This window comes from Ewingella sp. AOP9-I1-14 (assembly GCF_052375995.1).
Taxonomy (GTDB): Bacteria; Pseudomonadota; Gammaproteobacteria; order Enterobacterales; family Enterobacteriaceae; genus Ewingella; species Ewingella allii.
Genome location: NZ_JBQSVA010000001.1, coordinates 169,882 through 396,377, shown reverse-complemented (window position 1 = coordinate 396,377; position 226,496 = coordinate 169,882). Strand labels below are relative to the sequence as shown.

The window sequence follows — 226,496 nt, the reverse complement described above, 5'->3', positions numbered from 1 at the left end:
GCTGAGCAGGCAAATAGCGGCCCAGGAAGTCTTTGAACTTGCGCTCACCGATGAAGCAGATCCCGGTGGAATCCTTCTTCTTAGCGGTGATCAGGTCCAGCTCTTCAGCAATGCGGCGCACTTCAGGCTTTTCCAGCTCACCCACCGGGAACAGGCTCTGGGCGATTTGGTCCGTGCCTAAGGTGTAGAGGAAGTAGCTCTGGTCTTTATTGCCGTCGGTGCCGCGCAGCAGGTGGCTGATGCCGTCAAAGTCCTTGCGGCGCACATAGTGGCCGGTAGCGATGAAATCAGCCCCTAAATCTTCGGCGGCAAATTCCAAGAAAGCTTTGAATTTAATCTCTTTATTGCACAGGATATCCGGGTTTGGCGTGCGTCCCGCTTTGTACTCTTCGAGGAATAATTCGAACACGTTGTCCCAATATTCCGCCGCAAAGTTGACGGTGTGCAGCTTGATACCCAGCTTGTCACAGACTGCCTGCGCATCGGCGAGGTCAGTGGCTGCGGTGCAATACTCTTCATTGTCGTCCTCTTCCCAATTTTTCATGAAGAGGCCCTCCACCTGATAGCCTTGCTGTTGCAGCAAATAGGCCGAGACGGAGGAGTCGACACCGCCGGACATCCCGACGATCACTTTTTTCTGGCTGTTGTCTTCAGACATTGTCATTCCGAATGATTTTACCGAATTGCATAAATAAATTGCCCGACGGGTGGCGCTTTTGACTGACATTTCACTGCCAGAAGGTCACACGAGGATGAAGGCCGCGCGCAACAAAAAGTCACTCCGGACCGGACAGAGGGTACTACCTAAAAACTAAGCGCGGGATTTTAGCACGTCAGGCGGCCTGCTGCACCGTCGTTTGGTGCCTCAGGCCATCAGCCGTGGATGGATGTTTGAGTCAGTTCGGCAGATTAAAATTGGCCAGCAGGTCGAGTGGGTAGCGCGCGCTCTGCTGGTAACAGCGAATGCTCTCGGCCACCAGCGGCGAACGCAGCTGTTTCGAGCTGAGGATATCTTCCGCGCTGGCCCACACGCAGCGGTCGATATCGCTATCCTGCGGCGCGGTGGCAGGCTGCTGGTCCAAATCAATCACAAAGGCAAAACGCAGGAATGGCGTGCCGTCGGGCGCTTGCCACTGGTGCAATTTCAACAAGGATTGCGGCTCGGCGTGGATCCCCGTCTCTTCGTAGAGTTCGCGTTTCGCCGCGCTAAAGAGCGTTTCGTCTGCCTCAAGGTGTCCGGCGGGCTGGTTCCAGGTCACTTTGCCATTGACTGTCTCTTCGACAATCAAAAACTGCCCCTGCGATTGCACCACGCAGGCCACGGTAACGTGGGGTTTAAACATCAGTAATCTCCTTCCATTGGCCGGGCTGTAAGTCGCTAAGCTGGTACTCGCCCATGCTAAAACGAATCAGACGTAAAGTGGGAAAGCCGACGTGGGCCGTCATGCGGCGCACCTGTCGGTTGCGACCTTCATATAAGGTGATTTTCAGCCAGCGGGTTGGGATCGCTTTGCGTTCGCGAATTGGCGGGTTGCGCGGCCACAGCCACTCAGGCTCGGCCACCAGCTCCACGCCCGCTGGCAGGGTTTTGCCATCTTTTAGCTCCACGCCTGAACGCAGGGCAGTAATCGCCCCATCGTCGGGTTCACCCTCCACCTGCACATAATAGACTTTGCCGGTGCGTTTGCCCGGCTGAGTTAACGCGGCTTGCAGTTTGCCGTCGTTGGTCAGCACCAGTAAACCTTCGCTATCGCGGTCCAGCCTGCCTGCGGCGTAGACACCTGTTAATGAGATGTAGTCTTTTAGCGTGGCGCGTCCGGCTTCGTCAGTAAACTGCGGTAGCACATCGTAAGGTTTATTGAACAATAGCACTTTTCGTGGCGCGTTTTGTTCGGGACGAACCCTGTCAGGCCGCTTGCTGAAACGTTTAACGTGGTGATTTTTAACAGACATTGTTCTCACAGACATTGAGATAAAAGATAATTGGCGCATTATACGTGAAAACCGTTTCGGATTGGCGCGGGGCGATTATTGAAGTAATATCGACCCGCATCTTACAAATTTTTAACAAAAATGCGCTCGAAGGAGAGGTTAATGGAAAGCAAAGTAGTTGTTCCGGCTGAAGGTAAGAAGATCACAGTTGACGCCCAGGGTAAACTGAACGTTCCTAATAATCCTATTATCCCGTTCATTGAAGGCGACGGTATTGGCGTTGACGTGACCCCAGCCATGATCAAGGTTGTGGATGCGGCGGTTAAAAAAGCCTACAACGGCGAACGCAAAATTTCCTGGATGGAAATCTACACCGGTGAGAAATCGGTTGAACTGTACGGTAAAGACGTATGGCTGCCAGAAGAGACTCTGGACCTGATTCGTGATTACCGCGTGGCTATCAAAGGCCCACTGACTACCCCAGTCGGCGGCGGTATTCGCTCCCTGAACGTTGCCCTGCGCCAGCAGCTTGACCTGTACATCTGCCTGCGTCCGGTTCGTTACTACACCGGTACTCCAAGCCCGGTTAAACGTCCAGAAGACACCGACATGGTTATCTTCCGTGAGAACTCCGAAGACATCTACGCGGGTATCGAGTGGAAAGCCGGTTCTGCTGAAGCAGACAAAGTGATCAAGTTCCTGCAAGACGAAATGGGCGTGAAGAAAATTCGCTTCCCACAAGAATGCGGTATCGGCATCAAGCCTTGTTCTGAAGAAGGCACCAAGCGTCTGGTTCGCGCGGCTATCGAATACACCATCACCAACGATCGTGATTCTCTGACTTTGGTTCACAAAGGCAACATCATGAAGTTCACCGAAGGCGCGTTCAAAGACTGGGGTTACCAGTTGGCACGTGAAGAATTCGGCGGTGAGCTGATTGACGGCGGCCCATGGGTGAAAATCAAGAACCCAAACAACGGCAAAGACATCATCATTAAAGACGTTATTGCTGATGCATTCCTGCAACAGATCCTGCTGCGTCCGGCTGAATACGACGTTATCGCCTGTATGAACCTGAACGGTGACTACATCTCCGACGCCCTGGCGGCGCAGGTTGGCGGTATCGGTATCGCACCGGGTGCTAACATCGGTTCCGATTGCGCACTGTTCGAAGCAACCCACGGTACTGCACCTAAGTACGCAGGTCAGGATAAAGTGAACCCAGGTTCCATCATCCTGTCCGCAGAAATGATGCTGCGCCACATGGAGTGGTTCGAAGCCGCAGACCTGATCGTTAAAGGTATGGAAGGCGCTATCGCTAACAAAACTGTGACTTACGATTTCGAGCGTCTGATGGACGGCGCGAAACTGCGTAAATGCAGCGAGTTCGGCGACGACATCATTTCCAACATGTAATTTGCTGGAATGAATGAGAAAGGAGCCTTAAGGCTCCTTTTTTATCGCCTGCGCTAAGTCTATTTCCTGCTCCTATCTGCTAATTTCAAGGATTTTTCCAGCGTCCTCCTTGTGCCGCGTAACGGGCAGTGGTAAACATGAGCCACTTTTTCCACAAGGGCTATTTTCTTGTCACTCTCATCCTTTTTCAGCGCCTTTTTCCGTCTCGATCTTCGCCGTCTGATCCTGATTTTGGCCGTGACAAGTGCCTTCGTGACGCTGGCTAACAGTTTCTACGCCAGCTATAGCGTGCAGCGCCAACTGCTGATTGATAACACGCTGGAAGCCAATCGGGTATACGCCACCAAGCTTGCCGCGAGCACGGAACTGTTTATCCGCAGCATGCAAAAACAGCTGTTTTACAGCAGCCGTATTGCCGCCGAGCATTTTGACGATCCGGCGATTTTGCAGGCTGAAACTGCCCGTCTCAAATACCAGAGCGACAGCTTTAACTCGGTGGTGATCACCGATGCCCACGGGCTGATCCGCGCTACGTCGCCAGACAGTTTGCAGCTGATGGGGCGCACCATCTCCACCCCAGGCTCGGTCGAGGCGCTGAAGAAGAGGCGGCCTCTGGTCAGCAAGCCCTATATTTCCGCTGCCAATAATTTGGTTATCAATATCTCTACGCCGATTGTCACCGCCGATGGCCGCTATCGTGGTTATATCGGCGGCACCATTTATCTCAAGCAGAAGAGCATTCTTAACGAGCTGCTGGGCGAACACTATTATCGCGATGGCTCTTATATCGCGGTGATCGACAGCGACCGGCGCGTGCTCTACCACCCCAATATGGACAACGTGGGCAAAGTGTTACCGCCACGGCCCATCACCGATGCGGTGAAAAAAGCCGGTAACGGCAGTCTGGTGATGGAGAATTACACCGGCGAAGCCGTGTTAGCGGGCTATGCGCAGGTCCCCTCGACCGGCTGGGAAATCGTGACGCTGCGCCCGACTGACTCCACCCTCAAGCCGTTGCAGGGGTTGATGTTTAAAGTGTTGCGCCATCTGACGCCGTTGGCGCTGGTGACGCTGCTCTGCGTGTGGCTGCTTTCGCGGCTGATTGCCCGGCCTCTGCGCCAGCTGGCTCGTAGCGCCAATGAGATGGATAAGCCAGACGTTTCCAATAATATTCGCATGATCCCGGACTGGTATTTCGAAGTGACGCAGTTGAAACGCGCCCTGCTGGTGGGCATCAGCCTGCTGCAAAAGAAAATCGGCAAGCTGAAGTTTGAGGTACAAACCGATCCACTGACCGGGCTGTTTAACCGGCGCGGGCTGGCGACGGCGCTGGAATATATTCAGCAGATGAAGCTGAGCTTCTCGGTGATCGCGCTAGATATCGACCACTTCAAAAAGGTTAACGACACCTATGGTCACGATGTGGGCGATGAGGTGATTAAGCAGCTTGCCCAGCAGATCCGCGCCAGTTCGCGTGAGAGCGATATTCTTTGTCGCAACGGCGGCGAGGAGTTTTTGATGGTACTGCCGGGCACCGGGCTGGACGTAGCGGCGCAAATCGCCGAGCGTTTGCGCGGTATGGTGGCTGAAATGGACGTGGTGGATATCGATAAAATCACTATCTCTCTCGGGGTGGCCGCGGGGGTGTCGAGCAAAAATCACGCAGAGAAAGTATTGAAAAAGGCCGACGAAGCCCTGTATCTTGCCAAGCAGGAAGGGCGAAACCGTGTGATTGTGTCGTCCTAATGGCAATACAGAGATAAGTGAGAACGTTTGAGGAATTTGTCCCGCAGCGAGTTTGCCGCTGAAATTTACCAATATCCTGAGCATCTGCGAGATAATTTGGCGCAGTTGCCTTCTTCTCCCGGCGTTTATATTTTTCACGGTGTGAGCGAGCAGATGCCGCTCTACATCGGCAAAAGCGTCAATATTCGTACTCGCGTGATGTCCCATTTTCGCGCGAAAGACGAAGCCCGCATGTTGCGCCAGACCACCCATATCTCCTTTGTCGAAACGGCAGGGGAGCTGGGCGCGCTGCTGACCGAGGCGCGGATGATTAAGGAGCAGCAGCCGCTATTTAATAAAAGGCTGCGGCGTTCCAAACAGCTATGCTCGTTGCATATTCAAGAGGGCAAGGTGGCGGTGGCTTATGCCAAAGAGATCGACTTCTCCAGCACGCCGGGGCTGTATGGGCTGTTTGCCAATCGCACCGTGGCGTTAGAAAAGCTGCGGCAGTTGGCGGATGAGCAGAAGCTCTGTTATGGCATTTTGGGCATTGAGAAGCTGGCTAAAAATCGCGCCTGTTTTCGTTACAGCCTGAAGCGCTGCGCCGGGGCATGCTGTGGCGCGGAATCACTGGACGCGCATCAACAGCGTCTGGAAGCGTCGCTGGCGTCGTTGCGGCTGCACTGCTGGAACTGGCCGGGGCGCATTGCCATTGTTGAGAAAGGGGCGAACTTCACCCAATACCATATTATTCAGGATTGGTTCTATCTCGGCACCGTGGATTCGCTGCAAGATGAGGAGAGTCTGCAAAAAGTTTCCACTTACTTTGACAGCGACGGCTACAAGATCCTCTGCAAGCCGCTGCTGGATGGCCGTTTCGAGACCATTCAGCTGTAGCAGAACGCGACTGTGGAAAATAATCAGGGAGCCGAAGCTCCCTGAATTTTAAGATTTATTGGCCGCCGTCTGCGCCTTCTCTTCCTTCGCCTTGGCGGCTAAGTGATGCCCGACAGCACAGCCCGCCACGGCACCCAATACGGCATGGTGCTTAAGGTGCCCGGCCGCTGCGCCCACCGCTGCCCCTTTCAGACAGCCTTCTGCATGAGCCAGTGTACTGACCGACAACATCATGGTCAGTGCCAGAGTGTAAATCGTTTTTCTTGTCATAAATTCATCTCACCACGTCAACAATGAAGGCAAAACCTGCGCTGAAAATGTCACATCGCGCCCCGATATTCTATGGGGGCATCTGTAACCAGTTGCTGCATTTGTTACCTGTTTGGCGGAGTCACTCGCGAAGCGCCTCTGCAAGCCGCACGGCCCGAGCGTTGTAGGAATTTGGCCGGGCGGGGACGTAGTTACAGCTTGTCAACGCCGCGAAATGAGATGCTAAACGGTTGAATATTGGTTTAATCATCGGACGGGCTAGCGCGGGAATGTAAACAGTTTTATCAGCACTTTTGCACGCTCTGCTAAACTTATTAGTAGGCTCAGTGCAATGACCTGCTTGTTCCATATTTCGCTGGGTCGCCTTCACCAGAACAGAAGGATATCACTATGTCTGAACATGACCTTTTGCAGTCTCTGGTAGCCCGCATTGAGGCACTCGAACAGCGCGAAAAGCAGCTGACTTATGCCTCCAACGCCTATCAAGCCATCCTGACCACATTGCTGGGAAATCTGGATAAAGAGACCCGCGATAAAGTGATTATGATGGTGGATCAGGCCCATGATATTGCTTACGCCCGCGCCAATCTGGAGCAGAAAGGCAATATTTTGGGGGCTGATGACATCACTCAGCGGATTTTCCTGTTTGCGCAAGGACGTGCTGCACAGTCTAAATAGGGCCGGATGCCACGTTATTGCGCAGTTTATTCCTTCCTTCTCTCGCGGTAATGAGAGGGAATAGATAAACTGCGCCCCTTCAATAGTGATCTTCTCATTTCAGTGCCTGTCCACGTGCGTGGTCGGGCGTTTTGTGTGTGGAGTAGAGGCAAAATGCAAAATTTCATTCTGTTTTATAAGTTAAGCAGGGCGGCGCTAATTAACGCCTTACCCAGGGCGGTTGAGTTTGACTCTCTTGAAGTCGTGAATCAGGCTTTGCGAAACGGTGAGTTTGGCGCAAGCAGAACCGGCTGGACGCTGGATAAAGAAGCCAACGAAGAACCGCCGAGCAGCATGTTTGCCGCCGTGCCGAACTATGACTATTTCTTTGTCGATGAGCAGGGCGAAAGGGTCGAAGAGCCGGGCCTTGACGGCCGCGAACTGATTATCGACTTTGAAGCCACGCTGAATTGGATGGTGATGAATGGCTATCTGTACGGCGAGAAAGGCAGTTATGTGGTCTTAGACAAGTGCCTGCGCACCTTAACCCCCGAGATCGTGCAGTCTGCCTGAGTTAATTTCTCACCCGATTGGCCTTTAACATATTAATAGCCGCGCCCAACAGGATGCGGCTTTTTACATTTTGCGTGCTGCCCAGTTGACCGTCGAGATAGCCGACCAGCGCGTCATTGCTCAAATACTCTCCCCGATGATGCAAATGGATCACCGCATCGCCAATAATTCGTGAAACCTCATCCCAAAGGGGTTGGATTTCACTTTCCGATAATTTCATCTCTCCTCCCGCTGTGTGATTTTTCTCCAATCTAACATCTGGACGCGATGAGGCAAGCCCCGATGTAGGGAGAAATATGAACTTTTCGCGATGGGCATAAGCAGGAGGGAGAAGTGAAGTCCGGCGGTGCAGCAGCCTTAAAGCCACTGCGCCGCCGGATAACGGCAGTGAAAAATTAGTGCTTAATCACGTACAAATCTTTGGTGTAAATGTAACCCAGCGGGCTCTTATTGTCGTAACCGCCAATGAAAGGTTTCACCAGTTTGGCGCTGACATATTGGTACAGCGGGATAACCGGAACCTGCTCCGACAGCACGTCTTCAGCCTGCTGGTAGAACTCGCCGGCCTGGGCTTTGTCTTTCGCCGTCAAGGCGTCGTCCAGCGCTTTATCATAGGCGGCGTCGCTGAATTTCGAGGAGTTCTCGCTGTCGCCGGTGCGCAGGGTATTCAAGAACGTGGATGGCTCATTGTAGTCGGCGATCCAGGCATAGCGTATTGCGTCATAGTTACCCTGACGCTTGGTGTCGAGCATGGTTTTCCACTCTTGGTTTTGCAGGGTGGCATCCACGCCCAGATTCTTCTTCCACATCGAACTGGCGGCGATAGCAATACGCTGGTGAGATTCCGACGTGTTGTACAACAGATTGAATTTTAGAGGTTTGGAAGGGCCATAGCCTGCTTCGCTGAGCAGTTTTTTCGCCTCGGCGACGCGCTGCTCCTGGGTCATCTGCTGATATTTATTTTTCTTAAACTCGAAGCCGCCCGTGTTATCCGGCACCACGGCCCATGCGGGTTTTTGCCCCTGTCCCAACACCTTATTGGCGATAATGTCCTTATCCAATGCCAGATTGAGCGCCTGACGAACGCGTACATCGTTGAAAGGCGGGCGGGTGGTATTGAGGGAGTAGTAATACACGCCCAGTTTAGGGCCGACATGCACCTGTGAGCCGAGCTGTTTTTTCAGCGCGGTGAATTGGATTTCAGGCACGGTACTCGTGATATCGATTTCACCGGCCTTATAGCGGTTGACGTCGGCGGTGCCGGAAACAATCGGTAGGTAGGTGACTTTGTTAACAACAGTATGTTCGTTGTCCCAGTAATTCGGGTTGCGCACGGAAACGACGCGTTCATTAACGGTCCAGCTATCGAGCTTGAAGGCGCCGCTGCTGACTAAATTGCCCGGCTGGGTCCACTTATCGCCAAATTTTTTGATTGCGGCTTCCGGCAGTGGGAACAGCGTTGGGTGCGCGGCCATGCCGAGGAAGTAGGAGATCGGCTGGTCCAGCGTCACTTCAATGGTGTGCGCGTCGAGGGCTTTCACGCCCAAAGTGTCAGGTTTCTTTTTACCGTCGGTAATGTCCGCGGCATTGAGAATATGCATGCTGCTTGGGTAAGTGGCATACGGCGAGGCGATGGTGGGATCTACTAAACGGCGCCAGCTGAATACCACATCTTCGGCGGTGATTGGCGAACCGTCGGACCATTTCAGGTCAGGGCGCAGATGGAAGGTCCACACTTTATTGTCTTTATTATCCCAGCTAGCCGCCAGAGAGGGGTGAGGATTACCTTGATCATCAATACTTACCAGCCCGGCGAACAGGTCGGCGATGATGTTGAATTCAACGTCGCTGGAGACTTTGTGGGCATCAAGAGAAGCCGGTTCACTGCCGTTGTTACGCACAATTTCTTGTTTAGCGGCCAATTCCACGCCTGCGGGCACTTGTGCTGCCTGAGCGGGAATTGAGGAAAGGAAGGTACTGGAAATTAAGAGTGCCAGAGGGATCTGCTTGAAAATCGCGTTACGTTTTTGCTGCATCATTGCCATCTCCTGTCCTGTTAATATAGTTAAATATCAATAAGTAACAGGATAGTCATACCTTTGGCTGATACGTTTGGCAATACATATGTCAGATTTATGTTAGAGCTGTTACAAGAACAGGACAATATAGTGTGATCACCCTCTAAAAGTCAGCATTCTCTCGGGCGGGCAGATAGTAGCCGTCGATAAAATCTTCCAATGGGTAGCATCCGGCGTGGCGCAAACCCTCCTGGCGCATAGCGGCCATGCATTGTTGTTTGGTATCAAAGGCATCGATAGCCAGATCATCACAGCCACCACCGAGATAGCAAATGGTCAATACAAGCGCGAACATAACCTCTCCTTTTTGCTCCGCTTCATCAAGCATAGAAGATATGCAGCGATAACCACAGCCGGGCTGACCTGATTGCTGAGAATTTAAACATTCCGCTCATTCTCAACGCAGATGAGCACCGTCGGGATAAAATAAGTGACGCGACATGCTATTCTGGCGGCCAAATTTTTTAGCCAAGTGCGCCTACATTGCGTGCATGCCAAGAGGAATTCCCATGTCCGAGCTTTTAACCCAAGAACAAGAGTACGCGTCTGACTTAGTCGCCTGTCAGCTGGTCATTAAGCAGATTTTGGATGTGATTGACGTTATTGCGCCGACCGAAGTGCGCGACAAGATGTCGCACCAGCTGAAAAGCATCGATTTTTCACGTCATCCGGCGGGCGCGGATCCCGTCACCAAGCGCGCCATCGAAAAAGCTATCGCGCTGATTGACCTGAAATTCACCAAGCACGACAGCTAGTCGTCAGGCTGTTGATGGGCGTCAGGCAAAAAAATGCCCACCTTGGTGGGCATTCTATTAACGCTATTTCGCTGTACGGCGCGACTATTTTTTGTCGACCACTTCATCTATTTGCTTGAATATCGGGCACTTGGCCACGCCAACGATGCCGCTATCGGTATGCAGATACTGTGAATCAACAATACCTCGCGCCGTTAAATACTGACACTTCAGGCCCAATCCTGCCGCATTTTCGCTGCTTCCCACGGTAACGCCATAACCTGAGAAGAGAAAAATTGCATAAATAATCACCAAAACAATAATGGCTTTAATCGCACCCATTTGCTGCCTTCCTTTTTGTACTCCCTGAGGAGTCTCAGGGTGTTGATAAGTATAGATGTAAGAAGGATCTCGTCGCTATGGGCAGTGTAAAAATACAGTGTATTCCTAGAATCAATACTTCTGACTTAGTAATATGTGCTGCTTATGTGGATAGGGGCGGGGTTGTTAATATTTTGTTTAAGGTTCGTGGCGTAGCATCACTTTATGAATCATTAAGTGTTGGATGCTGACGTTGAGCTCTGATAAACCCGATACCAACCGGAAGAAACCGACCATAAAACCGAAACGATCTTTCTTTAACCTGAAGAAACTTAGCCTGATTTTAGTTCTCTTGGTTATCTGCATCGCGCTCTATCTTCTGGCATTGAACAGCTACTGCGATCAAGGTGGAAACTTTGAACTCGGTGTCTGCGCGGTGACATCCTTCATCCCCTGGTAGTTTTCCCGCCCAGACCGCTAAAAATGGCGAGTTTTTGGGATGGGCTCTTCCCAGCTTTCAGCGGAATGGTAAGATACGTGCTCGTTAAAATTTAGCTGTAGGGTTGTCAATGTTCGATCTCGCAATGGGCCAAACCAGCCTGGCCTCATTGGTGCTGTGTGTTTTGTTTATTTTGCTATTTTTGCTGCTGTGGTTTGTGGTTAACCGCGCCAGCGTCAGAGCTAATCAGCAAATTCAGCTTTTACAGGAAATCGCTGAACAGCAGCGCCAACAAACGGAGCTGTTAAAAATTCTTGCTGCGCAGGTTAAGGGGCCAACCCCTCAAGAGCCTGAGGAAGAGGATTCCGTGCTCAGCCTGCGGGGCTTTATCCCCGAAAGATAAGCGTTTGGATTGATGCTTTTGATCTAACCCAAGCCCGCCGGTGTTACTACCTGCGGGCTTTTCTTTGTTTCCGATTTGGCTTTCATAAAACTGTCTTATTTCTGTCGTAGTCTCAGGGCAACAACGATACCCGATGGAATGACGATGATTAAATGGTCTGAAGAGAACGACAGCGAGCTGAACCACAATATTGCCTTACTGACGGGCGAAGAGCCTGACAAATGGTATCCCTACGGCGGCGTCAAAGGTAAAGACTACTGCAACAACCCTTCCGATGCCTGGCCGATTATTTGTGCCAATAAAATTAGCCTTAATGCCACTGAACGGCCGGGGGATACCCGCTGGTCCGCGCAAATCCAAAGCGAGCAGGGGCATTGGCATGCCGATAGTCACCGACCACTGCGTGCTGCGATGGTTTGTTTCTTGTTAAGTAAAACTTGCGCGCAATAAAAAGCGCAGAGATACTCATTCTGTAACAAAGTTGCAAAGAAGTGATTCGAATAAGCATCGCGCGAAGCGATGCGTATCAAGTGATTAATGTTTCCTCATTTTGACAGTTGTGTCTAAGGCGGAGTCCATTATGAAGCGCATCATTAAAGGTGATAAAAATCTCTCCCATCTGGTGGTTGCCCATGCAGCCATCGATAGTCATGAAAAAGCCTACGGCACGCGACGCCAGGGCTGGCCCTCAACGTACCTCATCAAATACAAAGACTCTCGTGTGGCGGTAGAAGTGGTTACCCGCCGGCAATCTTACGTTGCTACCCTTATGATTGGAGCCAGAAATCTCACCAAACTTTGTGCAGAAGCTGCCTGAGTAAAGTCCTGTCACGGATGTTGCAGTAAAACTTTGTACATACTACTGTTTATTCACACCCAAACCGCGATGAGGCTAGCCTTCATCGCGGTTTTTACTTCCCATAAGTAAGCTGTCTGCGTAATTTGAAGGAACGTTATGGCTATTAAAAATCCCTATTATGATGCGTCTAAGCCGCACCATACGCCGGAAGGGTTTACCAATCCTGAACCTCATAATCGACAGGACGGCGATCTCAAGCGCTGGCAGCGCGAGCGCAAAGAGCAGCAGTTACCCAAGCCGCCGCGCCGTGGCTATGAGCATTTTATTTCCCAGTGGTGGCAGAAGGCCGAGTTTAGCGGCCACGAAGATCGCCTGTGGTTCCTCGGCCATGCCTGCCTGCTGTTACGGATTGCGGGGAAAACCGTGCTGATGGACCCGGTGCTCTCTGCTCGTGCCTCGCCGTTGAAATTCTACGGCCCAAAACGTAAGACGCCGGTGAGCGCCGACGTCGCGGATTTGCCGCACATCGATTATGTGCTGCTGTCGCACAACCACTACGATCATCTGGATAAGCCGACCATTAAACGGCTGCTGCGCCGCTTCCCCGAGCTGGAGTTTATTGTGCCGCTGGGCATGAAGCGTTGGCTGATACGCCAGGGCGCGCGCCACGTCACCGAGCTGGACTGGTGGCAGGAGCACAGCTTTGGCGGGTTGACTTTCCACGCGGTGCCCGCCCGCCACTGGAGTATGAGAACCCTGTGGGACCGAAATCGCTCGCTCTGGTGTGGCTGGGTGGTCACTAGCGCCGACCTGCGTTTCTACTTCTCCGGCGACAGTGGTTATAGCAATCAATTCAAAGTTATTGGCGATAAGCTGGGGCCTTTCGATCTGGCGGCGATCCCAGTTGGCGCCTATGCACCACGATGGTTCATGAGTGCGCAGCATATGGACCCGCAGCAGGCGGTAGAGGTGTTCGCAGAAATAAAATGCCGCAAAGCCGTGCCAATTCACTGGGGGGTGTTTGAATTAGCGGATGAATCTTTGGATGAGCCTTTGCAGGAATTAGCCCAGGCCACGCAAAACAATGCAGAAATCGCCGCGCGTTTTTATCCCTTGAAAATTGGGCAGAGCATTCTGCCTGAGTGAAATAGGTACAGTATTAACGCTTATTGACGGGAGGCTATCCTCCCGTCATGGCTGATGGTCATTTCCCCCGCCCGATAACATCGCCATAGGCCCCGCGGCTTGCTGCCGAGCCGCCTACCGGGCAGAGGCTAAAACCGGTGAAACGCTGAAAATGTCTCTTAGCTCTCGTTTTCTACCCAAATAGAAAATGGAATCGTGATGACGATCACTGTAAAGGGTTTATTAAAATAGAAATCCAGTTTCGAGTTTAAACATACTTAAATTAACTGTGGTTATATAATCAACAGTAATTTAACCATCCGGTCATTATTATTTCATCATAATGTTAAATACTAGAAACAGGCGCTATTGCCATATTGACCATGGCGCTATGGGCGGCTGAAATTATTCCAACTAATAAGGCAGCGTTATTAGTTGAAATAAAATTGTTTGCTCGCTTGCGGTGCAATAGATTACGGACGAACCAATGAAATGCACCACGGTCTTCAAGTGCGCCCATTTTGGTGAATGCATAACCAATCAGTAGCGAGCGTTGCGGCGCAGTCCTCTCAGTACTTCATGGCATATCTTAAAAGATAAAAATTCAAATAAAGTTGTCTTTTACGCTTACCGTTCGCCATTAAATGAGCAATAATCAGGGCTAGTCGTTATTGTTTTGAATCAAAGACAGGCTTCCCTGTTAAGCAGAAAAAAGCATGTCTATCAACATATTTCAGCTTAGCCAAACGGCTACCGGCTTTAACCGGCTCAAATATGTGCGACACGTCCATCACTGATTAAAAATGGCTTGCCATCGAAATCAGTTTATGTGATAACGCATATGGGTAAAACGAGGTACGGTTCTGTATATGTGTGGCATTTTCAGTAAAGAAGACTTGAGTAAAAACGTTATCGTTGAACGCTGCTTCTCTGCCGATTTATATCTTAGTGCCTCAAGCAGTAACGACTCTAGTTTGTCTATGTAACGCCAATAGGCGGCTTTAAACAATCCAAAGGAAATACTCAAGATGGCAAAGATTAAAGGTCAGGTTAAGTGGTTCAACGAGTCTAAAGGCTTCGGTTTCATCACTCCTGCTGACGGCAGCAAAGACGTATTCGTACACTTCTCTGCCATTCAGGGCAACGGCTTCAAAACTCTGGCTGAAGGCCAGAACGTTGAGTTCTCAATTCAAGATGGCCAGAAAGGCCCATCTGCTGTTGATGTAACTCCAGTCTAAGCAGCATCAGCTGTGAAAAAAACCCGCCATGTGCGGGTTTTTTTGTATCTGCGATCTGAGGCCGCGTCACTCAGGCAAAATCATAATGCCCGATTGCTGATTGCGACCACTGATCCCCGGATGCGTTGGGTCTTTGGCCCGCTGGTGGGTGTTGCGGCGAAAACTGGTGTAGGTATAGCTACCGTCCAGCTCGGTACTACAGATGGTGCAGCCGCCGGAATGGTCAATGGCGCCAAAGCCTAAATACTCAAGCTTGGCCAGAGCAATGGCCGCTAAGTCGAGATGGCGCGGGGAAGGGGAGATCAGCGCGGGCGGCAGGTCCAGGTCGCGCAAAAACTCATCCACCAGCTCTTGGCTGACTTCATAACAGCAGGCGCGCGCCGCCGGGCCGATTGATACCACCCAATCCTCCACGCTGCCGTCTTGATTAATGCGTTCGGCCATTTTCTTAATAATGCCCGCCTTTAGCCCACGCCAACCGGCATGCACCACGCCCACGCGGCGACCGTCCCGACGGCTGAAAATTAGCGGCAGGCAGTCGGCGCTAAACACGGTTAATAGAATGCCGGGATGGGAAGTATAGAAGCCGTCAGCTTCGCCACAGGGTTGGGCGGGCTGGATGATATCCACGATGCGGGTACCGTGGACCTGCTTTTTCTGCGGCCGGGTCGGTTCAAACTCGGCTAAAACCTCGGGGATTAGAGCGCGCTTGCTGCCGAAGCCGTGGCGGATCCCAGGTATCTGGCTGAGTAACGCCGAAATGTCAGTCATATAAACCACGTCAAATAAGTAAAACGTCGAAGGCTCAGTGTAGCTGGGTTTTTCCTTTCCATGCCAGCGGTTGCAACTCTCGGGTGCGTTCTTTAGACTTGGCGGCATTCTGCCTGCGGGCACCGCGAATTCCCTTTAGGATCTTCATGAGTTATCAATGTCCTCTTTGCCATCAGCTACTTACGCTTAACGATCGCCAGTGGCGCTGCCCGCAAAATCATCAGTTTGATCATGCCAAAGAAGGCTATGTCAATTTGATGCCCGTACAGCATAAGCGTTCGAAGCAGCCGGGGGACAGCCCGGAGATGATGGAGTCGCGCCGCCGGTTCCTCGACGCTGGACATTACCAGCCTTTGCGCGATCTTGTGGCGCAGCGGCTGAACGAGGCGCTGCCGGCAGAGGCCTCGACGCTGTTGGACATCGGCTGTGGTGAAGGCTATTACACCGCCGAGGTGGCACGTCGTTTGAGCGAGCAGCGCAGGATCGAGGTGTATGGTTTGGACGTCGCCAAAGTGGCCATTCGCAACGCCGCCAAACGCTATCGTGAGGTGAATTTTTGCGTGGCGTCGAGCCACCGCCTGCCGTTTGCCGACCAGTCGCTTGACGCCGTGCTGCGTATTTATGCGCCGTGCAAGGCAGAAGAGCTATATCGCGCCGTTAAGCCCGGCGGACTGGTACTGACCGTCGCGCCGGGGCCGCGTCATTTATACCAGCTGAAAGGGCTTATCTATTCGCAAGTGCAACTGCACGCCGAGTTGGATGAACGGCTGGAAGGCTTTGAGCGGGTGAGTCAGGAGACGCTGGCGTATTCAATGAAGTTGAAGGGTGCCGAAGCTTTTGATCTATTGCAGATGACGCCCTTTGCGTGGCGGGCCACCGAAGAAGTTAAAGCGGCGTTGCTGGCTGAGACGTCGTTCTCCTGTGAAACCGACTTCCTCATTAGAGTGCATCGCCGCGCCTAACACGCTTCTCAGCTCAGATAGCCTAAGTGCTCCAGCAGGATGTTGCAGCCAATACCAATCAGCACCACGCCACCCAGCACTTCGGCCCAGCGCCCTAACAGCGGGCCGATAAAGCGTCCTAAGAGAATGCCGATGGTCGCCATGAGGGTGGTGGCCAGCCCGATAGCCAGCGCGGTATGGATAATATTCACCTGCAGGAAAGCCAAGCCGACGCCGATGGCCATAGCATCTAGGCTGGTGCCAATGGCGGTGGCGGCCAAAATCCAAAAGCCGTGGCGGCTTTGCGCGGTGGCTTCTTCCTGCGGTTTATTCTTCAAACCTTCCAGAATCATGCGCGCGCCCAGAATGAACAGCAGGGTGAAGGCGACCCAGTGGTCCCACGCCATAATATATTTGCTGGCGACCAAGCCAATGCCCCAACCAATCAGCGGGGTGATAGCTTCGATGATGCCAAAGATTAAACCGGTGCGCAGTGCTTCACGAAAGTGAGGGCGGTGCAGGCTGGCGCCTTTGCCTATCGACGCCGCAAAGGCGTCCATCGACATACCGAAAGCCAGAATCAGTGTTGCGGATAAGTTCACGAGTGTTACCTCGGCCGGGTGTTTCCATATACACGTAACCCACCCCCAACCTTACGACGGAGCTACGCGTCTATGGTCTCGCCAACCTCACGGCTGCTCGCACCACGTTTTATTTCAAAACGAGTATGTTGATACGAGCGTTTTCACATCTATTGTGCAAGACAATGGATGCAAAAACCGGCTACTCCCCAAATGACGGCGCAACCTTAACATAATATTTTAATTGATAACAACAACAAATAATTTAGGGTTTAGCATTCTCAAAGATAATGATTTTCATTAAGTACCCGCACTGATCATATTGATTGGATAATAAACTCACAAATTGTGGAATTAAACATCAATAACAACTCTACGGGTAATTGGCGTTATTTAAATATAATGCTATTAAATATAGCCAATAGCATAAATTACGTAACTTATTGATGTTCAATCATTAAATTATAGATGTTCTGCAAGTCGTCTAACTGGCTCACCCTTATTAACAGCTTGCGTTGTTCCAGTTCGATCACTAAAACGCCATCCTCTGAGAGATTCATGGATTTGATTCGGTCATAGGTGATAAATGCATTGGCGTAGTAAAAGCCTGTCGATTTAAACAACATTTTTGGCCAGCGGATAAACGAGATATAGAAAGCAATCAGCGCCAGACCTATTAATAAGTAGTTGGTGATCGGTGTGCCCTGAGCATTCACATTGTTATAAAGCAGGATGGCCAGCAAGCCAATAAAGATAATGCAATCAATCTTGTTACGGCGGCGCAGGTTGACGCGCAGCAGCGTTTTCCCTTTGTTAGATCCCATCAGGAATTCGTCGTAAATGGCGTAGGCCAGAAGCAGAAGGGCGAAGACGGCGAGGACGATATCAGTGAGGGACATGCAAACTTCTCCAGCGTGAAAGCATAAAAAAGCCGGGGGATAGGCTCCCCCGGCTTAGTGATTACTTAAAGGCCTAACAGGCCAATCCAGTAACCGAAGATACCAATGGCGAAGAAGCCAATGATGATCCACAAGGCGTTAACTTTACGGCGTAACAGCCACATACAGCCGAAGGTCAGCAGCAGTGGAACCAGACCCGGCATCAGCTGGTCGAGAATGGTCTGAACGGTAGTCACCGTGGTTTTACCGGTTTGGTCGGTAATGGTCGACACCACCAGCGGTATGTTGACGTGCGTCCACTTGTTAACCAAGGCCCCCATGACAAACAGGCCGAGAATTGACGCCCCCTCGGTCAGTTTTTGCAGGAAGCCGCCGCCCATATCGTTAACGATATCGACACCTTTTTTGTAGCCATATGCCACGCCGTAGTAGCGAGTCAGCAGGCGTACAAGGTTAAACAGGACGAAGAACAGCAGTGGACCCAGCAGGCTGCCGCTCATCGCGATACCCGCGCCAAGGGCGGCGAATACCGGGCGAACAGTACCCCAGAAGATTGGGTCACCCACGCCAGCCAATGGACCCATCAGACCGACTTTCAGGCCGTTGATGGCCGCGTCGTCGATAGGTGCGCCGTTGGCACGCTGCTCTTCCATCGCCAACGTTACGCCCAGAACAGGTGCCGCAACGTAAGGATGGGTGTTAAAGAACTCTAAGTGGCGTTTGATGGCCGCTTTACGATCATCGTTGTTCTCTGGGTAGAGACGACGAATGGCCGGAACCATGCAATAACAGAAACCCAGTGCCTGCATACGTTCAAAGTTCCATGAACCCTGGAACAGGTTCGAACGCATGAACACACCGCGAATGTCGCCTGGCGTTAGTTTCTTTTCAGGAGTTTGGCTAACTGCAGTTTGATCAACCATTTCTCTCACCCTTAATCTAATTCGTTATCGAGATCGTTAACACCCTGTGCTGGCCCAGCCGCTTGCGCAGACTTGTTGTATTTCGGGCTCAACTGGATGTACAGCACTGCCATAACCACACCAATCACACCCAGGGCAACCAGGTTGAAGTTGGTGAAAGCAGCGGTGACGAAACCGAGGTAGAAGAACGGCATCAGGTAACCGGCGCGCATCATGTTGATGACCATCGCATAACCGACGACCACAATCATACCGCCCGCAATGTTCAGACCGTTGGTCACAACAGCAGGGATAGATGCCAGCATTTCCTGAACCACTTCGGTACCAACAGACACGGCAACGATCACGGCAGGGATGGCGATACGCATCGCTTGGAGTACCAACGCCGAAACGTGGATCCAGGAGATAGCGCGCAGGTTGCCGCGTTCTGCCGCACTGTCAGCCGCGTGCTGGAAGGCAACGGTGATGGTACGAACGATGATGGTAAGAACCTGACCCGCCGCTGCCAGTGGGATAGCAAGGGCAATACCCGCGCCAACCGACTGACCACCGGCAATAACCAGGATGGTTGAAATGATGGAGGCGAGGGCGGCATCGGGCGCTACTGCCGCACCGATATTCATCCAGCCAAGGGCAATCATTTCCAGCGTACCACCGATGATGATCCCGGTTTTAACATCACCAAGAACAAAACCGATTAAGGTACAAGCCACTAAAGGACGGTGGAACTGGAATTCATCAAGGATGGAACCCATCCCCGCAATACATGCAACAATAAATATCAGCACAATCTGTAGTGTGGTGATCTCCATTGCACTTCTCCTATGACAAAAGGACTCTGAGTAAAATAAGCTCATCAGAAACAGATTATTTGTTAAAAATCTGTCGCTTTAATTCGCTGAGTTTATTAATTCATTTTATTAATGAGATCCATCATCTTCAGGCGACTGTCAGAAGAGACTTTACGCACCTCAAGCTCGATACCCTTGGCGTTCAATTGCTTGAAAGCTTCAATATCTTTTTCATCGACGGAAACGGCGTTATTAACCTGAGTTTTACCTTGACGGAATGCCATACCACCAATGTTAACCGACGTAATATTTACCCCACCTTCAACAACGCGCAGAACATCTGTCGGGTTGGTAAATAAGAGCATAACGCGGTCGCCGGCATATTTTGGGTTGTCGTAAACGCGAATGGCTTTAGCCACATCGACGACGTGCGCCGTCACGCCAGGAGGAGCAACCTGCGTCAACAATGTCTTACGGACATGGTCGGCGGCTACTTCGTCACTGACGACGATGATGCGGTTAACGTTGGTTTCTTTGGTCCAGCGTGTCGCAACCTGACCGTGAATTAAACGGTCATCGATGCGAGCCAGGCCAATTTTCATGTGATCATTCGGGCCTGTTGGACGCGCTGGCGCGGCCGCTTTAGGTGCCGAAGCCACAGGTTGAACAGCGGCTGTTTCTGTTTCTGGTTCAGGAGTTTTCAGCGCTTTCACGCCAACACGCCCGGTTTCCACCGCAATGGCGACCAGTTCAGCAAACGAAGGGTTGTCGTCACGCGCCATGAAGGTTTCCGCCAGCATAGGGATATTCACCCCAGTGACCACTTCATAATTCTCTTTGTCGACGACAATTCGGCTGGCGGCATTAAACGGACTGCCACCCCAGGTATCTACTAAGAAGAGCACGCCGCTGCTGGTATCAAGTCCACCCAGTTTTGCCGTGTATTTCTCAATTAATGTTTCAGCATTTTCGCCGGGAACGAAATCAATAAAGGCGACGTTATCCTGTTCGCCTAAAATCATTTCCGCCGTTTTCAGCAGCTGTTCGGCTGCTGACCCATGCGTGCCGATGATAATAGCAATACTCACTCGCTACCTCCTCTGTTAACCCTTAAGGTTATGCACATAAGTGTGGGTGCTCATTAAATTCGACACTTTTGTTACCCGTGACGAATGTTGCTGTTCTTGCGCGCGGTCCATTGAGAGACGACTCAGAACCTTCGTGCTTTTCAGTCTTTAATTTCTGATAAACAACAAGAAGCGTGCATTGCAGAACCTCAACAGGTTGTGCGACCGGATTTATTTTAGTGTGTGAAAAAATAAATTATGTGACGACTGTCTGCTATTGAACGACGTATGATGAATGAGTTATGTCATTGCATACAAAAACAGCATAGTGGAAGTGGAATACTCTGGAGCCAAAAACATTCTTTTCCGAATAAATGATTCCTGATAGAGTTGCTTTCCCAATAATTGCACAGGAGTATCGGGCCTCAGCCCTCCCTATGGACTGTCACCGACGTCACTTATCCTCTTTTTCCTTCTTTTCTCAGTATTCCGGCAATTTCGCCTATTCAGGTCGGATTAATGCCGCATTGAAATCGTTTACTCAGATCACCACTGATCTCAACCACCGGACCAGTTCTGGCGGGAACGTCTTGCGTCTTTTTTCTCATTCTGTGAATCACGGGGCCTAATATGGAATTTTTAATGGACCCATCGATTTGGGTCGGTCTACTGACACTGGTCGTGCTGGAAATTGTTCTCGGCATCGACAACCTGGTTTTCATCGCCATCCTGGCTGACAAGCTGCCGCCAAAGCAGCGCGACAAGGCCCGTATTATCGGCCTGTCACTGGCGCTAATTATGCGCCTCGGCCTGCTGTCACTGATTTCATGGATGGTGAAACTCACCACGCCGCTGTTCAGCATCGCGCAATTTAGTTTCTCCGGGCGCGACCTGATCCTGCTGCTGGGGGGGATATTCCTGCTATTTAAAGCCACGACTGAACTGCATGAGCGGTTGGAAGGGCAGCAAAGCCACGGCGGTAATAACCGCGGTTACGCCAGTTTCTGGTCGGTGGTGGCGCAAATAGTGGTGCTCGACGCGGTATTCTCCCTCGACGCGGTGATCACCGCCGTCGGTATGGTGAATAACCTTGCAGTGATGATGACCGCGGTGGTGATCGCCATGGGCGTGATGCTGCTGGCCTCCAAGTCGCTGACGCGCTTTGTGAACAATCACCCGACGGTAGTGGTGCTCTGTCTGAGCTTCCTGCTGATGATTGGTCTTAGCCTGATAGCGGAAGGCTTTGGTTTCCATATTCCGAAAGGTTACCTGTACGCCGCCATTGGTTTCTCGATTCTTATCGAATTGTTCAACCAAATCGCGCGTCGCAACTTCCTCAAGAGCCAGTCGAATCGTCCAATGCGTGAACGCACGGCCGAGGCGATCCATCGCCTGATGGGGGGCAAAAGCCACCGTCATGAAGAAGAAGACGATCAACGTCAGACGCTGCCGAACCAAGAAACCTTCGCCGAAGAAGAGCGCCACATGATTAGCGGCGTGCTGACGCTGGCTTCGCGCTCTCTGCGCAGCATCATGACGCCGCGCGCGGATATCTCGTGGGTCGACTGCGAACGCTCTCCGGCGGAAATCCGCATGCAGCTGCTGGACACGCCGCACAGCCTGTTCCCAATCTGTCGCCACTCGCTGGATGACGTGATTGGCGTGGTGCGCGCTAAAGACCTGCTGGTGGCGTTGGAAAACGGCGAAAACATTGTCGCCTTTGCCGAAAAGACTGCGCCAATCGTGGTGCCGGAAACTATCGACGTCATCAACCTGTTGTCGGTTCTGCGCCGTGCGAGAGGCCGTTTGGTGATTGTCAGCAATGAATTTGGCGTGGTGCAAGGGCTGGTCACGCCTTTGGACGTGCTGGAAGCCATTGCCGGTGAGTTCCCGGACGAGGATGAAACCCCAGACGTGGTCGTCGATGGCGACGGCTGGATTGCCAAGGGTGGCACCGATTTGCACCTCTTGCAGCAGATCCTCGACACCTACGAGCTGGTCAGCCCAACTGACGACTACGCCTCGTTGGCCGGTCTGCTGTTAGCCCAGTCGGGACAGATGCCTGAAGTGGGGGAAATCATTGAGATCCCGCCGCTGAAATTCGAAATTATCGAACTCGCCGAGTATCGTATTGAGCGCGTGAAGATAACCAAGATTAAATCTGAGCATGATTGGCACGAGGCCGAATAACCTGTCAGGGTGATTCAGCAATAAAAACGGCGACTTCGGTCGCCGTTTTCTATTCTGCCCAGCCCAAAATCCTCCTTAGAAGGAAAATGGCGCGGCCAGTTGATTGTTCTGCTCATAGCGTTCAAGCCACTGCGGGAAGATATCTATCGGCATCGGACGGGCGAAGTAAAAACCCTGTAGCGCATCCACCTGGCGCTCGCGCAGGTAGTTGGCCTGCTCCAGCGTCTCCACCCCTTCGGCAATCAGTTTCAGCTTCAGGCGATGGGCCAACGTAATGATGGTGTCAGTCACCGTGGCGTTAATGGCGTCAGTGCCAATGGAAGCGGTAAAGGCGCGGTCAATCTTCAACACGTCAGGATTCAGTGCCTTGAGGTAGCTCAGCGAGCTGTGTCCGGTGCCGAAATCGTCAATCGCCAGCATCACTCCCATGGCTTTTAGCTTGGCTATATGCTGCGCGCTCAGCTCCTGCAGTCGGGTGCGCTCGGTCAGCTCCAGCATCAGCGAGACGTCGGGCTTGGCGGAAAGCCAGAGATCGCGGACGTCATCAATGATTTCCATATTGTGGAAGTGCTGCGCAGCGACATTGACGCTGATGTAGAAGTCTTCGCGTGGCGGAAAAAGGTGCAGGTTCTCACTCACCTGTCGCAGCAGGTAGCGCGTCAGCGGAATAATTAACCCATGCTGCTCGGCCAGCGGGATGAACAGCTCGGGCGACACCCACTCCTGGCGGCGGTTCTTCCAGCGCATCAGGGTTTCAACCCCGACGCAGGTGCCATTGGCGCTATTTATGATTGGCTGGCAATAGACCTGAAACTCGCGGTGGGAGATAGCATGGCTAATCGGATAACCCAGGCTGAGGCGGCTGGCGGACAGCAAATAGGTGGCGATGGCGACCAGCAGGCTGATAAGCAGTGATAGGGGCAGGTGAGAAGGGAGGTCGCCCCAGGCAATGGTGGTGGCGGTATCGCCATACAGCGAAATGGAGAAATCATTATGGGTGGAATAGGCCTGCACCACTTCATCACCGCCGAGCTTGCTGCGCGGCACAATGTGGTTTTTGTCGTATTCCAGGCTCTGATTGAGCACGTTAAGCACGATGCGATTGGCGTAAGGCGGCTGCGGCTCTAGCAGGAAATTCCCCAGAATGCCGATGTTATAGACAAACAGCACGCCGTTGCGATTATCGTTTTCTAACGGCTGCCACTGCACCAGCGTCGGGATGCTTTCTGGCGTCATGATCGAGTAGCGCAGCTGCACCCGCTTGTTGCCTAACGCCAGTTCGGGCAGTAGCTGGTTGAAGTCCACCTGTAGCGCACCCGCGAGGCTCGAACAGACGATTTTGCCATTTACCACCAAGGCAATGGCGCGCAGGGTTTGAATTCTCGCCACGGCGCGCTGCAAACCGATTTGCTGCTGAGCGCAGCCGGTACCCGCCACGATAAAGTCGCCAAACGAAACTTTTGTTGCAGGCTGTAGAAGGTTCTCCAGTTTTTGCACTGTGTGATTTGCCAGCCGCTGCTGATTCAAACTGATGGCCCGGCTCTGTTCGCAAATGCGAATACCTAGCGTCATGATCAGGGCGAAAAGGCCAATCGCGGCGGCGAAGGCCACGCGGTAGGAGCGATATTTTGCGAGCGCTATCGGTGAAAAAGGCATACTACTGCTCCTCAAATTCCGACAAAATGCGCGAAAGTGACGTTGTCACGGATGAATGCCCTTATCATGTCCACCATCGAAGATAGCGGCTTATTCGTTTTATGGGTTGGTGAACCAGAATAGCTGACGTAACACGTGTTTCAGTAATAACGCAGAATGCCGTAGCAGCCGCGGAGAATGCAAGAGGGTGAAATGAGTTTTTCCTGATATTACAGGGGGTTTCTGTTAATAGAGAACAAATGGCTGTGGAGTTTACTGAAGGGCAGATTTCATGCGGCCGCCTCTCGGTATTACTGCATAAAACCGAGGGCGGCCGGGGTAACTATCAGCGTTGAGGCAGGTTAATCACACTGTACTTTGATGGCCAAACCACCCCGCGAGGTTTCGCGGTATTTGGCATTCATGTCTTTGCCGGTTTCGTACATGGTTTCGATCACTTTATCCAGAGAAACGCGAGGCTCGCTGGTGCGGCGCAGGGCCATACGCGCCGAGTTAATCGCTTTCACCGATGCAATCGCATTACGCTCGATACAAGGCACCTGCACTTGCCCGGCTACCGGGTCACAGGTCAGGCCGAGGTTGTGTTCCATGCCGATTTCCGCCGCCACGCATACCTGCTCCGGGCTACCGCCGAGCAGTTCCGCCAGACCGGCAGCCGCCATTGAGCAGGCCACGCCCACTTCACCCTGACAGCCCACTTCCGCACCGGAGATAGAGGCATTCATCTTGTACAGAATACCGATAGCGCCGGAGGTGAGGAAGTAGCGCAAATAGATGTCTGGGCTAACGGATTCGATGAACTGGTCATAATAGGCCAAAACCGCCGGCACGATTCCGCAGGCGCCGTTGGTCGGCGCCGTCACCACGCGGCCACCGGCGGCGTTTTCTTCATTGACCGCCAGCGCGAACATATTCACCCAGTCAATGACGTTCATCGGGTCATTGGAGAGCTTATCGTTGGACACCAGCATCCGGCGCAGGGCAGGAGCGCGACGCGGCACGCGCAGCGGCCCCGGCAGCACGCCTTCGGTGTTCAACCCGCGATCGATACAGGCCTTCATGGTCTGCCAGATATTTTCGAAATACAGCTCAATATCCTGCTTGCTGTGCTGCGCCAGCTCGTTCTTCATCATCAGCGCAGACAGCGACAGGCCTGTCTCTTTGCACTTCGCCAGCATTTCGCTCGCCGAGTTAAAGGCGTAAGGCACGGTGACCTGATCCAGTACCGGCTGGCCGAAATGCTCATCATCGACGATAAAACCACCGCCGACCGAGTAGTAGGTTTTGCTGTACAGCAGCTTGTCGCCCGCAAAAGCGTGGATCTGCATGCCGTTTTCATGTTTAGACAGATTTTCATTGCGGAACACCATGCCGGTGTCCTGCGGGAAATCGACTTCGTGGTGGGTGTCGCCCAGCGGCAAACGGCGGCGCTGCTCGACATCGCGAATGAAGTGCGGAATGCCATCAATGTCCACGGTGTCAGGCTTGTTGCCCGCTAACCCGAGGATAATGGCGATATCAGTATGGTGTCCTTTACCCGTCAGCGACAGCGAGCCATAGACATCTACCGCAACGCGAGTGACGTCGGCCATCATGCCTTTTTCGAGCAGGTCATCAACAAACTGTTTACCCGCTTTCATCGGCCCCAGCGTGTGGGAGCTGGAAGGACCAATACCGACTTTGAACATGTCGAAAACGCTAATCACGTTGAATACTCCTGTTTTGGCCGATGGCACTGTCATGTGCATCATGCCCGGATAGATTTACTGTTTAATTAATCTTTAGCAGTGGATTATCGCAGTTTTATTCCGGACTTAACACACAGTGTAAAAGGCCCTGTGACCTAAAGTGGCTTTTTTCGCATGAAATAAAGTAATTTGATGCCGAAATGTGACCAATGTGTAAATTATGGCCACATCAAAAGAGGGGATTAGGCGCGAATTTGCTCCGCCAGACGGCGAATAATGGCGGCGGTCAGCCCCCAAACGAACTGCTGCTGATACCAGGAAAGGTAAACGCGATGGTGAGTGCCGGCGCGATGGATATCCAGCGGGTGATAGCGCGACAGGTTAAACGCCTCTTCCAGCGGCATCTCGAACAGCTCGGCCACTTCGTCTTCGCAGGGGTGCAGCGGCACATCTACCGGCAGCAGCCCGACCACCGGCGTGACCTGAAAACCCGTGCTGCTGTCGAGCGGGGCCAGCGTGCCGAGCACGTTGACGTCGCCGTAGGGGATGGCCACCTCCTCCTGAGCTTCACGCAGCGCGGTGAAGATAATAGAAGAGTCAGAGGCGTCTACCGCGCCGCCGGGGAAGGCGACCTGCCCGGCGTGCTTGCGCAGGCGGTCAGAGCGGCGGGTGAGCAGCAGCGTCGGCTGCTCGCGGCAGATGATCGGGATCAGCACCGCCGCCTGACGTTTCCCCGTCACCTTGGCTGGCGCAGAGGCCGGGAGTTGTAGTTGGAAACGGCGCACGAACTCTTCTACCGCAGGTGAATAACGCGGCATCTCGGTCGCTTTTTCAAGGCTCATCAATGCTTAGGTTCTCCCAGTTGAGGCAGAATTCGGGCCACTTTGTCGAAAGTCTCCTGATATTCCGCCTGTTCTACGCTGTCCGCCACAATACCACCGCCCGCCCAGCAATAAATGTGATCGCCCTCGGTCAATAGCGTGCGAATAGTTATGTTGCTGTCCATCGTGCCACAACAACTAATATAGGCGATGCTGCCGCAATAGGCGTTACGGCGATGCGGCTCCAGCTCCTCAATAATCTGCATGGCGCGGACTTTTGGCGCGCCGGTAATAGAGCCGCCGGGGAAGCAGGCGCGTAATAAATCACTGCCGTGGCATGCCGCCGGGAGGTCGGCGGTGATGGTGCTGACTAAGTGATGTACCGCCGGAAATGGCTCGACCACGAACAGCTCCGGCACTCGCACGCTGCCGGGGGTGGCGACGCGGCCAATGTCGTTACGCAGCAGATCCACAATCATCAGATTCTCCGCGCGATCCTTCTCTGACGCCGCGAGGCGCAGCGCCTGTTGGGCATCGGCCTGCGGATCGGCTAAGCGCGGCAGGGTGCCTTTGATCGGGCGCGTCTGCACGCGCTGGTTCTCCAGCCACAGGAAACGCTCCGGCGAGAGGCTCAGCACAGCGTTGTCCGGCAGACGAATAAAGGCTGAGAAGGGGGCACGGTTAGCGGCGTTCAGCGTCAGGAAGGCTTGCCACTCGTCCCCGGAATAGCGGGTGGAAAAACGTTGCGCCAGATTGATTTGGTAGCAGTCGCCGCTGTGCAGGTACTCCTGAATCTGGCGGAACTTCGCGCCATACTGCTCGCGGCTCATGTTGGCCTGCCAGTTGCCGTGCAGCGTAAATTCGCTGCTTTCCGCCGCCGGGGTCTGAGATTCAAGCCAAGCCAGACGCTGCTGAATGTCGCCGTGGCACACCAGCGTCAGGCGCTGCAACTGGTGGTCGGCAATCAGCGCCCAGTCATAAATGCCTACCGCCATGTCGGGCAGCTGAATGTCCTGCTCGGCAAGGTTCGGCAGGCTTTCCACGCGACGGCCCAAATCATAGCCGAACAGCCCCAGCGCGCCGCCGAGAAACGGCAGATCTTCGCGCGACTCGGCCCGCAGCCCTGAGTGCTGCAACTGCTGCTCTATAAGCAGAAAAGGATCCGCGTCGCTCACCTGAGTGCCTGCCGCGCTGGCAATCTCCGTGCTGTCGCCACGGGTGGTCAGCCGAATCAACGGATCGGCGACCAAAATATCAAAGCGATTATGGGCGTGCTCCGCCGCGCCGGAGTGCAGCAGCATGGCCCACGGCTGAGCAGAGAGCGGGGCGAACCGCGCCAGCAGGGCGTCAGGATGGTAAGGGAGCGTATGTAAACGGTAAGTCTGGGCAGGCTGCATGGATGGCTTCACGATGTCTGACGAATGGGCTGGAACAGGGGGCGATCCTAACATAGATTTACGCCCCTGAAAGCTGCATAGGCCAATGCAGCAAGAAGGAGTATACTGGCGGTCCTTCACGTTGTAGTGGCGCTTGAATGGCGACATTGCTGACCGTATTTCCCTCATGACCCAGAAACAGGACACTCCCATGCTGACAGGTATGCCTTCACTTTCACATAGCGAACAGGAACAGGCCGCCGACCGTATCCGCCAATTGATGGCCGACGGCATGAGCAGCGGCGAAGCCATTGCCACGGTGGCGGATGAAATTCGCACCAAGCATCAGGGCGACCGCGTCACCGTCATTTTTGATGACGAAGACGAATAATGCCGAGCCGGGCTGAGAAGCCGGGCGCAAGAGATAAAAAAACCGGGTCCTTCGCAGGCCCGGTTTTTTTGCATTCAACTTCAACAGAGAAAGGCTTAGCCCTTAACCACCACCGCCGCCGCGGCTTTCTTGGCGGTTTCGACGGCTTCTTCCACGCTGTCGCCAATGGACAGCGCCACGCCCAGACGGCGTTTGCCGCTGATTTCTGGCTTACCGAACAGGCGAACCTGATTCGAGCCAACCAAGGCATTTTCCAGCCCGCTGAAGGTGACGTTGTTGCTGGTCAGCTCTGGCAAAATCACCGCAGAAGCCGACGGGCCGAACTGGCGAATCTGGCTGATTGGCAGGCCGAGGAAGGCGCGCACGTGCAGGGCGAATTCTGACAAGTCCTGAGAAATCAGAGTCACCATGCCGGTATCGTGAGGGCGCGGGGAGACTTCGCTGAACACCACGTCATCGCCGCAGATAAACAGCTCAACCCCGAACAAACCCTTGCCACCTAAGGCTTTCACCACGCTTTCGGCGATATCTTTGGCGCGTTGCAGCGCCAGCTCGCTCATTTGCTGCGGCTGCCAGGATTCGCGGTAGTCGCCATCTTCCTGACGATGGCCGATTGGCGCGCAGAAGTGAATGCCGTCCACCGCGCTGATGGTCAGCAGGGTAATTTCGAAATCAAACTTCACCAGACCTTCCACAATCACGCGACCGCCACCGGCGCGACCACCCTGTTGGGCGTAGTCCCACGCCTGCTGTAATGCCGCTTCGCTGCGGATCAGGCTCTGGCCTTTGCCGGAGGAACTCATTACCGGCTTGATGATGCACGGATAGCCAATTTCATCGACGGCGGCGCGGAAAGCGGCTTCATCGTCGGCAAATTTATAAGTAGAAGTTGGCAGCTTCAGGGTTTCAGCGGCCAGGCGGCGAATGCCTTCGCGGTTCATAGTCAGGCGCGTGGCTTCGGCGGTCGGCACCACGTTGTGGCCCTGTTTCTCAAGCTCAACCAGCATGCTGGTGGCGATAGCTTCAATCTCAGGCACGATGAAATCAGGGCGTTCGCTCTCAATAAGCTGCTTCAGCGCCTCGCCGTCGAGCATGTTGATCACGTGGCTACGATGGGCAACCTGCATGGCGGGAGCATCGGCATAGCGGTCAACGGCAATCACTTCCAGACCAAGACGCTGGCATTCAAGGGCGACTTCTTTACCCAACTCGCCGGAACCCAATAACATGACGCGAGTCGCGCCGGTGCGCAGTGCAGTACCAATGGTTAACATAGCTTCGTACCCAGATCTGTGGTGGTTGAAAAGGTGTGCTGATGGCGCATTCATAGGCCAAATTCGCCGCCCTGTGAGCAGTTCGGGCGCATTATAACGGAAAAAAAAGGCGACGAAAACGATTGCGCGGCAAAGAGTGCGATTTGCGTGAGGCGGCTGAATATGCGTTAATATCACTGCACTCGCGATCGAGGCGGATGCTTTTAAAATAGTAAAGGATATAAAAATGAGTAAGTTAACTGGTCAGGTCAAGTGGTTCAACGAAAGCAAAGGTTTCGGTTTCATCACTCCGGCCGACGGTTCTAAAGACGTTTTCGTGCATTTCTCCGCAATTAACAGCGATGGTTTCAAAACGCTGGCCGAAGGTCAGAACGTTGAGTTCACCATTCAGGACAGCCCACGTGGCCCGTCCGCTGCTAACGTTGTTGCACTGTAAGTCTTACAGCAAAAACGCCTGAGCGTCTTGACCTCGGGGCAGTGACAGACAATCTGTCGCTGCACAGCATGAAAAACCCGCCTAGTGCGGGTTTTTTTGTGCATGACGTTCGCTGAGTAAGGCGGGCAGGCCGTCTCTCTGTTATCATTTAGCCCAAATCATGGCGCCGTTTTTTCCGTCGCTGCCCCGAATTTTCTGCCTTATATAAAGAGTTATCGCCTTGAGCACGCATTCATTCTCCGTCCTGCCACTGCCCGCCGAGCAGCTATCTAACTTGTCCGAGCTGGGTTATGCCGAAATGACCCCCATTCAGGCCGCGTCTTTACCGGCTATCCTGCAAGGGCAGGACGTCCGCGCCAAAGCCAAAACGGGCAGCGGTAAAACGGCCGCGTTTGGCATCGGGCTGCTGGATAAAATCACCGTTGGGCAATTCGTGACCCAGTCGCTGGTGCTCTGTCCAACCCGTGAACTGGCCGATCAGGTCAGCAAAGAGCTACGCCGTCTGGCACGCTTCACCCAGAACATTAAAATTTTGACCCTGTGCGGCGGCCAGGCCATCGGACCTCAGCTTGAGTCTCTGGTGCATCCCGCGCATATCATCGTCGGCACGCCGGGCCGTATTCAGGAGCACCTGCGTAAAGGCACGCTTAAGCTGGATCAGCTGAAGGTGCTGGTGCTGGACGAAGCGGATCGCATGTTGGATATGGGCTTTAGCGAAGATATCGAAGACGTAGTGAGCTACGCGCCGCAAGATCGCCAAACCCTGCTGTTCTCCGCCACTTATCCGGAAGGCATCGAGCGCATCAGCAACAAATTCCAGCGTCAGCCAGTGAAAGTTGAAATTGAAGGCGAAGATGACATTGCCGACATCAAACAAGTGTTCATTGAAACCGACCGCAACCAGCGTCTGGCGCTGCTCACGGCGGTACTGTATCAGCACCAGCCAGCTTCCTGCGTGGTGTTCTGTAACACCAAGCGCGACTGCCAGGAGATTTACGAAGCACTGGCAGGCAAGGGCATTAGCGCGCTGGCGCTAAATGGCGATTTGGAACAGCGCGACCGCGATCGTGTGTTGGTGCGTTTCTCCAACGGCAGTTGCCGCGTGCTGGTGGCAACCGACGTCGCCGCGCGCGGTTTGGACATCAAACAGCTGAGTCTGGTGATCAACTACGAGCTGTCGTTTGATCCGGAAGTCCACGTCCACCGCGTAGGCCGTACGGGCCGTGCAGGCACCAGCGGCTTGGCGGTGAGTCTGGTCACGCCGCAGGAAATGGTGCGCGTTCACGCGCTGGAAGATTACACCCGTCAGGCCGTGGTTTGGCAGCCTGCCGCGCAGGTCATGTCGGCAACGCCAGTGGCGCTGGACCCAGAAATGGCCACCCTGTGCATTGACGGCGGCCGCAAAGCCAAGATCCGTCCCGGCGATATTCTCGGTGCCTTGACGGGTGATGCCGGGCTGACGGCGGCAGAAGTGGGGAAAATCGATATGTTCCCGGTTCACGCCTATGTAGCGATTCGCCAGAAAAGCGCCAAGAAAGCCCTGCAACGCTTGCAGGAAGGCAAAATCAAAGGCAAAAGCTGCAAAGCCATTATCCTGCGATAAGCCAGCAGCCGAGAAATAAGTTCGCGCCGCCGCCATGTTAACGTTGTGTTATGATCTTGTCATGGATTAACATGTGCCTGTTAAATATGACCCTGCATTAAGCAAGGATATCGCTTAATGCAGCGTTCGGTCAGGGACAGAATCCGCATTCGGGAGGCGAAACGTGAACAAATTAATTCTTAGCGCAGTGGTGGCAGTAGCAGGATTGAGTGGCGCAGCGCAGGCCGCGCAGACCTCGGAGCAGCAAAGTCGGACCATAACCATCGCGCCTTGCAACAATGCCAGCAAGGATGAAGTGGCCGCTCTGGTAAAACGTGATTTTCTGCAAAACCGTATTACCCGTTGGGACGAAGATAAAAAACTGCTCGGCACCTCAACGCCGGTGGTGTGGATCTCCCCCGACAATATTACGGGCGATAGCGCCAACTGGAGCGTTCCGGTGAAAGCGCGCGGTAATCGCGCTGAGAAAACCTATCCGGTAACGCTTAACTGCCAGATTGGCCAGATCACCTACGGCACGCCGCACTAATTCTGCTTAAAGCGCCTCGGCACCTTGCTCGACGGCGCTTACTCTTGCTGTTTCCTGCTCCCCACCTCGCTTGCCCGCTTAATGCTTGGTTTCGCAAAATAAACCTGTCACTCTGCATAAACCTTCAAGAATATTGAGAGAAAGCCTGATGATCACACCTCCAAAGGCTGAAAAACGCCCTAAAACGCTATCCATCCACGGTGAAGACCGTGTCGATAATTACTATTGGCTGCGTGACGATGACCGCGCCAACAGCGACGTGCTGAGCTATTTGCAGGCGGAAAACGCCTATACCGAACAGGCGCTGTTACCCCATCAGGCGCTGCGCGAAACCCTGTATCAAGAGATGGTGGCGCGCATCGCGCAGCAGGACCACTCGGTACCTTATGTCAAACACGGCTATCGCTATCAGACCCGCTACGAGCCGGGCAATGAATACGCGATCTATCTGCGCCAGCCAGCCGCCGAGAGCGAGCAGTGGCAGACGCTGATTGACGGCAATGAGCGCGCCAGCGACAGCGAGTTCTACACGCTGGGCGGTCTGGATATCAGCCCGGACAACAAGCTGATGGCCGTCTCGGAAGATTTCCTCTCTCGTCGCCAATATGACATTCGCATCAAGAATTTGCAGGATGAGAGCTGGAACGATGACCTGCTGAAGAACACCGCAGGCAGCGAGTGGGCCAACGACTCCCAGACCCTGTATTACGTGCGTAAACATAAAAAGACGCTGTTGCCATATCAGGTTTACCGCCACACCGTCGGCACCGATCCGAAAAACGATCAACTGGTATATGAAGAGAAGGATGACACTTTCTACGTCGGTCTGGATAAAACCACCTCCGACCAGTATGTGATTATTCATCTCGACAGCACCACCACCTCCGAAGTGCTGCTGCTAGACGCCAACGACCCGCAGGCCAAGCCGCAGGTATTCGTGCCGCGCCGTAAAGACCATGAATACGGGCTGGATCACTATCAGGGCCATTTCTACATTCGCTCGAACCGCGACATCGCTGCGCCAAAAGACGGTAAAAACTTCGGTTTATACAAAAGCGCCGATAACAACGAAGCCAGCTGGCAGACGCTGATCGCCCCGCGCGAGGCGGTGATGCTGGAGGGCTTTAGCCTGTTCCGCGACTGGCTGGTGGTGGAAGAGCGCGAGCAGGGGCTGACCAACCTGCGCCAGATCCACTGGGCGACGGGTGAAGAGAAGTCCCTAAGCTTTGATGACCCGACCTATGTGACCTGGCTGGCCTACAACCCAGAGCCGGACACCTCGCTGCTGCGCTATGGCTACTCCTCAATGACCACGCCAAGCTCGCTGTTTGAGCTGAATCTGGACACCGGCGAGCGCAGGCTATTGAAGCAGCAGGAAGTGAAAGATTTCGACGCGGCCAACTACCGCAGCGAGCGCGTTTGGGTAACCGCGCGCGACGGCGTGAAAGTGCCGGTTTCGCTGGTATACCGCCGTGATACCTTCAAACCCAACAGCAACCCGCTGCTGGTTTATGGCTACGGCTCTTACGGCAGCAGTATGGACCCGGCATTTAGCGGCAGCCGCCTGAGTCTGTTGGATCGCGGCTTTGTCTTCGCTCTGGCACACATTCGCGGCGGCGCAGAGCTGGGCCAGCAGTGGTATGACAACGGCAAGCTGCTCAACAAAATGAACACCTTCCACGACTTCATCGACGTCACCAAAGAACTAGTGGCCGAGGGCTATGGCGAAGCCAGTCAGGTTTATGCCATGGGCGGCAGCGCCGGCGGCTTGCTGATGGGCGCGGTGATTAACCAGGCGCCGGAGCTGTATCGCGGCATAGTCGCGCAGGTACCCTTTGTTGACGTGGTGACCACCATGCTCGACGAGTCTATCCCCCTGACCACCGGCGAGTATGACGAGTGGGGCAATCCGAATGACAAAACCTACTACGACTATATTCTGCAATATAGCCCGTACGATCAGGTGAAGGCGCAGGATTACCCGAATATGCTGGTGACCACCGGCCTGCATGATTCTCAGGTGCAATACTGGGAACCGGCCAAGTGGGTGGCGAAGCTGCGTGAGTTGAAAACTGACGATAACCAGCTGCTGATGTATACCGATATGGATTCCGGCCACGGCGGCAAGTCGGGGCGCTTCAAGGCTTACGAAGACATTGCGCTGGAATATGCTTTTGTTCTGGCACTGGCGGGAAAGTCGTAATTCTATGAGTTAATAGCGCGGCCTTTTCGCAATGAAAGGGCCGCGTGACGTCAGCAAGTTCTTATTACTTCTCCAGAAAATGCTCAATGCTAAAGCGCATATCGCCGCTTAAATCTTTAATCGACTTCAACATCCAGCGCAGATAATCCGGGTCTTGCAGCGCGATATCTTCAATCTTCTGCCCGCGATACTTACCAAATTTCAGCGTCCGCAGCAGGGTCGGGCGGTTGCTTATCTCGACCATTTTCTCCGCGCTCCAGCCTGAATCGGCAATAATTCGCTTGAGCAGCGCGGCGGTGACATAGCAATCATACAGCGCGCGGTGCGGGTACAGGCCTTCGGGGACGGTGACGTCGAGCTTCAGGGCGTAGCGCAGATACTGATTGCTGTAGCGAATATTCGGATAGAGCGCCTGTGCCAGCTTCAGGGTGCAAATCCACTGCCCGTGCATCTCCGGCAGCACGCCGCGATCGAAAGCCGCATTGTGCGCCACGTAATACTGGCTGCCGTGATACTTGCCGATGACCGCCGCGATGCGCGGTTTGCCGTCGACCATCTCTTCGGTGATGTGGTGGATGGCCATGGCCTCATGGCTAATCGGCCGATCGGGGCTTATCAGGTCGCTCATCGGCTGCACGATCTCGCCGTCGATCAGGTCAACGGTGGCGATTTCAACAATGCCGCCGTCCAGGCCACAGGTTTCCGTATCAATTACCCGGAATGTCATACCGATTCTCCTGTTTGGTTCTTATTAATGAGCAAGCTTCTCAATGATCAAAGTGTAAAGGATAGGTGGCCCCTGACCAACCCTCCGCACTTTTCTGCGGATGGCCCTGTGCGGAGAACAACATGCCAGCAGATAGCGGTGATGGCGCTGACGCAGAGGGTAAATAAACAAAAAAACCCGCTATCAGCGGGTTTGTATCAATACGAAACGGTGTGACTTAAATGACTCAAGAAACCGTTAAGCGGCTGCCTTTTTGGCTTTCTTATCAGCTTTTTTCTCAGCTGGCGTTTTCAGCGGCTTCTTCTTCGCATTCTTTTTGCTATCCATTCCTTTACTCATGGTGGCTTGCCTCTCTAAAGCTAGTGGATTGGGTTGCTCACCTATTTACTGCTTAATTCGCTCAACTTGCAATAGCGGGCGGCGAGGTTTCGCTCAACGGCATGTTTCTATGCGAGTTATTGTTTTTTGACCTGCTCTTATGAGGAATTTTTTGCAGCGTTATGCCGTTTCTTTATACAACGGCGCTGATTTACTGTGCGACTGATTGAAAAAATGCATTTTTTTATTGTTAACAACATGTTGTTGATTGACCGGGTTAGCCTGATGCGCTGTTATGAGAAAGCGTAAATGAGAAATTGATATTCTGGACCTCAAAAAACAGGAAACGCCATGCCGAAATTGAAAGGTTTATATCCGCCAAGAGAGGCGTATGCCAGCGGGATGCTGGACACCGGCGACGGTCACCAGATTTATTGGGAGCGCAGCGGTAATCCGCAGGGCAAACCGGCGGTGTTTATTCACGGCGGGCCGGGCGGCGGCTGTTCCTCTGTTCATCGCCAGTTGTTTAATCCCAACGATTACGACGTCATGCTGTTTGACCAGCGCGGCTGCGGGCGATCCAAACCTCACGCCAGTCTGGACAACAACACTACCTGGCATTTGGTCGAAGATATTGAGCGTCTGCGCAAAATGGCGGGCGTGGATAAGTGGCTGGTGTTTGGTGGTTCTTGGGGCGCGACGCTGGCGCTGGCCTACGCCCAGACCCATCCCGAGCACGTCAGTGAAATCGTCCTGCGCGGCATCTTCACCCTGAGAAAGCAGGAGCTGCATTGGTACTATCAGGAAGGCGCGTCGCGCTTCTTCCCTGACAAATGGCAGCGCATGTTATCGATTTTATCGCCAGAAGAGCGGGGGGACGTCATGGCGGCTTACCGTAAACGCCTCACCTCCGACGACCGGGCCGTGCAGCTCGAAGCAGCAAAAATCTGGAGCCTGTGGGAAGGGGAGACGGTCACGCTGCTACCAACAGAAGACGCGGCATCCTTTGGCGAAGATGATTTTGCTCTGGCCTTCGCGCGCATTGAGAATCACTACTTCACCCATATGGGCTTTTTAGACAGTGACGATCAGCTGCTGAAGAACGTCGAGCGTATTCGGCATATTCCGGGGGTTATCATTCACGGGCGCTATGATATGGCCTGTCAGGTGCAGAATGCGTGGGATCTGGCGCAGGCCTGGCCGGAAGCTGACCTGCATATCATTGAAGGGGCGGGGCACTCGTTTGACGAGCCGGGCATTCTCGACCAGCTGATTCGCGCCAACGAGCGTTTCGCCCGCGCTTAAGGCTTCAACCCGCGCCTGCTGGCCGAGCTTAAGGCTACTTTTGCTTAGGTTCGTACGGCAGGCGTGAGTATTTGTGCGACTCTGCGCGATAGTGCGCCACGCGCTCGCGGAAGTAATCCCGCAGGTGTGCTGGCTGCTCGCGCTCGGCCATTTCCGCCACCACCGGCATGTTGTAGCGCTCTTTGAACGCCACGGCAGACGCGGCTAAATCAACGTTCACCTTATCCATCTCTTCTTTACTCAGATCAGCCAAATTCTTGTTCATTGATTTTCCCCAAAGCGAGCCTTGGCGCGCATTGTACTCGACCCAGCGCGTTGGGTGAATGTTCACAGCCCATTTTTAATCTGCTAATTAAATTCAGGTAATAAGAATCATTCTTAATTATTTTCGAAAATAAGGCGGGAAATAGCTTAAAAAGAAATAAATAAAGAATAAGAATGATTCTCTTTTAATATTTATATTCCCTGTGAATAATTCTCAATAAGATTTGAAGGAAATTTATAATTCGTTATTTATCAATGGATTATGTATTTTCTTTATTTATATCATTATTATTGTAAATAAGGTGTTTTTATTTTGTTCTACGATCGGCATAATGCGTGAAAATAATGAATTCATCCTGCTATTCGCCAATTTATGTGGAGCTATTATGCTTAAAAAAGAAATGATCGATCAGTTGAATGAACAACTGAATCTTGAGTTCTATTCTGCCAATTTATATCTGCAAATGAGCGCATGGTGCAGCGATAAAGGTTTTGAAGGTGCCGCCGCTTTCCTGATGCAACATTCGCAGGAAGAGATGGAACACATGCACCGCCTGTTCAAATACGTCAGCGACACCGGCGCTCTGCCACTGCTGGGTGCGATTGCCGCGCCGCCGGTGGAGTTTGAGTCACTGTCCGACGTCTTCCAGCAGACTTACGAGCATGAGCAGCACATCACCACCAAAATCAATGAACTTGCTGATCTGGCTATGACGCTGAAAGATTACTCTTCCTTCAACTTCCTGCAGTGGTACGTGGCAGAGCAGCATGAAGAAGAAACATTGTTCAAATCTGTTCTGGATAAACTGGGACTGGTTAGCAACACCGGCAATGGTCTGTTCTTCGTCGACAAAGATCTGAAAGGCATGGTCAACCAAGGTCCATCAGCCTAATTACTTCGTCGTCAAAAACGTCTGGTAATAAACCGCAGTAAGCTTCAGGGCAACCTGATAGCGCTGCGGTTTTTTTGTTTTTTCCTTGGGGCAAAAAGTGCCAAACTTCGGCTCTGCTTAACGATTCCCTAAACCATCCCTTAAATTTGACAGACTTGCAGGGCGACTTTGCGCTAAAGTTGCGGCGTTAAAATCCCTCAACCAGAAAGCTAAGGAAAAATTGTGTCGCAAAAATCCTCTTCTCTCTGCCGTATTTTGGCTACTTCCGCGGTGCTTGCTTTAGGTCTTATGTCACAACAGGCTCTGGCGCATGCTCACTTGAAAACTGAAACCCCGGCTGCCGATACCACCCTTAAATCTGCACCCACCGAGCTGACTCTGGGCTTCAGCGAAGGGATTGAACCTAATTTCAGCAAGGTCGCGCTGAGCGGTCCTGATAACAAAGCTATCGAGACGGGCAAACTGGCTCTGGCGGCCAACGACAAGACTCAGGCCATCGTGCCTCTGAATGCGCCTCTGAAGGCGGGCAAATACACCGTTTCATGGCACGTCGTTTCAGTGGATGGTCACAAAACTGAAGGGCAGTACAGTTTCACGGTGCAATAAGCCATGACTCTGGCCACTTTGTTTGTTCTGTGCCGGTTCTTCCATTTTGCCGCGGTGATGCAGATATTTGGCATCAGCGTGATGACGGGACTGCTGGCACCGAAAGGATTCGCAACAGGGTTGCTTAATCAGAATCATCGCTTGATGACCCTTTCGGTCGCGGTCGCCGCGCTAACGGCGGTTGGCATGCTGGCGATTCAAGCTGGATTGATGGGCAACGGCCTCGAGGATTGTTTAAACCTCAATGTCTGGTTATTGGTGCTGACCACCACCTTTGGTGAGGTCTGGCGCTGGCACCTGTTACTCACCGCGATTGCGCTGATGGTGTGGCTGATGGACTGGCTGCCGGGGCGGGTGATGCTGATGTTCTTAACCAGCACCGGCCTGCTGTTCAGCCAGGCATTGATTGGTCACGCGGCCATGAACGAAGGCGCGCTGGGCCTGTTGCAGCGCGGCAATCACACCTTGCACCTGCTAAGCGCCGCCTACTGGTTCGGTAGCTTACTGCCACTGTTAGGTTGCCTGCTTTACACCGAACGGGACGAGACGCGGCCTTACGCCATAGCGACGCTCATTCGCTTCTCAACCTGCGGGCACGTGGCGGTCGCGCTGGTGATCCTCACCGGGATACTCAACAGCGCCATTATTTTGCAACGCCTGCCTACCGACCTGTCGTCGCGCTATATCCAGCTGTTGCTGGTGAAAATCGCGCTGGTGATGGTGATGACCGGCGTGGCGATATTTAATCGCTATCGGTTAGTTCCGCTGATCCCGACCCAGCCGCAGTTGGCCTATCAGCGACTGGCTTCCGCCACCAAGCTTGAGTTAGTGCTATCGCTAGTGGTGATGCTGCTGGTCAGCTGGTTTGCCACGCTGTCACCGTTCTAAATTAGATAGCGGGGAAGGGCGACTCGCTTCGGCGTGATCACGTTTTAAAGTTAGTTATAAAGGAAAAAGCCATGAGGAAAACACTCCTTGCCACTCTGCTGCTCGCTGTGTCAGCCAGCAGCTTCGCCGCGCCTGAGCTAGTGACGGTTTCACGTCTCCAGTATGGCAAAGATTGGGCATTCACCCGCGAAGAAGTCATGCTGCAATGCCGTGCAGGCAAGGCGCTGTATGTGATTAACGACAGCACGCTGGCCCAGTATCCCCTGAACGATGTCGCGCGCGAGCAGGTGAAGAGCCACAAAGTACAGGCCGTGCCGCTGGATAAGATCCTGCTCGACGACCCGAAAAACCCAGGCCAGAAAATGAGCCTCGCTCCATTCATTGCCAAAGCCGAGACCCTTTGCTAAGTCTTAAAGCCCTGCTCTATGCCAGCAATTTCACCTCTGTTTTGAGATTGTTATCACAAAGAGCAACTAATTTAGCGAAGTTATTATCACTTGGTTACAAGTTGATTGGAAAACGAGCAACTCTCAACTACGCTTTAAGTTGTACGGCTTAACCGCCTGCATTAATGCCAACTTTTAGCGCACGGCTCTCTCCCAAGAGCCATTTCCCTAGACCGAATATAGGAATCGTATTCGGTCTTTTTTTTGGTTTTGATTTTAAAGAGTTATTTTCAGGAAAAACGAAAATCACACGAAATTCTGTATTCGGTCTTTTACAGAATTGCGTATTCTTTCCCTCTGGTATCGAATCACTTGGCTGTCACTTTTTCAGATTTATGCCCAGCAATTTCATCGCAAATTCCTTCCCTTTCTCCATCTCGTACAACCTGCCGTCTAGACTCCTAATTTCATGAAAAGTAGGTGGGCTATCTTTAAACTTAATTCCAGTGGCATTTATCGCCGTAACAAATTTTTGGTCAAACCATCAGGAGTTAAAAAAAAGTCCGGGCTATTCATTTCCCCACAAACCCCACCCATACACTAAAATTACCCCAAAACTCACCCTTCTAGCTGTACACCAAACCCACAACCATAAGGATCCTGCTGATGAAGTATGTGGTTGTTCTGATCATTGTCTTGGTCGCTCTGCTGTATGCGGCGCCTTGGATCACGGAGAGGGTGCCTTCGCGCTATAACCCTTTTACGCCGCTGTCTGTTAACGATCCGCCGAATGTTATTACCAAGTACAAACTCCGTCGGTTGGACAATGATCCTGAGGCATGTTTAGCGGTGCTTGATAGCGCGGAACAAGAGGGAGCGATCACCTTTACCCGGGTTGCCAGCACGCAGGGCAACTGCCCGTTAGAGTCTCCGGTGAGGGTGCAGAAATTGGGTTCTGTCTCTTTAAGCTCAAGCTTTTTGGCGAGTTGTCGATTGGCGCTGAGCAGTGCGATGTTTGTTTCGCAGGTCGCGAAACCTCAGGCTGAAGCACAACTGGGAGCAGGGCTGACTCGCATTGACCATCTCGGCAGCTATGCCTGTCGCAATGTTTATCATCGTGCAGAAGGGCGGCTAAGCGAGCACGCCACGGCGGAAGCTTTGGATGTTGCGGGATTCCGGCTTGCCGATGGCAGAAACATCACGGTGTTGAAAGCTTGGAAGCAGGATGACGCCAGCGGCAGTTTTATCCGTGATATGTTCAATCGCAGCTGCCCTTACTTTGGTAACTCCATTGGGCCTGACTATAACGCAGCGCACGCCAATCACTTCCACTTAGGCATGCGCTGGTTTGGTTTTTGCCGCTAACCTTCTGGTTTAGTCAAGGTTCTCAGTTAGGTAGCGCTCCACTAAACGCGTCCAGTAAGCCGCGCCGATGGTCAGGCTGTCGTCGTTAAAATCATAGGCCGGGTTGTGCAGCACCGCGCTATTGCCATTACCCAGACGCAAGAAGCAGCCCGGCTTGTTCTGCAAGAAGTAAGCAAAATCTTCGCTGCCGGAAATCGGCGGTAAGTTATCCACCACGTTCTCTTCCCCAAGCAGCTCTTTAGCCACCTCTAAGGCGAAGGCAGTTTCCTGCACGTGGTTGACCAGCACCGGATAGCCCGGCACATACTCAATCTCCGCCACCGCGCCATAGCCTGCGCTGTGCAGCTCGGCTAATGAACGGATGCGCTCTTCAAGAATTTTGCGCACTCCGGCGTCGAAAGAGCGCACGCTCATTTCAATGCGAGCAGTTTCTGGAATGACATTGGAAGCGTGCCCGGCGTGCAGCGAACCAATGGTGACGACGGCGGTTTCGTTCGGATCGATATTGCGCGAAACCACGGTTTGCAGCGCCACCACCAAGCTGCTGGCGACCAGAATAGGGTCTACGGTCATGTGTGGGCGCGCGGCATGGCCGCCTTTGCCGCGAATGGTGATATTCACCGTGTCACACGCCGCCATAAATGGCCCGGCGCGGAACATCATTTTATCTGCCGGATAGCCCGGATGGTTGTGCAGCCCGTAGACCGCATCGCAAGGGAAGCGCTCGAACAGGCCCTCCTCAAGCATGCGTTGCGCGCCACTGTTGAAACCAATCTCTTCGGCTGGCTGGAAGATAAGGTGCACCGTGCCAGAGAAGTTTTTGCTGCGGGCCAACTGCTTGGCGGCACCTAACAGCATGGTGGTGTGGCCGTCGTGGCCGCAGGCATGCATCACGCCGGAAGTCTGGCTGGCATAGGCCGCGCCGGTCTCTTCATTAATAGGCAGGGCGTCCATATCCGCACGAATGCCTATGCTGCGACTGCCCGTGCCACGTTTCATGGTGCCAACGACGCCGTGCCCGCCCACGCCCATGGTGACGTGATAACCGAGTTGGCTGAGTTCTTGGGCAACGAAATCGGCAGTTTTGGCCTCTTCGTTGGAGAGTTCCGGGTGCTGATGCAGGTGCTGGCGAATCTCACGTAGGCCAGTCTCAAGGTCGGCCACGTCGGCCACGGTACAAAAATTTTTATTATTCATGGCGTCATTCAGTCTGATGAAAAAGAGATCGGCTTGGGGCCGAACGGCGGTGATGCTCGAAATACAGAATGCAGTCTGGTTGGGGGGATGGCAATAAGTAAACTGAGCTATTACGACTCTTTTTTAATTGTTGGAACGTTCAATCTAATAACGCTATGTAACTGATGTAACGGTTAATATTTTTTACGAGGTTTCTTGGAAACTGGTGAATCGGAGATAGACGCCGGTGGCGGTTTTTTCTACGATTGTGCAGAAGGAAATTGCACATCGCCGAACGCTGGAAAGTTGTAAATAGAGGTTTTTATGTCCACATTTTCAGCTGGGAAGTGTTCAATCCATAAATGTGCAAAAGCAACGCGAAAATAAATCCTAAAATAACGTTGAGTTTTCAGGCAGAAGTGCCGTTATTAAGTGTATTCATGCGGGTTGAGGCAATAAAATAGCTGCTTTTTATCTCACAAGCTGACACCCTGTACGCCGTAGCGTGTAAGTACCATTGAACTTGATTATTCACGGATTTTTACCGTTTAACGCGTCACTAGCGAAATCATCAGGGTTATGTGCGCTAAACTTTCTTATTATCTTGTCATAAGGGAATCGGATGATTTGCTCCGACACACTCAAACATCTCAGAAACTTCAGTGCCTTAGCGATAGTTCTGAATGCTACTTTTAGCTTGCCGGCCCACGCAGACGATGCCTGGTTGCGGGCGTGCAGTAATTCCAAAACCGCTGAAAAGTGCCAATTGCCTTTCCAACAAGGTTTATCTCCGGTCTTGATGGGCGCCTCGCGCGATGCCCAAGGGCTGTGGGGTTATGTTGATCTCACCGGCCATATGGTCATTGAACCTCAGTTCCGCGAAGTCAGCGGCTTCTCTAATGATATTGCCGCGGCGAAGAAAGACGATCTCTTTGGCTACATAGATAAGAAAGGCCATTGGGTAATTGAACCTCGCTTTACCCGCGCGACGGATTTTAATGCCGCCGGTACTGCGTTGGTGGTCATCGATAATCGTCTGGCGCTGATTGACCGCAAAGGCGCGGTGATTCAGACCCTGCCATTTGGTGCATCGCTGGACAGTGAAGGTTTTGTCAAAGGACAGGCGCTGGCGAGCGTTCAGACTCAGGTTCCTCCTGCGCTGTGGAATGCTGAGACCAGCAAATCCCTCGCATTACCCGATGACGTGATGGCGCTTCAAGAGCCGCAGTCAGGACTGATTCCAGCTCAGAAGCGTGATACCGCCGACAGCGGCTACTGGGGATATCTTGATCAGAATGGCGAATGGGTCGTTGATCCTATGGTATTGAAAACACGCAATGCGCCGGTGCTCAATGGCGATATTATTGCTGTAAAAGATAAAACTGATTGGGCATTCCTTGATAAACAAGGCGTTGCGGTCAGCAAAGAAAAATACAAAGCCGTACATGCCCTGAAATCAGGCAGTTGGTTAGTCACCACTGATAACGGCGGTCATCAACTGCTCAGCAGTACCCTGGAGAAAGTTCAGGATCTTGCCGCCGATCAGGCTGAAGACTTGCAAGACTGGGGCGACTGGTTAGTCGCTAAAGGCAGCAAAGGGGTAACCCTTATCGGCCCACAGAGTCAAATCGTTAATGTTAAAGCCACCAAGCCGCAGTTACTGCTGCAAAATGGCAACCTGTGGGTTAGCCAAAATGAGGGTAAAACGCCTCAAGTTGTGCAGGTTTATAACAGTAATGGCGTCGGTCTTCTGGCGGATTCCGTGCTGAATGCACTGCGTGATTATCAGGTTCAGCCTTTAGGTGCCCATGAGTTAGGCAATGGTAATGGCGAGCAAAATGCACAAGCACAGGGGTTACCTTGGGCACTGCTCAAACCGAATGACGCCAAAAAATCTGTCGCGATCTTAACGTCGCAAGGCGAAGTGTTCTCCGATCCGCAGTGGGCCAGCATTGAAGGCGATATTCGCCATGCGCCGCTGTTGGTGCAAACCGAGAATCATAAAATGGGCGCCATTGATGCCGATGGCAAATGGGCGATTCAGCCAACCTTCGCGCAAATTACCCCTTTCACCGGTGATTACAGCTGGGCGACGACTGAAGACAATAAGCCTGAAAGCAAACGCATTATCGATAGTCACGGCAACGTCATTGATGCGCCAGACAACATTTTGCAGAGCGGACAGCGAATCAGTTCCGGCGTACTGCTGACGGCGGAAGGCGAAGGCAAAGATCGTCGCTGGGGCCTGTGGGACATTCAAAGCAAAAGTGTATTAGCCGCGCCGCAGTTCTTTGAAGTCGATGACTTTAAAGAGGGTTATGCCGTGGCAAGAGCCGATGGCGGCTGGGGCGTGATTAATCGCGCCGGCCAATGGGCGATTGCTCCTGACCAAGAACGCTCAGGCAAGCCACAATATATTGGCGATGCCATGTTTAGCATCTCCGACGATGACCAGCCGAATGATGCAGCGAACACTCAGCAGCATTTCAGCTTGTTTAATGCCGCTAATGGACAGTCGGTCGCCAGCAACTTGCTTGGTAAGCCGCTAAACGTGGGCAAAGAACATTGGCTGGTACAGCCTGCCGAGGGCGGTGTTGCTTTAATCGACAACGATGGGCGCGCTGCGGTTAGCAAGGCAATTATCCCTTCATCCGTTAATATCGATAACGAGTGGGTGCTGCTTGGATTTGGCCCGCGCTTCGGCGCCATTGATAGTCAGGGTCAATGGCAAGTTCAGCCTCTCTATTCCGCCGCGCTGAATTTTGTTCAGCCACAGGATTGGGCCAGTGCCGTCAGCGATAATCATGTCATGCTGATTGATACTTCGGGTGGCGAGCCGCTGGAAGGCTTCGAAACAGCTGAACCTCTCTCCTCGATGGCACGGTTGGTGCTCAACGATAATGCCACCGGCGAAACGGTGCTGTTTGATAACTCAGGTCACGAAGTTCAGCGTTATCCGGGGCTAAGCAGCGTGCAGGTCAACGACGCCAGCGAAGGGACGGTGCCATTTAAAGACACTAACGGTCTTTTCGGCCTGATTGACTCGAATGGCAAGAAAGTGATCGGCTCCTATTTCGACAAGATTGGCGGCATGAATGATGGCCTGGCGAAAGCCATGAAACAGGCGACCTATGGTGCGAACTTTGGTTATATCAATCTGGCCGGGCGCTTTGCCGTGGTGCCTGAGTTTGAATGGGCTGAAGACTTTAGTGAAAAGCGTGCATGGGCAGGAATGAAAGGTCAGGCGCAGTTGCTTAATACTAATGGAAACGTGCTGGCGCAGCTCGAAGTGCACTGTAATCAGCGCATCATTACTGATGCCAAAGGGCACCAGTTCTGGCCGCTGAAGCCGGTGACTTGCGCCAATGGGAGTGGTCAATGACCGACAGAGTTGGCCGTATTTCCCTGCGCGCGGCGATTCGCGGCGCGTTTTATACTGGCAGTATGATGGCTATGGTCGGGGTTGCTTATCCGGCTATGGCCGAGCCAAGTAATGCCTGTTTTGCTGACGCTAACCCGGCGGATGCCTCGCATCTGGCAGAGCTCGCTTTGCCTGCAACGCAAAATCTCTGCATTCGCAATGTTCGTAAAGGTCGCGCGGCGGTTCAACTGCCCGCAGCCCAACAGCTCTTAGTCGAAAATCCGGCCCAGCCAGAGGGGGCTGCGAACCCGCCTGCCGCCTCTGAACCTCAGCCCGCCGCTTCGCCTTCGCCAGCCGCGCTAACTGGCAACCGTTGGGGCTTCCTTGATGCTCAAGGCCAGCTGGTTATTAAGCCGGTGTTCGATAGTGTTGGCGATTTCCACTTTGGTGCGGCGAAAGTCGAACAAGAGGGGAAATGGGGATTCATCGACACCAGCGGTAACTGGATAATCAAACCGACTTTCGACCAGGCTGAGAACTTTACCCAGTCAGGTTTGGCCGTCGTGAAGGTCAATGGCAAAGCGCAAATTATCGATCGTAAAGGTGGCCAAGTCGGCCAGCCGCTAGATGACTTGGTGGATACGGCGGCGTTAAGCGATGGTGAGCCTGCGCGTCTGCGTTTGGACTATAAAACAGTGCTTCTCGCCCCCGACGAGTCGCGCCACGTTGCCAGCGATAAGATGGAAATTTTGCAGCCGTTTGGTAAAAACCAGCTGTTTATCGCGCGCGGCATTGAGGGCTTTGGTATTGCAGATCAAAACCTCGAATGGCGGCTTAAACCTCAGTTTAAAAACATTCAGTTAGATGCCAATAATCAGCGTTTAGCCTTAGCGACTGGCGATGATGGCATCACGCTGATTCGCGCCGATGGCACTACGGATACGCAAAAATATCTCTCCGTTAAAGCCGTGACGCCAGAGTTTTGGCTGGCACAAACGGCGGATGACGTAAAACTGTTGGATAACAGCAGCGCGGTGGTGGCGTCTTTTGATGAACAGCAAGCGAATTCGCTGATCTATCAGGGCAATTATGTTCTGTCGGCTCAGGGGAAAGAGTCGGTTGACGTCTATGTGCCGGGTAAAAAAGCCATCTTGAGCCTGCCTGTGGGAAGTGTGCCGCTGATTCAAGATACGGGGGATTTCCTGCTGACCGTCAAAGATGGCTCACCGAAAGTTAATGCCATTATCTCCGCCTCTGGCGGCATGATTGGCGGCGCGCAAAATGTGGCCTGGCTTGGGCAAATTGCTGACAGCGACGTAATTAACGGCAACCTGTGGCTTAAAAACGAGCAGGGAAAAGTTATCAATATCGTGGATAGCAACGGCAAGGCGCTAATTGGCCAGAAGAACAACTCTGCTCTGGAAGGTTACCGTCTTGAGCCATTGCGCGGTAACGCCGCGTCCAAGACGGCGCCAATTGCCCTGATTCGCCCTGACTCCTCTTCAAAAACCGGCGCAGGCTTTATGCGTGCCGACGGTTCATTGCAGATTGATAGCAAGTGGCTGGACATTCAGCCCGCCGCAGCCGAAGTCACTGCTGACCCGAAAGGTGATATTTCCCAGCAATTTATTGTGAAAACCGCGCAGGGTACCGGCATCGTCGATGAGCAGGGGAAAGTGCGTGTTCCGCTGACCGAAGACAATATCTCGCCATTCGTACAGGGTTACGCGTTGGATTATTTGAATGGCAAACTGACCGCCATTGATACCAACGGCAAGCATTTCAATCTGCCTGATGCCTTTGAGCTTGAGTCTATCGGTAACGGCTGGTTCCGTTTCCGCGAGACGGCTTCTGAAGGTGCTCTTTGGGGGATTTACGACGTCCTCAGCCAGCAGGTTATCTCTTCGCCAGCTTATAAAAATGTCGATACCTACGCCGGTCAGCAGGCCGCTGTGCAATTGCCAAACGGCCTGTGGGGGCTAGTTGATCAGAGCGGTAAGCTGGTGGTTGAGGCTAAGTATGCCAAAGCCGAGCGCATCAATCCCGCGCTCTGGTTGCTTACCGAGCCTGTGGTCTCTGACCAACCTGAAACCTCGGTTTTAGCCTCGATTATAGGGACCGATATCAAGCAGCGTATTGCTCCGACCACCGGGCTTGATGTCACGCAATTCAAAGATGGCCGCATTTTGGCGACGGCGACGGGCGGGCAGTCCTGGTTGCTGAGCAGCCAGGGCAATGTTGAACTGCATGAGCAACAGACGCAAATCACCGCCGTGGGCGACTGGATAAAGCTGTCTCGCCAGCCGCAAGAGGGCTATCTGTCGGCACAGGGCGCTTGGCAAATAGAACCCACGTTGGCGACGGAAAGCTCTGCTTTTGTGAAAGACCGGGCTTTGCGTAGCAGCGAGCAGGGTACCGAACTGATTGATAACGCGGGTATCCGCGTGGCGCAGATGCCTGCGGGGCAGTGGCACTGGCCGTTAGCCAGCGATATGCCGATTTCTTATGATGCTCAGGATGATGTTGCCACTACGCGCTATGTTGATAACACCGGCAAGTTAGCTTTGGCGGTACAGGGCAAAGCCAGTGTCATCAGCAATGGTCGTGCAGTCCTGACGCGTGACGACGGACAAAAGGTGTGGATTGATGGACAGGGTAAAGTGTTGCCTGACGTCAGCTATGCCGATCTTGGATTACCGATAAATGATTTGGCCTTCGCCAAGGTGGACAACCATTACGGCTTTATTAACGCGGCGGGACACTTTGTTATTCCTCCAGTGTTTGACGCGGTTTCTGCTTTCGACAGCGGCGTGGCCATTGTTTCTACCGGTGATACATCAATGATGCTAGACACCAGTGGCAAACCTTTGGCGCGGGTGGATATCGAATGTGGCATACACGTGTTGTACGGCGCAGGCAGCACGCGCCAATGGCCAGCGGAGCTTCCCAATACCTGCACTGCTCCAGCAGCCGAAAGTAAAAAATAATGTGTACGTTTAACGCGCACCCTTTAATGAAAAAGGATAAAACATGATCCCTCAAATCCCACAAAAATACATAGCCGCAGAGCGTTGGTCTTTTGGCGATACCGAGGCTCAGGCAGACGCAATGGCGAAGCTAGTTATCGATGGCGTGAAGACCGCAACCTGCGCCAATCTTGATGATGAGCCGGAGCCAGAAGCGGGCGAAATCTTCGTTGTCGTCGATGGCCGTAACAATCCGGTTTGTGCCGTAAAGTTGACAGAAGTGAAGCAGGTGCCATTCGATTTAGTCACTGAGCAGCATGCTTTTGAGGAGGGCGAAGGTGATAGAACGCTGGCTTACTGGCGTAAAGAGCATCAGCGTTTCTTTGAGGAGTACGATCTGTTTTCACCAAATATGCCATTGTTATTAATGAAATTTGCGTTGGTGGAAACCTTCTAATAATCAGCTGTAACAGCGCTGACTTCTAACAATGAAACATGGCGAACTGAATGCCGTTCGCCATGTTTTTTATTCAAGACGCATAATCCATTCATCTTTTTCTTTATCGTATTTTTCTTTATACAGCACCGAGTGTCGGCCATCGAGAATGGCTGGGACGCTGGTGTGATCATCCCAGGCATCCAGCTGCATACATAAATCCGGGTCCGATTTGCAGGGAATGAAAACCTTGTCCCCGCCTTTGGCTTCAGGCGTAGATAACTGCGCGTCATCTATTTCATAACTACCGATTCGTATTACTGATTTCCCCATAAGGTACTCCTTAACTGGTGAAGGTTAGAATGCGCAAGAGGAGGTATGACCAGTTGAGGCCATATATTGAGAATAGCTGAGCGGCTTGAAAGTGCCATAAGAATTTTCTAGCTCGGGGAAATTAAACCAAATCAGGCCGGCTAATTGCTGGCCCGAGGGAAGGGGAGATCAGAAGTAGGCCACGGCTTTTAAGGCACCGACCCACGCGTCAGAGGTCTGCTTAACGCCACCCGGATTGTGCCAATACTGCACGCCGGGTTGCAGCTCAAGCCATTGGATAGGTTTCCAGCGATAGAAAACCTCACCCGTTAGCGAAACGCCCGGTACTGGACGATATTGTGGCGAGTTCACATCCGTGACGTCGCTCAGTTGATTAAGGTAGCGGCGATTGTCTTTCAGATGGTCCCCTGGGACATAGCGGCCAATGCCCAAACCAATCATATCTTCTGGGCGAGCATCAAATAGCCCGCGATAACGCAAACCGACTGAGGTTTTGTAGTGCATTGGCAAAGCGCGTTGATCAGCCAGTCCAAGGCTGGCGTAGACACTCATGCCGCGGTCTGCATCACTTTCGTGCTGGGTAACTTGCTGGTTAAGGCCTGCATAGAGATACCAGTTCTGCTGGATCTCATCATAGCCATCGGGATCGGTAGCGCCGGGGCCGCCATTTTTGCCTTTATAGAGATCTCTCTGGCCGGCATTGGTGTAAATAACCCCGAGATTGTAGGCACCGGGGAGTTGGTTGATGGCCCGCGTACGCCATTCGACTTCCAGTGGGACTACCACCCCACGGCTGCCGGTGGTTGAGATACTCCATGCATGGCCCCGGCTATTGGTTTCGGGGTTTTGTTCATACAAACCGGTTTTCAGCGTAATGCCGCTATCAAACTTGTACTTAAGCGAGGTGCCCCAGTAGTGAACATTCCAGTTGTACCATATACCGCCACTGGCCGACTTGCCACCACATAGTCCGAGAGTTTGAAAATCGCAGGGAATGATTTGATCGAAATCGAGCTGCTTATTCATTAAGCCAACCCGCCAACTGAGTTTACGGTCCATAAAGCTTCGGCTGAAGGTCAGCCAGCCAAGACGCGTGATCGAACCGCCGCCCCAGCTTTCCTGAGCAATATCGGTAAAGCCGCTGCGCGGGTCCTGAGTACGGTCGCGGGTAAGGTTGGAGTCGTGGTTGCGGTTAACTATGTTGCCGTCAATGGTGGCGTCGGGAATGCCGGTTAAGGTTTCTAAATCCTGTTTGAACATCAGCCAGAACTGGTCGATATACGCCAGCTTGCCGCTTTGGTCATAGCCGCCATCAATGTTGTAGGCGCTTTGACTCAGGTAGCCGAGGGTGTATTTGAATCCATGGTCTTTCAATGCAGGTTTCACCCCCAGCCAATCCCCTAGCAGTCCCTCCTGTGGAGAAGGTTCAAAACCTAGCGTTTTCGAAGCCCAGGGCTTGGCGGCTTTATCTTCAATTGCCGGAATTTCATTATCATCCGCATAACAAAGTGGATTCATGAAGGTCATACAAAGTACAAAAGCATTTAATTTATGCGTCCTTAGATACATACGGCTCTCCTTATTAGTCGACTCTGTTACTTAGTAATAACGGGTGAAGTGTGATTGCTTTTATTTTGCTTAGACATCCACTGCCATAAATCACTATTTTGATGGGCGGTTAACCAAGAGGATTGGTGATCGCCGCCCTCTATTTCGCTGTAACGGATATAGCGCGTGCTGCCCCCGTGTTTAATTATGCTATCAACCATATTGCGGCTGTAATTCACATCGGTAACTTGATCGTCGGTGCCGTGAAATACCCAGACCGGCAATTTAATTAATTTCTGCGCATACTCCGGGCTGCCTGCTCCGGCAATTGGGACGATAGCGGCGAAATATTCGGGACGTAGCAGTGCCGCATACCAAACGCCTTGACCGCCACGGGACAGGCCTGCCAAATAAATCCGGTTTTTATCGATGGGATACTGGGCAACGGTTTTATCAATTAGCGCCAATAAATTTTCCATCGAGGCAGTGATCGGCGTTTTCATAAAGTCATACTCGGCCAGAGTGGTGCTGGCCCAGCGGATGGCCATCGGGGTTTGTGGGGCTAACACGTAGGTGGCCTGCAGTGACTGGTTGGCGGGGCTGGTGAAATAATCTGGCCCAATATTTTCCCCTTGATAAAGTTGCGCTTGATTATCAGTGCCTGCCTGCCCGGTACCGTGTAAATAGATCACTAAGGGCAATAAAGAGGAGGTCTTTTCGGGAGTATAAAGCTGATAAGGCAGATCTATTTTCTCAGAATGAAAGTTACCCTTTTCCCATCCTTGAGCCTGACAGGGTGGTAAAGCTAATAGTAAAAGAGCCATAGAGGTTGAGGTAATAAATAATTTATTCATATGCTGCATCCCTGATGTATATGTAAAAATATATAATTGAAAGAACGGTGGTGTTAAATGCAAAAAAAAACCTAAACCACGAATTTATTCTTTTAATGAATAATTCATGAGGTTTAGGTTTTGCCTGCGTTTGCAGTAACAATCCATTTTCTACGCGAGGACGGTATCACTACTTTTATTATATTGGCAATTCAAGATGAATGTAATGAGGCGGAAGTGTGACTCATTCGACAAAATATATCTCTGATAGAGTCACACTTTTATCTGTTAATTAAAGGGGGGTATGGCGAGCAGAGATAGGCATGGCGTTAATTTGGTTGCGGCCATTATTTTTGGAAATATAGAGGGCTTGGTCTGCCGCGCTGACGATATCCGATTGATCGTCAATGTCCGGATTTTCCCGTGGCGTAAACGTAGCAATACCCTGACTAATGGTGACGCGATTGAATTCACTGAAGCTATGCTTAATGCCCAGTGTTTCAATGGCTTCCATGATTTGACGCGCCACGATCCATGCGCCTTTTAAATCGGTATCCGGCAAGATAGCTGCAAACTCTTCGCCGCCAAAACGGGTGATCACATCCGTATTGCGTTTCAGCGCTTTTCGCAGGGTGCGGGCAACCAGTCGCAGACAGGCGTCACCGGACAAATGGCCATAGTGGTCATTGAAATTCTTAAAGTAGTCGATATCAATCATCACCACCGTCAGCGGGCTATTGTTACGTTTAGCGCGCATGTACTCGTGGCTGAGCACTTTTTTAAATTCGCGGCGATTAGGCAGTTTGGTTAAAGGATCGGTGCGGGCCTGAATTTCCAATCGACGATTGGCTTTCACCAGTTTCAGCTCCAGCAGCTTGCGTTCGTGAACGTCTTCTGCCGTGCCATACCAGCGTTGAATGGAGCCATCGGGCGCATAGCTTGCCGCCGCGCGGATGCGCATCCAGTTCCAGCCGCGATCGACATGACAAAACCGCACTTCGATGTCCAGCGGCGCACCCGTTTTCAGACACTGTTCCCAGGTTTGCACCGCGCTTCGGCGGTCTTCAATGTGCATACTCTGGATCCATTTATCCGCCAGAATATCCTGTCGCGTCATGCCCGTAATGCGCTGGAAGCGCGAACTGACGTCATTAAGCAGGCCGGAAGGGTCGGCGGTCCATGGGATCTGTGGGTTCAGCTCCACCATGTTGCGATAATGCTCTTGGCTCTCACGCAGCGCGCGCTCCATGCGTTTCAGGCTGGTGATATCCGTCATGGCGACGGAAAGGCCGCTCAGCTGATTCTGGACATCATAAGCCGCTTTAATTCTTACAAAGAAAATCTGATTGTTGCCGGGCAGCGAGAACTCGCGGTCGGGCGTAGCCTCATTGCGCTGAGCCAACTCGAGCGCGTTGGTCAGCAAAGGGGCAAGACCCGGCAGAAAAACGCCGACTTTGCGGCCAATGGCCTCATAAGGCTGCAGGCCAATGATGTTAGCCATTGCGTCATTGACCGTCACATAACGCATCTGCAAATCGATAAAGCACAGGCCAACGGGGGCGTTGGAATAAATAGTTTCCAGCTGGAATAGGCGCTGTCCGGGGGCTTGATCGAGATTGGTCAGGTTGCGGTCGATGCCGCGATAGCCGCGGAATTCACCTGCTGAATCAAACAGCGGTATGCCGCTACTCTCAAGAATGATTTCACTGCCGTCGGCGCGAATATTTCTATTCAGCAAGCCGCCGAAAGGGGCGCGGCGAGCGGCAATCGCGGCAAACTGCGCGCTGACGCGGATGGCCTCGTCGGCCGGCATGAAGTCAAAAGGCGTTTTACCCAACACATGTTCAGGCGGCACGCCGAGGAACTCTTGGCATTTATTCGAGGAAAAAACGTATCTGCCTTGAGTATCGACTTCCCAGATCCAGTCAGAGTTGTTGTCAATGATATCGCGAAGGCTGGCCATTTCTCGCAGAAGATGACCTTCTGCTGACTGGAACTGTATTTCATCCGCCATGATACTTCTCCGACTGGCAAAACTTTACTCGACACGGGCTATATGCTTCATATCTGGAAATAATATTTCCAGAAGTGTCATTCATGAGCGCAATAATACATGCCTGATTAGGAATATTCCTACTACTAATTCCAACAAAAAATTGAGGATATACGTAAGCCCGTCAATCAAATAAGTTAATTGTAATTGACGAGCGCATTAAAAATAACTCAAGTTTTGCTAATAGCTGAGTGCTATTAATGGTGGACTAATGCTCACTTATGAGGGCGAATAGCACCATCGCGCACCAGTTCACGCGGTAAGCTGTTTTTTATTCTGCTGCCGATGCGTTTTGCCAGCCCAAGTGGCTGATTCTGCCAGGTCACGATGCATTCATCGCGGGTTGGAGAGTCGGGCGGGTAAATATCCACGCCCCGGAACCACGCCTGTGCCAGCTCATCGTCAATGGCAAATTGGCTATCGCCAGAGCCTGTGGTCAGCGCGACAACGGCTTCATGCTGCCAGCGGAAGCCTTTGGAGAAACGCTCGGCCAACTTCATGCCAATCCTTGAAAAACGCACTTTGCCGAACAGCGGCTCGAGCACGCGCGGGAAAAGCCACAGTTCTTTATCTCGCTCCCAAATGGCCATCTCTTGGTCGGACCAAACAATGCCGGACTTTTGCGCTGCGGCGACCACCTCGGCGCTCTCTTTGCGCGACAGGGGGAAGAAGGGGAATTTGCCCACTTTGTAGCCCGGCGTTGGCAAGCGATCAATCGACGCCGTTTTGCGCAGTCGGGCAACGAAAAAGCCTTCGCTGTCATAAACTTGTGGGAAAACGTGCAGATACCCCTCGGCGGTCAGCGCCTTCTGCGCGCCGTCGAACAGGTCGGCCAGCGACTCCACTTCCACGGCATCTGGATATTCATCCAACAGCCATTGGCAGACCTGCTGATTTTCCTGCGCGTTCAAGGTGCAGGTGGAATAAACCAAGGTGCCGCCCGGCTTCAGGGCGTGGAAGGCGCTGTTAATCAGTTCGCGCTGGGTGGCGGCAATCTCGACCACGCTCTCTGGTGACCAGTTACTCATGGCATCCGGGTCTTTACGCACCACGCCTTCGCCCGAGCAGGGGGCGTCGAGTAAGATGGCGTCGAAGGTTTCTGGCAGCGCCGCGCCAAACACCCGTCCGTCGAAATGGGTGAGGGCGGTGTTAGCCACGCCGCAGCGGCTGATATTGGCATGCAGAACCTTCACCCGGCTGGCGGAATATTCGTTGGCGACGATACCGCCCTGATTATTCATTAACGCGGCGATTTGCGTGGTTTTGGAGCCGGGCGCAGACGCCACGTCCATCACCAGCGTCGGCTGGGTGTCGTTGGCAAACAGGGCAGTCACCGGCAGCATGGAGCTGGCTTCCTGAATGTAAAACAGCCCGGCGAGGTGCGCCAGCGCGTTACCCAGACGGGTTTCATCATCGCCCTGACGGACAATCCAAAAGCCTTCGGCGCACCAGGGCACCGGCGTCAGCTCCCACTGGTAGCTGGCTGCCAGCGCAAGGAAGTCGTCGACGCTGATTTTTAGCGTGTTAACCCGCAGGCTGGGGCGCAGCGGCTGATTACAGGCGGCAATAAAGTCGTCCATGCTCAGAGAGGCTGGCATGATTTCACGGGTTGCATCAAGGAACGCGGGTGGCAATTTCGCCACAAATTGAGTTGGTTTGGACAAAGGAAGGTCTCGTCGCAGAGGAAACGGAAAATCAAATTGGCGCAAGTTTACCATGTTCCGACGAGGCGCGGTGCAGCAACAAAAAGGCCACCCGAAGGCGGCCTTATCACATCACGCGGCGAAACTTAGTTTTTCGGGATCGCCGTGCCCCATTTCTGCCAATCTTTCGGCTCTTCGGGATTAAGCAGGAAGTGGCGGCCCGCTCCGGCTTTTGGTGCCACCGGCGTGGACGGCGGTGTAGCGAAAGCAATACCGCCGCGAATGAACTGCTGGAAGGTGCCGCTTTTCAGCATTCCGCCGGTCAGCCCAAACTGCAGGTTATAGCCCGAAGCCAGCCAGAACACGCTGTTGTCGCGCACCAGATACTGATACTTCTTGCTGATACGCAGCGTGACGTTAACCCGGTCAGCCATCGCGCCCAGATAGAAACCGGTCACGGTGCCCACTTCGATACCGCGGAACAGCACTGGCGTGCCGATTTGCAGCGAACCTACCTCGGCTGCATCCATCACGATGCCCAAGCCATCGGTGTAACGGGAATCGGTGATGGTCGATTCTTGCAGGTCGAAGGTGCGCGAGGCCGGGCCTTTGCCTGCTTCCACATTGATGTAAGGCTGCAATAGGGTGTCGAGATTGCTAACCCCGCCGGCGGAAATTTCCGGTGAAACGATAGAGAATCGCGTCCCCATGCGGGCGAAGGTGTCGACATACTCAGGGTAGAGCACGGCTTTGGCTGAGACTTGATTCAGTTTCGACTCGAGCTTCAGCGACTCAACCTGACCAATGTTGATACCTAGGTAGCGAATTGGCATTCCGGCAGAGAGCTTGCTGGCATCGTAAGTATTCAGCGTGATTTGGCTGCCTACGGCGCGCGCGGCGGTTTCTGACTCATACAATACGCGTTTCGCGCCTTTGCTCAGCGTGACGCCTTCATTGTTATCGAAGCTGATCGCACCTTTCAGCGCGCGGTCGAGCGGCGAAGCTTGGACGGTCAATCCGCTGCCATTCAGCTGTACTTTCGCGCCACCCTCGGCCCAGAAAATACTCTTGTCAGTGAGCAACTTACGGTATTCAGGGCGGATATAGACGTCGATGTCAAAGTCGTTGGCTTTTGGCGTGACATCCACAATTTGCCCAACCTGGAATTTGCGATACAGCACCACGGAACCCGCCTGCACGTCCGGCAGGCTCTTGGCGGTGAGCGTCAGCGTGGCGCCCGGCTGCTCCCCTTGAATGCCTTCGGCGGCTTTTTCAGCGTTACTGAAGAGCGGGTATTTTTTCGCCGGTTCGCCTTTACCGCCCGGAATAATGCGCACGCCGCCGTCAACCCACTCTTGGGCACTGGCGCCTAGCACTTCCATGCCGTCGATGCCTAATTTGACATCAACGCGGCTGTTGACCACGAATTTACTGTCTTTGTGCAACAGCCCTTTGTATTCAGGCTTTATCGCGATGTTAAACACAATGCCTTCATCGGTCATTTTGCGGTCAAGGATTTGGCCGACGGCGATGCCGTGAAGTATCACCGGCTGTCCGGCATCAATACCAAAGGTTTCTGGGGCATTAAGCTGAATTTGCAAAACGCCCGGGTCTTGCAGCAGGCGCTGATTGCTGTCGAGCACGGTGAAGTGCTTCTGCGGCTGGCCTTCGCCCGGGATCAGCTCCAGCGTGTTGCCGGTCAGCAGTTGGCTCAGCTTGGCATTGCTCAGGCTGATTTTCGGGCTATTCATCTCAATGCGCGTGCCGGTGCGCATCATGTCAATCACCGACGGGTCAACCGTGAGTTTCCCCGTTACCTTGTTGTCTGGTTGAAGGGTCACTTTGGTCAGGGTACCGACTTGCAAACCCTGATACATCAGTGGGGTGCGGTCCTCTTTCAGCCCGTCGCCGTTGGGTAAGTCGAGGTCGATCTCTACCCCGCGCTGGCTCTGCGCCAAATCAGGGTATAGCTCGTAGGACTGCTCTTGTTTGGCCGAATTGCCATCAATCGGCGAGTCGAGGGCGATAGCTCCGTTGACCAGCGCGGCGAGGCTTTCCATCTCAACTTTCGCGCCGCTGAGGCTGAAATCGCCTTTAAAGCCGGAGACATTCCAGAAGCGGCTGGTGTCTTTCACCAAATGGGCGAAACGGCGCTCAATCAGAACGTCGATAGTGACGCCATCGTTTCCGGCTTCAATATCGTAATCATAAACTTTACCCACCGGAATTTTACGGTAGTAAACCAGCGAGCCGTTGCTCAGGGAGCCAAGATCCCGTGCGTGGAGATGAATCATCAACTCGCCGGTATTCAGGCGATATTTCGGCTGCGTATCCAGCGCGACGAAGTGATCTTTCTCTTTACCGCTGCCCGGCATCATGCCGATGTAGTTACCGCCAACTAAGGCATCCAGACCAGAAACCCCGGCCAGTGAGGCCTTAGGCGTGACCAGCCAGAACTGGGTGCCATCGCGCAAGGAGTCCGACAGGTCGCTCTTGATGCTGACCTTGACCATGATGGTGCGCAGGTCTTTGCTCAGACTGATTGACTCGACGGTGCCGACTTCCACCCCCTGATAGCGCACAGGGGTTCGCCCCGCGACAATCCCGGCGGCAGACTGGAAATCAATGGTAACGGTGGTGCCTCTTTCCTGATAGTTGCTGTAGATAAGCCAGCCCGCTATCAATAAGGCAATAAAAGGCAGAAGCCAGAAAGGCGATATCCGGCGTCTGTTTTTAACCCGCGCTTCAGTCGGTGTATTCGGCGTTTCCTGTTGCATGTGCATCCCAAATCAAGCGGCTATCAAGCCATTCTACGGCAAGTATTGTAAGGATCACGGAGGTCCCAAAGAAGAAGGCCGCCGGTCCCATTGTAAATGACAACAGTTGGTCACGGTTAACCAACGACATCATCAAGGAAATGACAAACAGATCAAGCATCGACCAGCGACCAATCCAGGTCACTACCCGCAGTAAGCGTATCCGCGTTTTCAATCCTTGAATCGCCTTAAAATGAATACTTAACAGTAAAGTCAGCATCACAATAACCTTGGTGAAAGGCACCAGAACGCTGGCAATAAAGACGATGGCGGCAATCGGCACGTTGCCGGAGGTCGCCAGTGAAACCACGCCGGAGAATATCGTGTCTTCGGTGCGTTGCCCATTGAGATAAATAATCGAAATCGGCATCAGGTTCGCCGGCAACAGGAACACCATGGCGGCAATCAGCGCCGCCCAGGTCTTCTGCAGGCTATGTTTGTAACGCACCGTCATCGGCACGTGGCACCTCGGGCAGCGGCCTTTGTTATCGGCGTGGCCGGTAAATTTGCACGACAGGCAGAGCTTAAAGGTGGAGGGCTGACCTTTCGGGCGCGGCTGCGGATAGAACTCCTCCCAAAGCTGCTCGATATTCAGGTTGATTAGCGTCAGCGTCACCAGCACGGTCATCATTAGATAAGCCAACAGCGCCGGGCCAACGTCGATGTCGGCGTACTCTTTCACTTTGATGCTAGCTACCGCCATGCCGACCAGATAGATGTCGAGCATCACCCAGTCTTTGAGCCTGTCGAGCATCAACAGCACCGGCTTGAGGTTCATCCCCAAACGGCTACCAAAGTGCAGATAAAGGATAGAACCGGCTAAAGTGACCGGCGCGCCAATGGTACAGAAGGCGACCATGCTGGCGGTAAGCGGCGAGCCTTGGCTCGACATCTGCCAGATACCTTCGAACAGGCTGGCATCAATGCGGGTCCCCAGCAGACGGATGCTGATTAATGGCTCGGTGAAGGCGAACGGCATCAGCACCAAGATGCTAATGGCGATAATAATGAGACGCGACAGGGAGCAGACCCGGCCTTTTTCCACCTTGGCATTGCAGCGCGGACAATGCGCAGTTTGCGTTTTCTTCAGGTCAGGAATAGAAAAGAGGTAATCGCATTCATTACAACGCTGATAGCGTGCCTGCGGTAAAGGTCCTGACAATGTGCGTATTTTCATAGAGCCTGAGTGTAGATTTGCCTGTTGTTATCATTGTACTTACCCTGAAATGCTCTACAGGGCAGGGATGTTAAGATCTGTCAGGTATTTTTAACAAAATAACGTATTATGCGGTCGGCAAACAGTCATTGTAGGTCAGTCTTTTTGAAGTGACATAGGATTAACCTTGTTCAGATGAGTATTTAATGCTTATTTTATAGGGGTTAAGCACAACATATCGGCTGACTGCCCTTGGGTCATTATTGGTTATTACATGAATAAACAAGAATTCTACGCGGAATTAAAACGTGATCTGAACGCGCTTATCGCCGGAGAGAACAATTTTATTGCTACTCTGTCGAATGCCAGCGCCTTACTTTATGAGCGTCTTGAAGGGGTTAACTGGGCTGGATTCTATCTTATGGATGGTTCCACACTGGTGCTTGGACCTTTTCAGGGCAAAATTGCCTGCGTGCGCATCCCGGTGGGAAAGGGCGTTTGTGGGACTGCCGTGGCTGAAAACGCCGTGCAGCGCGTCGGTGACGTGCATGCGTTCCCCGGGCATATCGCCTGTGACGCAGCAAGTAACGCAGAAATCGTCTTACCGATTAGCGTTAATGGCACAGTGATTGGCGTCCTGGACATCGATAGCACCGTCTATCAACGCTTCGACGAAGCGGATGAACAAGGGCTGACAGAGTTAGTTGCCGGGCTTTGCCAGCATCTGCAAAACAGCGATGCAGCAAAATATGTCAATCTGATCGCAAGTTGATCTACGGATAACGTGGCATTTAACGGTGGCGTCATTATAATGACGCCTGTTCATGCCTGCGCCGGTTGGCAAACCCGTTGTAATCAGGAAATTTCATGGAAAATCAACCTAAGTTGAACAGTAGTAAAGAAGTCATTGCCTTTTTGGCCGAGCGTTTCCCGCTCTGTTTTAGCGCCGAAGGCGAAGCTCGTCCTTTAAAGATCGGTATTTTTGCGGATTTGGTCGAGCGCGTGCAAGGCGAAGAGAATCTGAGTAAAACTCAGCTGCGCTCTGCTCTGCGTCTATATACCTCAAGCTGGCGTTATTTGTACGGCGTTAAAGTTGGCGCACAGCGCGTTGACCTTGACGGTAATGCATGTGGTGAGCTGGAAGAACAGCACGTCGAACATGCCCGTAAACAATTAGAAGAAGCGAAAGCTCGTGTTCAAGCACAACGTGCTGAACAACAGGCTAAGCGTCGTGAAGCGGGTGAAGCCGAACCACGTCGTCCACGTCCGGCTGCTAAAAAACCTGCGCCGCGCCGTGAAAACGCGCCTGCTGCTGTAGCTGGTCAAGAAAATCGCAAACCACGTGCACCTCGCCCACCGCGTGAGGAAAAACGTGAACCGCGTCAGGTGCCAGTCACAGATATCTCAAAACTGCAAATTGGCCAAGAGATCAAAGTGAGAGCCGGTCAGAGTGCTATGGACGCCACCGTTTTGGAAATTGCCAAAGACGGTGTTCGAGTTCAGCTCTCTACGGGTCTGGCGATGATCGTGCGCGCAGAACACTTGCAGTTCTGATACGGAGGCCAACTCAGGCATGAACAAATTTGTCAGATTAAGCGTTATTGCAGGTCTTTTGTTGTCAGGAGCCAGTCTGGTTAACACCAGTTATGCGAACGATAGTGCCCCGGTAACTATCGACCAGCTCAAGCAACTGACACAAGAGCCTCAGGACGCAACGGTAAGCGAGCGTGTTACGGCACGCTTTACCCGTTCGCATTATCGTCAATTTGACCTTAATGCAGATTTCTCCGCTAAGATTTTCGACCGTTACCTCAACATGCTCGATTATGGCCATAACGTTTTGATGGCCTCCGACGTAGCTCAGTTCGCTGATAAACGCAGCACGCTGGGTGAGGAACTCAAAACGGGTCAACTGAATACGCCTTACGCGTTGTTCAATCTGGCTCAAAAACGCCGTTTCGAACGCTATACCTATGCGTTGGAAGTGCTGGCGCGCCCAATGAATTTCACGGGCAACGACACCATCAATCTTGATCGCGCAAAAGCCCCTTGGCCGAAAGATAAAGCCGAGTTGGACAGTCTGTGGGATGCCAAAGTCAAATATGACGAGCTGAACCTCAAGCTGACCGGGAAAACCGATCAGGAAATTCGTGATGTGCTGACCAAACGCTATCGTTTTGCGATGAAGCGTCTCACCCAGAGCAACAGCGAAGATGTTTTCCAGTTGGTGATGAATGCCTTCGCGCATGAAATCGACCCTCATACTAACTATCTGTCTCCACGCAGCACCGAGCAGTTCAATACCGAAATGAGCCTGTCTCTGGAAGGTATTGGTGCCGTGTTGCAAGGCGACGATGATTATACCGTGATCAACTCGATGGTAGCAGGCGGCCCGGCGGCCAAAAGCAAAGCTATCGCAGTGGGTGACCGTATCGTCGGCGTTGGACAGGTAGCCACCAGCAAAGGCGTGGTTGATGTGATTGGCTGGCGTCTCGACGACGTCGTCGCTCTGATCAAAGGCGCGAAAGGCAGTAAAGTTCGCCTCGAAATCCTGCCTGCTGGTAAAGGAACTAAAACCCGTACTGTTATTTTGACTCGCGAGAAAATCCGTCTGGAAGACCGCGCCGTTAAGATGACCATCAAAAAAGTTGGAAACGAAAAAGTCGCCGTGATGGATATCCCGGGCTTCTACGTTGGCCTGACTGATGATGTCAAAGTGCAGCTGCAAAAAATGGCCAAGCAGGATGTCAGCAGCCTGGTTATCGATTTGCGTACTAACGGTGGCGGTGCATTGACCGAAGCCGTGTCCCTATCTGGCCTGTTTATTCCAAGCGGCCCGGTAGTGCAGGTGCGTGATAACAATGGCCGCATTCGTCAGGATAGCGATACCGACGGCGTTGTTTACTACAAAGGCCCGCTGGTGGTGCTGGTTGACCGCTTCAGTGCTTCTGCGTCAGAGATTTTTGCCGCTGCAATGCAGGATTACGGCCGTGCTCTGATTGTGGGTGAACCGACCTTCGGTAAAGGTACTGTGCAGCAATACCGTTCTCTAAACCGTATTTATGACCAGATGCTGCGCCCTGAGTGGCCTGCGCTGGGCTCTGTTCAGTACACCATTCAGAAGTTCTATCGCATCAACGGCGGCAGTACTCAGCGTGAGGGCGTAACCCCTGACATTCTGATGCCTACCGGGATTGAAGCGATTGAAACAGGCGAGAAGTTTGAAGATAACGCCTTGCCGTGGGATAGCATCAGTGCTGCCACCTACACCAAGACCGGCGATCTGAAACCTTTCGTACCTGAACTGCTGAAAGATCACGATGCACGTATCGCCAAAGACCCAGAGTTCCAGTACATCCAGCAAGATATCGCGCGCTACAAAGCGTTGAAAGATAAGCGTGATACCGTCTCTCTAAACTACGCCCAGCGTGATAAAGAAGACAAAGAGGATGATGCAACGCGCCTGGCTCGTCTGAACGAACGTTTCAAACGTGAAGGTAAGAAGCCGCTGAAATCTTTGGATGAGTTACCTAAAGATTATGTCGCTCCAGACCCGTACCTTGATGAAGCTGACAACATTGCCGTTGAACTGGCTAAGCTACTGAAAGAGCAGGGCGACAAAGCCCCCGCTGCCAGCAAATAAGTCCTGACTTCGGTCGACACGAAAAGCGCACTCCGGTGCGCTTTTTTATTGCCTGTGATCCAGCGACGGGGCGAGCCGCAGCGAACCCGTGGCGCTGTGAATATGCACAATTGTGGATAAATAAATGAGAGCAAACGCTGCAATTTGTAAAGTATTGTGATTTTAGGGGCATAACGGCGTCCGACTCTTGAATCTGCACCATAAGCCCATAGGATCTAGGCAGGTCGATGAGTTTTGTCGATTTTCACCTGACAATAAAAAACGAAACAACAATGAGGAAGTGACATTTTATGATGCGTATAGGGTTGTTCCTGTTAACTAACCTGGCGGTCATGCTGATTTTCGGTCTGGTGCTGAGCCTTACGGGCATTCAGTCAAGCAGCGTGCAAGGTCTGATGATCATGGCCGGTCTGTTCGGGTTCGGTGGCTCCTTCGTATCCTTACTGATGTCTAAATGGATGGCGTTACGTTCGGTTGGTGGCGAAGTCATCGAACAGCCGCGCAACGAAACCGAGCGCTGGTTGGTTGAAACCGTGCGTCGCCAGTCTCAGCAGGCGGGCATTGCCATGCCACAGGTGGCGATTTATCACGCGCCGGACATCAACGCCTTTGCTACCGGCGCACGCCGTGACTCATCTCTGGTTGCCGTTAGTACCGGCCTGCTGCAAAGCATGAGTCAGGACGAAGCCGAGGCGGTTATCGCCCACGAGATCAGCCATATTTCCAACGGCGACATGGTCACCATGACGCTGATTCAGGGTATCGTGAATACCTTCGTTATCTTTATTTCTCGCCTGATTGCTCAGGTGGCGTCTGGTTTCCTTTCCGGCAACCGTGATGGGGAAGAGAGCAACGGCGGTAACCCGATGATTTACTTCGCGGTCGCCACCGTGCTTGAACTGGTATTCGGTATCTTGGCCAGCATCATCACCATGTGGTTCTCGCGTCACCGTGAGTTCTACGCCGACGCAGGTTCCGCCAAACTGGTTGGCCGCGAGAAGATGATTGCCGCGCTGCAGCGTTTGAAAACCAGCCATGAGCCGCAAGAGGCGGGCAGCATGATGGCGTTCTGCATTAACGGTAAATCCAAGTCGTTCAGCGAGCTGTTCATGTCGCACCCGGCATTGGATAAGCGTATCGAAGCGTTACGCAGCGGCCAGTACATTAAGTAATAACTCTTGGTGACTCGCTAAAGAAAAACCCGGCTCAGTTGGCCGGGTTTTTTTATGTCTGCGAATTGTTGAACCTGCACGGTTAAGATTTCTCCGCCGCTTCCTTCTGACTGGCCGTTTGCTGGGTCATACGCATAAAGCTGACCAGCGCGCCGCCGCCCGCCAATGTGCCGGCAAGGATCAGCGAGGCGTGAGTGCCATGGTCCGGGAACAGGTTGAACATCAGGGCTACCAGCGCCGCGCCGGTGGTCTGGCCGAGCAGGCGCGCGGTGCCAAGCAGGCCGCTGGCTCCGCCGCTGCGGTTACGCGGCGCGGAGGTAATAATGGTGTGGTTGTTTGGCGACTGGAACAGACCGAATCCGGCACCACAGATAAACATGCGCCACACGATGTTCAGATTTGACGGGTCATGAGGCAGCATCGACATTGAATAAAGGCCGAAGGAGAGCACAATCAGCCCGATACCGCCGAGCATTCCCGGATGGAAGCGCTCGACCAGACGGCCAGAAATAGGTGCCATCACCATGGTAGCGAGAGGCCACGGGGTGAGCAGCAGGCCGGTGGAGACAGAATCCAGCCCCAGCGTATTCTGCAAGAAGAACGGCAGCGACACGAAAGCCAGCATCTGCGCGCTGAATGAGCACAGCGAGGTGCCGAGCGACATAGCGAAAATCGGAATGCGCAGCAAATCGACCGGCAGCAGTGGGAAAGGGCGCGACAGCTGGCGGCGCACGAAGAACCAGCCGATGATCATCATCGCCACCACTTCAGCCAGCACCAACAGGCGATTTTGCCCCTGAGCGAAGCCGCTGATGGCGGTGATCAGCAGACCGAAGGTCAGGGCGTTCATCAGGCTACTGGTGAAGTCGAAACGCTGGCCCTGACTTTTGGTGCTGTTGGCAGGCAGGAACTTCAGCCCCAGCGCCAGCGCGGCGATACCAATCGGCAGGTTGATAGCAAACAGCCACTGCCAAGACGCAATCGACAAAATCCCCGCCGCCACGGTCGGCCCGGCGGCAGATGAGACGGCGACAATCAGGGCGTTGATCCCCATTCCTCGCCCGAGAAAACGCTGGGGGTAAATGATGCGGATCAGCGCGGTATTAACACTCATGATCGCCGCAGCGCCAAACCCCTGTAAGATGCGCGCAATAGTCAGGGTGGTCAGCGAGTCCGACAGGGCGCAAAACAGCGAGGTAATGCTGAAAACTAACAATCCGGTCTGATAAATACGGCGATAGCCAAAAATATCCCCCAATGACGCCAACGACAGCAGCGAAATCGTTACTGCGAGCTGGTAGGCATTGACCACCCAAATCGAAGATGCCGGGCTGGCGTTCAAATCTTTCGCAATGGTCGGCAGTGCCACGTTGGCAATCGCGCCATCGAGCACGGAAACGGTAATGCCGAGAGCGATAGCCAGAATCGCCCCATAGCGTTGAGGAACGGGAAGCCCGTCATTTGGCGTGAGTGTCATGAATGAGTGTCGGCATTAGGGGTAATAATAAGAGGAAATATTATCACGCTAATGACTCTGGAGTGCCAACCGCGATTACTATGAATACTTAGTAATATTGTAAGAAAAGTTATGAAATATTTAGCGCCAAACCTCAGCTTTTCTTCTGGATGATTGCGGTTCTCAAAAGCTTGCCATTATAATGAAAACTGTGTTCTATTTTTTTTGAAACAAAACTAAAGCGGGCAGGTAAGAGAGTTATGGCTAACGCAGATCTTGATAAACAACCGGATTCCGTCTCCTCAGTTCTGAAAGTTTTTGGCATTTTGCAGGCGCTGGGAGAAGAAAGAGAGATTGGTATTACTGAACTTTCGCAACGCGTGATGATGTCGAAAAGTACCGTCTATCGCTTTTTGCAGACGATGAAATCGCTAGGTTATGTGGCTCAGGAAGGCGAGTCTGAGAAATATTCTCTCACCTTGAAGTTATTTGAGCTGGGCGCGAAGGCGTTGCAGAACGTCGATCTTATTCGTAGCGCGGATATTCAAATGCGCGAGCTGTCTCGCTTAACCCGCGAAACCATTCATCTCGGCGCACTGGATGAGGACGGCATTGGCATCGTTTATATTCATAAAATCGATTCCATGTACAACCTGCGGATGCATTCTCGCATTGGTCGCCGCAACCCGCTGCATAGCACCGCCATTGGTAAAGTGCTGCTGGCGTGGGGTGAGCGAAGCGAAGTGGATTCATTGTTGTCAGAAATGGAATTTACCCGCAGTACCGAAAACACGCTGCTTGATGCGGACGCGCTGCGTAACGCGCTGGTGAAGGTTCGCGAGCAGGGCTTTGGCGAAGATATTGAAGAGCAGGAGCAGGGGCTGCGTTGTATCGCCGTGCCGGTGTTTGACCGTTTCGGCGTGGTGACTGCCGGTTTGAGTATCTCCTTCCCGACCATTCGTTTCTCTGAAGAAAGCAAAAACGATTATGTCAGCATGCTGCACACCGCGGCGCGCAACATCTCCCAGCAGATGGGCTACCACGACTACCCGTTCTAATCCGCTGGCTCCCCTAACTCGTGTTAAACCAGGTTAGGGGAGACGGCCACCCACTAGGGAAATTAGGTTAAGTCAGAGAGCTTACGCCCGGCGTCGATCAGCTCTTTCAGCAGCATCTGGCGGCGCTCCTCTGGCGTGTCGCGACTGACCATAAAGCAGATGGCGGCCACCGCCTGCCCCCCGCGAGAGCGAATCGGCGCGGCCATGCAGCAGGTAAAGCTCTCTGATAGGCCTTCCGTCATGCAATATCCCAAATGCCCCGCGTAGTGGATCTCGTTGAGAAACGTCTGTTTATCCAGGATCTGACCATTGGCGAGCTGGTAGTCTTCTTCCGGGATCAGCTTGAGAATATCGCTATCCGACCAGTTGCTCAGCAGCAAGCGCCCGGTCGCTGTCCAGGTAATGGGCACTCGCACGCCGATATCTGAGGTGATTTTGAACGGATGCGCGTTACTTTCTGAGAGCACCACGGTGTATTTATTGCCTTCCAACATACAGAGTTGAACGGTTTCTCCATGGCGTGCCACAATCTCTACCATCAACTGATGAGCCCGGCGGATCAGGTCATTGTGCGCCATGTAGTCTGCACCGTAATAGTGCATCTCGCGGCCGAAAAATACCGCGCCGTCGGCATCTAACTCCAGCAGGCCAGCGTCACCCAACAGGCTCACCAAGTCATAGACGCTCGAGCGTGGAGCCCCGGTCGCTTCAATCAGATCCCGCATCGCCATGGGCCTGCCGGCAATATGCAATTGGCGAAAAATATCGATAACCCTGTCAACACCGCGCGCCCGCGATACTTTCTCATCTGGCATAAGCCAACTCCTCTGTGGTAATGGTGCGGACGGAATATATTCAACGCATCATACACGGCCCGATGAATTTAACCCATCCCCGGCGTTAAAGAATTAATCCTGATATCTATTTAAAGAGAAATAACCTGTTCTATTTTGGTGCCCCATTTTAGCGCGCTGCAATTAATGGCGGCAGAAGAAATAAGATAAAGATCACATTCTCATCCAGAGGCGCAGTGTGAAAGTTTTATTTATGAGACGCAGAACACATCGCCGAAAACTAATTAATCCAGTGCATATTGCAAAAGCTCATTTCATATGCAAATCTGAAGTTGTCCGGTATCAGAGATTGATGTCCAGTATATCGGACGATTGATGTGTCGATGCAGGCACAGCATTTTCCCACACAGGAGCAGTAATGCATGGCGATTAAACGTTACGGTGTAGAAGGTGGAACAGGCACGGGCGGCCAGAAACTCCCCTTCGCACGGGCCGTAGAGGCCGATGGCTGGTTATATATCTCCGGCCAGACGCCGATGCTTGACGGCGAAGTCGTCGAGGGTGGCATCATTGAACAGACCCAACTGGCCTTCGACAACTGCTTAACCATCATGCGCGAAGCCGGTTATCAGGTAGAAGATGTGGTTCACGTCACGGCGGTATTAACTGACGCGCGCTATTTCAGTTCATTTAATAAAGTATTCAGTGAGATATTTAAAGGTAATCCTCCAGCCCGTATTTGTAGCGTTCAAGATTTAGTTGTGGACTGTAAAGTAGAAGTGGATATGAAATGCTTCCGCTCTGATCGTAAATAATTATTTCAATTAAATTTGGCTATCGATTTATTTAATACTACGACCGCACCGGGACAGTATTTATTCTCACCTGCTTTTCATTTTTCTGTGAAATTATTTTTCATATCAGTCTCCATTTACATAAAGAGAGAAAAAATGAATACAACATCGCTGAAAGTAAGTGTCAAAGCCGCTGCCACCACCTTGGCATTGCTCATTCTGGCAGGCTGTACGCCGACCGACGATAAAAAAGCAGCCGGCGCTGCGCCGCAATCTGCCCTGCAAACCGTGCTTCAGCGCGGCACGCTGCGCGTTGGCGACTGCCTGAGTTTCGCGCCATTCGGTTTTTACGATAAAGATAATAACCCGGACGGCTATGACGTTGATTTAGCCAAAGCCCTCGCCAAAGAGATGGGCGTTAAGCTGGAAATGGTCAATACCACCAGCGCCAACCGAATTCCAAACCTGCAAACCAATAAAGTCGACGTGGTGTTCTGTAACTTCACGCGCAATCTTGATCGCGCTAAAGAAATTACCTTCACCAACCCTTACGTGGTGGCGAGTGAAGCGATGCTGGTGCGTAAAAATAGCGGTATTCAATCTGCCCATGATATGGCGGGTAAAACTATCGCGACGGTGAAAGGCTCAACCAACGGCGATGAAGTGCGCAATCTGGGTATTAAAGTCAATATTCAGGAATATGACTCCTCGCAGGCTGCCATTCTGGCGGTGAAACAGGGTCAGGCCGACGCCATGATTGAAGATAACAACTTCCTGGCGTATCAGGCCAAGCTCGACCCTACATTGGCCGTGACCAATGAGGCGCTGGTGCCTCTTGAGTACAACGCCTTTGCCGTGAAACAGGGCGATCAGGTGTGGGCTAACTATTTGAATGAGTTCCTCTTCGAGATTAATGCCTCTGGCGACAACGCCACGCTGTATCAGAAATGGTTTGGCAGCAAACCTCGCTACCCGCTGAATCCACAATATTGATAGTAAAGGGCGCGGCAGTTGATGCCGCGCCACTCGAAGGAGTAGAACCATGAGTTATCAATGGCTAACCCTGTGGCGCTATGGCGATACGTTTCTTTCCGCCGCGTGGCTGACCCTGCAAGTCACTATTATCGCCTTTGCGCTGGCCTTAGCGCTGGGACTTATCTCGGCGTTGGCGAAGTCATCCCGTCTGGCGGTGGTGCGCTGGATAAGCCACTGCTATGTCGAATTTATCCGTAACACGCCGGTATTGTTGCAGATATTCATCATTTTCTTCGGCCTGCCTTCCATGGGTATCACCATGAGTGCCTTCACTGCAGGGGTATTGGCGCTGGGGATTAACGTCGGGGCGTATCTGTCAGAAACCTTTCGTGCGGGTATTCAGTCAGTGCCGAAAGGCCAGCTAGAGGCCGCGTGGGTGCTGGGCATTCCGAAAAGTCAGGTGTTTATCAGCGTGGTGCTGCCCCAGGCCGCGCGGGCAGTATGGCCAGCCATCATTAACAACCTGATCCAGCTGCTGCTGGGTACTTCGCTGCTGTCGGCCATCGCGCTGCCGGAACTGACCGGCACGGCCACGGTGATTAACGCCCGCACGTTGCTCTATATCCAGACCTTCAGCATCGTGACGGTTATTTATCTGCTGTTTAGCAATATCTTCTCGTGGCTGGGGAGTGTGGCGGGGCGGAAGTTATTCCATCCGGCGCTGGTGACCTCGAGTAAAAGAGCCATATGGCGGCAGCCATTGAAATGGCTGACCCACACCGCGAAAGGAGGGAAAACCTCATGAGTGATTTAATCACCAGTTCTTTACCCATTCTGCTGCAAGGCTTGGGGATCACTTTAATGCTCTCGGTGGCGGCCATTATCGGCAGCACCTTGCTCGGCCTGCTGGCGGCGGTATTGCGCACCAGTAATCTGCCGATAGCCAAGCAGATCGCCGTGCTCTATACCGAGCTGTTTCGCGGCACGCCGGTGCTGATAACCCTGATGTTTATCTATTTCGGCGTGGCCTACTTCGGCTATGACATCAACCTGTTTGCGGCGGGCATTCTGGGCCTGAGTATTTACCAAGGGGCTTATATCGCCGAAGTGTTTCGCGGCGGGATTGAAGCCGTGCCGAAAGGCCAGTGGGAAGTCTCATGGATCCTTGGTCTGTCAAAACGCCAAACCTTTATGAGCGTGGTTCTGCCACAAACCCGTGGCATCGTGCTGCCGCCGCTCGTCGGCCAATATCTTTCTCTGATTAAAGATACGTCGATTGTCAGCATGATTGGCATGTCCGAGTTGATGCACCAAGGTCAGGCGATTGTTGACCGCGTCGGCCAGCCGGTGGTGATTTACGGCCTTGTTTCCTTGCTCTATTTCGCGGTTTGTTTCCCGCTTTCCCGTTGGGTTCAACATCATCAAACCAGGAGTCAGTTATCATGAGTAAACCCGCCATTATGCTGAATAATGTGACGAAATCCTTCGGCTCAACCCAAGTGCTGAAAGAGATCAGTCTGGACGTCTCACTGGGCGAGGTGCTGGTGCTGATTGGTGCTTCTGGCTCCGGGAAAAGTACCGTGCTGCGCATCATGAGTGGTCTGGAAACCGCCGACGGTGGCGAAATCTGGGTCAACAATGTGCCGCTGCATGACAATAAGCGCTCCCGCGAGATCTGCGGCCACGTCGGCATGGTGTTCCAGCAATTCAACCTGTTCCCACACAAAACCGCGCTGGGCAATGTCACGCTGGCGCTGATTAAGGCGCAAAAGCTCTCCGTGGCCGAAGCCAACAAGCGCGGCATGGCGGCGCTGGCGCGCGTCGGCCTGTCCGAGCGTTCACACCATTATCCGGCCCAGCTCTCCGGCGGCCAGCAGCAGCGCGTGGCGATCGCCCGTGCGCTGGCGGTCGAACCCAAAATCATGTTCTTTGATGAAGCCACGTCGGCACTCGACCCAGAGCTGGTGGGCGAAGTCATGGAAGTGATGCGCAGTCTGGCCCGCGAGGGTATGACCATGGTGGTGGTGACCCATGAGATGGGCTTTGCGCGTAAAACCGCCGACCGCGTGGTGTTTATGGACCAAGGCGTGATTGCCGAGCAGGGCACCCCGGAGCAGATTTTTGTTAATCCGCAGAATCAGCGTACCCAGCAATTCTTATCCCGCGTGCTTGAGCACTAATCGGAGGAAGCATGTCTGTTCAATTTCCATTGCGGGCCGATGGCCTGCTAGACCCACAGCAGGCCGCGCCGCGTTTTAAATCGGTGGCGGGCGCGGGTGATGCCCCTCTGCCACAGGGCACGGCGGTACTGAGTAGCGATAAGGTCTTTTCGCCACTGATGATCATGAAGCAGTCGGCGTTAGAAAATAACTTGCGCCAGCTGGCGGCGTTCTGCCGTGAGAATGGCGTGATGCTGGCGGCGCACGGCAAAACCTCGATGTCGCCGGGCGTGCTTCGCCGCGCCATTAGCGAAGGTGGGGCTTGGGGACTGGGTGCGGCGACCCCGGCTCAGGTGCGCGCACTGCGCCAGTTCGGTATTCGCAACGTGTTTCTAGCCAATGAGCTGGTGGACCCGGCGGGGATCCGCTGGATCGGCCAGTGGCAGAAAGATCACCCCGACCACGGCTTCCTCTGTTATGTCGATTCGCTGCAGGGCGTGAAGCTGCTGGAGCAGAATCTGGGTGACAGCCAGATCTCCGTGCTGCTGGAGATGTCGGTCAGCGGCGGCCGTACCGGCTGTCGGTCGCAGGAGGAGGCAGTTAGCATCGCCGAAGCCATTGCTGCCAGCAGCCAACTGCGGCTGGTCGGCGTGGCGGGGTATGAAGGCGCACTGGGCGCAGGGCGCGACGCGGCGGGCATTGCGCGAGTGAAAGCCTATTGCGAAATGATGATCGCCACGGCGGCGCGGTTGGCCGACAAGCAGCTGTTCGCCAGTGACAACATTATTCTTAGCGCGGGGGGCGGGGCGTGGTTTGACGTGGTGACGGCCTGCTTCACGGCGGCAAGCTTGCCTCTGGCGGTCACGCCGCTGATCCGCTCGGGTGCCTACATGGCACACGACAGCGGCCTTTATTCGCGCATTGCGCCTTTTGCCCAACCGGGCGCAACCCACCATTTCGAAGCGTCATTGGAAATCTGGGGCAGGGTGCTGTCTCGCCCCGAGCCGGGACTGGCTTTTGTGGATTTTGGCCGTCGTGACGTGCCTTTCGACCAAGACTTGCCAAACCCGCTGTGGATCCGCAATGCCGATGGCAGCGAGCCGCGCGCGGCCAGCCATTTGACTATCAGTGACGTGAACGACCAGCATGCCTATCTGCTGCTGCCGGAGGATGAGAAGCTCCAGCCGGGAGATTGGGTCGGGTGCGGCATTTCCCATCCATGCACCGCCTTTGATAAATGGCGCTACCTGCCGCTGGTGGATGACAACTACTGCGTCACGGATGCGCTGGAAACCGCGTTTTAAGCACTAAGTGTCTGAAATACAAAAAGGCCGCAACGTGATCCGTCGCGGCCTTTTTTATGGGGCTAGTGGGTCAATACTGAATTAGCGATGAGCCAGTTCGGCGTTCTCATCGGCGTCCAATACGGACTTATCAGTCTGGCGCAGCAACTGGCTGGTGATGGTACCGGCAGTCATTGAACCGCTGACGTTCAGCGCGGTACGACCCATATCAATCAACGGTTCGACTGAAATCAGCAGGGCAACCAGCGTTACCGGCAGGCCCATCGCAGGCAGCACGATCAGCGCCGCGAAGGTTGCACCGCCGCCCACACCGGCAACACCGGCAGAGCTGAGGGTCACGATACCGACGAGGGTTGCGATCCACATTGGGTCAAACGGGTTAATGCCCACGGTTGGCGCAACCATCACCGCGAGCATGGTCGGATACAGACCCGCACAGCCGTTTTGACCAATGGTGGCACCAAAGGACGCCGCGAAGCTGGCGATTGATTCAGGAATACCCAGACGACGCGTTTGCGCTTCAACGCTCAGCGGAATAGAAGCAGCGCTAGAACGGCTGGTGAAGGCAAACGTCAGCACCGGCCATACTTTGCGGAAGAATTTCGCTGGGTTAATGCCGGTGAAAGAGAGCAGCACCGCGTGAACCACAAACATGATGGCCAGACCCAAGTAGGAGGCCACCACGAAGCTACCCAGCTTGACGATATCCTGCACGTTAGAGCCGGCAACCACTTTGGTCATCAGGGCCAGCACGCCGTATGGAGTCAGCTTCATCACCAGACGAACCAGTTTCATCACCCAGGCTTGCAGAGTGTCGATGAACGCCAGCACGCGCGGGCCTTTCTCTTGGTCATCTTTAACCAGTTGCAGGGCAGCAACGCCAACGAAGGCAGCGAAGATAACCACGCTGATGATCGACGTCGGGCTTGCGCCAGTTAAATCGGCAAACGGGTTTTTCGGAATGAAGGACAGGATCAGCTGCGGCATGGTCAAGTCAGCGACTTTACCCACATAGTTGCTTTGCAGCGCAGACAGACGAGCCGTTTCTTGAGCACCCTGCACCAGACCGTCCGCGGTCAGGCCGAACAGGCCGGTGACAAACACACCCACCAAGGCTGCGATAAGCGTGGTGAACAGCAGCGTGCCGATAGTCAGGAAGCTGATTTTACCCAGCGAAGAGGCGTTATGCAGCTTGGCAACCGCACTCAGAATGGACACAAATACCAGCGGCATAACGATCATTTGCAGCAACTGCACATAACCGTTCCCGACGATATTGAACCAGGTAATAGAGGTTTTCAGTACCGGGTTGTCAGAGCCGTAAATCAGCTGCAATGCCAGACCAAACACCACGCCGATCACCAAACCGACCAGTACTTTTTTTGCCAGACTCCACTGCTTGTGGCGGGTTTGCGCCAAAAGTAGAAGGAGGGCGACGAAGACCACCACGTTAATCACGAGCGGAAGATTCATACCCAGATCTCCAAATTTCTAATTATGTTTTGCTTTTTGATGTCCCCAATGCGGGGAATGCACCATCCCATAGCGTTGGGGCATAGAATAACAGTTCATTTGGAGGGGGATTTATATCCAAAAAGAATGCTTTATAACTTTATGAGCTTAAAACGGCTTAAATATGCCTTTTGCGGTTGTTTTCTGCGCATTTTTAGGTGATCAGGTTCAATAATTTGCTAAATGACTCCGGCTTGATTGCACCAATAATGGGCGTCCAGTCGGGCCAGAACAGGGTGAAGCCCACCAAGAGTAAACATAATGTGCGCTCCAGCTGGTTGCCTTTCTGGCTATTAATCAGCGGCAGGCGAAAACGCCAGCGGCAGGGCCACAGCAGAGGTACTCCGGCAGGGGTCAGCATGTCCGCCAGTATATGGCTGAGGTAGCCGATAATCATTGCGTGGAAAGCGTCGATAGGGATCACCCAATCATGGGGGAAATGGGTACGCATCAGGAAAATGCCGCCGACCACCGCTAACAGGCTATGGGTGAACCCCCGATGCCCAAAGACGCGGGCAATGGGCGCGGAAACCCACTTAAGGCGCTGGCCTATTAGCGATTTTGGGTGATCAATGTCGGGCAGCAGTGACGTCAGCAGCGAGGCTGGGATAATATGCCACCAGTCCCCGTGCGCCAGCTCGGGAGAGAGCTGCGCTTTTTTGGCGAATACCGCACAGGCGATTGAAAATATGAGATGGCCTTCCGCCGTCATGACGCTTCCGAACTTAATAACTGTTATTTTATCCAGTATAAGTGAAACTGTCACAATCAGGGAAGAGTTACCCTGTAACGAATTGTCAACTATTTGAAATATAATAAAAAAGACGCCATTTTAGACGTCTTTTTTCGACTAATTTTACAGCTTAACGCGCCAACCAGCCGCCATCAACCGCCACGGTGTAACCATTCACATAGTCAGAGGCTTTTGACGCCAAGAAGACCACCGGCCCCATCACGTCCTCGGGCACGCCCCAGCGGCCCGCCGGAATCCGCTCCAAAATCTCTTTACTGCGACCTTCGTCGGCGCGCAGCTGCTCGGTGTTGTTGGTCGCCATATAGCCCGGCGCAATGGCATTCACGTTGATGCCGTGCTTGGCCCACTCATTAGCCATCAGGCGAGTGATCCCCATCACCGCGCTTTTTGACGCCGTGTAGGACGGCACGCGAATACCGCCCTGATAAGAGAGCATGGAGGCGATATTAATGATTTTGCCGCCGTGGCCCTGTTTGATGAACTGACGCGCCACGGCCTGCGACATAAAGAACAGCGTCTTACTGTTGACGTTCATCACGTCATCCCAGTTTTTCTCGCTGAACTCAATGGCGTCTTCGCGGCGAATAATCCCGGCGTTGTTGACCAGAATATCCAGATGCCCGAACTCGCCGACGGCTTTTTCAATCAGCTCCGGGATACCCTCGATGCTGCCCAGATCGGCGCGAAGATCCAGAAAACGGCGGCCCAGCGCCGTCACTTTTTCGGCGGTTTCATCGGGTGAACTCAGATTGACGCCGACAATATCACAGCCCGCCTGCGCCAAACCTATCGCCATACCCTGTCCAAGCCCGGTATTACAGCCGGTCACTAGCGCGACTTTTCCTGCCAAATCAAATGCATTAAGGATCATAGTCTTTTCTCTTTTAACAACGGCGCTCGGCCGAAAGATATCTCTGCTGGCCGATTAGCGCAGTTCGCTGACCTTCACGTGGTCCATATCGTCAAACACCTGATTCTCACCCACCATGCCCCAGATAAAGGTATAGCGCTTGGTGCCTACCCCGGCGTGAATCGACCAACTCGGGGAGATCACGGCCTGTTCATTGTGCACCAGCAGATGACGCGTCTCCTGCGGCTGGCCCATCATGTGGAATACGGCGGTTTCGTCGTCCATATCAAAGTAGAAATAGACTTCCATCCGGCGCTCGTGGGTGTGACACGGCATGGTGTTCCACAGGCTACCTTGCTCAAGCTTGGTCAGGCCCATGGTCAGCTGGCAGGTTTCCAGCACGTCAGGAACGATAAACTTATTGATGGTACGACGGTTGCTGGTGGCCGGGTCGCCGATGGTTTGCGGAGAAGCCTCGGCCAGCGTGATTTTCTTGTTCGGGAAGGTGGTGTGGGCCGGCGCGCTGTTGTAATAGAACTTGGCGGGCTTGGCCGGGTCGAGGCTGCTGAACTCAACGTTTCGCGCCCCTTTGCCGACATACAGGGCTTCTTCATTGCCAATCTCATAGGTGGTGCCATCGACAGCTATCAGGCCCGGCCCGCCAATATTGATCACCCCCAATTCGCGGCGCTCAAGGAAATAGCTCACGCCAAGCTGCTTGCCCACTTCGTCACCCACCGACACCTTGGCATCAATCGGCATCACGCCGCCGACAATAATGCGGTCGATATGGCTGTACGTCATGGTGTAGTTGTTTTTTTCGAAGATTTTCTCAATCAGAAATTCGCGACGTAATCCCGCGGTGTCGAGCTGTTTGGCGTGGTCGCTATGGATGCTTTGACGGACTTGCATGTCGGTGCCTCTCGTGCGTGGTAAGTGCAATGAAGGAAGGAGTTGTCGGCGCTGACTGAGGTGACGCGTGGCAGTGACATCACCACAAAGATCAAACCGCCGGCTCGTCCTTGGTCTGTGCAGCATAAAGTCATTGGCATATGAATTCAATAAAAATGAAATGATGTTTTATTTATTTTATGAGGGAGGTCAAGATTATCGAAACTGATCCTCGAGCCTTAGAGAAGGGCGAGTAGAATGATTTTCAGGTTTGAGCCGTTAAGGTTCGCTTTCCCTCTTTAATTCCTACCAAAAGGCGCTGCGATGAAAACGTTCTTTATAGATGAAGAAACCCCATGGGAAGAGCTTGGGCACGGCGTGAAACGCAAAATCATGACCTGGAGCGATGACCTGATGATGGTCGCGGTGCACTTCGACAAAGGGGCAATTGGCGTGGCGCACAAGCATGATATTCATGACCAGTTTGCTTATGTGGCGGCGGGCAGCTTTGAAGTGGAGATAGAAGGCGAGAAGAAGATCCTTGGCGTCGGGGATGCGTACCGGGCGGTGAAGCACGAGATGCACGGCGTGGTGGCGCTTGAGCAAGGCAGTGTGCTGATTGACACCTTTTCACCCAAGCGCGCGGACTTTCTGTAAAACTATAATGTTTAGCGAATATGTTCGACGCGCAGCTGCTCAAGGGAGGAGAGTTTAATGTCAGCCAGCGCCCAGCGCGGGTCTTCACTGAACTCATGGTCCGGCACCACGATGGATCGCATGCGGGCGGCCTTAGTGGCAATCATGCCATTAAAGGAGTCTTCCAGCGTGACGCAGTTCAGCGGGTCAACCTGCAACTGGCCGGCTGCCTGAATATAGACTTCAGGGTGAGGCTTGCTGTAAGGCAGGTGCTCGGCGGAGGCGCGGATTTGGAAGTAGCCGGTGAGGTTAAACATCTCGAGCACTTTATCCAGCATGTGCAGCGGAGAAGCCGAAGCTAAACCAATTTTCAGCCCCTGATCGCGGCACAACTCTAAGGCGTGGGTGACGCCGGGCAGCAGCGGGCGGGTCTGTTCCACCAGTTCGATGGCGCGAGCAATCACGCGCTGCGTCACTTCCTCCTGCGTCGGCCCCTGCCAAGGCATGGCCTGATACCACATCCGCACTACCTGATCGATGCGCAAACCCAGCGTGTCAGGCAGCAAATGGCGCTGCGATAGGTCTAATCCCAAATCGCCAAAAATATCCAGCTCGGCCTGTGTCCACAGGGGTTCAGAGTCGATCAGCAGACCATCCATATCAAATATTGCCGCAGCAATAGGACGCGAGTACGCCATTGTTTTTCTCTCCATGGTTGAGGTTTTCGCCACTCTATCACTCGTTGGCTCAGGGCAGAAGTCAGATACATCGCGCCCGGCAAACGGAAATATTGTCTGACTTTGTGTCTAAGCCATTAAAACAGTGGGCGACATTCCTAATCTGCGGGTAGACTTAGTCGATATCTGAGACGTCTTCACAAGGGGAATTCATGACGTATCAACAGGCCGGGCGCGTTGCCGTACTAAAGCGGATCTTGGGTTGGGTGGTTTTCATTCCCGCATTACTGTCGACCATCATTTCATTGCTGAACTTTGTCTATGAGCACAGTAAAGCCCAGCAGGGGATTAACGCGGTGATGTTGGATTTCGTCCATGTCATGGTCGATATGGTGCGTTTCAACACCTCGTTCTTGAATATGTTTTGGTACAACTCGCCGGTTCCGGTGCTCGGGCAGGGCCTCACCACGGCTAACATCGTGTTCTTTATTATCTACTGGCTGATTTTTGTCGGTCTGGCGCTACAGGCTTCAGGTGCGCGCATGTCACGCCAGGTTAAACATATCCGCGAAGGCATTCAGGATCAGCTGATTTTGGAGCAGGCGAAAGAGGGCGAAGGGCGCACTAAGCAGCAAATCGAAGAGCGCATCGTCTTACCGCGACACACGATTTTTGTGCAATATTTCCCACTTTATATCCTGCCGATTATTCTGGCAGTGATTGCCTATTTCATTCTCAAATTATTAGGTTTAATTGCCTGAGAATTAATTCGCAAGGTCAGTATTAAGCGGCAAACAATGAGCCTGAATCTGTAATAGATTCAGGCTCTTTTATTATGCCCCGTCGCTCTGCATTAATCGTTCAATTGCCCGTTGCGCCACCACCAGATGTTGACCGCCAAAAAGATTACTGCGATTGAGCAGATAATATAATTGGTAAACCGGCTGGCGAAGGGTGAAATCGTCGGGAAGGGGAGTACGGCTTTGATATCCATCGTAAATATAGCTGGGGACGTTGGGATATAAAGGCAGCATGGCGAAATCGCATTCGCGATCTCCCCAGTAGCAGGCCGGGTCGAAAATTACCGGACCACCCTCGGATAAAGCGCAGTTGTGCGGCCACAGGTCGCCGTGCAGCAAAGAGGGCTGCGGCTGGTGGTTATGCAGCCGGGCGCGAACCTTTTCCGTGATGTCTTCGATATTGCCAAACACCATGCCTTTCTCGGCGGCTAGCTGTAACTGCCAGCCAATTCTCTGCTCGGCAAAGAAGCTCGACCAGCGTTTTTGCCAGCTATTGGGCTGGGGCAGTGTTGCCAGCTCGTTATCAAAATCAAGCCCGAACTGGAGTTGTTCGCTCCACTGGTGCAGGGCCGACAGCTGCTGGCCTAGCAGGTAAGCACTGTGCTGATCCAGGGGTTTAAGAGGGAGATATTCAAGTAAGAGGAAGCTGTAATCACGGTCGCTGCCCACGCCATACACCTCAGGCACTTTCACCGTTTTACTGCGAGCGAGTAAGGCGAGTTGGTCAGCCTCGGCGGCAAAAATGGGCAGCATCTCGCGTGAATTACATTTCACGAAGATATCCCTGTCTCCATAACTGAGTCGCCACGCTGGGTGGATTTCACCCCCGGGAAGCTCAACCCGTTCACGGATTTCGGCGCTACCAAGATGTTCACTTAACAAACGATTAACGGCTTGCCACATGGAATCACCCCTTCTGACTGGCCTGATTATTCATTAAGTTAGCGTCTTTCTCACTTGAAAAACCCGATCTGGCCCACAGCAAAATCAGGTTGTGAAGTAAATACGCGTGATCTGCTTCATCTGTTTGTCACAAAGAGAATATGAAATTAGGAATTAGTGACGCTAATAGTGCATATATAAGCAGAATTATCTTATCGACTCTTTCCTAATACCTTTGTTTAACAGCACATTATTCAGCATAGACTAAAAATATATTCAGGTGTACGAAGAAGATGTATATGCTGGCTTTCGTCAAAGTCGCGAGAGGCATAACGTGAAACCAAACATTCTTTATTTGATGGCCGCGCTTTTATTAGCGGGTTGCGCTAAAGAAACGCCGGTACAACGGACTCACTTTCTGAATCCGCCGGCCGCATTACCGGATACGTCCATGATGCATGAAGGACCCTACGGCAGTGTGATACACCAGGCGGCAAATACCTATGGTGTTGATGAAACACTGGTAAAGGCGATTATTCAGGTTGAGTCAGGTTTTAATCCGACGGTGGTCAGTAAGTCTAACGCGATTGGCCTGATGCAGTTAAAAGCATCGACGGCAGGGCGTGATGCTTACCGGATAAAAGGGCGCTACGGGCAACCCAGCACCCATGAGTTGAAAGATCCCGCGGTGAATATCGATTTAGGTACAGCTTACCTAAGCATGTTGCAGCAACAGTTGGCGGGTATCAGCGACCCACAAACGCGGCGTTATGCAACAACAGTGGCTTATGTAAACGGTGCAGGGGCACTACTGAGAACCTTCTCCAGCGACAGAACTTACGCTGTAGCCAAGATTAATCAGATGACGCCACAACAGTTCTATGAACACGTGCAGCAAAAACACCCGGCTCCGCAGGCCCCTCGCTACCTGTGGAAAGTGAACAACGCTTATCTGGCCATGAGATAAGCACTGTTCATTCTATCCGTCAGCAGCGCAATCAGGCTGCTGGCGGGTAGTGTGAAATAATCTCCAGAATGCCGTTAATGCCAAACTGAACGCCCATACACACCAGCAAGAACCCCATCAGACGCGAAATCGCTTCAATCCCGCTTTTCCCCACCAGACGCATAATCGCCCCAGAGCTTCTTAAACAGAGCCACAGGATCAGGCCGATGAGGAAGAAGGTCAGCACTGGCGCAACGGCAATCACCCACTCAGGGAAATCCACTCCGTCTTTGATGGCAGAGGCGCTGCTGATGATCATCGCAATGGTCCCCGGCCCGGCGGTGCTTGGCATGGCGAGCGGTACAAAGGCGATGTTTGGCGAGTCCTGCTTCTTCATCTCCTCGGTTTTATTCTCCACCATGGTCTTCTCTTCAGCGTGTGGCTGAGGAAATAGCATGCGAAAACCGATAAAGGCGACAATCAGGCCCCCGGCGATACGCAGCCCCGGAATGGAAATCCCGAAGGTATTCATCACCAACTGACCGGCATAAAACGCCACGGTCATAATGGCGAACACGTAAACGGAGGCCATCAGCGACTGCTGGTTGCGCTCCTGCGTGGTCATATTGCCCGACAGACCTAGCAGCAGCGCGACAGTGGTCAGGGGGTTAGCCAGCGGCAACAGAATCACTAAGCCCAGTCCGACGGCTTTAAATAATTGGGCAATTTCGGTCATGATTTTCCATCCATTTTCAACATCCTTTCAATATGAGTGCTGTGCAGATAATTACACGAAAAATAGCACCATTAAGCAACCAAGGTTGCTGGAAAACTGCGCTTTACGAATGTTACACTGGCTGGCGTTTTTTACGTCGCATCTTGAGGCAATGAAGTCGGGGCCTTACAGGTGCATGTATTCGGCAAAGTAGAGCTGAATAGCGTAACTAACTAAATGAATTTAAACCCAAATATTTTCTATATGTGCTCTGTCGTGTGGGGCACCACTGTAGATAAGGAATTAACATGCCAGTTATTACTCTTCCTGACGGAAGTCAGCGTTCGTTTGATGCTCCCGTTTCTCCCCTTGATGTCGCCCTTGATATCGGTCCAGGTCTGGCGAAAGCCTGTATCGCTGGCCGCGTAAATGGCGAATTGGTTGATGCAACGGATCTCATTACTCAGGACGCACAGTTAGCGATCATCACTGCCAAAGACGAAGCCGGTTTGGAAATCCTGCGTCACTCCTGTGCGCACTTGTTAGGTCACGCAATCAAACAATTGTGGCCGAACACCAAAATGGCCATTGGTCCAGTTATCGACAACGGTTTCTATTACGACGTTGATATCGATCGCACGCTGACTCAGGAAGACCTCGATCTGCTTGAAAAGCGTATGCACGAGTTGGCTGAAAAGAATTACGACGTAATTAAAAAGAAAGTCAGCTGGCAGGAAGCGCGCGATACTTTTGCAAGCCGTGGCGAGCAATACAAAGTGGCAATTCTGGATGAGAACATCAGTCATGATGATCAGCCAGGCTTGTATCACCATGAAGAATACGTCGACATGTGCCGCGGTCCGCACGTGCCAAATATGCGTTTCTGCCATCACTTCAAACTGCAGAAAACCTCCGGTGCTTACTGGCGTGGCGACAGCAAAAACAAAATGCTGCAACGCATCTACGGCACCGCGTGGGCTGAGAAGAAGCAGTTAAATGCTTATCTGCAACGCCTTGAAGAAGCAAGCAAACGCGACCACCGTAAAATTGGTAAGCAGCTTGACCTGTACCACATGCAGGAAGAAGCGCCAGGCATGGTGTTCTGGCACAACGACGGTTGGACTATCTTTCGCGAGCTGGAAGCCTTCGTGCGCATGAAACTGAAGTCTTACGACTATCAGGAAGTCAAAGGTCCATTCATGATGGACCGCGTACTGTGGGAAAAAACAGGTCACTGGGATAACTATAAAGACGCGATGTTCACCACCTCTTCCGAGAACCGTGAGTATTGCATCAAACCGATGAACTGCCCGGGCCACGTGCAGATCTTCAACCAAGGTTTGAAATCTTACCGCGACCTGCCATTGCGTATGGCTGAGTTCGGTAGCTGTCACCGTAATGAGCCATCTGGCGCATTGCACGGCCTGATGCGCGTTCGTGGCTTTACTCAGGATGATGCGCACATCTTCTGTACTGAAGAGCAGGTCCGTGACGAAGTAAACAGCTGTATTCGCATGGTTTACGACATGTACAGCACTTTTGGTTTCGAAAAGATTGTGGTGAAACTTTCCACCCGTCCTGAGAAGCGCATCGGTACTGACGAAATGTGGACTAAAGCCGAGGATGACTTGGCTGCTGCACTGACTGAAAACAAGATTGAATTCGAATATCAACCGGGCGAAGGCGCGTTTTATGGTCCGAAAATTGAATTCACCTTGCATGATTGTTTGGATCGTGCGTGGCAGTGTGGTACCGTGCAACTCGACTTTTCATTACCGGGTCGCTTGAACGCGTCTTACATCGGCGAAAGCAACGACCGTCAAGTGCCAGTAATGATTCACCGAGCAATTTTGGGCTCTATGGAACGCTTCATCGGTATTCTTACCGAAGAGTATGCAGGTTTCTTCCCAACGTGGATTGCTCCGGTTCAGGTTGTGGTAATGAATATTACCGATACACAAGCTGCCTATGTCGAAGAATTAACTAAAAAACTGCAAGATGCAGGCATTCGCGTTAAAGCCGACTTGAGAAATGAGAAGATTGGCTTTAAAATTCGCGAACACACGCTACGCCGTGTCCCTTATATGTTGGTTTGTGGCGATAAAGAGGTCGAAGCAGGCAAAGTTGCCGTTCGTACCCGCCGCGGAAAAGACTTGGGAAGCATGGACGTTAGCGAAGTCGTTGACAAACTGCTGGCGGAAATCCGCAGCAGAAGTCTTCATCAACTGGAGGAATAAAGTATTAAAGGCGGAAAACGAGTTCAACCGGCGCGTCCTAATCGCATTAACAAAGAGATTCGCGCGCAAGAAGTTCGCCTCACCGGCGTCGATGGCGAGCAGATTGGTATTGTCAGTCTGAATGAAGCTCTTGAAAAAGCTGAGGAAGCGGGCGTCGATTTAGTAGAAATCAGTCCGAATGCCGAACCGCCAGTTTGTCGAATCATGGATTACGGCAAATTCCTCTACGAGAAGAGCAAGTCGACCAAAGAGCAGAAGAAGAAGCAAAAAGTTATTCAGGTTAAGGAAATCAAATTCCGGCCTGGTACCGATGATGGCGACTATCAGGTCAAACTACGCAACCTGATTCGCTTTCTGGAAGATGGCGATAAAGCCAAAATCACCCTGCGGTTCCGTGGGCGTGAGATGGCGCACCAACAGATCGGTATGGAAGTGCTTAACCGCGTCCGTAAAGACCTGTGTGAAGATTCTGAATTGGCCGTTGTCGAATCCTTCCCTACGAAGATCGAAGGCCGTCAGATGATCATGGTGCTCGCACCTAAGAAGAAACAGTAAGGCTTCCAAGTAACTTCCCCCGCGCAGTGCTTGCGCTGCGTGGGTTTAGTTCGCCTTTCTGATTCATGTAATTAACAATGCGAAGTGGAATTTAAAATGCCAAAGATCAAAACAGTACGTGGCGCCGCTAAACGCTTCAAAAAAACCGCTAACGGTGGTTTTAAGCGTAAGCACGCTAACCTGCGTCATATTCTGACCAAAAAAGCTACTAAGCGTAAACGTCACTTGCGTCCAAAAGGCCTGGTATCCAAGAACGATTTGGGTCTGGTCTCTGCATGTCTGCCGTACGCATAAATACACTTTTTTTAATCAAGAATAATACTCAGGAGAGCATATGGCTCGCGTAAAACGTGGTGTGATTGCACGTGCACGTCACAAGAAAATTTTAAAGCAGGCGAAAGGTTACTACGGTGCCCGTTCGCGCGTATATCGTGTTGCATTCCAGGCTGTTATCAAAGCTGGTCAATACGCTTACCGTGACCGTCGTCAAAAGAAACGTCAGTTCCGTCAGCTGTGGATCGCGCGTATCAACGCAGCAGCTCGTCAGAACGACATGTCTTACAGCAAATTCATTAACGGCTTGAAAAAAGCTTCTATTGAAATTGACCGTAAGATTTTGGCTGATATCGCAGTTTTCGATAAGTTCGCGTTCAGCGCACTGGTAGAAAAAGCGAAAGCAGCTCTGGCGTAAGTCAGCTAAAAAGAGGGAGCTTGCTCCCTCTTTTTTGTTTATAATCAGTCAAGTTGTCATCTCACAGTGTGACAATAACGCCAGCAAACTGAGCATCAACAAGGTAACGCAAGCATGAACACTGCTATTTTCCGTTTCTTTTTTTACTTTAGCGCCTGATTCAGGAAGGCTTTCGCGCGTAAGAGAAGAAACGAAAAGTAGCGCCTAAGCCTCCCTCGTGGAGGCTTTTTTGTATCTGTTCTTTATTTACTAAGGTTCAGGGCTTAACGCGCGCCCCTGATAAATTACCGGTTATTTCACATCCGGCCATATAAGCCAGAAGAAGAGGAAAGCAATGCCACATCTCGCAGAACTGGTCGCCAGTGCCAAGGCCGCCGTAGAGAGTGCTCAGGATATTGCCGCATTAGAAACAGTGCGCGTCGAATATTTGGGTAAGAAGGGCCATTTTACGCTCCAGATGAAAACGCTGAGCGAATTACCTGCTGAAGAACGTCCAGCCGCAGGTGCAGTCATTAACCAGGCGAAGCAAGAAGTCCAGGAAGCGCTGAATGCGCGTAAGAACGAGCTTGAGTCAGCGGCGATGAACGCCCGTCTGGCAGAAGAAACCATCGACGTTTCACTGCCGGGCCGTCGTATCGAAAATGGCGGTTTACACCCAGTGACCCGCACCATTGACCGTATTGAAACTTTCTTCGGCGAGTTAGGTTTTTCGGTCGCCACCGGCCCTGAAATCGAAGATGACTATCACAACTTCGACGCCTTGAATATTCCAGGCCACCACCCGGCGCGTGCCGACCATGACACCTTCTGGTTCGACGCTACCCGTCTGCTGCGCACCCAAACTTCTGGCGTACAAATTCGTACCATGAAAGGCCAGCAGCCGCCGATCCGCATTATTGCGCCGGGCCGCGTATATCGTAACGACTACGACCAGACTCACACCCCGATGTTCCACCAGATGGAAGGGCTGATCGTTGATAAAGACATTAGCTTCAGCAACCTGAAAGGGACGCTGCACGACTTCCTGAATAACTTCTTTGAAGCTGATTTGCAGATTCGTTTCCGCCCGTCTTACTTCCCATTCACCGAGCCTTCCGCTGAAGTTGACGTCATGGGCAAAAACGGCAAATGGCTGGAAGTACTGGGTTGCGGGATGGTGCATCCAAACGTGCTGCGCAACGTAGGTATCGATCCAGAAATCTATTCGGGCTTCGCATTCGGTATGGGCATGGAGCGTCTGACCATGCTGCGCTATGGCGTAACCGATTTGCGCGCTTTCTTCGAAAACGATCTGCGTTTCCTCAAACAGTTTAAGTAAGGCGGGAATATCACATGAAATTCAGCGAACTTTGGTTGCGTGAATGGGTAAACCCAGCCATCAGCAGCGAAGCATTATCCGACCAGATCACCATGGCCGGGCTAGAAGTCGACGGCGTTGAGCCTGTCGCGGGTGCCTTTAACGGCGTTGTCGTGGGTGAAGTGGTCGAGTGCGGCCAGCATCCTAACGCCGATAAACTGCGCGTGACAAAAGTCAACGTCGGCGGCGATCGCCTGCTCGACATCGTTTGTGGCGCCCCGAACTGCCGTCAGGGTCTGAAAGTTGCTGTAGCCACCGTCGGCGCGGTATTGCCGGGCGACTTCAAAATCAAAGCCGCCAAACTGCGCGGTGAGCCTTCAGAGGGCATGCTGTGCTCCTTCTCCGAACTGGGCATTTCCGACGACCATGACGGCATCATTGAGCTGCCATTGGACGCGCCTATCGGTACTGACATCCGTGAATTCCTCAAACTGGATGACAACACCATTGAAATCAGCGTGACCCCAAACCGTGCCGACTGTCTGGGCATCATCGGCGTGGCGCGCGACGTCGCGGTGATTAACCAGCTCGCTCTGAACGAGCCGGATATGTCGCCTGTTGCTGCTACCATCAGCGACGTGCTGCCAATTGACGTGCAGGCAACCGAAGCCTGCCCGCGCTATCTTGGCCGCGTAGTTAAAGGCATCAATGTTAAAGCCGATACGCCACTGTGGATGCGTGAAAAGCTGCGTCGTTGCGGCATTCGTTCCATTGACCCAGTGGTTGATATCACCAACTACGTGCTGCTGGAACTTGGCCAGCCAATGCACGCCTTCGACCTCAATCGCATTCAGGGCGGCATCGTTGTGCGTCTGGCGAAGAAAGATGAAGCGCTGACACTGCTTGATGGCACCGAAGCCAAGCTGAATGACGACACGCTGGTGATTGCTGACCACGAGAAAGCCTTAGCCATGGGCGGCATTTTCGGTGGTGAGCACTCCGGTGTAAACGAAGAGACGCAGGACGTATTGCTCGAAAGCGCCTTCTTCAACCCGCTGTCCATCACCGGCCGCGCCCGCCGTCAGGGTCTGCATACTGATGCATCCCATCGCTACGAGCGTGGTGTTGATCCACAGCTGCAATTCAAAGCCATGGCGCGCGCCACTGCGCTGCTGCTGGAGATTTGTGGTGGTCAGGCTGGACCGGTTATCGATGTCACCTCTGAAAAAGACCTGCCAAAAGCGGCCACTATTGAGCTGCGTCGTGAAAAACTGGATCGCCTGATTGGTCATCACGTTGAAGACACACAGGTTACCGACATCCTGACTCGTCTTGGCTGCAAAGTAGAGCATCACGGCGCAAGCTGGACGGCGGTTGCGCCAAGCTGGCGTTTTGATATGCAAATCGAAGAAGATTTGGTCGAGGAAGTGGCCCGCGTGTATGGCTACAACAACATTCCTGACGTGCCGGTTAAGGCTAATCTGGAAATGACCAAGCATCGCGAAGCCGATTTGTCCCTGAAGCGGGTGAAAAACCTGCTGGTGGATCGCGGTTTCCAAGAAGCGATCACCTACAGCTTCGTTGACCCTAAAATTCAGAACTTACTGCATCCGGGCGAAGAAGCCCTGATTCTGCCAAGCCCAATCTCGGTAGAAATGTCAGCCATGCGCCTTTCTCTGTGGACTGGCCTGCTGACTTCAGTGGTTTACAACCAGAATCGCCAGCAGAACCGCGTGCGTATTTTTGAAAGTGGCCTGCGCTTTGTTCCTGATACACAAGCTGATTTGGGTATCCGTCAGGACGTCATGCTGTCTGGTGTGATCGCAGGTAACAAAAATGAAGAGCATTGGGATCTGGCGCGTCAGGCGGTTGACTACTACGATTTGAAAGGTGATCTTGAAGCGATTCTTGAGCTTACCGGCAAATTGGATGACGTTCAGTTTAAAGCTGAAGTGAATCCAGCACTGCATCCAGGACAGAGTGCAGCAATTTATTTACGCGGCGAACGTATTGGTTTTATTGGTGTAGTACACCCAGAGCTGGAACGTAAGCTGGATCTGAACGGTCGCACAGTGGTGTTCGAAATGCTGTGGAATAAGGTCGCAGACCGCGTGCTGCCTGATGCGAAGGAGGTTTCTCGCTTCCCAGCTAACCGTCGTGACATCGCTGTTGTCGTGGCTGAAAACGTTGCCGCAGACGATATTTTGGCAGAGTGTAAGAAAGTTGGCGCAAATCAGGTAGTTGGCGTAAACTTATTTGACGTGTACCGTGGGAAGGGCGTGACTGAAGGCTATAAAAGCTTGGCCATCAGTCTGGTATTGCAGGATACCGCTCGTACACTGGAAGAAGAGGAGATCGCCGCTACCGTTGCAAAATGCGTAGAGGCTCTAAAACAGCGATTCCAAGCATCCTTGAGGGATTGAACCTATGGCGCTTACTAAAGCTGAAATGTCAGAACACCTGTTTGAGAAGCTTGGGCTTAGCAAACGGGATGCCAAAGACCTGGTCGAACTGTTTTTCGAAGAAGTGCGTCGCGCTTTGGAGAATGGCGAACAAGTTAAATTGTCTGGTTTTGGCAATTTCGATCTGCGTGACAAAAACCAACGTCCGGGACGTAACCCGAAAACCGGCGAAGATATTCCTATCACGGCGCGCCGTGTGGTGACTTTCCGTCCGGGGCAGAAGTTGAAAAGCCGGGTTGAGAATGCCACTCCAAAAGAGTAAGTGAGTTGGACAAAAAGGTCGCGAAAGCGGCCTTTTTTTTATGCTTTACCTGTCAAAGCCCACATTCTTCTTTTTCCTGACTGCCATTTTTAAAGATTTTAATTAGAGTTTGAAAAAATAACGTTAAGAGGCTTTAGCCTTCAGGAATAGTCTGATAGATTAATTTCATCGGCCTTGAGTCTTTATTTAAATTTTTTACTGGTCTGAAGAAATAAAACAAACAAAAAGGGACCGAAGTCCCTTGATGAAAAATAATCATTGTGTTTATTACTCATGCCAGTGAGTAATGACCTAATAAAAAATACTACTAATAAGGATGCCCGTAGTAACCGCGATGATAACCACCATGGTAGCCGCCGTGGTCGTAAGGGCCGGGGAAGATGCAGCCGCTCAGGCTTATGACAACCAGAGTGATGCCAACGAAAGCTAATATTCTACGCATGGAAATATCCTTTATCTGAAGAAACGTTCTCAGTATAAATAGATAGTCATCAGATTGTTGTCAGGCTAACGTTAAGATCTGTTAAGGCCACTATAATATTTGTCGAGTTATCCATGGGCGATTTAATGATTTATTTCCCGTGAGATACATTTGTTTTAATTGAGTAAGCAAGAAGAAAGTTAACCGCAAAACTCCTATTATCCGATAGCCTAATTTATTCCCCTTGTTATAAGTTTTGCCCTGAGCACGACGCAAACTAATAAGGCGGATACCATGAATAAATCATTCTTACTCTTATGCTGTGTACTGGCCTTACCCGTGATTGCGCAGGCCAACGTGGTGGTTGATATCAACACGCCGGGGGTGACGCTGCACATTGGCGACCAAGACCATCGTGGATACTACTGGGACGGCTACGACTGGCGAGCGCCTCAGTGGTGGCATGCTCATCAGGGGCATTATGTCGGCGAGCGTAACAATCGCGGGATGTACTGGCGCGGCGACCGTTGGCAGCCAGCACCGCCCCCGCCGCCAAGACCCGTTCACTATCAACACGGTCAGCCGTATGACCACGGCAGGCCGCATCCTGACGACCGTCGCGATGATAATCATCAGCCACTTCCGCCACAGGGACCTCGAGGTTAATCTCTCATCACTCAGCCGGTACGCCGTACCGGCTACAAAAGATGCTTTTTTGTGCTTTTTTCTCCCGTTTTTCCTCTCAAATCCCCGTTTTAATCCCTGAGTTATAAACCCTTTAAGGCCGCCATCTTGCTGATTGAAATGCCTTTTTATAGCCGTTGGATGGACGCCTCAGCGCGTTATCAGATTTAACATGGTCAATTAACGGCCAATTTATTGATTCCTATGATAAAAATTATAAACAAACCTTAACAAAATAAATTATTGAGCCGAGGAGTAAAAAGCCATATATTGGCCGCGTTTTACACACTGTGATTAATTTTTTATTCATTTATTCAACTTTGGCGTTAGCGATAACCCCCAGTTGTAGGAGAGATATGATGACGGATAAAGTCCGTATTGATAATTTTGGTGCGAATTCATTAAACGGAAACAATGAAGCCTATTTAGCGAGACAAGCTGAATTTGAATCGAATGTTAGGAGCTATCCACGCAAATTGCCGTTTGCAATTGCGAAGGCCCTAGGGGTTTGGATCACCGATGTTGAGAACAATCAATATCTTGACTGCCTTGCTGGCGCGGGAACGCTAGCCTTAGGACATAACCATCCGGATGTGTTGCAAAGCATACAAAATGTCATTACCAGCGGCTTGCCGTTACATACTCTCGATCTGACGACGCCGTTGAAAGATCAGTTCTCAGAATACCTGCTGTCGCTGTTGCCGGGAGAGGGTAAAGAGTACTGCCTGCAGTTCACTGGCCCATCGGGTGCCGATGCGGTTGAAGCTGCGCTGAAGTTAGCTAAGAAACACACTGGCCGCAGCGGCGTGATCAGTTTCTCTGGCGGCTACCATGGGATGACCCACGGTGCGCTGGCGGTGACGGGTAACCTGTCTCCGAAAGAAGCGGTTAACGGCATGATGCCAGAAGTTCAGTTTATGCCTTACCCGCACCTGTACCGCTGCCCGCTGGGTATCGGCGGCGATGCTGGCGTGAAAGCATTAACCTACTACTTCGAAAACCTGATCAATGACGTTGAGAGTGGCGTGCGCAAACCTGCGGCGGTCATTCTGGAAGCTGTTCAAGGCGAGGGTGGGGTTAACCCGGCTCCGGTTGAGTGGTTGCAGCGCATTCGCAAAGTGACGCAAGAGCACGGGATTCTGCTGATCCTCGACGAAGTTCAGGCTGGCTTTGCCCGTACCGGTAAGTTCTTCGCCTTCGAACACGCTGGCATTGAGCCAGACATCATCGTGATGTCGAAAGCCGTGGGCGGCGGTCTGCCATTGGCCGTTCTGGGTATCAAGAAGCAGTTTGATGCGTGGGAGCCGGGCCACCATACCGGGACTTTCCGTGGCAACCAGCTGGCGATGGCTACCGGCCTGACCACGCTGAAGATCCTCAAAGACCAGAAAGTGGCTGACAAAGTAGCTGCGCAGGGCGAATGGCTGAAAGAAAGATTGGCCGAAATGCAAAAACGCTACCCGGTGATTGGTCATGTCCGCGGTCTGGGCTTGATGATGGGTATCGAGATTGTTAAGCCAAACGAGCCTCAGGACCACATGGGTTGCTACCCTGCTGACGGACAGTTGTCCGCATTGCTCCAGAAAAAATGTTTCGAAGCAGGCTTGATTCTGGAACGCGGCGGCCGTAACGGTTGCGTTCTGCGCCTGTTGCCTTCTCTGTTGATCACTAACGAAGAGCTGGGCGTATTCTTGGATAAATTTGAACAGGCCTTGTTAGCCGCTGGCATCAAGCCTGTCTAAATGGAGCAGTTGAACACAATGTCCAAGTTAAACCCAATTCTGGCGTCCTCGGTGCAGAGCACCGAGGCTTACCAGCAGGCCATCGCGCAGAGCAGCGCGGCCGTGGTGCAGTGGCTACAGCAGCCTGAAATGTATCAGGGCAAAACTGTCGCTGAACTACGTGAACGCATCACGCTGGATTTCAACCCTGAAGGCCTTGGCAATCAGGCTGCGATTGAACGTGCGATCGAGTATTTCTTAAAAGACAGTCTGTCCGTGCATCACCCACAGTGCGTGGCGCATTTGCATTGTCCAAGTCTGGTGGTTAGCCAAGCTGCGGAAGTGTTGATTAACGCCACCAACCAGAGCATGGACTCTTGGGACCAAAGCCCGTCAGCCACCATCATTGAGATGAAGCTGATCGAATGGCTGCGTACCCAAGTCGGTTATCAGGCTGGCGACGCCGGTGTATTCACCAGCGGCGGCACCCAAAGTAACCTGATGGGCCTGATGTTGGCGCGCGACGCCTTCTTCGCTCGTCAGGGCCACTCCATCCAGCAGGATGGTTTAGTCGGCAATCTGCGTAAAATCAAAGTCTTCTGTTCTGAGAATGCCCACTTCTCCGTGCAGAAAAACATGGCGCTGCTGGGTCTGGGCTATCAGTCCGTGACCTTAGTGAAAACCGATGAGTTTGCGCGCATGGATCTTAACGATTTGCGCGACAAGCTGGCGCAGGCGAAAGCCAACGGCGAACAGGTTCTGGCTATCGTGGCGACCGCAGGTACCACCGATGCGGGCGCTATCGATCCGCTGCGTGCTATTGCCGAGCTGGCTGCCGAGCAGCAGATCTGGGTTCACGTCGATGCAGCCTGGGGCGGCGCGCTGTTGCTGTCCGAGAAGTATCGCGACTATCTGGACGGCATTGAGCTGGTGGATTCCATTACTCTGGACTTCCACAAGCAGTTCTTCCAGACCATCAGCTGTGGCGCGTTCTTGCTGAAAGAAGCTCGTCATTACGAACTGATGCGTTATCAGGCGGCTTACCTGAACTCTGAATTCGATGAAGCGCAGGGCGTGCCGAACCTGGTGTCCAAATCCTTGCAGACCACCCGTCGTTTCGACGCTTTGAAACTGTGGATGGGTCTGGAAGCTCTGGGTCAGAAGCAATATGCCGAAATCATCGACCACGGCGTGACGCTGGCTCAGGAAGTGGCTCAGTATGTTACCGAGCAGCCTTCTCTTGAGTTGGTGATGAAGCCGCAGTTAGCCAGCGTGCTGTTCCGTTACCGTCCAGAGCAGTTGGCCGGTGCGGGCGACGAAGCGGTTGCACTGCTGAACCAACGCATTGGTGATGCGCTGTTAGATTCTGGCCGCGCCAATGTGGGCGTCACTGAGTCAAATGGCGTAACCTGCCTGAAACTGACTCTGCTGAACCCAACCGTGACGCTGGAAGACATTCAGGTGCTGCTGGCGCTGGTCGACAGCACGGGGCAGAAGCTGCTGAACGCCTAATTCGCACACTCTGAGCGAATCGCCATTAAAGCCGATAACCTGATTAAGTTATCGGCTTTTTTATTGGTTTTTATCTGCTGAAGAAAAAGCATAGGCCGTCGTGCAGGCGGCTATAGAGCTAAGCGACTAATATCGGTAGGATAGCTTTCACTTATTGATGGCCGAGTGCCGTGTATCGCCTCAGGATAATGTCTCTTTGCTAAACCACAATCCCACCTTTCGCCAGCTTGAGTCCCAACAGCGTCGCCACGCCTATGCGCGGCTAGGAGGGCTTGGGGGGGTTCTGCTGCTGGTGTTTATTTTCAGCCTGTGCGCCGGTGAGAAGTGGCTTTGGCCGAGTGAATGGTTTGATGCTCAAAACCAGCTGTTTGTCTGGCAACTGCGTTTACCTCGCGCGCTGGCAGTGATTCTGGTCGGAAGTGCGCTGGCGGTAGCCGGGGCGGTGATGCAGGCGCTGTTTGAAAACCCGCTGGCCGAGCCAGGCTTGCTGGGCGTTGCCAACGGCGCAGGCGTGGCGCTGGTGCTGTGCGTGATGCTGGGCAATGGGTTAACTCCCGTTTGGATTTTAAGCCTGGCCGCCATCGCCGGGGCGCTGATCACCACCTTCATCCTGCTCTATTTCGCCAGCAAACGGCTGTTAGCAAATGCCCGTTTGCTGTTGGTTGGCATTGCTATTGGCATCGTGTGCAGCGCCGTGATGACCTGGTCGGTCTACTTCAGCAGTAATCTGGATTTACGCCAGTTGATGTACTGGATGATGGGCGGCTTCGGCGGGGTAGACTGGCGGCAATATTGGCTGGGGCTGATGTTACTTCCTGCTCTGATATGGATGAGTGCCCAAGGTAAATCGCTGAATCTGCTGTCGCTAGGCTTAGCGCAGGCGCAGCAATTAGGCTTACCCGTCGCCGTGTGGCGCAACCTGCTGGTGCTCGCCGTCGGCTGGGTGGTGGGGCTGAGCGTCGCGCTGGCCGGGGTGATTGGCTTTGTTGGCTTGGTTATCCCTCATATATTGCGGCTGTGTGGCATCACCGATCAAAAACATTTATTACCTGCTTGCGCCTTAGCCGGGAGCAGCGTGCTGCTGCTCGCCGACGTGCTGGCGCGCATCGCACTTTATTCGACCGAACTGCCAATTGGCGTTGTTACCGCCACGCTGGGTGCGCCGCTGTTTATCTGGCTACTGCTTAGATCTGGCTGAGAAAACCGAATAGATTTCAAAAACGAGTCACTAAACCTGCAAATCATAACGGGAAATAATCATGAGTAATGCAATATTTGACGTTGAACTGAAGAAAATTAATGGCGAAAAAACCACCCTGGGCGAGTTTAAAGGCTCCGTGCTGCTGGTGGTGAATGTGGCCTCCGAGTGCGGCCTGACCAAGCAGTATGAGGGACTGGAAAAGCTGTATGAAGAGTTCCACGATCAAGGTTTTGCAGTCTTAGGCTTCCCGTGTAATGAGTTTGGCGCGCAAGAGCCGGGCACGGAAGAAGAGATCCACAGCTTCTGTACCACCCAGTTTGGCGTGAAATTCCCGATGTTCAGCAAGCTTGAGGTGAATGGCGAGAACCGTCACCCGCTGTATAAGGCTTTGATCTCTGCCCAGCCGAAGGCCGTAGAGCCAGAGGGTAGCGAGTTCTTGGCGCGTATGACCAGCAAAGGTCGCGCCCCGGCGCAGCCAGGCAACATTCTCTGGAACTTCGAAAAATTCTTGATTGGCCGCGATGGCACGGTTATCCAGCGTTTCGCGCCAGACATGACGCCAGAAGATGCCCATCTGGTTGACGCCGTTAAACAAGCATTAGCCAAGTAACTTTGGGGCCGAAACGCTGATGCTGGAATGCAATAACCTGAGCGTAGCCGAGCGGCTGCGGGCTTTTTCCACTCAAGTGGAGGCGGGAAGCCGCGTCCACATTATCGGGCCGAACGGCGCGGGGAAAAGCAGCCTGTTGGCCCGCATGGCGGGCTTGCTGCAGGGAGCAGGGAGCGTCAGCCTTTCAGGAAAACCTTTAGATACCCTGTCCGGGGCAGAATTGGCAAGGCGGAGAGGGTATCTGTGTCAGCAGTCTGCACCGATATCCATGATGCCGGTGTTCCAGTATTTGTCCCTGCATCAGCCCGCCATGGCCGAGGCTAAATTGGTCGAAGGCACTATCACGCTTTTAACCCGCGAGTTGCATTTAGATGATAAGCTCCAGCGCGCGGTAACACGGCTTTCTGGCGGTGAATGGCAGCGGGTCAGGCTGGCGGCGACTTTGTTACAGGTCTGGCCGACGCTCAATCCGCAAAGCCAACTCTTATTGTTGGATGAGCCGACCAATAGCCTTGATGTGGCTCAACAGCAAGCACTGGACGGCCTTATCGATCACTATTGCGCCAGTGGCAGAATTGCCATTCTGAGCGACCATGACCTCAACCATAGCTTGCACCATGCCCGCCGGGTTTGGCTGATGAAAGCGGGGCAGGTGGTGGCGTCAGGAGAATGTACGGACATTATGCAGCCTCAAAGGCTTTCTGAAGTATTTAGCGTGGATTTTCAAATGCATAACGTTGGAAATCAGCGCTGGCTGAGCGCGGTCCCTGCCGTTATTGCACATTAATTCATCTTAATATGACAAACTTATTATTTAAGTAATGCTTGTTTACAATATTATCGCTCTCCAATAATAGATCGCGGGCTAACAATAATTTTCCCTGCTGAGTCTTAAGAAATAGCGTATTTAATTTTCAGAATTCTTAATAATTCCCGCTATGTGACTGAAATAATTACTCTATTCATTATCGAATATATCGGTTGATTCACATTTTTCCTATTTTCTTTACAGATAACTTGACGCGCCTTAAGGTTAAATTAAGCTTGTACTGGCAATGTTTCCGATTATTTCGGCTCGGCGTTTAATTATTGTTAAATCAAACCGCTTTAGAGTCTGAACTGAGTTATTACCTCTTTGGGATTGGGATAGTGTCATGGAAAATTTTTTGCCTTTCTCTCGCCCGTCAATGGGTGAGGAAGAAATTGAGGCTGTGAGTCAGGTTCTGCGCTCTGGTTGGATCACCACCGGGCCACAGGCGAACCAGCTCGAACAGGATTTTGCGGCGACCTTCGGATGTAAACATGCTATCGCCGTCGCATCGGCAACGGGGGGGATGCACGTCACCCTGATGGCCTTGGGCATTGGCCCTGGCGATGAAGTCATCACCCCTTCTCAAACTTGGGTTTCGACCCTGAACATGATTGTTCTGCTTGGTGCAGAGCCGGTTATGATTGACGTTGACCCTGATACGTTAATGATCAACGCAGACGACGTCGCGGCGGCAATTACCCCACGCACCAAAGCGATTATTCCTGTGCATTACGCGGGCGCCCCGTTGGATCTCGACCCTATTTACGCTCTGGCTAAACAGCACGGCATCGCCATTGTAGAAGATGCAGCGCACGCGGCAGGCACGCGTTATCGCGATCGCTGGGTGGGCTCGCAGGGCACGGCCATTTTCTCTTTCCACGCCATTAAAAACATGACCTGCGCCGAGGGTGGTTTAGTGGCCACTGACGACGACGAGCTGGCAGCCAAAGTGCGCGCGCTTAAGTTCCATGGTCTGGTGGTCGATGCCTTTGATCGTGAGGTGCAGGGGCGTAAGCCGCAGGCCGAAGTGATTGAGCCGGGCTTCAAATACAATCTTTCTGACATTCAGGCCGCGATTGCCGTGGTGCAACTGCGCCGTCTGCCTGAGATCAATGCCCGACGCACCGAGCTGGCGAATCTCTATTTAGAGAAGCTGCAGGGTTCACCGTTCATCCCGATGAAATCCCCTGACTACCCGCACCTGCACGCCTGGCACCTGTTTATGATCCGCGTCGACACCGATCGTTTGGGCTTTAGCCGCGACCAGTTGATGGAGCGTTTAAAAGCCAAGGGTATCGGCACCGGACTACATTTCCGTGCGGCCCACACGCAAAAGTATTATCGCGAGCGTTATCCAGAACTTAGCCTGCCGAATACTGAATGGAACAGCGAGCGCCTGTGCAGCTTACCTCTGTTCCCCGATATGCAGGACAGCGATGTTGATCGCGTTGTTGCAGCCCTTTTTTCACTTCTGGAGAAGCAGTAGTGGCGCAATTTGAACCCATTCGTAAAGTTTCGATCGTTATTCCGGTCTATAACGAAGAAGAGAGTCTTCCAGCACTGCTGTCGCGTACCCAAGCAGCGTGCCGCCAACTGACTCAAAAATATGAAATTATTTTAATCGATGATGGCAGCAGCGACCGTTCAGCTGAAATGCTGACCGAAGCGGCTGAAGTCCCTGAAAACTGCGTCGTTGCGGTGCTGCTTAACCGTAACTACGGCCAGCACTCAGCGATCATGGCCGGTTTTAGCCATGTATCGGGCGATTTGGTTATCACTCTGGACGCTGACTTACAGAACCCGCCGGAAGAGATCCCGCGTCTGGTGGCCAAAGCCGAAGAAGGTTATGACGTGGTGGGCACCGTGCGTGCTAACCGCCGTGACTCCTGGTTCCGCAAGTCCGCCTCAAAGCTCATCAACATGATGATCCAGCGTGCCACCGGCAAAGCTATGGGTGACTACGGCTGCATGCTGCGCGCTTACCGCCGTCACATCATCGAAGCCATGTTGCACTGCCACGAACGCAGCACCTTTATTCCTATTTTGGCCAATACCTTTGCGCGCAAAACGGTGGAAATTCCGGTGCAGCACTCGGAACGCGAATTTGGCGATTCTAAGTACAGCCTGATGAAACTCATCAACCTGATGTACGACCTGATCACCTGTTTGACCACCACACCGTTGCGTATGCTCAGCGTAGTGGGCAGCGCCATCGCGCTGTTTGGATTCGTGCTGGCGGTCTTCCTGATCCTCATGCGTTTGATTCATGGTCCAGTTTGGGCTGCTGAGGGCGTCTTCACGCTCTTTGCCGTCTTATTTATGTTTATTGGTGCACAGTTCGTGGGTATGGGATTACTCGGTGAATACATCGGGCGTATCTACAATGATGTTCGTGCGCGTCCCCGTTATTTTGTTCAAAAAGTCGTTGGAATACGTTCTGACGAAAACAGCCAGGAAGAAGAGTAATGAAAGCGATTGTATTTGCCTACCATGATATTGGTTGCGTTGGGCTTCAGGCCTTAGTTGACGCGGGTTATGACGTACAAGCAGTATTTACTCATACTGATTCGCCAGACGAAAATAACTTTTTCTCTTCCGTAGCCCGCGTGGGCGCGGGTTTGAACTTGCCGGTTTATGCACCGGAAGATGTGAATCACCCTCTGTGGGTTGATCGTATCCGTGAATTGCAGCCCGACGTGATTTTCTCCTTCTACTACCGCAACATGCTCAGCGAAGAAGTGCTGTCGCTGGCACCGCTGGGCGGTTTCAACCTGCACGGCTCTCTGCTGCCTCGCTACCGTGGCCGCGCGCCGGTTAACTGGGCGCTGCTGAAAGGCGAAAGCGAGACAGGCGTGACCTTGCATAAGATGGTTAAACGCCCTGACGCGGGTGACATCGTGGGCCAGCTTGCTGTGCCAATCAGCAGCGACGATATCGCGCTGACGCTGCACGCCAAAGTGCGTGACGCGGCAAAAGTGCTGTTGACCGACGTCCTGCCAAAAATCAAGCAGGGCAACGTGACGCTGACCCCGCAAGATGAGTCTCAAGCGAGCTACTTCGGCCGCCGTACCGCCGCTGACGGTGAGATCCACTGGCACAAATCTGCGACTGAAATCAATAACCTGATCCGCGCCGTGACCGAACCTTACCCTGGTGCTTTCACCTACCTCGGTCAGCGTAAAATGACTATCTGGCGTTCACGTCCGCTGGCCACCGCCCACGACAAACAGCCGGGCACCGTGCTGTCCAGCGATCCGCTGGTAGTGGCTTGTGGCGAAGGCGCGCTGGAAATTCTGGCGGGCCAGAGTGAATCCGGTCTCTACGTTCAAGGTTCTCGCCTGGCGCTGGAACTGGGCATCATGCCTGACGTTAAACTCAGCTCGCTGCCAACGGCGGTGATGAAACGCCGTACTCGCGTGCTGATCTTAGGGGTTAACGGCTTCATCGGTAACCACCTGAGCGAGCGCCTGCTGCGCGAAGATAACTATGAAATTTTCGGTCTGGACATCAGCTCTGATGCCGTGAGCCGCTTCATGGATAACCCGCACTTCCACTTCGTTGAAGGCGATATCAGCATTCACTCCGAGTGGATCGAGTATCACATCAAGAAGTGTGACGTGATCCTGCCGCTGGTGGCGATCGCAACGCCAATCGAATACACCCGTAACCCACTGCGCGTGTTCGAACTGGACTTCGAAGAGAACCTGAAAATCGTTCGTGACTGCGTGAAATACAAAAAACGCATCATCTTCCCATCCACTTCGGAAGTGTATGGCATGTGTGACGATAAAGAGTTCGACGAAGATACTTCTCGCCTGATTGTTGGCCCAATCAACAAACAGCGCTGGATCTACTCGGTGTCTAAGCAGCTGCTGGACCGCGTGATCTGGGCTTACGGCGTGAAAGAGGGGCTGCGCTTCACCCTGTTCCGTCCATTTAACTGGATGGGTCCGCGTCTGGACAACCTGGATGCAGCCCGTATCGGCAGCTCACGCGCCATTACTCAGCTGATCCTCAACCTGGTTGAAGGTTCTCCAATCAAGCTGGTTGACGGTGGCGAACAGAAACGTACCTTTACCGACATCACTGACGGTATCGAGGCACTGTTCCGCATCGTCGAGAACAAAGAAGATCGCTGTGATGGCCAAATCATCAACATCGGTAACCCAACCAACGAAGCCAGTATTCGCGAGTTGGCCGAGATGCTGCTGCGTAGTTTTGAAGCTCACCCACTGCGTGACCAGTTCCCGCCGTTTGCCGGTTTCAAATCCGTGGAAAGCAGTACTTACTACGGCAAAGGTTATCAGGACGTTGAGCACCGCACGCCGAGCATCAAGAATGCCAAGCGTTTGCTGGGCTGGACCCCTGAAATCGCGATGGATAAAACCGTCGAAAAAACACTCGATTTCTTCCTGCGTTCGGTTAATCCAGACAACAATCAGGCATAACGGTAAGGCTGCATGAAAAAAGTCGGATTACGAATTGATGTCGATACCTGGAGCGGCACCCGAAAGGGTGTCCCTCAGTTACTGCGAGTTCTTGCGAAGCACAATGTTACTGCCAGCTTTTTCTTCAGCGTAGGTCCGGACAATATGGGGCGTCATTTATGGCGCCTTTTGCGTCCGCGCTTTCTGTGGAAAATGCTGCGCTCCAATGCCGCTTCCCTTTACGGACTGGATATTTTGCTGGCGGGCACGGCGTGGCCGGGTAAGCAAATCTATCGCGATTTCGCGCCATTGATGAAACAGACCGCCGCGCAGGGCCACGAAGTGGGGCTGCACGCGTGGGATCACCAAGGGTGGCAGGCGAAAGTCGGCAAATGGTCAAAGCCACAGCTAGAGAAGCAAATTCGCCTCGGCCTTGATGCTTTGCAGCGCAGCATCGGACGCCCGGTTGATTGCTCTGCGGTGGCGGGCTGGCGCGCTGACCAACGGGTTATCGATGTGAAACAGACCTTTGGTTTTCGCTACAACAGCGACTGTCGGGGTAAGTTTCCCTTCCTGCCCTTATTGGAAAACGGCCAAACGGGGACGGTGCAAATACCTGTCACTTTACCGACGTATGACGAAGTGATCGGCAGTGAGGTGACTACCGCGACCTTTAACGATTTTATTCTCGACGCCATTAAGCAAGACGATGGCGTGCCGGTGTACACCATCCACGCCGAAGTGGAAGGGATGTCGCTAGCAGACATGTTTGACGATTTACTGACGCGCGCTGCGCAAGAAGGCATTCAGTTCTGCGCCATGGGCGAGTTACTGCCCGCTGACCTGAGCACCTTGCCGGTAGGCCGCGTCGTTCGTTCAACCTTCCCAGGACGGGAAGGGTGGTTAGGTTGCCAGAAAGAAGGTCTTTCCTGATGTCCAAAGCGTACAAAGGTGTGTGGAGCACCGTATTGTTAGTGTTCTTCGCGCTGGTCTATTTAGTGCCTCTGAATACTCGTTTACTGTGGCAGCCTGATGAAACGCGCTATGCCGAAATCAGCCGCGAGATGTTGCAGCGCGGCGATTGGGTGGTGCCTCATCTGTTGGGATTACGCTATTTCGAAAAGCCGGTGGCGGGCTATTGGTTCAACAATATTAGCCAGATGATCTTCGGCGAAACTAATTTTGCCGTACGTTTCGGCTCGGTCTTTTGTACGCTGCTCAGCACCTTGCTGATTGGCTGGCTGGCGATGCTGATGTGGCGTAACCGCCAGAAGGCATGCATTGCTGCCCTGATTTATCTCTCTTTCACACTGGTGTTCAGCATCGGAACCTACAGCGTTCTCGACCCGATGATCACCTTGTGGATGACCGCCGCGATGGTTGCCAGCTACTTCTGTATGCAGGCCGTCACCACTAAGCAAAAAGTCGGCAGCTGGATCGCCCTCGGTTTGGCCTGCGGTATGGGCTTTATGACCAAAGGTTTTCTGGCGCTGGCGCTGCCGGTTATTGCCGTACTGCCGATCATTGTTCGTGAACAACGCTTCAAAACCCTGTTTGGCTGGGGGCCGCTGGCGGTACTGAGTGCGCTAGTGCTAAGCCTGCCATGGGTGCTGGCGATTGCTCTGCGCGAGCCTGACTACTGGAACTACTTCTTCTGGGTGGAACATATTCAGCGCTTCGCCGAGCAGAATGCCCAGCATAAAGCGCCGTTCTGGTACTACATTCCGGTGCTGTTCTTAGGGGCTTTACCTTGGATGGGGCTGCTGCCGGGAGCATTAATCAGCGGCTGGACCAAGCGCGTGATGCGCCCGGAGCTGTTCTTCCTGCTAAGCTGGGCCTTGATGCCACTGATCTTCTTCAGCGTGGCGAAAGGCAAATTGCCGACATACATCCTGCCGTGCTTTGCGCCGCTGGCGCTGCTGATGGCCGATCACCTTGAGCAGATCCGCCTCTCCGGCAGGCTGCGTGCGCTAAAAGCCAACGGCATTATTAACATCATTTTTGGTGTTATCACCGTGTTGGCCGTGGTGGCGATTTCCGGCCTGACGCCTCTGCACATCAAACCGGTGTATACGCCAGAAGAGCACTCGCGCGTTGCCATCGGCATTCTGTGCTTTGTGCCTTGGGCTTTGGCCGGGGCGCTGAGCCTGACCTCGCTGCGTGACCGCTGGTACTGGGCCGCCGTTTGCCCGGTGGTGCTGGCGCTGCTAGTGGGACAGGCGATCCCGCAAAAAGTGGTGGATTCCAAGCAGCCGCAGGCCTTTATGGATACCAATCTTGCCTTACTTCAGCATAGCCGTTATGTTCTGGCGGATAACGTTGGCGTGGCGACAGGCCTGGCCTGGACCCTCAAGCGCAGCGACATTCTGATGTATGACGAGAAGGGCGAAGTGGAATACGGCCTGGGCTATCCCGACGCGGAAGGGCATTACATCAGTGCTGCAAACTTCCCGGCGTGGCTGCAAGCGGCTCGCCAGCAGGGGGATGTCTCAGTGGTGATCAAACTCGACAGCAAAATCAGCACGACGTCTGAGTTGCCGCAGGCCGATCAGCAAGTGCAGATGAACCGTCTGGCCTTACTGTTCTATCGTAAGTTGCCATGACCGCTTACTTCTTCGTCTTAGTAGTCAGTATCCTGACCTGTGCCGGGCAGCTTTGTCAGAAGCAAGCGGCGCAGGTCGGCGGCGACTCCTTCAAACCTGCCATACGCTGGTTCATCTTGGCCATTGCCTTACTCGGCTTGGCCATGCTGTTCTGGCTGCGCGTGCTGCAACAAATTCCTCTCAGCATTGCTTACCCGATGCTGAGCCTGAATTTCGTGCTGATCACCCTGTGCGCGCGCTGGATTTTCAAAGAGCATGTGGACCGCCGCCACTGGTTGGGCGTGGCGTTCATCATGCTGGGAATAGCCTTAATGAGTATTAACGCATGACGAGTGCAGATACCAAGCGTGGATACAGCTGGGGCGTCGGCAGCCTGCTGCTGGTGACCCTCGCCCAACTCTTATTGAAGTGGGGAATGGTGCAAATCCCGTTGTTCTCACTGTCAGAGCTGCGACTTTCTTTTATTTTCAATAACCTGACGGCACTGGCGGCGGTGACAATTGGCATCATGTGTTATGCCTTTTCCATGCTCTGCTGGTTCTTCGCGCTGCGAATTTTACCGTTGCACCGCGCCTATACCTTGCTCAGCCTAAGCTATGCGTTGGTCTATTTGGCTGCGGTAACGCTGCCCTGGTTCAATGAAAACGTCCATTTATTGAAAACCTGCGGCGGGATACTGGTGATGTTTGGCGTCTGGTTAATCCACAGCAAGCCGAGCGAGCAGCCACACTGAAAGCGATAAATTCCAATGAATTTGCGATTTTCGATTGGATGACGGATAAAATAGCGTTAGATTCTTTTTATCCTCTAATAACCTGCTCTTAGAGCAAGGCGACATCTGACAGGGACCGTTCTGCCTGTTGATATCGTTTGACCGTCATCCCGAAAGGAAGGACTGCCATGCGTTGGACCACCGGAACCTTGTATTCTCTGCTGGTATTAGCTGCTCTGGTACTCAATGGTTGTAGTAGCCACGCGCCGCCGCCGAGCGGCAAGTTATCCGACTCCATTGCCGTGGTGGCGCAGCTCAACGATCAGCTCAGCCAGTGGCGGGGCGCGCCTTATCGCTATGGTGGCCTGCAACCTAGCGGCGTCGACTGTTCTGGATTTGTCTTCCGCACCTTCCGCGATCGCTTCGGCATGGTGTTACCTCGCACCACCAGCGCGCAAACTGAAATTGGCACTAAAGTCTCCCGAGACGAACTGATGCCGGGAGATTTGGTGTTCTTCAAAACAGGCAGTGGTGAAAACGGCCTGCACGTCGGCATCTACGACACCGGCGACCAGTTTATTCACGCATCAACCAGTCAAGGCGTGACACGATCGTCTTTGAATAATGTTTATTGGCGAAAGGTGTATTGGCAGGCTCGTCGCATCTAAAATTCCGCTTCATCCTTCAAGCTGCTCCTGCGTTGGCTGCCCTCGCGAAGCCAAGTCACTTACTTGTGTAAGCTCCTTGGCTTCGTTCAGTTGCCGCCTTGACGCAACTTGAATGATTTTGCGGAATTCTTTGGGGGCCACTCCCGGGCTTCTCTCGGTTGCCGCCTTAATACAACGCGAATGGTTTAGCGGAATTCTGAGAACGGCTCCAGATGGCTTCGCTCGGTTGCCGCCTTGACTCAACTCGAATGATTTTGCGGAATGTTGTGGAAGATTTCGCGGTATCTTTTGACGTTTATTGTCTATTCCCTCGCAGGCTCTGCGTATTTGATCGGCTTTTTTGCTGATATCATCAGGTGAAATTCTTTCAGGATGAAACGTGATGAAACCTATCAGATTGCTGCTTTCCGACTCTTATGATCCCTGGTTTAACCTTGCCGTTGAGGACTGTATTTTCCGGCAGATGACCAGCCAGCGGATTCTCTTTCTGTGGCGTAATGCCGAGACGGTGGTCATCGGGCAGGCCCAAAACCCGTGGAAGGAGTGCAATACTCGCCGGATGGAGCAGGATGGGATTCGCCTGGCGCGTCGCAGCAGCGGCGGCGGGGCGGTGTTTCATGACTTAGGCAATACCTGTTTCACCTTTATGGCCGGCAAGCCGGAATATGACAAAAGTGTCTCCACCGCCATTATCCTCAATGCGTTGAACGCGCTGGGCGTCAATGCCAGTGCCTCAGGCCGCAATGATCTGGTGGCGCAAACGGCGGACGGCGAGCGCAAGATCTCCGGCTCAGCCTATAAAGAGACGCAGGATCGCGGTTTCCACCACGGTACGCTGCTGCTCAGCGCCGATCTCAGCCGTCTGGCCGACTACCTCAATCCTGACCCAAAAAAGTTGCAAGCCAAGGGCATCACTTCGGTGCGCTCGCGGGTGGCTAATCTCAATGAGTTAATTCCTGAGGTAAATCATCAGCAGGTGTGTGACGCCATTATTGACTCATTCTTTGATTGGTACGGCGTGGAAGTGGAGCCGGAAATCATCTCTCCTGATGTTTTCCCGGATCTACCCGGCTTCGAGGCACAGTTCGCCAAACAGAGCAGTTGGGAATGGAATTTCGGCAAAGCGCCGGCCTTTAGCCATCTGCTCAATGAGCGTTTTGTTTGGGGCGGCGTGGATATCCACTTTGATGTATTAAAAGGCCATATCAGCCGTGCACAGGTGTTTACCGACAGCCTACACCCCGCGCCATTGAACGAATTGGCGGTTGAACTGGTTGATACGCCGTATCGTCCCACCGAGGTAGAAAACGTCTGCCGACGCATCATTCAGCGCTATCCGGCCCTTCAGGCAGAATTAAGTGAATTGCAGCGGTGGCTGGTCAGCTGCATTCAGTAAAAAACAATCATTCTAATAAGCCTTCTTTTTGCTGAGCAACTCACTAAAAGAGGGTTCATTTCCTAAGTTGCGCTTAATGTTCGCTAACGATAAGATTGAAGTGTAACGCCCTGTTTCATCCCCCTAACATTTATAAACAGACTGTTATATGGGGGTATAATTCTAAAATCAGTTTCATGATGTAAAGCGGGAACTTAGCAGCAGACTTAACACCAGACAGGCACTTTTTTGGTATCGATAATAAGAGTGATTACCGGCTGATAGAGTCAGAACATCATTCTGGTTTGATTGGTATACAACAAAGTTATTAATCAATGTGTAGTGCCGTTGATGTTTTGGAAAAAAATGAAAATACAATTCGATACGGCCTTTAGCAGCAACTATTTGTGCCAGCCGATATATTCAAACAAGGGCAAACTATTAGCCGTTGAATTAATTTGTCGTTTTGCGAGCACAGACAGCAAGCTTATTATGCCGACTGAACTGGTTTTGAACTTATTAAACACACAGCAACTCTCTCGTTTTTTGTCCGAACAAGTGGCCTTTGCAAAAGAACATGCGTCCTGGTTTGAGAAAAATCAGGTGATCCTCAATATTTCTGTAGAAGAAAAGTTAGCCAATATTATTATTGATAATGATGAATTACGTGATGAATTTAAGCAGTTGAGCTTTATTCATCTCAGTATCAATGAGTCTTTTCCACAACTCTCTGCTGGCAAAAAGAATGCCCAATTAGTGGCATTGAAAAATAATTTCACCCTTTGGCTCGATGGAATGGGATCGGGTAATGCCAATATGGCACCGATTTTCGACCATATTTTCACCTGGGTAAAACTGGATAGGGCGTTGTTCTGGGAGTTATACCAAGGCGAAAATTTCACCATTATTTTGCCCTCATTGTTAAGAAATCTTAATAGATTCTGCCGCAATGTGGTGATCGACGGCTTAGACAGTAGCGAGTATTTTGAGGCGTTAAATAAAACTGAGGTTCAGGGCATGAAGGGCATGCTTTGGCCGGGTGTTGAAGCCGCCGCGCTGGACACCTTGCTCGAGAGCCCCCCTCAATTTCATTAATAGACAACGCCATCATCAAAGATAAGATGCGTCCAAACCCAGTAAATTAGGCTTTACTGGGTTTTTCTTTGCCTGCCGGAGCCTAATCTCCCTGTTTTTACTCCGTGTTAATCACCCGCAGGCAGTTCTACACTGAAAGAAAGGGGGATTTATGCCACAGTTTGAACAACACTATGCGGACCAGCTGGCGGGTTTTTATACCGAGCTGCAACCGACGCCGCTGCAAGGCGCAAAACTGCTCTATCACAGTGAACCTCTGGCCCAAGAATTGGGGCTGGATGAAAGCCTGTTTAATGCTGAGCACCGCCCATTCTGGACGGGCGAGGCCTTCTTCCCCGGCATGAAGCCGCTGGCGCAGGTCTACAGCGGCCATCAGTTTGGCGTGTGGGCCGGGCAGCTTGGCGACGGGCGCGGCATTCTGCTCGGCGAGCAGGTGCTGGCTGACGGCCGCCGCTTTGACTGGCATTTAAAAGGTGCCGGTTTGACGCCGTATTCCCGCATGGGCGACGGCCGCGCGGTGCTGCGCTCGGTGGTTCGCGAGTTTTTAGCGTCCGAGGCGCTGCATCATCTCTCCATTCCGACAACGCGCGCGCTGACTATCGTGACCAGCGATGAGCCGGTATTTCGCGAACAGGCAGAGCGCGGGGCGATGCTAATGCGCGTGGCGGAAAGCCATATCCGCTTCGGCCATTTCGAGCATTTCTATTATCGCAAGCAGCCCGAACAGGTGAAACAGCTGGCGGATTATGTTATTGCCCACCACTGGCCGCACCTGCTGGAGAGCGAAAGCGACCCGTCGACGCGTTACGCGCTGTGGCTGCAAGAGGTGGTGGAGCGCACGGCAAAACTGATTGCCCAGTGGCAGAGCGTCGGCTTTTCCCACGGCGTGATGAACACGGATAACATGTCGATCCTCGGCCTGACCATCGACTTCGGCCCCTATGGCTTCCTCGACGACTATCAGCCGAATTTCATCTGTAATCACTCCGACCATCAGGGGCGCTACAGCTTTGATAACCAACCGGCGGTGGCTTATTGGAACTTACACCGTCTGGCCCAGACGCTGTCGGGATTGATGAGCGCCGAGCAGTTGCAAGGGGCGGTAAATGCCTATGAGCCTGCACTGATGAAGGCGTACGGTCAGCTGATGCGCGGCAAACTTGGGTTCTTCACTGAAAATAAACAGGACAATGATTTGCTGACCGGGCTGCTGAGCATGATGGCGAAAGAGGGGCGGGACTACACCCGCACCTTCCGCCTGCTGAGTGAGGTGGAGCAGCAACAGTCGCTGTCGCCGCTGCGCGATGAGTTTATCGACCGTCAAGGCTTCGACAGTTGGTATCAGCAATATCGCCAACGCCTACAGCTGGAAGAGCACAGCGACGCCGAGCGTCAGCAGGCGATGAAGCAATCTAACCCGCGGGTGATTTTGCGTAACTATCTGGCGCAGCAGGCGATTGAGCGCGCCGAGCACGACGACATCAGCGTGCTGTCTCAACTGCATCAGGCGCTGCGAGATCCTTACAGCGATGCGCCGCAGTATGACGCCATGGCCGCGCTGCCGCCGGACTGGGGCAAGCATCTGGAGGTTTCCTGCTCTAGTTAACATCTGCGGGCAAGTCGCCATAAAAAAGAGTTCAGCATGCTGAACCCTTTTTATATTCATACTTTGGCGAGTCGGCTATTGGCGCAAAAACACCTGAGGAACAGGGCTTTCAGGATGCAAATTCACCCCGAGATCCGCGTGATACCACTGGCCCAGCGTCTTGGCGGTTAGCACGTCCGTCGGGGTACCGGAGGCCACCACTCTGCCTTCGTGCAGCAGCACAATGCGATCGGCGTAGAGCGCGGCGAGGTTCAAATCATGCAGCACGCAACATACCGCCAACGGGCTTTCGCGAGTCAGCCTGCGCAGCAATCGTAAGGTGTGCTGCTGGTGATAGAGGTCAAGGGCCGAAGTTGGCTCATCCAGAAACAGCCAGCGCGGAGTGGGGGTCGGCTGCCAAAGCTGCACCAACACTCTGGCGAGCTGCACTCGCTGCTGTTCGCCGCCGGACAGCTCGCGGTAATCTCTGTCCGCCAGCGTCAGGCAGTCGGTTTGCTCCATCACCTGTTGCATCGCCTGCGCGTGATGCCCCTTGCCGTGGGGGGCGCGCCCGAGGTTAATCACTTGGCGCACGCTGAAGTTAAAGGCTAACTCGCTACTTTGGCGCATCACCGCGCGCTTGCGAGCCAGCTCCTGCGGTGCCCAGTCGGAGAGGGCTTTCCCGGCTAATTCGCAATACCCTGCATCGGCCTGTAAGAAGCCGGTGAGTAAACGCAGCAGGGTGGACTTGCCCGCGCCGTTGGGGCCGATCAGCGCCACCACTTCACCACTATTGAGTTGCAGCGAAACATCATCGATCAGGCAGCGCGGCCCGGCGGTGAGCCGCAGGTTTTCAGCGCGCAGGCTGGTTTGAGAGTGGCTCATCGCGGTGTCCCCGGACGCAAAATCAACCATAGGAAATAGGGGCCGCCAATCAGGCTGGTTAACAGCCCGACGGGCATTTCCGCCGGGGCGACCAGCGTTCGCGCCAGCGTGTCCGCCAGCAGCAGCAAACAGGCGCCGCCGAGAGCCGAGCCGGGTAACAACCAGCGATGATCCGCACCCACCCTTAGACGCAGTAGATGAGGTATAACCAGCCCGATAAAGCCAATCACCCCAGTCACCGCCACGGCGACACCCACTAGCAGGGCGCTAATCAACAGCAGTTGTAGCTGGGTGCGGCGAACATTCACCCCGAGGTAATGGGCATCTTCATCACCTAGCTGCAGCAGGTTCAGGCGACGCGACAGCAAGAAGGACGCAACACAGGCTGGAAGAATAAGGGTTGCCGCGACAATCAGCGTCGGCCACTGCGCCTGCCCCAGACTGCCCATCATCCACAGGGAGAACTGGCGCAGCTGCTGGTCATCACTGACGTAGGTCAGCACGCTAACCATAGCGCCACAGATGGCGTTGATGGCGATCCCGGCCAATAGCAGCCGGGACAAATTGCCGTGGCCGAAGCGACTGAGGGTAAACACAATCAACGACACCACCACGCTGCCCGCGAAGGCAGCGAACATCTGCCCATAAAGCGCGATGATTGGCGGCAGCGACATGGGTAGCACAATGGACATGGCGACAAACAGCGCCGCGCCGCTGCTGATGCCAAGTAGGCCAGGGTCCGCCAGCGGATTGCGAAACAGCCCTTGCATTACCGCGCCCGAACAGGCCAGCGCGCAGCCTACCAGCACCGCCAGCAGCACGCGGGGCAGGCGGATGGTCACCCATATTTGCCAAAGCCCGTCATCCATATGTCGGCTTAATACACTGCGCAGTGGCACGGAGAGCGCCCCGGAGTTCATGGCGATGACGGCTAAGATCAGCAGGATGATCGCCAGACCCGCCAGTACCCGCACCGGGGTACTGACGCGTGAGTGGGCGAGGGTGGTCATGGTGCTCATTATTTTACCTGTTCCGCGGCCTGACGAATTTTAATCAATACGTCGGGCGTTTCGAGGCCAAAACCGAGCAGCGCCATATCGTCAAGGACCAGCACGCGGTGGTTTTTACCGGCGGGCGTTAAGGCAACGCCGGGTAATTTCCACACTTGCTCAAGGCCGCCCAGCGACTTCACGCCGTCTGTGGTTACCATCAAAATGTCTGGCGCGCTGGCAATAATGCCTTCTTGCGCGAGAGGGCGATAACGGGAGAAACCTTGCATGGCGTTTTGCGCACCAGCGGCGGTGATCATGGCATCTGCGGCCGTATTCTGACCGGCGGCCAAAGCATTGGTCCCGCCGTGATTCATCACGAACAATATTTTCACTGGCAGAGGGCTGTTAGGCACTACCGCCAGTTTCTGGCGGTAGGTGGCAATCAGTTTCTCGCCTTCTTGCTGGCGGTTGAGGGCATCGGCAATTACTTCAATCTTTTGCGGCACGGTGTCCAGCGTGGTATTGCCCGGGATGCGTACCACTTTGACGCCGTTCTGCGCCACCTGCTGCAAGACCAGAGAAGGCTCGGCCAGCTCGCTGCTCAGCACTACGCTTGGCTTCATCGCCAAAATGCCTTCCGCGTTAAGCTGGCGCATATAGCCGACGTTCGGCAGGTTTTTTACCTGCTCGGGATGCAAACTGGTGCTGTCACGCGCCACCACTTCATCGCCTGCGCCTAGCGCATACACAATTTCAGTCACGTCGCCGCCAATACTCACCAAACGCTCTGCCGCGTGCGCCAGTGGGGAACAGGCCCCGGCCAGCGCGAACGCCCATGCACTCAACCGACGTTTCATGCTGCGACGCCCTCGCTGCTCAGTGCGGCCACTTGTTCACGCCACTGGTTCTGCTCTGGCTGGCCTTCGGTGCGTTGACCGTAAAGCTGCGCGATTTGCGTGCCGTCAGCCGCGAACAGCTCAAGGCTGGTGACAAAACCGTCTTTGGTCGGTTTGCGGGTCACCCAGCTTTCGGCGATGGCGCTTTCAATCAGATGCATGGTGAAGCGCGGGTTGAAGATGTTGATCCACTCACCGTGCGGGCGGACGCTTTTGATCTGGCCGGTGAAGATCTGCACACAGCCCGCATTGCCGATGAAAATCATGATTTCATTCTGCTGGTCGCGAGCCGCTTCCAAAATAGCGGTCAGCGAGCCGTTATCCACGCGATAAGCCAAATCATCGCCGACGGCTTTGAATGCCTGCTGGCGGCTGAGGTTGTGGCGCTTCAGCAACTGGAAGAACTGGTGAACGTCAGTCATGGCGCGCCATTCGCTGTCGATATCGCCGCTGGCGGCTTCGGTTTTCACTTCGGCCTTCACCGCCGGAACCAGCTCGAGAGCCGGGTTTTCAGCGCTGCGATATTGCGCAATCAGCGCATGCCACGCGTCCATGTCGGTTTCGTCGGTGGTGTAGACTTTGTGCACCGCGTTGCCCTGAGCATCAAAGAATTGAATGCTATGACGGTCGCCTTTCGGGTGGCTCTCGGTCATGCAGAAGATGTGCAGCCAGTGCTGCAGGAACAGTCGCAAATCCAGTTCACGCGGATTGAGGATCAGACCGGCGTGGCCGTTCAGGTGCTGGTTCTCATAGCGGCCCATTTGCTCATGGACAGCATAATCATTGCGGGTGATGGATTTGGTCACGCCGACTTTCTCAAGGGCGGTCAGTAAGGTTCTGGCATCAACGTCCATACGACCCGCATCATGGCCAACGCGCAGGGAGGTAAGTTCCGCTTCGCTGATCCCCATCATCTCCGCCAGATCGCGAGCATACTTGCCCGGATTCGCTTCTTTAGCTTGCAGATAACTCTGGTAATTTAATGAACTCATTGCTCTCTCCTCATCTTTTTTATTGATAGCGCCCGGAACGAGGCCGGGCGATTTTAGGGGTGCCTTACAGTGCCATTACCACTGATAGCTGACGAACAACTTAGCGTTGCGGCCGTCTTGTGGAATGCCCTGTGGTGAATAGGATTCTTTGTCGAAGGCGTTGCCCAGCACGACGGCGGTGGTCATGCCTTTCCAACTGTCCCGACCTTTATAGCTCACATAGAAGTCATTGATGGCGTAGCCCGCCTGCTGCGCCGTGCCGGTATTGACGTGGGTTGAGCGTTCAACAAAGGTGCCCACCCAGCCGAGAGAGAAGGCGGACTGCGCGATAGGCACGTCGAGGCTGCTGGTCACGGTGTCTGGGTTGATGCTGTCAATCCAGTCGCCGGTGGCTTCATCTTTACCGCGAGTCCGGTTGTAGGCCACGTCCCAGGAGAACAGATCAGTTTTGTAGCTCATCATGGCATCCCAACCCCACAGCTTAGCGCGGTCGATATTGGTGGAGTAGGTGCTGCAATCGATGCAGTAAGGCCCGGTGCGCCCAACGCCAAGATTCATGTTTACCGCCGTGGTGATGTAATCCTTGGCGTTGGTATCGAAGTAGCTGGCTTTGAATTGCAAATCATCATTGGCCATCATCAAGTCGTTGAAACGCAGACCGAAACCGTATTCCTGCGTGGCGTTGGTTTCAGGTTTCAGATTGGGGTTCGGCACCCAATTGTTGACGATGGTGGTTCGGCCCATTGGGATGCTGAAATGCACCGAGTCGTTGTACATTTCGCCCATAGTTGGGGCGCGGAAGGCCTGCGCGTAGGAGCCGAACACCATTAGCCAGTCGGTCGGGTTAACGGTTAATGCGCCACGGGATGACCACTTGTCGGCGTCAACGTCCGCATAGCCGTCGCTGCTGCCACGATAGTTGTCATAACGAGTGCCGGCCAGAATGGAAACCGGCAGGTCGCGCAGGGTGATTTCGTCCTGCAACCAGCCGGAAGCAAAGTTGATATCCGCCTGCGGGAAGCTAGTGGTCGCGCCGCCTGGGGTCTGTTCCTGCTTATAAGCCTCCGTGCCGTAGGTCAGCAAGTTCGCGGCGAAGCTGTCAGTGAACACACGAGAGCGGTTTTCGAGCTTAGCGCCTTTGGTAGTTTGCTTGCGCTTCTCTTCCGGCGTGCCCTCAGGGCGCGCATTGATATTGATATCCGAATAGTAAGCAGTGGCTTTGGCATCGAGCCAGTTCTGATCTTCCGGCTTCAGGTTGTAGCTCAGCTGGGCGTCGCGCTGAATGGTTGAGCGATCGGTCCACACGTTGCCGCTAGAGACTGCCGGGGTTTGCGGGTTTTTTGGCTCTTTCGCGTTGTTATTGTAGTAACGCAGATTTGCACTCAGAGACTGGGCCGGGTCGAGCTGCCAGGTGCCTTTCGCCAACACATTACCGATGTTCTCATCGTTAGGCGCATTGAAGTCGTCACTCTGCTTGATATCACCCACGTCGCGGGTGCCGAAAGAGAGCAAACCGTCGAAATTATCAGTTTTGCCATAGGTACTGGCACCCATGCCAAGGCTATGGTCGCCCGTCGCGCCGGTGCCGAATACGCGATAACCCATGTCTTGTCCCGGCATCAACAAATCAGCGGCGTCAACGGTTTCATAAGAGACCACGCCGCCCAGTGCGCCGCTGCCGTACAGCAAGGCCGACGGGCCGCGCACCACTTCTACGCGCTTAATCAAGCCCGGATCAATAAAGGTGCTGTTGAGGTGGCCGGTGTCGGTCCCCTGACGAATGCCGTCGACCAGGGTCAGTACGCCGCGACGGTCATAGCCGCGCAGCGAGATATCTTGCCCATTCGTACGACCTGTGCCGGAAATGCTCAGGCCCGGAACGCGGCGCAGCATGTCGGCGGAAGAAGAGGAAGTCAGGCTTTCCGCGCTGGTGCCATCAATGACGGTCACCATCATAGGGGCTTCAAAGCTGTCGCGTGGGTTACCTGTTGCAGCAACGGTCATGGTATCTTCAGACACTTTCTTGTTGGAATCAGCCGTGGTTTTGCTGTCTTTTGCTGGGGCAGGAGTGGTGTCGGCTTGGGCTACCAGCGGCAGAGCGCAGGCAATCGCCAGGCTCAAAGTTGAAAAACGCAGCCGTGTGGTAAGGGTATGAAGCATGGGGCAATTCTCCGTATGTTTTCACATATCAATAAGATTTGCTGGCTGCCTTGATCCTTAGACCTGGGTGGCTGGCGGGTAAGTTAAAAGGGTAAACCGGTTATTTAGTCAGTATCAGTTTTCCGGCCTTGGTCTGACGCAGTTGGTAGCGTTGCCCTTGATGGATAATGGTCGCTACGCCAGCATCACCCAGCAGATCTGCACTCGAAATGCAGATTGCACCCTCGGTATTTTCCCCATGGCTATCCAGTGGCGAGTTGCCGATAGCATGAGGCGAAATGGGTTGAGTTTTGTCATTCATAGTTACAGATGTTAATAGCAATTAATATCAATGTGAGAATCATTATCAAATCATTGACACAACACATCAAGAGAAATCTGATGTTAAATCGTCAGTTATCTGAGGGTTAACCCTATTTAGGGGAGGGGAAAGGTAAAAACTGTGAGGAAAATCAGCGGGCGGGGCGAAAGATATTCTACCGTGGGGATAAAATTTGCTTATTGAAAAGGGCAACCTGCGTTGCCCTTTTGCGTGACTTAGCGCAGATAATTGGGATAACTATCAAAAACGGCTATCCACCGCCTCGGCCAGCATGTTGATCAAGGTCTCAGTATCTTCCCAGTTCAGACAAGGGTCAGTGATCGACTTGCCATAGGTGAGAGGCTGGCCTGCGACAATCGGCTGGGTGCCTTCTTCAAGGAAGCTTTCCGCCATAATGCCGGCAATGGCAGTTGAACCTGCGCGGATCTGCTGGCAGACGTCTTCAGCCACGTCCAACTGGCGGCGGTGCTGCTTCTGGCAGTTGCCGTGGCTAAAATCGACCACTAAACGCTGAGGCAAATCGAACTCGGCCAGATTGCGGCAGGCTTCCTGAAGATCGGCCGCGTGGTAGTTTGGCGTTTTCCCACCGCGCATAATCACGTGACCATAAGGGTTGCCCGAGGTACGGTAGATAGTCATCTGCCCGGTTTTGTCCGGCGAGAGGAACATATGGCTGGCGCGAGAAGCTCGGATCGCGTCGATGGCGATGCGCGTGTTGCCGTCAGTGCCATTTTTAAAGCCTACCGGGCAAGAGAGAGCTGACGCCATTTCACGGTGAATCTGGCTCTCGGTGGTGCGTGCGCCGATGGCTCCCCAGCTAATCAGGTCGGCAATATACTGGCCGATCACCATATCGAGGAACTCAGTGGCCGTGGGCATTCCCAACTCATTCACCGCCAACAGCACTTTGCGCGCCAGCTCGATGCCATGGTTGACGCGGAAAGTCCCGTTCAGCTCGGGATCGGAGATCAATCCTTTCCAGCCGACCACGGTGCGAGGTTTTTCAAAATAGGTGCGCATGACGATTTCCAGTCGGTCTTTATAACGTTCACGCAGAACGTTGAGCTTCCCGGCATAGTCAATGGCAGCTTCGATATCGTGAATAGAGCAGGGGCCGACGACCACTAAAAGACGGGGATCTTCACCGGAAATTATCTGTTCAATTCGCTTGCGTGACGTTGTCACGTTATTGGCGACCGACGAGGAAACTGGCAGTTTTTCCGCCAGTGCCTGAGGTGTGATCAGGCTGTCGATGCGCGTCGTACGCAGTTCATCTGTTTGTGACATGTGATTCTCGAAATGTGTTTCTTCGCTACGGCAGGAATACCGGGAAGTGATGGCGATCACAATAACGCAAAACTAGATGATTTCAACTGTAGACGGCAGGTTATGCCGTCTACGTCATTAAAAGCTCTTAAAACATCCGGCGGCTCATGCCGAAACTGTCCATTATTTTGGCCGAAATCTCTTCTACCGAATAGTTTGTACTGTTCAGATAACGTATTTGATTTTTGCGGAACAGGGCTTCAACTTCTGACACTTCCATTCGGCATTGGCGCAGCGAAGCATAGCGGCTGTTCTCCACGCGTTCCTGACGAATCGCGGAGAGGCGCTCCGGGTTGATGGTCAAGCCAAACAGCTTATGCATATGAGGCTTAAGGGCCGGAGGAAGCTGAATGTTGTCCATGTCATCGGCGGTAAACGGGTAGTTTGCCGCGCGAATACCAAACTGTAAGGCTAAATAGAGGCTGGTGGGGGTTTTGCCACAGCGTGATACGCCCAACAAAATGACCTGAGCCTGATCTAAATTGCGCAGTGATATGCCGTCATCGTGGGCCAACGTGTAGTCAATGGCCGCGATACGGGCGTCATACTTAGTGATGTTGCTGGCCGTCAGGCCGTGAGTGCGATTGGCAACGGGCGTAGGTTCAACGCCTAGCTCATTTTGCAATGGCGCAACCAATGACTGCACGATGTCCTGACAAAAGCCTTCACTGCTGGCAATAATATCGCGCACTTCGCGCGAGATAATGGAATAGAAGACCAGCGGGCGAGCGCCGGTCTTTGCATAGATATCATTGATTTGCTGGCAGACGGCCTTGGCTCGCCCTTCATTCTCCACAAAGGGCAGCGAGAAGGTTGTCGCATTAACTGGGAATTGAGAAAGGACCGCGTGCCCCAACACTTCCGCCGTAATCGCAGTACCATCCGAAATGTAAAATACACATCTATCCACATCAAACTCCTGAATTTCGTTAATTCGGCAAGCTCGCTCAGCCAGCATTTTCATTTATCTTTCGCATTAGATAAACAGTAATAGTCTTATTGGGTGGAAATAAAAAGCAGAAGAATTTTATTGCGCAAACTTTGCGAGATATTGCGCAAATTGACTGAGAAAAATGAAATGACATTTTATTTTTTCCGAGGTGTTACGCAGAGTTTTGGTTTGCTTCAGCAGAGCTTCAGCATTAGGCGTAAGGTGGTTGGCAAGAGGAAGATGTGTTGCATGTCTTCCTGATTTGTAAGGAATTACTGGTTTTTTACAGCAAGCTGGATGGTGTCAGCTTTGGAATTTTCTTAAACAGAAATAGTTTCAGTTGCTGGATCGATTCACCTGTCCAAAGATTATTGTTCTCTATGCTAGTCTGAAATAACTGACCGTTTTTCAGTAATACGCCAATTTCCGTACAACAACTATTAGTCTGCTTATTCGTCAGCAGCCTATTGAAATTAAGAAAGGATTGTTTCATGGCCAATCTCGAACCCGATTTACGCAATGTTATCTGGTACAACCAGTTAGGTATGAACGACGTTGACAAGGTCGGGGGTAAGAATGCGTCCTTGGGGGAAATGATCACCAATCTGTCTGATTTGGGCGTATCCGTACCCAATGGCTTTGCGACCAGTTCAAAAGCCTTTAATGACTTTTTGGACCAGAGCGGCGTCAACACGCGCATCCACGATTTGCTCGATAGCATTGATGTGGACGACATTGCCCAGTTGACCAAAGCCGGCGCGCAGATCCGTCAGTGGATTGTGGAAACACCTTTCCAGCCAGAGCTGGAAAAAGATATCCGCCAGGCCTATCAGCAGTTGTCTGAAGGTGAAAAAGACGCCTCCTTCGCCGTGCGCTCTTCCGCCACTGCCGAAGATATGCCAGACGCGTCGTTTGCTGGCCAGCAGGAAACCTTCCTTAACGTACAGGGCTTTGATGCCATTTTGACGGCTATCAAGCACGTGTATGCATCCTTATTTAATGATCGTGCGATCTCTTATCGCGTGCATCAGGGCTATGACCATCGCGGCGTGGCGCTATCCGCCGGGGTTCAGCGCATGGTGCGTTCCGATTTGGCCGCCGCAGGCGTCATGTTCACCATTGATACTGAGTCCGGTTTCGATCAGGTGGTGTTCATCACTTCCGCCTACGGGTTGGGCGAGATGGTGGTTCAGGGCGCGGTGAACCCAGACGAGTTCTACGTCCACAAACCAACGCTTGCCAAAAACAAACCGGCCATCGTGCGCCGCACCATGGGGTCAAAAAAGATCCGCATGGTCTATGCCGACAGCCAAGAGCACGGCAAGCAGGTGCAGATTGAAGATGTGCCCGCTGAGCTAAGCGATCGCTTCTCGCTGACCGATGAAGAGATTCAGGCGTTAGCGCGTCAGGCATTATTAATTGAAAAACACTATGGCCGCCCGATGGATATCGAGTGGGCCAAAGATGGTCACAATAACAAACTCTACATTGTACAGGCACGCCCAGAGACCGTCCGTTCTAACGGGCAGGTGATGGAGCGCTACCAGCTCAATGGCAGCAGCAAAGTGCTGGTGGAAGGGCGTGCTATCGGGCATCGCATTGGCGCGGGTCCGGTGAAAATCATCCATGACATCAGCGAGATGCACCATGTTAAAGCCGGTGACATTTTGGTCACTGACATGACCGATCCCGATTGGGAACCGATCATGAAGAAAGCCTCGGCGATTGTCACCAATCGCGGCGGGCGTACCTGCCATGCGGCTATTATTGCCCGTGAACTGGGCATTCCGGCGGTGGTAGGCTGCGGCGACGCCACTGAGAGGCTAAAAGAGAACCAGAAAGTTACGGTATCTTGCTCCGAAGGCGACACCGGCTATGTCTACGAAGATGAGCTGGACTTCAGCGTGCAAAGTTCGGAAGTTAACGAACTGCCAGAGCTGCCGCTGAAAATCATGATGAACATCGGTAACCCTGACCGCGCCTTCGACTTAGCCTGTCTGCCGAATGAAGGGGTGGGGCTGGCGCGTCTTGAGTTCATCATCAACCGCATGATCGGCGTGCATCCAAAAGCCTTGCTGGAATTCGACCAGCAGGAACCGGCATTGCAGGAAGAGATCAGCAAGCTTATCCAAGGTTACGATAGCCCGCGTGAATACTACGTGGCGCGTTTGACGGAAGGGATCGCCACCCTTGGCGCTGCCTTCTGGCCAAAACGCGTGATTGTGCGTCTGTCTGACTTTAAGTCTAACGAATACGCCAATCTGGTGGGTGGCGAGAAGTACGAGCCACACGAAGAGAACCCGATGCTGGGCTTCCGTGGCGCGGGCCGCTATGTGTCGGACAACTTCCGCGACTGCTTCGCCCTCGAGTGTGAAGCCATGAAGCGAGTGCGTAACGATATGGATCTCACGAACGTTGAAGTGATGATCCCGTTTGTGCGTACCGTGGCGCAGGCTGAAGCCGTGGTGGCCGAGCTGGCGCGGCAAGGTCTGAAACGTGGCGAAAATGGCCTGAAAGTGATCATGATGTGTGAGATCCCTTCCAACGCCTTGCTGGCTGAGCAATTCCTCGAGCACTTCGACGGCTTCTCAATCGGCTCTAACGACATGACCCAGCTGACTTTGGGCCTTGACCGAGATTCTGGCGTGGTGTCTGAACTCTTTGACGAGCGCAACGAGGCAGTCAAGGCACTGCTGTCGATGGCAATTAAAGCCGCCAAGAAACAGGGCAAATACGTGGGTATCTGCGGGCAGGGGCCGTCTGATCATCAGGACTTCGCGCAATGGTTAATGGAGGAGGGGATCGACAGCTTGTCCCTTAACCCAGACACCGTAGTGCAAACCTGGCTGGCGCTGGCAGAAAAGAAATAATCGGCAAGTATTGCTGAACTCCCAACACTTATAAGCCGTGGCCCTAAGCCACGGCTTTTTTTATGGCCAAAGAGCCAAAATAAGGGATCAGTGGGGGTAAATAAGAGGAGGGTTTTTCGAGCGATTTGTTGAATGATGGACAAAAAAAGGCCCGTCATTGGAGACAGGCAAAGACTACACACAGCAATTTCGTTTTATGCCAGCTAGGGGAAAGCTTACATATAAATCAGGAGGTTGAAATCCAAACTGTTAACAATACTAGGGTTGCATAGTCTTTCAGTCTGTAAGAATACTCTTAATAGTAATTATTTCGATAGTTAACTAATTAACTGGATTTATGAATGAGAAAAATGCCAAAGAGAAATTGCGCGGAAGTTTTATTGCGAGGGGGTAAAAGAAGAGAAAATGCCACCTGCAAAACGCTTGGTTAAAGCGCGTGCAGGCGGCGTTTTTAAGTCTTACTCGTCGAGCGCTTTTACCACCTGATCGACGTTTTTCTCAGGTTCTGGCGCTTCGTTAACCCATAAGGAAATCAGGCGATAAGAGACTGCCAGAACGACCGGACCGATAAACAGACCAATCATGCCGAAGGCGAACAAGCCACCGATAACCCCTGACAGAATCAGCAGCATCGGTAAGTCAGCGCCCATTCGGATGAGGACCGGACGCAGTACGTTGTCGAGTGAACCCACCACACAGCTCCACACCAGCAGCACGGTGCCCCAGGTATTGTCGCCGGTCCAGTACAGCCAGACGATTGCCGGGATCAGCACCAGCAGTGGCCCGATTTGCGCTACGCAGCAGACGAACATCACCACGGTCAGCACGGTAGCGTAAGGAATACCGGCGATAGCCAAACCAATTCCGCCCAGCACGGACTGGACAATCGCGGTGACTACTACGCCCAGCGCGACAGCACGGATGGCTTGACCCGCAAGGATAACCGCCGCGTCGCCGCGATCGGCTGCCAGGCGGATGGCAAAGTGGCGGATGCCCATGCCAACCTGTTCGCCACGGCTATAAAGCAGGGCGCTGAATAGCAGCATCAGAGAACAGTGGACGATGAAGCGACCCAAATGTCCGGCCTGAGTGACAAACCACGAGGCAGTCTGACCGACATATGGCTGAACCTTACCCATCAACGCGCTACCGCCGCCGTTAATCAGCGAGTGCCAGCCGCTGTAGAGCTTGTGTCCCACCAGCGGGATAGCCTGTAGCCATTTAAAGTCCGGCATATGCAGGCTTGAAGGGTTGCTGGCGAGTTCGACCAGTGGTGTACCATTTTCAATCGCGCTGCTGACCAGCAGCGCGATAGGTAAAACGAAAAGCAGAATTAACAGCAGCGTCATCACTATCACCGCCAGAAAACGCTTACCCCAGAGCAATCTTTGCAATTTGATCATTAACGGCCAGGTGGCGATAACCACCATGCCAGCCCAAGCAAAGCCTAAAATAAAGGGTTGAACAACCCAAATACTGGCCACCGTCATCAGAGCAATAAACAGCACCCCAAACATAATTTGAGGTAAATCATAACGCTTCATCGGGAGATTCATTCTTGGTTCTCATAGTAAAAACAAGGCTTAAGCCCACATATTACGGACAAATACTGCTTTTCATAACTGGATAAGCATGGAGCATTTCTTCATTTTTGGACAATAGATCGCACTTTTTGTTGCGCCAGACATCTGTGCGTGCAGGCGCTATCGGTGGATGATTATAGTCAACCTTACGCAGACGAAGCGCGTGAAAACGAAGTATGTTAGTTTTTATGTTGGGTAATGAACAGGGCCCGGCAAACAACAACAAAATAGAGTCGAAATAAATGATCCCACAGATTTCACAGGCACCCGGCGTAATTCAACTGGTGCTCGATTTTTTGGAAGCGTTAAAAAAAGACGGGTTCACCGGCGATGTGACAACCAGCTACGCCGATAGATTGACGATGGCGACAGACAATAGCGTCTATCAGTTATTGCCGGATGCCGTGCTGTTCCCGATGGCGACCTCTGACGTGGCCTTATTGGCGCGTCTCGCCGGGCAGGAGCGTTTTAAATCTCTGGTATTCACCCCGCGCGGCGGTGGTACTGGCACCAACGGCCAGTCGTTAAACCGGGGAATTGTGGTTGATATGTCCCGTCATATGAATCGCATCCTAGATGTTAACGTCGAGCAGGGCTGGGTGAAGGTTGAAGCGGGGGTGATTAAAGACCAGCTGAATGACTATTTGCGCCCACTCGGCTATTTCTTCTCCCCTGAGCTGTCGACCAGTAACCGCGCGACGCTGGGTGGCATGATCAACACCGACGCTTCGGGTCAGGGTTCACTGGTGTATGGCAAAACCTCAGACCACGTTCTCGGGCTGCGGGCGATTGTGATTGGCGGCGAGATGCTTGACACCACCTCCATGCCGACGGCTCTGGCTGACAAGCTGGGTGAAGAGAATTCAGTGATTGGTCGGATTTATCGCACCGTGTTAGATAGCTGCCGCGACAACCGCGCGCTGATTATCGAAAAATTCCCCAAACTTAACCGCTTCCTCACCGGTTATGACTTGCGCCACGTATTAAGCGACGACCTGCAAAACTTCAACCTGACTCGCATCCTCACGGGTTCAGAAGGCTCGCTGGCCTTTATTACCGAAGCGCGACTGAACATCACGCCAATCCCGAAAGTGCGCCGTCTGGTCAATATTAAATATGACTCTTTCAACTCCGCGCTGCGCAATGCGCCGCTGATGGTTGAGGCCAATGCCCTGTCGGTGGAAACCGTCGACTCCAAAGTGCTGAATCTGGCCCGTGAAGATATCGTCTGGCACACCGTGCGTGACTACATTACCGACGTTCCCGGCAAAGACATGCAGGGGCTGAATATTGTCGAGTTCGCCGGTGATGACGGCGTGTTGATTGAGCGTCAGGTTGAATCGCTTTGTGAACGCCTCGACAGTTTAATCAGCGACGGCGAAGCCGGGGTGATTGGCTATCAGATTTGCGCCGACCTGCCGGGCATTGAGCGTATTTACAATATGCGCAAAAAGGCCGTCGGCCTGCTAGGGAATGCCAAAGGGCAGGCCAAGCCGCTGCCGTTTGCCGAAGACACCTGCGTGCCGCCGCAGCATCTGGCTGACTATATTGTTGAATTCCGCGCACTGCTCGACAGCCATAACCTGAGTTACGGTATGTTCGGCCACGTCGACGCCGGTGTGCTTCACGTGCGCCCGGCTCTGGATATGTGCGACCCGCAACAAGAGGTCCTGCTGAAGCAGATTTCTGACCAAGTGGTGGCGTTAACCGCCAAATACGGCGGTCTGCTATGGGGCGAACACGGCAAGGGTTTCCGCGCCGAATACAGCCCGGCCTTCTTCGGCGAAGAGCTGTTCCACGAGCTGCGCCGCATTAAATCGGTCTTCGACCCCGATAATCGGCTCAACCCCGGCAAGATTTGTGCGCCTTTAGACAACGACGAGCCGATGATGAAAGTGGACGCGGTCAAGCGCGGCACCTTTGATCGACGCATTCCTCTCGAGGTTCGCCAGTCCTTCCGTGGCGCGATGGAGTGTAACGGCAACGGCCTGTGCTTTAACTTTGATGTGAAAAGCCCGATGTGCCCGTCAATGAAAATTACCGGCAGCCGCATTCACTCGCCGAAAGGCCGTGCCGGCCTGGTGCGCGAATGGCTGCGTCTGCTGGCAGAGCAGGGCGTAGATCCGCTGGCGCTGGAAAATGCCTTGCCGCAGCAAGGAATGAGCTTCCGCGGGCTTATCGATCGGACGCGCAATACCTGGCATGCCAATAAGGGCGAGTACGATTTCTCTCATGAAGTGAAAGAGGCGATGTCCGGCTGTCTGGCCTGTAAGGCTTGCTCGACCCAGTGCCCGATAAAAATCGACGTGCCGGGCTTCCGCTCGCGCTTCTTGCAGCTCTACCACACGCGCTATCTGCGCCCGATGCGTGACCATTTGGTCGCCGGAGTGGAAAGCTATACGCCGCTGATGGCGAAGGCGCCGAAGGTGTTCAACTTCTTCTTTAGCCAGCCTTGGGTGCGAGAGATGAGTCGCAAAAGCATCGGCATGGTCGATCTGCCGCTGCTATCTACGCCAACCCTGCGCCAACAGCTGCTGGGGCATAACGCGACCACCATGACGCTGGAGCAGTTGGAGAAAATTAGTCCTGCCCAGCGCAGCCAGTATGTACTGATTGTGCAGGACCCCTTCACCAGCTATTACGATGCACAGGTGGTGGCCGATTTCGTGCGGCTAGTAGAGAAGCTGGGCTTGAAGCCCGTCTTGCTGCCGTTTTCACCGAACGGCAAGGCGCAGCACATCAAAGGCTTCTTGCAGCGTTTCGCCAAAACCGCCAAGAAAACTTCCATCTTCCTCAACCGCGTGGCGCAGTTGGGCATGCCGCTGGTGGGCGTCGATCCTGCCTTGGTGCTTTGCTATCGCGATGAATACAAAGAGATCCTGGGCGAAGCGCGCGGCTCGTTTGAGGTGCAATTGGTCCACGAGTGGCTGAGCACCTTGCTGGCGGATCGCCCGGAGCAGCAGCAAAGCGGCGAGTCTTGGTATCTGTTCGGCCACTGTACGGAAAGCACGGCGCTGCCTACCAGCGGCAAGCAGTGGGGGGATATTTTCGCTCGCTACGGCGCCAAGCTGGAAAACGTCAGCGTCGGCTGCTGCGGCATGGCGGGGACTTACGGCCACGAGAGCAAGAATATCCAAAACTCGCTAGGTATTTACGAGCTGTCATGGCACCAATCCTTACAGCGTCTGCCGCGCCAGCGCTGTCTGGCGACCGGCTATTCGTGCCGCAGTCAGGTAAAACGTATTGAAGGCAATGGGCTGCGCCATCCGTTGCAAGCCTTGCTAGAAATGATCCCTTAACGGAAAGGAAACCCTATGACATTGTGGAAACGGCAAACCACCCTTGAGGCGCTAAACGCCAGCGGGCAGGGCTGCATGGTCGGGCACGTGGGCATTGAGTTCACGCTGCTGGCTGACGACCACCTTGAGGCCACCATGCCTGTCGACCAAAGGACCACCCAGCCGTTCGGCCTGTTGCACGGCGGCGCTTCCGTGGTGCTGGCGGAGTCGATGGGTTCGATGGCGGGCTACCTGTGCAGCGAGGGCGAGCAGAAAGTGGTGGGGGTTGAGATCAACGCCAACCACCTGCGCTCGGCAACCAAGGGCAGGGTGAAGGGCGTGTGCCGCGCCCTTCACACCGGCAGGCGCAATCAGGTGTGGCAGATTGAAATTTTCGATGAGCAGGAGAGGTTATGCTGTATCTCGCGATTAACCACGATGGTCATCGATTGATCGACTGAAATGTTAATGGAAGTGCATCAGGCAGACATATTTCCCTATGTCTGCCTTTTATTTGCGACAAGCCTGGCGGCTAATCGATTGAAATGTCTTTAAAGCTGAAAAGGGACGCGTTTAACAAAGTCAGTTTGAAAGGCTGTCGCTTTTTCCCAGATGCCCATCATGGCATAATAGTGACAAATTAGTTTCAACGTATGGCGAGCAAAGTGATAACTCTGCACGCGGAATAGCTCATTACGGTGGGCGGTATTTATTTCTAAAATAAGCCGGTTATGTAATTTACACAGCGCGTGAAGGTAGCTGTGGTCATCACCGTTTTGCAGGCACATGTTCGCCATGTCCAGACAGATACTATTGAAGCGCTTGAGCTGGCTGATTTCGGCATCCACTCTTTGCAGCGCGGCTTCCGCCATATAAAAATCTACCGTGGCATCACGCACGCTGAATTTGTATTCGTCGATTTTAGTTTGCAGCCATGCATTAACCGATTGAGTCATTAGCAGCAGTCCAGTTTTGTGAATGATAACCATTATCAAAGTGGAACTTATCATATTTGCAAAGCGGCGAGTGATCAATTAGCCAACGGGATTTTTTATTGGTCAATTTATTAGCCATAAAAATCCGGAATACCCCTGTAAAAACTGCGGAAATAGGGGCGAAAAAAGGCATTTCCTGACTATAAAAGAACGAATTCATAAATAGGTATTTCCGATGAATGTTTTATAATAGTGATCAGGAACATTATTTTTTTATATAGAAAATCGGCAGTTTGGTTTTTTTTAACAAAAAATTGACAACTTATTCAATTAGTTGATGGTCGCGGTGTTGAAGACCCGCCAGCGGCCAGCCTTGGAAAGCGTAAGCATAGAGTGAAGTTCCTCACGCTAAATCGCTATACCCTCTTAAAACAAGAGGTTGAAGTGATACCTGTTATCACTAGAATAGGCACAATAGGTCTTGTCTATGACCCTGAAACGATGAGGTAGGACAGATGCAAACTGAAACAGTCGGCACGTTCTCTTTAGATGAGAATGTTTGGAAAGGTGTGACGTTGACTGACTCTGCGGCTAAGCAGGTCAAGACGCTAATCAACCAAGATCCAGAAGTTAAAGGGCTACAGCTCTCTGTGAAGCAGTCGGGTTGCGCGGGTTTCGCGTATGTCCTCGATTTGACTAAGCAGCCAGCCGGCGATGATCTGGTGTTTGAACACGATGGTGCCAAGTTGTTCATCCCGCTGAAGGCAATGCCTTTCATTGATGGCACCGAGGTGGATTTCGTCCGCGAAGGACTGAATCAGATATTTAAATTCAATAATCCTAAAGCTCAACACGCCTGCGGCTGTGGCGAGAGCTTTGGTGTCTAACATTATTGTAAACGAAGCGATGTAACCAACATGTCACGAAGCAACGTAGAAATTCCAGACAATGTGCAGTCTTGGGTCGGCGAGGAGACGAAATACAAGGAAGGCTTCTTCACTCAGCTGGCAACCGATGAATTAGCATCTGGCATCAACGAAGATGTGGTGCGTGCCATTTCCGCGAAGCGCAATGAGCCTGAGTGGATGCTGGAGTTCCGTCTGCAGGCTTATCATGCTTGGCTGAAAATGGAAGAGCCACACTGGTTGAAAGCGTACTACACGCCTCTCGACTATCAGGATTACAGCTACTATTCCGCACCTTCCTGCGGCAGCTGTGACGATACCTGTGGTTCTCAGCCGGGTGCCACGCAGCAGCCGCCGGCCGATGCGCTGGGCGTGCCTGCCGTTGACGGCAAAAATTACCTGACCAGCGAAGTTGAGAAAGCCTTCGAACAGCTAGGTGTTCCGGTGCGTGAAGGCAAAGAAGTGGCGGTCGACGCCATCTTTGACTCCGTTTCCGTCTCCACCACTTACCGTGAAAAGCTGTCTGAATCGGGCGTGATTTTCTGCTCCTTCGGCGAAGCCATTCATGAATACCCGGATCTGGTACGCAAGTACCTCGGTACCGTGGTGCCTGCGCAAGATAACTTCTTTGCTGCACTGAATGCCGCCGTGGCCTCTGACGGTACTTTCGTTTATGTACCAAAAGGCGTGCGCTGCCCGATGGAACTGTCCACCTATTTCCGTATTAACGCGGCGAAAACCGGCCAGTTCGAACGCACCATTCTGATTGCCGATGAAGGCAGCTATGTGAGCTACATCGAGGGCTGTTCTGCCCCGGTGCGCGACACCTATCAGCTGCACGCGGCGGTGGTTGAAGTCATTCTGCATAAAGATGCTGAAGTGAAATATTCCACCGTGCAGAACTGGTTCTCCGGCAGCAAAGACAGCAGCGGCGGGATACTGAACTTCGTGACCAAACGCGCACTGTGTGAAGGTTCAGGTTCAAAAATGTCTTGGACTCAGTCTGAAACTGGCTCTGCGATCACGTGGAAATACCCGAGCGTTATTCTCAAAGGGGATAACTCAATCGGTGAATTCTTCTCTGTCGCGCTGACCAGCGGTAAGCAGCAGGCCGATACCGGTACCAAAATGATCCACATTGGTAAAAACACCAAGTCGACCATTATCTCTAAAGGTATCTCTGCCGGTCACAGCCAGAACAGCTATCGCGGTCTGGTCAAGATTCTGCCAACGGCTGAGAATGCCCGTAACTTTACTCAGTGTGACTCCATGCTCATTGGCCCTGACAGCGCCGCGCACACTTTCCCTTATGTGGAAGTGCGCAACAACACTGCCCAGCTTGAGCACGAAGCAACCACCTCGAAAATCGGCGACGACCAGCTGTTCTACTGCTTACAACGCGGTATCAGCGAAGACGATGCGATTTCGATGATTGTTAATGGCTTCTGTAAGGATGTCTTCTCTGAGCTGCCGCTGGAGTTTGCCGTTGAGGCCCAGAAGCTTCTGGCCATCAGCCTTGAGCACAGCGTCGGGTGATTCTCTTTCTCTTATATAACAACGCTATATAAAGAGAACTGACGCTTTTCCCGCTCGTCCACCCACTTCTTTCCCGTGAGAAGACGATTTAGACGAGCGCTGGAAATTGAACGACTGAACCAGTGAAAGAACCACAGAATTATGAGCGCGCAGGCGCAAACTCAAGGATACGTATGTTAAGCATCAAGAATTTAAAAGTCCGTGTCGAAGAAAAGGAAATTCTTAAAGGGCTTGATCTCGAGATCAAACCAGGGGAAGTGCACGCTATTATGGGCCCGAACGGCTCCGGTAAAAGTACGCTTTCCGCGACGCTGGCCGGACGCGAGGACTACGAAGTCACCGACGGTACTGTTGAATTCAACGGTAAAGACCTGCTGGACCTGGACCCAGAAGAGCGGGCAGGCGAAGGCGTATTCATGGCCTTCCAGTACCCGGTTGAGATCCCTGGCGTCACCAACCACTTCTTCCTGCAAACCGCCGTTAACGCCGTACGCAAGTACCGCGGTCAGGCACCCATGGACCGTTTTGACTTCGCTGATTTCATCGAAGAAAAAATTGCCATGCTGAAAATGCCAGAAGATTTGCTGACCCGTTCTGTCAACGTCGGCTTCTCCGGCGGTGAGAAAAAACGTAACGATATCCTGCAGATGGCGGCTCTTGAGCCAAATCTGTGTATCCTTGATGAAACCGACTCAGGTCTGGATATCGATGCGCTGAAAATTGTTTCTGACGGCGTTAACAGCCTGCGTGACGGCAAACGTTCATTCGTTATCGTGACCCACTACCAGCGTATCCTCGACTACATCAAGCCTGACTACGTGCACGTTTTGTGGCAGGGCCGCATTGTTAAATCCGGCGATTTTACCTTGGTTAAACAGTTAGAGGAGCAGGGTTATGGCTGGCTTACAGACCAAGAGTAACGTACCTGCGGCGGGCAGTTCGCACGCCATGCAACAGTTGTATCGCCTGTTCGAAAGCGCAGGCGGCGAGAACTCTGCCCACGCACATGCGCACTGGCAGCAAGTTCTGCGTATTGGTTTTCCACACGCCAAGCTTGAAAACTGGAAGTACACTCCGGTTTCCTCTTTGCTCGGTAATCAATTCTTTGCTCCGCAGCCACAGGCGTTGAGCGCTGAAGAGTTGAAGGCGCTGGCTTTGCCGCTGGATGCTTACCGCCTGGTGTTCATAGATGGTCGCTTTGATGCTGACCTTAGCGATGTGCAAACTGGCGCGTTTGAAATTGAAAAACTGAGCCCGTCCGTTCAGCAGACTCTGCCTGAGCCGATTGAGTCAGAAGTCTTCCTGCACCTGACCGAAAGTCTGGCGCAAGACGGACTGTCTGTGCGTTTACCTGCCGGTAAGCAAGCCGAGAAACCGCTCTATCTGCTGCACGTCAGCAGCGGTCGCGAGCAGGCTCGTGAGATTAATACCGTTCACCATCGCTACCACTTGGCGATTGAAAGCGGCGCCAATGCTGAAGTGATCGAGCACTACGTTAGCCTGAGTGACAAAGGTCATTTCACCGGCTCACGTATGACCGTCAACGTTGGCGACAACGCGGATTTCACTCACTACAAACTGGCCTTTGAAAGCCAGGCGAGCTTCCACTTCTCGCACAATGATTTAGTGATTGGCCGTGACGCACGCGTTGCCAGCCACAGCTTCTTGCTGGGTGCGGGTCTGACCCGTAACAACACCAGCGCGCAGCTTAACGGTGAAAACAGCAATCTGGACATCAACAGTCTGGTATTGCCGGTTGACGCAGAAATTGCCGATACCCGTACTTATCTCGAACACAACAAAGGCTATTGCAACAGCAATCAGCTGCATAAAGTGATTGTGCGTGACCGCGCCAAGGCCGTGTTTAACGGCATGATTAAAGTGGCAAAACACGCGCTGAAAACTGACGGTAAGATGACAAACAACAACCTGCTGCTGAGCAAACAGGCTGAAGTGGACACCAAACCTCAGTTGGAAATTTATGCCGATGATGTGAAATGTAGCCACGGTGCGACAGTGGGCCGTATCGATGACGAACAGCTTTTCTACCTGCGCGCGCGTGGTATCAGCGGCCAGGACGCACAGCATATGATTATCTTTGCTTTCGCGGCGGAATTGACCGAAGCCATCAAAAACGAAACCCTGCGCGATGTAGTCATTGCCCGTATTGCTGGCCGACTAAATCGAGGTGAGTAATGAGTTTTCCTCTGGAAAGAGTTCGTAACGATTTCCCTCTGCTGAGCCGCGAAGTTAACGGCCAGCCGCTGGCCTACCTTGATAGCGCGGCCAGCGCGCAGAAACCCCATCAGGTTATCGAGCGCGAGCTTGAATTCTACCAGCATGGCTATGCCGCGGTTCACCGCGGCATTCATACCTTAAGTGCTGAAGCCACCGAGCAGATGGAAAATGTCCGCCAGCAAGCGGCAGAGTTCATCAATGCGGCTTCTGCCGAAGAGATCGTGTTCGTCAAAGGTTCGACCGAAGCCATTAATCTGGTCGCCAACACCTTTGGCCGCGCGTTGCTGCACGCCGGTGATCGCATCATCATCACTGAGATGGAGCACCATGCGAACATCGTTCCATGGCAGATGCTGGCGAAAGAGCGCGATCTGCATATCGACGTCTGGCACTTAACGCCAAACGGCGAGCTGGACCTGTCTGAGCTGGAAACCCTGATCACGCCGCGCACTAAGCTGCTGGCGCTGGCCCACGTCTCTAACGTGCTGGGCACGGTGAACCCAATCGAAACCATCATTCCTCAGGCGAAAGCGGCCGGGTTGACGGTATTGGTTGATGGCGCGCAGGCCGTGATGCACCACACCGTGGACGTGAAGGCGCTGGATTGCGACTTCTATGTCTGGTCTGGTCACAAGCTCTACGGGCCGTCCGGCATTGGTATTTTGTATGGCAAGAAAGCCTTGCTTGATCAAATGCCACCGTGGGAAGGCGGCGGTTCGATGATCAAACACGTCAGCCTAACCGAAGGCACCACCTTTGCCGCAGCGCCTTGGCGCTTTGAGGCGGGTACGCCAAACACGGCTGGCATCATGGGGCTGGGCGCGGCAATGAGCTACGTCACTGACCTGGGCATTGCTGAGATCCATGATTACGAGCAGTCGCTGATGAGTTATGCACTCGAAGCTATGGCTCAGATCCCTGATATTGTCATCTATGGCCCGGCAATTCGCTCCGGCGTAATCGCTTTCAACTTGGGCAAGCACCATGCCTACGATGTCGGCAGCTTCCTTGACCAATACGGTATTGCTATCCGTACCGGCCACCACTGCGCCATGCCATTGATGTCATTTTACGGTGTGCCGGCCATGTGCCGGGCGTCGCTCGCCATGTACAATACTCGCGAAGAAGTCGATCGCTTAGTCGCCGGGCTGCAACGCATTCATCGTCTGCTGGGTTAACCCGCAGTCTATTATCAGGATCTATTTTTATGGCTTTGCCAGATAAAGACAAATTAGTGAAAAACTTTTCCCGGTGCCCGAACTGGGAAGAGAAATACCTGTACGTGATTGAACTGGGTGGACAATTACCCGCGCTGGCCGATGAACATCGCCAAGATAAAAACCTGATCTCCGGTTGCCAAAGCCAAGTCTGGATTGTAATGCAGATTAACGAGGCGGGTGAGCTGAGCTTCGCGGGTGATAGCGATGCGGCCATCGTTAAAGGGCTGTTGGCGATTGTCTTCAGCCTGTACCAAGGTCTGACAGCGCAGGAAGTGGTGGAACTGGACGTGCGTCCTTTCTTCACCGCCCTTGAGTTGAGCCAGCATCTTACGCCTTCACGCTCGCAAGGGCTTGAAGCGATGATCCGCGCTATTCGTGCTAATGCCCAGCAATTGAGCTAATCACGACACGTTGCTCGTTAGGAATGTTCTGCTAATGAGCAACGTTATTTCTCTTCCTCTCCCATCCTCCCTTGCCATTTAATTCTGATAATTCAGCTGCTTAAAACGCTTCTCTTGCCTTAATTTTCATTCCGTCGAGCTTTTGTAACGCTTTGATTTTAAGCGTTTTAATTGCCTTTGCTTCAGGCATTGCTACTATTAAAACTCAACAGGAAGTTGATGCCTGCGCACCTGCCTTGGCATCGGGTTTCAACCCTTACGATAATCATCAGTAGGAATGAGTATGAAACGTGTATTACCCCTGATGGGGATGTTATTCGCTGGCTATCTAACAGCCGGAACCGGCGCGGCCAACGCCGCAGAATATCCGCTGCCGCCGGATAACAGCCGCCTTATCGGTGAGAACACCACCTACGTTGTGCCAAACGATGGCAAACCTCTCGAAGCGGCAGCCGCCAAATATCAGATTGGTTTGATTGGAATGCTGGAAGCCAACCCGGGCACCGACCCTTATTTGCCGAAGCCGGGCACGGTGCTGACCATTCCATCGCAGATGCTGCTTCCCGACACCAAGCGCGAAGGCATTGTGGTAAACCTTGCCGAGCTGCGCCTTTATTACTACCCGAAAGGGGAGGATAAGGTGATCGTGCTGCCAATAGGTATTGGCCAATTAGGGCGTAATACGCCGGAAATGGTGACTTCGGTCAGCCAGAAGATCCCCAATCCAACCTGGACACCGACCGCCAACATCCGTAAAGCTTACTTGAAAGACGGCATTAAGCTGCCGGGCATGGTGCCAGCCGGGCCGGATAACCCGATGGGGCTGTTCGCCATGCGCCTGTCCGCGGGCACCGGGCAATATCTGATCCACGGTACCAATGCCAACTTTGGTATCGGTATGCGCGTCAGCTCGGGCTGTATCCGCCTGCGTCCGGACGATATCGAAGCGCTGTTCAACATGGTGCCGAAAGGCACGCGCGTGCAGATAATCAATCAGCCAATCAAAGTGGCGGTTGAGCCGGACGGTAAGCGTTATATCGAGGTGCACCAGCCGCTGTCGCACACCGACAAGGACGATCCGCAGACCAAGCCGATTGCGCTGACCGCCGCAGAGAAGAAGTTCATCAAGAACAAAGAGACTAATGAAGATGTGGTGAAGCAGGCCATCGAGCGCCGCTCGGGTATGCCGGTGATTGTGAGTCACGGCACTGATGCTGACTCAGCGCAAGAAGCACCGTCATCACAAGTCCCCCAGCCGCAAAGTGCTTCTATTACTCAGGTTCAGTCTTACCAGACCGCCGATAACCAATAATCGCGCTGTACGGCCCATAGAGGCATTGCATATTAAGGAGCTGATACCAGCTCCTTTTTTTATGTTCGTCTGGTAGAAGGCGCTGTGGCGAGTTTTAAGGGTATTTAGACGGGGAGTGTCAGGTGTGGAAGAGGGGAGCGGAGAGATGCTGAACGACAGGCAAAAAAAATGGCGCACTGAGTGCGCCATTTAACTATTGAAGTAATATTACTTCTTGTAAGCGTGAGCTTGGTTGTCCAGACGTTGGTTAGCGCGAGCTGCATCGTCTTTAGCTGCTTGAACGTCAGAACGGATTGCGTTCACGTCGTTGCTCAGTTGGTCAACTTTAGAGTTCAGAGTAGAAACGTCTGAAGACAGTTGGTCGATTTTAGCATTGCTTGAACAACCAGCCAGCATAGTAGAAGCCAGGATTACAGCGCCCAGTACCAGTTTAGTGCGATTCATTATAAAACCCTCTAGATTAAGTTAATCTCCATGTAGCGTTACAAGTATTACACAAACCTTTTTCTAATGAGAATAAATTTTTGCTCGCAATCGCTTTATTTTGATCGTTCGCTCAAAGAAGCATCTTTTTTTGCGAAAAAGTTAAAAAATGCAGCGAAAACAGCCGGATTCCATGAGACTTGTCCCATTTATTTGTTAGCTGTTTTTACTGTCTTGTCTAATTATTTACATTGCAGCCAATAAAAAACGCCGCATTACGCGGCGTTTTGGCAGAAAGCGATGTCACTTTTCTAATTAGACAACGTGTACCGATGCAGTATTGGTTGTGCCGCTCTGAACCAGCGCGCCAGAAACCATCACCACAACATCACCTTTCTGAGCCAGACCGCTTTCCAGCGCAGCTTCTTTACCGATGCGGTAGAAGTCATCAGTAGAAGCGATTTCTTTGACCAGCTGAGTGATCACGCCTTTAGTCAGGATCAGCTGACGTGCAGTCACTTCGTTAGTGGTCAGTGCCAGAATAGTGGCGTGTGGGAAGTATTTACGCACGGCTTTAGCTGATTTACCGCCGCTAGTCGCGACAACAATCAGAGGCGCGTCCAGCTTCTCTGCGGTTTCAACGGCACCACGGCAAACGGCTTCGGTGATGCGCAGTTTGCGGTTTTCGTTCTGACCGTCGATACGGCTTTGCATCACGCGGTCGGTACGGTCACAGATGGTTGCCATGATAGTCACGGCTTCCAGCGGATATTTACCTTTCGCACTTTCGCCAGACAGCATGACTGCGTCAGTACCGTCGATGATGGCGTTAGCCACGTCGCCCGCTTCTGCGCGAGTAGGGCGTGGGTTTTTGATCATGGAATCGAGCATTTGGGTCGCAGTGATAACGACTTTACGCGCGCGGTTACATTTCTCAATCATCATCTTCTGCGCGAAGATAACTTCTTCTACTGGGATCTCAACGCCCAGGTCGCCACGAGCAACCATGATGCCGTCAGAAGCTTCGAGGATTTCGTCGAAGTTGTTCAGGCCTTCTTGGTTTTCGATTTTAGAGATGATCTGGATGTGCTCGCCACCGTGTGCTTTCAGGTGTTCGCGAATTTCCAGCACGTCAGAACGTTTACGAATGAAAGAAGCTGCAACGAAATCAACGTTTTGCTCGCAACCGAAGATCAAGTCACGTTTGTCTTTTTCAGCCAGAGCTGGCAGAGCGATAGAAACGCCCGGCAGGTTAACGCCTTTGTTTTCGCCAAGGTCGCCGTTGTTCAGCACTTTACAGGTTACTTCGGTTTCAGTGACGTTGGTCACTTCCATACCGATCAGGCCGTCATCAACCAGAATGGTGTTACCGATTTTCAGGTCTGCTGCGAAACCAGCGTAAGTTACCGCTACGCGCTCGCTGTTACCGATCACGGATTGGTCAGTAGTAAAGGTGTAAGTCTGACCAGCAACCAGCGCAGCGTCTTTGCCGCCTTCCAGTTTCATGGTGCGGATTTCTGGACCTTTGGTGTCCAGCAGGATGCCCGCTTTATGACCAGTTTTAGCCATAACGTTGCGGATGTTCTTGATGCGCTGACCGTGTTCTTCGTAATCACCGTGAGAGAAGTTCAAACGCATAACGTTCATGCCTGCATCAAGCAGTTTGGTCAGCATTTCTTCAGATTCGGTTTTTGGGCCGATGGTACAAACAATTTTGGTCTTTTTCATGACGATTTTATCTACAAGTTGTGATGGATTGGGAATATGTTCGCCCGGCAGCGCTGCTGCCCACGAGAAATTTGGGTGGTGCCTGGTTGATTCAAAACAATACTAAGCGTAGGCGACTGGAGAAGAAATGGTGTGTAAAGTTCAGCCAAGGCATGGCTTTCTGTACGATTAATCATCGTCTTGGGTAAGGTGCTGCTTTTATACGTACGATATCGACAGATCAAGGGGCTGAAACCATTCAATCGAAGAGACGGTGCGTATTATAGGGGGTAAGCGGCGGGAAACAAAATAAAAAACATGACGCTGCGCAAGCTTCTGGCATCTGAGAGGCGTTCGTTGCGCAAATCGCCGAAACGGGCAGGGGAGAAATCACTATAGGTACTATTTTGAGCAGGATAAAGGCTAACGAGTGGCTTGGGTTCTAGGATCTAATACTGAAATTGAACAATGTTGGGATTTGAATACGAAGAAGACGTGACTGCAAAGTTATGGAGAGAAGGAGTGTTCATCTGGTGCGTCCGAGTGGACTCGAACCACCGACCCCCACCATGTCAAGGTGGTGCTCTAACCAACTGAGCTACGGACGCACATCTGATGAAACAGGTACTGCGCAGAATTTGGTGCGTCCGAGTGGACTCGAACCACCGACCCCCACCATGTCAAGGTGGTGCTCTAACCAACTGAGCTACGGACGCATCGTTTTCTGTCTGCCAGTGCGGCAGCGGGGACGAATATTAGCGACCTACCCGATGACTGGCAAGGGAAAAAAAACATTTTACGACGATATTGTGACTGAGTGGTGCGCTAATGTTCATTGCGTTGATTTTTTGAACATTAATGCTGGCAGCTTAGCCGCCGGAAACGGTTGTCCGGCGGCTAGGTTGTGCTGCAAAGCAGATTATCGGCGCGCTTTATCCAAAATGACGAATGAAGATTGGTTCTGGATCCAGCGAATCCGCAGCGACACCATCACCGCCGCGAAGGTCAGCCCGATAATAAAGCCCCACCAGAAACCACTTGGCCCCATTCGCGGCACTACCCAGTCGGTCAGACCCAGCGTGTAGCCAATCGGCAGCCCCAGCACCCAGTAGGCAACAAAGGTAATGTAGAAGATAGAACGCGTGTCTTTATAGCCGCGCAGTACACCAGTGCCGATCACCTGAATGGCATCTGAGATCTGATAAACTGCCGCCAGTAGCATCAGGCTGGAGGCCAGCGCCACCACCTCCGGGCTGTCGTTATACAGCGCGGCGATCTGTTCGCGGAAAATCACCGAGAGAGACGCCGTGAAGCAGGCAATCACCACCCCGGTGAAAATACTGGTACGGGCCGACACGCGCGCCCCTTCCACCGAGGACTCACCCAGGCGCGAACCCACGCGGATGGTGGTCGCCATGCCCAAAGAGAGCGGAATGACGAACATCAGCGAGCCGAGGCTCAGGGCTATCTGGTGACTTGCCACGGCGACAATGCCCAGTGGAGAAACCAGCAGTGCGACGATGGCGAACAGCGTCACTTCGAAAAACAGCGCTAAACCAATTGGCAGGCCCAGCGAGGTTAAGCGTTTAAGGGTGGCCCAATCCGGCTTGGCGAAACGGCTCTGCGCAACAATGTCCTTCATGAAGTAAGCATGCTTCACGTAGTAACGCATCATCAGGAACATCACCCAGTAAACGGTGCCTGTCGCCACGCCGCAGCCTACGCCGCCCAGCGCCGGTGCGCCAAAGTGACCATAGATGAAGATATAGTTGAGCGGAATGTTAACCATCAGCCCAACAAAACCAAAAATCATCCCCGGCTTGGTTTTCGACAACCCTTCGCACTGGACGCGCAGCACTTGGAAGAACAGGTAGCCCGGCGCGCCCCACATAATGGCGTGCAGGTAACCAATGGCTTTCTCTTTCAGCTCTTCATCCACGTTATGCATCAGGCCGATGATGTGCTCGCAATTATAGATGACGGCCATGATCAGCACCGACACGCCTGCCGCCAGCCAGAAACCTTGCTGCACCTGATGGGCGATTTTATCGCGTCGACCGGCACCGTTGAGATGGGCCACGGTCGGGCTAAGTGCCAGCACCAAGCCATGACCCAAAAGAATTGCCGGCAGCCAAATCGAGGTACCGACGGCCACTGCGGCCATGTCCGTTGCGCTGACCGAGCCAGCCATGATGGTGTCCACCACGCCCATTGCAGTTTGAGCAATTTGAGCAAAGATGACGGGAACAGCGAGCGCTAATAAGACACGCGCTTCTGTAAGGTACTTCTGCACGTATACACCTTTATATGGTTAATCCTTCGTTCCTGAAGTTATCGCGTCGAGAGCCGTACGCCGGGGAGGGGAATATTTCCTATAAACATTCCCAAGGGCGCTTCACGTGCTGTATTGCCGAAACTCCAACCACGTTGGACAGTGATTAAATTAAGAAAACGTCATGGAAAACATGACGCTAAAATAGCGGGAAATAGCCCGAAGATTGTACATCTTAAGATTTTTTAAGCAATAAAGCTGTTAATGTCGAGTTAAATAATGCGCTTTTACATCGGGTTGATATTTTAGATTCATTGATTTGGCTTTCCCTCAATTCTGCGGCAAACTGACGGATAAGAGACAAGCATTTAATGAGGCATGACCTATGTTTACCGGTATTGTTCAGGGCACAGGAACGCTAGTGTCCATCGATGAAAAACCTAACTTCCGTACCCACGTTGTCAAAATGCCAGCCCATATGCTGGACAACCTTGAGCTTGGCGCGTCGGTTGCTCACAATGGTTGTTGCCTTACCGTCACGGAAGTTAAGGGTGATCTGGTGAGCTTCGACTTGGTTAAAGAGACGCTTCGCCTGACCAACCTGGGTGATTTGCAGCCCGGTGCGGAGGTAAATCTCGAGCGCGCAGCGCGATTTGATGATGAAATCGGCGGCCACTTAATGTCTGGGCATATTATTTGTACGGCAGAAGTGGCGAAAATCCTGACCTCAGAAAATAACCGTCAAATCTGGTTCCGCATGCCTCACGAAGATTTAATGAAATATGTGCTGCATAAAGGTTTCATTGGTATTGACGGCATTAGCCTGACCGTCGGTGAAGTGACCAAAACCCGTTTCTGCGTGCATTTAATTCCTGAAACGCTGCAAAGAACCACCTTAGGCGCGAAACGTCTGGGGGATAAAATCAATATTGAAATCGACCCGCAGACCCAGGCGATCGTTGACACCGTCGAGCGCGTGTTGGCAAGCCGCGAAGCCGCGATGGCCACGGCTCAGGCGCTGGCCGAACAGCAAGAGCACTAATTTATAAAATAAAAACAGCGCAATAAAAAAGCCGGGCAGCTCATCACTGTCCGGCTTTTTTTCGTCTGTCACTTAGCGTGGAACGCGAATACCGCCTTCGACGCCTTGCGCGCTGAATACCACCTGCCACAATTGAATGTCACGGGCGCGGAAGGCGCCGGCACAGGCGTTAAGATAATAAGTAAACATTCTGTAGAAGCGATCGCCGTAACGTTCTGCCAGAGAAGGCCATGCCTGCTGGAAACGTTCATACCACGCCATCAGCGTCCTGTCGTAATCCGCCCCGATGTTGTGCCAATCTTCCATCACAAACAGTGATTCGCTGGTTTGCGCGATTTGCTGAACGGAAGGCAAGCAGCCATTAGGGAAAATATACTTATCGATCCACGGGTCAACGTTCAGGTCGGTTTTATTCGAACCAATCGTATGCAGAAGGAATAAACCGTCCGGCTTAATATTGCGTTTCGCCACGTTGAAGTAAGTCTGATAATTCTTCGGACCCACGTGTTCGAACATGCCCACCGACACAATACGATCAAACTGATCGTTCAGGTCGCGGTAGTCTTGCAGCAAAATAGTGACGTCGAGGCCCTTGCAGCGCTCTTGTGCCATTTTTTGTTGCTCAGCAGAGATTGTGACTCCAACAACGCTAACGCCGTAATTTTTCGCTGCGAATTCCGAAAGCCCACCCCAACCACATCCGATGTCGAGCAAGCGCATGCCCGGCTTCAATTGCAGCTTATCGCAAATCATTTTTAATTTTGCTTCCTGGGCCTGTTCGAGAGTTGTTGCCTCTTTCCAGTAACCGCAGGAATATTGCATATAGGGGTCTAACATCAGACTGAACAAGTCGTTGCCCAAGTCGTAATGCTCTTTGCCCACAATCCAGGCGCGTTTTCTGGATTGAAGATTGGTTAGCCGTGCGGCTGCAATGCGGAGTGTATCTTTAAAATGGCGCGGGAGTTTAGTCTCAAGACCGGCGTTAATGACCCGCTGGAAGAACATATCGAGACGTTCGCATTCCCACCAGCCGTCCATATAGCTTTCGCCCAGACCCAAAGAACCTTCCTGTAAAACACGCTTAAAGAAATCAGGGTTTTTTACTTTTATATCAAAAGGTCGAGTACCATTAATCTGGATATCGGCCATCCCGAGCATTTCATTGGCGATGCGATACCATTGATTATCTTGAATACTCAGGTCTTCTACACACGATGAACTCATAGCTTCTCCATCACTTTCTCTTCTGACTTATTAACCTGCCAAGAAAATATTAGGCAATTTATGCAGGTCATTATGAGAACAGACGGTCAATCCGCCTTGTCTGATATGCGACTATGAACAGAGGAAATAATTAGAAGAACACCCACTGCCACTAAGAGTATGGGTGAAAAATCCATTTTATAAAGTGTGATGCACTCCCCGCATCGACAACAAGTTGTGATAAAAGTTTTGGTAAAATGTTATTTTTTTAGGTTCGATTGAGTATATGCCCGCCTTTCCGCATTCTCAATAATAAATCGTGCGGGGCGAGCATATACTTTAAGTGATTGTTACAGAGGGTAATTATGACGATCCGTTAGCATGTTAAGCATCGTTTCGCGATAATTCTCCTCCGGCAGTTACCGCTACCGCAGTCGCCTGTTTCTCACCTTTTTTGGCCATAAAAAATCCCAGTCCAACCAAGACAACGGTGCCAAGCATTACCGTCACCGTGGCCAGAAGTGGCAGGGCAATAAAAGTGGAAACCAACAGGCTGGCAACAAAACACAAACCTAATTGTAGTGTATTTTGCAGTGCAGCAGCCTTGCCTGTATTAGCAGGAAATGACATTAATGCATTTGCTACAACAATTGGATAGCACGCACCATTCACCAATGCCATTAAACAGAAGGGAATGAGCAGGGTGATTAGCGTGGCGTGAGTCAGGGTTGCCACCAGATAAAGCGCCACGACGCTCAGGGTGTAACCCGCCAGTAGCCAAGGCAGAATGCGGTTGCCGTCAATTTTGGCGATCAGCAAACGGCAGCCGAAGCCCCCCACTAAAAATGCAATTGTCTGCGGAACATAGCTCAGACCAATCACTCCCGGCGTGTAACCCATATCACTCAAAATAAAGGGTGAGCCGGTCAGCCAGGCAAAGAAACCTGCCGAACACGCAGCGTAAATCATCACGTTGCCGCTAAACGCTGGCGAAGCCATCAGGCGGAAGAAGCTGATGTTGTCAGCCTTTTTCTCGCCACTGGCTTTTTTGGCTTCTTTAATGCGGAAAGAGAAGGCCAGTAGCAGCACGCCGACGGCCAACAGCAGGGCAAAAATGGCCTGCCAGTCAAAATGGTTAAGCACCCATGCACCAAGCAGCGGGGCGAGCGCCGGAGAGAGCGCGACCAGCGGCATGATAGTCGCAAAGGTGCGTTTCGCCACTTCAGACGAGTAGCGATCAACCACCAGCGCCTGCCAGCTCACTGCCGCAGCACACACGCCGATGGCTTGCAGGAAGCGCAGACCGAGCAGCAGATAAATATTTTCAACCCACAGCATCCCCAGACAGCCCAGCGCGAACAGGGTCAGTCCGGCAATCAGAACCGGGCGGCGACCCATGCGATCGGAGAGCGGCCCCCAGACCAGTTGGCCAATGGCAAAGCCGCCTAAGAAGATACTGAGGCTGGCGCTGATCAGGCCCGGCGTGGTGACTAAAGAGGTTTGCATTACGCTGAATGCAGGCAGGTACATATCGGTGGCTAAAAAGCCCAGCATACTCAGCCCGGCGAGGTAGAGCATAAATCCAAAGGAGGGTTTCATTTTTCTCTTCTTAAATGCGATGTATCAATGACATTACGCGGTGGCAAAAATTGCAGGAAAACGCCTAGAAGTTTAAGTGTTTGGTAAAGCCCTTGTGAAACGCTAATATTTGCAGTGATGTATCAAAAAAATTGAAAGCAAGCCGAGGGCGAATGAAATGTGGTCAGAATACTCGTTAGAAGTGGTGGACGCCGTGGCGCGCACCGGCAGTTTTAGCGCGGCGGCGGCAGAACTGCACCGCGTGCCCTCGGCGGTGAGTTATACCGTTCGCCAACTGGAACAGTGGCTGGCCGTGCCGCTGTTTGAACGCCGCCACCGCGATGTGGAATTAACCCCGGCCGGGCAGGTTTTTGTTGAGGATGCGCGGTTGCTTATCAAAAAAATGATGGCGACCCGCCGTCAGTGCCAGCAGGTGGCAAACGGCTGGCGCGGCCAGCTCAGCGTGGCGGTTGACCGTATCGTTAAGCCAGAAAGGGCGCGGCGGCTGGTGACGGATTTCTATCGCACCTTCCCGGACACCGAGCTGATTATTCATTCCGAAGTGTTCAACGGCGTGTGGGACGCGCTGGTTGATGGCCGCGCTGACGTCGCCATCGGCGCCACCCGCGCGGTGCCCACCGGCGGGCGTTTTAGCTTTCGCGACATGGGCTTTATGGATTGGCACTGCGTGGTCAGCCCGAGCCATCCGCTGGCGGCGTTGCCCGCGCCGCTGATTGACGACCAGCTGCGAGAGTACCCCGCGCTATGTCTGGAAGACACCTCGCGTAGCTTACCCAAGCGCGATACCTGGACCTTGGATAATCAGCGTCGGCTGGTGGTGCCGGACTGGACCTGCGCCATTGAGTGCCTGTGCGCGGGGCTGTGTGTCGGCATGATGCCCGTCCATATGGTGGATAAATGGCTTGAGCAGGATAAGCTTCGCGTTTTGCAACTGGCTACGGATTTCCCGGAAAGCGCCTGCTGTCTGACGTGGGACCAAAGCAATCAATCGCCCGCGCTGGCGTGGCTGCTGGACTATCTCGGCGACAGTGAAACCATGAATCAGGAGTGGTTGCGCAATTAAAAACGCCTGCATGGGAGCAGGCGTTGGTCGGTTCACTATTTTATTCGCGGCGCGCTATTAACGACGATAGTCGCGATACGGGCCGTCGGCCACTGAGCGGCGCTCAACCAGTTTCGGGTGAACCTCGATGGTTTGCGACTCTTCGCGCTTGCTGACAATACGGTCGAGCAGCATGGTGAAGGCCATCTCGCCCAGACGCTCTTTCGGCTGGTGGATGGTGGTCAGTGCTGGGGAGAAGTAGCGCGCGTTACGCACGTTATCATAGCCGATCACCGATATGTCTTGCGGTACGCGCAGGCCCATTTCGTCAGCGGCGCAGATTGCCCCCATAGCCATCACGTCGCCGCCGCAGAACACGGCGGTCGGGCGCTGCTTCTGCATCAAAATCTTGTGCATCGCCTGATAGCCGGATTCCGGCTCGAAATCCCCTTGCACTACCCACTCTTCGCGCAGCGGAATATTGGCTTCGGTTAAGGCTTTGACGAAGCCCTGGAAGCGACCGCCGCCGGTGTTGCGTGCCAGCTGGCCGGGGATCACGCCGATATCGCGATGACCGCGTTCAATCAGATAGCGCCCGGCCATGTAGCCGCCTTCAAAGGCGTTATCAATAATGCTGTCGGTGAAATTCTTGCGCGCTTCGCCCCAGTCCATCACCACCATTGGGATTGAGCGATACTCTTCGAGCATGTCCAACAGGGCGTCCGGGTATTCGGCGCACATCACCAATAAGCCGTCGACGCGCTTTTGCGCCAGCATCGCCAGATAGGCTTGTTGCTTATCGAGGTTATTGTGCGAGTTACATAAAATCAGCGTATAGCCTTTGGCGAAGCAGCTATTTTCAACGGCTTCGATAACTTCGGCGAAGTAGGGCGCTTCGCTGGAGGTTGCCAACAAGCCGATAGACTTGGTGTTATTAACCTTGAGGCTGCGAGCCACGGCGCTAGGCGAGTAGTGCAGCTCTTTAATGGCAGTCTGCACGGCGGCTTTAGTTTCTTCGGCGACGAAACGTGTTTTATTGATGACGTGCGACACGGTAGTGGTGGAAACGCCAGCCCGCTTTGCGACATCTTTTATCGTTGCCATGAAAAGAATGACTCCTGTACCGACGTGCTCTGGCACGTTAGCATTATGTTAATCGTTTGCTTGCGTGGATTTGACTGCTGAACAATAAAAGCGCAGTGAAATCGTTGGTGGGTTTTTCAGAAAAGGACAGCTGTCTGAAAGAACATCGGGATGAATCGACCGGCACGCAGCGTGGTAACCGCGAATTTTCTCTTATATCGCGGAAAAGGGGAAGTAAAAAGTCTTGTTAAGGCAGGGAATGATCACGAGATTTTAGCGGGAAACTGTGAGAAACTGCTTTGGCACACAAACTGTATGGCTTACGGCGTGGCCGCATTTGATCCACAAGGAGTTTTCATGGACAGCAATCTGAAATTCGCATTGATCACGACAGTCGGCGCATTGGCAATGATTTTGGCCTTTAGCTTCACGGCGGTAATGCACTAATCCTCTCATTGCGAGTAGGGCTTAGGCGCGTTAAACCGTGTTCGGTTCTAGTTAGAAAAGTTAAACAAATAGAGAAAAGGGCGACCCCATCACTGGGATCGCCCTTTTTGTTTTCGTCTTGCTGTGTTCGGATTTGACTCAACAATTTCATAAGCGTTTCGTTAAATGCTATTCAGTGACTGATTAGCGGTGGGGCCGACTTAACGAATCGTTTTAGGCGTCATGACGCGACGCGCGCCAACATAGTGATCTTGCCAGTAATCGTCACCCAAGGAGGTGATTTTAATATCTTCACCGGTTCGCGGTGACTGGATAAACTTGCCGTTGCCGAGATACACGCCCACGTGGTCTGCTGCGCCGCGCTTGCTGATCCTGAAGAAGACTAAATCGCCACTCTCCAGTTCACCGCGTTTAACCGGCGCCGCGTCGCGAAGGTGGTACATTTCGTTAGCGGTGCGCGGCATTTTAATGCGAATCAAATCTTTATAGGCGTAATACACTAAACCACTGCAATCAAATCCGGTATTCGGTGAAGTCCCACCCCAGCGATAAGGTTTGCCAACCTGATGCATCAACTTGGTCATCGCTGTTTGCTGCGCGTGTTGGTAACGTTTTTTGTGCGCGGCGCTTAATGTTATGGGTTTACTGTTTTTTGCCAGAACGTCTTTGTCACCTCGGTGACGCCCGTAAGCTTTTTTGCCGTTCTTTTTGGTTTCGTTCTTGGCCAGCGTTCGACTTTCTTTTTTGGTTTCGGTTTTGCGTAACGCGACTTTGGTGGTTTTCTTTTCAGCTCGCTGATGGTGAGCAAGCTTGGCCGGTGCGGCCTTTTTCGTTTCTTTAGATTCTTTCGTTTTACTGGTTTTGGTTTTTTCTTCTTTTACCGGCTCTGCCTTGGACTTTTTACTGGTCTTGGCCACGGCTTTTCGCTTTCGGCGCTCATCGGGTTTAGCCTGACTCACGTGGCTTTTCTTATGATCGGCGGAAACGTTAGCGTTTGGCGCTGCGTGCGCCAAATTAAGAAATAGCTGGGTAAATAGCAGTACGGAAAGCGTAATCAATAAACGCATGGCGTCGTTACCAATATTGGCCCAAAGTTAAACATCATAGATGTCAGAGTATTGCCCAAATGAACCGGACAAAACAGCACGAAATGCCTCGATTCTAGATCATATTGTGAGAAAAAGTTAATAGCTTTTTAAATGCTGAGAAAATAGTCATTAAACGGTTTTAAAAGCACCATATTTCAGTGAGTTGAAATAATGCTCTATGCCGTGCGGAAGGCTCATTCGGCAGTTAAATTTGTTCGGCAAAAATGTTATTCTGAATGACTGTTTATTTTTGCGACCTGTAAGGCATTTTAATAAAAATGGCACAGGCAGTTGAATAATGCATGGCGCAGTGGATAAAAACCCTGCAAAAAATGGCGTTTTTATCCCATGCCAGCCATCGTTACAATAGAAGACAAGCGACAAAGGCTGCGGGTACCCATAAGCAGCCTGCGCATAATGAGTAATGACCGTGACAGCCAGCTTTGGCTTGAGGAAGCAAGAAATGACCACACCAACTATTGAAAAGATCCAGAAGCAGGTTTCCGAAAACCCAATCCTTCTGTACATGAAAGGTTCACCTAAGCTGCCAAGCTGCGGTTTCTCTGCTCAGGCGGTTCAGGCTCTTTCTGCCTGTGGTGAGCGTTTCGCTTACGTTGATATCCTGCAAAACCCAGATATCCGTGCTGAAATGCCAAAATATGCTAACTGGCCAACCTTCCCGCAGCTGTGGGTAGACGGCGAGCTGGTTGGCGGTTGCGACATCGTGATTGAAATGTATCAGCGCGGTGAGCTGCAGCAGCTGATCAAAGAAACTGCTGAGAAATACAAGTCTTCTGAAGAGCAGCAACCTGAGTAATTTCAGGCTCCCGCTGTAACAGCAGAGCAAATAAAAAGAGCGGCCATCTGAGCCGCTCTTTTTTTATCTGTCGAATTCCGCCAAGCCCACTTATTCAGCCTGGCTGTCTGTCTCGCTCGGCGCTTCAGTCTCATCGCCCACCGGCAGTGGCCAGCCGCCAAGACGCTTCCAGCGGTTTACCAGTTCACAGAACAGCTTGGCCGTCTGCTCGGTGTCATACAGCGCCGAGTGCGCCTGACTGCTGTCGAACACCATGCCGGCGCTGATACAGGCTTTCGCCAACACTGTCTGCCCGAGCACCAATCCGCTGAGTGCGGCGGTATCGAAAGTGGCAAAAGGGTGGAAAGGGTTACGTTTCAGCCCGGCGCGCTCTGCGGCGGCCATCAGGAAGCTGTGATCGAAGTTGGCATTGTGCGCCACGATGATCGCCCGGTTGCAGTTCTGCTCTTTCATTCCCTTGCGAATGGCTTTGAAAATCGCGTGTAGCGCATCATATTCGCTCACCGCGCCGCGCAGGGGATTGGTCGGGTCTATGCCGTTAAAGGCCAGCGCCTCCGGTACCAGAATGGAACCCTCGAAAGGCTCGACGTGGAAGTGCAACGTTTCGTCGCTCTCCAGCCAACCCTCGTCATCCATCTTTAACGTAATGGCGGCAATTTCTAGCAGCGCATCGGTCTGGGCGTTAAATCCTGCGGTTTCAACATCGATAACTACGGGATAAAAACCACGAAATCGGCCTCTCAGGGCGTTAATGTCACTATTCTCGGCCATTAGTTTCTTATCTTCATCGAATTCAGCCGGCATTATGACAAATTTTTCTGTCAGTTGCAGGAGGGGAGGAAAAAAGGGCAACAAAAAAGGGCGCTTATGCGCCCTTGATAGCGGAAGGCGGGATTAGTGACCCAGACCTTGACCCGCGTGTTTAGATTCGATCAGCTCGATTTTGTAGCCGTCCGGGTCTTCGACGAAAGCGATGATGGTAGAACCGCCTTTCACCGGGCCGGCTTCGCGCGTCACGTTACCACCGGCTTTACGAATGTCTTCGCAAGTCTGGGCAACGTTATCTACGCCAAGAGCGATATGACCATAGGCCGTGCCGAGATCATAGCTTTCGACGCCCCAGTTGTAAGTCAGTTCGATCACTGCACCTTCGCTTTCATCGGTATAACCAACAAAGGCCAGAGAGTATTTGTATTCAGTATTTTCGCTGGTACGCAGCAGGCGCATGCCCAAAACATCGGTATAGAAACTGATTGAGCGTTGCAGGTCGCCAACGCGAAGCATGGTATGAAGTAAGCGCATAAATTCCTCTGAATGCAGGGGTAAGTAATAGATAACAGACTAACTGATATTCGCTATTCAGGCAAAAAAAGCGGCAGCCGGAGGGGCGGCTGCCGCAAGGGTCGATTTTTTGCACTAATGGCTTTTAAACCAACCCGTTAGTTACTCTTCGTTTTATACGGACTCGCCGTTTTTATAAAGTCGGGTAGTCGGTGTAACCCTGAGCGCCGCCGCCGTAGAAAGTCTCTGGCTGTGGTTCGTTCAGTGGTGCATGGCTTCTCAGACGTTCAACCAAGTCTGGGTTTGCAATGTAGCTGCGGCCAAACGCCACGGCGTCAATGAAACCTTTTTCAATCAGGTCTTCGCCTTTCTCTGCGGTGTAAGCACCCGCGCCGACAATCACGCCTTTATAGTGGGCGCGGATCGCTGCACGGAACTCATCAGAGTAAGGCTTGCCACCTGCCCAGTCTGGTTCAGAAATGTGCAGGTATGCCAGATTGCGTTTGTTCAGCTCATCGAGCAGGTACAGCGCGGCTTGTTCTTGATCTTCGCCATTGTCCAGACCGTTGAACGGGCCGAGTGGAGAAATACGAATACCCACGCGCTCTGCGCCAATCTCTTCGATAGCGGCATCAACCACTTCCAGCGTCAGGCGGGTGCGGTTTTCGATGCTGCCGCCGTACTGGTCGGTACGGTTGTTAGAAGCCGGAGCCATGAACTGGTGCAACAGGTAGCCGTGCGCGGCGTGCAGTTCGATGTAGTCGAAATCTGCCTCACGAGAGCAGGCCGCCGCGTGGCGGAAGTCATTGATGATGCCTGGGATCTCGCTCAGTTCCAGCGCTCGTGGCGTCGGGGTGTCAACGCGAACGGCGTTGCCCTGTGCATCACGCAGGCTGGTACGGGTGTTGGCATTGATAGCCGAGGCCGACACCGGGGTTTGGTTCTCTGGCTGCACATCGTTGTGCGAAATACGGCCGGTGTGCCACAATTGAACGGCGATATGGCCGCCTTTAGCATGCACGCCAGCCACGATTTTTTTCCATGCAGCAGTCTGCTCTGGGGTATGCAGGCCCGGTGCGCCAGCATAGCCTTTCGCCTGGAATGAAACCTGAGTCGCTTCAGTGATGATCAAACCTGAAGTGTGGCGTTGGCCATAATATTCACCCATCAGTGGGGTAGGGATATCACCCGGCTCAATGCTACGCAGACGAGTCAGTGGAGCCATGAATACGCGATTCGGTAAGGTTTTATTTCCGACAACAATCGGGGTAAAAAGCTTGGTCATTTTCTAAAACTCCTCAGTAATAGACTGGTCGGTCTGATTCATATCTTAAAAAAGAGGTCAAAAGTTCGACCTGATTAAGTTTTCTGCGCGGCAACTCACCGCGCCGTTGACGCATTACCCTGACTGTCTTAAGACAATCAGGACTTATTCGGAACCTGCAAAAACGTTTCTATCGTTTCTACCGCAGTAGCCAGGGGGGTGACAGAGCGTTTTATCTTAGCCAGCAATGACGCACCCAGCCACATAGAGTAGAGCGCTGACGCCGTGGCTGCCGGGGAGAACGGCACCTGAAGCGACCCTTCGGCAATGCCTTTTTCCACCGCATCTTTTAAGCGACCTACCACCCGAATGGTGCCTTGTTCAAGGGCATGGCGCATAGGCTCTGACAGGTCACTGACCTCTGCCGAAAGCTTCACCGCCAGACAGGCATTGTGATTCTCGCTGGCGCAGAAGTTGGTAATAGTCTGCGCGTAATAGTTCAGCAGATGTTGACGCTGATTCCCCTGCGGCGCGCTGAACATAGCCAGCAGATGCGCATCATAACTGTCGTAATAACGCTGAATCATTGCCTCACCAAAGGCCTCTTTCGAGCGAAAATGGTGATAGAACGAGCCTTTAGGCACTTCGGCCTTTTTCAGCAGTTCAGTCAGCCCCATGCCGTTAAAGCCCAGTCGTAAACTGAGTTCCTGGCCGGTTGCCAACAAATGTTCGCGTGTATCGCAATGTGGATGTGTCATCTTGTTCATGCTTCTGAGAGTATTAGACCGATCAGTCTAGGTCAATCTTAAATGTGGAGTAGAGCACATTTTGACACGTTAGCGCGACGCCGGGCAATCCGGCGACGGGTAAATGGGGGTTGCGGGAAAGCGTTAAAGCGTCTTCAATAAGAGTTCAATGCTCGATAGGGAGTCGCTGTGGCTCAACAGTTAGAGTTTTTTGACATTCCCAGCCCGTGCCGTGGTATTTGCCAGGCAGATAATCGCGGCTTCTGCCGTGGTTGCCTGCGTAGTCGCGAAGAGCGTTTTGGCTGGATGACCATGACGGACACTGAAAAGCGCCACGTGCTGCGCCTGTGCCATCAGCGCCTGTTGCGTTTGCAGCGCGCCGCCAAGAAACCCGATGACGACGCCCAGCCCGAACAGCCCACTCTTTTTTAATTTTTAGCACCAGCTCACCTTTCAACTTGCTCGCATGGCGGAGATCAATACAGGCCGCTGGCAATTCTGTATGCTTAAACTATTCAGCTTTCAACTAATAACTCAATAACCTATCGATAGAGGTAATAACATGGATCCTCGTACCTTACTCTCCACCCAAGGCCCGGAATTCTCGCGCATGATTAGCGGGTACTGGCGTCTGATGGAATGGAATATGACCCCGCAACAGCTACTGAGCTTCATTGAACAGCACGTTGAGCTGGGCATCACCACGGCGGACCACGCGGATATTTATGGCGGCTATGCCTGTGAAGCGGCTTTTGGCGAGGCAATGCGCCTCAAGCCCGCGCTGCGTGAAAAGATGGAGCTGGTGAGCAAATGCGGTATCGCCACCAAGGCGGACCCGGCGAATAAAATCGGCCACTACATCACCGACAGCCAATACATTATTGAGCGCGCCGAGAAGTCGCTAACCAATCTGCACACCGACCGTCTGGACCTGTTGCTGATCCACCGCCCGGACCCGTTGATGGATGCCGACGAAGTAGCAGAAGCCTTCACCAGCTTGCACAAAAGCGGCAAGGTGAAGCATTTCGGCGTGTCGAACTTCACCCCGGCGCAGTTCACCCTGTTGCAGTCACGCCTGCCGTTCGCGCTAGTGACCAATCAGCTTGAGATCTCCCCAATCCATCAGCCAGCCATTCTCGACGGCTCTTTAGATCTTTGCCAACAGCTGCGCATCAAGCCAATGGCCTGGTCCTGTCTGGGCGGCGGCCGTCTGTTTAGCGACGCTGAGTTCCAACCGCTGCGCGATGAGCTGCAACAGGTCGCCGAAGAGATTGGCGCGGACAGTATTGAGCAGGTGGTCTATGCGTGGGTGCTGCGCCTGCCGTCTCAGCCGCTGCCAATTATTGGCTCTGGCAAAATCGACCGCGTGAAGTCGGCGTGGAAGTCATTGTCCTTGGAGATGACGCGCCAGCAGTGGTTCCGTATTCGCAAGGCGGCTTTGGGCTACGATGTACCTTAATTAATGCTTTTCCTTGGCGCTGTAGCGGCGTTTTGCCACAGCGCCATTGCCTCTGAGTTATGCCTGTGTCGGCTGTGGACTATTATTCTTAGCCGCCACTTCTTCGATAGAAATCGCCTGCTGTAGCTGTGACAGCGAGCAATACAATCGCCAAATAATCCCCGCCAGTTCCCGCGCTGATTCATCAGGATGATGCGCCAAGGATTCGCTAATCCGTGATAACTCCGCCAAACTTGAATCCAGCACCGTATGGCTGACGCCGCGTTCGGTCATAATGCCTTTCAGGCAGTGAATGCAGACATCCCGCACCGCAGAGAGCGAATCCGAGCGAATCTCCCACTCGCGCAGCTGCCAGACGATATGGCTGCAATTGAGCAGCACCACGCCCCAGCGCAGCAGCCAAGTCCGCGAAACCTGATCTTTACTTTGATTGAGCTGGTTGATGCGATGATAAATCAGCGATTCAAACTGCAAATGGCTCAGCTGCGGCTTGCGACTTAGCTGGTCGATGAAGTCCCGGCGCAGGGCGCGGATAATGCGCCGACTTTTGCGTTTATCCGAGCTTGGTCGCAGCACTTGGAAAGCCACGCCTGCCAGCATTACGCCGACGATTCGGCCAATCCCATCATTGATAAACGCGCCGTAGTCATAGCTCGGTGGGTTAGTCACCGCCAAAAAAGAACCGCTGAACACCAGCAGTTGCCCCCACAGCCCGGCGTACTTTTTGTACTGCAATTTCATCATCTGCATGGTGACTAAAATCGGTAGCAAAAAGGCGCAGAACACCCAGAAGTCATTCAGCTGGATCATCAACCCGAACTTAAGAATGAAGCAGCCGACAAACAGCAACAGCAGAGATTTAATCAGCAAAGTAATGCTGCTAATTGGCGATGCGGTGGAGGAGTAGAGCACGCAGCTGACGGCGGTCAGTGCCACCGCCGAGGTGCCGGAGCTCCACTGGGTGCTCATCCAGAACGCACAGGCAATCACGATACACAGGAAGGTGCGCAGGCCGTTATAAGCCGCCTCGTAGGTGTCGGTGTGCTCGGTGAGGCGGCTGGCGCGCGGCGGCTGCAAGAACTCCACCTGCGCCGCGTTGGTGTTTTCCACCCGACGCAGCCAGCGCTCGTTATGCAGATAGAGCCAGCAGAAGTCGCGCAGCCTTTTCCAAAACGCCTGATAACGGTAATCGGAGGTGTCGTGCGGCTTGATTTGGCTGAGGATGCGGGCAATTTGGTATTTGTTGCTTTCCGGATCGCGCAGCGCCTCAATCAAGGTTTCCAGCGTTTCATAAAGATGTTCGGGAGGCTGCGGCCAGTTGAGCAACATGCGGCGCAGGCTGGAGATGTAACTGGTCATGCGCAGCTGCTGGTGGAGCAGGTAGTTGAGCAGATTATTTTGCCGACGCAGCCGGTAGTGGCTCCAAACCGCCTGAATACGCAGCAAATTCATGGTGAGGATCTGGCCAATTACGCCCTCGTGCGAGGTGCGAATTTGCTCGGTGATATCTGGCCGCCACAGCAGTTTGGCGTGATCCAGCAACTGGGCATGCATCTTGCGCAGCGAAGTGAGCAGGGCGTCGCCGTCGGAGGTGCTCGGCAGGATCATCATCATAAAGCCGCCGCACAGGATGCCGGTGATCACTTCACACACGCGGGCCTGGGCGATGTCGAAAATTTTGCCAGTGTCAGTCACGTTAACGGTGGAAAACGCGATGATGGCGGCGGTGTAGCCAGCTAGAGCGAAGGCGTAGGAGACGTTGTTTTGATAGTGGTTGGAAACGTAGGTGCACAGCCCCAGCCACGCGGCGATGGCAAAGGTGAATAACCAAGGTTCATTCAGGCAGTGTCCGGCAATCAGCACCGAGGCCAGCGCGCCGAGCAGGCTGCCAATTACCCGGCCAATGCTCTTACTAATAACGCCGCCCACGGTGGGGAAGCTCACCACGGCGGCGGAGGTCAGCGCCCAGTATGGGTCATCCAGCTGCAATACGAAGGCGATGTACAGCGACAGGCACATGGCGATTGAATTGCGCAGAGCGTAGCGCCACTGGCCGCCGGTGGCTTTGCCCCAAGGTGTGTTTTTCCATTCAAGCCAAGAGAGATTCACGTCACCGGCCTTAGTCGTGCACGGAAATAGTGGCGGTGGTTCCGGCGACTAACACCACGTTGGCGGGTACGTTGAGCAGCTTAATGCGCACCGGCACGCGCTGGGCCAGCCTGACCCAAGGCACGTTGGGTTTCACATTCATCAGCAAGTCGGCAGACGGGTCGACGCTCTGGTCATAGATGGCGCGCCCAATGCTTTCGACCTCCCCCTGCAACGGAATATCGCCGTTATAAAGAGTGATATTCGCCCGGCTGCCTTCTTTGATATGGCGCAGCTTGGTCTCTTCGAAATAGCCCAAAATATAGAAGGAGTGGGTATCAACCAGCCCCACCAGCGGCGTGCCGGTAGTGGCGTAGTTGCCACGGCGGGTTTGCAGATTGGTGATATAGCCGTCGGTTGGCGCAAAGATCTTGGTTTTGCTCAGATTCCACTGGGCTTGCTCAAGAGAGGCCTGCGCGGCTTCATACTGGGCTTTCATCGCCTTGGCGGCGATATTGGACTCATCCAGCGTTTCGGCTGAGACAATCCCGGCACCCAGCCCACGGCGGCGCTGCGCCTCGTGATTGGCTTTATCAAGGTCGGCGGCGGCCTTGGCCAGCGCGGCCTGTGCGTTATCCAGAGCGATTTGGAAAGGCTGTGGGTCGAGCGTAAACAGCAGATCGCCGCTCTTAACCAGCTGATTATCATGCACATTGATGCCAATAATTCGGCCGGAGACTTCTGGTGTGATATCCACTAACTCGGCGCGCACCTTGCCGTCGCGGGTCCACGGCGACTGCATGTAGTAATTCCACATCCACCAACCCGCGCATAAAGCGACCGCAAAGACCAACACCGTGGAGAAATATTTAAGCGTTTTAAATTTCATTTTCTTACTCGTTGATCAGCAGTAGCAGGGCACCACAAATAGAAATGACGAAAAGAGATAAGTCCATCAAGGTCGGATGCCACACTTCGCCGGAATAGATCCAATCGCGTAAAAGGTGGTGGATTAAAATCCAGAAAAGCAATCCCAGTAAAATGGCTTTGAAGATCGGAGGGAAATAAAGCGAAGCCCCTAAGACTAAATCCGTGAGCGGGTAGCCTGTATGAAAGATTTGCGCATCCACAATATTAATCTCTGCGGGTGATTGTGTTATAAACAAGGTCAATCAGGGAGTTGAAGCTAACTCGTTAACTGACGGTAATAAGATCCAGTATATATAGAAATGTAATTACACGATTAAAATTCCGAAAACTAGGCTAAACTCTGGGGAGTTATCTTAGCATGCTAATTATAAGGAGGGGATAATTGGAATCGAACCTTGGATCAGATCTAGCACGATTAGTTCGTGCGTGGCGCTCGTTGATAGATGAACGCTTAAAACCGCTGGAGTTGACGCAGACTCATTGGGTAACTTTGCACAATATCAACATGTTACCGCCTGAACAGTCGCAGATTCAGCTGGCAAAAGCCATTGGTATTGAGCAGCCTTCTCTGGTGAGAACGCTCGACCAGTTGGAAGAAAAGCGACTGATCACCCGTCAAACGTGCGCCAGCGATCGCCGTGCAAAACGCATCAAATTGACCGAGGAAGCCTCTCCGATCATCAATGCGATGGAGTCAGTGATTGATTCAACCCGCAAAGAGATCCTCAGCGGCATGTCTCAGTCGGATATCCAACAGCTGTCCGGAATGTTGGCGCGACTCGAACAAAACATCGCTTCTTTACAAAGTAAATCACAATAAATCGCTAATACCCGCCGTTGAATAAACGGCTTTCTGCTTTATTTTTGCATACAGCACACTCTTTTTTGGTAATGCGACGATGTTGCCAAACCAAAAAAAAGCCGGGAGCTTTCACTCCCGGCTTTTTTATTGGGTTAACTCCGTGCCGATATTATCAGGCGCTTGGAGAGACCGTCACAGTGCTGCCGCTGGTGGCTAAGCTAACACGCTGGCCCACGCTGAATTTGGTTGGGCCGACTTTCTGTACCACCTGAATGGTGCTGCCGTCGTCACGACGGATTTGCAGCTCAACACCGTTAGAACGGTTAAGCGTACTCTGTACACCCTGACCTGCTACGCCACCCAGTACCGCACCGCCGGCTGTTGCCAGGCTTTTACCTGCACCGCCACCGATGGTGTTACCCAGGAAGCCACCCAGAACCGCACCACCCAGAGCACCGATGATGTTGCTGTCATCGCCGCCTTGGATCTGTACCGCACGTGTAGACAGAATCGTGCCGTAAGAGACTTGTTGAACTTGTTTTGCCTGCGAGGATGAGTACACATCGCCAGAGGCGGTGTTGTCGCTGACACAACCAGCAAGAGTCACACCCGCAAGGGCGACAGCCAGAAAACGCTTAATCATAAATTGCTCCTGTTTAAAGTCACGTCATCGCAGCGTCATATCATATAACCAGCAATAGCGTAGATGATGCATTCCACATTTCAACATCCTGTCGAGGGTGTCGAGTCTTCTTTTTAGCGAACCAGGACTAAGGTACTTAAGACCCATAGTACATTAGGCCTCTTCAACTAATAATAAACGGTGGTTTAGGTTTTAGACAGCTTTGTCTGGGATTCGGGCCGTCGGTGAGTCAATTGCACTGTTAGTCACTTTTTATTTCCGGTTGGTTCCCAAAATAGTCTCTGATTAACAAAAAACAAATACACCAATCACATAGCGCAATAAAACCTGTTCAACTCATAGCGTTGCTAGATGAATTCTGGTTAAGTTGACGCAGTAATATTTTTATTTAAGTGAGCCGCCTTTATTGGCCTTTTCACGGGAGATTCGAGGATGTTATCTATGAAATCAGGACGCTACATTGGCGTGATGTCCGGCACCAGTCTGGATGGTGTCGACGTGGTTCTGGCCGCCATTGATGAGCGCATGGTGGCGCAGCAGGCCAGCTACTCTCATCCTATTCCTCTTGAATTGAAAAACGCCATTTTGGGTATGTGTCAGGGCCAGCAAGTGACGCTGGCGCAGGTTGGCGAACTGGATACCCGACTTGGCATGTTATTTGGCGAGGCGGTATTAGGTTTGATGAAAAAGGCCGGGATCACTGCCGAAGAGGTGACGGCGATTGGCTGTCACGGGCAGACGGTCTGGCACCAGCCCAAGGGCGACGCCACCTTCTCCATGCAACTGGGCGATAACAATCGCATTGCCGCTATGACCGGCGTGACCACCATTGGCGACTTCCGCCGCCGCGATATGGCCTTTGGCGGGCAGGGCGCGCCCTTGGTGCCCGCTTTCCATCAGGCTCTGTTAGCACACTCGACCGAGCGCCGGATGATTTTGAATATTGGCGGCATCGCCAACTTGTCCTTACTGCTGCCGGGCCAGCCAATTCGCGGCTACGACACCGGGCCGGGCAATATGCTGCTCGACGCCTGGATTTGGCGTCATCGCGCCCAGCCTTATGATAAAAACGCCGAGTGGGCCAACAGCGGCAGGGTTAACCTGACGCTGTTACAGCAGATGCTGTCGGACCCTTATTTCGCCGAGCCGGCGCCGAAAAGCACCGGGCGCGAGTACTTCAATATCGCCTGGCTGGAGAAGCAGCTCAGCAAGGTTCACGAGCTGGCTCCTGAAGACGTGCAGGCCACGCTGGCCGAGCTGACCGCCGTGAGCATCGCCGAGCAGGTGCAGCTGGCCGGAAGCTGCGACCGCCTGATGGTCTGTGGCGGCGGAGCGCGCAACCCGCTGGTGATGGCGCGCCTGTCAGCCATGCTGCCGGGTACCGAAGTCTCCACCACCGACAGCTTTGGTATCAGCGGCGATGATATGGAAGCGCTGGCCTTCGCGTGGCTGGCATTTCGCACGCTGTCGGGCAAGGCGGGCAATCTACCCTCGGTCACCGGCGCATCGCAGGAAACCGTGCTGGGGGCGATTTACCCCGTGCCCAATAAGGGGCCGCGCTAAAGCCTGCGGCTTCGCCTGAGCGATTTATGACGTTATCGGTTTAATCTCAATGTGCTACGCCGTCAGGCGTGGTACTAAACGGAGTAAATCGAGACTCATGAGGAACATCAGGATGAAAAAGGCGATTTTCGCTTTGGCGACATTAACCTTGGCTGGCTGTAGCCAGTTTCACCATCAGCAGGAAGCCACCACCGAGCAACTGCACTACCAGTGCGGCACCACGCCGCTGACCGTCACGCTGGACAAACCGGCGCAGCAGGTCGATTTCCTGCTTGATGGCAATCAGCTTAAATTGAAACAGGTTGCCGCCGCCTCCGGCACGCGCTATAGCGACGGCCATTACACTTTCTGGTCGAAAGGGCCGCAGGCCTTTGTACAGCGCGGCGATGACATCATCCTTAACGACTGCGTACAAAAATAATCTCCGCATTCCCTCCTAACTGACGCGTTGGGTGATTGAGATCCCAACGCGTCAGGCGCAGAATAGCCCCACCACACTTTCTCGCGTACAGAACTTCATATGACTGATAATAATGAATTTGATGTGTCAGCCTCGCGGCGTGAATACACCCGTGGCGGGCTGCGTCGTGGCGATTTACCGGCCGAGCCTCTGCCGCTGTTTGAACACTGGCTGAAGCAGGCTTGTGAAGCCAAGCTCGCCGACCCTACGGCGATGGTCGTGGCGACGGTTGACGAGAACGGCCAGCCGTATCAGCGCATCGTGTTGCTCAAGCATTACGATGAAAAAGGGCTGGTGTTCTACACCAACCTCGGCAGTCGCAAGGCCCAGCAATTAGCCAACAATAGCCACATCAGCTTGCTGTTCCCCTGGCATATGCTGGACCGTCAGGTGGCGGTGATTGGCCGCGCCGAGCGTTTATCGACGCTGGAAGTGATGAAGTATTTTGCCAGCCGCCCGAAGGACAGCCAAATTGGCGCCTGGGTGTCGCAGCAGTCGACCCGCATTTCGGCCCGTGGCGTGCTGGAAAGCAAATTCCTCGAATTGAAGCAGAAGTTCAGTCAGGGTGAAGTGCCGTTGCCGAGCTTCTGGGGCGGCTTCCGCGTCAGCGTTGACTCCATGGAGTTCTGGCAGGGGGGCGAGCATCGCCTGCATGACCGCTTTATTTATCAGCGAGAACCAGCTTCAGCCCCCGGCCAGCCGGTAACTGATTGGAAAATAGACCGCCTCGCGCCTTAACCACGAAAAAAAATGCTAAATCCTAGCGCTCGCGTCGCGGGCGCTTTATTCTATGCCATTCCCCTGTAAAGGCGAGAGAACGGGCACATGCGCGGCATGATGTCAGGCGTGATGTTGCATCGACGTGATGCACAAAATTAATGGAGTTTTTGATGGCAAGCAGCAACTTGATTAAACAACTGCAAGAGCGGGGCCTCATTGCCCAGGTGACGGACGAACAAGCGTTAGCAGAGCGACTGGCGCAAGGGCCAATTGCACTCTATTGCGGTTTCGATCCTACCGCAGACAGCTTGCATTTGGGTCATCTGGTGCCTTTGCTTTGCCTGAAGCGCTTCCAGTTAGACGGCCACAAGCCCGTTGCGCTGGTCGGCGGTGCCACCGGTTTGATTGGTGACCCAAGCTTTAAAGCCACTGAGCGCAAGCTCAATACCAACGAAACGGTCAACGAGTGGGTGGAGAAAATCCGCCAGCAAGTGTCGCCTTTCCTGGATTTCAACTGTGGCGAAAATAGCGCGATCACTGCTAACAACTACGACTGGTTTGGCGGCATGAACGTGCTGACCTTCCTGCGTGACATCGGTAAACACTTCTCCGTTAACCAGATGATCAATAAAGAAGCGGTTAAGCAGCGTTTGAACCGTGACGATAGCGGCATCTCCTTCACCGAGTTCTCTTACAACCTGCTTCAGGGTTATGACTTTGCCGAGCTGTATAACCGCCATAAAGTGGTGCTGCAAATCGGCGGTTCCGACCAGTGGGGCAACATCACGTCAGGTATCGACCTGACCCGTCGTCTGCACCAGCAACAAGCATTCGGCCTGACCGTGCCACTGATCACTAAGTCTGACGGCACCAAGTTCGGCAAAACCGAAGGTGGCGCAGTGTGGCTGGATCCGAAGAAAACCAGTCCGTACAAATTCTACCAATTCTGGATCAACACCGCGGACGCCGACGTTTATCGCTTCCTGAAATTCTTCACCTTCCTGAGCCTCGAAGAGATTAATGCGCTGGAAGAGGAAGACAAAGCCAGCGGCAAAGCGCCACGCGCCCAGTACGTGCTGGCGGAGCAAGTCACCGGCATGGTTCATGGTGAAGAAGGTTTGGCGGCGGCTCGCCGTATCACCGAAAGCCTGTTCTCCGGCGCGCTGAACGACATGACCGAGGCTGATCTGGCTCAATTGGAGCAAGACGGCATGCCGGTAGTGAATCTGGAAGCTGACGCCGATCTGCAACAGGCGCTGGTTGCTGCAGGCTTAGCGCCTTCTCGCGGCCAGGCTCGCACTATGATCTCTTCCAACGCCATCACCCTAAACGGCGAAAAGCAAACCGATCCTGAGTTCCGCTTCAGCGACAGTGACCGCCTGTTCGGCCGCTATGCCCTGATGCGCCGTGGTAAAAAGAACTACAGCCTGCTTATCTGGAAATAAGAGAGCAGCAGTCAGAAAAGGGGCTTTACGGCCCCTTTATCTATTCCAAAGGCCGTGTTTCAACATCTTTATATGCGCCATCCGCCGATGACGTCAGTATCGGGACCTCACATGAAAAATATCCTTTCTATCCAGTCGCATACCGTTTTTGGACACGCCGGAAACAGTGCTGCAGAATTTCCAATGCGCCGCATGGGCGCAAACGTTTGGCCTCTCAATACAGTGCAATTCTCCAACCATACCCAGTATGGCAAATGGACCGGCTGCGTGATGCCAGCCAGCCATCTCACTGAAATTGCTCAGGGCATTGCCGATATCGACCGTCTTAAGGATTGCGACGCGGTGCTTAGCGGCTACATCGGTTCCCCGGAGCAGGGCCAGAGCATTTTACAGATTGTCCGTCAGGTGAAGGAAGCCAATCCCAACGCGTGGTATTTCTGCGATCCGGTGATGGGTCACCCGGAGAAAGGCTGCATCGTGGCGCCGGGCGTGGCGGAGTTCCACTGCAATCAGGCTTTGCTGAACTGCGACATTATTGCCCCAAACCTGCTCGAGCTGGAGCTGCTCAGTGGTCACACGGTGCACAACGTCGAAGAGGCCGTTTCCTCGGCGCGCGAGCTGATTGCTAAAGGGCCGAAAATCGTGCTGGTGAAGCATCTGAGCCGCGCGGGTTATCACACCGACCGTTTCGAAATGCTGCTGGTGACCGCCGTAGAAGCTTGGCACATCGACCGCCCGCTGGTGGATTTCGGCGTGCGCCAGCCGGTTGGCGTCGGTGATTTGACCAGCGGCCTGCTGCTGGTGAACCTGCTGAAAGGCGAAGCTCTGGATAAAGCCTTGGAGCACGTCACTGCCGCAGTTTATGAGGTGATGTTAGCGACCCATGCGATGGGCGAATATGAGCTTCAGGTGGTCGCAGCGCAAGACAAGATGGTCACGCCAGAGTACCATTTTGCGGCGGTAAAGCTGTAATTTCTCGCTGCGTTTAAATTGTAAAAAAGCCCCGCCAGTGCTTGCTGGGCGGGGCTTTTTATTGCGTTTCGCTTAGGGCTTAGTCTATTACTTCAGGCCTTCGGCGGTCAGCGCGGCGTCAACTGCCGGACGTGCTGCAACGCGATCCAGATAGCTGTTCAAGTCAGTGAAGGCGCTCAAATCAAACTTCAGCGCTTTGGCCCAGCCCATCACGGTGAACAGGTAAGCGTCGGCCACGCTAAAGCGCGCGCCCAGCAGGAATTGCCGGCCTTGCAGCTCTTGGTTGACGTAGGCGAATTTCTTCATCAGCGCTTCGCGGGTGACGGTTTTGAATTCGTCTGGCGTTTTCGGATTGAACAGCGGGCTGAAGCCTTTATGCAACTCGGTAGCGATGTAGTTCAGCCACTCCAGCGCGTGGTAGCGCGCAATAGTGCCAAACTCTGGCAGCAGGTTGCGGTCTGGCTTCTGGTCGGCCAGATACTGCACGATAGCCACGCCTTCGGTCAGCAAGGTGCCGTCGTTCAGTTCGAGAGTTGGGATCTGGCCTTTAGGGTTGATGGCAAAAAAGTCATCGCCGTGTTCAGTTTTCTTGGTCGCCAAATCAACTTTGACGATGCTGAAATCCAGGCCGGCTTCGCGCAGAACGATATGCGGAGAAAGGGAACAAGCGCCGGGTTTGTAATAAAGTTTCATAGTGACTCCGTGAGGTTACCTTGAGTAGCATGCAGACCCGCGGCCTGAGGTGAAAAAAGGCTCAGCGCCGCGGGAAAAATAAAGCTGCCGCTATCCTAGATCTACCGCTGACAAATGTCAGTGACAGAATCGTGATGTTAGCGAGAATGCTGATTTAAGTGGTCACGGACTGCGCGTTCTACGCTTTCCGGCGCGGGCAGCAGCGGGGCGCGAAGCTCGTTGTGCATCATGCCGGAGAGGGATAACGCGTATTTTATCGCCGCCGGGTTAGGCGCGCTGAACATTAAACGAATCATCGGCAACAGCGTGAAGAAGGTTTGACGCGCGGCGGCCAGATCGGAGGATTTCACCTCTTCCACCAAACGCACGAATTCATCAGTGTACAAATGGGAAGAGGCGGCAATCGCCCCTGTGCCGCCGTGGCTGAGGGTCGCGAGGATCTGCGCGTCTTCGCCACACAGCACGTCAAGCTGGCCGTCGGCAATCAGCGACAAGGTGAGGTCCCAGCTTCCGCCGCAGTCCTTCACTGCCACAATGCGCGGGTGGGCGGCCAGTTCACGCAGGGTGGCCAGCTCGAGGTGAATTCCGGTGCGATAAGGCACGTTGTACAGCACGATTGGCACGCTGGAGTGGTTAGCCAGCTCGGTAAACCAGGCGCTGAGGGCGGCCTGTGACGGGCGAATGTAGTAAGGGGCTGGCAGTAAGACGCCGGCAACAGGGCGCTGCTGAATGGCATCCTGCATCGCTCTGACGGTCGGCAGGTGAGTGCCCGACAGGCCCATCATCACCTGATGACCCGGCACGATTTCTAACACGGTATCGAGGACTTGCAGCTGCTCGTCTTTGGTCAGCATCGGGGATTCGCCGGTCGTGCCACAAACCACAACGCCATCCACCCCCTGTTTCAGCAAATGAACACAAAGCTTGCGCAGAGCGGGGAAATCAATATCTCCCTGATGGAAAGGTGTGACTAGCGGAACCCAAATACCTGAAAACGATGGCATGATTTACTTCCTTCGACGGCGTGATTATTACCCGCGATCATGTCAGGAGATCGGGGGGCGACGCCAATTGAAAGAATTTATCGCGGGTTTTGAGTTATTTGTCAGGCTAATATCAGGATTCGTTTTGCATATTTAGTGAGCTATCCAGCAAACTGCGCAGTACCTCGATGGGCACCGGGCGAGAGAACAAATAGCCCTGAAGATGTGAGCATCCCGCTGATATTAAAAATGTTTTCTGTAGCTGATTTTCCACGCCTTCGGCAATGACGTTTAATTTCATCTTATTTCCCAATTGGGAAACGGCTGAAACAATCGCCGCAGTATCATTCACTTCTGTGACGTACTGAACAAAAGAACGGTCGATTTTCACGCTATCCACGGAAATGTCTTTCAGCAAACTGAGGCTGGAATAGCCAGTGCCGAAGTCGTCGAGAGAGATTTTCACCCCGGCTTTCCGCAGTTCAACCAGATGGGTCAGGCTGGTGCAGTTAGCATTCATCACCGAGGTTTCAGTCAGCTCCAGTTCAAGGCGGCTGGCCGGGAAATCTTCTTCTTCCAGCAGGGTCAAAATTCGGTCGGCAAAATTGCTTTCGCCCAGCTGTACGGCGGAAACGTTAATCGCCAAATTCAGCTCGCTGAGGCTCAGAATATCCTGACAGGCTTGGCGCAGAATGATTTCCCCCAGCTGGATAACCAGCCCGGTTTCCTCTGCCAGCGCAATAAACTGCACCGGAGAGACGGCCCCCAGCACGCCGTGATTCCAGCGGGCCAGCGCCTCGACGCACACCACTTTCTCATCGGAACTGCGTAAAATCGGCTGATACACGCAGGTTAAATCCCCTTGGCGAGAGAGGGATTCCGCCAGCGCTTTGACCATAATTCGCTTACTCACGCTGCTGGCATCCAGCAGTTCGGAGTAAAACGAGAACATATTTTTGCCGCGCTGCTTGGCTTCCAGCAGGGCAGTATTGCCTCGGCGCATGATTTCACCGGCGGTAATATTTTCCGCACCAAACATGACGATACCCAGCGAGAGCGTCACCATCGGGTTGGCGCGCGTCAGACTAAAGGGTTGGCGCATCATCACCAGAATCTCGAGCGCCAAATTATTGGCTTGTTCATGCGTCGGGCTATTGCGCAAAATAATGGCGAACTCATCGCCGCCGATGCGCGACACCGTGCCACTGCTGCCAATCTCATTGCGCAGGCGCTGGCCAAACTCACACAAAATGGCGTCCCCAGCCTGATAGCCGTAGGTGTCATTGATGTAATTAAATTCATTCAGATTGAGCAGAAAAAGGGCGTAAGGCTCGGGGCGGTACATCCGCTGGGCGGCGATTTGGCTGAGATCTTCATTCAGGGCAGTGCGGTTTGGCAGGCCGGTGAGCACGTCGTGGCGCGCTAAATAGCGAATTTGCGCCTCTGAGCTGCGCTGCAATGAAATATCCATAATAGAGGTCAAAATATAGTGGCGGCTTTCCAGCGTGACGCGAGATTTGCGCACCAATACATTGCGAATTTTGCCATTGGCATCAATCAACATCTCTTCGCTGACGTTTTTAATGCCGCTGGTCAGCACTTCAATATCTCTCTCTCGCTGGCGCGCTGACTGATTCTCTTCGGTGAAAAAGGAGACGTCGCGGCCAATAAGATCTTCACGCCGCCGGCCAAATAACTCACAGGCTTTCTGATTAAGAAAGACCAATTTGCGCTGATCATCTTTCAAGACGGTCGCTTCGGTAAGCGCGTCGAGAACTGCCTGGCATATCGCAATATCAGTAAACATGAGTTAAAAACCCTGAACGGAAAATGAAAAGATCGTGGCGTTTAATAAGACCAACGCAAAATAAGAGTGACCTAAAAATCGTTAAGAATTCTGATTATTGCCTACATTGTTGTAGGAAGATTACGCTTGTTTTGAAATTGACTATTTCAATCAATAATCACGACTTAAGTGCGCTGTTCGGCATAATATATGGCTATATAACAACCACTTAAGTGCTATGGTTTCGGACCATACTTTTCGTCCCACTCGCGGCGATATTTGCGCGACTGGCGGCGGCCTTTAAGCCACAAATAGGTGCAGACAATACAAACGCCTGCGGAAAAAACGATATTGCGCATATCTTGGTCATAAAAAATAACCAGCACGCAATCTAACGCCGCCACCATGGCAAACCATTTATGCATATGCGATTGGCGGCGAATTTCCGCATTAAGTCGTTTTAATTGTCGCCCTTCATCCAGGACATTCTTTTTTTCCATCACGGCTTCCTGGTATTCGTTGGGAGAAAAGATGCAACGCTGCATCCGACATGACATTGCAACTGACTTTGGCTAATTATTGCTGGGACGAGCGTAGATAGAAACGTCTCATTATCGCATTAATGTAACATGACGTCAGCGGATTCAATTCGTTGATTAACGGCCCTTATTTGCTCTCTTAACCACTCTAGCGCCGGATCGTTCTCGGCATTCACCGGCCAGACAATCGAATTTGGGAAGACTTCAAGCTGTAGCGGCACTTCACAATAGACCAGCCCGAACATGGCGCAGTAGCGGCGCGCGATGCGATTGGGCAGAGTCACCAATACTGGCGAATGCTGAGCAAAGGAGAGCAGCGCCAAAAAGTTCTGTGCCGAAAATACCGCATTCAGCGTGGCTCCCGCGCGGTTAAACGCATTCTCGACGCAGCCCATCAGGTTACCCGAAAAAGACATCAGCGCGTGAGGCTGGCTGAGGTAGTCATGCTGCGACAAAGGCGTGCCGAAGGGCATCAGCTCTGGATTGAAGCAGCAGGCCAGCTCTTCGGCGAACAACTCTTCACTACGATGCCACTGGGCCTGTTCGCCAAAGCAGCCCAGCGCCAAATCGATCTCCCCGCGCTCCAGCAGCCCGTGCAGGGTCTGCCGCCCGGCATAGCTGGCGATGACCCGCACGCCGGGTGCCACCTTGCGCAAATGCGCCATCAGCTCCGGCAGCAGGTGCACTTCCAGCTCGCTTGAGAAGCCTAGCCGGAAGGTGCGCTGCTCGGTGAGTGGCGAGAATTGCTCGCTGAAGGACAGGGCATCTTCTGCCTTTTGCAGCACCGAGCGCACCCGGCTGGCGAGGCTTATCGCCCGCGAGGTCGGCTTCATCACTTGCCCGACGCGGACAAACAGCTCGTCATCAAACAGCATGCGCAGGGTTTTCAGGGCGTGGCTCATGGCCGGCTGTTGGATCTTCAGTCGGGCGGCGGCGCGGGTGACGTTGAGTTCTTCCATCATCGCGTCGAAAGCAATCAGCAGATTCAGGTCAAAATTGCGTAAATTGAAATGGTCGATAGTCTTCATGCTTGGTATCGATTTGAGTAATGGTTCTACTGTTTATACGATGCTTTTACTGACTCCACAAGTGAAGGTATGCAATGAAACGTTCAAACTCTGTGTTCCACGTTGGCGATTTAAAGATAACCCGCCTTGATGAGTTAACCCTGACCGGCTCGGCTCCCGAGGTGTTATTTCCCGGTGACTGGCAGCCCGAGGCGCTAGAACAGCACCGGGAATGGCTCAGCCCACAAAACTTCGATTTCTCCACGGGAAAGCTTATCCAGAGCACCCACGCATGGCTGGTGCAGTCGCCAAACTTTACTCTGCTGGTGGATACGGCGTCGGGCAATGATAAAGAGCGCGGGAACAAACCCATTTTTCACCATTTACAGACTGACTTTCTCGCCCAGCTGGAGCGCGCGGGGGTGACGCCGGAGTCCGTCGATTATGTGCTGTTGACCCACCTGCACGTTGACCACGTGGGCTGGAACACCCGTCTGGTGGACGGCAAGTGGCAGCCGACATTCCCCAACGCCACCTATTTCTTCTCGCAGACCGAAGCTGATTTCTATGGCGATGCCGAAAGTGATAGCCCGGCGGTCATGGATAATCGGCAGGTGTTTGCCGACAGCGTGCAGCCGATTATCGACGCCGGGCAGTTCCAGTTGGTGCCCCCAGGCGGCGGGGAAGTGCTGGCGGGCATTCGCTATACGCCCACGCCGGGCCACAGCATTGACCATATGTCGGTCAGCATTTTGTCACAGGGGAAAGAGGCCTTCTTCGCCGGTGACCTGCTGCACCATCCGCTACAGGTCTACTACCCAGAGCTGAATTCAATGTACTGCGGTTTCGATGGGCCAGCGCGGGCCTCGCGCCTGTGGGCGCTGCACCACGCGGCTGAAAATCAGGTGACGTGGTTTTCAACCCACTTCGCCGACAGCTCGGTGGGGCGCGTCACCCAGCGGGGAAATGATTTCCAATGGACTTTTCTTCAAGCCTAATCACTGAGAACAACAAGATGAAATCACAACAAGACAGTCAGGCGCGGGTGGATGAGATCCACAGCGAATCCCTGATGATTGATAGCGACACGCCGGGGATTAGCCTGCACCTGCGCCGCAAATATCTGCCGTCGCCAAACGCCTTTACCGCCGACAACACCCTAGTGATGGTACACGGCGCGACTTACTCCTCCGGCAGTTTGTATGACGTCAGGCTGGACGGCGTCTCCTTTATGGATGCGCTGGCGCTGCGCGGTCTGAATGTCTACGCCGTCGACGTGCGCGGCTACGGCCATTCTACCCGCCCAGCGGAAATGGACGCGCCGGCGCTCGACAACCCGCCGCTGTTTGGCACTGAAACTGGCGTGCGTGACTTGGGTAGCGCGGTGGACTGGGTGCGCAGAAAGCTGGGCTTGGAGCGAGTACAGGTGTTTGGCATGTCGTGGGGCGGCAGCGTGGCGGCGGCCTACACCAGCCAGAATAATGACAAGGTGAATCGGCTGGTGGTGCTGGCGCCGCAGTGGGTGAACGAAGAGGGCTCGCGGCTGGACGAAGGCGGGCAGCTGGGAGCCTATCGGCGAGTGGCGGTGGGCGAGAGCAGGCCGCGCTGGGTCAACGCCGCGCCCGAGGCGCATCGCCATGACCTGATCCCAGAAGGCTGGTTTGAGGCCTGGGCAGCGGCCTCGCTGGCTGAAGATCCGCAAAGCCAGCAGACCCAACCACCGACGCTGCGCGCGGTTAACGGCACGATTCAGGATGTGCGTGACTACTGGGGAGCGAACCGACCTTTTTATCGCCCGCAGGATATCACCCGGCCGGTGCTGCTGGTTCACGGCGAGTGGGATGCCGACGTGCCGCTGCGGCTGATGACGTCTTACTTCACCTCTTTTACCTCGTCGCCGGAAAGGCGCTGGGTGGAAATCGGCGAGGCGACGCACATGATGTTGATGGAGAAAAACCGCTGGCAGGTGTTCCGCGCGGTGGCGGATTTCTATGTGAGCTGAGGCTCAGGCAATAAAAAACGCCTCCCTGGGGAGGCGTTCGTCAACCATCTGCATAAAGAGTACGTCGCTTAGCGTGCAGCCTCTAGCTCGTGCTCTTTGTTATCATCTTCGCGATCCAACGTCATGCGATGCAGTTTAGAAGCCGTCAGCAGCATCAGCAGGGCAATCACGCCGGTCGCAATACCGATTTGCATAAACACGTGGCTGTAAATCGCCAGTGAAGCGTGGCTGTCTGTGATGTCAGTCGCCGGAACGGCAGTCAGACCTGCAACATAACCGGCAATGATCGCCGCCGCTGCCGTGGTCAGGAACCAGGCACCCATGATGAAGCCCATCAGGCGCTGTGGAACCAGCTGTGCCACCATTGCCAGACCCAGACCAGAAATCATCAATTCGCCAATACTCTGCAGCGCGTAGCTCATCACCAGCCAGTTAACAGAGACGATGCCCTGATCGTTGGCCATGGTTGCGCCCCAAGGCAGCACCAAGAATGCACAGGAACAGAGCACCATACCAATCGCAAACTTGTGCGGCATTGGCATTTTGTCGCCAACTTTGGTGTAAATCGCTGCCAGAATCGGGCTGGCTACCATGATCCAGAACGGGTTCAGCGCCTGGAACTGCTCCGGCTGGAAGTTAATGCCCAGCAGGTCGTGATTCACGTTATGAATAGCGAAGAAGTTCAGAGAGGTCGGCATCTGGCTATAGAGCACGAAGAACACAATGGCTTCTAACATCAGAATGAAGGCCACAATCATTTTGCGGCGCGCAATGCCCTGCATACCAAAAGTCTCTTTGGCAAAGACAATAATGATACCCACGGACACCACTGCCAGCACCAGACGGGCAATCATTTGGTTATGCAGCAACCAGCTAGAGATAAACACCAGCGCTGCCACCCCAACCAGCACCATCAACAATTTTTTGAATTGCAGCGGTTGGAAGTCAGGTTTAGAACCCTGACGCTTAACCCATTTGCGGCAGAACATGAAGTTCAGCAGGGTGATCAACATACCGACCACACTCAGGGAGAAGGCCACGCTCCAGCCGTAAGTCGCTGCCAACCAAGGGGTCGCCAGCATAGAGAAGAAGGAGCCGATGTTCACCGACATGTAATACATGGTGAATGCGCCATCAAGACGCGGGTCATCTTTTTCGTAGCAGGTTGAAAGCAATGAGGATGGGTTTGCTTTAAACAGACCGCTACCAACGGCGATAGTCGCCATACCCAGATAGACCCAGAAGATGTCGTGCCCAGAGTAGGCAACGAATGAGTAGCCTAGCGCCAGCACGATAGCACCGAGAACAATCACACGTTTCGAGCCGAGAACTTTATCTCCTAACCAGCCACCGATAGCCACGAAACCGTAGACCAGCGCACTGAAGGAAGAGAAGAGGGTAATGGAGTCCGCTTCGCTTAGGCCAAGCATTTTGACCAGATAGACGGCCATGATCCCTTGCAGGCCGTAGTAACCAAAACGCTCCCACAACTCGATAGAGAAGATCAGGTAGAACGCCTTAGGCTGTTTAAAAGCGTTCAAACTGACGCTTTCTTCTTTGGATGTGTTTTTGTTTGCTGTTGACACTAGAACCTCGGTTTATCACTCCCTGCCCTGAACGACAGGAGACACATAAGTGGCGCGAAATAAGCACCCTTTGCATTGTTATAAGATGGGATGACGGCGGGTAATGTTCCCTATCTTCGTAAACGAGGCAAGGAGTTTGACATGTTCTGTTACATATAACCGACCCGTGCTGATGAAACTGTGTTCGAAATGTTATGCAGAATTAAAAATTATGTTTTTGTCATGAATCAAATGATTATATCGTTCAAATAACAAACTAAGAATTTCACCACCTAATGTATGGGGTTTATTAATTCTTATGGTGAATGTATTTGATTTTTAATGAATAAACCAAGCATAAACGTCGCATAGGGTTTTATAGCCAGTTTATTGTATTTGTGGGGTTGTGTGGGGTGGGGCTTTACAAAGGCGGCGGCGATTGTAGTGTGATCTACTTCACTTTTTAACACTAAATTTTCGCTAGGAAATAAGATTAATACGACTTATAGCGGTTATGAAGGGAAAAGGCTGTAACAAAAAAGCTACCTGCAGGTTAAAACTCTGCCGGTAGCTTTAAAAATAGCGAGGGGATGAAACGGAGTCTTAAAGCTGCTCTGTGGTGTCACCCAGCGTCTGAATCAGTCGGTTTGACCAGGCGAAAAGAGCGCTGGTCAGCAGAATATCCAGAGAGTGCGCCGCACTGTAGCCAGCATCGGACAGGGCCTGTAGAGCTTCGACATTAAAGCGTTCTGGCGTGCGCGTTAACGCCGCCGTGGTATGCAACAAGACTTGCTCCGGCGCGGCATCCGACGGCGCTTTTAGAGCTAAAAGCCCGGTCTTGGCGACATCGCTGTCCGCGCCAAATAGCGACTCAATAAGCCCTTTCTCACCCCCCGCTTCAAGATAGAAACGACCATGGATGCTGGCGCAATATAAACAGCCATTCAGGCGCGAAGTGGTGACCGCCGCCAGTTCGCGCCACGTGGCCTTATGTTGCTCCCGCGCGTGCATAACGTGATTGAACACGGCCGAAAACTCACTAAGACAGGGGGCATCCTGCACTAAAAGCCGGTAGAAGGACGACGAGCGCGCGTCAGGGGCGATCAGGTCCAGCACGTCCAACTGATACTTGTTAGCTTTTTCTAAATCCACCTCCGGCAGGCGAGATTGCCACTGGCGCAAAGTCAAAGAGAAGCCGTTTTGCGCGCCACTCTCCGGTGCCGGGAACCCGGGAAGCACGGCGGCCACGCGCCCGCGCAGGGCGCCCAGCACAGCTAATACCCGCGCCTGATAACTGACAAAGCCAATCAATTGGGTAAAGGTGACGATGTCCTTGGTGCTCAGGCCAACCTCGGTGAGCTGGGCCAGCATCGGCGGGGTGATAAGCGTCGGGTGCGTCGCCAAGAGGCGAGCGAACTGGGTAATGTGGGTTTGGCGGATATTACTTTCACGGGAGGCATCAGGGCTGGATAGCGGGGCGAGGCGGGCAGCGTAATGGCTACAAAGTGGCTGTACCCCCGTGACCTGAGCGACGGTGAGCGCACTGCTTAAACGGTCATAAAGTGACAGCGTTTCAGTGCGCGATAAAACGACTTTTTCCGGAAAAAGCGCGTCATAAGCAGCGCGAGAAGCTTCCAGCAGGCCAGAATGTTCGGCAAAAAGGCGACGCAGTGATGGGTCGAGTTGGGCATCTAGCCCAAGAAGAAAACGATCTTGCACAAGAGCAGCGTGCGGGTCATGCGGCAAATGACCATGCTGACTGGATTGTGTTTCGTGATACCAGCCGTTATGAACGGCTCGGCGCTGTTGTTCCATGATCGGGTCCTTTGCATGAGGCAAAATTTCAGACCCTATCCTTGCTGATACGCGTTGCCATATAAAATAATGTTAAGCGATAAATAATAGCTAAAAAGAATAGAAAGCTAAGGAATCGCGACAGAAAGCCATAAGGCGGGGTTCTCTGCTGGCAGAGAATAAAAAAACCGGCCAGTAAAAATCTACCGCCGGTTCTTTTTTAATCCAAATTTTGACTTAATTTCACTGGCAATGAAATTTAATCTAGCTTTTTCCACCATCCCGTCGCCATGCGTCAGCACTTAATGCTTCACCGAAGTGGCTGGAAATCAGCCTTTTGGTCAGGTCGTGCAGCGGGGCGGCCAGCACTTCGGCGGTGTTGCCGCGCTCCACCACTTCACCGCCGTGCATCACAATCACCTGATCGCTGATGTGCTTCATCATGCCCAGATGCTGGGTCACGTAGATGTAGGAGATACCCTGCTTCTCCTGCAACTCAAGCATCATGTTGATGATTTGCGAACGCATGGACATGTCCAGCGAGGCCAGCGCCTCATCGGCGATAATCACCTTTGGCTGCAAGATAAGCGCGCGGGCCAGCGCGACACGCTGTTTCTGCCCGGAGGCCAGCATGTGTGGATAGTAGTAGGCGTGGTCCGGTAGCATGCCGACTAAGCGCAGAGTCTGATTGATGCGCTGCTCGCGCTGCGGGCCGTCCAGCTCGCCGTTGAGGCGCAGCGGGGCTTCCAGCAGTTGTCCGATGCGCTGGCGCGGGTTGAGCGAGGTGCTCGGGTCTTGAAAAATCATGCGGATTTGCTGGCTGCGGAAACGGTAATCGCCGTAGTTCAGCGGCTGATCGTCAATCAGGATCTCGCCGCCCGTCGGTTCAATCATTCCAGAGAGCATTTTCGCCAGCGTTGACTTGCCCGAGCCGTTTTCGCCAATGATCGCCAGCGTCTGCCGCTCGCGCAGGGTAAAACTCACCGGCTTCACGGCATCAAGGTCCATCTTACGGAACAGGCCGGTGCGATAACGGAAGGTTTTGCTCAGGTTGCGTACTTCAAGCAGGGTCTCAACCATCATTGCTCCTCCATGTTGAGCGGGAAGTGGCAAGCGAAGGCGTGAGTCTTAACCACTCGCAGACGCGGTGTCTCTATACATTTCTTCTGCGCATAAGGGCAACGCGGCCCCAGACGGCAACCCACCGGCAGATGCTCCAGAGAAGGGATGGCGCCGGGCAGGGTATTCAGGCGGCTTTTATGCGGCAGCGAGCGGCCAAAGTCTGGCATGGCGCGGATCAAGGCTTGAGTATAAGGATGATGCGGTGCCACCAGTAGGTCTTCGCAAACGGCACTCTCCACCGTCTGCCCGCAATAGAGCACGTTAACCCGGTTGGCCCATTTGCTCATCATTTGCAGGTCATGGCTGATAAGCAAAATGGTGGTGTTATTGTTCTGATTGAGCCGCGAAAGCAGGCGGAAAATCTGCGCCTGGGTGGTTGGCTCCATGGCATTGGTGGGTTCATCGGCGATCAGCAGCCGTGGCTGGTTGGCCAGCGCGATGGCAATCATCACTTTCTGACACTCGCCCTCGGTCAGCTCATAGGGGAAGCTGGCCATGATGTCTTTGTGATCTTTAATGCCCACGCGGTGCAGCAGCTCAATGGCGCGGCGCTTGCGCCAACCGAAACGCTGATACCAGCGGCCTTTGTAGGTCCAGCCGGGGATCGCCTGCATCAGCTGTTTGCCGATGCTTTCGGACGGATCGAGACAGGACTGCGGCTCTTGGAAAATCATCGAAATGTTCTGGCCAATCAGGCGGCGGCGTTCGCGCGGCGACAGGTGCAACAGGTCAATGTCGTCAAAACGCATACGGTCGGCGGTGACGCGCCAGTTATCTTTGGTGACACCACAGATGGCTTTAGCAATCAAACTTTTGCCTGAACCAGACTCACCCACCAGCCCGCGAATCTCACCCGCGCTGAGCGTCATGCTGACCCGATCAACGGCCTTCACCGGGCCGTCGGAGGTCATAAATTCAATGGTCAGATTGCGGATATCGAGTAACGGCATTATTCCACTCCCGCATTAATTGCCCGACGCATACCGTCACCTAGCAGGTTTATCAGCAACACGCTGATCAAAATCGCCGCGCCGGGCAGCATCACCGACCATGGGGCGACATAGACCAACTCCAGCGAATCCCCGAGCATGGCTCCCCATTCCGGCGACGGCAGCTGCGCGCCTAAATCAAGGAAGCCCAGCGCGGCGATGTCCAGCACGGCCATGGACAGGGCGCGGGTAAACTCGGTGACGAGCACCGCCACGATGTTCGGCAGCACCGCGTAGCGCAGGATTTGCCAGGTTGAAGCGCCGTCCAGACGGACCGCGATGACATACTCTTTTTCCAACTCGTCGTGCACCGCGCTATAGATAGTCCGGGCAATGCGTGGCAACAGCGCCAGCCAAACCGCAAGCATGGCGTGTTCAAGTTTCGGGCCGATAAAGGCCACCACGATAATCGCCAGCAGCAGCGACGGGATAGACAGCAAGGTGTCGAGAATATGGTTGAGAATTGCCGATTTCAGCCCGCGGGTGATGCCAGCCAGCACGCCGATAATGACGCCAAAGAATGCCGCCGCCAGGGTCACCAGCACCGCGCCACCAAAGGTCGGCGCTGCGCCGGTCAGAATACGGCTCAGCAAATCGCGGCCCAGATCGTCAGTGCCGAGGAAGAAGGCCACATTGCCGTTTCGCGACCAGGATGGCGGCAACAGCTGTGAGCCTAAGAACTGTTGGTCCAGAGCATAAGGCGCCAGCAGGTGGCCAAAAACACATAGGAACAGCAAACCTAACACGCCATAGAAGCCAATCATCGACAAAGTGTCGCGATAGAAGATCCCCCACATTTGGCGGAACGGGCTTGGCATCTGTTTTTCACGGTATACGTTATCGAAGGGCATACCATTCCTTATGTTTCAATGGGTTGGTTAATGCGCCAAGGATGTCAGACAGGACGTTGACCACAATCACCAGGCTACCGACAATCATCACCCCGGCGGAAATGGCGGCGTAATCTTGCTGGCGGATGGCGTTAATCATCCAGCGCCCAACCCCCGGCCAGTTAAAGACCATTTCGGTGATCATCGCCAGCGTCAGCATGCTGGAGAACTGCAAACCGAGTTTAGGGATAATCGGCGGCAGGGCGTTGTGCAGCACGTGGCGGCGAATAATGGTGAAGCGCGACAGCCCGCGAGTGGCGGCGGCTTTGACATAGTTTTGGGTCAGCACGTCGTCGGTACTGATACGCATCAGGCGAATCACTTCGGTGGTCGGCGCCACCGCCAGCGCGGCGATAGGCAGGATCATATGGCGAATGGCGCTGACTATCATCTCATGGCGATAAGGCGAGTCGGAGAGCCAGGCGTCAACCAGCGTCAGGCCGGTCACCGTCTTCAATTGATAGAGCAAATCCAGCCGCCCGGATACGGGCAGCCAGCCGAGCTGGAGGGAGAAGAACAACATCAGCAGCAGGGCTAGCCAGAACACCGGAATGGAGAAGCCGAGCAGGGCCAGGGTGCTGATCGCCACGTCCGGCCATTTCCCGCGCATCACGCCCGCCGTGATCCCCAGTGGAATGCCCACGAGTAAAGCCAGCGTGAAGGCCAGAACGCACAGCTCCATGGTCGCCGGGAATACCGCCTTGAGCTGAGTGCTGATGTTCTCACCGTTGATGCTCGACACCCCGAAGTCAAACTGGAACAGGCCAGTGAAATAGAAGTGGTAGGCATCCCATAGCGATGCGCCACGCAGTGGGGCATTCGGCGTAAAATAGCTCAGGCTAAAGGCCACCATGCTCAGCAGGAACAGGGTGATTATCAGCAGCAGTAAACGCCGTAAAATGAAGATAATCATGGCGCTTCCTTGGTTTCGATATCGCGGAATACCCCAGCAAATGAGGAGTTACCAAAGGGACTCAGCACCAGCCCTTTTATGTCGTAGCGGTAGGCCTGAAGGCGCAGAGAAGAGGCCAGCGGCAGCACCGGCAGCTGCTCTTCAAGGATGTGCTGAGCTTGCTGATAATACTCGATGCGCTGGGAAAGCTGTTGAGACAGCAGCCCTTGGCGCAACAGCTGATCGAAGTCGGGATCACACCAATGAGCATAGTTGGTCTGCGAACGAATTGCCGCGCAGCTGAGCATCGGGCGGAAGAAGCTGTCCGGGTCATTACTGTCCGTTGCCCAGCCCGCCAGCGTCAGGTCGTGGTTCATCTCCATCAGGCGCGCTTCCTGAAAACGGCCCTCGACCGGTACGATAATCACTTTGATCCCCACCTGCGCTAAATCCGCCTGAATCAGCTCGGCGGTTTTCAGCGGGCTAGGGTTGTAGGACTGGGAGACGGTCGGCACCCACAGGCGCAGAGTGAGTTTGTCCTGACCAAGATCTTTGAGGATTTTCCGGGCTTTGTCGGGATTGTACTCCGTCACCGTGGCATTGCTGTCATAAGCCCAAGAGGCGCGGGGCAGAATCGACGCCGCCGTCTCTGCCGTGCCGTAGTAAATCGACTGCATCAAACGCTGGTTGTTAATCGATAGCGCGATGGCCTGACGAATGCGCGGATCGTTGAGCGGCGCTTTATTGGTATTGAAGGCCAGATAAGCCACGTTCATGCCGGGACGAAGGGTCAGCCGCAGGCGCGGGTCATCGCGCAAAATAGAGAGCTGGCTGGCCGCCGGATAGGCCAGCACGTCGCACTCGCCGGTGAGCAATTTGGACAGGCGCCCGGTGCCGCCGACGCCCATATCAATCACCACCTGCGCCATGCGCGGCACGCCTTTCCAGTATTGGCCATTGCGCGCCAGACGCACATATTGTCCGGTGCGGTATTCCCCTAGCTGGAAGGGACCGGTGCCGACTGGCTGGCGGTCAATCTGCTCCTCATTGCCTTTTTTCTGCAAATCATCGGCGTATTCGGCGGACAAAATCGGCGCGTAGTGGGTGGCTAAATGCCACAGGAAAGAGGCGTCCGGTTTGTTCAGACGGAACTCCACCGTGTAGTCATCCAGCTTTTTGACGCTTTTCACCGCATGGGCGAATTGCAGACTGTCGAAGTAGGGGTAATCGTCGCCGTTGACACTGTGATAGTGATTCTGCGGATCGATAATGCGCTGGGTGCTGAACACCACGTCATCCGCGTTCATTTTACGCGTCGGGGTGAACCACGCCGTGGTCTGGAAAGGCACGTCTTTGCGCAGGTGGAAGCGATAGGTTGCGCCGTCATCCAGCACTTCCCAGCTCTGTGCCAACTCGGGAATCAGCCGGTAGGTATAAGGGTCAACGTCTAACAGCCGGTCATACAGCTGCGCCGCAAGGGTATCAATGATCAGGCCGCTGCTGGCTTTCTGCGGGTTAAAGGTATTCACCATGCCGTTCACGCAATAGACGAAACCGCTCTGGCGGATATCGGCGTTTTGCACCACGGGGCGCGGGCTGGTGACGGGTGGCTGTTCGGGCGGTGTGGCTGAAACAGCCGCATTCGCGAAACCACCCAGTAATAGCATCCACAATGTTAGACGACGCATAAGGGCTTCAATGTTAAGTAGCAATGCCTTAAGTGTACCGTACTCTGCCAGCCTCCCCAATCCATTGCGCAAAACTCCGGTTGATCTGTCGAGACTTCACGCAATTTGATGCAACGGCGTGAAATAAAGACCTTGAAATTATGCGTCAATTGTAATGTTATAATATAACAATTCATCGTAAGGCAGGCTGAGCCGTTTCGGCCTGCTTCATTTCTACTGAGGTCTTTATGGCGTTATTACCCGTTACCGTGCTGTCAGGTTTTCTTGGCGCAGGTAAAACCACCGTGCTTAACCATATTCTGAATAATCGTCAGGGGCTGCGCGTGGCGGTTATCGTGAATGATATGAGTGAAGTCAACATTGATGCCGCGCTGGTCTCCAATGAAATCACCCTCGACCGCCAGCAGGAGAAGCTGGTGGAGATGAGCAATGGCTGCATCTGCTGCACCTTGCGCGAGGATTTGCTGATTTCCGTGCGCGAGATGGCGCAAACCGGGCGCTTTGATTATCTGTTGATTGAGTCGAGCGGCATTTCTGAGCCATTGCCGGTAGCTGAAACCTTCACCTTTGAAGACGAAGAGGGCAACAGCCTGTCGAAATTTGCCCGTCTCGACACGCTGGTGACGGTGGTCGATGGCGTCAACTTCATGCAGCAGTATCAAGAGGCGCGTAGCGTGCAGGAGGCCGGGGAGAGTCTCGGCGAAGATGATGAGCGCAGCGTGACCGACCTGCTTATCGATCAAATCGAATTCTGCGACGTGCTGCTGGTGAGCAAAACCGACCTGCTCGACAGCTTCCAGCAGCGCGAAGTGATTGCGCTGCTGCAAAGTCTAAATCCAGAAGCTGACATTATTCCGATTGCGCCGGGCACCTTGCCGCTGGATCGCGTGCTCAACACCCATCGTTTTGATTTTGCCAAGGCGCAACAAGCGCCGGGCTGGCTAAAAGAGCTGCGCGGCGAGCACCAGCCGGAAACCGAAGAGTACGGTATCAGCAGCTTTGTCTACACCGCGCGCCGCCCGTTTGATCCCGACAAGTTTTATCGCGTGGTTCACGGCGACTGGGGCGGCGGCACCTTATTGCGCTCCAAAGGCTTCTTCTGGCTTGCCACTCGCCCGCGCCACGCGGGGAACTGGAGTCAGGCCGGGGGCATCGCGCGCTATGGTCTGGCCGGGACCTTCTGGAAAGCTTTGCCCGAACGCGACTGGCCGCAAGACGAAGAAACCCGCTCCCATATTATGGAAAAGTGGCAAGAGCCTTTCGGCGATATGCGCCAAGAAATTGTGTTTATCGGCCAGAACCTTAATAAAGAAGAGATCGTGCGAAGGCTCGACGACTGCCTGTTGAGCGTCGAGCAAATGGCGGAAGGTATTGATAGATGGCTGGAAATGGCCGATCCCTTCCCTGAGTGGTGATCCACAGGGACATTAGGGCTATTAGTTCAAAAGAAACAAGTAGTTGCATGGTTAGTGTGGTAATGAGAAAAATTCTCAACAAACCACTTTACAGACGATACTGATAACCATTATCATCCTTTCATCGCTTGAGGGAGACCTGCTTGGGCCTCTCTTAATCGGTACGACATTGCTCACATTGCTTCCAGTATTACTTAGCCAGCTCGGGTGCTGGCTTTTTTTTTGCCTCTTTTTAGCCGTTCTCCTCGCCCTTCACCTGAATATCATGTTTCTTCAGCATTCCGCGCAGTTGGTGATAAGTCACATCCAGCAAATCGGCGGCTTTGCGCTGATTAAAACGCGCCTGCTGCAAGGCTTGCTCAATTAACTGCTTCTCCTGCGTGTTGACCCACTGCTTCAAATTCACCGGCAGGGTAGGTAAAGCGCTGGCGGAGGAAGTCTCAGGTGCAGGCTCCTCAGAGGCCGCGTTATGGCGAGCAAAAGGGTTAAGAATAATGTTGTCGAGGGGGACGTCGCTGCTGCCGTGACGATACATGGAACGTTCCACCACGTTTTTCAGCTCACGCACGTTGCCCGGCCAGCGATAGGTTAGCAGGGTGTGTTGCGCGTGAGGGGTGAAGCCGGGGAACAGCGGCAGTGACAGCTCGCGGCACATCTGGATGGCGAAGTGTTCGGCCAATAGCATGATGTCCTGCTGGCGCTCGCGCAGCGGCGGCAGCTGAACCACGTCGAAAGCCAGCCTGTCGAGCAGGTCGGCGCGGAATTTACCTTCGGCGGCTAAGGCGGGCAGATCGTCATTGGTGGCGCACACCAGGCGCACATCCACCTGTAGCGGCTGGCTGCCGCCCACGCGTTCCAAGTGCCCATACTCAATCACTCGCAACAGCTTTTCCTGCACCAGCATCGGGGCGGTGGCTAACTCATCAAGAAACAGGGTGCCGCCGTCGGCGCGCTCGAATCGCCCTAAATGACGCTTTTGCGCGCCGGTAAAGGCCCCCGCCTCGTGACCAAACAGCTCGGAGTCGAGCAGGTTTTCATTCAGCGCGGCGCAGTTCAAAGAGATAAAAGGTCCCTGCCAGCGCGGGGAAAGATAGTGCAGACGGTGGGCGATCAGCTCCTTGCCGCTGCCGCGCTCGCCGGTGACCAGCACCGGTTTATTTAACTTCGCCAATTGAGAAACTTGCTCCAATACTTCGATAAACGCATTGGCTTCGCCCAATAGGTTGTCGGTGGTCTCGGTCATTATTTCTCCATGTACGGTGATTTAGCGGCTAAAATGGGTGGTGAAAAAAACTAATTTTTAGTTAATTTAATCATACGTCAAATAACCACAAATCGACCAAAAAATAAAAACAGTTATAAATTATATGGATAGCGAAATAAAAAAGTTGGCACGGGATTTGATATAGGTATTACACGCAGTCGTTTTGAATGGCTGGCAGTATTCACCGGTAACATGTAGCCGGACGTTTTAAGACTTGTTGCCCGGAGTTGCCGGAGGCCAACAGAATCAAAGAGGAATTTTGACTATGGGTATTTTTTCTCGTTTCGCTGACATCGTAAATGCCAACATCAATAACCTGTTGGACAAAGCTGAAGATCCACAGAAGCTGGTGCGCCTGATGATTCAGGAAATGGAAGATACGCTGGTGGAAGTGCGTTCTACCTCGGCTCGCGCCTTAGCGGAAAAGAAACAGCTCAACCGCCGTATCGAGCAAGGCGAAGCCCAACAGGCCGAATGGCAGGACAAAGCCGAGCTGGCTCTGCGTAAAGATAAAGACGATTTGGCTCGCGCCGCGCTGATTGAAAAGCAAAAGCTGGCTGATCTGGTCGCCACGCTGAAAAATGAAGTGACGGTGGTTGAAGAAACGCTGGATCGCATGAAGTCGGAAATTGGTGAGTTGGAAAATAAACTGACCGAAACCCGCGCTCGCCAGCAGGCGCTGACCTTGCGCCATCAGGCGGCGTCTTCTTCACGCGACGTTCGCCGCCAGCTAGACAGTGGCAAGATTGATGAAGCCATGGCGCGGTTCGAGCAGTTCGAACGCCGTATCGACCACATGGAAGCTGAAGCTGAAAGCGTTAGCATCGGCAAAAAGAAGTCACTGGACCAGCAGTTTGCTGAGTTGAAAGCTGACGATGAAATCAGTGCGCAAATCGCGGCATTGAAAGCTAAGATGCAAGGCAATCAGGACGCGTAATTCGCTTGAGAAACCTGCCTGTTCGCAGGCAGGTTGTTGCAGGATAAATGTCGTTCCCGGCAGTAATAAGACTCATAAGGAGATGCAATGAGCTTCCTGTTTTTAGCCATTCCACTGACCATCTTTGTGCTGTTTGTCGCACCTATCTGGTTGTGGCTGCACTACAGCAACCGATCGCAAAGTGGCAATCAGTTAACCCAGCATGAGAAGCAAAACCTCGCTCAGTTAACCCAAGACGCGCGCCGCATGCGCGAACGTATTCAGGCGCTAGAAGAGATTCTGGATGCCGAGCACCCAAGCTGGAGGCAGTCATAATGGCGAAGAGTCTTTCAGAACGAAAGTTGTACCGCGTGCCGGAAGAGGGCGTGTTTAAAGGCGTGCTGGCCGGGCTTGCCCACTATCTTGGCGTGCCGGTGATGTTGCTGCGCGTGATGGCCGTACTGTCTATTTTCTTCGGCCTGTTTATGTTTACCGTCGTGGCCTACATCGTGCTGTGCTTTGTGCTTGAACCGGCTCCGGCCCATGAGTTTGATGATGAAAATCAGCCGTCACCGAGAAATTTGCTGGATGAAGCAGACCGCGAATTGAAAGCCAGCGAGCAGCGTTTGCGCCAGGTTGAGCGTTACGTGACCTCGGAAACCTTCGGCGTTCGCAGCCGTTTCCGCCAGTTATAACATCCCTATTTGCCGAAGCGGCTTTGTGCGGCTTCGGACCTTTTCCTCCACCCGCTAAGGAGTTTATTTATGCGTACTCTGACTTCCTCGCTGCCGGGTAATCGCAGCCTGCTGAAGAAAGTGTTCAGATTCGCCGTTATGGTTGCACTGACTTTTGTGCCTGCTGGTATGGCCGCTCGCGTCCTGGGCGTGGTAGGAAAAGGTCCACTGCGTTATGTTTTAGCACTATTATTAGAGCCCCTGTTCAAAAGAATATTGACCGCGTTATTTGGGCGCTACGCCACGGAGAGCAATGAAAAGACTACAAAACGAGTTTAATTCACTGGTCAATCGCGGTATGGACCGGCACCTGCGCATCGCGGTGACCGGTCTTAGCCGTAGCGGCAAAACCGCCTTTATTACCGCCTTCGTCAATCAGCTGCTGCACCTACACAGCGGCGCACGTTTACCCCTTTTCTCCGCCGCCCGCGAAGAGCGCCTGCTTGGCGTCAAGCGCGTGCCGCAGCGCGATCTCGGTATCTCTCGCTTTACTTACGATGAAGGCATTGCCCAGCTGCACGGCACGCCGCCGAACTGGCCGACCCCAACGCGCGGCGTCAGTGAAATCCGCCTGGCCCTGCGCTATCGCTCCAATGAGTCGCTGCTGCGCCACTTCAAAGATACTTCCACGCTCTATTTAGAAATTGTCGATTACCCCGGCGAATGGCTGCTGGATTTGCCAATGCTGGAGCAGAACTATCTCGACTGGTCGCGGCAGATGGCGGGCCTGCTGCAAGGGGATCGCGCCGAATGGGCCAAGCCTTGGTTGGAACTCTGTCAGCAGTGTGACCCACTGGCCCCGGCCGACGAAAACCAGTTGGCGGCCATCGCTCAGGCCTATACCGACTACCTGCATCGCTGCAAACAGGAAGGTTTGCACTTCATTCAGCCGGGGCGTTTTGTCCTGCCGGGTGACTTGGCCGGCGCACCGGCGCTGCAATTCTTCCCGTGGCCTGAGATGCAAAAGTACAGCGACGCCCAGCTGGCGCAGGCCGACAAGAACAGTAATCTAGGCATGCTGCGTGCGCGGTTTGACTATTACTGCCAGTCGGTGGTGAAGGGCTTCTATAAAGACCATTTTGTCCGTTTCGACCGCCAAATTGTGCTGGTGGACTGCCTCCAGCCCTTAAACAGCGGGCCGCAGGCGTTTAACGACATGCGACTGGCGCTGACGCAGCTGATGCAGAGTTTCCACTATGGCAAGCGCACGCTGTTCCGCCGCCTGTTCAATCCTTGTATCGACAAACTGATGTTTGCCGCCACCAAGGCTGACCATATTACTGGCGACCAGCATGCCAATCTGGTGTCGCTGCTCCAGCAGCTGGTGCAGGAGGCGTGGCAGAACGCCGCCTTTGAAGGCATCAGCATGGACTGCGCGGGTTTAGCCTCGGTACAGGCCACCGAAACCGGGATAGTGGAATATCAGGGCCAGTCAGTGCCTGCCTTGAAGGGGCATCGTCTGCAAGACGGCGCGCCGCTCACCGTGTTCCCCGGAGAAGTGCCTGCCAGACTGCCGGGCGCGGCATTTTGGCAGCAGCAGGGATTCCATTTTGATGAATTCCGCCCGCGCGAAACCAGCGTGGACGCGCCTTTGCCGCACATTCGGCTGGACGCCGTGATGGAGTTTTTACTGGGAGATAAAATGCGATGAGCGAACCTATCAAACCGCGTATTGATTTCGAACAGAGCATCAAGGAGCCGGAACAGCCCGTGTTGCGTGCCGGTCAGGCCTTTGACGGCGTTCAGGCCGAGCGCTTTCTGCCGGTTTCCAGCGAAGCCGAGATTGAGCAGCAAGAGGGCGAAGCCGAGGCGGTGATTAACCGCGCGCTGAAGCCGCGCCGCAGCCTGTGGGGCAAAATGGTGCGTCTTGGCGCCGCCGTGTTTGGCGTCAGCGTGATAGCTCAGGGCGTGCAGTGGGTGCATACCGCGTGGGTCCAGCAGGATTGGGTTGCGCTGGGTGCTTGCACCGCGGGCGGGCTAATCGTGGTGGCGGGCGTCGGTTCACTGCTCACCGAATGGCGGCGTTTGTATCGCCTGCGCCAGCGTGCCGACGAGCGCGACGTTGCTCGCGATTTGCTGCACAGCCATGGGTTAGGGCAGGGGCGCGCTTTCTGTGAGAAGTTGGCCGGGCAGGCCGGGCTGGATAAAAGCCATCCGGCCTTGCAGCGTTGGCAGGCTTCTCTGCACGAAACCCAGAATGATCGCGAAGTGGTTGAGCTTTATGCCCGGTTGGTCCAGCCGGTATTAGACGCTCAGGCGCGGCGCGAAATCAGCAATTCGGCGGCCGAGTCGGCGCTGATGATCGCCGTCAGCCCGCTGGCGCTGGTGGATATGGCCTTTATCGCCTGGCGCAATTTGCGTCTGGTGAATCGCATCGCCGTGCTGTATGGCATTGAGTTGGGCTATTTCAGCCGCCTGCGCCTGTTCCGACTGGTGCTGTTGAATATCGCTTTTGCCGGGGCGTCTGAACTGGTGCGCGAAGTGGGTATGGACTGGATGTCGCAGGACTTGGCGGCTCGCCTCTCGGCCCGCGCCGCGCAGGGTATTGGTGCCGGGCTGCTGACGGCCCGTTTAGGTATCAAAACCATGGAGCTTTGCCGCCCGCTGCCTTGGCTGGAAGGGGATAAGCCGAAGCTGGGAGATTTCCGCAGTGAGTTAATCGGCAAGCTGAAGGCTAGCATGGTGAAAACCGATAAGCGCAATGTTGGGGTGTAGCTAATTGGTTTTCGGCAAAAAGAAGGCGCTCACCGAGGTGAGCGCCTGTATGAACCCAATTGTAAACTCAGGTTGTGAGCTCTTAGGTTTAGATACTATTAACCGCCAGACTAGGAGTTCAAATAATTGTAAGCTCTACCCAGCCCGTCTGAAATTTGGCCATAAGCCTTATTCACCGCATTACTGGTATCATCTACCGCTTTTTGACCAAAGTTTGACAGGCGGTCAGCAACTTTATTTACATCTTCCGACCAACCAGCACCATTAACCATTTCAATGTCACGTTCTGTTAACTGTTTCATCTTGGGTCATCCTCTTAGTTTGTGAAAACTGAGATCCCGACGTCCTGAGATCCGATGAATACAGGAGTAAGAAAGATATTTGTTTCGTACTCATGTCTTCATGTGACTTAAGCCTAGGACACTCAGCGGCTGAGGGGATTAGGAATAATCTCCATAAATGTAATATCTATGTAATTTATTGATTTTAAATGAATTAAAATTTTATATTTTTTGATATTTATATTTATCCGTCATTCATCATTCTTAGTGATTATTAAATAAGCTGATGAGAGCATTGCGAAAATGTCTATTTCCCGCTGATCAACCTGTTTAGTTTTTGTTTATTTAAAGCCTAAATTGATATAACTATTTTGCTATTGCTTAGCAGATAATCAGCAAAGGAAATATTCACGCAGCGTAATTGAATATTAGAGCCGAAACTTTTAAATTGGTGATAAATAAAGCAGAGGTCAACTTTATCAATAAATTCATCTATTTCAGAGGAATCACGGTTGCCACTTTACCCACCCCTGACTATCTTTCAATGAACATTATCCAGAGGTTTCAACATCATGTTCATTGAGGGTTAAGCTAGATGCTCTTTCGCAAAGAAGTAAATGAACATCAACAGAACCACTGGGCCGGTAAGGCACTTCTGTTAGCGGGGTGGCCGGTTTGGGTAGTCACCTCGCTGACTGCTCTCTTTCTTATCGCGCTGCTCAGTTTCTTGATTTTCTCCAATTACACTCGCCGGATTAATGTGAGTGGCGAAGTGATCACCCAGCCTCATAGCATTAATTTATTCAGTCCGGAGCAGGGTGTGATCACTAATCTGATGGTGGAAACCGGCAAAACGGTCAAAAAGGGCCAGCCGCTGTATCAAATTGACGTCAGCCGGGTGACTCAGGCCGGTAATGTCAGCACCACCACGCTGTCGGCGATTAATAAACAGCGTGACCAGATAGACACCATCATTAATCAGTTGCAAAACAACAAGCGCACTACGCTGGACAATTTGCAGCAGCAGCTCGAGCAATATGAGAAGGCGCACAAGGTGTCGCAGGACATGGTGGCGTCGGCGCAGCAAGGGCTGGATGCGATGAAAAAAAGCATGCAGAACTATGGCGCTTACCAGCGCAAGGGATTAATTAATACCGATCAGCTGAATAACCAGCGCTATCTGTTCTATCAACAGCAAACCTCCTTCCAAAGCCTTAATACGCAATCCATCCAAGAATCATTGCAGATAACCAACTTGCGCAGCGAGCTGGTGACCCGCGCCGCCGATTTCGACAACCAGATTTCGCAGTACGGCGTGCAGCGCAATGATTTAGACCGCCAGCTGGCCGAGGCCGATGCTAAAGGCTCGCTGCTGATCACCGCGCCGACCGACGGCAAGATCTCCTCACTCAGCGTGACGCCGGGGCAGATGGTCAATGCCGGTGACAGTCTGGCGCAGTTGGTTCCGGCCAAGAATTCACCTTTCTTTCTGGTAGCGTGGCTACCCAATGAAAGCGTGCCTTACGTCAAGCCGGGGGAGGAGATCAATATTCGCTACGAAGCCTATCCGTTTGAAAAATATGGCCAGTTCCCGGGAAGAGTGGAGTCCGTTTCCTCCGCGCCGGTGTCCGAGCAGGAGCTGAACTCTTACTCTAGCGCGCCGAAGAACCCTAATGGCACGGTCAGCGGGCCTTATTACAAAGTGATTGTTTCCTTAGATAAAAGCCAGCTCAACTGGCATGGCGAAACGCTCAATTTATCCAGTGGCATGAAAGCGGAGTCTACGATGTTCCTCGAAAAACGCCCGCTCTATCAGTGGATGCTATCTCCGTATTACAGCATGAAGAAAAGTGTGGTGGGGCCGATCAATGAATCTCGATAACGTGCGCGAACTGGCAAACAGTCTGCATTTCGGCTTCCGGCATAAAGTCCCGCAAATCATCCAAACCGAGGCCGCCGAGTGCGGGTTGGCCTGTCTGGCGATGGTCTGTGGTTATCACGGCAAGCATGTTGATTTGCAGAGTCTGCGCCAGCGTTTTGGCATTTCGTCTCGTGGCGCGACCCTGCGCACCCTAATGGATATTGCCACCTCGGTGGAGCTGAAGTCTCGCGCCCTTAAGCTCGACATTGATGAGCTGAACGCGCTGAAAACCCCCTGCATTCTGCACTGGGATCTTAACCATTTCGTGGTGCTGGTGGCAGTGAAGCAGGGCAAAGTGATTATTCACGACCCGGCCTTTGGTCAGCGCTCGCTGGGTATCCGCGAGGTGTCTGAACATTTCACCGGCGTGGCGCTGGAGCTGTGGCCGGACAGCGGCTTTACCTCGGAAAAGCCGCGCGTTCGCCTGAATCTGCGCAAAATGATGGGCAACGTCAGTGGCTTAATCCCCGCGCTGACCAAGATTTTCTGCCTATCGCTGATGATTGAGTCGGTCAACCTGCTACTGCCGGTCGGCATGCAGTTGGTCATGGACCACGTGATCCCCGCCAAAGACCCCGACCTGCTGACCCTGATTTGCCTCGGGCTGCTGTTCTTCATCATCTTCCGCACCGGCGTGAGCATGCTGCGCGCCTGGACCTCTTTGGTGATGAGTACGCTGATTGACGTGCAGTGGAAAGCGCGGCTGTTTGACCACCTGCTCAAGCTGCCGCTGGACTATTTCGAGAAGCGCAAACTGGGCGATATTCAGTCGCGCTTTACCTCTCTCGACACGCTACGCACTACGCTGACCACCAACGTGGTCAACAGTATTATCGACGGCATCATGTCCATCGGCCTGATTGTGATGATGGTGCTGTACGGCGGCTGGCTGATTTGGGTCATTCTTGGCTTTACCGCAATTTACGTCATCTTTAGGCTTTCGACCTATAACGCCTATCGGCAGGTGTCCGAGGAGCAAATCGTCAAAAGCGCCCGTGCCGGTTCCCACTTTATGGAAACCCTGTATGGCATAAGTACGCTGAAGGCGCTGGGGCTGTCGAAGACGCGCGCCAACTTCTGGCTCAATATGAACATCGATAACGCCAATGCCACGGTGCGCAAGACTAAGTTTGAGATGATGTTTGCCGGAGGTAATACGCTGATTTCCACTCTCGATCAGGTGGCGTTGCTGTGGCTGGGGGCGAGTCAGGTGATCGACGGCCATATGACATTAGGGATGTTTGTCGCCTTCAACACCTATCGCGGGCAGTTCTCCGAGCGCGCGGCCAACCTGCTCAATATGGTTTTACAGCTGAGGATGCTTTCGCTGCACCGCGATCGTATCGCCGATATCGCGCTGACCGACACCGAGAAGAGCTTGCCCGAGCGCGAACTGCTGCGCGGCGGCGAGGCGGCGTCCCTCGACGTGCGCGACCTGGTGTTCCAGTATGACAGCCTGTCCGCGCCATTAATCAACGGCCTGAACCTGTCCGTGGCGGCGGGAGAGAGCGTGGCGATTGTCGGGCCGTCTGGGCAGGGTAAAACCACGCTGATGAAGATCATGACCGGGCTGCTGTCGCCTACGCAGGGCCGCGTGTTGATTAACGGCATGGATATTACTACCGCCGGTTTGAACAATTACCGCAGCTGTATTGCCTGTGTGTTGCAGGACGACACGCTGTTTGCCGGTTCAATTGGCGAGAACATTGCCAGCTTTGATGAGCAGAAGGATGAGGCGCGCATTGTGGATTGTGCTCGCCGTTGCAACATTCATGATGATATTGAAAAGATGCCGATGGGCTATGAAACGCTGATCAGCGAGTTGGGCAACAGTTTGTCTGGCGGGCAAAAACAGCGGTTATTGATTGCCCGCGCGCTATACCGTCGCCCGGCGATTCTGTTCCTTGATGAAGCGACCAGCCATTTGGATCTGGATAATGAATCCAAGATTAATCAGGCCATCAGCGAACTGGAGATCACCAGGATCTTCATCGCCCATCGGCCATCCACCATAGAAACGGCAGATCGGGTGATTAAGCTAGGGTAGGGATTGAATCAGGTCTTCCCTTCGGGATTGGGGGGAAGGCTTGTTTTGAGAGGTGATTGGTATGTAATCAGAAAATAGAGCTAACAACTGATAGTTATTTGGATTTTATTTTTTGTATTTTGAAAAGGAACACAGAGTTACTGCTTTAAGATGGTGGTGGGGGAAGGATTCGAACCTTCGAAGTCGATGACGGCAGATTTACAGTCTGCTCCCTTTGGCCGCTCGGGAACCCCACCACGAAATTCGTGGATTTCGAATTGTTTACTACATACTGCATTCAACGCTTCGGCTGTTGCGGTGAACGGGGCGCATAATACCAAATGAAACTGCGGTGTAAAGCCCTGAAACCGCTAAAAATGTTCGTTTGTTGTTTTTTTGCCCTTGGCGGTGCTTCTCTGAACAAAAAACACCGCCAATTTAGGCGAATTACAGAATAACGGTGCGATTTCCGTAAACGAACACGCGCTGGGCGAGTACGCGATACAGCGCGCGACTCAGCACGTTTTTCTCCACGTCACGACCGGCGCGCATCATATCTTCTGCCGTATAGGTGTGATCGACGTTGATGGTGTCCTGCATGATGATTGGACCTTCGTCCAGACTGTCATTCACATAGTGTGCCGTCGCGCCGATAATTTTCACGCCGCGCTCATAGGCCTGATGATAAGGGCGCGCGCCGATAAAGGCGGGCAGGAAGGAGTGGTGAATGTTGATAACCTGATGCGGATAGTGCTGTACAAAGCCCGGCGTCAGCACGCGCATATATTTCGCCAACACCACGTAATCTGGCTGATACTGGTCAATCTGCTCCATCATCGCGCTGTCATGCTGCTCGCGCGTCAGGCCTTCGTGGCTGACTAAGTGGAACGGAATATCAAAACGCTCAACCAGCGTTTGCAACGTGTCGTGGTTGCCAATAACTGCGGCGATTTCAACATCCAAACCGCCATAGGCCGATTTCATCAGCAAATCGCCCAGACAGTGGGCTTCTTTGGTCACCAAAATCACAATGCGACGGCGATCGGTGCTATGCAACTCGCGCACTGAGCCTTTCGGCAGCGCGCTGTCGAGATCGGCCAATAGCGTATTATCGTTGAAAATCCCTTCAAGCTCTGTACGCATGAAGAAACGCCCGGTGCGGTGATCAACGAACTCGTTGTTTTGCACGATGTTCAATTCATGCTTGTAGCAAATGTTGGTGATCTTGGCGATCAGGCCCTTAGCATCCGGGCAAATGGTGCGTAATACCTTAGTTTGTATATTTTGTTGCGGCATGGGGGTGTGGATCCTGTCCTAAGCGTCTACTGGATATCGTTAAAATAGTGCGGGCAGAATCAGCGACCGCAACACTTCTTATATTTTTTACCTGAACCACAGGGGCAGCTGTCGTTCCTGCCCGGCTGGGGTTTAATTCCGTCAATATAGTACCAGCGTTCATTCACGCGAAGAAAGCGCGAACGCTCGTGAACTAAATGAATCTCTTCTGTATGTGGCTCTTTAAAACGAGCGGCAAATTCTACATAACCTTCATCTGCCTGCTTACCCGGCTGTGCGTCGATGACGTTCAACCCCAGCCAATGGGTATTTTTAAAACCCTCTTCGAGACTCTCTCTCCAGCGTTCTGGCTGGCAGTCTGCATGCCAGGTGGCAATCAAATAGTCAGCGTCTTGCATGGCATAAGCACTGTAGCGCGAGCGCATCAAGGCTGAAGGCGTCGGGGCAATTTGGGCGTTAAGTAAAAAAGGCTGGCAGCACTTTTCGAATACTTCTCCGCTCCCGCAAGGGCAAGGCTGTGACAAAATAACTCCTGAATGGCGTTGGCAGCGCAAGGCGCGCTATTGAATGCAAGTTGGCGATATGTTACCTAACAACCTCGCTGGCTGACAACGCACTTACTGAGGGTTGTTCCTCGGTCATTAACTCGTCCTTGCACGAATCTGACAATTCTGACAAGCAAAATCGGGTTTTATGGGCCACTATTAAGAGAAGATATGCAGGGGGACCCCGATGGATAAGCCACTTACAAGCAAGCACATTCTGATCGTCGAAGACGAAGCCGTTTTCCGGTCGGTGCTGGCGGGGTTCGTGAGCTCGTTGGGGGCAACCTACACGGAAGCAGTTAACGGCCTTGATGCGCTTGAGCTGGTAGAGGACCATCCCCCGGACCTGATTTTGTGCGATTTGGCGATGCCAGAGATGGGCGGCATTGAGTTTGTTGAAAACCTGAGATTGCAGGGGATCAAAATTCCCGTGCTGGTTATCTCCGCCACTGACAAAATGACCGACGTCGCCACCATGCTCAGACTGGGCGTGGAAGACGTGCTGCTAAAGCCAATCAATGACCTCCAACGGCTGCGCGATGCCTTGCTGACTAGCCTCTATCCAAAACTCTTCTCTTCCGACGTTTTGCAAAAAAGCGATCTGATGAATGACTGGGAAGCCTTGTGTCGCAACCCCAATGAAGCCGCAAGGCTGCTGCAAGAATTACAGCCTCCGGTGCAACAAACCTTGGCTGGCTGCCGGGTTAACTATCGCCAGCTGACGATGGCCGAAAATGCCGGTTTGGTGTTGGACATCGCGGCTCTCTCTTCTAAAGATCTCGGTTTTTACTGTCTCGATGTGACACGAGCGAAAGAAAACGGCGTCTTGGCGGCTTTACTGCTGCGGGCGATTTTCAACGGTTTATTGCGCGAGCACCTGAGTAACCAACACCAACGCCTTCCCCAGATGTCAACGCTGCTTAAACAAGTTAATCAAGTGTTCAAACAGGCACGACTTGAAGGTCAGTTTCCGCTGCTGTTGGGGTATTATCACGCCGAGCAAAAGAACCTTATTTTGGTGAGCGCCGGGCTGCATGCCAACGTAAATACCGGCAGTAATCAGATTCAATTGAGCAATGGCGTGCCTTTGGGCACCACCGGCTCGACCTTTTCGAATCAAATAAGCCAGCGCTGTGACGCCTTCCAGTGTCAGGTGTGGGGCGCCGGTGGCCGCTTAAGGTTAATGCTTTCGACTGAATAACAGGCTGGAGAAAGATGACTGTTTTTGAGAGCCTGTTCAGTAGCCAAATAATGGATTTTGAACGCCTGCTTTTCTGGTTTTTCTCATTCTAGTCCGCTGTTTTGTCATCCAAGGTATGCCTTTGAAGGCGCGCTACACAGCGAACCTGTTATACTGCGCGGCAGTAATAATAGCGGGTGTTCTGAATCCCCTTAAAAATTTTTACGCTAGGAATTTTCCAATGAAAGTTACTGTATTTGGTATCGGTTATGTTGGACTGGTACAGGCTGCGGTTTTGGCTGAAGTTGGCCATGAAGTTCTCTGTATTGACGTTGATGCGAAAAAAGTCGAAAACCTGAAGAATGGCCAAATCCCGATCTTTGAGCCAGGTCTGACCCCACTAGTGCAGCAAAACTATGAAGCTGGGCGTCTGCGTTTCAGCACTGACGCCAAAGAGGGCGTAGCCCATGCCCAGATCCAATTCATCGCCGTGGGTACGCCGCCGGATGAAGATGGCTCGGCAGATCTGAAATACGTCACCGCGGTGGCCCGCACTATTGCTGAACACATGACATCGCCAAAAGTGGTGATTGATAAATCCACCGTTCCTGTCGGCACCGCGGATAAAGTTCGCGAAGTGATGAGTGCTGCTTTAGTCGCGCGTGGCTGTGAGATTGCATTTGACGTCATCTCCAACCCAGAATTCTTGAAAGAGGGTGCGGCAGTTGCCGACTGTATGCGTCCTGAGCGAATTGTTATTGGGACAGATAACCCCAACGCCATCGATCCTATCCGCGAACTCTACGAACCTTTCAACCGCAATCATGATCGCATGATCCTGATGGATATCCGCAGCGCCGAGCTGACCAAATATGCCGCTAACTGTATGTTGGCGACTAAAATTAGTTTCATGAATGAAATGGCTAATTTGGCTGAGTTACTGGGTGCCGATATTGAAAAAGTGCGTCAGGGCATAGGTTCAGACTCCCGCATTGGTTATCACTTTATCTATCCTGGCTGCGGCTATGGCGGTTCCTGCTTCCCAAAAGATGTTCAGGCGCTTATTCGCACGTCTGAACAGATTGGTTACCAGCCGAAAATATTACAAGCCGTTGAGCAAGTTAATTATCAGCAAAAATATAAGCTTCCTGAGTTTATTTATCGCCACTTTGGTAAAGACCTGCAGGGTAAGACCTTCGCATTGTGGGGGCTTTCATTTAAACCTAATACCGATGACATGCGCGAAGCGTCAAGCCGGGTGCTGATGGAGCAATTGTGGGCGGCAGGTGCAAAAATTAAGGCTTATGATCCCGAAGCGATGAATGAAACTCAGCGCATCTATGGTCATCGTGACGATTTAGAATTAATGGGAACCAAAGAAGCAGCGCTTCATGGGGCCGATGCCTTAGTCATTTGTACCGAATGGCAAAACTTCCGCGCGCCAGATTTTGACGTGTTAAAAGACGCGTTAAAAAATCCGGTTATTTTCGATGGTCGTAATTTGTTTGACCCTGAGCGTTTGCTTAAGCGTGGCTTTACTTACTACGCGATTGGCCGTGGCGCCTCAATTAATCCAGTTTTATAGGGGAGTATATGAAGTTTTTAGTGACAGGAGCTGCTGGATTTATTGGATGCTTTGTGGCCAAAAGGTTGCTGGAAGAGGGGCATCAGGTCGTCGGCATTGATAATCTCAATGACTATTATGACGTTAATCTGAAATTATCCCGTCTTGAGCTTCTGACGAATAATTCAAATTTTGAATTTATTAAATTAGATCTGGCTGATCGCAGCGGCATGGCGGATCTTTTTGTCACCCACCAGTTCGAGCGCGTGATTCATTTGGGTGCTCAGGCCGGTGTGCGTTATTCGCTGCAAAACCCTTTAGCCTATGCTGATTCTAATTTGATCGGCTTTGTTAATGTGCTGGAAGGCTGTCGCCATAATAAAGTGGGGCACTTGCTGTACGCCTCATCCAGCTCGGTTTATGGCTTAAATAGAAAGCAGCCGTTCTCTACTGAGGATTCGGTTGACCATCCTATTTCATTGTATGCCGCCACCAAAAAAGCCAATGAGCTTATGGCTCACAGTTATTCGCACCTTTACGGCGTGCCAACCACTGGGCTGCGCTTCTTCACCGTCTACGGCCCTTGGGGGCGTCCAGATATGGCCTTATTTAAGTTCACTAAGGCTATTCTGGCGGGTGAGAGCATTGATGTTTATAACCACGGCAAAATGAACCGCGACTTCACCTATATTGACGATATCGCAGAAGCCGTGGTGCGCCTGCAGGACGTCGTACCGGTGGCGAATAAGGACTGGACGGTTGAAGAGGGTTCCACCGCCGGCAGCTCAGCGCCTTATGTGGTGTATAACATCGGTAACAGTGATCCCATCAGCCTGATGACCTATATCAAAGCGCTGGAAACGGCTCTGGGTATTGAAGCGAACAAGAATATGCTGCCAATGCAGGCTGGGGACGTGTTGAACACCAGCGCGGATACAGAGGCTTTGTATAAGGCGATTGGTTTCCGTCCTGAGACGTCAGTTGAGCAAGGCGTAAAACGTTTCGTGGAGTGGTATCGCGAATTCTATCAGCGGTAACCGCAATCCGGATAACAGAGGCTGCTTAGGCGGCCTTTTTTATGCCCGCATTTTTCATAGATGGGGAAGTGATGGATATTTCATCGATGCGTTAACGGCATTCAAGTATTGATAGAAGGAAATATATGCAGATTTAAAAATGAAAAACCCGCCTCGAAAGGCAGGTTTTTTTCAAAACGTATTAAGCTGAAGCGGTAATACTTTATTACATCAAGAAGATTACAGCAGGAAATCGTCGAGTGATTTACCTTGCTCTTCGATAGCTTTCTTGATCACAGCTGGAGTACGACCTTGGCCAGTCCAAGTTTTGTTTTCGCCGTTCTCGTCGATGTATTTGTATTTAGCAGGACGCGCAGCACGTTTCGCTTTACCAGTAGCTTTAGTAGCAGCCATAGTTTGCAGCAATTCGTTAGGGTCAATGCCATCGGCAATCAGCATTTCACGGTATTGTTGCAGTTTGCGAGTACGTTCTTCAATTTCAGCAGCTGCCTGAGTATCTTCTTCGCGGCGCTCGTTAACTACAACTTCTAATTTCTCAAGCATCTCTTCCAATGTTTCCAGAGTACATTCTCTTGCTTGGGCACGGAGAGTACGGATGTTGTTCAGAATCTTTAATGCTTCGCTCATTATACTAGTCTCGAATTATATTGGTGGGGGGCGTTGAGCTAATAATAGATTGCTCTTTAGCGTTCTGCAATAGACAATTTGTTTAGTTCACTCGAATTTACCAATTAAAAGCATAATTACATTAGCTGATAAAAATATAACCGTCTTAAAGAGCACTATTTAACGGGTGGCTGTAAGCTAAATTTCAATATGTTGGCAGGCGTTTTTTTGTGACTTGATGCAGCAGTTTTTATAACTCAGTGGCCACAGCTCACAAATAAGTTGAGTTCTAACCCACGCCTGGTGTGGCTTGTAATGTAAGGGGAGCGTTAACAAGTTCTTGTCTATTAGTGCCACGGCTGAACAGTTTGAGAACACTAAATGCTTAGGCAACTGAGGTTAAGGGGTGGTGCTTAATAAGGCTAAATGTTGTTTTAGTTCTGTTATATGGGGCTTGGCGCGGGTTCTATGACCGGCTAAAAAAGCAAAACACTTATAAACTTTAAACTTATTCCTAATATTCGATTGTAAATAACTGTGACTTTGAAATTTGAAATAAAGCACTGTTTTACGGCCACTTGCTGCTCGCTAACAAGCGAATGTCAGTCAGCGTAAGGCTTATGATACAATTGGCAACTTAGTGGTTAACCTTTCAATATACTTACGGAGTCACCATTTTATGGCTCAGCTTTATTTCTACTATTCGGCCATGAATGCAGGGAAATCGACCTCTCTACTGCAGTCATCTTATAACTACCAAGAACGTGGTATGCGCACCTTGGTATTAACTGCAGAGTTTGACCATCGCTTTGGCGTGGGGAAGGTGAGCTCGCGTATCGGATTGTCTTCGCAAGCCCAGTTATATAATAAAGATAGCGATCTGTTTGGCTTGGTTGCACACGAGCATCGTGAGCAGACCGTGCACTGCGTATTAATAGATGAAAGCCAGTTCCTCACTAAAGCACAAATTGCACAATTAACCGATGTTGTGGACAGTCTGGATATTCCCGTTCTCTGCTACGGACTGCGGACAGACTTCCGGGGTGAGCTTTTTGAAGGCAGTGAATATCTCTTAGCCTGGGCTGATAAGCTGGTCGAGTTGAAAACCATCTGTCACTGCGGTCGTAAGGCGAATAGGGTGCTGCGTCTGGATGAGCAAGGCGAACCTATGCACGATGGCGCACAGGTGGTTATAGGCGGCAATGAGAGCTATGTATCGGTATGCCGTAAGCACTTTAAAGAGGCCATGGCGGCATGCGCTGAGAAGGCCCCAAAGGCGTAATAAGCCGCGTTATATTTAGCTAAAGCACTCAAACTTGAGCACAAATAAAAAACCCGCCATAAGGCGGGTTTTTTCATAATCACTTTTTAATCTTCACTTAATGATTATTTTTTAGCGGACTTCTTTTCAGCTTTAAATACTGGAGCAGCAGTAACCACTTCTGCCTCTTCTTCTTCGGTGAATTTACGACCGTAGTAAGTGTCCATCAGAATCTGTTTCAGCTCGGAGATCAGTGGGTAACGTGGGTTAGCACCGGTACACTGGTCATCAAAGGCATCTTCAGACAGTTTGTCCACTTTCGCCAGGAAGTCAGCTTCTTGAACACCCGCTTCGCGAATAGAGGTTGGGATACCCAGCTCAGCTTTGATTTCATCCAGCCAGTTCAGCAGTTTCTCAATTTTCTGTGCAGTACGGTCGCCCGGTGCACTCAGACCTAAATGGTCGGCTACTTCTGCATAGCGACGACGCGCTTGTGGACGGTCGTATTGGCTGAAAGCGGTCTGTTTAGTTGGATTGTCATTGGCGTTATAGCGAATAACGTTGGCAATCAACATCGCGTTAGCAAGGCCGTGTGGGATGTGGAACTCTGAACCCAATTTGTGGGCCATGGAGTGACAGACACCCAAGAAGGCGTTGGCGAACGCGATACCCGCGATGGTCGCAGCATTGTGAACACGTTCACGAGCCACTGGGTTTTTCGCGCCGTCTTTGTAGCTGGCTGGCAGGAACTCTTTCAGCAGTTTCAGCGCTTGCAGAGCTTGACCGTCTGAGTATTCGTTAGCCAGAACAGAAACGTAAGCTTCCAGTGCGTGAGTGACTGCGTCCAGACCACCGAAGGCACAGAGTGACTTAGGCATGTTCATCACCAGGTTAGCATCAACGATAGCCATGTCTGGTGTTAACGCGTAGTCAGCCAGTGGATATTTCTGACCTGTCGCATCGTCGGTTACAACGGCGAATGGCGTGACTTCTGAACCCGTACCTGAAGTGGTGGTGACGGCGATCATTTTCGCTTTCACACCCATTTTCGGGAATTTGTAGATACGTTTACGGATGTCCATGAAGCGCAGTGCCAAATCTTCGAACTGAGTCTGCGGATGTTCGTACAGTACCCACATGATTTTGGCTGCGTCCATTGGTGAACCACCACCCAGTGCGATGATCACGTCTGGTTTGAAGGAGTTCATCTGCTCAGCACCTTTGCGAACGATGCTCAACGTTGGGTCAGCTTCCACTTCGAAGAAGACTTCAGTTTCGATGCCGTGACCTTTCAACACGCTGGTGATCTGGTCGGCATAGCCGGCATTAAACAGGAAACGGTCGGTTACGATAAAGGCGCGTTTTGCACCATCGGTCGCCACTTCTTCCAGAGCGATAGGTAATGAACCGCGACGGAAGTAGATAGATTTCGGAAGTTTATGCCACAACATGTTTTCTGCTCGCTTCGCTACAGTTTTCTTGTTGATCAAATGTTTAGGACCGACGTTTTCAGAGATGGAGTTACCACCCCATGAGCCGCAACCTAAAGTCAGTGATGGAGCAAGTTTGAAGTTGTAGAGGTCACCGATACCACCCTGAGACGCCGGAGTGTTAATCAGGATGCGCGCGGTTTTCATTTTGTCGCCAAAATAGTTTACGCGTTCTGGCTGATTGTCCTGGTCGGTGTACAGGCAAGAGGTATGGCCGATACCGCCCATCTCTACCAATTTCTCGGCTTTCTCTACCGCGTCTTCGAAGTTCTTAGCGCGGTACATCGCGAGGGTAGGGGACAGTTTTTCATGAGCAAAAGGTTCTGACTCATCAACGTTTTTCACTTCACCAATTAATACTTTGGTGTGTGAAGGCACTTTGATGCCGGCCATTTCAGCGATTTTAGTCGCTGGCTGACCCACGATAGCGGCATTCAGGCCACCATTTTTCAAGATGATATCTTGAACTGCTTTCAGCTCTTTGCCTTGCAGCAAGTAACCGCCATGAGTGGAGAAACGCTCACGAACGGCATCGTATACGGAATCAACCACGATAATGGACTGTTCAGAAGCACAGATAACGCCGTTATCGAAGGTTTTGGACATCAGGATAGAAGCAACAACGCGTTTGATGTCAGCGGTTTCATCCACCACTACTGGGGTGTTACCTGCACCTACGCCGATGGCTGGTTTACCTGAGCTGTATGCCGCTTTCACCATGCCTGGACCACCGGTAGCGAGGATCAGGTTGATGTCTGGGTGATGCATAAGTTGGTTGGAAAGCTCAACGCTTGGCTCGTCAATCCAGCCAATCAGGTCTTTTGGTGCGCCCGCCGCGATAGCAGCCTGCAGTACAATATCTGCAGCTTTGTTGGTCGCATTTTTAGCGCGTGGGTGTGGGGAGAAGATAATACCGTTACGGGTTTTTAAGCTGATCAGCGCTTTAAAAATCGCAGTAGAAGTTGGGTTGGTCGTCGGTACGATACCGCAGATGATGCCGATAGGCTCAGCGATAGTGATGGTGCCGAAGGTGTCATCTTGTGACAGGATACCGCAGGTTTTTTCGTCTTTGTAAGCGTTGTAGATATATTCAGAGGCGAAGTGGTTTTTGATGACTTTGTCTTCAACAATCCCCATTCCAGATTCTTCAACAGCCAGTTTCGCAAGTAAGATACGGGCATCAGCAGCGGCCAACGCGGCGGCACTAAAGATCTTATCAACTTGCTCTTGGGTGAAGTTAGCATATTCGCGCTGGGCTTTTTTGACTCGTGCTACGAGTGCGTTCAATTCAGCGACATTTGTTACAGCCATAATGCTCTCCTGATAAAGTTAAACTCTTTTAGTAAATAATCCGCCAGAATTCAGTATAGCTGTGCTATGACATACCGTCCGATACAAATTTACACATTTATTATCAGTCGGTTGCATCTGTCTCATTATTTGCTCAAACAGCTTTTAATAAGGTTGAACATCCTGTAGGAGAAAACGAGTTAACTTCGCCAGCTTGCAAGGTGTTTATCCTGTCGCCTACTCACTGACTACGTGAAAAGCATACTCACTTGGGGGCAGGCGATTTTTGATCTGGATCACTAAAGTGACTTGCTGACACCTTTCAGCAGGCCGTTTATGAGATTGGTTATCATTAACCCGTTTTATTTAACAAAATGTGCGAATTTTGGTCGGATTGACCCCTATTATTTTTAACATCAGCATGAATCACTGCTTATATTAAAAAATCTGGTGGTACGCGCTAAAAAGTCTCGTGGAATCCCAGCGGCAATTACAGTACATTAGCGCCCATTGAAACCTTCCTCTTCTGGCGTGTTGTGCGGAGTTCTGCGTGAGCCAATCTCTGTTAGATCTTTCAGGCTATATCAAATTTTTCGTCGGGCTATTCGCATTGGTTAACCCAGTGGGGATCTTGCCGGTCTTTATTAGCATGACCAGCTACCAAGCCGCCGCCGGTAGAAACAAAACCAATATGACCGCCAACCTGTCGGTGGCCATTATATTGTGGACAGCTTTATTCCTCGGCGACGCCATTTTGCATATCTTCGGCATCTCTATTGATTCTTTCCGTATCGCGGGCGGCATTCTGGTGGTGTCCATTGCGATGTCGATGATCAGCGGGAAGTTAGGCGAGGATAAACAGAACAAGCAGGAGAAGTCGGAAACGGCGATCCGCGAAAACGTCGGGGTTGTGCCATTGGCGTTACCTTTAATGGCGGGGCCGGGTGCCATCAGTTCGACCATTGTCTGGAGTTCACGTTTCCACGGTTGGCAGAACCTGTTGGGTTTGACCGTAGCCATTGCGCTCTTTGCTTTCAGCTGTTGGTTGCTGTTCCGTGCAGCACCTTTACTGGTGAGACTGCTTGGACAGACCGGCATTAACGTCATCACCCGTATTATGGGCTTGCTGCTGATGTCACTGGGTATTGAGTTTATCGTGACCGGGATTAAAGCTATTTTCCCTGGTCTGCTGCAATAATATTCTTCGGGCTACTCTTTATCTTTCTAAACATTCGGTTATTGGTGCCTACAGTATTAACTTTGCTAATAACCGAATGCCTCAATATAGTGCAACTAATGACTTATTTATGACCAGTTGCACCTAAATGTGGCTTAAACTCCTTTCCTGAGCCTATTTATAACTCAAACAGCTATTTCTATACGTTTCCTTCCCCAAAAAATCCCTTTTTTATGACTTTCTCTGCCCGAATCGATGTTAATTTAACCACATCATTCTGTAGGGCTTGTGCATGCTGTATCGAGATGTTATTAGTGTTTACTCTGTCAGAAACAGCCATTTATTCTTCAAACCTACAAAATGTTAACTTTTTGTATCAGTCGAATTTTTAAACAGAAGCGTAAGATGGCTGTAGGTTATAAATCGATTAAAACAGAATAAAAGCAATAAGTTAGATAAGCATCCCTTACTGGCATGCCAGACGGCTAAATGACTTCGAAGCCCAGTAAAGGAGAAACGCGTAACATTTTCGCAAAATTTATTGGCGCAGTTAACAGGCTTCTGATAATTTTCGGGACGTCTTCACAAATGGAAAGTTGTTTCGGGCTTATGCCGAAGTGAGAATGGATCTTGCAAAGAGATTTAAATTTAGCAATTTCATTTGTTGTTGGAGAATGTCGTGGTCGAAACTTTGCATCCTTACAGAGCCAACGCGCTTTTAGTGTCACTGCTTTTCCCAAAAGCACTCCTTGGCACTGTTGATGCATGTCTTCGTTTAAGTCAGAAACGCTGCACATTAGTTCCCATTAAAATTCTTTTTTCAGGCTGCTAAAAACTGCAGTCCGAGAGTGTTCGTCTGAAATTGCATTGTTAAGTCAAATTAAGCATTAGCCTGCCGTGTTTGAAAAAGGTATTACCACACTGCGTGAAATACTAATCAACAGGGCGAGCAAAAGGAGAGGGGTCTTCCTTAAAGGATCTCTGAAGATGAAAGACGATTAACAGTCTCAAACTTCAAAAGTTAGAAATGTAGTAGGGGATAGTCGTCTTATTCACAGCGACTAAATACATGCGGTTTTTCTATCGGGTAATTCGTTCCTGCCCGCGATTAACCAAAAGCCCAGCAAGGGTTTATCTTGCTCCATCGTGCGCAAGTTCATAATAAAAACTGGAGTTGAATATAAAATGACCAACATCACAAAGAAAACTATCCTCGCTGCCTGCGTATTAGCAGCATTGGGCGTGGCGACCGCGGGAAGCGCTTTTGCTGCTACCGTTCCAGCCGGTGTGCAACTGGCTGACAAACAAGAACTGGTTCGTAACAACGGTTCTGAAGTGCAATCCCTTGACCCACATAAAGTGGAAGGTGTGCCAGAGTCCAACGTTATCCGTGACCTGCTGGAAGGCCTGGTTAACACCTCTAACGCTGACGGCCACGTGATCCCAGGCGTAGCTGAAACTTGGGACAACAAAGACTTTAAAGTGTGGACTTTCCACCTGCGTAAAGACGCTAAATGGTCCAACGGCGACCCAGTGACTGCTGCGGACTTCGTTTATAGCTGGCAGCGCCTGGCTGACCCGAAAACTGCATCCCCATACGAAAGCTACCTGCAATATGGTCACATCGCTAATATCGATGACATCATTGCCGGTAAGAAAAGCCCTGACACTCTGGGCGTGAAGGCTATCGACGACCACACTCTGGAAGTGACTCTGACTGAGCCAGTTCCTTACTTCGTTAAAATGCTGTCTCACACCGCGATGAAGCCGGTAAACAAAAATGCTGTTGAGAAATTTGGCGACAAATGGACTCAGCCAGAAAACTACGTGAGCAACGGCGCTTATAAACTGAAAACCTGGACCGTCAACGAACGTATCGTTCTGGAACGTAACCCACAATATTGGGATAACAAAGACACTGTTATCAATCAGGTAACTTACCTGCCAATCTCTTCAGAAGTGACTGACGTTAACCGCTACCGCAGCGGCGAAATCGACATGACTTACAACAACATGCCGATCGAATTGTTCCAGAAACTGAAGAAAGAGATCCCAACTGAAGTCCATGTTGACCCATATCTGTGTACTTATTATTACGAAATCAACAACCAGAAAGCGCCATTCACCGACGAACGCGTTCGTGAAGCTCTGAAACTGGGTCTGGATCGCGACATCATTGTTGAGAAAGTTAAAGCACAGGGCGACCTGCCAGCTTACGGCTTCACCCCGCCATACACTGACGGCGCTGACGGCAAACTGACTCCTCCAGCCTGGTTCAAAGAAACTCAGGATCAACGTAATGCACAGGCGAAGAAACTGTTGGCAGAAGCCGGTTACACCGACGCTAAGCCATTGACCTTCAAACTGCTTTACAACACGTCTGACCTGCATAAGAAGCTGGCAATCGCCGCAGCGGCAATTTGGAAGAAAAACCTGGGCGTTAACGTTCAGCTGGAAAACCAAGAGTGGAAAACCTTCCTGGATACCCGTCATCAGGGTAACTTCGATGTTTCTCGTGCGGCATGGTGTTCTGACTACAACGAACCTTCATCCTTCCTGAATATGCTGTTGTCTAACAGCAGCAACAACACGGCTCACTATAAGAGCGCAGCCTTCGACAAAGCGATTGCTGACACTCTGACTGCCAAGACTGACGAAGAGCGCGCTTCTCTGTACCAGAAAGCTGAACAGCAACTGGACAAAGATTCCGCCATCGTGCCTGTTTATTACTACGTGAACGCCCGTCTGGTGAAACCATACGTGGGTGGTTACACCGGTAAAGATCCACAGGACAACGTCTACGTTAAAGATCTGTACATTATCAAACACTAATTAGTGTCTGGCAGGGCATCCCCGAGATGCCCTGCCTATTTTTGATAAAGGTATCGTTCTTGGCGCTGACCGTTTCAGCGCTGAAGCAGAGAGCCACCGTCGTAATATTTTTATTATTACGGCGATAAAGCCAAAACTATCAAGCTGTAGTGCAGGCTTAGAAACAGGTACGGGCAATGTTAAAGTTTATTTTACGCCGCTGTCTGGAAGCGATTCCGACGCTATTCATCTTAATTACCATCTCGTTTTTTATGATGCGTCTCGCACCGGGAAGTCCATTTTCAGGTGAGCGTAATCTTCCGCCAGAAGTTATGGCGAACATTGAGGCGAAATATCACCTCAATGATCCAATCTATAAGCAGTACTTCAACTATTTAGGGCAACTGGCGAAAGGTGATTTCGGCCCGTCGTTCAAATATAAAGACTATACCGTTAATGATCTGGTCGCCGCCTCTTTCCCGGTTTCCGCGAAATTGGGTCTGGCAGCTTTCATTATGGCGATTGTATTTGGTGTCTCTGCCGGTGTTATTGCCGCGCTTAATCAGAACACTAAATGGGATTACACGGTAATGGGGGTAGCCATGACCGGCGTTGTTATCCCGAGCTTTGTGGTTGCACCTTTATTGGTGCTGATTTTCGCCATTACCTTGAAGTGGTTACCGGGCGGCGGGTGGAACGGCGGTGGGATCAAATTTATGATCTTGCCAATGGTGGCTCTGTCACTGGCCTATATCGCCAGCATCGCGCGTATTACCCGCGGTTCAATGATTGAAGTCTTGCACTCCAACTTTATCCGTACAGCGCGTGCCAAAGGTTTACCGCTGCGCCGCATTATTATGCGCCACGCGTTGAAGCCTGCACTGTTGCCGGTACTGTCCTACATGGGACCTGCCTTCGTCGGTATCATCACCGGCTCAATGGTTATCGAAAGCATTTTCGGATTGCCGGGCATCGGCCAGCTGTTTGTTAACGGTGCACTTAACCGTGACTACTCGCTGGTTCTGAGTCTGACCATTTTGGTTGGCGCACTGACCATCTTGTTCAATGCGATCGTCGACGTGCTTTACGCCGTTATCGATCCAAAAATCCGTTATTAATGCTGGAGCTTATCAATGATGTTAAGTAAGAAAAACAGCGAAGCTCTGGAAAACTTCACCGAAAAGATGGAAGTTGAAGGCCGCAGCTTATGGCAGGACGCGCGTCGCCGTTTCATCAGCAACCGCGCGGCTGTCACCAGTCTTATCGTGTTGGCAGTGATTGCGTTATTCGTGACCTTCGCGCCAATGATTTCACAATTTGCCTACGCAGATACTGACTGGAATATGATGTCAGCTGCGCCGGACTTTGCTTCTCACCACTATTTCGGTACCGACTCCTCGGGCCGTGATTTGCTGGTACGCGTGGCCATCGGCGGGCGTATCTCTCTGATGGTGGGCGTGGCGGCAGCACTGGTCGCGGTTATTCTGGGCACCTTATATGGCACAGTTTCCGGCTACCTTGGTGGCAAAATTGACTCTGCGATGATGCGCTTCCTGGAGATCCTCAACTCCTTCCCATTCATGTTCTTCGTTATCCTGCTGGTGACCTTCTTCGGCCAAAACATTTTGCTGATTTTCGTCGCTATCGGCATGGTTTCATGGCTGGACATGGCGCGTATCGTGCGTGGACAGACCCTGAGCCTGAAGCGTAAAGAGTTCATCGAAGCGGCGCTGGTGAGCGGGGTGTCTACCCGCAACATCGTTCTGCGCCACATCGTACCAAACGTACTGGGCGTGGTGGTGGTTTACGCCTCCCTGCTGGTACCGAGCATGATCTTATTCGAATCCTTCCTCAGCTTCTTAGGGTTGGGTACGCAAGAGCCGTTAAGCAGTTGGGGTGCGTTGCTGAGCGACGGCGCCAACTCTATGGAAGTTTCACCTTGGTTACTGCTGTTCCCGGCAGGCTTCCTGGTTGTAACTCTGTTCTGTTTCAATTTTATCGGCGATGGCCTGCGTGATGCCCTCGACCCGAAAGATCGTTAAGGAGTGCAATCATGAGCACCATTGAACATTCAACTTTCGCGTCACCGGCGTCCGTTGACGGCAAAGCGCCGCCAATCCTGCTTGATGTGAAAGACCTGCGCGTCACCTTCGGCACGCCAGACGGCGACGTGACGGCAGTTAACGACCTGAACTTTGACCTGCGTGCTGGTGAAACACTGGGCATCGTAGGGGAGTCCGGCTCGGGCAAATCCCAGACCGCGTTTGCGCTGATGGGACTGCTGGCCAGCAACGGCCGCATTGGCGGTTCGGCTAAATTTAATGGCCGTGAAATCTTGAACCTGCCGCCGCGCGAGCTTAACAAGCTGCGTGCCGAGCAGATTTCGATGATTTTCCAGGATCCAATGACCTCGCTGAACCCGTACATGCGCGTTGGCGAGCAGTTGATGGAAGTCCTGATGCTGCATAAGAATATGAGCCGTCGCGAAGCCTTCGACGAGTCAGTGCGCATGCTGGACGCGGTGAAAATGCCTGAAGCGCGCAAGCGCATGAAGATGTTCCCGCACGAGTTCTCTGGCGGTATGCGCCAGCGCGTGATGATTGCCATGGCGCTGCTGTGCCGACCAAAACTGCTGATTGCTGACGAACCGACTACCGCGCTGGACGTGACCGTTCAGGCGCAGATCATGACCTTGCTGAATGAGCTGAAAAGCGAGTTCAACACCGCCATCATCATGATCACCCATGATCTGGGCGTGGTTGCCGGGATCTGTGACAAAGTGCTGGTGATGTACGCCGGGCGCACCATGGAATATGGTCAGGCGCGCGACGTGTTCTACCAGCCGTCTCATCCTTACTCTATCGGCCTGCTTAATGCCGTTCCTCGTTTGGATTCCGAGGGTGGCATGATGACTACCATTGCCGGTAACCCGCCAAACCTGCTGCGCTTGCCAAAAGGCTGCCCATTCCAGCCTCGCTGCCAGCACGCGATGGAAATCTGTAACACCGCACCTCCACTGGAGCGTTTCGGTGAAGGGCGTTTACGCGCCTGCTTTAAGCCGGTCGAGGAGTTGGTATGACAGATCACACAGTAATTCACAGCCCGTCCAAGCACGAAGCGCCACCAGACAAAAAAGTTCTGCTGGAAGTGGCGGATTTAAAAGTCCACTTTGATATCAAAGATGGTAAGCAGTGGTTCTGGCAGCCATCCAAAACCCTGAAAGCGGTGGATGGCGTGACGCTGCGCCTGTACGAAGGGGAAACTCTGGGTGTTGTGGGTGAGTCAGGCTGCGGCAAATCGACCTTCGCCCGCGCCATTATCGGTCTGGTGAAAGCCACTGACGGCAAAGTGGCCTGGTTGGGTAAAGACCTGCTGGGCATGTCTGCGGCGGAGTGGCAACACACCCGTAGCGACATTCAGATGATTTTCCAGGACCCGCTGGCATCGCTTAACCCGCGCATGACCATCGGCGAAATCATCGCCGAGCCGCTGAAAACCTATCACCCGAAAATGCCTCGCTCTCAGGTTAAAGAGAAAGTGAAGGCGATGATGCTGAAGGTTGGCCTGCTGCCAAACCTGATCAACCGTTATCCGCACGAGTTCTCCGGCGGCCAGTGTCAGCGTATTGGTATCGCCCGCGCGCTGATCCTCGAGCCGAAGCTGATTATCTGTGACGAGCCGGTTTCAGCCCTCGACGTGTCGATTCAGGCGCAGGTGGTGAACCTGCTGCAAGACTTGCAGCGTGAGATGGGCCTGTCGCTGATCTTCATCGCGCATGACCTAGCGGTGGTGAAACACATCTCTGACCGCGTACTGGTGATGTACCTCGGTCACGCCGTGGAGTTAGGGACATACGATGAGGTGTACCACAATCCTCAGCACCCTTACACCCGCGCATTGATGTCAGCCGTGCCGGTTCCAGACCCGGACAAAGAGCGCAATAAAGTGATTCAGCTGTTGGAAGGGGACTTACCGTCGCCAATCAACCCGCCGTCAGGCTGCGTGTTCCGCACCCGCTGCCCGATTGCTGGCCCAGAGTGCGCAGTAACTCGCCCACTGCTGGAAGGCAGCTTCCGCCACGCCGTCTCTTGCCTTAAAGTGGACCCGCTCTAAGCCACTGGAGTCACTCTTGAAGCATAAAAAAACCTGCCCATGGCAGGTTTTTTTTATCAAATCTATCCCCAAAATCATTCGACCTGAATCAAGGCGGCAACGGCATGAACTCTGGGAGCATACATCAGTATGTGACCGGGGTGAATGTCGGCGGCCAACGCCGAGTTAGGTTGAAGGATGCAGGGGGATTATTCTTTCCACAAAATATGGCACAGCTTGTGGTCTTTTTCGCGGCACAGCAGAACGCGCGCGAAAATATCATTAATCGGCTGATCTTCAGCGTCGGCCAGCCCGATAACCACTTCGGCGAAGAAGTCCGGGTTCAGGTCGAAATCGACGTGCTCAACCCAATCTTCGGCCGGGTCATACAGCTCGGCGCCGCCGCGCTCTTCAAATTGCAGATTGAAGATCAAGATATCCGCCGGATCGAGATTGTCGCCCGCCAGTTCCAGAAAAATGTCGTAGGCTTGCTCAAGGGTTTCGTCTTCGGTCAGGCGGTTATTTAAATCCATAACGTTCCCATCAATAAATGTTAATCAGTAAAAGTGTGTCTCGCGCTATTAGAACATTCTCGCTGCGGCTTTTACAGCAGCGGGCTGAAAAAGTAGAACAGCCGTTCAATAATGCGATGCCAGAATGGGCGTTTTAACCAAGCCTCGACGTCCAGCAGGTGCGATCGGGCGATATAGTCGGCCTGAACCTGCGCCAAATCGTTGCCAAAGCCGTCATCATCAATTACCAGCGTGATTTCGAAGTTCAGCCACAGGCTGCGCATATCAAGGTTCACGGTGCCGACCAGACTCAGTTGGCCGTCGACCAGAATGCTCTTGGTGTGCAGCAAACCATCTTCGAACTGGTAAATCTTCACACCGGCTTCCAGCAGCTCGTTGAAGAAGGCACGGCTGGCCCAGCCAACCATCATCGAGTCGTTTTTCATCGGCATCACGATGCTGACGTCAACCCCGCGCTGGGCTGCGGTACAAATCGCATGCAGCAAATCGTCGCTCGGCACGAAGTAAGGGGTAGTCATCACCAACTGCTCGCGCGCCGAATAGGAGGCGGTGAGTAGCGCCTGGTGGATCATATCCTCAGGGAAGCCCGGACCGGAGGCGATAACCTGAATGGTGTGGCCGCTCTCTTGCTCAAACGGCATCTGATTGACGTCAGGCTCCGGCGGCAGAATGCGTTTGCCGGTTTCGATTTCCCAGTCGCAGGAGTAGACGATGCCCATGGTGGTCGCCACCGGGCCTTCCATACGCGCCATCAAATCGACCCACTGACCCACGCCCGCGTCCTGTTTGAAATAGCGCGGATCGACCATGTTCATGCTGCCGGTATAAGCCACATAGTTGTCGATCAGCACCACTTTACGGTGCTGACGCAAATCCATGCGGCGCAAGAATACGCGCCACAGGCTGACTTTCAGCGCCTCGACCACTTCGATACCGGCGTTGCGCATCATGGCGGGATAAGGGCTGCGGAAGAAGGCGACACTGCCCGCGGAGTCGAGCATCAGGCGGCAGTGAATACCGCGACGCGAGGCCGCCATCAGGGATTCGGCCACCTGATCGACCAAACCGCCGGGTTGCCAGATATAGAACACCATCTCGATGTTATGCCGCGCCAGCTCAATATCGCGCATCATGGCGTGCAGGGTGTCGTCACTGGTGGTCAGCAGTTGCAGCTGGTTGCCTTTCACGCCCGCGATGCCCTGACGGCGTTCGCAAAGCTGAAACAGTGAGCTGGCTATCTCGCTATTTTCGGTGGCGAAAATGCGATGACAGCCTTTGAGATCATTCAGCCAGCGCGCGGTAGAAGGCCACATCGCCTTGGCGCGTTCTGCACGCCGTTTCCCAAGATGCAACTCCCCAAACGACAGGTAGGCGATAATGCCGACCAACGGAATAATATAAATGATCAGCAGCCATGCCATAGCCGAAGGCACCGCGCGGCGCTTCATTAAAATGCGCAGCGTCACGCCGGCAATCAGTAACCAGTAGCCAAAAATAAGAAGCCAGCTAATTACCGCATAAAAAGTTGTCATTGGGCGAAAAGTCCTGTTCGCAAGCCGTTGGGAGAGTGTACGCAGAGTCGGTGAAAGGGGAAACTTTTTAACGACTTTAAACCTTTCAATCAATCAGCTACCTCTGAAATCATTATCAGAAACCGTGAATTTCATCTGATTGTCATCAAGGTTAGCTGATAACTGACACATTAGGGTGAAACAGGGCTTGGATCACAATTTCATCGGCCTATAATGTGCACGCATTCTGCGTTTTAAAACGCAGGGAAAGTTGTCAACGGGAACAATGTGCATGAAACGTAGTAAGAATGAAGTAGGGCGCTGGCGCATGCTACGCCAGTCTCAGCGCCGCAGAAGCCGCTGGCTGGAAGGTCAATCAAGACGTTATCGCCACATCTACCGCATTCGGCAGATTCACCATCAGCAGCATCAACGTCTTTCTTTATATGCCGTTACTTATGAATGGCGCTCGTGATCACTGTGATTTCGGTTGAAATAAAGCACCGCATTTCGGGCAGACCAGCGTTGAATTCTTGCGCACTTTGGTGCTCATTTGTTCACTCACCGCTTTGCATTCCGGGCAGGTGACTTTAGTTTTCTGGCTAGAAAGAAACTTCAATCCGTCGAAGAATGACATAGTAGCTTACCTCTGGGGTAGGGAGAGGCAGTCTAACACAGCCACTGCTCGTACACTGTGATTGCTTTAGCGTCTGTGACATATCCCTGAGTACAAGCAAAAAAAGAGGCCACCTGAGTGGCCTTTATTATTTCAAGCGCGGTGTTTAGAAAACGCGCTTAAACGGCTTCACGGTCACGCTTTTATAAACGCCGGCGGCAACGTAAGGGTCAGCATCGGCCCAGGTCTGAGCATCTTTCAGGGTTTCAAATTCAATGATAACCACTGAACCAGTCATGCCTGCCGCGCCCGGATCTGCACTGTCAATTGCAGGCGTTGGGCCAGCGACGATCACGCGGCCTTCATCATGGAGCTTTTGCAAACGTTCGACGTGTGCAGGACGCGCAGCGGCACGTTTTTCCAAAGAGTCGGGTACATCTTCAGAATAAATTACATAGAGCATGCATCACCTTTAAAATCATTAGCTTTAACAGGGAATAACGCGAAATGCCTGTCATCACGGCAGGTGTTAACACCATAGCGAAACCCGTAGTCGCTGGAAAGTGCTTTGCGTTGGATCAATTCAGCTTTGATTTGAGAATAGTTGTCATTGCGGTGTTGAATATGATTGCTATTTGCATTTAAACTTGCGGCTTCACGGGGAAACAGACTCATTATGCCGCTAAAAAAGTTTAGATTTGTTCGCAAGGTCACACTGCCACTGGTATTTTCTGTCGCCTTCCACAGCGCGGTTATTGGCGCCTTGCTTTATGTCACCATGAAGGACGCCGTGACACTGCCCAAACAAGAGCAGCAGGTCATGAGCGTGACCATGGTGAACCCAGCGGATTTCGCTCCGCCGCCGAAACCACAGGTGCAGCCGCAACCCGAGCCAGAAGTGAAGCCGGAACCGCCACCGCCGCCAGAGGCGGTCGCGCTTCCTGAGCCGAAGCCAAAACCTAAGCCGGTCAAAAAGCCGGTTGAGAAGCCTAAGCCAAAAGTTAAACCTGTTGAGAAGCCGGTGCAGAAGGTTGAGAAGCCGAAAGTCACCGATGACGCGTCGCCGTTCAACAACAGCAAGCCGGACGTCAAGCCTGCGGCCCAGCCGCCAGCGCAGTCTACGCCAAGTGCCAGCAGCGGGCCGCGCCCGTTAGATCGCTCTAAGCCACAGTATCCGGCCCGAGCCTTCGCGTTGCAGATAGAAGGGCGTGTGCGGGTGCAGTTTGACGTGGACAGTGACGGTCGGGTAGATAACATCCGCATTCTGTCCGCCGAGCCGCGCAATATGTTTGAACGCGAGGTGAAACAGGCGATGCGTAAATGGCGCTATGAGCCGAAAGCCGCCAACAATCTGGTAGTCAACTTGGTGTTTAAAATCAACGGCGGATCCACCGTCGAGTAACATCGCCGCCAAGTAAAAAACAAAAAGGTCGCCTCTTAGGGCGACCTTTTTGTTTATGGCGCGGCTTGAACCGGCGGCTTAGTCCTGCGAAACGCCGTCAGAGTCTACGCTGAAGTTGCTTCTGCCATCTGGCAGTTTGCGTGACTTGCCTTCATCATCCACGGCCACGTAGGTAAACACGGCCTCGGTAGCGCGATAGCGCTGACCAATAGGCTCAGAAGAGACCTTCTTCACCCACACTTCCACATTGATGGTAATCGAACTGTTACCGGTTCGAATACAGCGTGCGTAACAACATACAACATCACCTACAGCGACGGGCTTCAGAAACGTCATGCCATCAACACGGACAGTCACCACGCGGCCTTTAGCGATTTCCTTCGCCTGGATCGCGCCGCCCATGTCCATTTGTGACATCAGCCATCCGCCAAAAATATCACCGTTAGCATTGGTATCCGCTGGCATAGCCAGTGTACGCAACACCATTTCACCATTAGGTAAGCTATGTTTTTCGTTCATTGAGTTGCTTCACACTGAATTAATCAAAATTAAGGTCTTTCAAGAAGAAAGACCCATGCAGGAGAATGCTTATTTTTTTTCTTCGTCCGGCATATGCCGGTAAATGTAGACCCCACTCAGCAGGGTAAAGACCAGCGTGAGCACGGTCAGGCCGAACACTTTGAAGTTAACCCATACTTCTTGCGGTAACCAGAAAGCAACGTAAATATTTGCTAATCCGCACAGCAGGAAGAAGATTGCCCAGCTGACGTTCAGCTTGTTCCAGACGTGATCCGGCAGGGTCAGTTCTTTGCCTAGCATGCGCTGAATCAGCGGCTTTTTCAGGATCAGCTGGCTGACCAGCAGTGCGCCGGAGAACAGCACGTAAATCACCGTCACTTTCCATTTAATGAATTCGTCATTATGGAAGACCAGCGTCAGGGTGCCGAAAATGGCGACCATGGCGAAGGTGATCAGCGTCATTTTCTCCACTTTACGGTATTTAATCCACGTGAAAATCAGCGCGAGGGCGCTGGCGACAATCAGCGCACCTGACGCGTAATAAATGTCGTAAAGCTTATAAAAAACAAAAAAGACCACCAAGGGAAGAAAATCGAGGAGCTGCTTCATACTTCATTCCATAGCTAATGTAGGGTTTGACTATACCGGAATCATTTCTTCGACAAAAGAAAAGGGCGCCAGAGCACCCTTTTGTCATCGCCGAGATTAGGCACGCAATTTGGAGTACAGACGGAACAAGTAGATCAGCAGGAAAGCTGAGATCAGGTTGCTCAACGTACTCAACACAATGGTCGCCGCCATGGTTGGCAGGGCGCTCAGATGGCTCACCGCCAGCAGTACCAGCATCTTGGCAGCCAGCCAGAACATAATCGCTGGCAGCACCAGGCGCGCATTGCTAAAGGCCAGCTTGCTGCTGACTTTAATCGACTTAAAGACGCCCATTCTTTCGACGCTGCTAATCACCGGCGACAGCGAAACCGCCACCGCCACCAGCACGCCCGGCACCACGAACAGGGTGATACCCAACTGCACCAGCAAGGTACAGAGTAACATCAGGCCCAGCAGGCGAGGCAGGATTGGCGCGGAAGCACCAATTGAGCGCAGGGCGCTGGTGCGCATCCCACTGGACACCATCTGAATCAGCGTCAGCATGCCGCCCACTAACAGCACATTGCCGACCAGCGCTGAGAAGGTGGCCGCACCGGAGACTTTCAACAGCACCATCTGCTGTTCAGGCGACATGTTCTGAATAAGTTCCTGAAGGCTCATGCCTGCGGTACCGGACAAATCATCGCTGTTAGCACTCAGCAGGCTGAGCTGTTCAGCGCTTGGAGTGAAAATCTGATTCAAAATGACGGTGATCAGCGCGGTCAGTAACGCCAACAGCAGGATGCTGGTGAACTGATTACGCAGGAAATTGAAACTGTCACGGTACAAGGTATTGGCCGCGATAGGCATGAACGCTCCTTGGCAAAATAATCAAAAGACAATCAGGCGGGGATTGTACCCTGTAATGTGAACAGGTGGCACCCCGCCATAGGTTATCTCACTGATTTCTTATCAATCGACGTGATAGCTAACCGGATCCGGCATGATGGCTGCGGCCACCAGTGACAGAGGGATCTCCATCTCCAACGGCGGTAAACCATATTTGGCCCGCGCGCGATCACAGGATTCGTTACCCACGCCGTTCAAACCCGATTGGTCGAACTCACGACAGGGCGTCGGGCGATTGAGGTAAATAGAACAGGAAACGGATTGGCCAATCTCACCCTCCAGCGCCACGCAGCGCGGAGATTTACTGTTGGTGCCTTGCATACAACTTAGAAAGGGGGTGACTTGCTCAGTTAAAGCCTGGGGGACCACGCCACCGGCTTCTTCAGATTCAGCCCAATAAAAGGAAACGCGGAAGTAAGCGCAGCATGCGCCACAGGATACACAGGGATTGTTAATTTCGCTCATCTTGGACGCCACCGACTCCTCACGGCACTGACCCAAAACCAACCTAGGAGCAAGCAAATTACTCAGGCCATTTTTTTTAAGCAATAGATATTTATCAAGGTTGAGAGGTAGCAGGTGAAGGGGTTATTTTGATCTAGATCAATTCCTTGTTTTTTAAAGGTTTAGAATGAATTGCGAGGGATGCATTTTCTAAATAAATCATTTAAAGATGTGACCCGACACGGATCAATCCCTAACCCAGAGTAGGTATATTCGTGCAGGTGATAAATCCACATAAAGGGAATGGATATGAAAGCAGCATCTTGGGTTCTTCTCGCGGCGGCAGTTCTGCCGTCAATCGCCAGTGCAAATCAGGCTGGAGATATCATTTTCCGCGTTGGTACCGCAACGGTACGGCCGACCGAAGGGTCAGACAACGTAATGGGTCTGGGATCGTTCAACATTGATAACAATACTCAGATGGGGTTAACGCTGGGGTATATGTTTACCGACAATATTGGCGTGGAGTTACTGGGCGCCACGCCTTTCAAGCATAAAGTCGGTTTAAACAGCACTGGCACCATTGCTGAAGTGAAACAGCTACCGCCTTCATTAATGGCGCAATACTACTTTGGCGACCGTCAGGATAAATTGCGTCCTTATGTCGGTCTGGGTGTCAACTACACCACCTTCTATGATGCTGATTTCAACCAAACCGGTCGCGATGCCGGATTGTCAGATTTGAGTGTTAAAGACTCGTGGGGCGTGGCGACGCAGGTCGGGATGGATTACAACCTGAACGACAACTGGCTGCTGAACATGTCGGTCTGGTGGATGGACATCGACACTGACATCAAATTCAAAGCAGCAGGGGAAGATCAGTCAATCCATACGCGCATCGACCCTTGGGTATTTATGTTCGCCGCGGGTTATCGTTTCTGATCCATCCGTCTGGTGTAAATATCCAAAAAAAGAGGCGCTCTCAGCGCCTCTATGATGTTTGACGTTGTGCATCAAAACTTGGGTTATTTCACCCGCGTATCATTTTCAATTGATTTCACACCCGCCACGCCACGCGTCACTTCCACTGCGCGATTCGCCTCGGCCGTTGAGGTCACAAAACCACTCAACTGTACGCGGCCTTTGAAGGTTTCCACGCTAATTTCACGCGATTTAATGTTTTTGTCGGCCAACAGTGCAGACTTAACTTTGGTGGTCACCACGGTGTCGTCGATATAGCCGCCGGTCCCTTCAGATTTCTGGGTAGGAGCACAGGCCGCAACGGACATCACTACCACCGCTGCCATGCAAAATGCTGACAAAGTCTTGAATAGCTTCATAAAATAACTCTCCATGCTAGGTTTGAAACTCACCATTTATCATTCATAACGCGCACTTCCCGCGCGGTCACTCAAACAGAACGGATCCTGCGGGTAGTATGATTGTGGTGTAAGGTCGCCGGATATACAAACTCATCAAGATAAAAAAAGCACGTTCCGTCTCATTTTACTTATAAAGAAACAAGGCCTTATCCGCGCAAACAGATAAGGCCTTGGGCTTTAAAGCGTGGGAATGACTTAAGCGCGAGTCGCGGCTTTCATCTCACTGGTGAAGCGCGAGAGCTGGGCCAGCATTTCGGACGGCTGGTGGAGATTGTTTTCGATGATGCGCACGGTAGCCGAGCCGGAGATAGCGCCTGCTGCACCAGCGGCCAGCGTCTCTTTGACCTGAGAAGGTTCAGAGATACCGAAGCCCTGCAGTGGCGGAGCCGCGTTGTATTCACGCAGCTTATCGACCAAGTGGTTCAATGGCAGCAGGGCGCGTTTCTCAGTCCCTGTCACCCCTGCGCGTGACAGCAGGTAGGTGTAACCCCGGCCGTGGGAAGAGATTTCGCGCAACAGGTCATCTGAGGCGTTCGGCGGGCAGATGTAGATTGGCGCGATGCCGTGGCGCATGGCTGCGGCACGGAATGGCGCTGACTCTTCAAACGGCACGTCGGCGACCAGCACGGAGTCCACGCCCACTTCGGCGCAGCGCTGATAGAAAGTATCAATGCCGTTGTGGAACACCAGATTGGCGTACATCAGCAGGCCAATGGGGATATCCGGGTGCTTCTCGCGGATGCGTTGCAGCATGCCAAAGCACTGGGTTGGCGTAACACCGGCGGCGAAAGCGCGCAGGTTTGCATCCTGAATGGTCGGGCCGTCGGCCAGGGGGTCAGAGAAGGGAATACCCAGCTCTAAGGCGTCGGCACCGGCTTCAATCAGCGTATCGATGATAGACAGCGACAGCTCCACGCCCGGATCGCCCAGCGTAACGAAGGGAACGAAAGCGCCTTCTTTTTTGCTTTCCAGACGCTTAAATAATTGTTGATAACGTTCCATTAGATTTCTCCCCGCGCGGACAGGATGTCGTGGACGGTAAAGATGTCTTTATCACCACGGCCAGACAGGTTAACCACCAGAATTTGCTCTTTCTGCGGCGTCTCTTTGATCAGTTTCAGGGCATAAGCCAGTGCGTGAGAGGACTCAAGCGCCGGGATGATGCCTTCGCTGCGCGACAGCGCTTTGAACGCGTCCAGTGCTTCATCATCAGTGATTGAAACATAGTCGGCACGGCCAATGCTGTTCAGGAAGGCGTGCTGTGGGCCGACGGATGGGAAGTCCAGACCGGCGGAAATCGAGTAAGACTCTTCGATTTGGCCTTCTGACGTCTGCATCATTGGGGCTTTCATGCCGAAATAGATACCCACGTGGCCGTGTTTCAGCGGCGCGCCGTGCTGCCCGGTTTCAATCCCCAGACCTGCTGGCTCAACGCCAATCAGCTTAACGGTGGTTTCATCGATGAAGTCAGCGAACATGCCGATAGCGTTGGAACCGCCGCCCACGCAGGCAATCACTGCGTCTGGCAGGCGACCTTCGCGCTCAAGCATCTGCGCCTTGGTTTCTTCGCCAATCATGCGTTGGAATTCACGCACGATGGTTGGGTAAGGGTGCGGCCCTGCCGCCGTGCCGAGCATGTAGTGCGCGGTTTCATAGCTGCCAGACCAGTCGCGCAGTGCCTCGTTACAGGCATCTTTCAGCGTGGAGGAGCCGCTGTGTACTGGAATGACTTCCGCGCCCATTAAACGCATACGGAACACGTTTGGTGACTGGCGCTCAATGTCTTTGGCGCCCATGTATATGCGGCATTTTAGGCCGAGCAGGGCACAGGCCAGTGCTGAAGCCACGCCGTGTTGACCCGCGCCGGTTTCGGCGATGATCTCAGTTTTGCCCATGCGCTTCGCCAGCAGAGCCTGACCCAGCACTTGGTTGGTTTTGTGCGCGCCGCCGTGCAGCAAATCTTCACGCTTGAGATACAGCTTGGTCTTGGTACCGGCGGTCAGATTTTTGCACAACGTCAGGGCCGTCGGACGACCCGCGTAGTTCTTCAGCAGGTCGATAAACTCGGCCTGAAACTCCGGGTCACGCTGGGCGCTGACGAAGGCCTCTTCTAATTGGGTAAGAGCGGGCATCAAAATCTGCGGAACGTACATACCGCCGAATTCGCCGAAGTAGGGATTTAGTAAAGTCATGTTATTCCATCCTGTCTGTCAATTTTTTCATCGTCACGGGGAGATTAATAAGCCCGTAACGTCTGGAATACCGCAGTGATCTTGTCAGCATCTTTGATGCCCGGCTCGCGTTCGACGCCGGAATTAAAATCCAGCCCCGCGCAGCCTAGCTGGGCGGCTTCAACGCAGTTATCTGCGCCTAGCCCACCGGCTAATAAAACGTTGCTCAGGTTTTGTCCGACCAGCTTGCTCCAGTCAAAACGCTGGCCCGTGCCGCCTTTGCCGTTGTCGAGCACATAGCGGTCGACCTGATTCAGTTCGCGCGCTGGCATGCTCTCTTTGACGCTCAGCGCTTTCCAAATCTGGCACTCTGCCGGAAGAAGCGGGCGCAGGCTGTCGATGTAGCTTTGATCTTCGCTGCCGTGCAGTTGAACGGCGGCGAGCTGTAAGTTTTTAGCGATGTCGGCCACGCTGTCTGGCGCGTGGTCGCGGAACACGCCGACGTATTTCAGCGGCGCGCCGGCCTGCACGTCGAGGGCTTTATCGAGCGTGACGTAGCGCGGAGAGGCTTCGACGAAGATCAATCCGCCGTAAATGGCTCCCGCCTGATGGGCGACCGAGGCGTCCTGCGGACGAGTCAGGCCACAGACCTTATTATCGCCTAAGGTGACGCGGCGCACTGCGGCGCTCAGGTCAGGTTCGGACATCAGGGCGCTGCCAATCAGAAAACCATTGGCGAAGCGGCTCAGTTCGCGGATTTGACCATAGGTGTTAATACCTGATTCGCTGATCACCGTCACGCCGTGCGGCACGCGCGGTGCCAGCTGGCGAGTGCGGTCGAGGTCAATCGACAGGTCGCGCAGGTCACGGTTATTAATGCCCACCACGCGCGCTTTCAGCTGCACGGCGCGGTCTAACTCTTCTTCATTACTGGCTTCGGTCAAAATACCCAGCTTTAGGCTGCGCGCCACGGCGGCCAGCTGGACATACTGTTCGTCGCTGAGCACCGAGAGCATCAGCAAAATGGCATCCGCCTGATAATGGCGAGCCAGATAAATTTGATAAGGGTCGATGATGAAGTCTTTGCACAACACCGGCTGCGTCACGGCGTTGCTCACCAGCGGCAGGAAATCAAAGCTGCCCTGAAAATACTTCTCATCGGTTAACACCGAGATAGCGGAAGCGTGCTCTTTATAGACGCCGGCAATCTCTACCGGGTCAAAGTTCTCGCGAATGGTGCCCTTGGAAGGGGACGCTTTTTTGCACTCAAGGATGAACGCGGTTCGTGCTCCTTGCAGTGCGTCGTAAAAGTTGCGCTCGCTGGGCTTTATCTCGTTTTGAAAACTCGCCAGAGGTTGCTGTTCTTTACGTGCTGCAACCCAAATTGCTTTATCAGCAACAATCTTGTTAAGCACGGTTTCCTTCTGCATGACTTATCCTCTTGCTGCCAGGGCGGTCACGCGCTGATAGGCGGCTCCGCTGCGAATCACTTCTAGCGCCTGTTGCGCATTTTGCTTTAAATCTTCCTGCCCAAACAGGCGCAGTAGCATGGCGACGTTTACCGCCACGGCGGCTTCGTGCGCCGGGTCGCCTTTACCTTGTAGCAAGCGTGCCAGAATGTCACGATTTTCTTCCGGCTCGCCGCCCAGCAGGGCTTCGAGAGGGTAATTGTCCAGACCGAAGTCCTGCGGCGTCAGCTCATAAGTGGTGATTTCGCCATCTTTCAACTCGGCCACTTGCGTCGCGGCGTGGATCGCCACTTCATCCATCCCGGCACCGTGAACCACGGCGGCGCGTTGATAACCCAAGGTGCGTAGGGTTTCAGCAATTGGGCGCACCAGCTCGGGGCTGTAGACGCCAATCAGCGCCAGCGGCGGTCGCGCAGGGTTGATAAGCGGCCCCAGCACGTTGAACAGGGTGCGGGTTTTCAGCGCCTTGCGTACCGGCATCGCGTGGCGAAAACCGGTATGGTACTGCGGCGCGAACAGGAAGCAGATGCCCAAATCGTCCAGCGCGGCGCGGGATTTCTCTGCCGCCATATCTAACTGGATGCCGAAGGCCGCCAGCAGGTCGGAAGAGCCAGAGCGGCTCGACACGCTGCGGTTGCCGTGCTTCGCCACGCGGATGCCACAGGCCGCCGCCACAAAGGCGCTGGCGGTCGAAATATTGATGCTGTTAGTGCCGTCGCCGCCGGTGCCGACGATGTCAGCAAAAGCGTAATCCGGGCGCGGGAAAGGCTCGGCGTGGGCCAGCAACGCCTGAGCTGCCCCGGCGATTTCTGCCGGTTGCTCGCCGCGCACTTTCATACTGATCAGCGCAGCGGCTAGCTGAGCGGGTTCAAGCTCACCATTCACAATGGCGGTAAACAGCTGCTGGCTCTCCTCCTGTGTCATCACCTGGGCGCGATACAGATTTTCGAGGATGCCGGAAATAGTTTGTTTTTGCATGATCGGCTCCTTACCTTACGCCAACGCCCAGGCCAGCGTCTGTTCCAGCAGACGCGCGCCCTGAGAGGTCAAAATTGATTCTGGATGGAACTGGAAGCCGCACACGCGATCTTCTTCATGACGCACTGCCATCACCATCTCGCCGTAGCGCGCATTGACCACCAGACCTTCTGGGATCTGGCTGCCGACCAGTGAGTGGTAGCGAGCCACCGGCAGCGGGTTGTTCATCCCGGCGAACATGCCTTCGTTGTCATGAGTAATAGAAGAGGCTTTACCGTGCAGGATCTCGCCAGCCTGACCGACATAGCCGCCGTAGGTTTCGACAATCGCCTGATGCCCCAGACAGATGCCGATAATCGGCAGTTGTCCACGCAGGCGTTTCAGTAGTTCTGGCATGCAGCCTGCTTCAGACGGCGCGCCCGGCCCCGGAGAGAGCATCAGCACCGGTTTTTCCAGCTGGCTGAGTTTCTCGATAATCACCTCAGCAGGGATCTGGTTACGGTAAATCACCACGTTGTGGCCGCTGGAGCGTAGTTGGTCCACCAGGTTGTAGGTGAAGGAATCTACGTTATCAATCAATAAGATATCGGCCATCTTAGAACACCTCTTTGGCATTGTGGGCAGTGGCGATGGCACGCAGCACGGCGCGGGCTTTATTACGGGTTTCGTCAGCTTCGGCTTGAGGGACGGAGTCCAGCACCACGCCGCCGCCAGCCTGGACGGTGGCAATGCCGTCTTCGACATAGGCCGATCGGATCACGATGCAGGTATCCAAATCACCCTGCGCCGTGAAGTAGCCCACCGCGCCGCCGTAGCTGCCGCGACGGGTTTTCTCAGAACCGGCGATCAGCTGCATGGCGCGAACTTTTGGTGCGCCGGTCAGGGTGCCCATGTTCATGACGGCCTGATAGGCGTGCAGCACGTCCAAATCGGCGCGCAGGGTGCCGACGACGCGAGACACCAAGTGCATCACGAAGGAGTAACGGTCAACCTTGGTCAAATCCGCCACGTAGCGACTGCCCGGCTCACAGATGCGCGCTAAGTCGTTACGCGCCAGATCAACCAGCATCAGGTGCTCGGCCAGCTCTTTGTGGTCGGTACGCATTTCCAGCTCGATGCGGCTGTCCAGATCGTTATCCAGCGAACCGTCGGCACGGCGACCGCGCGGGCGAGTCCCGGCAATCGGGTAAATTTCAATCTGGCGGTTGGTCGCGTCATATTTCAGCGCGCTTTCCGGCGATGCGCCGAACAGGGTGAAATCGTTGTCTTGCATGAAGAACATGTACGGGCTTGGGTTGTTGTTTTTCAGCGTTTCATAAGCCGCCAGCGGAGCAGGGCAAGGCAGGGAGAAACGGCGTGAAGGCACTACCTGGAAGATTTCCCCGGCGCGAATGCCTTCTTTCATCTTCTCAACCACCGCGCCGAACTCTTCATCGCTCTGATTCACGCTCAGCTGCATGTCAGTCACGTCTTGGTGCGGGATGGCGTGCGGCGGCAATTGCAGCTGGTGTTGCAGCTGCTCCAGACGGCCGTGCAGGCGCTGTTTTTCATCGCTATCTGGCGTGAACAGGCTGGCTTGCAGGCGGCTGCTGCGGTTCTGGTGATCGAGAACCAGTAAGGTTTCGGACAGGTAGAAGCAGAAGTCCGGGCAACGCTGGTCGGCGCGCAGCTGCGGCAGGTCTTCAAAACCGGCAACCAAGTCGTAAGCGAACAGGCCGCCGAGCAGCATAGCTTCGCGCTCCTCTTCCGGGGTTTCCACCAGATCGAGGATGCTGCGCAGAGCGTCGAACACCGAACGTGAACGCAGACGGGCGTCTTCTTCTTGCATCTGGTCGATAGCCGGGAAGGTCAGCTCGCGGCCGTTTGGGCGCACTTCATTCTGCACGTCCTGTGGCAGCGCGGCGTCCATCAGCGGCAGCAGGGACGCGCCGTTCGGGGTCAATGCCTGTACTGAAACTTTGTTGCCAAGGGCGGTAATGCGCAGCGCGCTGTCGATAACCAGCAGGCTTTTCAGATTCTGTTTGCTGCTGATGTCCGCCGATTCGAGCAACAGGGTTGCCGGGCGAGCGCCGCAAAGCTGGTGGAAGATGGCCGTCGGGTCACCACGGTAGCTTCCTTGTACTGTCAGCAGTTCTAAGCGAGGTTTTTGAATTGTCATGATAGTTCCTAAAATTTTTCTACCAAATGGTGAAGAAGACGGCCATAAAAAAGCCCGCGTTCAGCGGGCTTCGGGTATCTGCATGGTCTGTAAACCGAAATGCGTGATCACACCGCCCGCGAAGGGAAGTGGCGCCACCAGCTGAGTAAAGAAATCATTAAAATATTCATCATCAGATACCTTGCGTCATATTTCATATATCGGGCATAAAAGGGTTATCACGTTATGCCGTGAACTTGCGTACTAGTAAACTAGTTCGAGAGGCGATAGTCAACCCTCTTTTTACTCTTTCTCTCGGGAATTGCCATTTGGCAGCCAAGCTTTGGCCGCTATCCCCAAGTATCTCGGCTGATTCAGGCCAATAGGGTTAACCGCAAAGGGTTAACGGGTTATGATAACCGTCGCTTTCAGCAACAGGTTTACAACCCTTACCTTATGACTTTACTTGCCACAGAAACGCCAGAGCTCGGTTCCGCCTTCACTCTCTACGATTTGCACAGCCACACCACGGCCTCCGACGGCTATTTAACGCCCGAGGCGCTGGTCAGCCGCGCGGTAGAGATGCGAGTCGGCGTGCTGGCTATTACCGACCACGACACCACTGACGGCCTTGCTCGCGCCGCTCAGGCCATTGCGGCACAGAATCTGCCGCTGCATCTGGTGAACGGCGTCGAAATCTCGACCCTGTGGGAAAATCACGAAATCCATATTGTGGGTTTGGGCATCGACCCGGCACACCCCGCGATGGTGAATTTACTGGCATTGCAGACTTCATTGCGCATCGAACGGGCACAGGAAATGGGCCGCCGCTTGGAGAAAGCCCGCATTGAAGGGGCATGGGAAGGGGCGCTGCGTTTGGCGCAAAACGGCGCCGTGACCCGCGCCCACTTCGCCCGCTATTTGGTGGAAATCGGTAAGTGCGACACCATTGCGCAGGTGTTCAAAAAGTACCTCGCTAAGGGCAAGACCGGCTACGTTCCGCCACACTGGTGTACAATAGAACAAGCAATTGCAGCAATTCATCAGTCCGGCGGTCAGGCAGTTGTCGCCCATCCAGGGCGCTATGACCTCTCCACCAAATGGTTAAAACGGCTGCTGGCCTATTTTGCCGAGCAGGGTGGAGACGCGATGGAAGTGGCGCAGTGTCAGCAGGGGCCAAATGAACGCACCCAGCTCGCCGCCTTCGCGAGAGACTATAATTTACTGGCATCGCAGGGATCTGATTTCCATCAGCCCTGCTCGTGGATAGAACTGGGACGCAAACTCTGGCTGCCCGCAGGTGTCGAACCTGTGTGGAAAGACTGGACCCAGACCGCGACCATTACAGAATGAGTTAAGAAGGGAATTATGAGTCAATTTTTCTATATTCACCCCGAGAACCCGCAGCCACGCTTGATTAACCAAGCAGTGGAAATGCTGCGTAAAGGCTCGGTTATCGTTTACCCAACGGATTCCGGCTATGCGCTGGGCTGCCGTCTGGAAGACAAAAACGCCATGGAGCGTATTTGCCGCATTCGCCAACTCGATGGCAATCACAACTTCACCCTGGTGTGCCGCGACCTGTCCGAGCTGTCGACCTATGCGTATGTCGATAACACGGCATTTCGCCTGATTAAAAACAACACGCCGGGTAACTACACCTTCATCCTCAAGGCGACCAAAGAAGTGCCGCGCCGCCTGATGAGCGAGAAGCGTAAAACCATCGGTCTGCGCGTGCCGTCCAACCCGATTGCACTGGCCTTGCTAGATGTCTTGGGCGAACCACTGATGTCCACTACGCTGATGCTGCCGGGCAATGACTTCGCCGAATCTGATCCAGAGGACATCAAAGACCGTCTGGAGAAAGTAGTCGATTTGATTATTCACGGCGGTTCGATTGGCCAACAGCCGACCACCGTGGTTGACCTCACCGAGTCCACGCCGGAAGTGGTGCGTGAAGGTGCCGGTGACCCCGCGCCGTTCAGATAATTGCGCGATTATTGGTTATAATTAAACCAGCCCGCGGGCGGCTAATAGATACAAAAGCACGGTAAATGTGTATAATGGCGGGCTGACTTTTCATAACTCTTTGTTTTTCAATCCTGAGTTATGTTGAGCAATGCTGTTAACGCGATGACGAGACTTTCCTGTTTATCAGGCATTCCGCGACAGCCCGCTGACCGATTTATGGGTTAATACTTTATCCATTAACCCGTTCTCAATAGGTCAGACAAACATTACCGATATATATTCTGGCGGGCAGACAATGGGTCACATTGTGCTGCTGGCTCTCCCCGACGCCTGTGAAGGCGACAAATGAGGTTGCTCAATGAGCGAGAAGTTTAATTCCCAGAAGCCGTCAGGCGACAGATCCAAATCAGGCCGTCCGGCCACCGACAAACCAAAAAACGGCAGAAATTCCGGTGCAGCCAAAGGCCGCCCTGAGTCAACGCGCAGTGATTCACGTGGTAAAAAAGCCGGTGGCGACAAGCCACAGACTGACAAAGCACGTTCAGACCAATCACGCGGCCGTTCACGTTCAGACAACAGTCGTGATGACTCACGCATTGAAAAGCCGCGCAATGAGAAACCGCGCGGTGAAAAATCACGTATCGAAAAAGCGCGTCCGGCTGGCAAAGGCCGTCCAGACAGCGCGCGTGCTGATAAGCCACGTTTTGAAAATTCACGTAACGCAGCCAAGCCAAAGGCTCCTGCGGCGCTGAAAAATGTGGCTGAAGAAGTCGAAGACGACGAACCAAAATACGAAAAGCCGAAGAACGCGCTGGACTCCACCGAAGGCCAGAGTGAAAAGCTGCAAAAAATTCTGGCTCGCGCCGGTCACGGTTCACGCCGCGAAGTGGAAGCCATGTTGCAGGCTGGCCGTATCAGCGTTGACGGCAAGATTGCGACGCTGGGCGACCGTGTAGAAATGCACGCGGGCACCAAAATCCGTCTTGATGGCCACGTGCTGTCGATTATCGAGTCTCAGGACACCGTCTGCCGCGTGCTGGCTTACTACAAGCCGGAAGGCGAGTTGTGTACCCGCAGCGACCCGGAAGGCCGTCCGACCGTGTTCGACCGTCTGCCAAAAATGCGTGGTTCACGCTGGGTTGCCGTAGGGCGTCTTGACGTTAACACCTCGGGTCTGCTGTTGTTCACCACCGACGGTGAGCTGGCGAACCGCCTGATGCACCCAAGCCGAGAAGTTGAGCGTGAGTACGCGGTACGCGTATTCGGCCAGATTGATGATGAAAAAATCAAACAGCTGAGTCGTGGTGTGCAGCTTGAAGATGGCCCGGCGGCATTCCGCACCATCAAGTATCAAGGTGGCGAGGGTCTGAACCAGTGGTACAATGTGACCCTGACCGAAGGCCGCAACCGCGAAGTTCGCCGGTTGTGGGAAGCAGTTGGCGTGCAGGTTAGCCGCCTGATCCGCGTTCGCTATGGCGACCTGACCTTGCCGAAAGGCTTGCCGCGCGGTGGCTATAAAGAGCTGGATCTGCCGGAAACTAACTACCTGCGCACGCTGGTGGAGATGCCGGAAGAGACCGTCAGCAAATTGCCGGTTGAGCGCGATCGTCGCCGTGTGAAAGCTAACCAGATCCGTCGCGCCGTGAAGCGCCACACTCAGGTTGCTCCCGCTCGCCGTAGCGGTACGCCGTCAAAACGCAGCTAACGATGAGTTTATAAGTTCGTAGCCAATAAATGAAAAACCGCAGCCATTGACTGCGGTTTTTTTTGTTCTTAATTCAGCGAGTTAGTTAATAAGAGAAGGGGGGGCTACCAGTCGATACCCTGCTGGGCCATAATTCCCGCGTCGAAAGCATGCTTCACCGGACGCAATTCGCTGACGGTATCTGCCAATTCCAGCAGGTCGCGGTGGCAGCCACGCCCGGTAATAATCACGGTTTGATGCACAGGCCTCGCTTTCAGCGCGTCAATCACTTCCTGTAAGTCGAGATAGCCAAAACTGACCATGTAGGTCAGCTCGTCGAGCACCACTAAGTCCAGAGACTGGTCGGCCAGCATACGCTTGCCGTGCTGCCAAACGGCCTGACAGGCGAGGGTGTCCGTCTCTTTGTTTTGCGTCTCCCAGGTGAAGCCGGTGGCCATCACCTGAAACTCAACGCCGTGCGGCTCGAGCAGGTTTTTCTCGCCGTTTGGCCATTCGCCCTTGATGAACTGAATCACCGCCGCGCGCTGGCCATGGCCGACGGCGCGAGTCACCGTGCCAAAGGCGGCAGTTGTTTTGCCTTTGCCGTTGCCGGTGAAGACAATTAAAATGCCGCGCCGCTCCTGCGCGGCTTCAATCCGCGCATCAACCTGCTCTTTAAGCCGCTGTTGGCGCTGCTTGTGGCGATCCTCGCTCATGACATTTATTCCGCAGGACCGGCTTTGCGCCCCGGCTGGGCGTCGAAGCTGATGCCAGTTTTACGGCGGCTGTCTTCACCCATCAAATAGAGGTACAGGGGCATGATATCGGCCGGGGTTTTCAGCTTGGCGCTGTTCTCATCCGGGAAGGCAGATGCCCGCATACTGGTGCGCGTTCCGCCCGGATTGATGCAGTTCACCCGCAAGTTGGTCTGTTTGTACTCTTCGGCCAGCACCTGCATCATGCCCTCGGTAGCGAACTTAGACACCGCATAGGCTCCCCAGCCGCTGCGGCCTTCGCGGCCGACGCTGGAAGAGGTAAACACCAGCGACGAAGACGGCGCTTTTAGCAGCAGAGGCAGCAGTGACTGGGTCAGCATGAAGGTGGCATTCACATTCACCTGCATGACGTTGTGCCAATCTTCGAGCTTGATCTCAGCCATTGGCACGATTTCGCTCAGCAGGCCCGCGTTGTGAAGCACGCCGTTGAGGTGCGGCACCCATTCAGCAATTTGGTCAGCCACGCGCTGGCAGTCGGCCTGCGAGGCCGTGAGCAGATCAAGAGTATAAATGTGCGCCGGATGGTAACCGCGCTCGGCGATCTCTTGCTGAACTTTCGCCAGTTTGCTTTCGGTACGGCCAAGTAAAATCAGCTGTGCGCCGAAGCGCGCATAGGTCAGCGCGGCTTCGCGGCCAATGCCGTCACCTGCGCCAGTGACCAGAATGATGCGTTGATTGAGCAGATCGGATTTTGGATGGTAATGCACGGGAATTCCTCTTACCTGAGTCAGGACACGGCGATGGAGTGCATCGCCACATCGGCGCAAAGCGGCGCGCTGGCAGGAGCAAAAGGCTCAACCGCGGGCGGGCGCTTGGCTGGAAAATGGATCATCACGAAGATGAATACTGGGTTTATATGCCTGAAATGACCACCGGTTTCAATGTTTACCCCGATTATCGGCGGATCTTTTGTAACAAAAATGGAACAAGCCTGCACCCCTTTTTGCCATCTGCGCGGCCTAAGCGGGCAGGTTATGCCCAAACAGCGGCATTCGGACACAATCACACAAGACGCTTTAGCGCCAATTGTCTAGAATAAGCAGCATCTTATTACCACTGCGTAAAAGGCGGAATTTGTGGATCTATTATCTCTTTATGGTTTGTTCTTGGCCAAAGTTGTCACCGTGGTGATCGCCATTGGCGCGTTAGTGGTGCTGGTTATCGGCCTGAGGCAGCGTAAGTCTCATGGC

At 52.9% G+C, this 226,496-nt stretch carries 216 protein-coding genes, 3 tRNA genes, 1 other RNA gene, 2 pseudogenes, 1 riboswitch and 2 other annotated features (2 of these 225 only partly in view); of the genes and pseudogenes, 118 read left to right on the top strand and 104 right to left on the bottom strand.

Features of this window, described 5'->3' with window-relative positions; genetic code table 11:
- The 3 genes from mnmA to rluE all read right to left on the bottom strand — a co-directional run.
- A protein-coding gene (mnmA, locus tag ACT3RT_RS01935; RefSeq protein ID WP_353502519.1) for a tRNA 2-thiouridine(34) synthase MnmA crosses the window boundary here: on the bottom strand, positions 1–658 show its 5' portion. Its footprint begins 449 nt before the window's first position; the window shows 658 of its 1,107 coding nt (coding positions 1–658); its start codon is at positions 656–658; its stop codon lies off the left edge, out of view.
- A 238-nt stretch (positions 659–896) separates the two neighbouring features.
- Positions 897–1,343, bottom strand: coding sequence for an NUDIX hydrolase (locus ACT3RT_RS01930; protein WP_496202415.1), 447 nt, complete (start codon positions 1,341–1,343; stop codon positions 897–899).
- Positions 1,336–1,992 (bottom strand): 23S rRNA pseudouridine(2457) synthase RluE, encoded by a 657-nt coding sequence (gene rluE, locus ACT3RT_RS01925; protein ID WP_353502517.1) that lies wholly within the window; start codon positions 1,990–1,992, stop codon positions 1,336–1,338. The genes ACT3RT_RS01930 and rluE overlap by 8 nt, the downstream gene beginning before the upstream one ends.
- A gap of 102 nt (positions 1,993–2,094) precedes the next feature.
- On the opposite strand from rluE, the gene icd reads away from it, so the two are divergent.
- From icd to cho, 3 genes are all read left to right on the top strand, one after another.
- Complete coding sequence (icd, locus tag ACT3RT_RS01920; RefSeq protein WP_353502516.1) at positions 2,095–3,348, top strand: NADP-dependent isocitrate dehydrogenase; 1,254 nt, start codon at positions 2,095–2,097, stop codon at positions 3,346–3,348.
- 168 nt (positions 3,349–3,516) lie between these two features.
- The gene (locus tag ACT3RT_RS01915) at positions 3,517–5,094 is read left to right on the top strand and encodes a sensor domain-containing diguanylate cyclase (protein ID WP_353502515.1); all 1,578 of its coding nucleotides are present in this window, start codon (positions 3,517–3,519) and stop codon (positions 5,092–5,094) included.
- 27 nt (positions 5,095–5,121) lie between these two features.
- A complete protein-coding gene (cho, locus tag ACT3RT_RS01910; protein WP_496202414.1) occupies positions 5,122–5,970 on the top strand; it encodes an excinuclease Cho in 849 nt (282 codons plus the stop codon).
- A 48-nt stretch (positions 5,971–6,018) separates the two neighbouring features.
- Here cho and ACT3RT_RS01905 read toward each other — a convergent pair whose 3' ends face one another.
- Positions 6,019–6,240: a hypothetical protein gene (locus ACT3RT_RS01905; protein WP_353502513.1), complete on the bottom strand. Its 222-nt coding sequence runs from the start codon at positions 6,238–6,240 to the stop codon at positions 6,019–6,021.
- 390 nt (positions 6,241–6,630) lie between these two features.
- On the opposite strand from ACT3RT_RS01905, the gene ACT3RT_RS01900 reads away from it, so the two are divergent.
- Positions 6,631–6,918 (top strand): hypothetical protein, encoded by a 288-nt coding sequence (locus ACT3RT_RS01900; RefSeq protein WP_353502512.1) that lies wholly within the window; start codon positions 6,631–6,633, stop codon positions 6,916–6,918.
- 153 nt (positions 6,919–7,071) lie between these two features.
- The gene (locus ACT3RT_RS01895) at positions 7,072–7,470 is read left to right on the top strand and encodes a hypothetical protein (RefSeq protein WP_353502511.1); all 399 of its coding nucleotides are present in this window, start codon (positions 7,072–7,074) and stop codon (positions 7,468–7,470) included.
- A 1-nt stretch (position 7,471) separates the two neighbouring features.
- Here the strand turns inward: ACT3RT_RS01895 and ACT3RT_RS01890 are convergent, their stop codons facing one another.
- The 3 genes from ACT3RT_RS01890 to ACT3RT_RS01880 form a co-directional block, all read right to left on the bottom strand.
- Positions 7,472–7,690, bottom strand: coding sequence for a hypothetical protein (locus tag ACT3RT_RS01890; protein WP_353502510.1), 219 nt, complete (start codon positions 7,688–7,690; stop codon positions 7,472–7,474).
- A 175-nt stretch (positions 7,691–7,865) separates the two neighbouring features.
- Positions 7,866–9,509: an ABC transporter substrate-binding protein gene (locus ACT3RT_RS01885; RefSeq protein ID WP_437342002.1), complete on the bottom strand. Its 1,644-nt coding sequence runs from the start codon at positions 9,507–9,509 to the stop codon at positions 7,866–7,868.
- A gap of 142 nt (positions 9,510–9,651) precedes the next feature.
- The gene (locus ACT3RT_RS01880; protein ID WP_353502509.1) at positions 9,652–9,843 is read right to left on the bottom strand and encodes a YdfD/YebW family protein; all 192 of its coding nucleotides are present in this window, start codon (positions 9,841–9,843) and stop codon (positions 9,652–9,654) included.
- Positions 9,844–10,057: 214 nt separating this feature from the next.
- On the opposite strand from ACT3RT_RS01880, the gene ACT3RT_RS01875 reads away from it, so the two are divergent.
- Positions 10,058–10,303, top strand: coding sequence for a DUF2766 family protein (locus ACT3RT_RS01875; RefSeq protein ID WP_034791303.1), 246 nt, complete (start codon positions 10,058–10,060; stop codon positions 10,301–10,303).
- An 84-nt stretch (positions 10,304–10,387) separates the two neighbouring features.
- Here ACT3RT_RS01875 and ACT3RT_RS01870 read toward each other — a convergent pair whose 3' ends face one another.
- Positions 10,388–10,624 carry a YobH family protein gene (locus ACT3RT_RS01870; protein WP_034791302.1) on the bottom strand — a complete coding sequence of 79 codons (237 nt, stop codon included), beginning with the start codon at positions 10,622–10,624 and terminating at the stop codon, positions 10,388–10,390.
- 316 nt (positions 10,625–10,940) lie between these two features.
- Between ACT3RT_RS01870 and ACT3RT_RS01865 the strand changes: the two genes are divergently transcribed.
- The 7 genes from ACT3RT_RS01865 (at position 10,941) to cspE (ACT3RT_RS01835) (ending at position 14,607) form a co-directional block, all read left to right on the top strand.
- On the top strand, positions 10,941–11,063 hold the full coding sequence (locus tag ACT3RT_RS01865) for a PhoP/PhoQ regulatory lipoprotein MgrB (RefSeq protein ID WP_437342034.1): 123 nt from the start codon (positions 10,941–10,943) through the stop codon (positions 11,061–11,063).
- A gap of 109 nt (positions 11,064–11,172) precedes the next feature.
- Positions 11,173–11,445 carry a YebO family protein gene (locus ACT3RT_RS01860; protein ID WP_485901175.1) on the top strand — a complete coding sequence of 91 codons (273 nt, stop codon included), beginning with the start codon at positions 11,173–11,175 and terminating at the stop codon, positions 11,443–11,445.
- Between the two features lie 144 nt (positions 11,446–11,589).
- Complete coding sequence (locus tag ACT3RT_RS01855; protein ID WP_353502506.1) at positions 11,590–11,895, top strand: phage protein NinX family protein; 306 nt, start codon at positions 11,590–11,592, stop codon at positions 11,893–11,895.
- A gap of 130 nt (positions 11,896–12,025) precedes the next feature.
- Complete coding sequence (locus ACT3RT_RS01850; protein ID WP_353502505.1) at positions 12,026–12,262, top strand: DUF4060 family protein; 237 nt, start codon at positions 12,026–12,028, stop codon at positions 12,260–12,262.
- A gap of 138 nt (positions 12,263–12,400) precedes the next feature.
- Positions 12,401–13,390: an MBL fold metallo-hydrolase gene (locus ACT3RT_RS01845; RefSeq protein WP_496202413.1), complete on the top strand. Its 990-nt coding sequence runs from the start codon at positions 12,401–12,403 to the stop codon at positions 13,388–13,390.
- A gap of 848 nt (positions 13,391–14,238) precedes the next feature.
- Positions 14,239–14,355, top strand: coding sequence for a DUF2627 domain-containing protein (locus tag ACT3RT_RS01840; protein WP_353502503.1), 117 nt, complete (start codon positions 14,239–14,241; stop codon positions 14,353–14,355).
- A 42-nt stretch (positions 14,356–14,397) separates the two neighbouring features.
- Complete coding sequence (gene cspE / locus ACT3RT_RS01835) at positions 14,398–14,607, top strand: transcription antiterminator/RNA stability regulator CspE (protein ID WP_353502502.1); 210 nt, start codon at positions 14,398–14,400, stop codon at positions 14,605–14,607.
- A gap of 66 nt (positions 14,608–14,673) precedes the next feature.
- On the opposite strand, the gene ACT3RT_RS01830 is transcribed toward cspE (ACT3RT_RS01835), so the two are convergent.
- Positions 14,674–15,378 (bottom strand): polyphenol oxidase family protein, encoded by a 705-nt coding sequence (locus ACT3RT_RS01830; RefSeq protein WP_496202412.1) that lies wholly within the window; start codon positions 15,376–15,378, stop codon positions 14,674–14,676.
- Positions 15,379–15,524: 146 nt separating this feature from the next.
- Between ACT3RT_RS01830 and rlmA the strand changes: the two genes are divergently transcribed.
- The gene (rlmA, locus tag ACT3RT_RS01825) at positions 15,525–16,340 is read left to right on the top strand and encodes a 23S rRNA (guanine(745)-N(1))-methyltransferase (protein WP_496202411.1); all 816 of its coding nucleotides are present in this window, start codon (positions 15,525–15,527) and stop codon (positions 16,338–16,340) included.
- 8 nt (positions 16,341–16,348) lie between these two features.
- Here rlmA and mntP read toward each other — a convergent pair whose 3' ends face one another.
- From mntP to manX, 5 genes are all read right to left on the bottom strand, one after another.
- The gene (gene mntP / locus ACT3RT_RS01820) at positions 16,349–16,921 is read right to left on the bottom strand and encodes a manganese efflux pump MntP (RefSeq protein ID WP_485901167.1); all 573 of its coding nucleotides are present in this window, start codon (positions 16,919–16,921) and stop codon (positions 16,349–16,351) included.
- A 10-nt stretch (positions 16,922–16,931) separates the two neighbouring features.
- Positions 16,932–17,124, bottom strand: a riboswitch (yybP-ykoY riboswitch).
- A 216-nt stretch (positions 17,125–17,340) separates the two neighbouring features.
- Positions 17,341–17,799 (bottom strand): DUF986 family protein, encoded by a 459-nt coding sequence (locus ACT3RT_RS01815; RefSeq protein ID WP_496199976.1) that lies wholly within the window; start codon positions 17,797–17,799, stop codon positions 17,341–17,343.
- Positions 17,800–17,864: 65 nt separating this feature from the next.
- A complete protein-coding gene (locus ACT3RT_RS01810) occupies positions 17,865–18,722 on the bottom strand; it encodes a PTS mannose transporter subunit IID (protein ID WP_353502497.1) in 858 nt (285 codons plus the stop codon).
- A gap of 11 nt (positions 18,723–18,733) precedes the next feature.
- Positions 18,734–19,534 (bottom strand): PTS mannose/fructose/sorbose transporter subunit IIC, encoded by an 801-nt coding sequence (locus ACT3RT_RS01805; protein WP_034791285.1) that lies wholly within the window; start codon positions 19,532–19,534, stop codon positions 18,734–18,736.
- Positions 19,535–19,629: 95 nt separating this feature from the next.
- Entirely contained in the window at positions 19,630–20,601 is a 972-nt protein-coding gene (gene manX, locus ACT3RT_RS01800; protein ID WP_353502496.1) for a PTS mannose transporter subunit IIAB, read from the bottom strand.
- Between the two features lie 609 nt (positions 20,602–21,210).
- Between manX and ACT3RT_RS01795 the strand changes: the two genes are divergently transcribed.
- Positions 21,211–22,770, top strand: a complete 1,560-nt coding sequence (locus ACT3RT_RS01795; protein WP_353502495.1) for a TerC family protein — start codon at positions 21,211–21,213, stop codon at positions 22,768–22,770.
- A 75-nt stretch (positions 22,771–22,845) separates the two neighbouring features.
- Here ACT3RT_RS01795 and ACT3RT_RS01790 read toward each other — a convergent pair whose 3' ends face one another.
- The 4 genes from ACT3RT_RS01790 to pabB form a co-directional block, all read right to left on the bottom strand.
- Positions 22,846–24,426 (bottom strand): EAL domain-containing protein, encoded by a 1,581-nt coding sequence (locus tag ACT3RT_RS01790; RefSeq protein WP_353502494.1) that lies wholly within the window; start codon positions 24,424–24,426, stop codon positions 22,846–22,848.
- A gap of 341 nt (positions 24,427–24,767) precedes the next feature.
- Positions 24,768–26,132: an L-serine ammonia-lyase gene (locus tag ACT3RT_RS01785; RefSeq protein WP_034791278.1), complete on the bottom strand. Its 1,365-nt coding sequence runs from the start codon at positions 26,130–26,132 to the stop codon at positions 24,768–24,770.
- Between the two features lie 224 nt (positions 26,133–26,356).
- Positions 26,357–26,956, bottom strand: a complete 600-nt coding sequence (locus ACT3RT_RS01780; RefSeq protein WP_353502493.1) for a CoA pyrophosphatase — start codon at positions 26,954–26,956, stop codon at positions 26,357–26,359.
- The gene (pabB, locus tag ACT3RT_RS01775; RefSeq protein WP_496202597.1) at positions 26,956–28,332 is read right to left on the bottom strand and encodes an aminodeoxychorismate synthase component 1; all 1,377 of its coding nucleotides are present in this window, start codon (positions 28,330–28,332) and stop codon (positions 26,956–26,958) included. Before pabB ends, ACT3RT_RS01780 begins: the two co-directional genes overlap by 1 nt.
- 190 nt (positions 28,333–28,522) lie before the next feature.
- On the opposite strand from pabB, the gene ACT3RT_RS01770 reads away from it, so the two are divergent.
- Complete coding sequence (locus tag ACT3RT_RS01770; protein ID WP_034791275.1) at positions 28,523–28,702, top strand: YoaH family protein; 180 nt, start codon at positions 28,523–28,525, stop codon at positions 28,700–28,702.
- A gap of 95 nt (positions 28,703–28,797) precedes the next feature.
- Here ACT3RT_RS01770 and purT read toward each other — a convergent pair whose 3' ends face one another.
- Positions 28,798–29,976 carry a formate-dependent phosphoribosylglycinamide formyltransferase gene (gene purT / locus ACT3RT_RS01765; RefSeq protein ID WP_496202410.1) on the bottom strand — a complete coding sequence of 393 codons (1,179 nt, stop codon included), beginning with the start codon at positions 29,974–29,976 and terminating at the stop codon, positions 28,798–28,800.
- 226 nt (positions 29,977–30,202) lie between these two features.
- Between purT and cspE (ACT3RT_RS01760) the strand changes: the two genes are divergently transcribed.
- The 4 genes from cspE (ACT3RT_RS01760) (at position 30,203) to ACT3RT_RS01745 (ending at position 34,747) form a co-directional block, all read left to right on the top strand.
- Positions 30,203–30,412 (top strand): transcription antiterminator/RNA stability regulator CspE, encoded by a 210-nt coding sequence (gene cspE / locus ACT3RT_RS01760; protein ID WP_034791273.1) that lies wholly within the window; start codon positions 30,203–30,205, stop codon positions 30,410–30,412.
- Between the two features lie 220 nt (positions 30,413–30,632).
- Positions 30,633–32,015, top strand: a complete 1,383-nt coding sequence (gene dbpA / locus ACT3RT_RS01755) for an ATP-dependent RNA helicase DbpA (protein ID WP_485901156.1) — start codon at positions 30,633–30,635, stop codon at positions 32,013–32,015.
- Positions 32,016–32,178: 163 nt separating this feature from the next.
- Positions 32,179–32,544: a protein YebF gene (gene yebF / locus ACT3RT_RS01750; protein ID WP_496199981.1), complete on the top strand. Its 366-nt coding sequence runs from the start codon at positions 32,179–32,181 to the stop codon at positions 32,542–32,544.
- 148 nt (positions 32,545–32,692) lie between these two features.
- Positions 32,693–34,747, top strand: coding sequence for a S9 family peptidase (locus ACT3RT_RS01745; RefSeq protein WP_353502489.1), 2,055 nt, complete (start codon positions 32,693–32,695; stop codon positions 34,745–34,747).
- Positions 34,748–34,811: 64 nt separating this feature from the next.
- On the opposite strand, the gene exoX is transcribed toward ACT3RT_RS01745, so the two are convergent.
- Positions 34,812–35,474, bottom strand: a complete 663-nt coding sequence (gene exoX, locus ACT3RT_RS01740) for an exodeoxyribonuclease X (protein ID WP_485901150.1) — start codon at positions 35,472–35,474, stop codon at positions 34,812–34,814.
- 669 nt (positions 35,475–36,143) lie between these two features.
- On the opposite strand from exoX, the gene pip reads away from it, so the two are divergent.
- On the top strand, positions 36,144–37,097 hold the full coding sequence (pip, locus tag ACT3RT_RS01735) for a prolyl aminopeptidase (RefSeq protein WP_485901148.1): 954 nt from the start codon (positions 36,144–36,146) through the stop codon (positions 37,095–37,097).
- A gap of 34 nt (positions 37,098–37,131) precedes the next feature.
- Here the strand turns inward: pip and ACT3RT_RS01730 are convergent, their stop codons facing one another.
- Positions 37,132–37,362: a DNA polymerase III subunit theta gene (locus ACT3RT_RS01730; protein ID WP_353502486.1), complete on the bottom strand. Its 231-nt coding sequence runs from the start codon at positions 37,360–37,362 to the stop codon at positions 37,132–37,134.
- A 385-nt stretch (positions 37,363–37,747) separates the two neighbouring features.
- Between ACT3RT_RS01730 and ftnA the strand changes: the two genes are divergently transcribed.
- From ftnA to ACT3RT_RS01710, 4 genes are all read left to right on the top strand, one after another.
- Entirely contained in the window at positions 37,748–38,254 is a 507-nt protein-coding gene (gene ftnA, locus ACT3RT_RS01725) for a non-heme ferritin (RefSeq protein ID WP_034791262.1), read from the top strand.
- A 219-nt stretch (positions 38,255–38,473) separates the two neighbouring features.
- Positions 38,474–38,860 carry a copper homeostasis periplasmic binding protein CopC gene (copC, locus tag ACT3RT_RS01720; protein ID WP_396130920.1) on the top strand — a complete coding sequence of 129 codons (387 nt, stop codon included), beginning with the start codon at positions 38,474–38,476 and terminating at the stop codon, positions 38,858–38,860.
- 3 nt (positions 38,861–38,863) lie between these two features.
- The gene (gene copD / locus ACT3RT_RS01715) at positions 38,864–39,748 is read left to right on the top strand and encodes a copper homeostasis membrane protein CopD (protein WP_496202409.1); all 885 of its coding nucleotides are present in this window, start codon (positions 38,864–38,866) and stop codon (positions 39,746–39,748) included.
- 71 nt (positions 39,749–39,819) lie between these two features.
- Positions 39,820–40,155 (top strand): YebY family protein, encoded by a 336-nt coding sequence (locus ACT3RT_RS01710; protein WP_353502484.1) that lies wholly within the window; start codon positions 39,820–39,822, stop codon positions 40,153–40,155.
- A gap of 358 nt (positions 40,156–40,513) precedes the next feature.
- Here ACT3RT_RS01710 and ACT3RT_RS01705 read toward each other — a convergent pair.
- Positions 40,514–40,707 (bottom strand): annotated as a pseudogene (locus ACT3RT_RS01705) (tyrosine-type recombinase/integrase); the annotation flags it as partial.
- Between the two features lie 93 nt (positions 40,708–40,800).
- Between ACT3RT_RS01705 and ACT3RT_RS01700 the strand changes: the two are divergent.
- A complete protein-coding gene (locus ACT3RT_RS01700; protein WP_496202408.1) occupies positions 40,801–41,499 on the top strand; it encodes an extensin-like domain-containing protein in 699 nt (232 codons plus the stop codon).
- 9 nt (positions 41,500–41,508) lie between these two features.
- On the opposite strand, the gene ACT3RT_RS01695 is transcribed toward ACT3RT_RS01700, so the two are convergent.
- Entirely contained in the window at positions 41,509–42,696 is a 1,188-nt protein-coding gene (locus ACT3RT_RS01695) for a M20 aminoacylase family protein (RefSeq protein WP_496202407.1), read from the bottom strand.
- A 778-nt stretch (positions 42,697–43,474) separates the two neighbouring features.
- Between ACT3RT_RS01695 and ACT3RT_RS01690 the strand changes: the two genes are divergently transcribed.
- Genes ACT3RT_RS01690 through ACT3RT_RS01680 form a run of 3 tightly spaced genes read left to right on the top strand, consistent with a single transcriptional unit; the run spans position 43,475 to position 49,459 of the window.
- On the top strand, positions 43,475–46,057 hold the full coding sequence (locus ACT3RT_RS01690; RefSeq protein ID WP_496202406.1) for a WG repeat-containing protein: 2,583 nt from the start codon (positions 43,475–43,477) through the stop codon (positions 46,055–46,057).
- Positions 46,054–49,023: a WG repeat-containing protein gene (locus tag ACT3RT_RS01685; protein ID WP_496202405.1), complete on the top strand. Its 2,970-nt coding sequence runs from the start codon at positions 46,054–46,056 to the stop codon at positions 49,021–49,023. Before ACT3RT_RS01690 ends, ACT3RT_RS01685 begins: the two co-directional genes overlap by 4 nt.
- Positions 49,024–49,069: 46 nt before the next feature.
- Entirely contained in the window at positions 49,070–49,459 is a 390-nt protein-coding gene (locus ACT3RT_RS01680; RefSeq protein WP_353503988.1) for an ASCH domain-containing protein, read from the top strand.
- Between the two features lie 69 nt (positions 49,460–49,528).
- On the opposite strand, the gene ACT3RT_RS01675 is transcribed toward ACT3RT_RS01680, so the two are convergent.
- From ACT3RT_RS01675 to yebS, 7 genes are all read right to left on the bottom strand, one after another.
- Positions 49,529–49,771 (bottom strand): DUF1480 family protein, encoded by a 243-nt coding sequence (locus ACT3RT_RS01675; RefSeq protein ID WP_034791239.1) that lies wholly within the window; start codon positions 49,769–49,771, stop codon positions 49,529–49,531.
- 168 nt (positions 49,772–49,939) lie between these two features.
- On the bottom strand, positions 49,940–51,298 hold the full coding sequence (locus tag ACT3RT_RS01670; protein ID WP_496202596.1) for a carbohydrate porin: 1,359 nt from the start codon (positions 51,296–51,298) through the stop codon (positions 49,940–49,942).
- A gap of 68 nt (positions 51,299–51,366) precedes the next feature.
- Positions 51,367–52,173 carry a hypothetical protein gene (locus ACT3RT_RS01665; RefSeq protein ID WP_496202404.1) on the bottom strand — a complete coding sequence of 269 codons (807 nt, stop codon included), beginning with the start codon at positions 52,171–52,173 and terminating at the stop codon, positions 51,367–51,369.
- Between the two features lie 271 nt (positions 52,174–52,444).
- Positions 52,445–54,166, bottom strand: coding sequence for a sensor domain-containing diguanylate cyclase (locus ACT3RT_RS01660; RefSeq protein ID WP_485901123.1), 1,722 nt, complete (start codon positions 54,164–54,166; stop codon positions 52,445–52,447).
- Positions 54,167–54,420: 254 nt separating this feature from the next.
- Positions 54,421–55,869 carry a 16S rRNA (cytosine(1407)-C(5))-methyltransferase RsmF gene (rsmF, locus tag ACT3RT_RS01655; protein ID WP_485901121.1) on the bottom strand — a complete coding sequence of 483 codons (1,449 nt, stop codon included), beginning with the start codon at positions 55,867–55,869 and terminating at the stop codon, positions 54,421–54,423.
- Positions 55,870–55,994: 125 nt separating this feature from the next.
- Positions 55,995–58,625, bottom strand: a complete 2,631-nt coding sequence (locus ACT3RT_RS01650) for a PqiB family protein (protein WP_353502475.1) — start codon at positions 58,623–58,625, stop codon at positions 55,995–55,997.
- The gene (gene yebS, locus ACT3RT_RS01645; RefSeq protein ID WP_496199990.1) at positions 58,594–59,841 is read right to left on the bottom strand and encodes a membrane integrity lipid transport subunit YebS; all 1,248 of its coding nucleotides are present in this window, start codon (positions 59,839–59,841) and stop codon (positions 58,594–58,596) included. The genes ACT3RT_RS01650 and yebS overlap by 32 nt, the downstream gene beginning before the upstream one ends.
- Before the next feature lie 253 nt (positions 59,842–60,094).
- On the opposite strand from yebS, the gene ACT3RT_RS01640 reads away from it, so the two are divergent.
- From ACT3RT_RS01640 to htpX, 4 genes are all read left to right on the top strand, one after another.
- Positions 60,095–60,592 (top strand): GAF domain-containing protein, encoded by a 498-nt coding sequence (locus ACT3RT_RS01640; protein ID WP_185690162.1) that lies wholly within the window; start codon positions 60,095–60,097, stop codon positions 60,590–60,592.
- Between the two features lie 95 nt (positions 60,593–60,687).
- Positions 60,688–61,374 carry an RNA chaperone ProQ gene (gene proQ / locus ACT3RT_RS01635; RefSeq protein ID WP_034791228.1) on the top strand — a complete coding sequence of 229 codons (687 nt, stop codon included), beginning with the start codon at positions 60,688–60,690 and terminating at the stop codon, positions 61,372–61,374.
- A 19-nt stretch (positions 61,375–61,393) separates the two neighbouring features.
- A complete protein-coding gene (gene prc / locus ACT3RT_RS01630; RefSeq protein ID WP_396130396.1) occupies positions 61,394–63,463 on the top strand; it encodes a carboxy terminal-processing peptidase in 2,070 nt (689 codons plus the stop codon).
- 290 nt (positions 63,464–63,753) lie between these two features.
- A complete protein-coding gene (gene htpX / locus ACT3RT_RS01625; RefSeq protein ID WP_353502472.1) occupies positions 63,754–64,635 on the top strand; it encodes a protease HtpX in 882 nt (293 codons plus the stop codon).
- An 82-nt stretch (positions 64,636–64,717) separates the two neighbouring features.
- On the opposite strand, the gene ACT3RT_RS01620 is transcribed toward htpX, so the two are convergent.
- Positions 64,718–66,112: an MFS transporter gene (locus tag ACT3RT_RS01620; RefSeq protein WP_496202403.1), complete on the bottom strand. Its 1,395-nt coding sequence runs from the start codon at positions 66,110–66,112 to the stop codon at positions 64,718–64,720.
- 239 nt (positions 66,113–66,351) lie between these two features.
- On the opposite strand from ACT3RT_RS01620, the gene kdgR reads away from it, so the two are divergent.
- Positions 66,352–67,149: a DNA-binding transcriptional regulator KdgR gene (gene kdgR, locus ACT3RT_RS01615; protein WP_496199993.1), complete on the top strand. Its 798-nt coding sequence runs from the start codon at positions 66,352–66,354 to the stop codon at positions 67,147–67,149.
- A gap of 62 nt (positions 67,150–67,211) precedes the next feature.
- On the opposite strand, the gene ACT3RT_RS01610 is transcribed toward kdgR, so the two are convergent.
- Positions 67,212–67,964, bottom strand: coding sequence for an IclR family transcriptional regulator (locus ACT3RT_RS01610; protein WP_353502470.1), 753 nt, complete (start codon positions 67,962–67,964; stop codon positions 67,212–67,214).
- Positions 67,965–68,365: 401 nt separating this feature from the next.
- On the opposite strand from ACT3RT_RS01610, the gene ACT3RT_RS01605 reads away from it, so the two are divergent.
- The 6 genes from ACT3RT_RS01605 (at position 68,366) to ACT3RT_RS01580 (ending at position 73,175) form a co-directional block, all read left to right on the top strand.
- Positions 68,366–68,758, top strand: a complete 393-nt coding sequence (locus ACT3RT_RS01605; protein WP_353502469.1) for a RidA family protein — start codon at positions 68,366–68,368, stop codon at positions 68,756–68,758.
- 135 nt (positions 68,759–68,893) lie between these two features.
- Entirely contained in the window at positions 68,894–69,730 is an 837-nt protein-coding gene (locus tag ACT3RT_RS01600) for an ABC transporter substrate-binding protein (RefSeq protein ID WP_353502468.1), read from the top strand.
- A 49-nt stretch (positions 69,731–69,779) separates the two neighbouring features.
- Positions 69,780–70,517 (top strand): amino acid ABC transporter permease, encoded by a 738-nt coding sequence (locus ACT3RT_RS01595; protein WP_496202402.1) that lies wholly within the window; start codon positions 69,780–69,782, stop codon positions 70,515–70,517.
- A complete protein-coding gene (locus ACT3RT_RS01590) occupies positions 70,514–71,158 on the top strand; it encodes an amino acid ABC transporter permease (protein WP_496202401.1) in 645 nt (214 codons plus the stop codon). Before ACT3RT_RS01595 ends, ACT3RT_RS01590 begins: the two co-directional genes overlap by 4 nt.
- Complete coding sequence (locus tag ACT3RT_RS01585; RefSeq protein ID WP_485901110.1) at positions 71,155–71,892, top strand: amino acid ABC transporter ATP-binding protein; 738 nt, start codon at positions 71,155–71,157, stop codon at positions 71,890–71,892. The genes ACT3RT_RS01590 and ACT3RT_RS01585 overlap by 4 nt, the downstream gene beginning before the upstream one ends.
- An 11-nt stretch (positions 71,893–71,903) precedes the next feature.
- On the top strand, positions 71,904–73,175 hold the full coding sequence (locus tag ACT3RT_RS01580) for an alanine racemase (RefSeq protein WP_485901109.1): 1,272 nt from the start codon (positions 71,904–71,906) through the stop codon (positions 73,173–73,175).
- An 81-nt stretch (positions 73,176–73,256) separates the two neighbouring features.
- Here ACT3RT_RS01580 and ACT3RT_RS01575 read toward each other — a convergent pair whose 3' ends face one another.
- From ACT3RT_RS01575 to kduI, 4 genes are all read right to left on the bottom strand, one after another.
- Entirely contained in the window at positions 73,257–74,648 is a 1,392-nt protein-coding gene (locus tag ACT3RT_RS01575; protein WP_353502463.1) for an L-cystine transporter, read from the bottom strand.
- A gap of 193 nt (positions 74,649–74,841) precedes the next feature.
- Positions 74,842–75,399 carry a metal-dependent hydrolase gene (locus tag ACT3RT_RS01570; RefSeq protein WP_353502462.1) on the bottom strand — a complete coding sequence of 186 codons (558 nt, stop codon included), beginning with the start codon at positions 75,397–75,399 and terminating at the stop codon, positions 74,842–74,844.
- A 151-nt stretch (positions 75,400–75,550) separates the two neighbouring features.
- Positions 75,551–76,312, bottom strand: coding sequence for a 2-dehydro-3-deoxy-D-gluconate 5-dehydrogenase KduD (gene kduD / locus ACT3RT_RS01565; protein ID WP_353502461.1), 762 nt, complete (start codon positions 76,310–76,312; stop codon positions 75,551–75,553).
- Positions 76,313–76,366: 54 nt separating this feature from the next.
- Positions 76,367–77,203, bottom strand: a complete 837-nt coding sequence (gene kduI / locus ACT3RT_RS01560; protein ID WP_353502460.1) for a 5-dehydro-4-deoxy-D-glucuronate isomerase — start codon at positions 77,201–77,203, stop codon at positions 76,367–76,369.
- Between the two features lie 303 nt (positions 77,204–77,506).
- Here kduI and ACT3RT_RS01555 point away from each other — a divergent pair, with 303 nt between their 5' ends.
- The gene (locus ACT3RT_RS01555) at positions 77,507–77,839 is read left to right on the top strand and encodes a cupin domain-containing protein (RefSeq protein ID WP_496202400.1); all 333 of its coding nucleotides are present in this window, start codon (positions 77,507–77,509) and stop codon (positions 77,837–77,839) included.
- Positions 77,840–77,850: 11 nt separating this feature from the next.
- On the opposite strand, the gene hxpB is transcribed toward ACT3RT_RS01555, so the two are convergent.
- A complete protein-coding gene (gene hxpB / locus ACT3RT_RS01550; protein WP_496202399.1) occupies positions 77,851–78,516 on the bottom strand; it encodes a hexitol phosphatase HxpB in 666 nt (221 codons plus the stop codon).
- Positions 78,517–78,707: 191 nt separating this feature from the next.
- Here hxpB and ACT3RT_RS01545 point away from each other — a divergent pair, with 191 nt between their 5' ends.
- Positions 78,708–79,256, top strand: a complete 549-nt coding sequence (locus ACT3RT_RS01545) for a YniB family protein (RefSeq protein WP_353502458.1) — start codon at positions 78,708–78,710, stop codon at positions 79,254–79,256.
- 72 nt (positions 79,257–79,328) lie between these two features.
- Here the strand turns inward: ACT3RT_RS01545 and ACT3RT_RS01540 are convergent, their stop codons facing one another.
- Entirely contained in the window at positions 79,329–80,198 is an 870-nt protein-coding gene (locus ACT3RT_RS01540; RefSeq protein ID WP_353502457.1) for a fructosamine kinase family protein, read from the bottom strand.
- 313 nt (positions 80,199–80,511) lie between these two features.
- Here ACT3RT_RS01540 and ACT3RT_RS01535 point away from each other — a divergent pair, with 313 nt between their 5' ends.
- On the top strand, positions 80,512–81,144 hold the full coding sequence (locus tag ACT3RT_RS01535; protein ID WP_496202398.1) for a transglycosylase SLT domain-containing protein: 633 nt from the start codon (positions 80,512–80,514) through the stop codon (positions 81,142–81,144).
- 31 nt (positions 81,145–81,175) lie between these two features.
- On the opposite strand, the gene ACT3RT_RS01530 is transcribed toward ACT3RT_RS01535, so the two are convergent.
- The gene (locus ACT3RT_RS01530) at positions 81,176–81,859 is read right to left on the bottom strand and encodes a MarC family NAAT transporter (protein ID WP_353502456.1); all 684 of its coding nucleotides are present in this window, start codon (positions 81,857–81,859) and stop codon (positions 81,176–81,178) included.
- Positions 81,860–82,146: 287 nt separating this feature from the next.
- On the opposite strand from ACT3RT_RS01530, the gene thrS reads away from it, so the two are divergent.
- The 8 genes from thrS (at position 82,147) to ihfA (ending at position 89,342) form a co-directional block, all read left to right on the top strand.
- Complete coding sequence (gene thrS, locus ACT3RT_RS01525) at positions 82,147–84,075, top strand: threonine--tRNA ligase (protein WP_353502455.1); 1,929 nt, start codon at positions 82,147–82,149, stop codon at positions 84,073–84,075.
- A 3-nt stretch (positions 84,076–84,078) separates the two neighbouring features.
- Entirely contained in the window at positions 84,079–84,630 is a 552-nt protein-coding gene (infC, locus tag ACT3RT_RS01520) for a translation initiation factor IF-3 (RefSeq protein ID WP_013576136.1), read from the top strand.
- A gap of 96 nt (positions 84,631–84,726) precedes the next feature.
- A complete protein-coding gene (gene rpmI / locus ACT3RT_RS01515; RefSeq protein ID WP_013576135.1) occupies positions 84,727–84,924 on the top strand; it encodes a 50S ribosomal protein L35 in 198 nt (65 codons plus the stop codon).
- A gap of 40 nt (positions 84,925–84,964) precedes the next feature.
- Positions 84,965–85,321 (top strand): 50S ribosomal protein L20, encoded by a 357-nt coding sequence (gene rplT, locus ACT3RT_RS01510; protein WP_034791189.1) that lies wholly within the window; start codon positions 84,965–84,967, stop codon positions 85,319–85,321.
- 109 nt (positions 85,322–85,430) lie between these two features.
- Positions 85,431–85,555 (top strand) — a sequence feature (Phe leader region).
- Entirely contained in the window at positions 85,436–85,480 is a 45-nt protein-coding gene (gene pheM / locus ACT3RT_RS01505; RefSeq protein WP_133845469.1) for a pheST operon leader peptide PheM, read from the top strand. (Overlaps the previous feature by 45 nt.)
- Positions 85,556–85,655: 100 nt before the next feature.
- Positions 85,656–86,639, top strand: a complete 984-nt coding sequence (gene pheS, locus ACT3RT_RS01500) for a phenylalanine--tRNA ligase subunit alpha (RefSeq protein ID WP_353502454.1) — start codon at positions 85,656–85,658, stop codon at positions 86,637–86,639.
- Between the two features lie 14 nt (positions 86,640–86,653).
- Positions 86,654–89,041: a phenylalanine--tRNA ligase subunit beta gene (gene pheT, locus ACT3RT_RS01495; protein ID WP_485901103.1), complete on the top strand. Its 2,388-nt coding sequence runs from the start codon at positions 86,654–86,656 to the stop codon at positions 89,039–89,041.
- A gap of 4 nt (positions 89,042–89,045) precedes the next feature.
- A complete protein-coding gene (gene ihfA / locus ACT3RT_RS01490) occupies positions 89,046–89,342 on the top strand; it encodes an integration host factor subunit alpha (RefSeq protein ID WP_004717732.1) in 297 nt (98 codons plus the stop codon).
- Positions 89,343–89,649: 307 nt separating this feature from the next.
- On the opposite strand, the gene ACT3RT_RS01485 is transcribed toward ihfA, so the two are convergent.
- Positions 89,650–89,784 (bottom strand): hypothetical protein, encoded by a 135-nt coding sequence (locus ACT3RT_RS01485; protein ID WP_396130409.1) that lies wholly within the window; start codon positions 89,782–89,784, stop codon positions 89,650–89,652.
- A gap of 273 nt (positions 89,785–90,057) precedes the next feature.
- Here ACT3RT_RS01485 and ACT3RT_RS01480 point away from each other — a divergent pair, with 273 nt between their 5' ends.
- The 17 genes from ACT3RT_RS01480 to ACT3RT_RS01400 all read left to right on the top strand — a co-directional run bounded on the left by ACT3RT_RS01480 (position 90,058) and on the right by ACT3RT_RS01400 (position 108,788).
- Entirely contained in the window at positions 90,058–90,429 is a 372-nt protein-coding gene (locus ACT3RT_RS01480) for a DUF2502 domain-containing protein (protein ID WP_485901098.1), read from the top strand.
- Between the two features lie 377 nt (positions 90,430–90,806).
- Entirely contained in the window at positions 90,807–92,189 is a 1,383-nt protein-coding gene (locus ACT3RT_RS01475; protein WP_353503987.1) for a diaminobutyrate--2-oxoglutarate transaminase, read from the top strand.
- 18 nt (positions 92,190–92,207) lie between these two features.
- On the top strand, positions 92,208–93,680 hold the full coding sequence (locus ACT3RT_RS01470) for a pyridoxal phosphate-dependent decarboxylase family protein (protein ID WP_353502450.1): 1,473 nt from the start codon (positions 92,208–92,210) through the stop codon (positions 93,678–93,680).
- A gap of 196 nt (positions 93,681–93,876) precedes the next feature.
- Positions 93,877–94,878 (top strand): vitamin B12 ABC transporter permease BtuC, encoded by a 1,002-nt coding sequence (gene btuC / locus ACT3RT_RS01465; protein WP_496199999.1) that lies wholly within the window; start codon positions 93,877–93,879, stop codon positions 94,876–94,878.
- 61 nt (positions 94,879–94,939) lie between these two features.
- A complete protein-coding gene (locus ACT3RT_RS01460) occupies positions 94,940–95,491 on the top strand; it encodes a glutathione peroxidase (protein ID WP_353502448.1) in 552 nt (183 codons plus the stop codon).
- Positions 95,492–95,510: 19 nt separating this feature from the next.
- Positions 95,511–96,278 carry a vitamin B12 ABC transporter ATP-binding protein BtuD gene (gene btuD, locus ACT3RT_RS01455; RefSeq protein WP_353502447.1) on the top strand — a complete coding sequence of 256 codons (768 nt, stop codon included), beginning with the start codon at positions 95,511–95,513 and terminating at the stop codon, positions 96,276–96,278.
- Positions 96,279–96,645: 367 nt separating this feature from the next.
- On the top strand, positions 96,646–97,788 hold the full coding sequence (arnB, locus tag ACT3RT_RS01450; protein ID WP_396130415.1) for a UDP-4-amino-4-deoxy-L-arabinose aminotransferase: 1,143 nt from the start codon (positions 96,646–96,648) through the stop codon (positions 97,786–97,788).
- On the top strand, positions 97,788–98,768 hold the full coding sequence (arnC, locus tag ACT3RT_RS01445) for an undecaprenyl-phosphate 4-deoxy-4-formamido-L-arabinose transferase (protein WP_496202397.1): 981 nt from the start codon (positions 97,788–97,790) through the stop codon (positions 98,766–98,768). The genes arnB and arnC overlap by 1 nt, the downstream gene beginning before the upstream one ends.
- Positions 98,768–100,750 (top strand): bifunctional UDP-4-amino-4-deoxy-L-arabinose formyltransferase/UDP-glucuronic acid oxidase ArnA, encoded by a 1,983-nt coding sequence (arnA, locus tag ACT3RT_RS01440; protein ID WP_353502444.1) that lies wholly within the window; start codon positions 98,768–98,770, stop codon positions 100,748–100,750. The genes arnC and arnA overlap by 1 nt, the downstream gene beginning before the upstream one ends.
- 12 nt (positions 100,751–100,762) lie before the next feature.
- The gene (gene arnD, locus ACT3RT_RS01435; RefSeq protein ID WP_496202396.1) at positions 100,763–101,662 is read left to right on the top strand and encodes a 4-deoxy-4-formamido-L-arabinose-phosphoundecaprenol deformylase; all 900 of its coding nucleotides are present in this window, start codon (positions 100,763–100,765) and stop codon (positions 101,660–101,662) included.
- Positions 101,662–103,332, top strand: coding sequence for a lipid IV(A) 4-amino-4-deoxy-L-arabinosyltransferase (gene arnT, locus ACT3RT_RS01430; RefSeq protein ID WP_496202395.1), 1,671 nt, complete (start codon positions 101,662–101,664; stop codon positions 103,330–103,332). Before arnD ends, arnT begins: the two co-directional genes overlap by 1 nt.
- A complete protein-coding gene (gene arnE / locus ACT3RT_RS01425) occupies positions 103,329–103,661 on the top strand; it encodes a 4-amino-4-deoxy-L-arabinose-phosphoundecaprenol flippase subunit ArnE (protein ID WP_034791173.1) in 333 nt (110 codons plus the stop codon). The genes arnT and arnE overlap by 4 nt, the downstream gene beginning before the upstream one ends.
- Positions 103,658–104,065 (top strand): 4-amino-4-deoxy-L-arabinose-phosphoundecaprenol flippase subunit ArnF, encoded by a 408-nt coding sequence (gene arnF / locus ACT3RT_RS01420; protein WP_485901085.1) that lies wholly within the window; start codon positions 103,658–103,660, stop codon positions 104,063–104,065. The genes arnE and arnF overlap by 4 nt, the downstream gene beginning before the upstream one ends.
- Positions 104,066–104,232: 167 nt before the next feature.
- Positions 104,233–104,712: an NlpC/P60 family protein gene (locus ACT3RT_RS01415; protein WP_485901083.1), complete on the top strand. Its 480-nt coding sequence runs from the start codon at positions 104,233–104,235 to the stop codon at positions 104,710–104,712.
- 382 nt (positions 104,713–105,094) lie between these two features.
- Positions 105,095–106,108 carry a lipoate--protein ligase gene (locus ACT3RT_RS01410; protein WP_353503986.1) on the top strand — a complete coding sequence of 338 codons (1,014 nt, stop codon included), beginning with the start codon at positions 105,095–105,097 and terminating at the stop codon, positions 106,106–106,108.
- A gap of 345 nt (positions 106,109–106,453) precedes the next feature.
- Complete coding sequence (locus ACT3RT_RS01405; protein ID WP_353502438.1) at positions 106,454–107,182, top strand: EAL domain-containing protein; 729 nt, start codon at positions 106,454–106,456, stop codon at positions 107,180–107,182.
- Positions 107,183–107,333: 151 nt separating this feature from the next.
- A complete protein-coding gene (locus ACT3RT_RS01400) occupies positions 107,334–108,788 on the top strand; it encodes a protein adenylyltransferase SelO (RefSeq protein ID WP_496202394.1) in 1,455 nt (484 codons plus the stop codon).
- A gap of 75 nt (positions 108,789–108,863) precedes the next feature.
- Here the strand turns inward: ACT3RT_RS01400 and ACT3RT_RS01395 are convergent, their stop codons facing one another.
- The 8 genes from ACT3RT_RS01395 to ppsR form a co-directional block, all read right to left on the bottom strand.
- On the bottom strand, positions 108,864–109,682 hold the full coding sequence (locus ACT3RT_RS01395) for a heme ABC transporter ATP-binding protein (protein WP_437342001.1): 819 nt from the start codon (positions 109,680–109,682) through the stop codon (positions 108,864–108,866).
- The gene (locus ACT3RT_RS01390) at positions 109,649–110,671 is read right to left on the bottom strand and encodes a FecCD family ABC transporter permease (protein ID WP_485901078.1); all 1,023 of its coding nucleotides are present in this window, start codon (positions 110,669–110,671) and stop codon (positions 109,649–109,651) included. Before ACT3RT_RS01390 ends, ACT3RT_RS01395 begins: the two co-directional genes overlap by 34 nt.
- Positions 110,671–111,501 (bottom strand): heme/hemin ABC transporter substrate-binding protein, encoded by an 831-nt coding sequence (locus ACT3RT_RS01385; RefSeq protein WP_485901077.1) that lies wholly within the window; start codon positions 111,499–111,501, stop codon positions 110,671–110,673. The genes ACT3RT_RS01390 and ACT3RT_RS01385 overlap by 1 nt, the downstream gene beginning before the upstream one ends.
- Positions 111,498–112,532, bottom strand: a complete 1,035-nt coding sequence (locus ACT3RT_RS01380; protein WP_496202393.1) for a hemin-degrading factor — start codon at positions 112,530–112,532, stop codon at positions 111,498–111,500. The genes ACT3RT_RS01385 and ACT3RT_RS01380 overlap by 4 nt, the downstream gene beginning before the upstream one ends.
- 75 nt (positions 112,533–112,607) lie before the next feature.
- Entirely contained in the window at positions 112,608–114,692 is a 2,085-nt protein-coding gene (locus ACT3RT_RS01375) for a TonB-dependent hemoglobin/transferrin/lactoferrin family receptor (protein ID WP_485901073.1), read from the bottom strand.
- Positions 114,693–114,792: 100 nt separating this feature from the next.
- Positions 114,793–114,993, bottom strand: coding sequence for a hemin uptake protein HemP (gene hemP, locus ACT3RT_RS01370; protein WP_353502431.1), 201 nt, complete (start codon positions 114,991–114,993; stop codon positions 114,793–114,795).
- 261 nt (positions 114,994–115,254) lie between these two features.
- Positions 115,255–116,301 (bottom strand): 3-deoxy-7-phosphoheptulonate synthase, encoded by a 1,047-nt coding sequence (locus tag ACT3RT_RS01365; protein WP_496202392.1) that lies wholly within the window; start codon positions 116,299–116,301, stop codon positions 115,255–115,257.
- 127 nt (positions 116,302–116,428) lie between these two features.
- Entirely contained in the window at positions 116,429–117,250 is an 822-nt protein-coding gene (gene ppsR / locus ACT3RT_RS01360; RefSeq protein ID WP_353503985.1) for a posphoenolpyruvate synthetase regulatory kinase/phosphorylase PpsR, read from the bottom strand.
- 512 nt (positions 117,251–117,762) lie between these two features.
- Between ppsR and ppsA the strand changes: the two genes are divergently transcribed.
- Complete coding sequence (gene ppsA / locus ACT3RT_RS01355) at positions 117,763–120,141, top strand: phosphoenolpyruvate synthase (protein ID WP_496202391.1); 2,379 nt, start codon at positions 117,763–117,765, stop codon at positions 120,139–120,141.
- A 139-nt stretch (positions 120,142–120,280) separates the two neighbouring features.
- Here the strand turns inward: ppsA and rprA are convergent.
- Positions 120,281–120,391: antisense sRNA RprA (gene rprA / locus ACT3RT_RS01350), an RNA gene on the bottom strand.
- Positions 120,392–120,599: 208 nt separating this feature from the next.
- Positions 120,600–121,697 (bottom strand): AI-2E family transporter YdiK, encoded by a 1,098-nt coding sequence (gene ydiK, locus ACT3RT_RS01345; RefSeq protein ID WP_353502428.1) that lies wholly within the window; start codon positions 121,695–121,697, stop codon positions 120,600–120,602.
- 269 nt (positions 121,698–121,966) lie between these two features.
- Here ydiK and ydiJ point away from each other — a divergent pair, with 269 nt between their 5' ends.
- Positions 121,967–125,023: a D-2-hydroxyglutarate dehydrogenase YdiJ gene (ydiJ, locus tag ACT3RT_RS01340; protein WP_496202390.1), complete on the top strand. Its 3,057-nt coding sequence runs from the start codon at positions 121,967–121,969 to the stop codon at positions 125,021–125,023.
- 15 nt (positions 125,024–125,038) lie between these two features.
- Positions 125,039–125,455, top strand: a complete 417-nt coding sequence (menI, locus tag ACT3RT_RS01335; protein ID WP_486033566.1) for a 1,4-dihydroxy-2-naphthoyl-CoA hydrolase — start codon at positions 125,039–125,041, stop codon at positions 125,453–125,455.
- 98 nt (positions 125,456–125,553) lie between these two features.
- Here the strand turns inward: menI and ACT3RT_RS01330 are convergent, their stop codons facing one another.
- Positions 125,554–125,958: a hypothetical protein gene (locus ACT3RT_RS01330; RefSeq protein ID WP_396130432.1), complete on the bottom strand. Its 405-nt coding sequence runs from the start codon at positions 125,956–125,958 to the stop codon at positions 125,554–125,556.
- 494 nt (positions 125,959–126,452) lie between these two features.
- On the opposite strand from ACT3RT_RS01330, the gene sufA reads away from it, so the two are divergent.
- The 7 genes from sufA (at position 126,453) to ACT3RT_RS01295 (ending at position 133,549) form a co-directional block, all read left to right on the top strand.
- On the top strand, positions 126,453–126,824 hold the full coding sequence (gene sufA, locus ACT3RT_RS01325) for a Fe-S cluster assembly scaffold SufA (protein WP_034791152.1): 372 nt from the start codon (positions 126,453–126,455) through the stop codon (positions 126,822–126,824).
- Positions 126,825–126,854: 30 nt separating this feature from the next.
- A complete protein-coding gene (gene sufB, locus ACT3RT_RS01320; RefSeq protein WP_396130433.1) occupies positions 126,855–128,378 on the top strand; it encodes a Fe-S cluster assembly protein SufB in 1,524 nt (507 codons plus the stop codon).
- Between the two features lie 173 nt (positions 128,379–128,551).
- Positions 128,552–129,298, top strand: a complete 747-nt coding sequence (gene sufC / locus ACT3RT_RS01315) for a Fe-S cluster assembly ATPase SufC (RefSeq protein WP_353502425.1) — start codon at positions 128,552–128,554, stop codon at positions 129,296–129,298.
- Complete coding sequence (sufD, locus tag ACT3RT_RS01310; protein WP_496202389.1) at positions 129,273–130,574, top strand: Fe-S cluster assembly protein SufD; 1,302 nt, start codon at positions 129,273–129,275, stop codon at positions 130,572–130,574. Before sufC ends, sufD begins: the two co-directional genes overlap by 26 nt.
- Positions 130,574–131,794 (top strand): cysteine desulfurase SufS, encoded by a 1,221-nt coding sequence (sufS, locus tag ACT3RT_RS01305; RefSeq protein ID WP_485901058.1) that lies wholly within the window; start codon positions 130,574–130,576, stop codon positions 131,792–131,794. The genes sufD and sufS overlap by 1 nt, the downstream gene beginning before the upstream one ends.
- A 29-nt stretch (positions 131,795–131,823) precedes the next feature.
- Positions 131,824–132,237 carry a cysteine desulfuration protein SufE gene (sufE, locus tag ACT3RT_RS01300; protein WP_353502422.1) on the top strand — a complete coding sequence of 138 codons (414 nt, stop codon included), beginning with the start codon at positions 131,824–131,826 and terminating at the stop codon, positions 132,235–132,237.
- A 283-nt stretch (positions 132,238–132,520) separates the two neighbouring features.
- A complete protein-coding gene (locus tag ACT3RT_RS01295) occupies positions 132,521–133,549 on the top strand; it encodes a L,D-transpeptidase family protein (RefSeq protein ID WP_353502421.1) in 1,029 nt (342 codons plus the stop codon).
- A gap of 207 nt (positions 133,550–133,756) precedes the next feature.
- On the opposite strand, the gene ACT3RT_RS01290 is transcribed toward ACT3RT_RS01295, so the two are convergent.
- From ACT3RT_RS01290 to ACT3RT_RS01270, 5 genes are all read right to left on the bottom strand, one after another.
- Positions 133,757–133,993 carry a major outer membrane lipoprotein gene (locus tag ACT3RT_RS01290; RefSeq protein WP_013576093.1) on the bottom strand — a complete coding sequence of 79 codons (237 nt, stop codon included), beginning with the start codon at positions 133,991–133,993 and terminating at the stop codon, positions 133,757–133,759.
- Between the two features lie 294 nt (positions 133,994–134,287).
- Entirely contained in the window at positions 134,288–135,700 is a 1,413-nt protein-coding gene (pykF, locus tag ACT3RT_RS01285; protein ID WP_353502420.1) for a pyruvate kinase PykF, read from the bottom strand.
- A 510-nt stretch (positions 135,701–136,210) separates the two neighbouring features.
- A tRNA-Val gene (locus ACT3RT_RS01280) sits at positions 136,211–136,287 on the bottom strand.
- Between the two features lie 31 nt (positions 136,288–136,318).
- Positions 136,319–136,395, bottom strand: a tRNA-Val gene (locus ACT3RT_RS01275).
- Between the two features lie 203 nt (positions 136,396–136,598).
- Positions 136,599–137,972 (bottom strand): MATE family efflux transporter, encoded by a 1,374-nt coding sequence (locus ACT3RT_RS01270; protein ID WP_353502419.1) that lies wholly within the window; start codon positions 137,970–137,972, stop codon positions 136,599–136,601.
- Positions 137,973–138,336: 364 nt separating this feature from the next.
- Between ACT3RT_RS01270 and ACT3RT_RS01265 the strand changes: the two genes are divergently transcribed.
- Positions 138,337–138,993 (top strand): riboflavin synthase subunit alpha, encoded by a 657-nt coding sequence (locus ACT3RT_RS01265; protein WP_353502418.1) that lies wholly within the window; start codon positions 138,337–138,339, stop codon positions 138,991–138,993.
- Positions 138,994–139,065: 72 nt separating this feature from the next.
- Here ACT3RT_RS01265 and cfa read toward each other — a convergent pair whose 3' ends face one another.
- Together cfa and punC are read right to left on the bottom strand one after the other, a co-directional pair.
- Entirely contained in the window at positions 139,066–140,217 is a 1,152-nt protein-coding gene (cfa, locus tag ACT3RT_RS01260) for a cyclopropane fatty acyl phospholipid synthase (RefSeq protein WP_485901054.1), read from the bottom strand.
- 363 nt (positions 140,218–140,580) lie between these two features.
- Complete coding sequence (punC, locus tag ACT3RT_RS01255) at positions 140,581–141,795, bottom strand: purine nucleoside transporter PunC (protein WP_485901052.1); 1,215 nt, start codon at positions 141,793–141,795, stop codon at positions 140,581–140,583.
- A 157-nt stretch (positions 141,796–141,952) separates the two neighbouring features.
- Between punC and punR the strand changes: the two genes are divergently transcribed.
- The gene (gene punR / locus ACT3RT_RS01250) at positions 141,953–142,858 is read left to right on the top strand and encodes a DNA-binding transcriptional activator PunR (RefSeq protein ID WP_485901050.1); all 906 of its coding nucleotides are present in this window, start codon (positions 141,953–141,955) and stop codon (positions 142,856–142,858) included.
- Positions 142,859–142,915: 57 nt separating this feature from the next.
- Here the strand turns inward: punR and purR are convergent, their stop codons facing one another.
- The gene (gene purR / locus ACT3RT_RS01245) at positions 142,916–143,941 is read right to left on the bottom strand and encodes an HTH-type transcriptional repressor PurR (protein ID WP_034791139.1); all 1,026 of its coding nucleotides are present in this window, start codon (positions 143,939–143,941) and stop codon (positions 142,916–142,918) included.
- Positions 143,942–144,091: 150 nt separating this feature from the next.
- Here purR and cydH point away from each other — a divergent pair, with 150 nt between their 5' ends.
- A complete protein-coding gene (cydH, locus tag ACT3RT_RS01240; RefSeq protein ID WP_353502414.1) occupies positions 144,092–144,367 on the top strand; it encodes a cytochrome bd-I oxidase subunit CydH in 276 nt (91 codons plus the stop codon).
- A gap of 200 nt (positions 144,368–144,567) precedes the next feature.
- On the opposite strand, the gene ACT3RT_RS01235 is transcribed toward cydH, so the two are convergent.
- Positions 144,568–145,434 (bottom strand): C40 family peptidase, encoded by an 867-nt coding sequence (locus tag ACT3RT_RS01235; protein WP_485901047.1) that lies wholly within the window; start codon positions 145,432–145,434, stop codon positions 144,568–144,570.
- A gap of 484 nt (positions 145,435–145,918) precedes the next feature.
- On the opposite strand from ACT3RT_RS01235, the gene ACT3RT_RS01230 reads away from it, so the two are divergent.
- Entirely contained in the window at positions 145,919–146,272 is a 354-nt protein-coding gene (locus ACT3RT_RS01230; protein ID WP_353502412.1) for a Grx4 family monothiol glutaredoxin, read from the top strand.
- A gap of 90 nt (positions 146,273–146,362) precedes the next feature.
- Here ACT3RT_RS01230 and rnt read toward each other — a convergent pair whose 3' ends face one another.
- The 4 genes from rnt to ACT3RT_RS01210 all read right to left on the bottom strand — a co-directional run bounded on the left by rnt (position 146,363) and on the right by ACT3RT_RS01210 (position 149,584).
- Complete coding sequence (gene rnt, locus ACT3RT_RS01225) at positions 146,363–147,076, bottom strand: ribonuclease T (RefSeq protein WP_353502411.1); 714 nt, start codon at positions 147,074–147,076, stop codon at positions 146,363–146,365.
- A gap of 90 nt (positions 147,077–147,166) precedes the next feature.
- On the bottom strand, positions 147,167–147,574 hold the full coding sequence (gene gloA / locus ACT3RT_RS01220) for a lactoylglutathione lyase (protein ID WP_353502410.1): 408 nt from the start codon (positions 147,572–147,574) through the stop codon (positions 147,167–147,169).
- Positions 147,575–147,746: 172 nt separating this feature from the next.
- A complete protein-coding gene (locus ACT3RT_RS01215) occupies positions 147,747–148,838 on the bottom strand; it encodes an alkene reductase (protein ID WP_485901044.1) in 1,092 nt (363 codons plus the stop codon).
- A gap of 137 nt (positions 148,839–148,975) precedes the next feature.
- A complete protein-coding gene (locus ACT3RT_RS01210; protein ID WP_485901042.1) occupies positions 148,976–149,584 on the bottom strand; it encodes a TetR/AcrR family transcriptional regulator in 609 nt (202 codons plus the stop codon).
- A 168-nt stretch (positions 149,585–149,752) separates the two neighbouring features.
- Between ACT3RT_RS01210 and ACT3RT_RS01205 the strand changes: the two genes are divergently transcribed.
- On the top strand, positions 149,753–149,995 hold the full coding sequence (locus ACT3RT_RS01205; protein WP_034791122.1) for a DUF1289 domain-containing protein: 243 nt from the start codon (positions 149,753–149,755) through the stop codon (positions 149,993–149,995).
- Between the two features lie 130 nt (positions 149,996–150,125).
- Entirely contained in the window at positions 150,126–151,022 is an 897-nt protein-coding gene (locus ACT3RT_RS01200; protein WP_353502407.1) for an aldo/keto reductase, read from the top strand.
- A 57-nt stretch (positions 151,023–151,079) separates the two neighbouring features.
- Here the strand turns inward: ACT3RT_RS01200 and ACT3RT_RS01195 are convergent, their stop codons facing one another.
- The 3 genes from ACT3RT_RS01195 to ACT3RT_RS01185 are packed head-to-tail and all read right to left on the bottom strand — an operon-like array spanning position 151,080 to position 154,240.
- Positions 151,080–153,131 (bottom strand): FUSC family protein, encoded by a 2,052-nt coding sequence (locus ACT3RT_RS01195; RefSeq protein ID WP_496202388.1) that lies wholly within the window; start codon positions 153,129–153,131, stop codon positions 151,080–151,082.
- Positions 153,132–153,141: 10 nt separating this feature from the next.
- On the bottom strand, positions 153,142–153,999 hold the full coding sequence (locus ACT3RT_RS01190; protein ID WP_396130446.1) for an efflux RND transporter periplasmic adaptor subunit: 858 nt from the start codon (positions 153,997–153,999) through the stop codon (positions 153,142–153,144).
- Between the two features lie 4 nt (positions 154,000–154,003).
- Positions 154,004–154,240 (bottom strand): DUF1656 domain-containing protein, encoded by a 237-nt coding sequence (locus ACT3RT_RS01185; protein ID WP_034791113.1) that lies wholly within the window; start codon positions 154,238–154,240, stop codon positions 154,004–154,006.
- A 182-nt stretch (positions 154,241–154,422) separates the two neighbouring features.
- Here ACT3RT_RS01185 and slyA point away from each other — a divergent pair, with 182 nt between their 5' ends.
- Positions 154,423–154,860, top strand: coding sequence for a transcriptional regulator SlyA (gene slyA, locus ACT3RT_RS01180; protein ID WP_034791111.1), 438 nt, complete (start codon positions 154,423–154,425; stop codon positions 154,858–154,860).
- 154 nt (positions 154,861–155,014) lie between these two features.
- On the opposite strand, the gene ACT3RT_RS01175 is transcribed toward slyA, so the two are convergent.
- Entirely contained in the window at positions 155,015–155,485 is a 471-nt protein-coding gene (locus ACT3RT_RS01175; protein ID WP_034791109.1) for an outer membrane lipoprotein, read from the bottom strand.
- A 441-nt stretch (positions 155,486–155,926) separates the two neighbouring features.
- On the opposite strand from ACT3RT_RS01175, the gene anmK reads away from it, so the two are divergent.
- The 5 genes from anmK (at position 155,927) to pdxY (ending at position 160,645) form a co-directional block, all read left to right on the top strand.
- A complete protein-coding gene (gene anmK, locus ACT3RT_RS01170; RefSeq protein ID WP_353502403.1) occupies positions 155,927–157,048 on the top strand; it encodes an anhydro-N-acetylmuramic acid kinase in 1,122 nt (373 codons plus the stop codon).
- 112 nt (positions 157,049–157,160) lie between these two features.
- On the top strand, positions 157,161–157,469 hold the full coding sequence (locus ACT3RT_RS01165; protein ID WP_353502402.1) for an MliC family protein: 309 nt from the start codon (positions 157,161–157,163) through the stop codon (positions 157,467–157,469).
- Between the two features lie 99 nt (positions 157,470–157,568).
- Positions 157,569–158,246 carry a pyridoxamine 5'-phosphate oxidase gene (gene pdxH, locus ACT3RT_RS01160; protein WP_496202387.1) on the top strand — a complete coding sequence of 226 codons (678 nt, stop codon included), beginning with the start codon at positions 157,569–157,571 and terminating at the stop codon, positions 158,244–158,246.
- 152 nt (positions 158,247–158,398) lie between these two features.
- Entirely contained in the window at positions 158,399–159,673 is a 1,275-nt protein-coding gene (tyrS, locus tag ACT3RT_RS01155) for a tyrosine--tRNA ligase (RefSeq protein ID WP_353502400.1), read from the top strand.
- Positions 159,674–159,784: 111 nt separating this feature from the next.
- The gene (gene pdxY, locus ACT3RT_RS01150) at positions 159,785–160,645 is read left to right on the top strand and encodes a pyridoxal kinase PdxY (protein WP_496202386.1); all 861 of its coding nucleotides are present in this window, start codon (positions 159,785–159,787) and stop codon (positions 160,643–160,645) included.
- Between the two features lie 87 nt (positions 160,646–160,732).
- Here pdxY and gstA read toward each other — a convergent pair whose 3' ends face one another.
- The 5 genes from gstA to ACT3RT_RS01125 form a co-directional block, all read right to left on the bottom strand.
- Positions 160,733–161,338: a glutathione transferase GstA gene (gene gstA / locus ACT3RT_RS01145; RefSeq protein WP_496202385.1), complete on the bottom strand. Its 606-nt coding sequence runs from the start codon at positions 161,336–161,338 to the stop codon at positions 160,733–160,735.
- Between the two features lie 137 nt (positions 161,339–161,475).
- Positions 161,476–162,342, bottom strand: a complete 867-nt coding sequence (gene dapA / locus ACT3RT_RS01140; protein ID WP_353502397.1) for a 4-hydroxy-tetrahydrodipicolinate synthase — start codon at positions 162,340–162,342, stop codon at positions 161,476–161,478.
- 112 nt (positions 162,343–162,454) lie between these two features.
- Entirely contained in the window at positions 162,455–164,128 is a 1,674-nt protein-coding gene (locus ACT3RT_RS01135) for an EAL domain-containing protein (protein ID WP_496202384.1), read from the bottom strand.
- A 215-nt stretch (positions 164,129–164,343) separates the two neighbouring features.
- Positions 164,344–164,607, bottom strand: a complete 264-nt coding sequence (locus tag ACT3RT_RS01130) for a hypothetical protein (protein ID WP_353502395.1) — start codon at positions 164,605–164,607, stop codon at positions 164,344–164,346.
- A 119-nt stretch (positions 164,608–164,726) separates the two neighbouring features.
- Positions 164,727–165,674 carry a LysR substrate-binding domain-containing protein gene (locus tag ACT3RT_RS01125; RefSeq protein WP_485901022.1) on the bottom strand — a complete coding sequence of 316 codons (948 nt, stop codon included), beginning with the start codon at positions 165,672–165,674 and terminating at the stop codon, positions 164,727–164,729.
- 74 nt (positions 165,675–165,748) lie between these two features.
- On the opposite strand from ACT3RT_RS01125, the gene ACT3RT_RS01120 reads away from it, so the two are divergent.
- Both ACT3RT_RS01120 and ACT3RT_RS01115 read left to right on the top strand, forming a co-directional pair.
- A complete protein-coding gene (locus tag ACT3RT_RS01120) occupies positions 165,749–166,651 on the top strand; it encodes an MBL fold metallo-hydrolase (RefSeq protein ID WP_485901020.1) in 903 nt (300 codons plus the stop codon).
- A gap of 17 nt (positions 166,652–166,668) precedes the next feature.
- Positions 166,669–167,655 (top strand): alpha/beta hydrolase, encoded by a 987-nt coding sequence (locus ACT3RT_RS01115; protein ID WP_485901018.1) that lies wholly within the window; start codon positions 166,669–166,671, stop codon positions 167,653–167,655.
- Positions 167,656–167,723: 68 nt separating this feature from the next.
- Here ACT3RT_RS01115 and dtpA read toward each other — a convergent pair whose 3' ends face one another.
- The 7 genes from dtpA to sapA form a co-directional block, all read right to left on the bottom strand.
- The gene (gene dtpA, locus ACT3RT_RS01110; RefSeq protein WP_353502391.1) at positions 167,724–169,241 is read right to left on the bottom strand and encodes a dipeptide/tripeptide permease DtpA; all 1,518 of its coding nucleotides are present in this window, start codon (positions 169,239–169,241) and stop codon (positions 167,724–167,726) included.
- Positions 169,242–169,823: 582 nt separating this feature from the next.
- A complete protein-coding gene (locus ACT3RT_RS01105; RefSeq protein ID WP_396130458.1) occupies positions 169,824–171,035 on the bottom strand; it encodes a CMD domain-containing protein in 1,212 nt (403 codons plus the stop codon).
- A 243-nt stretch (positions 171,036–171,278) separates the two neighbouring features.
- Entirely contained in the window at positions 171,279–172,094 is an 816-nt protein-coding gene (gene sapF, locus ACT3RT_RS01100) for a putrescine export ABC transporter ATP-binding protein SapF (protein WP_034791080.1), read from the bottom strand.
- Entirely contained in the window at positions 172,094–173,086 is a 993-nt protein-coding gene (gene sapD, locus ACT3RT_RS01095) for a putrescine export ABC transporter ATP-binding protein SapD (RefSeq protein ID WP_353502389.1), read from the bottom strand. Before sapD ends, sapF begins: the two co-directional genes overlap by 1 nt.
- On the bottom strand, positions 173,086–173,976 hold the full coding sequence (sapC, locus tag ACT3RT_RS01090) for a putrescine export ABC transporter permease SapC (RefSeq protein ID WP_353502388.1): 891 nt from the start codon (positions 173,974–173,976) through the stop codon (positions 173,086–173,088). Before sapC ends, sapD begins: the two co-directional genes overlap by 1 nt.
- Positions 173,963–174,928: a putrescine export ABC transporter permease SapB gene (sapB, locus tag ACT3RT_RS01085; protein WP_353502387.1), complete on the bottom strand. Its 966-nt coding sequence runs from the start codon at positions 174,926–174,928 to the stop codon at positions 173,963–173,965. The genes sapC and sapB overlap by 14 nt, the downstream gene beginning before the upstream one ends.
- The gene (gene sapA / locus ACT3RT_RS01080) at positions 174,925–176,595 is read right to left on the bottom strand and encodes an ABC transporter substrate-binding protein SapA (RefSeq protein WP_353502386.1); all 1,671 of its coding nucleotides are present in this window, start codon (positions 176,593–176,595) and stop codon (positions 174,925–174,927) included. The genes sapB and sapA overlap by 4 nt, the downstream gene beginning before the upstream one ends.
- Before the next feature lie 227 nt (positions 176,596–176,822).
- On the opposite strand from sapA, the gene zigA reads away from it, so the two are divergent.
- On the top strand, positions 176,823–178,010 hold the full coding sequence (zigA, locus tag ACT3RT_RS01075; RefSeq protein ID WP_485901012.1) for a zinc metallochaperone GTPase ZigA: 1,188 nt from the start codon (positions 176,823–176,825) through the stop codon (positions 178,008–178,010).
- A 232-nt stretch (positions 178,011–178,242) separates the two neighbouring features.
- On the opposite strand, the gene pspF is transcribed toward zigA, so the two are convergent.
- Entirely contained in the window at positions 178,243–179,253 is a 1,011-nt protein-coding gene (gene pspF, locus ACT3RT_RS01070; RefSeq protein ID WP_353502384.1) for a phage shock protein operon transcriptional activator, read from the bottom strand.
- Between the two features lie 286 nt (positions 179,254–179,539).
- Between pspF and pspA the strand changes: the two genes are divergently transcribed.
- From pspA to ACT3RT_RS01040, 6 genes are all read left to right on the top strand, one after another.
- Positions 179,540–180,211 carry a phage shock protein PspA gene (gene pspA / locus ACT3RT_RS01065; protein WP_034791066.1) on the top strand — a complete coding sequence of 224 codons (672 nt, stop codon included), beginning with the start codon at positions 179,540–179,542 and terminating at the stop codon, positions 180,209–180,211.
- A gap of 87 nt (positions 180,212–180,298) precedes the next feature.
- A complete protein-coding gene (pspB, locus tag ACT3RT_RS01060; protein WP_034791064.1) occupies positions 180,299–180,526 on the top strand; it encodes an envelope stress response membrane protein PspB in 228 nt (75 codons plus the stop codon).
- Positions 180,526–180,885, top strand: a complete 360-nt coding sequence (pspC, locus tag ACT3RT_RS01055; protein ID WP_396130463.1) for an envelope stress response membrane protein PspC — start codon at positions 180,526–180,528, stop codon at positions 180,883–180,885. Before pspB ends, pspC begins: the two co-directional genes overlap by 1 nt.
- A gap of 69 nt (positions 180,886–180,954) precedes the next feature.
- Complete coding sequence (locus tag ACT3RT_RS01050; RefSeq protein WP_034791061.1) at positions 180,955–181,203, top strand: phage shock protein PspD; 249 nt, start codon at positions 180,955–180,957, stop codon at positions 181,201–181,203.
- Entirely contained in the window at positions 181,178–182,575 is a 1,398-nt protein-coding gene (locus ACT3RT_RS01045) for a YcjX family protein (protein WP_496202383.1), read from the top strand. Before ACT3RT_RS01050 ends, ACT3RT_RS01045 begins: the two co-directional genes overlap by 26 nt.
- A complete protein-coding gene (locus ACT3RT_RS01040; RefSeq protein WP_496202382.1) occupies positions 182,572–183,639 on the top strand; it encodes a TIGR01620 family protein in 1,068 nt (355 codons plus the stop codon). Before ACT3RT_RS01045 ends, ACT3RT_RS01040 begins: the two co-directional genes overlap by 4 nt.
- Before the next feature lie 110 nt (positions 183,640–183,749).
- Here the strand turns inward: ACT3RT_RS01040 and ACT3RT_RS01035 are convergent, their stop codons facing one another.
- The gene (locus tag ACT3RT_RS01035; protein WP_396130466.1) at positions 183,750–183,941 is read right to left on the bottom strand and encodes a chemotaxis protein; all 192 of its coding nucleotides are present in this window, start codon (positions 183,939–183,941) and stop codon (positions 183,750–183,752) included.
- 574 nt (positions 183,942–184,515) lie between these two features.
- On the opposite strand from ACT3RT_RS01035, the gene ACT3RT_RS01030 reads away from it, so the two are divergent.
- Together ACT3RT_RS01030 and ACT3RT_RS01025 are read left to right on the top strand one after the other, a co-directional pair.
- Positions 184,516–185,802: an HlyD family secretion protein gene (locus ACT3RT_RS01030; RefSeq protein WP_396130467.1), complete on the top strand. Its 1,287-nt coding sequence runs from the start codon at positions 184,516–184,518 to the stop codon at positions 185,800–185,802.
- Positions 185,789–187,888 carry a peptidase domain-containing ABC transporter gene (locus tag ACT3RT_RS01025; RefSeq protein ID WP_496202381.1) on the top strand — a complete coding sequence of 700 codons (2,100 nt, stop codon included), beginning with the start codon at positions 185,789–185,791 and terminating at the stop codon, positions 187,886–187,888. The genes ACT3RT_RS01030 and ACT3RT_RS01025 overlap by 14 nt, the downstream gene beginning before the upstream one ends.
- 151 nt (positions 187,889–188,039) lie before the next feature.
- Here ACT3RT_RS01025 and ACT3RT_RS01020 read toward each other — a convergent pair.
- The 3 genes from ACT3RT_RS01020 to ACT3RT_RS01010 all read right to left on the bottom strand — a co-directional run bounded on the left by ACT3RT_RS01020 (position 188,040) and on the right by ACT3RT_RS01010 (position 189,687).
- Positions 188,040–188,124: transfer RNA gene (locus ACT3RT_RS01020), tRNA-Tyr, on the bottom strand.
- Positions 188,125–188,314: 190 nt separating this feature from the next.
- Positions 188,315–189,163, bottom strand: a complete 849-nt coding sequence (gene purU, locus ACT3RT_RS01015; protein ID WP_034791047.1) for a formyltetrahydrofolate deformylase — start codon at positions 189,161–189,163, stop codon at positions 188,315–188,317.
- A gap of 59 nt (positions 189,164–189,222) precedes the next feature.
- Entirely contained in the window at positions 189,223–189,687 is a 465-nt protein-coding gene (locus ACT3RT_RS01010; protein WP_496202380.1) for a YchJ family protein, read from the bottom strand.
- Positions 189,688–189,895: 208 nt separating this feature from the next.
- Here ACT3RT_RS01010 and rssB point away from each other — a divergent pair, with 208 nt between their 5' ends.
- The 3 genes from rssB (at position 189,896) to ACT3RT_RS00995 (ending at position 193,489) form a co-directional block, all read left to right on the top strand.
- A complete protein-coding gene (gene rssB / locus ACT3RT_RS01005; protein WP_353502375.1) occupies positions 189,896–190,909 on the top strand; it encodes a two-component system response regulator RssB in 1,014 nt (337 codons plus the stop codon).
- Positions 190,910–191,129: 220 nt separating this feature from the next.
- Positions 191,130–192,473, top strand: a complete 1,344-nt coding sequence (locus ACT3RT_RS01000; protein WP_353503984.1) for a UDP-glucose dehydrogenase family protein — start codon at positions 191,130–191,132, stop codon at positions 192,471–192,473.
- An 8-nt stretch (positions 192,474–192,481) separates the two neighbouring features.
- Positions 192,482–193,489 (top strand): NAD-dependent epimerase, encoded by a 1,008-nt coding sequence (locus ACT3RT_RS00995; RefSeq protein WP_353502374.1) that lies wholly within the window; start codon positions 192,482–192,484, stop codon positions 193,487–193,489.
- A gap of 219 nt (positions 193,490–193,708) precedes the next feature.
- On the opposite strand, the gene hns is transcribed toward ACT3RT_RS00995, so the two are convergent.
- Entirely contained in the window at positions 193,709–194,116 is a 408-nt protein-coding gene (gene hns, locus ACT3RT_RS00990) for a histone-like nucleoid-structuring protein H-NS (RefSeq protein ID WP_034791036.1), read from the bottom strand.
- Positions 194,117–194,774: 658 nt separating this feature from the next.
- Here hns and ACT3RT_RS00985 point away from each other — a divergent pair.
- On the top strand, positions 194,775–195,377 hold the full coding sequence (locus tag ACT3RT_RS00985) for a thymidine kinase (RefSeq protein ID WP_353502373.1): 603 nt from the start codon (positions 194,775–194,777) through the stop codon (positions 195,375–195,377).
- A 104-nt stretch (positions 195,378–195,481) separates the two neighbouring features.
- Here the strand turns inward: ACT3RT_RS00985 and adhE are convergent, their stop codons facing one another.
- Positions 195,482–198,157, bottom strand: a complete 2,676-nt coding sequence (gene adhE, locus ACT3RT_RS00980; protein WP_353502372.1) for a bifunctional acetaldehyde-CoA/alcohol dehydrogenase — start codon at positions 198,155–198,157, stop codon at positions 195,482–195,484.
- Between the two features lie 529 nt (positions 198,158–198,686).
- Here adhE and ACT3RT_RS00975 point away from each other — a divergent pair.
- From ACT3RT_RS00975 to oppF, 6 genes are all read left to right on the top strand, one after another.
- Positions 198,687–199,334 (top strand): YchE family NAAT transporter, encoded by a 648-nt coding sequence (locus ACT3RT_RS00975; RefSeq protein WP_353502371.1) that lies wholly within the window; start codon positions 198,687–198,689, stop codon positions 199,332–199,334.
- A 1,164-nt stretch (positions 199,335–200,498) separates the two neighbouring features.
- Positions 200,499–202,145, top strand: a complete 1,647-nt coding sequence (oppA, locus tag ACT3RT_RS00970; protein ID WP_396130471.1) for an oligopeptide ABC transporter substrate-binding protein OppA — start codon at positions 200,499–200,501, stop codon at positions 202,143–202,145.
- A gap of 176 nt (positions 202,146–202,321) precedes the next feature.
- Entirely contained in the window at positions 202,322–203,242 is a 921-nt protein-coding gene (gene oppB, locus ACT3RT_RS00965; protein ID WP_353502369.1) for an oligopeptide ABC transporter permease OppB, read from the top strand.
- A gap of 15 nt (positions 203,243–203,257) precedes the next feature.
- Positions 203,258–204,166 carry an oligopeptide ABC transporter permease OppC gene (gene oppC / locus ACT3RT_RS00960; protein WP_034791020.1) on the top strand — a complete coding sequence of 303 codons (909 nt, stop codon included), beginning with the start codon at positions 203,258–203,260 and terminating at the stop codon, positions 204,164–204,166.
- A gap of 11 nt (positions 204,167–204,177) precedes the next feature.
- Positions 204,178–205,203 carry an ABC transporter ATP-binding protein gene (locus ACT3RT_RS00955; RefSeq protein WP_353502368.1) on the top strand — a complete coding sequence of 342 codons (1,026 nt, stop codon included), beginning with the start codon at positions 204,178–204,180 and terminating at the stop codon, positions 205,201–205,203.
- Positions 205,200–206,237, top strand: coding sequence for a murein tripeptide/oligopeptide ABC transporter ATP binding protein OppF (gene oppF, locus ACT3RT_RS00950; RefSeq protein WP_051899470.1), 1,038 nt, complete (start codon positions 205,200–205,202; stop codon positions 206,235–206,237). Before ACT3RT_RS00955 ends, oppF begins: the two co-directional genes overlap by 4 nt.
- A gap of 188 nt (positions 206,238–206,425) precedes the next feature.
- On the opposite strand, the gene ACT3RT_RS00945 is transcribed toward oppF, so the two are convergent.
- Together ACT3RT_RS00945 and cls are read right to left on the bottom strand one after the other, a co-directional pair.
- Complete coding sequence (locus tag ACT3RT_RS00945; RefSeq protein WP_013575941.1) at positions 206,426–206,749, bottom strand: HI1450 family dsDNA-mimic protein; 324 nt, start codon at positions 206,747–206,749, stop codon at positions 206,426–206,428.
- Positions 206,750–206,820: 71 nt separating this feature from the next.
- Entirely contained in the window at positions 206,821–208,281 is a 1,461-nt protein-coding gene (cls, locus tag ACT3RT_RS00940) for a cardiolipin synthase (protein ID WP_034791010.1), read from the bottom strand.
- Between the two features lie 271 nt (positions 208,282–208,552).
- Between cls and ACT3RT_RS00935 the strand changes: the two genes are divergently transcribed.
- Positions 208,553–208,735, top strand: coding sequence for a YciY family protein (locus ACT3RT_RS00935; RefSeq protein ID WP_072009887.1), 183 nt, complete (start codon positions 208,553–208,555; stop codon positions 208,733–208,735).
- Here ACT3RT_RS00935 and ACT3RT_RS00930 read toward each other — a convergent pair whose 3' ends face one another.
- The 3 genes from ACT3RT_RS00930 to ACT3RT_RS00920 form a co-directional block, all read right to left on the bottom strand.
- Positions 208,736–208,897 (bottom strand): YnfU family zinc-binding protein, encoded by a 162-nt coding sequence (locus tag ACT3RT_RS00930; RefSeq protein ID WP_218586968.1) that lies wholly within the window; start codon positions 208,895–208,897, stop codon positions 208,736–208,738.
- A gap of 145 nt (positions 208,898–209,042) precedes the next feature.
- Entirely contained in the window at positions 209,043–209,339 is a 297-nt protein-coding gene (locus tag ACT3RT_RS00925) for a YciI family protein (protein ID WP_353502366.1), read from the bottom strand.
- A complete protein-coding gene (locus ACT3RT_RS00920) occupies positions 209,327–209,551 on the bottom strand; it encodes a hypothetical protein (protein ID WP_353502365.1) in 225 nt (74 codons plus the stop codon). The genes ACT3RT_RS00925 and ACT3RT_RS00920 overlap by 13 nt, the downstream gene beginning before the upstream one ends.
- A 1-nt stretch (position 209,552) precedes the next feature.
- Here ACT3RT_RS00920 and ACT3RT_RS00915 point away from each other — a divergent pair, with 1 nt between their 5' ends.
- The gene (locus ACT3RT_RS00915) at positions 209,553–210,278 is read left to right on the top strand and encodes an energy transducer TonB (protein WP_496202379.1); all 726 of its coding nucleotides are present in this window, start codon (positions 209,553–209,555) and stop codon (positions 210,276–210,278) included.
- Positions 210,279–210,356: 78 nt separating this feature from the next.
- Here ACT3RT_RS00915 and yciA read toward each other — a convergent pair whose 3' ends face one another.
- The 4 genes from yciA to ACT3RT_RS00895 all read right to left on the bottom strand — a co-directional run bounded on the left by yciA (position 210,357) and on the right by ACT3RT_RS00895 (position 212,759).
- Positions 210,357–210,797, bottom strand: a complete 441-nt coding sequence (gene yciA, locus ACT3RT_RS00910; protein ID WP_034791002.1) for an acyl-CoA thioester hydrolase YciA — start codon at positions 210,795–210,797, stop codon at positions 210,357–210,359.
- Between the two features lie 69 nt (positions 210,798–210,866).
- On the bottom strand, positions 210,867–211,406 hold the full coding sequence (locus tag ACT3RT_RS00905; RefSeq protein ID WP_496202378.1) for a septation protein A: 540 nt from the start codon (positions 211,404–211,406) through the stop codon (positions 210,867–210,869).
- Between the two features lie 96 nt (positions 211,407–211,502).
- Positions 211,503–212,255, bottom strand: coding sequence for a YciC family protein (locus ACT3RT_RS00900; protein WP_396130475.1), 753 nt, complete (start codon positions 212,253–212,255; stop codon positions 211,503–211,505).
- A gap of 102 nt (positions 212,256–212,357) precedes the next feature.
- Positions 212,358–212,759: a YkgJ family cysteine cluster protein gene (locus ACT3RT_RS00895; protein ID WP_396130476.1), complete on the bottom strand. Its 402-nt coding sequence runs from the start codon at positions 212,757–212,759 to the stop codon at positions 212,358–212,360.
- A 288-nt stretch (positions 212,760–213,047) separates the two neighbouring features.
- Between ACT3RT_RS00895 and ompW the strand changes: the two genes are divergently transcribed.
- A complete protein-coding gene (ompW, locus tag ACT3RT_RS00890; protein ID WP_353502361.1) occupies positions 213,048–213,680 on the top strand; it encodes an outer membrane protein OmpW in 633 nt (210 codons plus the stop codon).
- An 83-nt stretch (positions 213,681–213,763) separates the two neighbouring features.
- Here ompW and ACT3RT_RS00885 read toward each other — a convergent pair whose 3' ends face one another.
- From ACT3RT_RS00885 to ACT3RT_RS00860, 6 genes and pseudogenes are all read right to left on the bottom strand, one after another.
- Positions 213,764–214,078, bottom strand: coding sequence for a BON domain-containing protein (locus ACT3RT_RS00885; RefSeq protein WP_034790995.1), 315 nt, complete (start codon positions 214,076–214,078; stop codon positions 213,764–213,766).
- Positions 214,079–214,315: 237 nt separating this feature from the next.
- Positions 214,316–215,122, bottom strand: coding sequence for a tryptophan synthase subunit alpha (gene trpA, locus ACT3RT_RS00880; RefSeq protein WP_485900916.1), 807 nt, complete (start codon positions 215,120–215,122; stop codon positions 214,316–214,318).
- A complete protein-coding gene (trpB, locus tag ACT3RT_RS00875) occupies positions 215,122–216,312 on the bottom strand; it encodes a tryptophan synthase subunit beta (protein ID WP_353502359.1) in 1,191 nt (396 codons plus the stop codon). The genes trpA and trpB overlap by 1 nt, the downstream gene beginning before the upstream one ends.
- A 44-nt stretch (positions 216,313–216,356) precedes the next feature.
- On the bottom strand, positions 216,357–217,721 hold the full coding sequence (gene trpCF, locus ACT3RT_RS00870) for a bifunctional indole-3-glycerol-phosphate synthase TrpC/phosphoribosylanthranilate isomerase TrpF (protein WP_496202377.1): 1,365 nt from the start codon (positions 217,719–217,721) through the stop codon (positions 216,357–216,359).
- Between the two features lie 3 nt (positions 217,722–217,724).
- A pseudogene (gene trpD, locus ACT3RT_RS00865) lies at positions 217,725–219,332 on the bottom strand (bifunctional anthranilate synthase glutamate amidotransferase component TrpG/anthranilate phosphoribosyltransferase TrpD).
- A 1-nt stretch (position 219,333) separates the two neighbouring features.
- A complete protein-coding gene (locus ACT3RT_RS00860; protein WP_485900912.1) occupies positions 219,334–220,896 on the bottom strand; it encodes an anthranilate synthase component 1 in 1,563 nt (520 codons plus the stop codon).
- A gap of 44 nt (positions 220,897–220,940) precedes the next feature.
- Positions 220,941–221,042: a sequence feature (Trp leader region), on the bottom strand.
- A 289-nt stretch (positions 221,043–221,331) separates the two neighbouring features.
- Between ACT3RT_RS00860 and rnm the strand changes: the two genes are divergently transcribed.
- The 3 genes from rnm to rluB all read left to right on the top strand — a co-directional run bounded on the left by rnm (position 221,332) and on the right by rluB (position 224,551).
- Positions 221,332–222,228 carry an RNase RNM gene (rnm, locus tag ACT3RT_RS00855; RefSeq protein WP_278879370.1) on the top strand — a complete coding sequence of 299 codons (897 nt, stop codon included), beginning with the start codon at positions 221,332–221,334 and terminating at the stop codon, positions 222,226–222,228.
- A 15-nt stretch (positions 222,229–222,243) separates the two neighbouring features.
- A complete protein-coding gene (locus ACT3RT_RS00850; RefSeq protein ID WP_353502355.1) occupies positions 222,244–222,864 on the top strand; it encodes an L-threonylcarbamoyladenylate synthase in 621 nt (206 codons plus the stop codon).
- Between the two features lie 793 nt (positions 222,865–223,657).
- A complete protein-coding gene (gene rluB, locus ACT3RT_RS00845; protein ID WP_485900979.1) occupies positions 223,658–224,551 on the top strand; it encodes a 23S rRNA pseudouridine(2605) synthase RluB in 894 nt (297 codons plus the stop codon).
- A 104-nt stretch (positions 224,552–224,655) separates the two neighbouring features.
- On the opposite strand, the gene cobO is transcribed toward rluB, so the two are convergent.
- A complete protein-coding gene (gene cobO, locus ACT3RT_RS00840; RefSeq protein ID WP_353502354.1) occupies positions 224,656–225,246 on the bottom strand; it encodes a cob(I)yrinic acid a,c-diamide adenosyltransferase in 591 nt (196 codons plus the stop codon).
- Positions 225,247–225,251: 5 nt separating this feature from the next.
- Positions 225,252–226,013 carry a YciK family oxidoreductase gene (locus ACT3RT_RS00835; RefSeq protein WP_485900907.1) on the bottom strand — a complete coding sequence of 254 codons (762 nt, stop codon included), beginning with the start codon at positions 226,011–226,013 and terminating at the stop codon, positions 225,252–225,254.
- Between the two features lie 369 nt (positions 226,014–226,382).
- Between ACT3RT_RS00835 and sohB the strand changes: the two genes are divergently transcribed.
- A protein-coding gene (gene sohB, locus ACT3RT_RS00830; protein WP_100937208.1) for a protease SohB crosses the window boundary here: on the top strand, positions 226,383–226,496 show its beginning. Its footprint extends 933 nt past the window's final position; the window shows 114 of its 1,047 coding nt (coding positions 1–114); the start codon lies at positions 226,383–226,385; the stop codon falls past the right edge of the window.

What these genes read in the sequence shown, in the direction of transcription:
- ACT3RT_RS00985 (WP_353502373.1), top strand. Translation starts at nt 194,775, where the DNA reads ATGGCTCAGCTTTATTTCTACTATTCGGCCATGAATGCAGGGAAATCG.
- ACT3RT_RS00995 (WP_353502374.1), top strand. Translation starts at nt 192,482, where the DNA reads ATGAAGTTTTTAGTGACAGGAGCTGCTGGATTTATTGGATGCTTTGTG.
- rluE (WP_353502517.1), bottom strand. Translation starts at nt 1,992, where the DNA reads ATGCGCCAATTATCTTTTATCTCAATGTCTGTGAGAACAATGTCTGTT.
- sapB (WP_353502387.1), bottom strand. Translation starts at nt 174,928, where the DNA reads ATGATTATCTTCATTTTACGGCGTTTACTGCTGCTGATAATCACCCTG.
- ACT3RT_RS01860 (WP_485901175.1), top strand. Translation starts at nt 11,173, where the DNA reads ATGTTCGATCTCGCAATGGGCCAAACCAGCCTGGCCTCATTGGTGCTG.
- ACT3RT_RS01575 (WP_353502463.1), bottom strand. Translation starts at nt 74,648, where the DNA reads ATGAATCTTCCGCTCGTGATTAACGTGGTGGTCTTCGTCGCCCTCCTT.
- rssB (WP_353502375.1), top strand. Translation starts at nt 189,896, where the DNA reads ATGGATAAGCCACTTACAAGCAAGCACATTCTGATCGTCGAAGACGAA.
- kdgR (WP_496199993.1), top strand. Translation starts at nt 66,352, where the DNA reads ATGGCTAACGCAGATCTTGATAAACAACCGGATTCCGTCTCCTCAGTT.
- ACT3RT_RS01480 (WP_485901098.1), top strand. Translation starts at nt 90,058, where the DNA reads ATGAATAAATCATTCTTACTCTTATGCTGTGTACTGGCCTTACCCGTG.
- ACT3RT_RS01600 (WP_353502468.1), top strand. Translation starts at nt 68,894, where the DNA reads ATGAATACAACATCGCTGAAAGTAAGTGTCAAAGCCGCTGCCACCACC.
- menI (WP_486033566.1), top strand. Translation starts at nt 125,039, where the DNA reads ATGACATTGTGGAAACGGCAAACCACCCTTGAGGCGCTAAACGCCAGC.
- ACT3RT_RS01870 (WP_034791302.1), bottom strand. Translation starts at nt 10,624, where the DNA reads ATGGGTGCGATTAAAGCCATTATTGTTTTGGTGATTATTTATGCAATT.
- ACT3RT_RS01135 (WP_496202384.1), bottom strand. Translation starts at nt 164,128, where the DNA reads ATGTTTACTGATATTGCGATATGCCAGGCAGTTCTCGACGCGCTTACC.
- ACT3RT_RS01385 (WP_485901077.1), bottom strand. Translation starts at nt 111,501, where the DNA reads ATGAAACGTCGGTTGAGTGCATGGGCGTTCGCGCTGGCCGGGGCCTGT.
- ACT3RT_RS01580 (WP_485901109.1), top strand. Translation starts at nt 71,904, where the DNA reads ATGTCTGTTCAATTTCCATTGCGGGCCGATGGCCTGCTAGACCCACAG.
- ACT3RT_RS01665 (WP_496202404.1), bottom strand. Translation starts at nt 52,173, where the DNA reads ATGAATAAATTATTTATTACCTCAACCTCTATGGCTCTTTTACTATTA.
- punR (WP_485901050.1), top strand. Translation starts at nt 141,953, where the DNA reads ATGTGGTCAGAATACTCGTTAGAAGTGGTGGACGCCGTGGCGCGCACC.
- sufA (WP_034791152.1), top strand. Translation starts at nt 126,453, where the DNA reads ATGCAAACTGAAACAGTCGGCACGTTCTCTTTAGATGAGAATGTTTGG.
- arnE (WP_034791173.1), top strand. Translation starts at nt 103,329, where the DNA reads ATGACCGCTTACTTCTTCGTCTTAGTAGTCAGTATCCTGACCTGTGCC.
- tyrS (WP_353502400.1), top strand. Translation starts at nt 158,399, where the DNA reads ATGGCAAGCAGCAACTTGATTAAACAACTGCAAGAGCGGGGCCTCATT.
- ACT3RT_RS01830 (WP_496202412.1), bottom strand. Translation starts at nt 15,378, where the DNA reads ATGACTGACATTTCGGCGTTACTCAGCCAGATACCTGGGATCCGCCAC.
- ACT3RT_RS01700 (WP_496202408.1), top strand. Translation starts at nt 40,801, where the DNA reads ATGAAGTATGTGGTTGTTCTGATCATTGTCTTGGTCGCTCTGCTGTAT.
- ACT3RT_RS01850 (WP_353502505.1), top strand. Translation starts at nt 12,026, where the DNA reads ATGAAGCGCATCATTAAAGGTGATAAAAATCTCTCCCATCTGGTGGTT.
- ACT3RT_RS01770 (WP_034791275.1), top strand. Translation starts at nt 28,523, where the DNA reads ATGCTGACAGGTATGCCTTCACTTTCACATAGCGAACAGGAACAGGCC.
- pspC (WP_396130463.1), top strand. Translation starts at nt 180,526, where the DNA reads ATGGCGAAGAGTCTTTCAGAACGAAAGTTGTACCGCGTGCCGGAAGAG.
- ompW (WP_353502361.1), top strand. Translation starts at nt 213,048, where the DNA reads ATGAAAGCAGCATCTTGGGTTCTTCTCGCGGCGGCAGTTCTGCCGTCA.
- exoX (WP_485901150.1), bottom strand. Translation starts at nt 35,474, where the DNA reads ATGACATTCCGGGTAATTGATACGGAAACCTGTGGCCTGGACGGCGGC.
- oppB (WP_353502369.1), top strand. Translation starts at nt 202,322, where the DNA reads ATGTTAAAGTTTATTTTACGCCGCTGTCTGGAAGCGATTCCGACGCTA.
- ydiK (WP_353502428.1), bottom strand. Translation starts at nt 121,697, where the DNA reads ATGAATCTCCCGATGAAGCGTTATGATTTACCTCAAATTATGTTTGGG.
- pheS (WP_353502454.1), top strand. Translation starts at nt 85,656, where the DNA reads ATGCCACATCTCGCAGAACTGGTCGCCAGTGCCAAGGCCGCCGTAGAG.
- ACT3RT_RS01330 (WP_396130432.1), bottom strand. Translation starts at nt 125,958, where the DNA reads ATGACTCAATCGGTTAATGCATGGCTGCAAACTAAAATCGACGAATAC.
- ACT3RT_RS00930 (WP_218586968.1), bottom strand. Translation starts at nt 208,897, where the DNA reads ATGTCATTCTTCGACGGATTGAAGTTTCTTTCTAGCCAGAAAACTAAA.
- oppC (WP_034791020.1), top strand. Translation starts at nt 203,258, where the DNA reads ATGATGTTAAGTAAGAAAAACAGCGAAGCTCTGGAAAACTTCACCGAA.
- ACT3RT_RS01620 (WP_496202403.1), bottom strand. Translation starts at nt 66,112, where the DNA reads ATGACACTCACGCCAAATGACGGGCTTCCCGTTCCTCAACGCTATGGG.
- hns (WP_034791036.1), bottom strand. Translation starts at nt 194,116, where the DNA reads ATGAGCGAAGCATTAAAGATTCTGAACAACATCCGTACTCTCCGTGCC.
- ACT3RT_RS01650 (WP_353502475.1), bottom strand. Translation starts at nt 58,625, where the DNA reads ATGCAACAGGAAACGCCGAATACACCGACTGAAGCGCGGGTTAAAAAC.
- pdxH (WP_496202387.1), top strand. Translation starts at nt 157,569, where the DNA reads ATGACTGATAATAATGAATTTGATGTGTCAGCCTCGCGGCGTGAATAC.
- ACT3RT_RS01885 (WP_437342002.1), bottom strand. Translation starts at nt 9,509, where the DNA reads ATGATGCAGCAAAAACGTAACGCGATTTTCAAGCAGATCCCTCTGGCA.
- oppF (WP_051899470.1), top strand. Translation starts at nt 205,200, where the DNA reads ATGACAGATCACACAGTAATTCACAGCCCGTCCAAGCACGAAGCGCCA.
- sufE (WP_353502422.1), top strand. Translation starts at nt 131,824, where the DNA reads ATGGCTTTGCCAGATAAAGACAAATTAGTGAAAAACTTTTCCCGGTGC.
- ACT3RT_RS01050 (WP_034791061.1), top strand. Translation starts at nt 180,955, where the DNA reads ATGCGTACTCTGACTTCCTCGCTGCCGGGTAATCGCAGCCTGCTGAAG.
- cobO (WP_353502354.1), bottom strand. Translation starts at nt 225,246, where the DNA reads ATGAGCGAGGATCGCCACAAGCAGCGCCAACAGCGGCTTAAAGAGCAG.
- htpX (WP_353502472.1), top strand. Translation starts at nt 63,754, where the DNA reads ATGATGCGTATAGGGTTGTTCCTGTTAACTAACCTGGCGGTCATGCTG.
- trpA (WP_485900916.1), bottom strand. Translation starts at nt 215,122, where the DNA reads ATGGAACGTTATCAACAATTATTTAAGCGTCTGGAAAGCAAAAAAGAA.
- sapA (WP_353502386.1), bottom strand. Translation starts at nt 176,595, where the DNA reads ATGCGTCGTCTAACATTGTGGATGCTATTACTGGGTGGTTTCGCGAAT.
- ACT3RT_RS01795 (WP_353502495.1), top strand. Translation starts at nt 21,211, where the DNA reads ATGGAATTTTTAATGGACCCATCGATTTGGGTCGGTCTACTGACACTG.
- ACT3RT_RS01780 (WP_353502493.1), bottom strand. Translation starts at nt 26,956, where the DNA reads ATGAGCCTTGAAAAAGCGACCGAGATGCCGCGTTATTCACCTGCGGTA.
- ACT3RT_RS01880 (WP_353502509.1), bottom strand. Translation starts at nt 9,843, where the DNA reads ATGTTCGCGCTTGTATTGACCATTTGCTATCTCGGTGGTGGCTGTGAT.
- ACT3RT_RS01905 (WP_353502513.1), bottom strand. Translation starts at nt 6,240, where the DNA reads ATGACAAGAAAAACGATTTACACTCTGGCACTGACCATGATGTTGTCG.
- pabB (WP_496202597.1), bottom strand. Translation starts at nt 28,332, where the DNA reads ATGCAGCCTGCCCAGACTTACCGTTTACATACGCTCCCTTACCATCCT.
- ppsA (WP_496202391.1), top strand. Translation starts at nt 117,763, where the DNA reads ATGGCCAATCTCGAACCCGATTTACGCAATGTTATCTGGTACAACCAG.
- adhE (WP_353502372.1), bottom strand. Translation starts at nt 198,157, where the DNA reads ATGGCTGTAACAAATGTCGCTGAATTGAACGCACTCGTAGCACGAGTC.
- ACT3RT_RS01030 (WP_396130467.1), top strand. Translation starts at nt 184,516, where the DNA reads ATGCTCTTTCGCAAAGAAGTAAATGAACATCAACAGAACCACTGGGCC.
- ACT3RT_RS01460 (WP_353502448.1), top strand. Translation starts at nt 94,940, where the DNA reads ATGAGTAATGCAATATTTGACGTTGAACTGAAGAAAATTAATGGCGAA.
- gloA (WP_353502410.1), bottom strand. Translation starts at nt 147,574, where the DNA reads ATGCGCTTACTTCATACCATGCTTCGCGTTGGCGACCTGCAACGCTCA.
- ACT3RT_RS01570 (WP_353502462.1), bottom strand. Translation starts at nt 75,399, where the DNA reads ATGACGGCGGAAGGCCATCTCATATTTTCAATCGCCTGTGCGGTATTC.
- ACT3RT_RS01675 (WP_034791239.1), bottom strand. Translation starts at nt 49,771, where the DNA reads ATGGGGAAATCAGTAATACGAATCGGTAGTTATGAAATAGATGACGCG.
- ACT3RT_RS00900 (WP_396130475.1), bottom strand. Translation starts at nt 212,255, where the DNA reads ATGCCTATCGCGGCCAATACCTTGTACCGTGACAGTTTCAATTTCCTG.
- ACT3RT_RS01855 (WP_353502506.1), top strand. Translation starts at nt 11,590, where the DNA reads ATGATTAAATGGTCTGAAGAGAACGACAGCGAGCTGAACCACAATATT.
- ACT3RT_RS01810 (WP_353502497.1), bottom strand. Translation starts at nt 18,722, where the DNA reads ATGGTTGATCAAACTGCAGTTAGCCAAACTCCTGAAAAGAAACTAACG.
- ACT3RT_RS01890 (WP_353502510.1), bottom strand. Translation starts at nt 7,690, where the DNA reads ATGAAATTATCGGAAAGTGAAATCCAACCCCTTTGGGATGAGGTTTCA.
- ACT3RT_RS01215 (WP_485901044.1), bottom strand. Translation starts at nt 148,838, where the DNA reads ATGACCAAGCTTTTTACCCCGATTGTTGTCGGAAATAAAACCTTACCG.
- ACT3RT_RS01470 (WP_353502450.1), top strand. Translation starts at nt 92,208, where the DNA reads ATGTCCAAGTTAAACCCAATTCTGGCGTCCTCGGTGCAGAGCACCGAG.
- arnA (WP_353502444.1), top strand. Translation starts at nt 98,768, where the DNA reads ATGAAAGCGATTGTATTTGCCTACCATGATATTGGTTGCGTTGGGCTT.
- ACT3RT_RS01555 (WP_496202400.1), top strand. Translation starts at nt 77,507, where the DNA reads ATGAAAACGTTCTTTATAGATGAAGAAACCCCATGGGAAGAGCTTGGG.
- arnB (WP_396130415.1), top strand. Translation starts at nt 96,646, where the DNA reads ATGGAAAATTTTTTGCCTTTCTCTCGCCCGTCAATGGGTGAGGAAGAA.
- ACT3RT_RS01415 (WP_485901083.1), top strand. Translation starts at nt 104,233, where the DNA reads ATGCGTTGGACCACCGGAACCTTGTATTCTCTGCTGGTATTAGCTGCT.
- ACT3RT_RS01745 (WP_353502489.1), top strand. Translation starts at nt 32,693, where the DNA reads ATGATCACACCTCCAAAGGCTGAAAAACGCCCTAAAACGCTATCCATC.
- sufS (WP_485901058.1), top strand. Translation starts at nt 130,574, where the DNA reads ATGAGTTTTCCTCTGGAAAGAGTTCGTAACGATTTCCCTCTGCTGAGC.
- ACT3RT_RS01695 (WP_496202407.1), bottom strand. Translation starts at nt 42,696, where the DNA reads ATGAATAATAAAAATTTTTGTACCGTGGCCGACGTGGCCGACCTTGAG.
- ACT3RT_RS01025 (WP_496202381.1), top strand. Translation starts at nt 185,789, where the DNA reads ATGAATCTCGATAACGTGCGCGAACTGGCAAACAGTCTGCATTTCGGC.
- ACT3RT_RS01710 (WP_353502484.1), top strand. Translation starts at nt 39,820, where the DNA reads ATGAGGAAAACACTCCTTGCCACTCTGCTGCTCGCTGTGTCAGCCAGC.
- ACT3RT_RS00920 (WP_353502365.1), bottom strand. Translation starts at nt 209,551, where the DNA reads ATGAGTCTGTTTCCCCGTGAAGCCGCAAGTTTAAATGCAAATAGCAAT.
- ACT3RT_RS01840 (WP_353502503.1), top strand. Translation starts at nt 14,239, where the DNA reads ATGTGTGGCATTTTCAGTAAAGAAGACTTGAGTAAAAACGTTATCGTT.
- ACT3RT_RS01405 (WP_353502438.1), top strand. Translation starts at nt 106,454, where the DNA reads ATGAAAATACAATTCGATACGGCCTTTAGCAGCAACTATTTGTGCCAG.
- arnT (WP_496202395.1), top strand. Translation starts at nt 101,662, where the DNA reads ATGTCCAAAGCGTACAAAGGTGTGTGGAGCACCGTATTGTTAGTGTTC.
- ACT3RT_RS01815 (WP_496199976.1), bottom strand. Translation starts at nt 17,799, where the DNA reads ATGTCCCTCACTGATATCGTCCTCGCCGTCTTCGCCCTTCTGCTTCTG.
- ACT3RT_RS01670 (WP_496202596.1), bottom strand. Translation starts at nt 51,298, where the DNA reads ATGACCTTCATGAATCCACTTTGTTATGCGGATGATAATGAAATTCCG.
- ACT3RT_RS01875 (WP_034791303.1), top strand. Translation starts at nt 10,058, where the DNA reads ATGTCCGAGCTTTTAACCCAAGAACAAGAGTACGCGTCTGACTTAGTC.
- ACT3RT_RS01895 (WP_353502511.1), top strand. Translation starts at nt 7,072, where the DNA reads ATGCAAAATTTCATTCTGTTTTATAAGTTAAGCAGGGCGGCGCTAATT.
- pspA (WP_034791066.1), top strand. Translation starts at nt 179,540, where the DNA reads ATGGGTATTTTTTCTCGTTTCGCTGACATCGTAAATGCCAACATCAAT.
- cfa (WP_485901054.1), bottom strand. Translation starts at nt 140,217, where the DNA reads ATGAGTTCATCGTGTGTAGAAGACCTGAGTATTCAAGATAATCAATGG.
- cls (WP_034791010.1), bottom strand. Translation starts at nt 208,281, where the DNA reads ATGACAACTTTTTATGCGGTAATTAGCTGGCTTCTTATTTTTGGCTAC.
- ACT3RT_RS01040 (WP_496202382.1), top strand. Translation starts at nt 182,572, where the DNA reads ATGAGCGAACCTATCAAACCGCGTATTGATTTCGAACAGAGCATCAAG.
- gstA (WP_496202385.1), bottom strand. Translation starts at nt 161,338, where the DNA reads ATGAAACTTTATTACAAACCCGGCGCTTGTTCCCTTTCTCCGCATATC.
- ACT3RT_RS01400 (WP_496202394.1), top strand. Translation starts at nt 107,334, where the DNA reads ATGCCACAGTTTGAACAACACTATGCGGACCAGCTGGCGGGTTTTTAT.
- ACT3RT_RS01235 (WP_485901047.1), bottom strand. Translation starts at nt 145,434, where the DNA reads ATGCGTTTATTGATTACGCTTTCCGTACTGCTATTTACCCAGCTATTT.
- ACT3RT_RS00935 (WP_072009887.1), top strand. Translation starts at nt 208,553, where the DNA reads ATGAAACGTAGTAAGAATGAAGTAGGGCGCTGGCGCATGCTACGCCAG.
- rnm (WP_278879370.1), top strand. Translation starts at nt 221,332, where the DNA reads ATGACTTTACTTGCCACAGAAACGCCAGAGCTCGGTTCCGCCTTCACT.
- ACT3RT_RS01035 (WP_396130466.1), bottom strand. Translation starts at nt 183,941, where the DNA reads ATGAAACAGTTAACAGAACGTGACATTGAAATGGTTAATGGTGCTGGT.
- sufB (WP_396130433.1), top strand. Translation starts at nt 126,855, where the DNA reads ATGTCACGAAGCAACGTAGAAATTCCAGACAATGTGCAGTCTTGGGTC.
- ACT3RT_RS01265 (WP_353502418.1), top strand. Translation starts at nt 138,337, where the DNA reads ATGTTTACCGGTATTGTTCAGGGCACAGGAACGCTAGTGTCCATCGAT.
- icd (WP_353502516.1), top strand. Translation starts at nt 2,095, where the DNA reads ATGGAAAGCAAAGTAGTTGTTCCGGCTGAAGGTAAGAAGATCACAGTT.
- dapA (WP_353502397.1), bottom strand. Translation starts at nt 162,342, where the DNA reads ATGCCATCGTTTTCAGGTATTTGGGTTCCGCTAGTCACACCTTTCCAT.
- oppA (WP_396130471.1), top strand. Translation starts at nt 200,499, where the DNA reads ATGACCAACATCACAAAGAAAACTATCCTCGCTGCCTGCGTATTAGCA.
- ACT3RT_RS01730 (WP_353502486.1), bottom strand. Translation starts at nt 37,362, where the DNA reads ATGAACAAGAATTTGGCTGATCTGAGTAAAGAAGAGATGGATAAGGTG.
- sufC (WP_353502425.1), top strand. Translation starts at nt 128,552, where the DNA reads ATGTTAAGCATCAAGAATTTAAAAGTCCGTGTCGAAGAAAAGGAAATT.
- zigA (WP_485901012.1), top strand. Translation starts at nt 176,823, where the DNA reads ATGGCGTTATTACCCGTTACCGTGCTGTCAGGTTTTCTTGGCGCAGGT.
- ACT3RT_RS01660 (WP_485901123.1), bottom strand. Translation starts at nt 54,166, where the DNA reads ATGGCGGATGAAATACAGTTCCAGTCAGCAGAAGGTCATCTTCTGCGA.
- yciA (WP_034791002.1), bottom strand. Translation starts at nt 210,797, where the DNA reads ATGAACGAAAAACATAGCTTACCTAATGGTGAAATGGTGTTGCGTACA.
- sapD (WP_353502389.1), bottom strand. Translation starts at nt 173,086, where the DNA reads ATGCCGTTACTCGATATCCGCAATCTGACCATTGAATTTATGACCTCC.
- trpB (WP_353502359.1), bottom strand. Translation starts at nt 216,312, where the DNA reads ATGACTTTACTAAATCCCTACTTCGGCGAATTCGGCGGTATGTACGTT.
- ACT3RT_RS00885 (WP_034790995.1), bottom strand. Translation starts at nt 214,078, where the DNA reads ATGAAGCTATTCAAGACTTTGTCAGCATTTTGCATGGCAGCGGTGGTA.
- purU (WP_034791047.1), bottom strand. Translation starts at nt 189,163, where the DNA reads ATGCCGCAACAAAATATACAAACTAAGGTATTACGCACCATTTGCCCG.
- arnD (WP_496202396.1), top strand. Translation starts at nt 100,763, where the DNA reads ATGAAAAAAGTCGGATTACGAATTGATGTCGATACCTGGAGCGGCACC.
- ACT3RT_RS01200 (WP_353502407.1), top strand. Translation starts at nt 150,126, where the DNA reads ATGGATCCTCGTACCTTACTCTCCACCCAAGGCCCGGAATTCTCGCGC.
- pspF (WP_353502384.1), bottom strand. Translation starts at nt 179,253, where the DNA reads ATGACCGAGACCACCGACAACCTATTGGGCGAAGCCAATGCGTTTATC.
- arnF (WP_485901085.1), top strand. Translation starts at nt 103,658, where the DNA reads ATGACGAGTGCAGATACCAAGCGTGGATACAGCTGGGGCGTCGGCAGC.
- kduI (WP_353502460.1), bottom strand. Translation starts at nt 77,203, where the DNA reads ATGCAAGTCCGTCAAAGCATCCATAGCGACCACGCCAAACAGCTCGAC.
- copD (WP_496202409.1), top strand. Translation starts at nt 38,864, where the DNA reads ATGACTCTGGCCACTTTGTTTGTTCTGTGCCGGTTCTTCCATTTTGCC.
- proQ (WP_034791228.1), top strand. Translation starts at nt 60,688, where the DNA reads ATGGAAAATCAACCTAAGTTGAACAGTAGTAAAGAAGTCATTGCCTTT.
- btuD (WP_353502447.1), top strand. Translation starts at nt 95,511, where the DNA reads ATGCTGGAATGCAATAACCTGAGCGTAGCCGAGCGGCTGCGGGCTTTT.
- anmK (WP_353502403.1), top strand. Translation starts at nt 155,927, where the DNA reads ATGAAATCAGGACGCTACATTGGCGTGATGTCCGGCACCAGTCTGGAT.
- ACT3RT_RS01000 (WP_353503984.1), top strand. Translation starts at nt 191,130, where the DNA reads ATGAAAGTTACTGTATTTGGTATCGGTTATGTTGGACTGGTACAGGCT.
- ACT3RT_RS01595 (WP_496202402.1), top strand. Translation starts at nt 69,780, where the DNA reads ATGAGTTATCAATGGCTAACCCTGTGGCGCTATGGCGATACGTTTCTT.
- ACT3RT_RS01290 (WP_013576093.1), bottom strand. Translation starts at nt 133,993, where the DNA reads ATGAATCGCACTAAACTGGTACTGGGCGCTGTAATCCTGGCTTCTACT.
- cspE (WP_353502502.1), top strand. Translation starts at nt 14,398, where the DNA reads ATGGCAAAGATTAAAGGTCAGGTTAAGTGGTTCAACGAGTCTAAAGGC.
- ACT3RT_RS01105 (WP_396130458.1), bottom strand. Translation starts at nt 171,035, where the DNA reads ATGGAACAACAGCGCCGAGCCGTTCATAACGGCTGGTATCACGAAACA.
- ACT3RT_RS01485 (WP_396130409.1), bottom strand. Translation starts at nt 89,784, where the DNA reads ATGCGTAGAATATTAGCTTTCGTTGGCATCACTCTGGTTGTCATAAGC.
- pheT (WP_485901103.1), top strand. Translation starts at nt 86,654, where the DNA reads ATGAAATTCAGCGAACTTTGGTTGCGTGAATGGGTAAACCCAGCCATC.
- ACT3RT_RS01230 (WP_353502412.1), top strand. Translation starts at nt 145,919, where the DNA reads ATGACCACACCAACTATTGAAAAGATCCAGAAGCAGGTTTCCGAAAAC.
- ACT3RT_RS00915 (WP_496202379.1), top strand. Translation starts at nt 209,553, where the DNA reads ATGCCGCTAAAAAAGTTTAGATTTGTTCGCAAGGTCACACTGCCACTG.
- ACT3RT_RS01640 (WP_185690162.1), top strand. Translation starts at nt 60,095, where the DNA reads ATGAATAAACAAGAATTCTACGCGGAATTAAAACGTGATCTGAACGCG.
- cydH (WP_353502414.1), top strand. Translation starts at nt 144,092, where the DNA reads ATGAATCGACCGGCACGCAGCGTGGTAACCGCGAATTTTCTCTTATAT.
- kduD (WP_353502461.1), bottom strand. Translation starts at nt 76,312, where the DNA reads ATGATCCTTAATGCATTTGATTTGGCAGGAAAAGTCGCGCTAGTGACC.
- ACT3RT_RS01190 (WP_396130446.1), bottom strand. Translation starts at nt 153,999, where the DNA reads ATGAAATTTAAAACGCTTAAATATTTCTCCACGGTGTTGGTCTTTGCG.
- ACT3RT_RS01390 (WP_485901078.1), bottom strand. Translation starts at nt 110,671, where the DNA reads ATGAGCACCATGACCACCCTCGCCCACTCACGCGTCAGTACCCCGGTG.
- purT (WP_496202410.1), bottom strand. Translation starts at nt 29,976, where the DNA reads ATGTTAACCATTGGTACTGCACTGCGCACCGGCGCGACTCGCGTCATG.
- ACT3RT_RS00905 (WP_496202378.1), bottom strand. Translation starts at nt 211,406, where the DNA reads ATGAAGCAGCTCCTCGATTTTCTTCCCTTGGTGGTCTTTTTTGTTTTT.
- ACT3RT_RS01610 (WP_353502470.1), bottom strand. Translation starts at nt 67,964, where the DNA reads ATGCCAGATGAGAAAGTATCGCGGGCGCGCGGTGTTGACAGGGTTATC.
- ACT3RT_RS01540 (WP_353502457.1), bottom strand. Translation starts at nt 80,198, where the DNA reads ATGTGGCAAGCCGTTAATCGTTTGTTAAGTGAACATCTTGGTAGCGCC.
- rlmA (WP_496202411.1), top strand. Translation starts at nt 15,525, where the DNA reads ATGAGTTATCAATGTCCTCTTTGCCATCAGCTACTTACGCTTAACGAT.
- rnt (WP_353502411.1), bottom strand. Translation starts at nt 147,076, where the DNA reads ATGCCGGCTGAATTCGATGAAGATAAGAAACTAATGGCCGAGAATAGT.
- ftnA (WP_034791262.1), top strand. Translation starts at nt 37,748, where the DNA reads ATGCTTAAAAAAGAAATGATCGATCAGTTGAATGAACAACTGAATCTT.
- ACT3RT_RS00895 (WP_396130476.1), bottom strand. Translation starts at nt 212,759, where the DNA reads ATGAGCGAAATTAACAATCCCTGTGTATCCTGTGGCGCATGCTGCGCT.
- ACT3RT_RS01375 (WP_485901073.1), bottom strand. Translation starts at nt 114,692, where the DNA reads ATGCTTCATACCCTTACCACACGGCTGCGTTTTTCAACTTTGAGCCTG.
- ACT3RT_RS01410 (WP_353503986.1), top strand. Translation starts at nt 105,095, where the DNA reads ATGAAACCTATCAGATTGCTGCTTTCCGACTCTTATGATCCCTGGTTT.
- sapF (WP_034791080.1), bottom strand. Translation starts at nt 172,094, where the DNA reads ATGGTTGAGACCCTGCTTGAAGTACGCAACCTGAGCAAAACCTTCCGT.
- pdxY (WP_496202386.1), top strand. Translation starts at nt 159,785, where the DNA reads ATGAAAAATATCCTTTCTATCCAGTCGCATACCGTTTTTGGACACGCC.
- ACT3RT_RS01585 (WP_485901110.1), top strand. Translation starts at nt 71,155, where the DNA reads ATGAGTAAACCCGCCATTATGCTGAATAATGTGACGAAATCCTTCGGC.
- ACT3RT_RS01045 (WP_496202383.1), top strand. Translation starts at nt 181,178, where the DNA reads ATGAAAAGACTACAAAACGAGTTTAATTCACTGGTCAATCGCGGTATG.
- ACT3RT_RS01365 (WP_496202392.1), bottom strand. Translation starts at nt 116,301, where the DNA reads ATGTCACAAACAGATGAACTGCGTACGACGCGCATCGACAGCCTGATC.
- yebS (WP_496199990.1), bottom strand. Translation starts at nt 59,841, where the DNA reads ATGAAAATACGCACATTGTCAGGACCTTTACCGCAGGCACGCTATCAG.
- ACT3RT_RS01900 (WP_353502512.1), top strand. Translation starts at nt 6,631, where the DNA reads ATGTCTGAACATGACCTTTTGCAGTCTCTGGTAGCCCGCATTGAGGCA.
- ACT3RT_RS01805 (WP_034791285.1), bottom strand. Translation starts at nt 19,534, where the DNA reads ATGGAGATCACCACACTACAGATTGTGCTGATATTTATTGTTGCATGT.
- ACT3RT_RS01395 (WP_437342001.1), bottom strand. Translation starts at nt 109,682, where the DNA reads ATGGTTGATTTTGCGTCCGGGGACACCGCGATGAGCCACTCTCAAACC.
- ACT3RT_RS01690 (WP_496202406.1), top strand. Translation starts at nt 43,475, where the DNA reads ATGGGCGCCTCGCGCGATGCCCAAGGGCTGTGGGGTTATGTTGATCTC.
- pspB (WP_034791064.1), top strand. Translation starts at nt 180,299, where the DNA reads ATGAGCTTCCTGTTTTTAGCCATTCCACTGACCATCTTTGTGCTGTTT.
- trpCF (WP_496202377.1), bottom strand. Translation starts at nt 217,721, where the DNA reads ATGCAGAAGGAAACCGTGCTTAACAAGATTGTTGCTGATAAAGCAATT.
- ACT3RT_RS01605 (WP_353502469.1), top strand. Translation starts at nt 68,366, where the DNA reads ATGGCGATTAAACGTTACGGTGTAGAAGGTGGAACAGGCACGGGCGGC.
- ACT3RT_RS01175 (WP_034791109.1), bottom strand. Translation starts at nt 155,485, where the DNA reads ATGATTAAGCGTTTTCTGGCTGTCGCCCTTGCGGGTGTGACTCTTGCT.
- ACT3RT_RS01845 (WP_496202413.1), top strand. Translation starts at nt 12,401, where the DNA reads ATGGCTATTAAAAATCCCTATTATGATGCGTCTAAGCCGCACCATACG.
- pip (WP_485901148.1), top strand. Translation starts at nt 36,144, where the DNA reads ATGCCGAAATTGAAAGGTTTATATCCGCCAAGAGAGGCGTATGCCAGC.
- hxpB (WP_496202399.1), bottom strand. Translation starts at nt 78,516, where the DNA reads ATGGCGTACTCGCGTCCTATTGCTGCGGCAATATTTGATATGGATGGT.
- rpmI (WP_013576135.1), top strand. Translation starts at nt 84,727, where the DNA reads ATGCCAAAGATCAAAACAGTACGTGGCGCCGCTAAACGCTTCAAAAAA.
- thrS (WP_353502455.1), top strand. Translation starts at nt 82,147, where the DNA reads ATGCCAGTTATTACTCTTCCTGACGGAAGTCAGCGTTCGTTTGATGCT.
- sapC (WP_353502388.1), bottom strand. Translation starts at nt 173,976, where the DNA reads ATGCCCTTCGATAACGTATACCGTGAAAAACAGATGCCAAGCCCGTTC.
- ACT3RT_RS01165 (WP_353502402.1), top strand. Translation starts at nt 157,161, where the DNA reads ATGAAAAAGGCGATTTTCGCTTTGGCGACATTAACCTTGGCTGGCTGT.
- ihfA (WP_004717732.1), top strand. Translation starts at nt 89,046, where the DNA reads ATGGCGCTTACTAAAGCTGAAATGTCAGAACACCTGTTTGAGAAGCTT.
- ACT3RT_RS01790 (WP_353502494.1), bottom strand. Translation starts at nt 24,426, where the DNA reads ATGCCTTTTTCACCGATAGCGCTCGCAAAATATCGCTCCTACCGCGTG.
- ACT3RT_RS01530 (WP_353502456.1), bottom strand. Translation starts at nt 81,859, where the DNA reads ATGACCGAAATTGCCCAATTATTTAAAGCCGTCGGACTGGGCTTAGTG.
- pykF (WP_353502420.1), bottom strand. Translation starts at nt 135,700, where the DNA reads ATGAAAAAGACCAAAATTGTTTGTACCATCGGCCCAAAAACCGAATCT.
- ACT3RT_RS01930 (WP_496202415.1), bottom strand. Translation starts at nt 1,343, where the DNA reads ATGTTTAAACCCCACGTTACCGTGGCCTGCGTGGTGCAATCGCAGGGG.
- ACT3RT_RS01380 (WP_496202393.1), bottom strand. Translation starts at nt 112,532, where the DNA reads ATGAGTTCATTAAATTACCAGAGTTATCTGCAAGCTAAAGAAGCGAAT.
- ACT3RT_RS01545 (WP_353502458.1), top strand. Translation starts at nt 78,708, where the DNA reads ATGACGTATCAACAGGCCGGGCGCGTTGCCGTACTAAAGCGGATCTTG.
- ACT3RT_RS01125 (WP_485901022.1), bottom strand. Translation starts at nt 165,674, where the DNA reads ATGAAGACTATCGACCATTTCAATTTACGCAATTTTGACCTGAATCTG.
- ydiJ (WP_496202390.1), top strand. Translation starts at nt 121,967, where the DNA reads ATGATCCCACAGATTTCACAGGCACCCGGCGTAATTCAACTGGTGCTC.
- ACT3RT_RS00945 (WP_013575941.1), bottom strand. Translation starts at nt 206,749, where the DNA reads ATGGATTTAAATAACCGCCTGACCGAAGACGAAACCCTTGAGCAAGCC.
- purR (WP_034791139.1), bottom strand. Translation starts at nt 143,941, where the DNA reads ATGGCAACGATAAAAGATGTCGCAAAGCGGGCTGGCGTTTCCACCACT.
- ACT3RT_RS00850 (WP_353502355.1), top strand. Translation starts at nt 222,244, where the DNA reads ATGAGTCAATTTTTCTATATTCACCCCGAGAACCCGCAGCCACGCTTG.
- ACT3RT_RS00955 (WP_353502368.1), top strand. Translation starts at nt 204,178, where the DNA reads ATGAGCACCATTGAACATTCAACTTTCGCGTCACCGGCGTCCGTTGAC.
- ACT3RT_RS01210 (WP_485901042.1), bottom strand. Translation starts at nt 149,584, where the DNA reads ATGAACAAGATGACACATCCACATTGCGATACACGCGAACATTTGTTG.
- ACT3RT_RS00860 (WP_485900912.1), bottom strand. Translation starts at nt 220,896, where the DNA reads ATGACAATTCAAAAACCTCGCTTAGAACTGCTGACAGTACAAGGAAGC.
- ACT3RT_RS01685 (WP_496202405.1), top strand. Translation starts at nt 46,054, where the DNA reads ATGACCGACAGAGTTGGCCGTATTTCCCTGCGCGCGGCGATTCGCGGC.
- sufD (WP_496202389.1), top strand. Translation starts at nt 129,273, where the DNA reads ATGGCTGGCTTACAGACCAAGAGTAACGTACCTGCGGCGGGCAGTTCG.
- ACT3RT_RS01120 (WP_485901020.1), top strand. Translation starts at nt 165,749, where the DNA reads ATGAAACGTTCAAACTCTGTGTTCCACGTTGGCGATTTAAAGATAACC.
- cspE (WP_034791273.1), top strand. Translation starts at nt 30,203, where the DNA reads ATGAGTAAGTTAACTGGTCAGGTCAAGTGGTTCAACGAAAGCAAAGGT.
- punC (WP_485901052.1), bottom strand. Translation starts at nt 141,795, where the DNA reads ATGAAACCCTCCTTTGGATTTATGCTCTACCTCGCCGGGCTGAGTATG.
- ACT3RT_RS01475 (WP_353503987.1), top strand. Translation starts at nt 90,807, where the DNA reads ATGACGGATAAAGTCCGTATTGATAATTTTGGTGCGAATTCATTAAAC.
- ACT3RT_RS01130 (WP_353502395.1), bottom strand. Translation starts at nt 164,607, where the DNA reads ATGGAAAAAAAGAATGTCCTGGATGAAGGGCGACAATTAAAACGACTT.
- rplT (WP_034791189.1), top strand. Translation starts at nt 84,965, where the DNA reads ATGGCTCGCGTAAAACGTGGTGTGATTGCACGTGCACGTCACAAGAAA.
- ACT3RT_RS01295 (WP_353502421.1), top strand. Translation starts at nt 132,521, where the DNA reads ATGAAACGTGTATTACCCCTGATGGGGATGTTATTCGCTGGCTATCTA.
- prc (WP_396130396.1), top strand. Translation starts at nt 61,394, where the DNA reads ATGAACAAATTTGTCAGATTAAGCGTTATTGCAGGTCTTTTGTTGTCA.
- ACT3RT_RS01590 (WP_496202401.1), top strand. Translation starts at nt 70,514, where the DNA reads ATGAGTGATTTAATCACCAGTTCTTTACCCATTCTGCTGCAAGGCTTG.
- ACT3RT_RS01115 (WP_485901018.1), top strand. Translation starts at nt 166,669, where the DNA reads ATGAAATCACAACAAGACAGTCAGGCGCGGGTGGATGAGATCCACAGC.
- hemP (WP_353502431.1), bottom strand. Translation starts at nt 114,993, where the DNA reads ATGAATGACAAAACTCAACCCATTTCGCCTCATGCTATCGGCAACTCG.
- ACT3RT_RS00925 (WP_353502366.1), bottom strand. Translation starts at nt 209,339, where the DNA reads ATGCTCTATGTAATTTATTCTGAAGATGTACCCGACTCTTTGGAAAAA.